Origin of the sequence: Bacillus canaveralius, assembly GCF_002860125.1 — a bacterium.
GTDB classification, from domain to species: domain Bacteria; phylum Bacillota; class Bacilli; order Bacillales; family Cytobacillaceae; genus Bacillus_BJ; species Bacillus_BJ canaveralius.
Genome location: NZ_PGVA01000014.1, coordinates 1 through 230686 on the forward strand (window position 1 = coordinate 1; position 230686 = coordinate 230686).

231 protein-coding genes, 3 pseudogenes and 1 other annotated feature (1 of these 235 cut by a window edge) are annotated in these 230686 nt (G+C 42.7%); of the genes and pseudogenes, 212 read left to right on the forward strand and 22 right to left on the reverse strand.

Annotated elements, in window-relative coordinates:
• Nucleotides 1-411 precede the first annotated feature (411 nt).
• The 18 genes and pseudogenes from CU635_RS06875 (at nucleotide 412) to CU635_RS06960 (ending at nucleotide 17309) form a co-directional block, all read left to right on the forward strand.
• The gene (locus CU635_RS06875; RefSeq protein WP_101576750.1) at nucleotides 412-1527 is read left to right on the forward strand and encodes an aminotransferase class I/II-fold pyridoxal phosphate-dependent enzyme; all 1116 of its coding nucleotides are present in this window, start codon (nucleotides 412-414) and stop codon (nucleotides 1525-1527) included.
• Nucleotides 1528-1652: 125 nt separating this feature from the next.
• Entirely contained in the window at nucleotides 1653-1991 is a 339-nt protein-coding gene (locus CU635_RS06880) for a helix-turn-helix domain-containing protein (protein WP_101576433.1), read from the forward strand.
• A gap of 51 nt (nucleotides 1992-2042) precedes the next feature.
• On the forward strand, nucleotides 2043-3227 hold the full coding sequence (locus CU635_RS06885) for a glycosyltransferase (protein ID WP_101576434.1): 1185 nt from the start codon (nucleotides 2043-2045) through the stop codon (nucleotides 3225-3227).
• 62 nt (nucleotides 3228-3289) lie between these two features.
• Complete coding sequence (locus CU635_RS06890; RefSeq protein WP_101576435.1) at nucleotides 3290-4489, forward strand: glycosyltransferase; 1200 nt, start codon at nucleotides 3290-3292, stop codon at nucleotides 4487-4489.
• A gap of 113 nt (nucleotides 4490-4602) precedes the next feature.
• The gene (locus tag CU635_RS06895) at nucleotides 4603-5787 is read left to right on the forward strand and encodes a glycosyltransferase (protein ID WP_101576436.1); all 1185 of its coding nucleotides are present in this window, start codon (nucleotides 4603-4605) and stop codon (nucleotides 5785-5787) included.
• A gap of 16 nt (nucleotides 5788-5803) precedes the next feature.
• Nucleotides 5804-6772 carry a glycosyltransferase gene (locus CU635_RS06900; RefSeq protein ID WP_101576437.1) on the forward strand — a complete coding sequence of 323 codons (969 nt, stop codon included), beginning with the start codon at nucleotides 5804-5806 and terminating at the stop codon, nucleotides 6770-6772.
• Nucleotides 6773-6774: 2 nt separating this feature from the next.
• Entirely contained in the window at nucleotides 6775-7674 is a 900-nt protein-coding gene (locus tag CU635_RS06905; protein ID WP_101576438.1) for an SP_1767 family glycosyltransferase, read from the forward strand.
• A gap of 61 nt (nucleotides 7675-7735) precedes the next feature.
• Nucleotides 7736-9283 (forward strand): lipopolysaccharide biosynthesis protein, encoded by a 1548-nt coding sequence (locus CU635_RS06910; protein WP_101576439.1) that lies wholly within the window; start codon nucleotides 7736-7738, stop codon nucleotides 9281-9283.
• 5 nt (nucleotides 9284-9288) lie between these two features.
• The gene (locus CU635_RS06915; protein WP_101576440.1) at nucleotides 9289-10359 is read left to right on the forward strand and encodes an acyltransferase family protein; all 1071 of its coding nucleotides are present in this window, start codon (nucleotides 9289-9291) and stop codon (nucleotides 10357-10359) included.
• Nucleotides 10360-10738: 379 nt separating this feature from the next.
• The gene (locus tag CU635_RS06920; RefSeq protein WP_101576441.1) at nucleotides 10739-11566 is read left to right on the forward strand and encodes a tyrosine-protein phosphatase; all 828 of its coding nucleotides are present in this window, start codon (nucleotides 10739-10741) and stop codon (nucleotides 11564-11566) included.
• 64 nt (nucleotides 11567-11630) lie between these two features.
• Nucleotides 11631-12224 carry a sugar transferase gene (locus CU635_RS06925; RefSeq protein ID WP_101576752.1) on the forward strand — a complete coding sequence of 198 codons (594 nt, stop codon included), beginning with the start codon at nucleotides 11631-11633 and terminating at the stop codon, nucleotides 12222-12224.
• A gap of 53 nt (nucleotides 12225-12277) precedes the next feature.
• Nucleotides 12278-13369 (forward strand): carboxylate--amine ligase, encoded by a 1092-nt coding sequence (locus CU635_RS06930; RefSeq protein WP_101576442.1) that lies wholly within the window; start codon nucleotides 12278-12280, stop codon nucleotides 13367-13369.
• Between the two features lie 169 nt (nucleotides 13370-13538).
• The gene (locus tag CU635_RS06935; RefSeq protein WP_101576443.1) at nucleotides 13539-14003 is read left to right on the forward strand and encodes a VanZ family protein; all 465 of its coding nucleotides are present in this window, start codon (nucleotides 13539-13541) and stop codon (nucleotides 14001-14003) included.
• 236 nt (nucleotides 14004-14239) lie between these two features.
• Nucleotides 14240-15025: a hypothetical protein gene (locus CU635_RS06940; protein WP_101576444.1), complete on the forward strand. Its 786-nt coding sequence runs from the start codon at nucleotides 14240-14242 to the stop codon at nucleotides 15023-15025.
• Complete coding sequence (locus CU635_RS06945; RefSeq protein WP_101576445.1) at nucleotides 15025-15294, forward strand: PqqD family protein; 270 nt, start codon at nucleotides 15025-15027, stop codon at nucleotides 15292-15294. Before CU635_RS06940 ends, CU635_RS06945 begins: the two co-directional genes overlap by 1 nt.
• Nucleotides 15281-15736 (forward strand): S24/S26 family peptidase, encoded by a 456-nt coding sequence (locus tag CU635_RS06950; protein WP_101576446.1) that lies wholly within the window; start codon nucleotides 15281-15283, stop codon nucleotides 15734-15736. The genes CU635_RS06945 and CU635_RS06950 overlap by 14 nt, the downstream gene beginning before the upstream one ends.
• A gap of 306 nt (nucleotides 15737-16042) precedes the next feature.
• A pseudogene (locus tag CU635_RS06955) lies at nucleotides 16043-16975 on the forward strand (nucleotidyltransferase family protein); the annotation flags it as partial.
• 106 nt (nucleotides 16976-17081) lie between these two features.
• A complete protein-coding gene (locus tag CU635_RS06960; protein WP_101576447.1) occupies nucleotides 17082-17309 on the forward strand; it encodes a hypothetical protein in 228 nt (75 codons plus the stop codon).
• Between the two features lie 44 nt (nucleotides 17310-17353).
• On the opposite strand, the gene CU635_RS06965 is transcribed toward CU635_RS06960, so the two are convergent.
• A complete protein-coding gene (locus CU635_RS06965; RefSeq protein ID WP_101576448.1) occupies nucleotides 17354-19123 on the reverse strand; it encodes an ABC transporter ATP-binding protein in 1770 nt (589 codons plus the stop codon).
• Between the two features lie 262 nt (nucleotides 19124-19385).
• On the opposite strand from CU635_RS06965, the gene CU635_RS06970 reads away from it, so the two are divergent.
• On the forward strand, nucleotides 19386-20045 hold the full coding sequence (locus CU635_RS06970; protein ID WP_101576449.1) for a potassium channel family protein: 660 nt from the start codon (nucleotides 19386-19388) through the stop codon (nucleotides 20043-20045).
• A 95-nt stretch (nucleotides 20046-20140) separates the two neighbouring features.
• On the opposite strand, the gene rnjA is transcribed toward CU635_RS06970, so the two are convergent.
• Together rnjA and CU635_RS06980 are read right to left on the reverse strand one after the other, a co-directional pair.
• Entirely contained in the window at nucleotides 20141-21808 is a 1668-nt protein-coding gene (gene rnjA / locus CU635_RS06975; protein ID WP_101576450.1) for a ribonuclease J1, read from the reverse strand.
• Nucleotides 21809-21814: 6 nt separating this feature from the next.
• Complete coding sequence (locus CU635_RS06980; protein WP_101576451.1) at nucleotides 21815-22024, reverse strand: DNA-dependent RNA polymerase subunit epsilon; 210 nt, start codon at nucleotides 22022-22024, stop codon at nucleotides 21815-21817.
• Between the two features lie 519 nt (nucleotides 22025-22543).
• On the opposite strand from CU635_RS06980, the gene CU635_RS06985 reads away from it, so the two are divergent.
• On the forward strand, nucleotides 22544-23440 hold the full coding sequence (locus CU635_RS06985) for a DMT family transporter (protein WP_101576452.1): 897 nt from the start codon (nucleotides 22544-22546) through the stop codon (nucleotides 23438-23440).
• A gap of 24 nt (nucleotides 23441-23464) precedes the next feature.
• Nucleotides 23465-24235 (forward strand): Cof-type HAD-IIB family hydrolase, encoded by a 771-nt coding sequence (locus tag CU635_RS06990; RefSeq protein WP_101576453.1) that lies wholly within the window; start codon nucleotides 23465-23467, stop codon nucleotides 24233-24235.
• A gap of 115 nt (nucleotides 24236-24350) precedes the next feature.
• On the opposite strand, the gene def (CU635_RS06995) is transcribed toward CU635_RS06990, so the two are convergent.
• Nucleotides 24351-24905: a peptide deformylase gene (gene def, locus CU635_RS06995; RefSeq protein ID WP_101576454.1), complete on the reverse strand. Its 555-nt coding sequence runs from the start codon at nucleotides 24903-24905 to the stop codon at nucleotides 24351-24353.
• A 371-nt stretch (nucleotides 24906-25276) separates the two neighbouring features.
• Between def (CU635_RS06995) and CU635_RS07000 the strand changes: the two genes are divergently transcribed.
• The 5 genes and pseudogenes from CU635_RS07000 (at nucleotide 25277) to lpdA (ending at nucleotide 31487) form a co-directional block, all read left to right on the forward strand.
• The gene (locus CU635_RS07000) at nucleotides 25277-25939 is read left to right on the forward strand and encodes a YkyA family protein (RefSeq protein WP_101576455.1); all 663 of its coding nucleotides are present in this window, start codon (nucleotides 25277-25279) and stop codon (nucleotides 25937-25939) included.
• 532 nt (nucleotides 25940-26471) lie between these two features.
• Entirely contained in the window at nucleotides 26472-27587 is a 1116-nt protein-coding gene (gene pdhA / locus CU635_RS07005; RefSeq protein WP_101576456.1) for a pyruvate dehydrogenase (acetyl-transferring) E1 component subunit alpha, read from the forward strand.
• A 3-nt stretch (nucleotides 27588-27590) separates the two neighbouring features.
• The gene (locus tag CU635_RS07010) at nucleotides 27591-28568 is read left to right on the forward strand and encodes an alpha-ketoacid dehydrogenase subunit beta (protein WP_101576457.1); all 978 of its coding nucleotides are present in this window, start codon (nucleotides 27591-27593) and stop codon (nucleotides 28566-28568) included.
• Between the two features lie 143 nt (nucleotides 28569-28711).
• Nucleotides 28712-30073, forward strand: a complete 1362-nt coding sequence (locus CU635_RS07015) for a dihydrolipoamide acetyltransferase family protein (RefSeq protein ID WP_101576458.1) — start codon at nucleotides 28712-28714, stop codon at nucleotides 30071-30073.
• A 3-nt stretch (nucleotides 30074-30076) separates the two neighbouring features.
• Nucleotides 30077-31487 (forward strand): annotated as a pseudogene (gene lpdA, locus CU635_RS07020) (dihydrolipoyl dehydrogenase).
• A 46-nt stretch (nucleotides 31488-31533) separates the two neighbouring features.
• On the opposite strand, the gene CU635_RS07025 reads toward lpdA, so the two are convergent.
• Nucleotides 31534-31908, reverse strand: a complete 375-nt coding sequence (locus CU635_RS07025) for a small peptidoglycan-associated lipoprotein (RefSeq protein ID WP_101576459.1) — start codon at nucleotides 31906-31908, stop codon at nucleotides 31534-31536.
• 709 nt (nucleotides 31909-32617) lie between these two features.
• Here CU635_RS07025 and CU635_RS07035 point away from each other — a divergent pair.
• Nucleotides 32618-33445, forward strand: coding sequence for a polysaccharide deacetylase family protein (locus CU635_RS07035; protein WP_101576461.1), 828 nt, complete (start codon nucleotides 32618-32620; stop codon nucleotides 33443-33445).
• A gap of 69 nt (nucleotides 33446-33514) precedes the next feature.
• Here the strand turns inward: CU635_RS07035 and CU635_RS07040 are convergent, their stop codons facing one another.
• Nucleotides 33515-33946 carry a DUF1885 family protein gene (locus CU635_RS07040; protein WP_101576462.1) on the reverse strand — a complete coding sequence of 144 codons (432 nt, stop codon included), beginning with the start codon at nucleotides 33944-33946 and terminating at the stop codon, nucleotides 33515-33517.
• Nucleotides 33947-34246: 300 nt separating this feature from the next.
• On the opposite strand from CU635_RS07040, the gene CU635_RS07045 reads away from it, so the two are divergent.
• On the forward strand, nucleotides 34247-34546 hold the full coding sequence (locus CU635_RS07045; protein ID WP_101576463.1) for a DUF3055 domain-containing protein: 300 nt from the start codon (nucleotides 34247-34249) through the stop codon (nucleotides 34544-34546).
• A 256-nt stretch (nucleotides 34547-34802) separates the two neighbouring features.
• Nucleotides 34803-34922: a GapA-binding peptide SR1P gene (locus CU635_RS07050; protein WP_101576464.1), complete on the forward strand. Its 120-nt coding sequence runs from the start codon at nucleotides 34803-34805 to the stop codon at nucleotides 34920-34922.
• A 169-nt stretch (nucleotides 34923-35091) separates the two neighbouring features.
• On the opposite strand, the gene CU635_RS07055 is transcribed toward CU635_RS07050, so the two are convergent.
• On the reverse strand, nucleotides 35092-36561 hold the full coding sequence (locus CU635_RS07055) for an aminotransferase class I/II-fold pyridoxal phosphate-dependent enzyme (protein WP_101576465.1): 1470 nt from the start codon (nucleotides 36559-36561) through the stop codon (nucleotides 35092-35094).
• 233 nt (nucleotides 36562-36794) lie between these two features.
• On the opposite strand from CU635_RS07055, the gene CU635_RS07060 reads away from it, so the two are divergent.
• Both CU635_RS07060 and CU635_RS07065 read left to right on the forward strand, forming a co-directional pair.
• Nucleotides 36795-37754, forward strand: coding sequence for an NAD(P)H-dependent flavin oxidoreductase (locus CU635_RS07060; RefSeq protein ID WP_101576466.1), 960 nt, complete (start codon nucleotides 36795-36797; stop codon nucleotides 37752-37754).
• 67 nt (nucleotides 37755-37821) lie between these two features.
• A complete protein-coding gene (locus tag CU635_RS07065) occupies nucleotides 37822-38094 on the forward strand; it encodes a UPF0223 family protein (RefSeq protein WP_101576467.1) in 273 nt (90 codons plus the stop codon).
• A 66-nt stretch (nucleotides 38095-38160) separates the two neighbouring features.
• Here CU635_RS07065 and CU635_RS07070 read toward each other — a convergent pair whose 3' ends face one another.
• Nucleotides 38161-38781, reverse strand: coding sequence for a YktB family protein (locus tag CU635_RS07070; RefSeq protein WP_101576468.1), 621 nt, complete (start codon nucleotides 38779-38781; stop codon nucleotides 38161-38163).
• A 188-nt stretch (nucleotides 38782-38969) separates the two neighbouring features.
• Here CU635_RS07070 and CU635_RS07075 point away from each other — a divergent pair, with 188 nt between their 5' ends.
• Nucleotides 38970-39164, forward strand: coding sequence for a hypothetical protein (locus CU635_RS07075; protein WP_101576469.1), 195 nt, complete (start codon nucleotides 38970-38972; stop codon nucleotides 39162-39164).
• 228 nt (nucleotides 39165-39392) lie between these two features.
• A complete protein-coding gene (locus tag CU635_RS07080) occupies nucleotides 39393-40193 on the forward strand; it encodes an inositol monophosphatase family protein (RefSeq protein ID WP_101576470.1) in 801 nt (266 codons plus the stop codon).
• A gap of 83 nt (nucleotides 40194-40276) precedes the next feature.
• On the opposite strand, the gene CU635_RS07085 is transcribed toward CU635_RS07080, so the two are convergent.
• Nucleotides 40277-40462 carry a YlaF family protein gene (locus tag CU635_RS07085; RefSeq protein WP_101576471.1) on the reverse strand — a complete coding sequence of 62 codons (186 nt, stop codon included), beginning with the start codon at nucleotides 40460-40462 and terminating at the stop codon, nucleotides 40277-40279.
• A 176-nt stretch (nucleotides 40463-40638) separates the two neighbouring features.
• On the opposite strand from CU635_RS07085, the gene typA reads away from it, so the two are divergent.
• From typA to CU635_RS07100, 3 genes are read left to right on the forward strand one after another with little or no spacing between them, the layout of a single operon-like run.
• Nucleotides 40639-42477, forward strand: coding sequence for a translational GTPase TypA (gene typA, locus CU635_RS07090; protein ID WP_101576472.1), 1839 nt, complete (start codon nucleotides 40639-40641; stop codon nucleotides 42475-42477).
• Nucleotides 42478-42501: 24 nt separating this feature from the next.
• Complete coding sequence (locus CU635_RS07095; protein ID WP_101576473.1) at nucleotides 42502-42831, forward strand: YlaH-like family protein; 330 nt, start codon at nucleotides 42502-42504, stop codon at nucleotides 42829-42831.
• Nucleotides 42828-43118 (forward strand): hypothetical protein, encoded by a 291-nt coding sequence (locus tag CU635_RS07100; RefSeq protein ID WP_101576474.1) that lies wholly within the window; start codon nucleotides 42828-42830, stop codon nucleotides 43116-43118. The genes CU635_RS07095 and CU635_RS07100 overlap by 4 nt, the downstream gene beginning before the upstream one ends.
• A gap of 155 nt (nucleotides 43119-43273) precedes the next feature.
• Here the strand turns inward: CU635_RS07100 and CU635_RS07105 are convergent, their stop codons facing one another.
• Nucleotides 43274-43474, reverse strand: coding sequence for a YlaI family protein (locus CU635_RS07105; protein WP_101576754.1), 201 nt, complete (start codon nucleotides 43472-43474; stop codon nucleotides 43274-43276).
• A 155-nt stretch (nucleotides 43475-43629) separates the two neighbouring features.
• Between CU635_RS07105 and CU635_RS07110 the strand changes: the two genes are divergently transcribed.
• Nucleotides 43630-44085 (forward strand): pyridoxamine 5'-phosphate oxidase family protein, encoded by a 456-nt coding sequence (locus CU635_RS07110; protein ID WP_101576475.1) that lies wholly within the window; start codon nucleotides 43630-43632, stop codon nucleotides 44083-44085.
• A 40-nt stretch (nucleotides 44086-44125) separates the two neighbouring features.
• Here CU635_RS07110 and CU635_RS07115 read toward each other — a convergent pair whose 3' ends face one another.
• On the reverse strand, nucleotides 44126-44722 hold the full coding sequence (locus CU635_RS07115; RefSeq protein ID WP_308303507.1) for a YhcN/YlaJ family sporulation lipoprotein: 597 nt from the start codon (nucleotides 44720-44722) through the stop codon (nucleotides 44126-44128).
• A 206-nt stretch (nucleotides 44723-44928) separates the two neighbouring features.
• Here CU635_RS07115 and CU635_RS07120 point away from each other — a divergent pair, with 206 nt between their 5' ends.
• Entirely contained in the window at nucleotides 44929-46257 is a 1329-nt protein-coding gene (locus CU635_RS07120; protein ID WP_101576477.1) for a PhoH family protein, read from the forward strand.
• 90 nt (nucleotides 46258-46347) lie between these two features.
• On the opposite strand, the gene CU635_RS07125 is transcribed toward CU635_RS07120, so the two are convergent.
• Nucleotides 46348-46845 carry a hypothetical protein gene (locus tag CU635_RS07125; RefSeq protein ID WP_101576478.1) on the reverse strand — a complete coding sequence of 166 codons (498 nt, stop codon included), beginning with the start codon at nucleotides 46843-46845 and terminating at the stop codon, nucleotides 46348-46350.
• Between the two features lie 152 nt (nucleotides 46846-46997).
• Here CU635_RS07125 and glsA point away from each other — a divergent pair, with 152 nt between their 5' ends.
• From glsA to pyc, 4 genes are all read left to right on the forward strand, one after another.
• Nucleotides 46998-47927 (forward strand): glutaminase A, encoded by a 930-nt coding sequence (gene glsA / locus CU635_RS07130; RefSeq protein ID WP_101576479.1) that lies wholly within the window; start codon nucleotides 46998-47000, stop codon nucleotides 47925-47927.
• A 112-nt stretch (nucleotides 47928-48039) separates the two neighbouring features.
• Nucleotides 48040-48321 carry an Fpa/YlaN family protein gene (locus CU635_RS07135; RefSeq protein WP_101576480.1) on the forward strand — a complete coding sequence of 94 codons (282 nt, stop codon included), beginning with the start codon at nucleotides 48040-48042 and terminating at the stop codon, nucleotides 48319-48321.
• Nucleotides 48322-48557: 236 nt separating this feature from the next.
• Complete coding sequence (locus tag CU635_RS07140) at nucleotides 48558-49715, forward strand: FtsW/RodA/SpoVE family cell cycle protein (RefSeq protein WP_101576481.1); 1158 nt, start codon at nucleotides 48558-48560, stop codon at nucleotides 49713-49715.
• A gap of 166 nt (nucleotides 49716-49881) precedes the next feature.
• A complete protein-coding gene (gene pyc, locus CU635_RS07145) occupies nucleotides 49882-53322 on the forward strand; it encodes a pyruvate carboxylase (protein ID WP_101576482.1) in 3441 nt (1146 codons plus the stop codon).
• A 52-nt stretch (nucleotides 53323-53374) separates the two neighbouring features.
• Here the strand turns inward: pyc and CU635_RS07150 are convergent, their stop codons facing one another.
• Nucleotides 53375-54337 carry a COX15/CtaA family protein gene (locus CU635_RS07150; RefSeq protein WP_101576483.1) on the reverse strand — a complete coding sequence of 321 codons (963 nt, stop codon included), beginning with the start codon at nucleotides 54335-54337 and terminating at the stop codon, nucleotides 53375-53377.
• 520 nt (nucleotides 54338-54857) lie between these two features.
• Between CU635_RS07150 and cyoE the strand changes: the two genes are divergently transcribed.
• From cyoE to CU635_RS24195, 10 genes and pseudogenes are all read left to right on the forward strand, one after another.
• Nucleotides 54858-55796 carry a heme o synthase gene (gene cyoE, locus CU635_RS07155; RefSeq protein ID WP_101576484.1) on the forward strand — a complete coding sequence of 313 codons (939 nt, stop codon included), beginning with the start codon at nucleotides 54858-54860 and terminating at the stop codon, nucleotides 55794-55796.
• Nucleotides 55797-55907: 111 nt separating this feature from the next.
• Nucleotides 55908-56978, forward strand: a complete 1071-nt coding sequence (coxB, locus tag CU635_RS07160; RefSeq protein ID WP_101576485.1) for a cytochrome c oxidase subunit II — start codon at nucleotides 55908-55910, stop codon at nucleotides 56976-56978.
• 30 nt (nucleotides 56979-57008) lie between these two features.
• A complete protein-coding gene (ctaD, locus tag CU635_RS07165; protein WP_101576486.1) occupies nucleotides 57009-58883 on the forward strand; it encodes a cytochrome c oxidase subunit I in 1875 nt (624 codons plus the stop codon).
• Nucleotides 58883-59512 (forward strand): cytochrome (ubi)quinol oxidase subunit III, encoded by a 630-nt coding sequence (locus tag CU635_RS07170; RefSeq protein ID WP_101576487.1) that lies wholly within the window; start codon nucleotides 58883-58885, stop codon nucleotides 59510-59512. The genes ctaD and CU635_RS07170 overlap by 1 nt, the downstream gene beginning before the upstream one ends.
• A gap of 4 nt (nucleotides 59513-59516) precedes the next feature.
• Nucleotides 59517-59852, forward strand: a complete 336-nt coding sequence (ctaF, locus tag CU635_RS07175) for a cytochrome c oxidase subunit IVB (protein ID WP_101576488.1) — start codon at nucleotides 59517-59519, stop codon at nucleotides 59850-59852.
• Nucleotides 59853-59992: 140 nt separating this feature from the next.
• Nucleotides 59993-60898, forward strand: coding sequence for a cytochrome c oxidase assembly factor CtaG (gene ctaG, locus CU635_RS07180; RefSeq protein WP_101576489.1), 906 nt, complete (start codon nucleotides 59993-59995; stop codon nucleotides 60896-60898).
• A 212-nt stretch (nucleotides 60899-61110) separates the two neighbouring features.
• Nucleotides 61111-61251 carry a hypothetical protein gene (locus tag CU635_RS23260; RefSeq protein ID WP_180955517.1) on the forward strand — a complete coding sequence of 47 codons (141 nt, stop codon included), beginning with the start codon at nucleotides 61111-61113 and terminating at the stop codon, nucleotides 61249-61251.
• A 176-nt stretch (nucleotides 61252-61427) separates the two neighbouring features.
• The gene (locus tag CU635_RS07185) at nucleotides 61428-61892 is read left to right on the forward strand and encodes a DUF420 domain-containing protein (RefSeq protein ID WP_101576490.1); all 465 of its coding nucleotides are present in this window, start codon (nucleotides 61428-61430) and stop codon (nucleotides 61890-61892) included.
• A 179-nt stretch (nucleotides 61893-62071) separates the two neighbouring features.
• Nucleotides 62072-62334 (forward strand): annotated as a pseudogene (locus CU635_RS24190) (GNAT family N-acetyltransferase); the annotation flags it as partial.
• A gap of 207 nt (nucleotides 62335-62541) precedes the next feature.
• Complete coding sequence (locus CU635_RS24195) at nucleotides 62542-63189, forward strand: GNAT family N-acetyltransferase (protein ID WP_342751449.1); 648 nt, start codon at nucleotides 62542-62544, stop codon at nucleotides 63187-63189.
• 92 nt (nucleotides 63190-63281) lie between these two features.
• Here CU635_RS24195 and CU635_RS07195 read toward each other — a convergent pair whose 3' ends face one another.
• Entirely contained in the window at nucleotides 63282-63635 is a 354-nt protein-coding gene (locus CU635_RS07195; RefSeq protein ID WP_101576491.1) for a YugN family protein, read from the reverse strand.
• A gap of 356 nt (nucleotides 63636-63991) precedes the next feature.
• Between CU635_RS07195 and CU635_RS07200 the strand changes: the two genes are divergently transcribed.
• The 6 genes from CU635_RS07200 (at nucleotide 63992) to CU635_RS07225 (ending at nucleotide 67476) form a co-directional block, all read left to right on the forward strand.
• Nucleotides 63992-64420, forward strand: coding sequence for a CBS domain-containing protein (locus CU635_RS07200; RefSeq protein ID WP_101576492.1), 429 nt, complete (start codon nucleotides 63992-63994; stop codon nucleotides 64418-64420).
• 152 nt (nucleotides 64421-64572) lie between these two features.
• Nucleotides 64573-65637 (forward strand): CAP domain-containing protein, encoded by a 1065-nt coding sequence (locus tag CU635_RS07205; protein WP_101576493.1) that lies wholly within the window; start codon nucleotides 64573-64575, stop codon nucleotides 65635-65637.
• Nucleotides 65638-65762: 125 nt separating this feature from the next.
• On the forward strand, nucleotides 65763-66164 hold the full coding sequence (locus CU635_RS07210; protein ID WP_101576494.1) for a YlbD family protein: 402 nt from the start codon (nucleotides 65763-65765) through the stop codon (nucleotides 66162-66164).
• Between the two features lie 13 nt (nucleotides 66165-66177).
• Nucleotides 66178-66417: a YlbE-like family protein gene (locus tag CU635_RS07215; RefSeq protein ID WP_101576495.1), complete on the forward strand. Its 240-nt coding sequence runs from the start codon at nucleotides 66178-66180 to the stop codon at nucleotides 66415-66417.
• Nucleotides 66418-66532: 115 nt separating this feature from the next.
• A complete protein-coding gene (locus tag CU635_RS07220; protein ID WP_101576496.1) occupies nucleotides 66533-66970 on the forward strand; it encodes a hypothetical protein in 438 nt (145 codons plus the stop codon).
• 59 nt (nucleotides 66971-67029) lie between these two features.
• On the forward strand, nucleotides 67030-67476 hold the full coding sequence (locus tag CU635_RS07225; RefSeq protein ID WP_101576497.1) for a YlbF/YmcA family competence regulator: 447 nt from the start codon (nucleotides 67030-67032) through the stop codon (nucleotides 67474-67476).
• A 103-nt stretch (nucleotides 67477-67579) separates the two neighbouring features.
• Here the strand turns inward: CU635_RS07225 and CU635_RS23265 are convergent, their stop codons facing one another.
• The gene (locus CU635_RS23265; RefSeq protein ID WP_180956540.1) at nucleotides 67580-67729 is read right to left on the reverse strand and encodes a Rossmann-fold NAD(P)-binding domain-containing protein; all 150 of its coding nucleotides are present in this window, start codon (nucleotides 67727-67729) and stop codon (nucleotides 67580-67582) included.
• Nucleotides 67730-67794: 65 nt separating this feature from the next.
• Complete coding sequence (locus tag CU635_RS07235) at nucleotides 67795-68130, reverse strand: hypothetical protein (protein WP_101576499.1); 336 nt, start codon at nucleotides 68128-68130, stop codon at nucleotides 67795-67797.
• A 134-nt stretch (nucleotides 68131-68264) separates the two neighbouring features.
• Here CU635_RS07235 and CU635_RS07240 point away from each other — a divergent pair, with 134 nt between their 5' ends.
• From CU635_RS07240 to coaD, 4 genes are all read left to right on the forward strand, one after another.
• Nucleotides 68265-68540, forward strand: a complete 276-nt coding sequence (locus CU635_RS07240) for a YlbG family protein (RefSeq protein ID WP_101576500.1) — start codon at nucleotides 68265-68267, stop codon at nucleotides 68538-68540.
• Between the two features lie 185 nt (nucleotides 68541-68725).
• A complete protein-coding gene (locus CU635_RS07245) occupies nucleotides 68726-70150 on the forward strand; it encodes a stalk domain-containing protein (protein ID WP_101576501.1) in 1425 nt (474 codons plus the stop codon).
• Between the two features lie 319 nt (nucleotides 70151-70469).
• A complete protein-coding gene (rsmD, locus tag CU635_RS07250) occupies nucleotides 70470-71048 on the forward strand; it encodes a 16S rRNA (guanine(966)-N(2))-methyltransferase RsmD (RefSeq protein ID WP_101576502.1) in 579 nt (192 codons plus the stop codon).
• The gene (coaD, locus tag CU635_RS07255; protein WP_101576503.1) at nucleotides 71045-71527 is read left to right on the forward strand and encodes a pantetheine-phosphate adenylyltransferase; all 483 of its coding nucleotides are present in this window, start codon (nucleotides 71045-71047) and stop codon (nucleotides 71525-71527) included. Before rsmD ends, coaD begins: the two co-directional genes overlap by 4 nt.
• 60 nt (nucleotides 71528-71587) lie before the next feature.
• On the opposite strand, the gene ylbJ is transcribed toward coaD, so the two are convergent.
• Nucleotides 71588-72805, reverse strand: a complete 1218-nt coding sequence (gene ylbJ / locus CU635_RS07260; RefSeq protein WP_101576504.1) for a sporulation integral membrane protein YlbJ — start codon at nucleotides 72803-72805, stop codon at nucleotides 71588-71590.
• A 225-nt stretch (nucleotides 72806-73030) separates the two neighbouring features.
• Here ylbJ and CU635_RS07265 point away from each other — a divergent pair, with 225 nt between their 5' ends.
• Nucleotides 73031-73816 (forward strand): patatin-like phospholipase family protein, encoded by a 786-nt coding sequence (locus CU635_RS07265; RefSeq protein WP_101576505.1) that lies wholly within the window; start codon nucleotides 73031-73033, stop codon nucleotides 73814-73816.
• A gap of 3 nt (nucleotides 73817-73819) precedes the next feature.
• Nucleotides 73820-74839, forward strand: a complete 1020-nt coding sequence (locus CU635_RS07270; RefSeq protein ID WP_101576506.1) for a SepM family pheromone-processing serine protease — start codon at nucleotides 73820-73822, stop codon at nucleotides 74837-74839.
• A gap of 50 nt (nucleotides 74840-74889) precedes the next feature.
• On the opposite strand, the gene CU635_RS07275 is transcribed toward CU635_RS07270, so the two are convergent.
• Nucleotides 74890-76110, reverse strand: coding sequence for a nucleotidyltransferase (locus CU635_RS07275; protein ID WP_101576507.1), 1221 nt, complete (start codon nucleotides 76108-76110; stop codon nucleotides 74890-74892).
• A gap of 196 nt (nucleotides 76111-76306) precedes the next feature.
• Here CU635_RS07275 and CU635_RS07280 point away from each other — a divergent pair, with 196 nt between their 5' ends.
• From CU635_RS07280 to CU635_RS07295, 4 genes are all read left to right on the forward strand, one after another.
• Nucleotides 76307-76831, forward strand: a complete 525-nt coding sequence (locus CU635_RS07280) for a YceD family protein (RefSeq protein ID WP_101576508.1) — start codon at nucleotides 76307-76309, stop codon at nucleotides 76829-76831.
• A gap of 87 nt (nucleotides 76832-76918) precedes the next feature.
• The gene (rpmF, locus tag CU635_RS07285) at nucleotides 76919-77092 is read left to right on the forward strand and encodes a 50S ribosomal protein L32 (RefSeq protein WP_101576509.1); all 174 of its coding nucleotides are present in this window, start codon (nucleotides 76919-76921) and stop codon (nucleotides 77090-77092) included.
• A 373-nt stretch (nucleotides 77093-77465) separates the two neighbouring features.
• Nucleotides 77466-78218 carry an enoyl-CoA hydratase/isomerase family protein gene (locus CU635_RS07290; protein ID WP_101576510.1) on the forward strand — a complete coding sequence of 251 codons (753 nt, stop codon included), beginning with the start codon at nucleotides 77466-77468 and terminating at the stop codon, nucleotides 78216-78218.
• 220 nt (nucleotides 78219-78438) lie between these two features.
• Nucleotides 78439-79074, forward strand: a complete 636-nt coding sequence (locus CU635_RS07295; protein WP_101576511.1) for an RsfA family transcriptional regulator — start codon at nucleotides 78439-78441, stop codon at nucleotides 79072-79074.
• A 70-nt stretch (nucleotides 79075-79144) separates the two neighbouring features.
• Here CU635_RS07295 and CU635_RS07300 read toward each other — a convergent pair whose 3' ends face one another.
• Entirely contained in the window at nucleotides 79145-79618 is a 474-nt protein-coding gene (locus CU635_RS07300; RefSeq protein ID WP_101576512.1) for an N-acetyltransferase, read from the reverse strand.
• Nucleotides 79619-79875: 257 nt separating this feature from the next.
• Here CU635_RS07300 and CU635_RS07305 point away from each other — a divergent pair, with 257 nt between their 5' ends.
• The 47 genes from CU635_RS07305 (at nucleotide 79876) to pyrE (ending at nucleotide 130115) form a co-directional block, all read left to right on the forward strand.
• Nucleotides 79876-81219, forward strand: a complete 1344-nt coding sequence (locus CU635_RS07305; RefSeq protein WP_101576513.1) for an acetyl-CoA carboxylase biotin carboxylase subunit — start codon at nucleotides 79876-79878, stop codon at nucleotides 81217-81219.
• 15 nt (nucleotides 81220-81234) lie between these two features.
• A complete protein-coding gene (locus tag CU635_RS07310) occupies nucleotides 81235-81447 on the forward strand; it encodes a biotin/lipoyl-containing protein (RefSeq protein WP_101576514.1) in 213 nt (70 codons plus the stop codon).
• Between the two features lie 59 nt (nucleotides 81448-81506).
• A complete protein-coding gene (locus CU635_RS07315) occupies nucleotides 81507-83048 on the forward strand; it encodes an acyl-CoA carboxylase subunit beta (protein ID WP_101576515.1) in 1542 nt (513 codons plus the stop codon).
• 146 nt (nucleotides 83049-83194) lie between these two features.
• Nucleotides 83195-84094, forward strand: coding sequence for a 2-dehydropantoate 2-reductase (locus tag CU635_RS07320; protein WP_101576516.1), 900 nt, complete (start codon nucleotides 83195-83197; stop codon nucleotides 84092-84094).
• Nucleotides 84094-84489, forward strand: coding sequence for a DUF3397 domain-containing protein (locus CU635_RS07325; RefSeq protein WP_101576517.1), 396 nt, complete (start codon nucleotides 84094-84096; stop codon nucleotides 84487-84489). Before CU635_RS07320 ends, CU635_RS07325 begins: the two co-directional genes overlap by 1 nt.
• Nucleotides 84490-84573: 84 nt before the next feature.
• Nucleotides 84574-86208 (forward strand): bacillithiol biosynthesis cysteine-adding enzyme BshC, encoded by a 1635-nt coding sequence (bshC, locus tag CU635_RS07330; RefSeq protein WP_101576518.1) that lies wholly within the window; start codon nucleotides 84574-84576, stop codon nucleotides 86206-86208.
• 206 nt (nucleotides 86209-86414) lie between these two features.
• A complete protein-coding gene (gene mraZ / locus CU635_RS07335) occupies nucleotides 86415-86846 on the forward strand; it encodes a division/cell wall cluster transcriptional repressor MraZ (protein ID WP_101576519.1) in 432 nt (143 codons plus the stop codon).
• A gap of 57 nt (nucleotides 86847-86903) precedes the next feature.
• Nucleotides 86904-87836, forward strand: coding sequence for a 16S rRNA (cytosine(1402)-N(4))-methyltransferase RsmH (gene rsmH, locus CU635_RS07340; protein WP_101576520.1), 933 nt, complete (start codon nucleotides 86904-86906; stop codon nucleotides 87834-87836).
• 32 nt (nucleotides 87837-87868) lie between these two features.
• A complete protein-coding gene (ftsL, locus tag CU635_RS07345) occupies nucleotides 87869-88222 on the forward strand; it encodes a cell division protein FtsL (protein ID WP_101576521.1) in 354 nt (117 codons plus the stop codon).
• A gap of 17 nt (nucleotides 88223-88239) precedes the next feature.
• Nucleotides 88240-90492 (forward strand): penicillin-binding protein, encoded by a 2253-nt coding sequence (locus CU635_RS07350; protein WP_245917362.1) that lies wholly within the window; start codon nucleotides 88240-88242, stop codon nucleotides 90490-90492.
• A gap of 174 nt (nucleotides 90493-90666) precedes the next feature.
• Nucleotides 90667-92586, forward strand: a complete 1920-nt coding sequence (locus tag CU635_RS07355) for a stage V sporulation protein D (RefSeq protein ID WP_101576523.1) — start codon at nucleotides 90667-90669, stop codon at nucleotides 92584-92586.
• Between the two features lie 449 nt (nucleotides 92587-93035).
• On the forward strand, nucleotides 93036-94505 hold the full coding sequence (locus CU635_RS07360) for a UDP-N-acetylmuramoyl-L-alanyl-D-glutamate--2,6-diaminopimelate ligase (protein WP_101576524.1): 1470 nt from the start codon (nucleotides 93036-93038) through the stop codon (nucleotides 94503-94505).
• 184 nt (nucleotides 94506-94689) lie between these two features.
• On the forward strand, nucleotides 94690-95664 hold the full coding sequence (mraY, locus tag CU635_RS07365) for a phospho-N-acetylmuramoyl-pentapeptide-transferase (RefSeq protein WP_101576525.1): 975 nt from the start codon (nucleotides 94690-94692) through the stop codon (nucleotides 95662-95664).
• Nucleotides 95665-97017 (forward strand): UDP-N-acetylmuramoyl-L-alanine--D-glutamate ligase, encoded by a 1353-nt coding sequence (murD, locus tag CU635_RS07370; protein WP_101576526.1) that lies wholly within the window; start codon nucleotides 95665-95667, stop codon nucleotides 97015-97017.
• A gap of 103 nt (nucleotides 97018-97120) precedes the next feature.
• Complete coding sequence (gene spoVE / locus CU635_RS07375; protein WP_101576527.1) at nucleotides 97121-98221, forward strand: stage V sporulation protein E; 1101 nt, start codon at nucleotides 97121-97123, stop codon at nucleotides 98219-98221.
• Between the two features lie 255 nt (nucleotides 98222-98476).
• Complete coding sequence (gene murG / locus CU635_RS07380; RefSeq protein WP_101576756.1) at nucleotides 98477-99580, forward strand: undecaprenyldiphospho-muramoylpentapeptide beta-N-acetylglucosaminyltransferase; 1104 nt, start codon at nucleotides 98477-98479, stop codon at nucleotides 99578-99580.
• 56 nt (nucleotides 99581-99636) lie between these two features.
• Nucleotides 99637-100545, forward strand: coding sequence for a UDP-N-acetylmuramate dehydrogenase (murB, locus tag CU635_RS07385; protein ID WP_101576528.1), 909 nt, complete (start codon nucleotides 99637-99639; stop codon nucleotides 100543-100545).
• A 200-nt stretch (nucleotides 100546-100745) separates the two neighbouring features.
• Nucleotides 100746-101531, forward strand: coding sequence for a cell division protein FtsQ/DivIB (locus CU635_RS07390; protein WP_101576529.1), 786 nt, complete (start codon nucleotides 100746-100748; stop codon nucleotides 101529-101531).
• The gene (locus CU635_RS07395) at nucleotides 101515-102210 is read left to right on the forward strand and encodes a DUF881 domain-containing protein (protein WP_101576530.1); all 696 of its coding nucleotides are present in this window, start codon (nucleotides 101515-101517) and stop codon (nucleotides 102208-102210) included. Before CU635_RS07390 ends, CU635_RS07395 begins: the two co-directional genes overlap by 17 nt.
• Nucleotides 102211-102317: 107 nt before the next feature.
• The gene (locus tag CU635_RS07400) at nucleotides 102318-103046 is read left to right on the forward strand and encodes a DUF881 domain-containing protein (RefSeq protein WP_101576531.1); all 729 of its coding nucleotides are present in this window, start codon (nucleotides 102318-102320) and stop codon (nucleotides 103044-103046) included.
• Nucleotides 103047-103048: 2 nt separating this feature from the next.
• Nucleotides 103049-103417 (forward strand): small basic family protein, encoded by a 369-nt coding sequence (locus CU635_RS07405; protein ID WP_101576532.1) that lies wholly within the window; start codon nucleotides 103049-103051, stop codon nucleotides 103415-103417.
• A 112-nt stretch (nucleotides 103418-103529) separates the two neighbouring features.
• A complete protein-coding gene (gene ftsA / locus CU635_RS07410; RefSeq protein WP_101576533.1) occupies nucleotides 103530-104813 on the forward strand; it encodes a cell division protein FtsA in 1284 nt (427 codons plus the stop codon).
• A gap of 44 nt (nucleotides 104814-104857) precedes the next feature.
• Nucleotides 104858-105997, forward strand: coding sequence for a cell division protein FtsZ (gene ftsZ / locus CU635_RS07415; protein ID WP_101576534.1), 1140 nt, complete (start codon nucleotides 104858-104860; stop codon nucleotides 105995-105997).
• A 308-nt stretch (nucleotides 105998-106305) separates the two neighbouring features.
• Nucleotides 106306-107244 (forward strand): sigma-E processing peptidase SpoIIGA, encoded by a 939-nt coding sequence (gene spoIIGA / locus CU635_RS07420; protein WP_101576535.1) that lies wholly within the window; start codon nucleotides 106306-106308, stop codon nucleotides 107242-107244.
• Between the two features lie 45 nt (nucleotides 107245-107289).
• On the forward strand, nucleotides 107290-108009 hold the full coding sequence (gene sigE, locus CU635_RS07425; protein WP_101576536.1) for an RNA polymerase sporulation sigma factor SigE: 720 nt from the start codon (nucleotides 107290-107292) through the stop codon (nucleotides 108007-108009).
• Between the two features lie 159 nt (nucleotides 108010-108168).
• A complete protein-coding gene (sigG, locus tag CU635_RS07430; RefSeq protein WP_101576537.1) occupies nucleotides 108169-108948 on the forward strand; it encodes an RNA polymerase sporulation sigma factor SigG in 780 nt (259 codons plus the stop codon).
• Nucleotides 108949-109065: 117 nt separating this feature from the next.
• Nucleotides 109066-109335: a YlmC/YmxH family sporulation protein gene (locus CU635_RS07435; protein WP_101576538.1), complete on the forward strand. Its 270-nt coding sequence runs from the start codon at nucleotides 109066-109068 to the stop codon at nucleotides 109333-109335.
• Between the two features lie 68 nt (nucleotides 109336-109403).
• Complete coding sequence (pgeF, locus tag CU635_RS07440) at nucleotides 109404-110231, forward strand: peptidoglycan editing factor PgeF (protein WP_101576539.1); 828 nt, start codon at nucleotides 109404-109406, stop codon at nucleotides 110229-110231.
• A complete protein-coding gene (locus CU635_RS07445) occupies nucleotides 110232-110936 on the forward strand; it encodes a YggS family pyridoxal phosphate-dependent enzyme (protein ID WP_101576540.1) in 705 nt (234 codons plus the stop codon). It abuts the gene before it with no gap.
• Nucleotides 110933-111379 (forward strand): cell division protein SepF, encoded by a 447-nt coding sequence (locus tag CU635_RS07450; RefSeq protein WP_101576541.1) that lies wholly within the window; start codon nucleotides 110933-110935, stop codon nucleotides 111377-111379. Before CU635_RS07445 ends, CU635_RS07450 begins: the two co-directional genes overlap by 4 nt.
• Before the next feature lie 6 nt (nucleotides 111380-111385).
• Nucleotides 111386-111649: a YggT family protein gene (locus tag CU635_RS07455; protein WP_101576542.1), complete on the forward strand. Its 264-nt coding sequence runs from the start codon at nucleotides 111386-111388 to the stop codon at nucleotides 111647-111649.
• A gap of 58 nt (nucleotides 111650-111707) precedes the next feature.
• Nucleotides 111708-112481, forward strand: coding sequence for a YlmH family RNA-binding protein (locus CU635_RS07460; protein WP_101576543.1), 774 nt, complete (start codon nucleotides 111708-111710; stop codon nucleotides 112479-112481).
• A gap of 83 nt (nucleotides 112482-112564) precedes the next feature.
• Nucleotides 112565-113080, forward strand: coding sequence for a DivIVA domain-containing protein (locus CU635_RS07465; protein WP_101576544.1), 516 nt, complete (start codon nucleotides 112565-112567; stop codon nucleotides 113078-113080).
• A gap of 50 nt (nucleotides 113081-113130) precedes the next feature.
• Nucleotides 113131-113358, forward strand: a binding site (T-box leader).
• A gap of 84 nt (nucleotides 113359-113442) precedes the next feature.
• Complete coding sequence (gene ileS, locus CU635_RS07470) at nucleotides 113443-116214, forward strand: isoleucine--tRNA ligase (RefSeq protein ID WP_101576545.1); 2772 nt, start codon at nucleotides 113443-113445, stop codon at nucleotides 116212-116214.
• Nucleotides 116215-116415: 201 nt separating this feature from the next.
• Nucleotides 116416-116694 carry a hypothetical protein gene (locus CU635_RS07475; RefSeq protein ID WP_101576546.1) on the forward strand — a complete coding sequence of 93 codons (279 nt, stop codon included), beginning with the start codon at nucleotides 116416-116418 and terminating at the stop codon, nucleotides 116692-116694.
• 155 nt (nucleotides 116695-116849) lie between these two features.
• Nucleotides 116850-117359 carry a signal peptidase II gene (gene lspA / locus CU635_RS07480; RefSeq protein ID WP_101576547.1) on the forward strand — a complete coding sequence of 170 codons (510 nt, stop codon included), beginning with the start codon at nucleotides 116850-116852 and terminating at the stop codon, nucleotides 117357-117359.
• Nucleotides 117331-118242 carry an RluA family pseudouridine synthase gene (locus tag CU635_RS07485; RefSeq protein WP_101576548.1) on the forward strand — a complete coding sequence of 304 codons (912 nt, stop codon included), beginning with the start codon at nucleotides 117331-117333 and terminating at the stop codon, nucleotides 118240-118242. Before lspA ends, CU635_RS07485 begins: the two co-directional genes overlap by 29 nt.
• Before the next feature lie 201 nt (nucleotides 118243-118443).
• On the forward strand, nucleotides 118444-118986 hold the full coding sequence (gene pyrR, locus CU635_RS07490; protein ID WP_101576549.1) for a bifunctional pyr operon transcriptional regulator/uracil phosphoribosyltransferase PyrR: 543 nt from the start codon (nucleotides 118444-118446) through the stop codon (nucleotides 118984-118986).
• 135 nt (nucleotides 118987-119121) lie between these two features.
• The gene (locus tag CU635_RS07495) at nucleotides 119122-120435 is read left to right on the forward strand and encodes a solute carrier family 23 protein (protein ID WP_101576550.1); all 1314 of its coding nucleotides are present in this window, start codon (nucleotides 119122-119124) and stop codon (nucleotides 120433-120435) included.
• 167 nt (nucleotides 120436-120602) lie between these two features.
• Entirely contained in the window at nucleotides 120603-121541 is a 939-nt protein-coding gene (locus CU635_RS07500; RefSeq protein ID WP_101576551.1) for an aspartate carbamoyltransferase catalytic subunit, read from the forward strand.
• Complete coding sequence (locus CU635_RS07505) at nucleotides 121504-122790, forward strand: dihydroorotase (protein WP_101576552.1); 1287 nt, start codon at nucleotides 121504-121506, stop codon at nucleotides 122788-122790. The genes CU635_RS07500 and CU635_RS07505 overlap by 38 nt, the downstream gene beginning before the upstream one ends.
• Complete coding sequence (locus tag CU635_RS07510; RefSeq protein WP_101576553.1) at nucleotides 122787-123893, forward strand: carbamoyl phosphate synthase small subunit; 1107 nt, start codon at nucleotides 122787-122789, stop codon at nucleotides 123891-123893. The genes CU635_RS07505 and CU635_RS07510 overlap by 4 nt, the downstream gene beginning before the upstream one ends.
• Complete coding sequence (gene carB, locus CU635_RS07515) at nucleotides 123872-127084, forward strand: carbamoyl-phosphate synthase large subunit (RefSeq protein ID WP_101576554.1); 3213 nt, start codon at nucleotides 123872-123874, stop codon at nucleotides 127082-127084. Before CU635_RS07510 ends, carB begins: the two co-directional genes overlap by 22 nt.
• Entirely contained in the window at nucleotides 127084-127860 is a 777-nt protein-coding gene (locus CU635_RS07520) for a dihydroorotate dehydrogenase electron transfer subunit (RefSeq protein ID WP_373270876.1), read from the forward strand. Before carB ends, CU635_RS07520 begins: the two co-directional genes overlap by 1 nt.
• The gene (locus tag CU635_RS07525) at nucleotides 127857-128798 is read left to right on the forward strand and encodes a dihydroorotate dehydrogenase (protein ID WP_101576556.1); all 942 of its coding nucleotides are present in this window, start codon (nucleotides 127857-127859) and stop codon (nucleotides 128796-128798) included. The genes CU635_RS07520 and CU635_RS07525 overlap by 4 nt, the downstream gene beginning before the upstream one ends.
• A complete protein-coding gene (gene pyrF / locus CU635_RS07530; protein WP_101576557.1) occupies nucleotides 128770-129486 on the forward strand; it encodes an orotidine-5'-phosphate decarboxylase in 717 nt (238 codons plus the stop codon). The genes CU635_RS07525 and pyrF overlap by 29 nt, the downstream gene beginning before the upstream one ends.
• Entirely contained in the window at nucleotides 129483-130115 is a 633-nt protein-coding gene (gene pyrE / locus CU635_RS07535; protein WP_101576558.1) for an orotate phosphoribosyltransferase, read from the forward strand. The genes pyrF and pyrE overlap by 4 nt, the downstream gene beginning before the upstream one ends.
• A 54-nt stretch (nucleotides 130116-130169) precedes the next feature.
• On the opposite strand, the gene CU635_RS07540 is transcribed toward pyrE, so the two are convergent.
• Together CU635_RS07540 and CU635_RS07545 are read right to left on the reverse strand one after the other, a co-directional pair.
• On the reverse strand, nucleotides 130170-130370 hold the full coding sequence (locus CU635_RS07540) for a hypothetical protein (RefSeq protein WP_101576559.1): 201 nt from the start codon (nucleotides 130368-130370) through the stop codon (nucleotides 130170-130172).
• A 65-nt stretch (nucleotides 130371-130435) separates the two neighbouring features.
• On the reverse strand, nucleotides 130436-132145 hold the full coding sequence (locus CU635_RS07545) for an Rqc2 family fibronectin-binding protein (RefSeq protein WP_101576560.1): 1710 nt from the start codon (nucleotides 132143-132145) through the stop codon (nucleotides 130436-130438).
• Nucleotides 132146-132471: 326 nt separating this feature from the next.
• Here CU635_RS07545 and CU635_RS07550 point away from each other — a divergent pair, with 326 nt between their 5' ends.
• From CU635_RS07550 to spoVM, 17 genes are all read left to right on the forward strand, one after another.
• Nucleotides 132472-135150 (forward strand): cation-translocating P-type ATPase, encoded by a 2679-nt coding sequence (locus CU635_RS07550; protein WP_101576561.1) that lies wholly within the window; start codon nucleotides 132472-132474, stop codon nucleotides 135148-135150.
• Between the two features lie 87 nt (nucleotides 135151-135237).
• A complete protein-coding gene (locus CU635_RS07555) occupies nucleotides 135238-136113 on the forward strand; it encodes a YicC/YloC family endoribonuclease (RefSeq protein ID WP_101576562.1) in 876 nt (291 codons plus the stop codon).
• 61 nt (nucleotides 136114-136174) lie between these two features.
• On the forward strand, nucleotides 136175-136438 hold the full coding sequence (gene remA / locus CU635_RS07560; protein WP_101576563.1) for an extracellular matrix/biofilm regulator RemA: 264 nt from the start codon (nucleotides 136175-136177) through the stop codon (nucleotides 136436-136438).
• A 10-nt stretch (nucleotides 136439-136448) separates the two neighbouring features.
• Complete coding sequence (gene gmk / locus CU635_RS07565; RefSeq protein WP_101576564.1) at nucleotides 136449-137063, forward strand: guanylate kinase; 615 nt, start codon at nucleotides 136449-136451, stop codon at nucleotides 137061-137063.
• 1 nt (nucleotide 137064) lies between these two features.
• On the forward strand, nucleotides 137065-137286 hold the full coding sequence (gene rpoZ, locus CU635_RS07570; protein ID WP_101576565.1) for a DNA-directed RNA polymerase subunit omega: 222 nt from the start codon (nucleotides 137065-137067) through the stop codon (nucleotides 137284-137286).
• Between the two features lie 175 nt (nucleotides 137287-137461).
• Nucleotides 137462-138673 carry a bifunctional phosphopantothenoylcysteine decarboxylase/phosphopantothenate--cysteine ligase CoaBC gene (gene coaBC / locus CU635_RS07575; protein ID WP_101576566.1) on the forward strand — a complete coding sequence of 404 codons (1212 nt, stop codon included), beginning with the start codon at nucleotides 137462-137464 and terminating at the stop codon, nucleotides 138671-138673.
• Nucleotides 138670-141084, forward strand: a complete 2415-nt coding sequence (gene priA, locus CU635_RS07580) for a primosomal protein N' (RefSeq protein ID WP_101576567.1) — start codon at nucleotides 138670-138672, stop codon at nucleotides 141082-141084. Before coaBC ends, priA begins: the two co-directional genes overlap by 4 nt.
• 190 nt (nucleotides 141085-141274) lie before the next feature.
• On the forward strand, nucleotides 141275-141760 hold the full coding sequence (gene def, locus CU635_RS07585; protein WP_101576568.1) for a peptide deformylase: 486 nt from the start codon (nucleotides 141275-141277) through the stop codon (nucleotides 141758-141760).
• On the forward strand, nucleotides 141757-142701 hold the full coding sequence (gene fmt, locus CU635_RS07590; RefSeq protein ID WP_101576569.1) for a methionyl-tRNA formyltransferase: 945 nt from the start codon (nucleotides 141757-141759) through the stop codon (nucleotides 142699-142701). Before def (CU635_RS07585) ends, fmt begins: the two co-directional genes overlap by 4 nt.
• A gap of 1 nt (nucleotide 142702) precedes the next feature.
• A complete protein-coding gene (rsmB, locus tag CU635_RS07595; protein ID WP_101576570.1) occupies nucleotides 142703-144052 on the forward strand; it encodes a 16S rRNA (cytosine(967)-C(5))-methyltransferase RsmB in 1350 nt (449 codons plus the stop codon).
• Nucleotide 144053: 1 nt separating this feature from the next.
• Nucleotides 144054-145142, forward strand: coding sequence for a dual-specificity RNA methyltransferase RlmN (rlmN, locus tag CU635_RS07600; protein WP_101576571.1), 1089 nt, complete (start codon nucleotides 144054-144056; stop codon nucleotides 145140-145142).
• Between the two features lie 4 nt (nucleotides 145143-145146).
• The gene (locus CU635_RS07605) at nucleotides 145147-145899 is read left to right on the forward strand and encodes a Stp1/IreP family PP2C-type Ser/Thr phosphatase (protein WP_101576572.1); all 753 of its coding nucleotides are present in this window, start codon (nucleotides 145147-145149) and stop codon (nucleotides 145897-145899) included.
• Between the two features lies 1 nt (nucleotide 145900).
• The gene (pknB, locus tag CU635_RS07610; protein WP_101576573.1) at nucleotides 145901-147871 is read left to right on the forward strand and encodes a Stk1 family PASTA domain-containing Ser/Thr kinase; all 1971 of its coding nucleotides are present in this window, start codon (nucleotides 145901-145903) and stop codon (nucleotides 147869-147871) included.
• Nucleotides 147872-147889: 18 nt separating this feature from the next.
• Complete coding sequence (rsgA, locus tag CU635_RS07615; protein ID WP_101576574.1) at nucleotides 147890-148771, forward strand: ribosome small subunit-dependent GTPase A; 882 nt, start codon at nucleotides 147890-147892, stop codon at nucleotides 148769-148771.
• A gap of 2 nt (nucleotides 148772-148773) precedes the next feature.
• Complete coding sequence (gene rpe, locus CU635_RS07620; RefSeq protein ID WP_101576575.1) at nucleotides 148774-149430, forward strand: ribulose-phosphate 3-epimerase; 657 nt, start codon at nucleotides 148774-148776, stop codon at nucleotides 149428-149430.
• 74 nt (nucleotides 149431-149504) lie between these two features.
• Nucleotides 149505-150152, forward strand: coding sequence for a thiamine diphosphokinase (locus tag CU635_RS07625; protein WP_101576576.1), 648 nt, complete (start codon nucleotides 149505-149507; stop codon nucleotides 150150-150152).
• A gap of 107 nt (nucleotides 150153-150259) precedes the next feature.
• The gene (gene spoVM / locus CU635_RS07630; RefSeq protein ID WP_101576577.1) at nucleotides 150260-150340 is read left to right on the forward strand and encodes a stage V sporulation protein SpoVM; all 81 of its coding nucleotides are present in this window, start codon (nucleotides 150260-150262) and stop codon (nucleotides 150338-150340) included.
• Nucleotides 150341-150532: 192 nt separating this feature from the next.
• On the opposite strand, the gene rpmB is transcribed toward spoVM, so the two are convergent.
• A complete protein-coding gene (gene rpmB / locus CU635_RS07635; RefSeq protein WP_101576578.1) occupies nucleotides 150533-150721 on the reverse strand; it encodes a 50S ribosomal protein L28 in 189 nt (62 codons plus the stop codon).
• A gap of 268 nt (nucleotides 150722-150989) precedes the next feature.
• On the opposite strand from rpmB, the gene CU635_RS07640 reads away from it, so the two are divergent.
• The 80 genes from CU635_RS07640 to rimP all read left to right on the forward strand — a co-directional run.
• Nucleotides 150990-151352, forward strand: coding sequence for an Asp23/Gls24 family envelope stress response protein (locus CU635_RS07640; protein ID WP_101576579.1), 363 nt, complete (start codon nucleotides 150990-150992; stop codon nucleotides 151350-151352).
• 109 nt (nucleotides 151353-151461) lie between these two features.
• Complete coding sequence (locus CU635_RS07645; RefSeq protein ID WP_101576580.1) at nucleotides 151462-153141, forward strand: DAK2 domain-containing protein; 1680 nt, start codon at nucleotides 151462-151464, stop codon at nucleotides 153139-153141.
• Between the two features lie 197 nt (nucleotides 153142-153338).
• The gene (gene sdaAB / locus CU635_RS07650) at nucleotides 153339-154001 is read left to right on the forward strand and encodes an L-serine ammonia-lyase, iron-sulfur-dependent subunit beta (protein ID WP_101576581.1); all 663 of its coding nucleotides are present in this window, start codon (nucleotides 153339-153341) and stop codon (nucleotides 153999-154001) included.
• A gap of 52 nt (nucleotides 154002-154053) precedes the next feature.
• A complete protein-coding gene (gene sdaAA, locus CU635_RS07655) occupies nucleotides 154054-154938 on the forward strand; it encodes an L-serine ammonia-lyase, iron-sulfur-dependent, subunit alpha (protein WP_101576582.1) in 885 nt (294 codons plus the stop codon).
• Nucleotides 154935-156983 carry an ATP-dependent DNA helicase RecG gene (gene recG / locus CU635_RS07660; RefSeq protein WP_101576583.1) on the forward strand — a complete coding sequence of 683 codons (2049 nt, stop codon included), beginning with the start codon at nucleotides 154935-154937 and terminating at the stop codon, nucleotides 156981-156983. The genes sdaAA and recG overlap by 4 nt, the downstream gene beginning before the upstream one ends.
• A gap of 133 nt (nucleotides 156984-157116) precedes the next feature.
• Entirely contained in the window at nucleotides 157117-157680 is a 564-nt protein-coding gene (gene fapR, locus CU635_RS07665) for a transcription factor FapR (protein ID WP_101576584.1), read from the forward strand.
• Nucleotides 157681-157697: 17 nt separating this feature from the next.
• Nucleotides 157698-158711, forward strand: a complete 1014-nt coding sequence (gene plsX / locus CU635_RS07670; protein WP_101576585.1) for a phosphate acyltransferase PlsX — start codon at nucleotides 157698-157700, stop codon at nucleotides 158709-158711.
• 31 nt (nucleotides 158712-158742) lie between these two features.
• A complete protein-coding gene (fabD, locus tag CU635_RS07675; protein WP_101576586.1) occupies nucleotides 158743-159690 on the forward strand; it encodes an ACP S-malonyltransferase in 948 nt (315 codons plus the stop codon).
• Nucleotides 159687-160430: a 3-oxoacyl-[acyl-carrier-protein] reductase gene (gene fabG, locus CU635_RS07680; protein ID WP_101576587.1), complete on the forward strand. Its 744-nt coding sequence runs from the start codon at nucleotides 159687-159689 to the stop codon at nucleotides 160428-160430. Before fabD ends, fabG begins: the two co-directional genes overlap by 4 nt.
• Before the next feature lie 91 nt (nucleotides 160431-160521).
• Complete coding sequence (gene acpP, locus CU635_RS07685) at nucleotides 160522-160755, forward strand: acyl carrier protein (RefSeq protein WP_101576588.1); 234 nt, start codon at nucleotides 160522-160524, stop codon at nucleotides 160753-160755.
• 159 nt (nucleotides 160756-160914) lie between these two features.
• The gene (gene rnc, locus CU635_RS07690; RefSeq protein WP_101576589.1) at nucleotides 160915-161682 is read left to right on the forward strand and encodes a ribonuclease III; all 768 of its coding nucleotides are present in this window, start codon (nucleotides 160915-160917) and stop codon (nucleotides 161680-161682) included.
• A gap of 20 nt (nucleotides 161683-161702) precedes the next feature.
• On the forward strand, nucleotides 161703-165263 hold the full coding sequence (gene smc, locus CU635_RS07695; protein WP_101576590.1) for a chromosome segregation protein SMC: 3561 nt from the start codon (nucleotides 161703-161705) through the stop codon (nucleotides 165261-165263).
• An 18-nt stretch (nucleotides 165264-165281) separates the two neighbouring features.
• Nucleotides 165282-166268: a signal recognition particle-docking protein FtsY gene (gene ftsY / locus CU635_RS07700; protein ID WP_101576591.1), complete on the forward strand. Its 987-nt coding sequence runs from the start codon at nucleotides 165282-165284 to the stop codon at nucleotides 166266-166268.
• 153 nt (nucleotides 166269-166421) lie between these two features.
• Nucleotides 166422-166751 (forward strand): putative DNA-binding protein, encoded by a 330-nt coding sequence (locus CU635_RS07705; RefSeq protein ID WP_101576592.1) that lies wholly within the window; start codon nucleotides 166422-166424, stop codon nucleotides 166749-166751.
• A 13-nt stretch (nucleotides 166752-166764) separates the two neighbouring features.
• Nucleotides 166765-168117: a signal recognition particle protein gene (gene ffh, locus CU635_RS07710; protein ID WP_101576593.1), complete on the forward strand. Its 1353-nt coding sequence runs from the start codon at nucleotides 166765-166767 to the stop codon at nucleotides 168115-168117.
• A gap of 99 nt (nucleotides 168118-168216) precedes the next feature.
• The gene (gene rpsP, locus CU635_RS07715) at nucleotides 168217-168489 is read left to right on the forward strand and encodes a 30S ribosomal protein S16 (RefSeq protein WP_101576594.1); all 273 of its coding nucleotides are present in this window, start codon (nucleotides 168217-168219) and stop codon (nucleotides 168487-168489) included.
• Nucleotides 168490-168500: 11 nt separating this feature from the next.
• Nucleotides 168501-168731, forward strand: a complete 231-nt coding sequence (locus CU635_RS07720; protein ID WP_101576595.1) for a KH domain-containing protein — start codon at nucleotides 168501-168503, stop codon at nucleotides 168729-168731.
• 280 nt (nucleotides 168732-169011) lie between these two features.
• Nucleotides 169012-169404: a YlqD family protein gene (locus CU635_RS07725; protein ID WP_101576596.1), complete on the forward strand. Its 393-nt coding sequence runs from the start codon at nucleotides 169012-169014 to the stop codon at nucleotides 169402-169404.
• Nucleotides 169405-169409: 5 nt separating this feature from the next.
• Nucleotides 169410-169928, forward strand: coding sequence for a ribosome maturation factor RimM (rimM, locus tag CU635_RS07730; protein ID WP_101576597.1), 519 nt, complete (start codon nucleotides 169410-169412; stop codon nucleotides 169926-169928).
• Entirely contained in the window at nucleotides 169928-170668 is a 741-nt protein-coding gene (gene trmD / locus CU635_RS07735; protein ID WP_180955497.1) for a tRNA (guanosine(37)-N1)-methyltransferase TrmD, read from the forward strand. The genes rimM and trmD overlap by 1 nt, the downstream gene beginning before the upstream one ends.
• A 138-nt stretch (nucleotides 170669-170806) precedes the next feature.
• Nucleotides 170807-171151: a 50S ribosomal protein L19 gene (gene rplS, locus CU635_RS07740; RefSeq protein WP_101576599.1), complete on the forward strand. Its 345-nt coding sequence runs from the start codon at nucleotides 170807-170809 to the stop codon at nucleotides 171149-171151.
• 169 nt (nucleotides 171152-171320) lie between these two features.
• Nucleotides 171321-171872 carry a signal peptidase I gene (lepB, locus tag CU635_RS07745; RefSeq protein ID WP_101576600.1) on the forward strand — a complete coding sequence of 184 codons (552 nt, stop codon included), beginning with the start codon at nucleotides 171321-171323 and terminating at the stop codon, nucleotides 171870-171872.
• Nucleotides 171873-171892: 20 nt separating this feature from the next.
• The gene (gene ylqF, locus CU635_RS07750) at nucleotides 171893-172786 is read left to right on the forward strand and encodes a ribosome biogenesis GTPase YlqF (protein WP_101576601.1); all 894 of its coding nucleotides are present in this window, start codon (nucleotides 171893-171895) and stop codon (nucleotides 172784-172786) included.
• Nucleotides 172787-172918: 132 nt separating this feature from the next.
• Nucleotides 172919-173686 (forward strand): ribonuclease HII, encoded by a 768-nt coding sequence (locus tag CU635_RS07755; protein ID WP_101576602.1) that lies wholly within the window; start codon nucleotides 172919-172921, stop codon nucleotides 173684-173686.
• Nucleotides 173687-173704: 18 nt separating this feature from the next.
• Entirely contained in the window at nucleotides 173705-175621 is a 1917-nt protein-coding gene (locus CU635_RS07760; RefSeq protein ID WP_101576603.1) for a hypothetical protein, read from the forward strand.
• Complete coding sequence (locus tag CU635_RS07765; RefSeq protein WP_101576604.1) at nucleotides 175618-175899, forward strand: EscU/YscU/HrcU family type III secretion system export apparatus switch protein; 282 nt, start codon at nucleotides 175618-175620, stop codon at nucleotides 175897-175899. The genes CU635_RS07760 and CU635_RS07765 overlap by 4 nt, the downstream gene beginning before the upstream one ends.
• A gap of 267 nt (nucleotides 175900-176166) precedes the next feature.
• Nucleotides 176167-177324, forward strand: a complete 1158-nt coding sequence (gene sucC, locus CU635_RS07770) for an ADP-forming succinate--CoA ligase subunit beta (protein WP_101576605.1) — start codon at nucleotides 176167-176169, stop codon at nucleotides 177322-177324.
• A 22-nt stretch (nucleotides 177325-177346) separates the two neighbouring features.
• Nucleotides 177347-178249: a succinate--CoA ligase subunit alpha gene (sucD, locus tag CU635_RS07775; protein WP_101576606.1), complete on the forward strand. Its 903-nt coding sequence runs from the start codon at nucleotides 177347-177349 to the stop codon at nucleotides 178247-178249.
• A gap of 141 nt (nucleotides 178250-178390) precedes the next feature.
• Nucleotides 178391-179263: a DNA-processing protein DprA gene (dprA, locus tag CU635_RS07780; protein WP_101576607.1), complete on the forward strand. Its 873-nt coding sequence runs from the start codon at nucleotides 178391-178393 to the stop codon at nucleotides 179261-179263.
• 280 nt (nucleotides 179264-179543) lie between these two features.
• The gene (gene topA / locus CU635_RS07785) at nucleotides 179544-181619 is read left to right on the forward strand and encodes a type I DNA topoisomerase (protein ID WP_101576608.1); all 2076 of its coding nucleotides are present in this window, start codon (nucleotides 179544-179546) and stop codon (nucleotides 181617-181619) included.
• A 235-nt stretch (nucleotides 181620-181854) separates the two neighbouring features.
• Nucleotides 181855-183159 (forward strand): FADH(2)-oxidizing methylenetetrahydrofolate--tRNA-(uracil(54)-C(5))-methyltransferase TrmFO, encoded by a 1305-nt coding sequence (trmFO, locus tag CU635_RS07790; RefSeq protein ID WP_101576609.1) that lies wholly within the window; start codon nucleotides 181855-181857, stop codon nucleotides 183157-183159.
• A 62-nt stretch (nucleotides 183160-183221) separates the two neighbouring features.
• Entirely contained in the window at nucleotides 183222-184124 is a 903-nt protein-coding gene (gene xerC / locus CU635_RS07795) for a tyrosine recombinase XerC (protein WP_101576610.1), read from the forward strand.
• 23 nt (nucleotides 184125-184147) lie between these two features.
• Complete coding sequence (gene hslV, locus CU635_RS07800) at nucleotides 184148-184690, forward strand: ATP-dependent protease subunit HslV (RefSeq protein ID WP_101576611.1); 543 nt, start codon at nucleotides 184148-184150, stop codon at nucleotides 184688-184690.
• A 19-nt stretch (nucleotides 184691-184709) separates the two neighbouring features.
• The gene (gene hslU, locus CU635_RS07805; protein ID WP_101576612.1) at nucleotides 184710-186116 is read left to right on the forward strand and encodes an ATP-dependent protease ATPase subunit HslU; all 1407 of its coding nucleotides are present in this window, start codon (nucleotides 184710-184712) and stop codon (nucleotides 186114-186116) included.
• Nucleotides 186117-186249: 133 nt separating this feature from the next.
• Complete coding sequence (gene codY / locus CU635_RS07810) at nucleotides 186250-187029, forward strand: GTP-sensing pleiotropic transcriptional regulator CodY (protein WP_101576613.1); 780 nt, start codon at nucleotides 186250-186252, stop codon at nucleotides 187027-187029.
• A 446-nt stretch (nucleotides 187030-187475) separates the two neighbouring features.
• On the forward strand, nucleotides 187476-187871 hold the full coding sequence (gene flgB / locus CU635_RS07815; RefSeq protein ID WP_101576614.1) for a flagellar basal body rod protein FlgB: 396 nt from the start codon (nucleotides 187476-187478) through the stop codon (nucleotides 187869-187871).
• A gap of 2 nt (nucleotides 187872-187873) precedes the next feature.
• Nucleotides 187874-188332, forward strand: a complete 459-nt coding sequence (gene flgC / locus CU635_RS07820; protein ID WP_101576615.1) for a flagellar basal body rod protein FlgC — start codon at nucleotides 187874-187876, stop codon at nucleotides 188330-188332.
• Nucleotides 188333-188344: 12 nt separating this feature from the next.
• A complete protein-coding gene (gene fliE, locus CU635_RS07825) occupies nucleotides 188345-188650 on the forward strand; it encodes a flagellar hook-basal body complex protein FliE (RefSeq protein ID WP_101576616.1) in 306 nt (101 codons plus the stop codon).
• A gap of 78 nt (nucleotides 188651-188728) precedes the next feature.
• The gene (gene fliF, locus CU635_RS07830) at nucleotides 188729-190321 is read left to right on the forward strand and encodes a flagellar basal-body MS-ring/collar protein FliF (protein WP_101576617.1); all 1593 of its coding nucleotides are present in this window, start codon (nucleotides 188729-188731) and stop codon (nucleotides 190319-190321) included.
• Between the two features lie 11 nt (nucleotides 190322-190332).
• Entirely contained in the window at nucleotides 190333-191349 is a 1017-nt protein-coding gene (gene fliG / locus CU635_RS07835) for a flagellar motor switch protein FliG (protein ID WP_101576618.1), read from the forward strand.
• Nucleotides 191333-192100 carry a flagellar assembly protein FliH gene (gene fliH / locus CU635_RS07840; RefSeq protein ID WP_245917366.1) on the forward strand — a complete coding sequence of 256 codons (768 nt, stop codon included), beginning with the start codon at nucleotides 191333-191335 and terminating at the stop codon, nucleotides 192098-192100. The genes fliG and fliH overlap by 17 nt, the downstream gene beginning before the upstream one ends.
• Entirely contained in the window at nucleotides 192100-193419 is a 1320-nt protein-coding gene (fliI, locus tag CU635_RS07845; protein ID WP_101576620.1) for a flagellar protein export ATPase FliI, read from the forward strand. The genes fliH and fliI overlap by 1 nt, the downstream gene beginning before the upstream one ends.
• Nucleotides 193420-193423: 4 nt before the next feature.
• A complete protein-coding gene (gene fliJ / locus CU635_RS07850; protein WP_101576621.1) occupies nucleotides 193424-193867 on the forward strand; it encodes a flagellar export protein FliJ in 444 nt (147 codons plus the stop codon).
• 5 nt (nucleotides 193868-193872) lie between these two features.
• Nucleotides 193873-194481 carry a MotE family protein gene (locus CU635_RS07855; protein ID WP_308303505.1) on the forward strand — a complete coding sequence of 203 codons (609 nt, stop codon included), beginning with the start codon at nucleotides 193873-193875 and terminating at the stop codon, nucleotides 194479-194481.
• A gap of 20 nt (nucleotides 194482-194501) precedes the next feature.
• Nucleotides 194502-195866: a flagellar hook-length control protein FliK gene (locus tag CU635_RS07860; RefSeq protein WP_101576623.1), complete on the forward strand. Its 1365-nt coding sequence runs from the start codon at nucleotides 194502-194504 to the stop codon at nucleotides 195864-195866.
• 10 nt (nucleotides 195867-195876) lie between these two features.
• Entirely contained in the window at nucleotides 195877-196518 is a 642-nt protein-coding gene (gene flgD, locus CU635_RS07865; protein ID WP_101576624.1) for a flagellar hook assembly protein FlgD, read from the forward strand.
• Nucleotides 196519-196530: 12 nt separating this feature from the next.
• Nucleotides 196531-196917: a TIGR02530 family flagellar biosynthesis protein gene (locus CU635_RS07870; protein ID WP_101576625.1), complete on the forward strand. Its 387-nt coding sequence runs from the start codon at nucleotides 196531-196533 to the stop codon at nucleotides 196915-196917.
• Between the two features lie 75 nt (nucleotides 196918-196992).
• Complete coding sequence (locus CU635_RS07875) at nucleotides 196993-198174, forward strand: flagellar hook protein FlgE (protein WP_101576626.1); 1182 nt, start codon at nucleotides 196993-196995, stop codon at nucleotides 198172-198174.
• Nucleotides 198175-198228: 54 nt separating this feature from the next.
• Nucleotides 198229-198450 (forward strand): flagellar FlbD family protein, encoded by a 222-nt coding sequence (locus CU635_RS07880; protein WP_101576627.1) that lies wholly within the window; start codon nucleotides 198229-198231, stop codon nucleotides 198448-198450.
• On the forward strand, nucleotides 198440-198868 hold the full coding sequence (fliL, locus tag CU635_RS07885; protein ID WP_101576628.1) for a flagellar basal body-associated protein FliL: 429 nt from the start codon (nucleotides 198440-198442) through the stop codon (nucleotides 198866-198868). The genes CU635_RS07880 and fliL overlap by 11 nt, the downstream gene beginning before the upstream one ends.
• A gap of 53 nt (nucleotides 198869-198921) precedes the next feature.
• The gene (gene fliM, locus CU635_RS07890) at nucleotides 198922-199923 is read left to right on the forward strand and encodes a flagellar motor switch protein FliM (protein WP_101576629.1); all 1002 of its coding nucleotides are present in this window, start codon (nucleotides 198922-198924) and stop codon (nucleotides 199921-199923) included.
• On the forward strand, nucleotides 199910-201163 hold the full coding sequence (fliY, locus tag CU635_RS07895; protein ID WP_101576630.1) for a flagellar motor switch phosphatase FliY: 1254 nt from the start codon (nucleotides 199910-199912) through the stop codon (nucleotides 201161-201163). Before fliM ends, fliY begins: the two co-directional genes overlap by 14 nt.
• A 22-nt stretch (nucleotides 201164-201185) precedes the next feature.
• Complete coding sequence (locus tag CU635_RS07900) at nucleotides 201186-201548, forward strand: response regulator (protein WP_101576631.1); 363 nt, start codon at nucleotides 201186-201188, stop codon at nucleotides 201546-201548.
• Nucleotides 201549-201578: 30 nt separating this feature from the next.
• A complete protein-coding gene (locus CU635_RS07905) occupies nucleotides 201579-202277 on the forward strand; it encodes a flagellar biosynthetic protein FliO (protein ID WP_245917368.1) in 699 nt (232 codons plus the stop codon).
• Nucleotides 202274-202939: a flagellar type III secretion system pore protein FliP gene (gene fliP, locus CU635_RS07910; protein WP_101576632.1), complete on the forward strand. Its 666-nt coding sequence runs from the start codon at nucleotides 202274-202276 to the stop codon at nucleotides 202937-202939. The genes CU635_RS07905 and fliP overlap by 4 nt, the downstream gene beginning before the upstream one ends.
• 14 nt (nucleotides 202940-202953) lie before the next feature.
• Nucleotides 202954-203223 (forward strand): flagellar biosynthesis protein FliQ, encoded by a 270-nt coding sequence (fliQ, locus tag CU635_RS07915; RefSeq protein ID WP_101576633.1) that lies wholly within the window; start codon nucleotides 202954-202956, stop codon nucleotides 203221-203223.
• Between the two features lie 4 nt (nucleotides 203224-203227).
• Nucleotides 203228-204004 (forward strand): flagellar biosynthetic protein FliR, encoded by a 777-nt coding sequence (gene fliR, locus CU635_RS07920; protein WP_101576634.1) that lies wholly within the window; start codon nucleotides 203228-203230, stop codon nucleotides 204002-204004.
• Nucleotides 204005-205087: a flagellar biosynthesis protein FlhB gene (gene flhB, locus CU635_RS07925; protein ID WP_101576635.1), complete on the forward strand. Its 1083-nt coding sequence runs from the start codon at nucleotides 204005-204007 to the stop codon at nucleotides 205085-205087. It begins immediately after the preceding gene.
• A 63-nt stretch (nucleotides 205088-205150) separates the two neighbouring features.
• Nucleotides 205151-207181: a flagellar biosynthesis protein FlhA gene (gene flhA / locus CU635_RS07930; RefSeq protein WP_101576636.1), complete on the forward strand. Its 2031-nt coding sequence runs from the start codon at nucleotides 205151-205153 to the stop codon at nucleotides 207179-207181.
• The gene (gene flhF, locus CU635_RS07935; RefSeq protein ID WP_101576637.1) at nucleotides 207181-208368 is read left to right on the forward strand and encodes a flagellar biosynthesis GTPase FlhF; all 1188 of its coding nucleotides are present in this window, start codon (nucleotides 207181-207183) and stop codon (nucleotides 208366-208368) included. Before flhA ends, flhF begins: the two co-directional genes overlap by 1 nt.
• Nucleotides 208361-209233: a MinD/ParA family protein gene (locus CU635_RS07940; protein ID WP_101576638.1), complete on the forward strand. Its 873-nt coding sequence runs from the start codon at nucleotides 208361-208363 to the stop codon at nucleotides 209231-209233. Before flhF ends, CU635_RS07940 begins: the two co-directional genes overlap by 8 nt.
• A gap of 8 nt (nucleotides 209234-209241) precedes the next feature.
• Complete coding sequence (locus CU635_RS07945; RefSeq protein ID WP_101576639.1) at nucleotides 209242-210342, forward strand: protein-glutamate methylesterase/protein-glutamine glutaminase; 1101 nt, start codon at nucleotides 209242-209244, stop codon at nucleotides 210340-210342.
• A gap of 21 nt (nucleotides 210343-210363) precedes the next feature.
• The gene (locus tag CU635_RS07950) at nucleotides 210364-212421 is read left to right on the forward strand and encodes a chemotaxis protein CheA (RefSeq protein ID WP_101576640.1); all 2058 of its coding nucleotides are present in this window, start codon (nucleotides 210364-210366) and stop codon (nucleotides 212419-212421) included.
• A 72-nt stretch (nucleotides 212422-212493) separates the two neighbouring features.
• Nucleotides 212494-212964, forward strand: coding sequence for a chemotaxis protein CheW (locus CU635_RS07955; RefSeq protein ID WP_101576641.1), 471 nt, complete (start codon nucleotides 212494-212496; stop codon nucleotides 212962-212964).
• Between the two features lie 4 nt (nucleotides 212965-212968).
• Entirely contained in the window at nucleotides 212969-213607 is a 639-nt protein-coding gene (locus CU635_RS07960) for a chemotaxis protein CheC (RefSeq protein WP_101576642.1), read from the forward strand.
• Nucleotides 213600-214097: a chemotaxis protein CheD gene (locus CU635_RS07965; RefSeq protein ID WP_101576643.1), complete on the forward strand. Its 498-nt coding sequence runs from the start codon at nucleotides 213600-213602 to the stop codon at nucleotides 214095-214097. The genes CU635_RS07960 and CU635_RS07965 overlap by 8 nt, the downstream gene beginning before the upstream one ends.
• Nucleotides 214098-214379: 282 nt before the next feature.
• Complete coding sequence (locus CU635_RS07970) at nucleotides 214380-215141, forward strand: FliA/WhiG family RNA polymerase sigma factor (RefSeq protein ID WP_101576644.1); 762 nt, start codon at nucleotides 214380-214382, stop codon at nucleotides 215139-215141.
• An 80-nt stretch (nucleotides 215142-215221) separates the two neighbouring features.
• Nucleotides 215222-215530 carry a hypothetical protein gene (locus tag CU635_RS07975; RefSeq protein ID WP_101576645.1) on the forward strand — a complete coding sequence of 103 codons (309 nt, stop codon included), beginning with the start codon at nucleotides 215222-215224 and terminating at the stop codon, nucleotides 215528-215530.
• Nucleotides 215531-215539: 9 nt separating this feature from the next.
• The gene (locus CU635_RS07980) at nucleotides 215540-216139 is read left to right on the forward strand and encodes a DUF6115 domain-containing protein (RefSeq protein ID WP_101576646.1); all 600 of its coding nucleotides are present in this window, start codon (nucleotides 215540-215542) and stop codon (nucleotides 216137-216139) included.
• A 145-nt stretch (nucleotides 216140-216284) separates the two neighbouring features.
• Nucleotides 216285-216989: a 30S ribosomal protein S2 gene (gene rpsB / locus CU635_RS07985; protein WP_101576647.1), complete on the forward strand. Its 705-nt coding sequence runs from the start codon at nucleotides 216285-216287 to the stop codon at nucleotides 216987-216989.
• A gap of 106 nt (nucleotides 216990-217095) precedes the next feature.
• Complete coding sequence (tsf, locus tag CU635_RS07990; protein WP_101576648.1) at nucleotides 217096-217977, forward strand: translation elongation factor Ts; 882 nt, start codon at nucleotides 217096-217098, stop codon at nucleotides 217975-217977.
• Nucleotides 217978-218179: 202 nt separating this feature from the next.
• Nucleotides 218180-218905, forward strand: a complete 726-nt coding sequence (pyrH, locus tag CU635_RS07995) for a UMP kinase (RefSeq protein WP_101576650.1) — start codon at nucleotides 218180-218182, stop codon at nucleotides 218903-218905.
• Nucleotides 218905-219462, forward strand: a complete 558-nt coding sequence (gene frr / locus CU635_RS08000; protein WP_101576652.1) for a ribosome recycling factor — start codon at nucleotides 218905-218907, stop codon at nucleotides 219460-219462. Before pyrH ends, frr begins: the two co-directional genes overlap by 1 nt.
• 351 nt (nucleotides 219463-219813) lie before the next feature.
• Complete coding sequence (locus CU635_RS08005) at nucleotides 219814-220590, forward strand: undecaprenyl pyrophosphate synthase (RefSeq protein WP_101576654.1); 777 nt, start codon at nucleotides 219814-219816, stop codon at nucleotides 220588-220590.
• 152 nt (nucleotides 220591-220742) lie between these two features.
• A complete protein-coding gene (locus tag CU635_RS08010) occupies nucleotides 220743-221534 on the forward strand; it encodes a phosphatidate cytidylyltransferase (protein WP_101576656.1) in 792 nt (263 codons plus the stop codon).
• A 49-nt stretch (nucleotides 221535-221583) separates the two neighbouring features.
• Complete coding sequence (locus tag CU635_RS08015) at nucleotides 221584-222726, forward strand: 1-deoxy-D-xylulose-5-phosphate reductoisomerase (RefSeq protein ID WP_101576658.1); 1143 nt, start codon at nucleotides 221584-221586, stop codon at nucleotides 222724-222726.
• A 93-nt stretch (nucleotides 222727-222819) separates the two neighbouring features.
• On the forward strand, nucleotides 222820-224079 hold the full coding sequence (gene rseP / locus CU635_RS08020) for an RIP metalloprotease RseP (protein ID WP_101576661.1): 1260 nt from the start codon (nucleotides 222820-222822) through the stop codon (nucleotides 224077-224079).
• A 143-nt stretch (nucleotides 224080-224222) separates the two neighbouring features.
• The gene (locus CU635_RS08025; protein WP_101576662.1) at nucleotides 224223-225932 is read left to right on the forward strand and encodes a proline--tRNA ligase; all 1710 of its coding nucleotides are present in this window, start codon (nucleotides 224223-224225) and stop codon (nucleotides 225930-225932) included.
• A gap of 204 nt (nucleotides 225933-226136) precedes the next feature.
• Nucleotides 226137-230459: a PolC-type DNA polymerase III gene (locus tag CU635_RS08030; RefSeq protein ID WP_101576665.1), complete on the forward strand. Its 4323-nt coding sequence runs from the start codon at nucleotides 226137-226139 to the stop codon at nucleotides 230457-230459.
• A gap of 203 nt (nucleotides 230460-230662) precedes the next feature.
• A protein-coding gene (gene rimP, locus CU635_RS08035) for a ribosome maturation factor RimP (protein WP_101576667.1) crosses the window boundary here: on the forward strand, nucleotides 230663-230686 show its 5' end (the start). 447 nt of this gene lie beyond the right edge of the window; 24 of the gene's 471 nt are visible here — the first part of the coding sequence; it begins with the start codon at nucleotides 230663-230665; its stop codon lies off the right edge, out of view.

The window sequence follows — 230686 nt, forward strand, 5'->3', positions numbered from 1 at the left end:
GCTACGCCATTATCTGGATGAGAAGGGAAATAATTCTCCTACAAACATTTTACTCATACAGAGCTTAAACCAAACAATTTATTATTTGATTTTATGATTGAATTTTGTATATCGAAGGGCTCAAAGGATCTTCATTTGGGTGGAGGTTATCAAGAAAACGATGGTCTGTTTAAATTCAAAACATCATTTACCAATAATAATAATCACGACTACTATATTGGTAAGAAGATTCACAACTTAAATCAATATAATGACATAATAGATAATTTAAAGAAGCTCTATGAAATTAATGAGAATTATTTCCCAGCCTATAGAGGTCAAATGAAAAGAAAAATTTTTCATATCTGAATGTACAAAAAGGAGTGATGTAATGTGATAAATAAATCAAGGATCTTTTTGTCTCCTCCTCATATGGGTGGGAATGAACAAAAATACATTAATGAAGCTTTTAAAACAAACTGGATTGCACCGTTAGGGCCGAATGTTGATGCCTTTGAAAAAGAAATTGCAAATTATATTGGAGCCAATGGAGCTGTAGCAGTAAGTTCAGGAACTGCAGCGATTCATTTGGCTCTTTCTTTGTTAGATGTGAAAAAGGGCGATAAAGTATTCTGTTCCAGTCTTACATTTGTTGCAAGTGCAAACCCAATCCTTTATCAGGGAGCAGAACCGGTATTCATTGATTCGGAGCCAGATTCATGGAACATGTCACCTCAGGCACTAGAAACAGCGTTAAGAGATGCTTGTTACGAAGGGGAGCTGCCTAAAGCAGTAATTGTTGTTAATTTATATGGTCAGAGTGCAAAAATTGATGAACTTATTACAATATGCAATCAGTATGATGTTCCCATGATAGAGGATGCTGCCGAATCTCTTGGATCCACATACAAAGGTAAAGCCAGTGGAACATTCGGTAAATTTGGTATTTATTCGTTTAATGGCAATAAAATTATCTCGACTTCCGGTGGCGGTATGCTTGTTTCCAATGATACTGTAGCTTTAAATAAAGCTCGTTTTTTAGCAACCCAAGCAAGGGATCCTGCGCCGCATTATGAGCATAGCGAGATTGGTTTTAATTATCGAATGAGTAATATATTGGCTGGGATTGGAATAGCCCAATTACAAATATTAGAACAAAGAGTGAAAGCTAGAAGATTAATATTTGAACGATATTATCACAAATTAGCTCATATACCCGGAATTTATTTTATGACTGAATTAGGAAATACCTGTTCTAATCGTTGGCTCACCACTTTTACAATAGATGAAAAAGAAGCCGGGATCTCGGCAAAATTATTGTTGGATTCTATGGCTGAAGAAAACATTGAAGCACGTCCTGTTTGGAAACCCCTTCATATGCAACCCCTTTTTAAAGAGGTTAGATATTATTCTCATAACGAAATTCAAAATGTGTCAGAGCAGTTATTTAAAACGGGTATATGTCTTCCTTCGGGCTCCAATATGAAAGTAGAAGAACAAATGAGGGTTATCGATTGTGTTCAAAACACTTTAAAATTAAAGGTTTAGTGTTTTAACAACTAAAAAATGTAATAAATCGAAAATAGGCATTGCCATCAACAAGGTTTAAAAAATTCTTTTAAAGGGAGAGTTCTTTTTGATATCCAAAAATAGGTAAAAAGAGGTACAAATTAATGATTGGGAAAAATATATATGAAATACGCAAAAAAAGAGGATTATCATTAACTGAACTTGCTGAACGTGCGTGTATATCCAAGTCGTATTTAAGTAATATCGAAAGAAACTTAAATCAGAACCCCTCTATTCAAGTTATGAACAAGCTAGCGTTGGCTTTGGATGTAGATCTTAATACATTGTTAATATCGGCAACAAATCTGGAAAAACAGCAATTGAATGAAAAAGAATGGCTTGATTTAGTCAATCAATTAAAAGAATCAGGGATTGATAAAGGACAGATTAACGATTATAAAACATTGATTGCATTTTTTAGATGGAAAAATCAGAACTCTTGATAAAAAGTAAGGAATGCTCAAAACAGAAAAAGAAGCGAAGTAGGTGATTGTATGAAAAAAAAGCTTCTATTTGTTATTGATTCACTAACTATTGGTGGTGCAGAAAAAAGCTTAGTATCCCTATTAAATATGATAGATTCATCAAAGTACGAAATTGATCTCTTGCTTTTCAAAAAAGGTGGGGATTTTGAAAAGTATGTTCCAAAGAATATCAACATATTACCAGTTCCTGAATATTTCAGGTTTGTTAATAAAGAAACATTTTCTGTAACCAAAAACGTATTGTATTTTTATCATAGAATCAAAACTTCTTTAAATCTAAGAATAAATAATTATCGTAAAAATATTTTACACAGCGAGCAAGTTGTATTTGCCAGCATAAACAAGGTACTATCCCCTATTGAAAAGGATTATGACGTCGCTATTGCTTACAGCCAAGGTATGCCTACATACTTTGTATCAAAAAAAGTTAAATCATCAAAAAAAATGGCCTGGATTAATAATGACTATATTTCAACGATATTCAACAAGGAGCTAGACTATGAATCCTATAAAAACATAGATACAATTGTCACTGTGTCTGATTATACTAAAAACTCAGTATCCCAAATAAGGTGTGAGTATTCAGAAAAAGTTGATTTGATATTGGATATTGTCAACCCAGATATGATTTGTAAGATGGCTGAAGAATATGAGATTCATGAATATGATAAATCGTTAGTAAATATATTAACAGTTGGAAGGTTAGATGTTACAAAAGGGTATGATCGAGCAATTAGAGTGGCTAAATTGTTGAGAGAATCGGGTTATAATTTCAAATGGTTTGCGATTGGAGAAGGTCCAGAAAGAAAAAAACTTCAAGAACTAATAAATATGTATGAACTAAATGATTATTTTATCTTACTTGGAAAAAAGCTCAATCCATATGTGTATATGAAGGGGTGTGACATTTATGTTCAAACATCTGTAAAAGAAGGGTTTGGCCTTACTGTAAGTGAAGCGAAAATATTAAAAAGACCAATTGTATGTACTAGTTTCCCCACAGCAAAAGAAATAATAAATAATACGGTTGATGGTTTAATAGTAGATCATGATATATGTAGTATATACAATGGAATAAAAAAATATATAGATGATAATAGTTTTAGAAATAAAATAACCAATGAACTTAATTCTATAGAACCATACAGCACAGTTAGTCAGCTTAATAAATTTTATGAATTAACAAAAAAGTAGTTTTAGTGCTTTAAAGAGCTAAAAAAATTTCTAGCATGTAAGATATTTTATCGGGGGATATTATGCAAAAGAAAATCATTTTTATGATTATTAATATGAATGTGGGCGGCACAGAAAAAGCATTGATTAACATGATATCTGAGATTCCGAAGGATAAGTATGATATTACTATTTTAATGCTAGAAGAGTATGGTGGTTTTTTAAATTCTGTACCAAACGGAGTTCATATTGAATATTTATGTGGATACAAGAATATCAAAAATGTACTGAATGATTCACCCCAAATAATATCTTTAGATTTGCTTAAAAAAGGTAAAATGGTAAGAGCTTTTAATATAATCTTCTTACACTTAATATCAAAATTAATAAAAGACAGAAGTATCTTCTTTAAATATATTTTAAATGATTATCCTTTAATTAATCATGAATTTGACGTTGCTGTTGCTTATGCTGGTCCTATGGACTTTATCAGCTATTATGTGGCCACTAAAATAAAGGCGAAAAAGAAAATTCAATGGGTTCATTTTGACATTACAAAAATAGAATTTAATAAAAATTTTGCTTCTAAAATATATCATAAATTCGATAAGATATTTGTTGTATCAAATGAGGGGAAAAATAAGTTTATTAATACTTTACCAAATTTCAAAAATAAGACTGATGAATTCACCAATATTGTATCAAGTGAATTCGTAGTAAAAATGGCTGATAAAGGGGCAGGTTTTGACGATGATTTTAAAGGTGTAAGAATCCTTACTGTTGGACGACTTAGCAAAGAGAAGGGTCAAGATTTAACTATTCCTGTGTTAGCTAAACTAAAAGAAGATGGATATAATGTTAGATGGTATTGCATAGGTGACGGAAGTGCGAAGGTCGAATATGAACAACTTATAAAAGAATATGGTATTGAAAATGATTACATTCTATTAGGAACTAATCCGAATCCTTATCCTTTTATGAAACATTGTGATATATACGTTCAATCATCACGCCATGAAGGATATTGTATAACACTTTCAGAAGCAAGATGTTTTGATAATCCAATTATAAGTACTAACTTTACTGGTGCAAGTGAGCAGATATCTCATGATCAAACGGGTTTAATAGTAAATTTTGATGAAAAACAAATGTATAATGCTATAAGACAATTATTAGATGATGTAAAATTAAAAGACGCGTTAAAAAAAAATCTACAAAATGAAATTGTAGATACTACAATAGAGATAGAAAAGTTTTATAAAATAATAAATAGTATTCACTAATGCCGCAAGTTTAGCACAATGCAACTTGCGGCATTTTCTATATAAAGTTTCATTATTGTCCATACAATTTTTTAACTAACAAAGGTAATTAATGTAAAGATAGGGTGAATAATATGAAGAAAATCCTATTTATGGTTAGTAGCATGAATATAGGTGGCGTAGAAAAATCACTAATTAACCTGCTATCGGTCATTCCAAAGGAAAGATACCATATTAATATTTTGGTATTAGAGAAAAAAGGTGGGTTTTTAGAGTATATACCAGATTGGGTAAAAGTTGAAGAAGCTACTTGGTTCAAAAAAGTTAAGCCTGTTATTATGCAGCCACCACAACAAACAATTAAGGATTTTTATAAAAACAAAGCGTATTTGAACATACTACCTTTTATATTCTCTTATTTTTTATCTAAGCAGTTCAATAATAGAAATGTTTATTATAAGCAGGTTTTAAAAAATGTTCCAAAAAATTCGAATATATATGATGTTGCAATAGCATACCAAGGGCCTACGGATATAATTGATTTTTATATAGCAAATAAAGTAACCGCTACAAAGAAGGTTTCTTGGGTGCATTTTGATGTCTCTAAGCATGGGATAAATGAAAGGCTCTATAACAAACTGTACTATAAGTTTAACAAGATATTTGTGGTTTCTAAAGAGGCCAAGAAGCGTTTGATAGAAAGAATTCCGGAAGTTGAAAGTAAAGCAGATGTTTTGCTGAATATAATACCGAATAAATTAATAAAAGAAATGTCCAAAGAAACTGTTGATTTTGGTAGTGACTATAAAGGTATAAAGATTGTAACAGTAGGTAGGCTTTCTACAGAAAAGGGTCAAGATATTGCAATAAAGGTTTTATCTAAATTACGTAGCGAAGGATATGATGTGCGATGGTACTGTATTGGTGATGGCAGTCAAAGAAAAAAATTTGAAATGTTAATACAAAAGTATGATTTAATAAATGATTTTATTTTATTGGGAGCAACATCAAATCCATATCCATATATTGCAAAGGCAGATATTTATGTTCAAACATCAAGACATGAGGGGTATTGTCTTACTTTAGCAGAAGCAAAGTGCTTACATAAGCCCATAGTAACCACAAACTTCACTGGAGCATTGGAACAGCTTAAGGATGGATATAATGGATTAATAGTTAAATGTGATGAAGACGAGTTATTTAAAAAAATTCAATATTTGATTGATAACCCCAAACAACGAGATAAGTTAATACAAAATTTATTAACAACTGATGTGGATACAACAGAACAGGTTTACAAATTAATTAATTACCTTTAAGAAGGGGAATTAAACCATGAATCCTAAAATAAGTATAATTGTTCCAGTATACAATGTTGAATCTTATCTTCACAAATGTGTTGACTCAATATTAGCCCAAACACATACAGATTTTGAGCTTATACTTGTAGATGATGGATCTCCTGACAATTGTGGGAAAATATGTGACGAGTATGCAAAAAAAGATAGCAGGGTAAAAGTAATACACAAAAAAAACGGCGGGCTGTCTGATGCAAGAAATGCTGGATTAGATATTGCCACAGGAGATTATATAGGATTTGTCGATAGTGATGACTGGATTGAACCTGATATGTATGAATTGCTTTATAATATGTGCATAAAAAATAATTGTGAAATAGCAAGTTGCACCAGTACAATCTACTATAAAAATAAGACGGTAACCAATGGTACTCATCCACTAACAATACACAATAGAAACGAAGCGATGAGGGCGATGCTTCAGGGTGAACTATATGATGAAGTGGTCTGGACAAAGCTAATTAAGAGGAGCTTATTAAAAGAAATTAGATTTACAGTTGGGATAATTTACGAAGATACAGCATTTACTTATAAAGTTATTCATGAGAGTCAACAAGTTTGCTGCATCGGCGCGCCGAAATATAATTATCTAAAACGTGAAGATAGTCAAATGGATAAGGCCATAAAAAACATAAGAATTGATGGGGTATTGGTATATGATGAAATGTATAAATTTATTAACGAGTATTATCGAGAGTTATCTAATTTAGTAGCATTAAAGTTGGCTAATATTTCCATGACTGTTTTGAATTTAATATCTTTTAACCAAAATTTCCCTAAGTATAAAAAAGAGTATTATAAGGTTACAAGCATATTAAATAGCTATTTCCATAAAACAATAACACAAAACGTATATCCCAGAAATGTAAAGATACTTTTGGCAGCAACTAAAATATATCCTTTATCATATAAAATATTGGTTAACCTTGTATCGAATAGGAGATAAATATGAAAAGGTGCTTATTACAAATATATTATAAAATTCTGGCAATTAAAGACTACAACTCAATTCTGTTTAATAAAGTAATTTTATCAATTTTAAAATCCCCTATGGTCCATTCCACTGATGAAACTTTAAATGAAATTGTAAATGGCAAGTGCTCTGTAAGTAGATATGGAGACGGCGAATTTGCACTTATGAATGGAAAAGGATTGCTATTCCAACCATATTGTGCCGAGTTAAGCTTACGACTAAGGGAAATTATTGTAAGTGAGCAAGAAAAACATATGGTATGTATACCGAATGTCTTTAAAAGTTTGGAGTGGTGTGAGGAGAAACCAAAAAGTTATTGGGATAAATACTTGAACTTACATCGACATAAAATCTATAAAATGATAGATATGAAGAAGAAATATTATGATGCACTAGTAACTAGATTATATATAGACCATAAAGATAAGAGTGCAGCAGAAATACGCTTTGCAAAACTTAAAAAATTGTGGAATAAAAGAGAGGTTGTTACAGTAGAAGGTGAACAAACTAGACTTGGAATCGGTAATGATTTATTTAGAAATGCAAGTTCAATTAAAAGAATACTTTGTCCTGCTACAGATGCTTTTTCAAAATATGATGAAATTTTAGAAGAAGTTAAAAAACAGGATAAATCTAAATTAATACTGATCTCACTTGGTCCAACAGCTACAGTACTAGCTTATGACCTATCAATAAATGGATTTCAGGCCATAGATATCGGGCATGTCGATATCGAATATGAGTGGTTTTTGCAAAAAGCAGTAGAGAAATGTCCCATAAATAATAAGTATATTGGTGAAGTTCCCAACGGAACAGAAGTAACAGAAATTCATGATATGAAATATGAAAGTGAAATTGTGATGAAAATAGTATAATTAAAAATTGCCTCAGACTATATATACTATTAATACAATAGAACTTTAAAGGATTAATACTATGAGAATTAAACATTCAATAAAGAATATATCTATAAGTATATTTTCTCAAATGGTGATTGTAATACTGGGCTTTATATCTCGAAAAGTTTTTTTAGATAGTCTAGGTGTCGATTATTTAGGGGTAAATGGACTACTTACAAATGTCTTATCTATGATTGCATTAGTTGAAGGTGGCATAGGGATAAGTATAGTGTATAACCTGTATAAGCCCCTAGCAGAAAATGATAGAGAAAAAATAATCGCATTGGTTCAATTATACAGAAAAGCATATGCAGTTTTAGCGATAATTGTTTTATTTATTAGTTTAGCTCTATATCCATTTTTAGGTTATTTGATGAAAGATGGAGGTTCTATATCAAATATTACTATAATATATTTACTATTCGTAGTAAAAAATGTAATCGCCTTTTTAAATGCTCATAAGTGGTCTTTGATAAATGCAGATCAAAAAGGATATATTTTAGTTAAAATGGATCTAATATTCCAAGTACTTACTACTATTGGTAAGATAATGATACTTCTTTCAACACAAAATTATATACTTTATTTGGTAATAGAACTAATTATATTTGCTATTCAAAACGTAATTAATGGTGAAATTGTAAATAAAAGGTATTCGCATATTAAAACAAAAGTAAAATACCCAGTAGATAAAGTGACCAAGGAAAACTTAATAACGAATGTCAAAGCTATGTTTTTACATAATATTGGTGGTTATCTTGTATTTGGAACAGATAATATACTTATTGCCTCCTTTATAAGTGTTGCAACAGTAGGTCTCTATTCTAACTATACAATGATCATTCACCAATTGTCATCATTAGTAAATCCTATAATTGATGGTATTGGAGCTAGCGTAGGAAATTTAATTGCTACTGAAAGTAGTGATAAAAACTATTCTATATTTAAGATAGCGTATTTTGTGAATTTTTGGATATATTCATTTTCTGTAATATTTTTATACAACTTATTAGAACCTTTTATTAGTTGGTGGCTTGGGGAAGAATACCTTCTTGATAAGCTAACATTTATTTTACTATTAATCAATTTTTACTTGACTGGAATGCGAACAGCTATAGCAACCTTTAAAAATAAAGCTGGATTATTTGTCCAAGATAAGTTTGCTCCATTGATTGAAGGATTTATAAATTTAATTTCATCACTAATTTTGATGAATTATTTTGGATTAGCAGGTGTTTTTATGGGAACTGCAATAAGTACAATTGCTACTGTAGTTTGGACTCAGCCATTTATTGTTTATAAAAATGTTTTTAAGAGATCTGTTAGACAATATTTCTCAAAATATGGGCTTTACGTATTTTTAACCATAATGACTTGCTTTGTAACAACGGAAATATGTAGTGCTTTTAGAAGTTCAGATAGCTTTGTATCCTTAATACTAAAGGGAACTATTTGTTTAATTATTCCTAATATTATATATGTTACAGTATTTTTTAAAACAGAAGAATTCCAATACCTACTTAATATTGTAAAAGCAGATTTATTTAAATTAAGAAAAAATAAGCAAACAATAAAAGGAGCTTGAATAAAATGAATATGAATTATTCGATTAATTCACTGAAGTTCTTTTGTATATTAGCAGTGATTAATATACATACTGCACCGTTTATAAGCATAAATCCTGATATAACTTTCTTAATAAAAACAATTTCTAGAGTGGGGGTACCACTTTTTTTTATTTGTTCAGGATATTTTTTTGCACAAAAGATTACTCGGCTTGAGAACAGCGGACACACTAAGAAATATTTAATAAAGATAATAAAAATTCTCGTTTCTTGGATTTTAATCTATATGGTATATCATATAAGTATGATTATTTTGACTAATTTAAATAGTGCCCAAACTATTATTAATGATGCAAGGAACTATCTGTATAAATTTAGGGTGAGTGATTTATACTATGCACGGGAAACTGGGATAATAGAGAGTCATCTATGGTATTTATCTTCATTAATATGTATTATTCCTATACTTTATATAATAATTGAAAAAGACTTAATTGGTAAGGCTTTAACCGTAACACTATTACTAAATATAACAGGTGTATTTTTACCTGTTGTTAATCAAGATATGTGGATTATTACAAGGGATGCAATATATTTTGGTTTGTTTTATACGACTTTAGGCGCTTACCTAGCTAAAAAAGAAACATATATTCTGCAATTAAAAAGTATACAATATATATTGTTGGCACTAATAATGGCTAGTTTAATGTTAACAGAATCATATATATATCGTAGTATTTTTAATTCATTTGGCTACTATTTTGTCTTTACCATACCTCTATGTACACTGATATTTTGTGTTTGTATAAAAAATCATAAAATATTACAGAACTCTTTTATTAATAAAGTTGGTAACAATTCGCTCGGAATATATTTAGTACATCCTATGATAATGGGAATCGCTTTTACCACTTTGAGTTTATTAAATTTAGACTATATTTCCGATTCTATAATATGGAATATACTATTTACACCTTGTGTATTAATCGTATCTCATACAGTATGTTTAATCATTCAATTTATTAAACAAAAAACATTGGTAATTTATCGAAATGGAGTACTGGAATTTAAGCTCACCTCTTCCAGGTACCAATAAAGGTTTATTTGAAAAATCAAATAAATGAAATCCTTAAATTTCTGTGAAACCCTATTGATTAAAACTTAATGATTTTTTGGATTTCTAAAATTTCAGTTTTTAGAGGTTTAACCGTTAGAACTAGTATTTATCCTAGTTCTTTTTTTAATGAGCGCATATTTCAAATACTAAATCCATTTTTATATTTTCTTAACAGCGTAAAAACTTATTAAAGGTTGCGTGTGTGACCTTGAAGTACAAGTTTATCAATCACAGCATGTTGGGCGAATGGGAAAAAATTAATAACTTACAGCAGGAATTTATGTCTGATAGGAGAATATACTTATTGTTGTGTTCTTTAAAAAGAACGAATATTAAACTATGAAGGGAGCAACACAACATGATTGTTGATATTCATAACCACATTTTGCCCGGACTCGATGATGGTCCAGAAAACTGGGAGGAAACCATATTACTGGCCAAACAAGCAGTAGATTCAGGGATAAACCATGTTATTGCAACTCCACATCATAAACATATTCATAAACACCATTTTTACGAAAATGATCATTCTATGATTTTAACAATGGCGGAGAGTGTGAATCAATTATTAAAGGAACATGAAATTCCTTTAAACGTTTATCCAGGGATAGAATTTCATCTCCATGAAAATATACGAAATGATATTGAAAATAACTTGGAACATTTTTTAACCTTAAATAAGACTGGGAAATACTTATTGATGGAACTTCCATGTAGCTACTATCCCACTCAAACTGAAGAAGTGTTATATGAACTGCAAAAAAAGGGGTTTGTTCCTATTCTCGCTCATCCTGAAAGGAATAAAATATTAAGAAAAAACCCTTCGAAAATTTATGATATGGTCCAACGAGGAATTTTAGTCCAAATAACAGCTGGTAGTATAACAGGAACACATGGCAGACGTTTAAAGAATTTCTCATTACATTTATTAGATCATGAACTTGTTCATTTTGTTGCATCGGATGCTCATCATTATACTCGTCGTAAATTTGAACTAATAAATTCCTATGAATATATAGAAAATAATTATTCCTCAAATTATCGAAAATACCTAGAGGCAAATGCAATTCATGCTTTAAAAGGTACTGATTTCAAAATTAACAACCCAAAATTTATAGAAAAGAGATGGCAATATTTCTTCCTCTATAATCATCCATTAAATCAAGTAAGTTCTCAAAAAGTTTAGTAATAAAATCATCTTTAAGCATATATTAGGACTGCATCTTAAGGAGGTAAATATTTTGAAAAGAATGATAGATTTGTTTGGATCATTCTTACTGATACTTATTTTTTCACCTGTTTTGTTGATCATCACCATAATGATTTTGATTAATATGGGCTCACCCGTTTTGTTTAAGCAATTCCGACCTGGACGTTATGGAAAACCCTTTTATATTTATAAATTTCGGACCATGATTGATAAAAGGGATGAGAACGGGAATATGTTGCCAGGGAAATTAAGGTTAACAAAGTTAGGGATACTGTTAAGAAAATACAGTTTAGATGAATTGCCGCAGCTTTTTAATGTAATGAGGGGAGAGTTAAGTTTAGTTGGACCACGGCCATTGTTAATGGAGTATCTTTCGTTATATACACCAGAACAAGCTCGAAGACATGAAGTTAAACCAGGCATTACGGGGTGGGCTCAAGTAAATGGTCGCAATTCAATTAATTGGGGCGAGAAATTTAAATTAGATATTTGGTATGTAAATAATCAATCTATTTGGCTTGACCTGAAAATAATGGCCTTAACTCTAACAAAGGTATTTAAAAAAGAGGGAGTTAGCGCAAAAGATCACTACAGCATGGAACGTTTCAAGGGTATGCACAGAAATGTTGAATAATCCTTTAATCTCGTTATGGCACTATACTATCTTCAATAAAATGAGGTGTAAAAATGGAAAAAATCTTAATAACTGATGTTGGTGTAGCCCCTGCAGAAAATGTAATAAAGTCGTGGAACGAATCGTTAAAGAAACAAGAAATAATTGGTGTTTCAAGAAACCCGATCAATCTTTATACTTCAAAAGCTGAAACGAAACGTCACATCCCCTATGAGTTTGCATTTGGCAAAGATTACAAAAAGTCATTTTTAGGACTTTTAGAAAAAGAAAAGCCTAGTCTGGCTGTTTTTATGAATGATAGAGAAATATTTGAAGCATCAAAGTTCAGAGATGAAATTTCTGCAACGGGAACTAAATTGTATATGCCTAGGCATGAAGTTATTAAAGCATGTACAGACAAATATGAGTCTTATAAAGTTTGGCAAGCTGCAGGGATTAAAGTTCCTAAGACGATGATTATACGTGACGAATCGGACTTGAAGAAGGCATTTAATCAGCTTGGGAATCAGGAAGGGAAAATATGGTTGAGATCTACGATTGGAGCAGGAGGTAGGGGAGCATTGCCTACTAACGATTATGATTTTGCAAAAAACTGGATTGACATTTATAAAGGATGGGGTAGTTTTACTGGTTCAGAATTGCTCCAGTCTGATAAAACAGTCACTTGGTTGTCTGTTTGGTATGAAGGCGAGCTTGTTGTTGCACAGACAAGGAGAAGAAAATCTTGGGGATTTGGAAATCGTACATTATCAGGTGTTACGGGCATTACAGGAGTGGGGGAAACATACTCAAGTGAAACTGTAGACAGAATTGCAATGGATACTATATTTGCTATTGATAAAAAACCTCATGGTGTTTATGGGGTAGATATGACATATGACCAAAATGATTACCCGAATCCTACAGAAATTAACATGCGATTTTTCACAACCTGTTACTTTTTTACAGAAGCTGGTCTAAATATGCCTGAGATATACAAAGATATCGTTTTGTATCAGAAATTTCCGTACCTTCAGAAAAAGGTGAATCCACTTCCAGATGGGCTGCTCTGGATTAGAGATATGGATAGAGAACCAATTTTAACAACGCAGGAAGAGGTAAGCAAAACAATCCAAGAAACAAAACATTATCTCCACCCAAAATAGCGCTAAAATTAGACCTCTAAAAAACCAATTGGAGAGACGAATTAACACAAGTAAAGCCACTATGTTTATTAACTCATAGTGGCTTTCTCCCTCTCTTTTCTTTTAAAAAAAATGCGACCACCAGGATTAGAAATCTGGAAACTATGAGTTAAATTAAAGGACGGTTCTCATGCAACTGCTATTCAAAAGATTCATCCTACTATTCTTTTTATTGGCATACATGTTATTCATTTGGCTTCAATCGAGTTATTTTAATCCAGAGTCTGTAAGCAGCAGCCTTGCTTCTATATTTAGTTTGCCTGTCATCTGGCTAATTGGAGCAGCTTTCGAATTTGCCCATCTATTTGAATTTGGTTTATTGTACTTGTTTATCATCATGGTTTTTCTTAGTTTTGGAGAGTTTACAAATAAGAAGGACTACATGGCAATCACTATTGCTTTCCTATATGGATTTATTGACGAAATTCACCAGGTTAATATACCATACAGGTCTGCCTCAGTTGGTGACCTAATTAAAAATACAATTGGAATTATATTTGTTTGGTGGATTATTCATAAGTATTATTTAAAAAATAGAAATTCCAAAATCGGCCGCATTTTAACAAGGATAACCCAAAGTTCTCAGGGAGTGTAATCGAGATGATGCTAATTAAAGAGGGAAATCTGAAAAATTTTATTTTCAGTCTTAATGTTTAGTTTTGTTATTAAATGAAGCATGCTATCTACATTGTTTTTATAGATTATTTGAAAATGTTCTTTAATAAGAACGATTGATGTATTATAATAAGGAAAAAGGTGACAACTAAATTCCTTTACTATTCTTCTCTCTTTTTTCAAAAAACGGTTCGAATTTTCAAAAGGGGATAAAACATGGGAAAAAAAACAATAGCTATAGGAGAACATCACTTTCTTATTTTAAGTAAACACAAAAATGTTCTAAAATTTCTAAATCAAAATTTCCAACAATGTAATCCTCAGGACAATGTAGAGCGATATATGCAAATAAGAATCGAAGGCGACTATGGGATACCTTTCGTTGGCTACAAGGTGGAAGTGATTAAATCAGTGGATAAGATCTGTTTCCGAAGAGCCGATTACCAAATAGAAACGGATTTAGATCATAAGACTGCAACAGTTCGTGTATACAACGATCTGGCGTTAAAACACGCCCTCATGAACCTATACAGCTCTTTTATCCTCCATCACAATTGGGGCCTTCTGATTCATTCCTCTTGTGCAATCGATAAGGGGGAGGCACATATTTTTGCAGGGCAATCGGGAGCAGGTAAGTCAACGGCTGCAAGGTTGTCGCACCCTCGGGACGTTCTTTCCGATGAAGCAACGCTTGTGAAAATTACTCCTGATGCTGTCACTGTCTTTAATTCTCCGTTCCGCAGTGAAATCACAGCGAATGGACCGGGGGAGTCAGCCCCTTTGGCAAGCATTCAGATTTTGTACCATGCCCTGGAAAATAACAGAGTGAAACTGAGAAAGCCGGATGCCCTGATCCACCTGATGGATAAAGTTTTTTATTGGGCACACAGCCCGGAAGAAACGAATCGGATTCTCGGATTATTAAGAACCATGGTTGGTACGGTTCCTGCATATGAACTTCATTTTAAAAAAGATCAAACATTTTGGGAGTTGATTTCATAATGAATCAATATGTACATAAGAATAACTATGAGGCCACCCAACTTGAAGATGAGTGGATTATTCTAAATACAGTTGATTACACCGTGACGAGGTTAAATGAAACAGGGGGATTCTGCTGGACCTTATTAAGTGAAGCTCAATCAGTAGAATCGCTTAGTGATGCTATTCAACAGAAGTTTTGTCCTGATAGTGATACTGTGAAAGCGGACGTTGAAGCATTTCTGGCAAATCTTATGGAATGTGGATTGATTCATCATGATATTCGATAAGGCGACCATCGACCTATTCAAAAAAATCGTTAGTAAGGATGGGTTCATTGATCTGCCTGCGCAGGGGAACAGTATGTTTCCGTTGATTCAAACGGGTGATATTTGTCGGTTTGTTATATGCGACCCCTGGCAATTAATGAAAGGTGAAATTGTTTTATACCACTCTAGAACCGGGCGAATAATTGCCCATCGCTTTTACGAGCAGAAAACAATGAATTATATGAGATATTATTTTTTAAAAGGTGATACGAACCTCGGTTTTGATCAACCAATTAATGAATATCAAATCATAGGAAAGCTAACTTTTATACAGAAGGCTGAAAAGAAAATCAGTGTTGCAAATCATGCAGCTGCCTTGTGGGGGAGGTTAATTCTGAAATTGCCAGTCATTTCCGGGATGCTGCGCAAATATTTAAATTGGAAGAGCCACTATCAATATTAATGGAGTGTTCCTATCATTGCCCAGAAAAGACAGCAAACCGTCAATATCGTGAAGCCTTATTAATTTAAATAGAACAGATTTTCAAAGAAAGGTAAATCTTTAGTGGCATTATCCCAATAACATTGGAAGGAAGGAAAGCCATTGTTCATGAATTTGATCAAGGCGTTATATGATCCACAGGTTCCCCTTCCAAAGGATTTTTATGAACAAATTTTGGAAGAACTTGAATACTTTTCGGTTTCATCACAGATATATGTTTTATTGAAACAACAAGGAAAACTGGAGTAAACTCCCCAATTTTTCCAGGAACGGCTAAAGGAAAAGTATATTAAGGTCCTGTACCAAAACATCTTCATTAAAAATCAAACTGAGCAAATATTAACTCATTTTGAAACGCAGGGGATTGATGTCATTCCGTTAAAAGGTACTGTGTTTGCCGAAAAGTACTTTGGCCATATCGGTGCCAGGCCCACATCAGATATTGATGTGTTAATAAAAGCTGCGGATTTAGAAAAAGCGATAGAGTGTGTGAAATCATTGGGCTTTGATGCTGAGAAGGAACGCATTCCTGGCCATTTCCATTGCAGCTACAGCAAAGAAATACCTGGGTCTCGAATACCTTTGACTGTTGAATTGCATTGGGATTTATTAAAAGAAAACACCGCGAGCTTTCAAATAGATGAGTTTTGGAAACAGGCTTTACCTGTAAAAAAACATATAAAAGAACTTTCGAGTTATCATACTTTCTATATGATAAGCCTTCATGGGTGGAGACATAATTTAGATTCTCCGAAGTACTTTCTGGATATCATTCAATTGTTGCATCTTCTGCATGATGAGATTGATTATTCGCTTCTTTTTCAAGATGCAACCAGGCACAAAACAATAAAGCGGATCATTAGGACGTTGTCAATTGTATATCAGCAGTTTCCACACCTGGATCAAATAAAGAAATTCCCTTATAAAAGAAAAAACATAATTTGGGAATCTAATTCCTTTAAGAAAAAAAATCGAAAATCTATTAAGAAGTATGCAGATTTTATTGACTATCAATTCTTTAGTTACGATAGTGCGAGGCATAGTTTCATTGAAATGTTGAAATGGATTGCTCCTTCCGAAGCAGATTTGGTTACACACTTAGAAAAAGATAAACAAAAGAGTCAATTTAAGTATGTACTCCTAAGTAAGAAGAGATTTATTAACGTCGTTAAAATGTTTTTTCTTCCTACAAAAGGTTGATAGGAGCTATAAACCTGCAATTATTCTTTTGGAGGTTAGCAATTTCGGGTTAAATGTTCTTAATTAAGAAATTTTTTATAGTCTTATTAAAGAGGAGGTTAAAACAATGTCTGAAAAAATCTATTTACGCCCTATGGTTATTAGTCATCAAGCAATTAAATTTGAAACAACAGTAAGTGGTCCGAACTGGGATGATGATGATGATGATTGGGATGACGACCGGGAAGATGATGATGATCAGGGCAGTGATGATGAAGATGAAGATGAAGATGAAGATGAAGATGATGATGAAGATGGCGATGAAAATGACGATAGAAACGGCCGTAGAGGGTAATCACAAACAAAAAAGTACCCATCTAATGGGTATTTTTTTGTTTTTCATTTCTCCAGTAATAAAACCTCTTTTTTTTCATTTATCAATTGCTTATATTCCCCTTTTTGAATAATCTCCCCTTGGTCTAATACAATAACCTGATCAGCATGATTAATGGTGGAAGGACGATGAGCAATAATTAGGATAGTCATCTTCTTTTTTAATTTCTGAAGAGCTTCTTGAATTCTTTTTTCGTTTTCCGTGTCTAAAGCGCTCGTGGGTTCATCCAACACTAAGATGGAAGGCTTTCTCAAAATAGCACGAGCTAAAACTAGACGTTGTCGTTCTCCGCCCGATAATCTTATACCTCTGTCACCGATTTTGGTGTCCAATCCTTTTGAGAGCCTTTTTACAAAATCATCAGCTGCAGCGAGCTCCAAAGCTTCCCACATTTGTTCTTCTGTAGCATTTGGTTCCATTAAAAGCAGATTCTGTCTGATACTTGAATTGAAAAGGAAAGGGTCTTGTGGAACAAAACTGATACTTTTTCTTAAAGCTAATAGATTCTTACCGGTTAGTGGAACCCCGTCTATTAAGAGATCTCCACTTTCTGGATGATTAAGTCCCATTATAATGTCAACTAATGTGCTTTTTCCAGCGCCAGAGTGCCCTACTATTGCTGTCATGTAATTTGTAGGAATCTGTACACTGATGTTTCGAAGAGCATAGGTTGGAGTTTTAACATTGTATCTAAAAAACACATTACGGCATTCGATCATTTTTTTTACATATAGTGGTTTTATATTTTCATCGTCTCCAAAATCCATTTCTGCAGAACCCTTTGTTCTATTTTGTAGATCCAACAAAACCTTAAAGGCTGGCAGGGTTGAAGCCAATTGCTGCAAATTCGACTGGATACTTACAAACCGGGGCCACAGTCTAGAAAAAAGGAGAATCACTATTAATAATTTCTCTGGTTTGCTATGGAACAAGTTGACTGATAAAAAAATAAAACAAGTAATTATTACGGACAAAGCTAATTTGTAAGATAGCCTGGTGTTAGACTGTAATTTCACATATTTAACTTGTTCCTTAAGCATTCTCTTATTTAAAGTCCTTAACCATTGCATACGAGATACTTCAAGTGTGTTCGTCTTAATATCTTTAATGCCATTTAGATTATCTGTAATACCAGCCAGATACTTTCTTGATAGTTGGGTAGTTTCTTTCCCTAATAGCTTTGCTTGCTTAACAAACTTCCATGAAAAGAAAGCAAGGGCTAATCCACAGATTAGAACCAGACCCGAAATTCGTGCGGACAACCAGAAGGCAATACCTATTTGTATGACAGTAAAAATAAGATTTGAAACTAAGAGTAGAAACATTTTTATTCCCATGCCGACTCGATTAATATCTTTTGTTAAGGAATTGATCAAATCAGATTTCCTTGTTTTAAGAAAAAAATCCCACTTAACAAACATTATGCTTTGATAGATTTCTTCTTTAAGCCCATTTAAGAATCCTTGCTGAATTATAACATCCCGAATTGCAATGGATTTCTCTAAAAGGCTCTGCCCAATGACTAATGTTATATAAACACCTAAAATGAAAGGCAACCCAATTGATTCAGGGAAGTCTTTTAGAAAATCTAATAATCCTAACATAGAAGAAGTATTGCCCATCTCTAAAATTCCTCCTATGCTTAGCATAGGAATTAATAAAAGCATTCCAACTCCATCAAGAAAACTAACTAGTACCATACCAAAAAGATTTATGAAAAGAATTTTTCCGGTAAATGAATACAATCGTTTGATAAAGTAAATTAATTCTTTCATTCAAATCCCCCATGTTAGCAGGTTATTAACCATTATTAAATTTTCATTTTTCTTAATTTTACATTAAAAACCACTTTTAAGTAACTGTGTAATGTTAAAAAGGCATTTATTGTGGAGAATTGTGTTATCCTTGTCATGCGAGGCTCCTTTGTAGTTGGGGAATTGGACAGGACTACCAATCTAATTATAAGGAGTTTTTTTACGTCTTAAACCTGTGTTAAAATAAGCCTAGCTATTAAAATGTTGTGCTGGAGGAATACATGTGAGTAAGGAATTTGCTGTAATTGGACTTGGGCGTTTTGGTGGCAGTATTTGCCGGGCTCTGGCGGAACAGGGCATGGAAGTTATGGCTATAGACAGTAACGAAGATAGGGTGAATGAATTTTCAACGATTGCCTCACATGCTGTTGTCGGTGATACAACGGACGAATCAGTTTTAAAAAGCCTCGGAATCCGAAATTTTGATCATGTAATCGTCGCCATTGGTGAAGATATCCAGGCAAGCATCTTAACAACCCTTATTTTAAAAGAGCTGGGCGTCAATAATATAACGGTCAAAGCCCAGAACGATTATCATGAAAAAGTGTTGCGGAAAATTGGCGCTGATCAAGTCGTCCATCCTGAACGCGATATGGGGAGACGGATCGCCCATAATATCGTCTCTAATAATGTATTGGACTATCTTGAGCTGTCGGATGAACATAGCATTGTTGAAATTGTGGCAAACAACAGGATCCAGGGCAATTCAATTATCGATCTTGATATTCGCGCCAAATATGGAATTAACATTGTCGCGATTAAACGGGGAAATGAAATCATTGTGTCGCCGCAAGCAAATGAATTCATTCAAAGCGGCGATATCTTAATCGTCATTGGCGCCGACGCTGACATCAACCGCTTTGAAAAGAAAATGATGTTATAAGAAACGCGTCAAGGAACACAATCCAAAGTTTTGCAACAAACGAAAGAAGCACCTGCCGGATGGCAGGTGCTTCCTGTCTTATAGAGGTTGTCGCATTATACTTCCATAATAATCGGAAGGATCATTGGGCGACGTTTTGTTTTTTCATAAAGAAATGGTGCAAGTGTATCAGTTATTTCATTTTTGATTTCAGACCACTGGGTTGTCTTTCGCTCCATTACCTTGTTCAGGTGTTTCGTTATCAACACCTGGGCATCATTAATTAAATCTCCAGATTCTCTCATGTAAACGAAACCTCGGGAGATAATATCCGGTCCGGCCCCGATTTTGAAATCCTTCATATTGATGCTGACAACTACTACGACCAACCCTTCTTCAGAAAGGATTCTGCGGTCTCTTAATACGATATTGCCGATATCTCCAACGCCGCTTCCGTCAATGTAGACAGAACCTGACGGGATTTTTCCGGCAACTCTTGCTTCATCCTCTGTTAAGGCAAGAACCTCGCCATTATCCATGATAAAGCAGTTTTCTTCCGCGACACCGCAATCGACGGCGAGCTTTACATGCATTTTCTGCATCCGGAATTCCCCATGGATCGGCATGAAGAATTTTGGCTTAATTAGACGAAGCATCAGCTTTTGTTCTTCCTGTCCACCATGGCCTGAAGTATGAATATTGCTCAATTTACCATGAATGACTTCTGCTCCGGCACGGGAAAGCAAATTGATCGTACGGTTAACACTGATCGTATTACCCGGTATCGGTGAAGAAGAGAATACAACCGTATCTCCGGGGTTAATTTGAATTTGTCGATGGGTGCCGTTCGCAATTCTCGAAAGGGCTGCCATTGGTTCTCCCTGGCTGCCTGTACACAAAATCGTTACTTTGTTTGCCGGCATCCGGTTGATTTGCTGGTGGTCAATAAAGGTTTCTTTCGGGACATTGATGTAGCCGAGATCTTTTCCAATCTCAATTGCTGCCTCCATGCTTCTTCCAAACACGGCGATTTTTCTGCCGTTGGCAACAGCAGCCTCGGCCACTTGCTGCAAGCGATGGATATTTGAGGCGAATGTAGCGAAAATAAGCCTTCCTTCAACTTTTCGGAAAATATCATGAATGCTTTCGCCAACGAGGCGTTCGGACATCGTGAAATTTGGAACTTCACTGTTTGTGCTGTCGGAAAGTAGGCACAAGACTCCTTCTTTTCCGATCTCCGCCATTTTTGTGAGGTTTGCCGGTTCCCCTACAGGTGTAAAGTCAAATTTAAAATCTCCGGTGTGTACAACTTGTCCGGGTGGTGTTTTGACAACAATCCCATACGAATCGGGAATACTATGAGTCGTTCTGAAAAAGCTGACAGAAGTTTTCCTGAACTTAATCACATCATCTTCTTTTATTTCGTGAAGCGTGGTTGTTCTTAGCAAGCCATGCTCTTCCAGCTTATTTTTAATCAATCCGAGTGCAAGCTTGCCGCCATAAATCGGGATATTGATTTCGCGCAGCAAATAAGGGATGCCGCCAATGTGGTCTTCATGGCCATGGGTCACAAACAGGCCTTTTATTTTTTCTTCATTTTTAACTAAATACGAGTAATCAGGAATGACGTAGTCAATTCCAAGCAGTTCATCCTCAGGGAACTTAATTCCCGCATCAATTAAGATAATTTCATCCTGAAATTGAACGGCGTACGTATTTTTACCGATTTCTCCCAATCCTCCGAGAGCAAATACGGCAGTTTGGTCATTTCTTACAAATTTCATAAATTATCATATCTCCAATACTTTATAGTCTTCGTTTTGTTGTTCATATTCTAAATAGGATCCGGAAACAGGCACCACAATTTCGATATTGTACCACATGTCCGCAAGCTTTCTCCGCACATCTCTTTCTGAATTTCCTTCGACAAATACGGTTTTTGTTTTTTCTCTAACCGGCACTTGTTTGATATTTTCTTGGTAAAACACTTTAAAAATCATTAAAAATCGCTCCTAACATCCGTTATCACTTTTTTTATTATATAAAACATTTCATAGTATTTCATTTATTTTCTTTAAGCTCCCTATTTCAGGCAAAAGGAATCTCTGGATAAAATGAAAAACTTATGTAAAATCACTGATTATCAATTTACAATAAGGAAGGAGCCCTTCGCAAGTTTTGAAGGGCCCAAAATAACAATTAAGCGATTGTTTTTTTGCGAAGTAAATCTTTCCACTGTTTCAAGAGCTTTTTGCGGAGCTTCTTTAACATTGTGGATCATCTCCTTACCTTTATTTTAAACTATCCTTGTCCAAAGTAAAGGATACAAACAATGTTTAAAATAATCATTTTGATTTTTTTATAAAATGGCACTCTTTTTTACTTATATTATATGATGATTCGCCTTTTTTTTTCATGGGTATAGTTGGAAAACGAGCAAGTTTCGAAAAATTGACAATTATTTGCGAAGGGTTTAGTGTTTATTCATAAAATGGGAGAATGGAAAAGGCGGGATTCAGTTGGGAAAGCTCTATGGGGCACTGTTCGTGTTAAGTTTAATTTGGGGAACTTCTTTCTTGTTCATCAAAATTTTACTTGAAAACTTGGCTCCGTCAGCGGTTGTATTTGGACGATGTTTGTTTGGTGCTGCGGCGTTGGCATTGATCATCTTTTTCCAGAAAAGGGAATTTCTTGTAAAAGGCGCTCCTTGGAGAAAACTACTGCTAGTCGGATTTTTAAATAATGCTTTACCGTGGTATTTTATTTCTGTGAGCGAGACGCAAATTTCGTCGAGCCTTGCTTCCGTTATCAACGCTTCAACGCCAATCTGGACGCTCATCATTGGCACGGTGCTTTTTTCAGCACGGTTAAAAGGCAGGCAATGGATTGGAATTCTGATTGGATTTGCCGGCATTATCATTTTGTCAGATATCAGGCCAGGAGATTTTGTTTCAGGAAATTTATTCGGAATCGGCTTCATGTCGGCAGCAGCTGCCTGTTATGGAGCAGGTGCGCACCTGACAAAAAAATATTTGGTTGATTTACCGATTATACATATTTCGTTTTATACGCTATTGGCTGCAACGATGATCAGTTTTGTGGCGATGCTTGCCACAGCGCCGGATTCCCTGCCGCAGCTTGTGCAATCGGAAAACCTCCTTCCTTTATTAGGACTCGGTTCATTCGGTTCGGGGATTGCTTATTTGTTTTATTTCTATCTTGTAAAGGAAGGCAGTGCCGAACTGGCATCGCTTGTAACCTATATCGTACCGGGCACAGCTTTAATCTGGGGAGCAGTCCTGCTCGATGAAAGCATTCATTTATCGATGATTTTTGGTCTTCTTGTAATTTTTTCTGGTGTCTACATATCAACCGGCAAAAAAACTGGCAAGAAGGGCAAACCTGCTGCCGCATAATGAAGGGCAAGAAAGGGGAACAACATGAGTAAAATTGTATTTTTTGACATTGACGGTACGTTGCTTGACCACGATAAAAAGCTGCCAATCACAGCGAAAAAAGCTGTAAAAGAGCTGCAAAACAGCGGTGTTTATGTAGCTATTGCAACAGGACGGGCGCCTTTTATGTTTGAAAGCCTGCGGGAAGAGCTTGGGATTGAGTCTTTTGTCAGCTTTAATGGCCAATATGTTGTTTTTGAAGGGGAGGTTATTTACAAAAACCCTTTAAACAATGATGAAATTCAACGGCTAGTGCAGCAAGGAAAAGAGAATAATCATCCGCTTGTCTTTATGAACCACGGAACGATGAAAGCAACTGTAAAACATCATCGCTATATTGAAGACAGCTTAATGACCCTCAAATTTCCGCATCCAGAGGTAGATAAATCTTTTTACCAAAATCGTGAAATTTACCAGTCGCTTCTTTTCATTGAGGAAGAGGACGAAGCCTTATACCTGGAGCAATTTCCCGAGCTCAGGTTTATCCGCTGGCATCCGTTTTCAATGGATGTTTTACCGGCAGGAGGTTCTAAAGCTGAAGGAATTAAAAAAATGATTGAGCGCCTCGGTTTTCAGATTGAAAACGTATTTGCATTTGGAGACGGGCTGAACGATATTGAGATGATACAAACAGTAGGCACTGGCGTTGCAATGGGCAATGCCGAACCAGCATTAAAACAATATGCCGATTATATTACAAAGGACGTCGCAGAAGACGGAATTCAGCACGGCTTGAAGCATTTACAGCTTATCTAATCGCTGAACCGGTCGTAATTAGCATGGCGCTGCCGAGATAAAAACACTGAAAAGTAAGGGACTGGAAAAGATAACGCCTCTTTGCCAGTCCCTTTAGTTTTTAACCCCGGCTAGATTATCTTTCAATCGGGATTGCATTTTCGATGATTTTATACGGATCTTTTTTATCGATATGGTCATAAAACATGATCCCGTTTAAATGATCGATTTCGTGCTGGAAGACGATTGCTACCAATCCTTTTAGTCGTAACTTGACCGCTGTACCGTCGATATCATAGCCTTTTACTGTAACTCTTGCATATCTTGGTACATAGCCGGGAATCGGTTCATCCACTGACAGGCATCCTTCACCGGCAGTTAAGTATGACTTCTCAACCGAGTGGCTGACAATTTTCGGATTGAATAAAGCGTAGCTGTACAATTCACCTTTTTCATCGGTGACGTTCACTGCAATCATTCTTTTCATTACATTAATCTGCGGAGCTGCAAGGCCGATTCCCGGGCGTAAATTATAGCGGGCGGAAATTTCAGGATCCTGGCTGTTTTTCACATATTCCATCAGGCTGTTCAATATATTTATATCCTCTTCGGATGGTGGCATCTGAACTTCCTCAGCTACTTGGCGCAGTCCCGGATGGCCGTCCCGAATGATGTCATCCATTGTTATCATGTTATTTTCACTCCCATGACCCTTAATTTACTTTTAGTGAATAAATTTCATCAAGCATTTCTTTAATTTAAAAACGAACAATTATTTAAAATTAAGACATACTGAATCCTCCTGGTTTATTAAAACAATTTAATTCGTTTTTCGGTCAGCTCTTAATACATTGTGAAATTTACTCAGTAAAATTATTTTATGATTAAGCATTATTAATTCTTCAACTAATTAACTGCTCACTAATAAAAACGGACTCTTTCTACCGAGTCTTGGATTGATTTTCATTATAGGTGAATATCTTTAATATGTCGATTAGACTGCCGGCTATTGTAAAAAAACTGGTCAATCGATATAGTAATAAATAGGTTGGGGGGAGCCAAATGTTTAATAGAAAAACTGTCTGGCTTGCGGCTATTTACTTGACCGCGGCTGTGCTGCTCGCTGGCTGTCTGGGACAGCAATCGGCACCAGAGAAAATGTATGAAATCATGGAGAAGGTTGTTGCGCTTGAGGATAGCTTTGAAAAACAACAAGAACCGTTATTGAAGCTCGAAAAAGAAGAAAAAGAACTGTACGGGAAAATGATCGAACTTGGAATGAAAGAATACGATCAAATTGTTAATCTGTCGGACCAGGCATTAACGATTGTGGATAAAAGAAAAAAACATATGGAAGCTGAGGTTAAAAGCATCAATGCTTCTGAAAAAGAGTTTCAAAAGCTTGAACGCATAATCGAAGACATTGACGATAAAGAATTGAAAAAACAGGCGGACGATCTATACGGCACTATGCAAAAAAGGTATGATGCCCACCGGGTTTTGGCCGAGAACTACTCAAACGGACTCGGATACGACAGAGAATTGTATGAAATGTTCAAACAGGAAGACCTGACAATTGAGAAGCTTGAGGAACAAATCAATAAAATCAATGCTACTTACAAAAAAGTATTGGAAACAAATGAACAATTTAATACGTACACAGAAGATTATAATGATTCGAAGCGGAAATTTTATGAGACAGCCGGGCTCGGAATCGAGGAATAGAAAAACAGGGAGATTGACGTGGGTCAATCTCCCTGTTTGTGTTTATAATGATTCTCTAATTAAATGGATTCCTTCTTTATTATAACACAAATTTAAAAAATCCATTTTTATAGTACAGATGATTTTATTTAAGTGATACAGTTAATAAAATAGAGAAGAACTTTAATACGATGTTTAAGGTATAAAACTTAAATCAAAGTAATTGACTCGGTAGTTTTACATAGTGTAAACTAAAAACCATATGAAGATTATTGTATCAATATAAATGTAAAGTGAATTGATACAGAATAAGTTGGGCACGAAAAGAACAGATAGTGTTTTATAACCGGAGTTTGTGGAAAACTATGTAGAGGTCTTTTTATAACTTTCCAGATTTACCGCTTTACCTGGCTGTTCACTGTTGGTTTTTGAAAGCCCTTTATCTTCAAGAGAGCAAGCGCAGCACCTAATGTTAGTGACATTGGGTATGCTATAGTAGTAAAATTTGCCCTTAATATTATGATTTTTTTAATGAAAGGAAGAGGTGACTCAAATGGCTTCTAAAACGAATAAAGCGCTATTCGAAGCTGAAAAGCAACTTGAGAAAACAGAAGAGCAATTTTCGATGCTTCAAATTTTAAATGAAGATGGGGAAGTCGTAAATGAGGCGGCAATGCCACAATTAAGCGATGAGCAGCTACAAGAATTAATGCGCAGGATGGTATATACGCGGATTCTTGACCAGCGTTCGATTTCCTTGAATCGCCAGGGCCGCCTTGGGTTCTATGCACCTACAGCGGGTCAGGAAGCTTCTCAGTTGGCTTCTCAATTCGCACTTGAGAAAGAAGACTTTATTTTGCCGGGATATCGTGATGTGCCGCAAATGATTTGGCATGGACTTCCGCTTTATCAGGCATTCTTGTTTTCACGCGGCCATTTTAAAGGCAACCAAATCCCTGAAGGAGTTAATGTCATATCTCCGCAGATCATTATCGGTGCCCAGATCGTTCAGGCTGCCGGTGTTGCACTCGGAATGAAAAAGCGCAAACAAAAGTCTGTTGCGATTACGTATACAGGAGACGGTGGTGCTTCCCAGGGAGATTTCTATGAAGGAATGAACTTTGCAGGTGCATTTAAAGCTCCGGCTATTTTCGTTGTTCAAAATAACCGATTTGCTATTTCTACTCCTGTTGAAAAACAATCAGCAGCGAAAACTATCGCGCAAAAAGCAGTTGCAGCGGGAATTCCGGGTATACAAGTAGACGGGATGGATCCGTTGGCAGTTTATGTTGCCGTTCGTGAAGCTCGCGAGCGTGCGATTAACGGAGAAGGGCCGACATTAGTTGAAACATTAACTTACCGTTATGGTCCGCATACGATGGCGGGTGATGATCCGACTCGTTACCGTACAACCGATCTTGATAACGAGTGGGAAAGAAAAGATCCGCTTGTCCGGTTCCGTAAATTCCTCGACAAAAAAGGAATCTGGAACGAAGAAATGGAAAATGAAGTAATTGAAAATGCGAAAGAGGATATCAAAGAAGCGATTAAAAAAGCGGATGATACCCCTAAACAAACCGTTACAGACTTAATTTCGAATATGTATGAAGAATTGCCAAATAATTTAAAAGAACAATATGACATTTATAAAGAAAAGGAGTCGAAATAAGCCATGGCGCAAATGACAATGATTCAAGCAATCACCGATGCACTGCGCACTGAATTGCGCAATGATCCGGATGTGTTAGTATTCGGTGAAGATGTCGGTGTAAACGGCGGTGTGTTCCGGGCGACCGAAGGCCTTCAGAAAGAATTCGGCGAAGACCGCGTATTTGATACTCCGCTTGCAGAATCCGGAATCGGCGGTTTAGCGATTGGACTAGGTTTACAAGGCTTCCGTCCCGTTATGGAAATTCAGTTTTTCGGTTTCGTTTTTGAAGTAATGGATTCCATTTCCGGCCAAATGGCAAGGATGCGCTACCGTTCCGGCGGCCGTTATCATTCACCGGTTACGATCCGTTCACCATTCGGTGGCGGTGTCCATACACCTGAACTTCATGCAGACAGCCTTGAAGGCTTAATGGTGCAGCAGCCTGGCTTGAAGGTCGTAATTCCGTCAACTCCATATGATGCAAAAGGTTTATTGATTTCCGCTATTCGCGACAACGACCCGGTCATCTTTTTGGAACACATGAAGCTTTATCGTTCTTTCCGTCAGGAAGTTCCTGAAGAAGAGTACACGATTCCGTTAGGAAAAGCGGATGTGAAACGGGAAGGAACAGATTTGACGATTGTTACTTATGGAGCAATGGTTCAAGAATCATTAAAGGCTGCAGAAGAGTTGGCAAAAGAAGGCCATTCTGTTGAAGTAATCGACTTGCGGACAGTTGCTCCTATTGATATCGAAGCGATTGTTGCTTCCGTTGAGAAAACAGGCCGAGCAATTGTCGTCCAAGAAGCACAAAGGCAAGCGGGTGTTGGTGCAAACATTGTAGCTGAAATCAATGACCGTGCGATTCTAAACCTTGAGGCACCTGTATTGCGCGTAACTGCACCAGATACCGTTTTTGCTTTTTCACAGGCAGAAGCAGTATGGCTGCCAAATTATAAAGATATCATTGACACGGCTAACAAAGTATTATCATTTTAAATAACTGTTCGTGTTAATTAAAGATTGCTTTATGAAATTCACTCTAATCAAATGTAGATCCGGGGGAAAGTAGGCGAGCCTATTTTTCTTCGTCACATGATTTACTAAACTGTGTGGAACGTAATAATAGGAGGTAGATTCCAGTGGCATTCCAATTTAGATTACCTGACATTGGTGAAGGTATTCATGAAGGTGAAATCGTCAAATGGTTCGTCAAAGCCGGCGATAAAGTACAAGAAGACGACATACTGTGTGAAGTGCAGAACGATAAAGCGGTCGTGGAAATTCCTTCCCCGGTAACTGGTACGGTTGAAGAAATTTTAGTGGATGAGGGAACAGTAGCTACTGTTGGTCAGGTGCTTGTTACCTTTGATGCACCTGGATACGAAGACCTTAAGTTTAAAGGCGACCATGACGAGGAGGCACCTAAAGCTGAAGAAAAAACAGAAGCCCAGGTACAATCAACTTTAGAGGCAGGTCAGGATATTAAAAAAGAAGCGGCGCCACAAGAAGCACAGGCGGGAGCTACCGGAGCCGGAGCCCAGGTACAAGCGGAAACAGAAGTTGACCCGAACCGCCGTGTGGTTGCGATGCCATCGGTGCGTAAGTTTGCACGTGACAACGGTGTCGATATCCGCCAGGTGTCCGGATCTGGGAAAAATGGCCGAGTACTAAAGGAAGACATCACTTCCTTCCAAAATGGTGGACAGGCAAGAGCTGAAACCCCAGCAGCACCGCAACAGGCAGAAGCAGCAGCACCAGAAGCAGAGCAAAAAGCAGCAGCAGTTGTTCCACAAGGACAATATCCAGAAACACGCGAAAAAATGAGCGGGATTCGCAGGGCCATTGCAAAAGCTATGGTACACTCCAAGCATACTGCTCCGCACGTAACGTTAATGGATGAAGTGGATGTAACGAAATTGGTGGCGCACCGCAAGAAATTTAAACAAGTTGCTGCGGATAAGGGAATTAAGCTTACTTTCCTTCCATATGTGGTAAAAGCACTTACAAGTGCATTGCGTGAGTACCCGGCTCTCAATACTTCACTGGATGATGACACAAACGAAATTATTCACAAGCATTACTATAATATCGGAATTGCAGCTGACACTGAGAAAGGTTTGCTTGTTCCAGTCGTGAAAGATGCTGACCGCAAGTCTGTATTTACAATTTCGAACGACATTAATGAGCTTGCTGGAAAAGCACGGGACGGTAAATTAGCCCCTAATGAAATGAAAGGTGCATCTTGCACAATTTCAAACATTGGATCTGCGGGTGGGCAATGGTTTACCCCGGTTATTAACCATCCAGAGGTTGCGATCCTCGGTGTTGGCCGCATTGCTGAGAAACCTGTTGTAAAAGACGGTGAAATTGTCGCAGCTCCGGTATTGGCATTATCTTTAAGCTTTGACCATCGAATGATTGACGGTGCAACTGCTCAGCATGCTCTTAACCATATTAAGCGTTTGTTGAACGATCCAGAACTTTTGTTAATGGAGGCGTAATAAATGGTAGTTGGAGATTTTCCTATTGAGACTGATACTATAGTCATTGGTGCAGGTCCGGGAGGCTATGTTGCAGCGATTCGCGCTGCACAGCTCGGACAAAAGGTAACGATTGTTGAAAAAGGAACTCTGGGCGGAGTTTGCTTGAATGTTGGCTGTATTCCGTCAAAAGCCTTAATTGCGGCTGGACATCGCTATGAAACAGCAAAGCATTCTGATTCAATCGGAATCACGGCTGAAAACGTCAAGGTTGATTTTTCAAAAGTCCAGCAATGGAAAGCCGGGGTTGTTAAAAAACTTACCGGCGGTGTTGAAGGCTTGCTAAAAGGCAACAAAGTCGACATCGTTCGCGGTGAAGCGTATTTTGTTGATGCCAACACCCTTCGAGTAATGGATGAAAATTCAGCACAAACGTATACGTTTAAAAATGCCATTATTGCCACAGGATCTCGTCCAATCGAAATTCCTGCCTTTAAATTTTCAAAGCGTGTTCTTGATTCAACCGGAGCTCTTGCTCTTGAAGAAATACCAAACAAAATTGTCGTGATTGGCGGCGGATATATTGGTACTGAGCTCGGTGGTGCGTATGCGAACTTTGGCACACAGGTAACAATTCTTGAAGGTGCGGATGAAATTTTAGGCGGCTTTGAAAAGCAAATGTCCTCTATTGTAAAACGCAATCTCAAGAAAAAAGGCGCTGAGATCTTCACAAAAGCGATGGCTAAAGGTGTCCAAGAAACAGAAGACGGTGTCGTTGTTACTTATGAAGTAAAAGGCGAAGAAAAGCAAGTCGAAGCAGACTACGTATTTGTAATGGTTGGTCGCCGTCCAAACACGGATGAGCTTGGTCTTGAACAAGCAGGAGTACAGCTTACTGACCGTGGCATTATTAAAACTGATAAGCAATGCCGTACAAACGTAAGCAATATTTTTGCAATTGGAGACGTTGTGGAAGGACCACCGCTAGCGCATAAAGCTTCTTACGAAGGAAAAATTGCTGCTGAAGCGGTCGCCGGTCACAACTCTGAAATTGATTACCTTGCAATTCCTGCGGTTGTATTCTCTGATCCTGAGCTAGCGTCTGTTGGATATACGGAGCAGCAGGCAAAAGAAGAAGGAATTGAAGTAATTGCCGCTAAGTTCCCATTTGCTGCAAACGGCCGCGCATTGGCTCTAGCCGCTACAGACGGATTTTTGAAGCTCGTTACACGTAAAGAAGATGGCCTTGTCATCGGTGCGCAAATTGCCGGTGCCAACGCATCAGACATGATTGCAGAGCTTGGTCTTGCAATCGAGTCTGGAATGACAGCAGAGGATCTGGCGATGACGATTCATGCTCACCCAACCCCTTGGTGAAATCACCATGGAAGCAGCGGAAGTCGCCTTAGGAAACCCGATCCACATTCTAAAATAACAATAAAAAAACAAAGCCCTTTTCCGCCAGGAAAAGGGCTTTACTATTATTGGGAAAGCACCTGTTCAAGCGGCTGGATAATCTGCTCCTTTGAAACATCACCTTTTACTTGGGCAACGACTTTGTCATTATAAACGATCACAATCGCTGGCGATTGTTCTATGTGAAAGGCATGATAATAGCTCTTCGCACTATCTTCAGAAAAAACCATCATATTATCCACTTCAACGGGAAACTCTTTCTTTAGCTCAAGCAGTGCATCATAATAGGAAGCTTCTTCTGTGTAGTCGGTATCATTCGAAAAAAAGACAATCTGTTTGACGCCCTCGCCTAATGACAGTGAATCACTTGGCCCGCTTTTTGTACAAGAGGCAGTCAGCACCAACAAAAAAACAGATAAACAGAATCCCAGCCCTTTCATCTTTTTGCCTCACTTTATAAAATAATCCGCATGACTTGCCAACGTGTCCATCATATTAATCCGTATTTTATCATAGGCAAATACCGTTTTTCTGCTTGTCACCTAAATGTTACAGAATTGAAAAATAAGTGCTGCCCAACCATCATATATTACAAATAGCTGGAGATAATATCGTTAATAATCCAGCAATGGCAGGAAAATCGTGATTTGACTACGGCTTTAAAATATAGCAGTGGTTGCCGGATTTTATATCAGCGACATTTTAGGACATCAGTGAAGGGAGTGGGATTTTTATTGAAGGTATATTCTGTTATTTTGCTCCAGCTCATCTTGTGGAGCGGATATACGCTGTTGGAATGGTTGTCAAAGCATGACCATCCTGAATACAATATTTTAATGTTTTTCATTTTCTTCTATTTGGCGATCATTGTTGGGAATTTTTTTATGAAATCTGCGAAAAAAACCCTCCTGGTTACTTTCCTGAGTCTGGTCATTTACGGATCCTTCCAGTTAACAATGATTCTTATTGTATAAGAAAAACTAAGACGAAAACTTAATTTCGAAAAAGGTTTTCAAACTATTAAAAAGTGGAACAACTTATTTAGGGAAATCAACAGGTTTAGCATATCAAGAGTAAGGCGGGGGGCATTTTCCCACCTTAAAATCGGGAAGAATCACGGAAACGAGATGGGATAGAGAGGGGACAGGCATGAATAAACTGGCCGCAATTTTACTTTTCATTATTTTTGCCACGACTGCCTGCCAAACAAACGACGAGCAGACAAGCACTGATAAACCCGTAGAAACAGCTTTATCGCCAACAGAAAAACTGATACAAAATAATGAACCGCAACCGGCGGTTGCAACAAATGTTGAGGTCGATCAAAATTCGGTTCCTGAAAACGTCCCGCACTATAAGGTAAATGAAAGCAATTGGTCACTTGAAACAACAGGTAATCCCACGCAGCCGGCCGTCTTGATGACCATCGATGATGCTCCTGATCAATATGCGCTGGAAATGGCACGAAAATTAGCTCGACTGAATGTAAAAGCAATTTTCTTTGTGAATGGACATTTTCTAAACACACCAGAAAAGGAAGAGCAATTGAGAGAAATACATCGCCTCGGATTTCAGATCGGAAACCATACAAACACGCATCGAAAGTTAAATGAGCTTTCCGAACAGGAGCAGTATGAGGAAATTGTTTCATTAAACAATAAAATAGAAGGCGTGATCGGAGAACGACCCAAGTTCTTTCGGGCACCTTTCGGGGGAAATACAGATTACAGCAAAAAAATCGTCGATGAACAAAATATGGTGCTTATGAATTGGTCATACGGTTTTGATTGGGAAGCAGATTATAGAACAGCCGACAGCCTGGCTGACGTCATGGTCAATACACCTCTTTTAGCCGATGGTGCTAATTTGCTGATGCATGACCGCCAGTGGACAAATGAAGCGCTCGAGAACATCGTAACAGGGCTGCAACAAAAAGGCTACAGTATCATTGACCCAGCAACAATAGAAACTCAGTAGAACAAAAATAAACAGGAGCACAACATCCTCGGTGAAGCCAATGGGGTTGTTTTGCTCCTGAAAGCTTTTCTATTTTCTCGGATAATAGTACATGATTCGGCCGTTGAACAAATGCAACTCGGCCTTCAGTTTTTTGGCAAGGAATTTGCAAAATTCATTGGCTTTGCCTTTATCACCAAAGGTGGAGGCTTCGGATAACGAGACTTGTATGTACGATTGTTCCCGTTCATTATCATTCTCAACAACTGTTTCCTTATCAACTCCAAGTAAAATCGAATGGTAGCGATCGTGATTAGAATAAAGATAAAACCATTTTCCTTCAGCATCAGGCTTTTCTTTGATTTCATACGGAAAGGCTGAATCATGATAATTCCAGTCAAGCTGGTCTCCGGTTTTAGCGGTGATGCTTTTATAATATTCGAATAGCTCTTTTATTTCTTCGGTGGTAACGTTTTCTTTATCTGCTAAAGGAACGAGTTTTATATATGCGTGACCCGCCATGGTTGATCCCCCCAATTGTCCTTTTTTATTCAATTTTAGCACTGATAACAATCAAATAACAGAATATAATAAAAGTAGTAAACTCGAGTAAATTTCACAATGTATTAAACTAAACCGAAAAACGAATGTAATGTCGTTAATAAACCGGGAGGATTGCTAAACGAATAACTGTATGAATCTAAATAACTGTTCGTTTTTCAATTAAAGAAATACTTTATGAAAGTTATTCAACAAAAACCTTGAATAAAAATATTTTTTGAATTATAATAATATTCAAAAAATAAAAGGAGGAGGATTAATATGGAACTTTTCGAAAAGCTTTATGATGAGCACGAGAAGGTGAAGGTACGTTTTATTGGTTTTACAACAGATGAAACGCGCTATGATTTCGGGATCGTGTATACGAATATGTTTTTCGGAAAACCGCTTGTTGTTTGCATGCAGACAGGAAGGTCAACCCTCCTTGACCCGAGAGATCTTGAAGATACAGAACATTTGCAGCATTCCTTTCGAATCAAGGATAAAAAGGAAGCGGAAGATTTAGCCGAATTTTTCCTGGACGCCCTTCCCGGTGCCTCTTTAGAAACACAATATGAATAACAACATGTCGATGGCCTTTTTAAGGCCTTTTTTTTGTATGGAACTATTTAGCGATGATCTCCCCCGAATTCATTATTCTAAACAATGTGTCATACTTATTCGCGGGATTATAAAAAATGACAATCAGATTTATTTCATAATTAAAAAAATAAATAAAATGTGACATACAATTAGGCTTGAAATTTTAATTGTGTTATATTATTATATTTTCAAAGGTTATAAAGCGTTTTCAAAATATTTGAAAGGAGATGAGTAAATGGGTACAATTGTTTGTCAAACTTGTAACTCCACTATTGAACATTTTGAAGATGAAAAAGTAACTGTTCTGTATTCAAAGGGACACTGCTGTGACGGAGAGCATCTGGACGAGGAATAAAAATATAATCGATACGGAGCATGCAGACATTGCGTGCTTCTTTTTTGCGGGAATGGTCCAAAATTACCAAAGTAGAGCAATTCGTACATATCAAAATGGCGGCCATGAAAGAACTTGAATCTTTCAACTAGCCGCCATTTCGCAATTTCGTTAAATTCGTAAAATTAGATTAGCGAATCGCTTTATGTTCTTTAATGACGCGGAAAGATTTTAGTTCATAATCCTCCGGTCCCTGGACAGGCAAGCCTGCTTCGACGTTTTTTTCAATGTAGCGCAGGTTTTCCTTTGTGATGATTTCACCAGGAATAAAAATTGGTATTCCCGGCGGATAAACCATTGCAAACTCGGCAATAATCCGTCCCTCAGCCATTTCGACGGGAACGACTTCAGTGTCTGCATAAAAAGCATCGCGAGGCGTTAAGGCAAGCAACGGAATATCAGGAAGCAGAACTTGTGCTTCAATTCTTTCTGCCCCGTGCGTAAATTGCTCGGATAATTGATGCAAAGCCCGCACCAATATTTCTGCTTCTTTCTCCGTATCCCCAGGAGTAATAAGGCAGAGAATGTTATACAAATCGGACATTTCCACTTCGATATTGTAATTTTCGCGAAGCCATATTTCCACATCATAACCGGTTAAGCCAAGCTCTTTTACAGAGATGATCAGTTTCGTCGGATCATAATCATAAGCCGCTTTCGTACCGAGAATTTCTTCTCCGACACAATGTAAGCAATCTATTTCGTTTATTCTCTCTCTGATCGATTGAGCGAGCTTGATCGTTTTGTCGATGAGCTCTTTTCCCTCTGTAGCGAGCCTTTTCCGGGCAACGTCAAGAGAGGCGAGCAATAGATAAGACGTAGACGTAGTCGTCAACATACTTAAAATACTTTGCACCCGCTTTGGAGAAACGAGCCCTTCCCTTATATTGAGGATTGAACTCTGGGTCATTGATCCCCCGAGTTTATGAACACTCGTCGCCGCCATATCTGCTCCTGCCTGCATAGCCGACAGTGGCAGTTCATCGTGAAAATGGATGTGCACCCCATGAGCTTCATCGACAAGGACCGGTACATTGTATTCATGAGCAATTTCAACGATTTTCTTTAAATCAGCGGAGATCCCAAAATATGTTGGATTAATCACTAACACGCCTTTTGAATCAGGGTGTTGCTGAAGCGCCTTCGAGACTGATTCAGTCGTGATTCCATGCGAGATTCCAAGGTTTTCATCAATTTCAGGATGGATGAAAATCGGGATTGCACCTGAAAAAACAATCGCTGACATCACTGATTTATGGACGTTTCTCGGAACGATAATTTTATCTCCAGGTCCGCACACGGCCATGACCATCGTCATAATTGCCCCGCTCGTTCCCTGGACGGAAAAAAATGTATGGTCTGCACCAAAGGCCTGAGCCGCAAGATCCTGCGCTTCCTTAATAATTCCTTTTGGTTGATGAAGATCATCGAGTGGACCGATATTAATCAAGTCAATAGATAATGCGTTTTCGCCAATAAAATCTCTAAATTCGGGATCAATTCCGGCCCCTTTTTTATGTCCTGGAATATGGAATTGGACAGGGTTCTTTTTCGCATGTTCCAATAAACCGCTAAAAAGCGGAGTTTCTTTTTGTGACAATTTTCAACTACACCTCTTTAATTATACAGAATCACAGTCATAAAACACATGAATTATAGCACTAAAAATACTGATTTGCATAGCGAAAACGATGAGCCAACCCAACAAAGGAGAGCGTTAAGGCTACCTGCATGAAAAGTGTAAAAATCCGCTTTGTATTAGTTTTTCGAGAAGAGAGGATATTAATTTGTTAAAATAAATAAACGGTGTAAAAAGTGATTGGAGGTAAAGGAATGAACTGGAAAACGCGGGTAACAGATCTATTAGAAATCGAATATCCAATTATACAGGGCGGGCTTGCCCATTTGGCTTATTCAGAGCTGGCTGCAGCGGTTTCAAACGCAGGAGGATTGGGGCAAATTACAGCTATGTCTTTGGAAAGCCCTGAAGCGTTAAAAGTGGAAATAAAAAAACTAAAAAAGTTGACAAATAAGCCATTTGGCGTTAATTTTGCGATCGGTCAACACGGGAGGCCTTTTGCTCATATGGTCGAGGCAGCTATGGAAGAACAAGTACCGGTGATCAGCATGACGGGAGGCAATCCTGCGCCTATTTTTGAACAGCTGCAAGGAACCACGACAAAAAAGCTTGTCCTCGTCGCTGCAAGAAGGCAGGCAGAAAAAGCTGAAGAACTTGGTGCGGATGCAGTGATGGTTGTCGGTCAGGAAGGCGGTGGACATCTCGGCAGACATGATATTGGAACAATGGTTCTGATCCCGCAGGTCGTTGACCGGGTATCGATTCCGGTTATCGCGTCAGGAGGGATCGGCGATGGCCGCGGATTAATGGCAGCTTTGAGTCTTGGTGCAGAAGGAATCGAAATGGGAACTAGATTTATTGCAACAAAGGAATGTGTTCATGCTTCCGAACTATACAAAAAGAAACTTGTCGAAGCGACCGAAAATGATACGGTTGTTATCAAACGATCGCTGGGAGCGCCAGGCAGAGCGATTGCCAATGAATGGACAAACAGAATTGTTGAGCTTGAAAGAGAAGGTGCCGGCTACGAAGTGTTAAAAGATTTTATAAGCGGTACGGCAAATATGCGCTATATCCACGATGGCCGGGATGATGAGGGATTCGCCTGGGCCGGTCAAGTGATGGGACTTATCAACGATATTCCAACCGTAAGTGAGCTTTTGGAACGAATGATCAGAGAAGGGGAGGAAATCCGCGCCAAGTGGGGAAATTAACTACAAGGATTGGCCAGATTTACACTAAATGTATTATGTTTAAGAAAACAAAAGCAGGTGAACATGAATGGAATATCAATATCCGATCGACTATAATTGGTCAACAGAAGAAATCGTCGATGTCATTAAATTTTTTGAGAAGGTCGAACTCGCATACGAAAAAGGAGTTGACCGTGATGAACTTTTGAATGCATATCGCCGTTTTAAGGAAATTGTCCCAAGTAAAGCAGAGGAAAAAAAGCTGTGCGGCGAGTTCGAAGAGATGAGCGGTTACTCTTCATACAGAACAATAAAACTTGTAAAAGAAAGGTCATCCGGCGAAAGAATTAAAATGGGTTAGAGGAAAAAGCATCGGCACTTGTATGCCGATGCTTTTTCTGTTATTGCCGGAAAGGCGTGATTAGGTTTACGCCATTTTATATAAGGGTAATAATTTTCTAAACACAGTATCAATTTTATTTATCAGTTCTGAAGGTTCAAGGGCGATTGTCTCGTCCCTGGGAATATGCAGTCCGCACAGAATTTCGGCTTTCTTTACCGTTTGCAAACGTTCAAACATGGAAAATAACTCATCTTTTGATAAGTCTTTATGACGAATTGCATCAGGCTTTGTATGATCAGTGGACCAGACGAAATCTCCGGGGATGCTCTTTGAAATAACATCAATATTTCCGGAAAGCTTTTCGCCGTAGGCTTCTTTGTCGGGAGCCTCATAAATTAACGCAAACCAGATGAATAAATGGGTTTCCCACAAGCCGATTTGAAAATGGGGAAGCATTTTATATCCTCTTGGATTAGCAGCAAAAGCTACCCATGTATCAGCGGGCGGATTCTTTGTACGGCGGGCGTGTTTGGCAACATGAGCAAACATTTCATCGCCTGTCAAAGAAGAGAGGGTCGGAGCAAAATGCGAGCCTAAATCCTCCAATTTTGGACGGACGTGCTGCTTTAATTTTTCCATTCGCTCATCAAGCCCATTTATCGTAAACACAGCAAAATCTTCTGTCGAAAAGCCGGTAAATGACATGAGATAAACCTCCTTGATCTTTGTCAAATATTGTAGCATAACCGTGAAAAAACAGTAAATGTTTGAGCCTAAGCTGTAACAAAATATAATTTAAGCACATATTTGTTGCAACTTCGACAGTTGATTCATACAATAGATTACTACTAATCAGAATGGCCAATTTTATAACTTGGAAGGGGTGTAGTACAGTGAAACAACTAATTAATTCAACTCGTAAAAAAGGGGTAGAAAAGGAAAGAACAGCTGTGTTGAAGATGGAGATGGATTATGAACTGGCAACCCTTTATGATGCGATCCGTGAAAAAAACGAAACAAAAAAGACAGAATGCAAAAAGAAACTTGAGCGCATTAGGCAGGAGCTGCTAAGGCTAAAAGCTTTATAAATTTTGCAAACTTATAAGGGGATTTGTTGGACGGATGAAAATAACGAAGCCGAATATAGCGAATTACTGATAACGAACTCCTGGTTAATTTGGGGTTCGTTTATTGTTTTTGTCGTTCAAGTCCGGCCTTATTGGGAAGGCTAAAGCTTGAATGGAATTCTGATAAGCGATAAGCTATTGATACACTAAGGAGATCAACAAGATAAGAAAATCCATTGGAGGAAGACGATGACAAACTGGCATGAAGTCGATAACAATGCGAAGACATGGATAAACGAAGCTGCAGAAAGAATCCGTGCTTCTTTTCCGAAAACGCTCGATATCCAAACAAAATCAAACCCAAATGACCTTGTTACAAATATTGATAAAGAAACAGAGCAATTTTTTATTGGAAAAATAAACGCTACATATCCGGAGCATAAAATACTAGGGGAAGAAGGTTACGGTGACAAGCTGAACAAGCACGCTGGAGTTGTCTGGATTATTGATCCTATTGATGGAACGATGAATTTTATTCATCAGCAGCGGAATTTTGCAATATCAATCGGAATATATGAAAACGGAGTGGGAGTGATTGGGTTAATTTATGACGTAGTCCATAATGAACTTTATCATGCCGTAAAAGGCAAGGGTGCTTATTTAAATGATAAAAAGATACCCGATTTGGAAAAAGTGCCTGTCAGCAATGCGATCGTCGGAATAAGTCCATCATGGGTGGTGGAAAACAAACGATTTGATTACAAGCTGCTTTCAAATCTGGTCAAGGATATAAGAGGAACGAGGTCATATGGGTCAGCAGCGCTCGAAATGGCTTACGTAGCAACCGGAAGAATAGACGCCTACATTTCTTTGCGACTGGCTCCATGGGATATTGCGGGAGGAGCAGTTATTATAAAGGAACTCGGTGGTTTGGTGACCACACTGACAGGGGAAGAATTGGACTTCCTTACTGCTGGCCCTGTTTTTGTATCGAAACCAGGGCTGCACGAGCAAATATTGACGAATTACTTGCAGCCTGAAAATTTGTAGACCTGTTCAACATATTTCATACAGAACGAAAAAGATCGGTACGCGCCGATCTTTTTCTGTTGAAAAGCAGGAAACAGTTTTTGCTACAGTTCTCCTTTTTCCCGCATTTTTCGCTTTGTTTTAAATCCAAAGCCCATCACCGTAATCAGGGCGACAATGCAAGCAAAGATTCCAGCAGGGCTGCTTTCAGCAACAGCTACACCAATCCCCATCATGCACGTGGCTGTGAAAACTGCAAATACGACAAAAATCCACTTAATTTTTTTCAATTGGAACCCTCCTAGTGGGAGAAACTAATGGTGAAATGAATGTTTCTATACGCTTTTTTACTATTGTACAAAAAAAGCTGATGGGTTTCTATACTTGTTTATGGTATAATATTTTAGTTATGACAAAAAACATCAATTATAGATCACACAAGGATAATAAATAGGAGTGAACAACTTTGAAAATAAGAGAAGATATTCGCAACATCGCCATTATCGCCCACGTTGACCACGGAAAAACAACTTTGGTTGATCAACTTTTAAAACAATCCGGCACATTCCGGACAAATGAACATGTTGAAGAACGTGCAATGGATTCCAATGACCTCGAAAGAGAACGGGGTATTACAATCCTGGCGAAAAATACAGCAATCCAATATAAGGATACAAAAATCAATATTTTAGATACACCAGGCCATGCAGACTTTGGCGGTGAAGTAGAACGGATCATGAAAATGGTTGACGGTGTTCTGCTTGTAGTTGACGCCTATGAAGGCTGTATGCCTCAGACTCGTTTCGTATTAAAGAAAGCTTTAGAACAAAATTTACGTCCGATCGTCGTTGTTAACAAAATCGACCGTGATGCAGCAAGACCTGCAGAAGTGATTGATGAGGTGCTCGACCTTTTCATCGAGCTTGATGCAAACGAAGAACAGCTTGAGTTCCCTGTCGTATACGCTTCTGCAATCAATGGTACTGCAAGCCTTGATCCTGAGAAACAGGATGAGAACATGCAGGTTCTCTATGACGCAATTGTTGAGCATATTCCAGCACCAGTCGATAACCGTGAAGAGCCACTTCAATTCCAGGTCGCGCTATTAGATTACAATGATTATGTAGGACGTATCGGAATTGGCCGTGTCTTCCGCGGAACGATGAAAGTGGGGCAGCAGGTAGCCTTGATGAAGCTTGATGGTTCTGTAAAGCAATTCAGGGTAACAAAAATGTTTGGTTTCTTTGGGTTGAAACGCCAGGAAATCCAAGAGGCGTTTGCCGGGGACCTTGTTGCTGTTTCCGGGATGGAAGATATCAATGTCGGTGAAACCGTCTGTCCAGTTGAGCATCAGGAAGCCCTTCCGGTATTGCGCATTGATGAGCCTACTTTACAGATGACTTTCGTCGTAAACAACAGCCCGTTTGCCGGCAGAGAAGGCAAATATGTGACTGCCCGAAAAATCGAAGAGCGTTTGCGTGCCCAACTGCAGACAGATGTCAGCCTTCGTGTTGATAACACGGATTCTCCTGACGCATGGGTTGTTTCGGGACGCGGGGAGCTTCATTTATCCATTTTAATTGAAAACATGCGCCGGGAAGGCTATGAGCTTCAAGTATCAAAGCCTGAAGTCATCGTCAGGGAAGTGGACGGAGTCCGCTGTGAACCGGTTGAGCGAGTTCAAATTGATGTTCCTGAAGAGCACACTGGTGCTGTCATGGAATCAATTGGTGCCCGTAAAGGGGAAATGGTTGACATGATCAACAATGGCACAGGGCAAGTGCGGCTGATATTCATGGTTCCTGCCCGCGGACTGATTGGTTATACGACAGAATTTTTAACACTGACAAGAGGATACGGAATTATTAATCACACGTTTGACAGCTATAAGCCGATGCAGGCTGGCCAGGTTGGCGGACGCCGCCAGGGTGTTCTCGTTTCAATGGAAACAGGAAAAGCGTCTACTTATGGTATTCAGGGAGTAGAAGACAGGGGAATCATCTTCCTTGAAGCCGGGACAGACATCTACGAAGGAATGATTGTCGGCGAACATACCCGGGAAAATGATATTACCGTCAATGTCACGAAAGTAAAACAGGCAACCAACATTCGTTCGGCCAACAAAGACCAGACAGCGACAATGAAAAAGCCGCGGATCATGACGCTTGAAGAAGCGCTCGAGTACTTGAACGACGATGAGTATTGCGAGATTACGCCTGAATCAATTCGGTTGAGAAAGAAAATTCTAGATAAAAATGAACGCGAAAGAATGTCAAAAAAGAAAAAACACGCTGAAATGAATTAACCTTTAGGGAAGGGGAGATTCGAAGTGGAAGTTACTGGACGACTTTCTTTTTTCGCCGCCTTATATAAAGTGGGAGAAAATCCAGAGGTTGGTATGTGGATGCTTTATATCACGATTATCGCTTTGGCGATAATCGTATATAAGTTGGGGTTTGCTAAAAAGCTTCCATTAACAAAATCGATCGTCATTTACATTTTTTTAGTTCTCGGCTGTACGATTTTAACGTTTCTAGGCGTTTTCCTGCCTGTGGCAGAAGGGCTTGTCGTGGCAGCGATCATCCTGATTATTTACAAAATCCGCTTACACCAGCAAAAAAAGCAGGATGCGATGGAGATTAACGGGAGAGGCAAATGAGATCATTACAGGATGCATTATATAATTGGCTTTCGATTAAGGTAGTCAGCGATGCGCGGCCTGACGATACTGCTGCAAGGGATACAACCGAGCTTTTTGAAGAGTTATTGGCGAAAGACCATGGGATAAGCGGAATTGTCATAACTAAAGGGAAAACGATGTACGAGCTTACCTACAACCATGAAAATCAAGAAAAGAAATCTTCTTTCCCTGTCGAACTGATCGACGTCATGATCAATCAAATTGAAGAACAGCCGGAAAAATTTATCAACTATCCTGACAACTAATGCAGTTCTAAAGCCTAATAAAAACAGCCTGTCCAATAATTGGTCAGGCTGTTTTGCATTGTACACATTGAATCCATGCACCAAGTGAAGTCGGCATTAAGACTTCACCAAGTGAAGTCCGGCTTTAGGACTTGAGTATATCCTGTTGGGAAAATTCACCATTCGTCCTTTTCAGTGCTGGGTCGATACAGGCGGAAATTGCCGGATGATTTGCGGGCAAGCGTTTTTTCACTGATTCTTTCTTCACATGGCCGGCACATATATGTATGAATCGGCCTATTTCTTAATCTTTTCGCTATTGGGGCATCGTCGTCAATCGACTCAATTGTATCGCATATCACGCATTTTACTCTCATTTTTGGCACCTCTGGCATACTAATTTTCCTGATTTTCATACTTTATTACAGTATACCATTGTTTTAAGGCTCAGAGTAATGCGATAATAACGTTTATATTGCCGTGCGCAAGGGATAGTAGTAATATGATGGTAGCTTAAGGAGGGGCAAACACTATGGCAAATCAAGTGGAACCAAGGTTAGTTCAACCATTAATTGATCAACTGCAGCAAGAGCGATTTGTGATGCTTGCTACAATCGATTTTGAAACAGGAGGGCCAAACATTAACGCGATTTCATGGATTTTCGCAAAAGATGATGAAACCGTTTATTTTGCATTGGATAACCGCTCCCGAATCATTCAAAATATTAAACACAACCATAGAGTAGCGGTTAATATTATTGCAAATGAATCTACATACTCGATTAGCGGTGAAGCCGCTATCATCCAGGAACGGATCGAAGGGGTTCCTTTAAAGCTGGCGCTCATCGAAATGAAAATTAAAGAGGTAAGAGATGTTATGTTTTATGGCTCTAAGATTGTTGTTGAACCACAATATGAAAAAACGTATGATAAGGAAGCAGCAGCCCGCCTGGACAACCAGGTGATGGAAGCAATGAGAAAAGCTTAGCCGGCACTGGTCCGGCTAAGCTTTTGCATTTCTCGATCAGTCAGTCCTTTTGATGGTATGATTGGTCGTCCTGCTCTTTTTCAAGCTGCTTTGATTCGGAATCTTGCAGCTTCTTTTTTGGATCTTCTGTTGTATTGTTCGGATTTGGGTCAGTAATATCGGCAGGAAACTCCGGCATGATCCGGCCTGTCAAATCTGCCAGTTCATTAACGATTCCTTCAACAGGCTCCCCGGCTTGAAAATCCTCGGCAATTTCCCTTAACCGGGCAACTATGTCCGGGTCGGCGACAACCGCCGCCCTCGCCCCATATGGATCATCTTCAAGGCTCTCGGCAACCGAATATTTAATGGATCCAACCTCGGACCGATCTAAATTTTCATTTACATCAATTCCGACAATTGCATAATTTCCGATTACAACAGCTGTAGCGTCTTCCACATCCGGGACGCTGTTGGCCAGATCCTCCAGGTGAGTGGAGGCCCTCTGGCCAGTTTCCTGATCAACTTCCCCAAGTGTAGTATTTCTAACGTTTACTGCATTTTGCTCTTCGTCTCTGGAAGCTTCATTCTGTGCACCGCAACCAGCCAATGCTGCTGCCAGCACGGTTCCCAATATTACTTTTCTCAATGCTGCCACCTCCGGCAAATCATATTGTAAGCTTCAAATTATCCAAATAAGAAATAAAAATGCTATTAAATTTTTCGGTGTTGAACAAATGGTCCTCAGCAATTATTGTGCAAAGATTCTTCTATCTTTATTCGGAAAAACATATATTTTAGCATTACTACCCGTCACAGGGTAGAGATGCACCATAAAGAAACAACAGGGTGGGAGGCATCAACTTGGCTAAAATTTATGTGTTAGACACGAATGTCTTGCTGCAGGATCCGTTTTCGCTTTTCTCCTTTGATGATAATGAAGTTGTTATCCCCGCGGTGGTCCTTGAGGAAGTTGATTCAAAAAAACGCTATATGGACGAAATTGGCCACAACGCAAGACAAGTATCGAGGCTGATTGACAGCATGAGGGAATCAGGAAAGCTTCATGAGAAAATCCCGCTTCAAAATGGCGGGATATTGCGGATTGAACTGAATCATCGCTCGTTTCAGCAGCTTCAAGAAATATTTGTGGAAAAAACTAATGATAACCGTATTCTTGCCGTAGCCAAAAACCTGTCACTTGAAGAGCAAACGAAAGAAAATGGACGACCTGTTATTTTGGTGAGCAAGGATGCGCTGGTTAGAGTGAAGGCAGACGCCATCGGGCTAATCGCTGAAGACTTTCTGAGTGACCGCGTAGTTGAAAATGATGATCTGTATACCGGAATGCAGGAGGTTTATACAGATATTGAAAAACTGCGAAGATTTTATGAGAAGGGGGAAATACCGCTTGCAGATATAGCTAATCATCCTTTGTATCCAAATCAATTTCTGATTATGAAAGACTCGTTGGGAAGCTCATCTTCAGCATTGGGAATGGTTGAAAAGAGCGGAAAAATAATTAAAAAATTAATTTTCGACCATGATCATATTTGGGGGATCCGGTCGCGGAACGTTCAGCAAACGATGGCGATAGAACTGCTGCTCAGAAAAGACCTGCCACTTGTTACGCTGGTCGGAAAAGCAGGTACGGGCAAAACGCTTTTAGCCCTTGCTGCAGGGCTTTTACAAATAGAGGATCTGGGAGAGTATAAAAAGCTGCTTGTCGCGAGGCCGATTGTGCCTGTCGGCAAAGATCTCGGCTTTCTGCCCGGGGAAAAAGATGAAAAGCTGCGGCCATGGATGCAGCCGATCTATGATAATCTGGAATATCTATTTAATACGAAGAAACCGGGTGAACTTGATGCAATTTTAGCGGGAATGGGTTCGATTGAGGTTGAAGCATTATCCTATATTCGGGGCAGGAGCATTCCTGATCAATATATCATTATCGATGAAGCGCAAAATCTGACAAAGCATGAGGTTAAAACGATTTTGACGAGAGTGGGGGAAGGAAGCAAAATTGTGTTGATGGGCGATCCAGAACAAATTGACCACCCATATTTAGATGCATTTAACAACGGGCTTACGTATGTCGTTGAAAAGTTCAAGGATCAAAAAATCTCCGGACATGTAAAACTGATCAAGGGGGAACGGTCCGGTCTGGCGCAGTTGGCAGCTGATCTCCTTTAATCCAAAGTGATAAAAGAAACAAGCAGATTCACCCGATTCAGGGGAATCTGCTTTTTAGCAGATTTGGTTTAAGAAGCCCACAGTTTTTGATCAATTCAACCGAAAGCCTTTTATGTTTTTTAGAGGCTTGTCCCGATTTGACCCATCCCCGAAAAATGCGTAAACAGGGCCGTCTTGCCGCAGTGGTTTTCCATTTTTTGAAAAACACAAAATCAATTCTTTTCCCTGTTCGATCGGCAAGGCAACTTCTCCATCAGTGCTTTCAACTATCAGCGTTTTAACAGTGGTCTCCGGTTCAGCGTTATGAATGAACGGCAGCAGCGGCATCCCGAATGTCCCTGTCAATACTTTTTCCTTTTCGAACTTTTTCTCCGATTTTAATGTTGGCGGATAAACTGCACCTTCCATAATCTCCCGGTCCCAATGCTTGGAAATCGATTTTGTGTAGTTTTCCAGCTCATCAACAGCTTGATTTACCTGATTAAAATACGTTTTTAAGTCTAGGCGGCGATCATCAAAAATCCAAACCCCCGGGTCCAATGTAATTGGGTATTTCACTTTCCCTTTAATAAAAATAATATTGTCCATGACAACCTCCTGCTTCGCGTTCCATCTGTAATCAAAGTATAGCAGGATATTTGCCGACACGCTATTTTACGCTCTTTACCGGGGCTGCTGCGCATGAAAACAGTTGGCCTGCGGAACACTAATTAAAAATTTTTTACCGGGGGAATACTGCCTTGACATGCCGTTCGAATGAAAGCCTTAGCAAGTTGGTTGAAGAAGCCCGCCCATACGCCGCTTCCGGCCGGGTTGCTGATTATATACCTGCACTTGGTAGAGCGGAAAAAGATGATCTATCGGTCGCCATTTTTGACATTGGAAACGAATGCTACTATGCCGGCGATTATAAGAAAAAATTTACATTACAGAGCATTTCAAAAGTCCTGGCACTCGCGTTGGCTCTTTCAGACCGGGGCTTTGATTATGTGTTCAGCCATGTTGGAATGGAACCTACCGGTGACCCTTTTAATTCGATTTCCAAGCTTGAAACGTCGGTTCCGTCAAAACCGCTTAACCCGATGATCAACGCTGGAGCGCTTGCCGTTACGCATATGATTAACGGCCGTGACAACAAAGAAAAAATTGACAGGATCATCCGGTTTGTTTCAAGCTTCTTAGATGGAGCGCCAGTCACATGCAATTGGGAAACGGCTCAATCTGAAATGGAAACAGCCGATTTGAACAGGGCCCTTTGCTATTTTATGAAACAGCACGGGATTATTGAAGGGGACGTGGAAGACCTTCTGCGCGTTTACACTGCTCAGTGTGCGATCGAAATGAATTGTTTTGACCTGGCCAGGGTCGGCGCTGTGCTCGCTTTAAACGGGGTCGACCCTGAAACCGGCAAGCAGATTATCGCGGAAAACGTTGCCCGGATTTGCAAAACCTTTATGGTCACATGCGGAATGTACAATGCTTCCGGGGAATTTGCCATTAAAATTGGCATACCTGCAAAAAGCGGAGTTTCAGGAGGCATCATGGGCGCGGTACCAGGCAGGTATGGAATCGGAATCTTCGGGCCGTCACTTGATGAAAAAGGTAACAGCATAGCTGGAATGAAGATTCTTGAAATGCTTGCCCGAGAGCAGCAGCTCAGCATCTTTTGAGCGAAATGGAAAATTAAAAAGCTAATCCCGTATTATCCTTGCTTTTTTCCTGTCTTAACGGTAATATTTAAAGATAGGATCGGGTAAACGCTCGGAAACGGGGGGATCAATGTTGGCGTCTGAAATGATGGTGAACCACCAAGAAAAAGCACACGCCTTGTTAAAGGCTGACGCTGATAAGATATTAAAGCTTATTAAGGTTCAAATGGATAACCTTACAATGCCTCAATGTCCTCTTTACGAAGAGGTTCTGGATACGCAAATGTTTGGATTGTCACGCGAAATAGATTTTGCCGTTCGCCTTGGGCTCATTGATGAAAAGGATGGAAAAGCCATTCTAGCCACGCTCGAAGGAGAACTGTCAATCCTTCATGAAGCCTCACAAAAAAAATAGAATCAAAAAACTCAAACAGTTCTTCTTACTCGTTTGAGTTTTTTTATAAATGTTTAGGGTATAAAGGGAAAACCCTGGATTATACTGAATGTGACATATTTTATTTTTAATAGTATAACATATTTATAGAAATCTTGGGATTAACGTGTTACATTTAACATAACCTCTCTAAGCAGGATTATTGTTTATAATCGGAGAATAGAATATACATCCGGAGAAAATGGGGAAGAGGTTGAATGTTTAAAAAAATCTTTAAATCATACGATTATTCTTTAGTAATTGCAATGGTGCTGCTATCTTTGTTCGGGCTCGTTATGATCTACAGTGCCAGCATGGTAACGGCATACGATTATCCGAGTGATCATTTTTTCGAAAGACAAAGGCTCCACATTATTGGAGCTTCCGCTGTATTTTTGTTTTTTGCAATGTTTCCATATAAAGCAATGAAAAGCAATAAAATACTTGGACCGATGGTTTTGCTGTCCTTGCTTTGTTTAGGAGCTTTATTTGCTTTCGGCCATATTGCCGGCAACGCGCAAAGCTGGTTTAAAATCGGACCGGTAAGCCTTCAGCCGTCTGAATTTGTCAAGGTTTCTGTTATCATTTATCTGGCCGCAGTCTATGCAAAAAAACAATCGTACATAAATGAATTCAATAAAGGTGTTGTCCCTCCTTTATTTTATTTATTTCTCGTTTCTGTGCTTATTGCGATTCAGCCGGATTACGGAACAGCAGCCATTATAATCTTGATTGCTTCGATGATTATTATTTCTTCCGGGATGAGCCTGAAAAATCTGATGAAGCTTGCGGGCATTGGGTTGATGGTCATCGCCCCTATATTCGTTGCTTTGCAGGATAAGATTTTGTCAGAAAACAGGATCGGGCGTTTTAAAGCTTTTATGGACCCTTTTGCAGTCGAACAGGACAGCGGCTACCAAATCACCAATGCTTTTATTGCAATTGGCTCAGGCGGGGTTAACGGAATCGGTCTCGGCAAAGGCATTCAAAAGCTCGGTTATCTTCCTGAGCCGCACACCGATTTCATTATCGCCGTAATCGCTGAAGAGCTGGGGATTTGGGGAGTTGCTTTTGTCATATTGCTGCTTTCTTATATCGTTTTAAGGGGGATATATACGGGCTTAAAATGCACTGATCCGTTTGGAAGTTTGCTTGCGATCGGTATTTCAAGCATGATTGGCATCCAATCGTTTATTAACCTTGCCGGTGCTTCGGGAATCATTCCACTAACAGGCGTAACCCTTCCATTTGTCAGCTACGGAGGTTCTTCACTGCTCCAGCTATACATTTCAATGGGAATACTCGTAAATGTGTCCATGTTCGTGAACTACGAACAAAAATACAAAAGTAACGACAATGAAAAACAAGTTGCTTAAGCTCGAAAGGCTTATATATATGTTTTAACAGAATCAGTTGTAACAGTCTTTTTTGCCAGACAAAGGGATTTAGCAATAGCCATATGCTCACATTGTCACTTAGCTTTGGCTTGCAGTGCGTAAGCAAACAATCCTTGTACTAATTACATAAAGATGAGGTGTCGAAATGAGCAAAGTTATCAATAAGGTGTTGGTCGCAAACAGGGGAGAGATTGCGATCCGTGTATTTAGGGCATGTACAGAACTGAATATCCGTACGGTTGCGGTTTATTCCAGGGAGGATTCGGGCTCATATCACAGGTATAAAGCAGATGAAGCTTATCTTGTCGGGGAAGGCAAAAAACCGATAGATGCCTACTTGGATATTGAAGGTATCATTGACATTGCAAAAGCAAGCGGCGTGGACGCCATCCATCCGGGATATGGGTTCCTGTCGGAAAATATCCATTTTGCAAGGCGCTGTGAAGAAGAAGGAATTATTTTTATCGGACCTGAAGCAAGGCATCTTGATATGTTCGGGGATAAGGTTAAGGCAAGAACACAGGCTCAATTGGCAAAAATTCCGGTTATCCCGGGAAGCGACGGCCCGATCCAACGGCTTGAAGAGGTTATTAAATTCGGAAAGACGCACGGATTCCCGCTCATCATTAAAGCTTCGCTCGGCGGCGGCGGTCGCGGAATGAGAATCGTCAACAGTATTGATGAAGTGAAAGAAGCGTACGAGCGTGCGAAATCGGAAGCAAAAGCTGCCTTTGGCAATGACGAGGTTTACGTAGAAAAGTTTATTGAAAAACCGAAGCATATTGAAGTTCAAATCATTGGTGACAAGCACGGCAATATCATTCATTTGTATGAGCGCGATTGTTCTGTCCAGCGCCGCCATCAAAAAGTGGTTGAGGTCGCCCCATGTGTTTCGATCACAAATGATCTGAGGGAGAAAATATGTGAAGCTGCTGTCCGGCTTATGGATAATGTCGGCTATATCAATGCGGGCACTGTTGAATTCCTGGTGGCAAATGACGAGTATTATTTTATCGAAGTAAATCCCCGTGTCCAGGTTGAACATACAATAACAGAAATGGTCACTGGTATTGATATCGTCCAAACGCAGATTCAGGTCGCAGAAGGACATGATTTGCATAGTGAGAAGATTGGCATTCCCGAACAAGCGGATATCAAAATACACGGTTACGCCATTCAATCCCGTGTGACAACGGAAGATCCGTTAAACCAATTTATGCCGGATACAGGAAAATTAATGACATATCGATCCGGTGGCGGTTTCGGTGTCCGTCTCGATGCCGGCAATGGCTTCCAGGGTGCCGTCATTACACCGTATTACGATTCATTGCTCGTCAAGCTGTCCACGCATGCGATGACATTTGATCAGGCCGCAGCAAAAATGGTCAGAAATTTGCAAGAGTTCCGAATCCGCGGGATAAAAACAAATATTCCTTTTCTTGAAAACGTCGTTAAACATGAACAGTTCCGGACCGGTCAGTATGATACATCCTTCATTGATACAACACCGGAGTTGTTTATTTTTCCAAAACGTAAAGACCGTGGAACGAAGATGCTTACCTACATTGGAAATGTAACAGTAAACGGCTTTCCCGGCATAGAAAAGAAGAAGAAGCCAATTTTTGATAAGCCGCGCATTCCAAAACTGAAATACAGCGCTGATATTCGTGAAGGAACGAAGCAGATTCTTGATCAGCAAGGGCCTGAAGGGCTCGTCAACTGGGTGAAAGATCATAAGGAAGTTCTCCTGACAGATACAACCTTCAGGGACGCGCATCAATCCTTGCTCGCAACCAGGGTCCGGACGACTGATATTAGCCATATTGCTGAATCATCCGCAAGGCTTTTGCCTGATTTATTTTCATATGAAATGTGGGGCGGAGCAACTTTTGATGTCGCCTATCGTTTCTTGAAAGAGGATCCTTGGGACAGACTGCTCAAGCTAAGGGAGAAGATTCCAAATGTTCTCTTCCAGATGCTGCTGCGCGCGTCAAATGCGGTTGGTTATAAAAATTACCCGGATAATGTGATCCGCGAATTCGTTGAGAAATCTGCCTACGCCGGAATTGACGTATTTCGGATTTTTGATAGCCTGAATTGGGTGAAGGGTATGGAAGTTGCCATTGACGCAGTAAGACAGTCTGAAAAAATAGCCGAAGCGGCAATTTGCTATACAGGTGACATTAACGATCCAACTCGTCGAAAATACGATCTCGACTACTATAAGAATCTTGCTAAAGAACTGGAAATGCAAGGGGCCCACATCCTTGGCATAAAGGATATGGCCGGGCTGTTAAAACCGGAGGCGGCTTATCGTCTGATCTCTGAATTAAAGGAAACAGTTGACATTCCAATTCACCTCCATACGCATGATACAAGCGGCAACGGGATTTATATGTACGCAAAAGCAATTGAAGCAGGTGTGGATATTGTTGATGTTGCCTTGAGCACGATGGCCGGGCTGACTTCGCAGCCAAGCGCCAATTCATTGTTCTATGCATTGGAAGGCACTGAGAGACAGCCGAAGGTGGACAACCGTGCCCTTGAACAACTCTCGTATTACTGGGAAGATATCCGCAAATATTACCATGACTTTGAAAGCGGCATGATGTCGCCTCACACTGAAGTGTATGAGCACGAGATGCCAGGCGGCCAATACAGTAATCTGCAACAACAAGCAAAAGCGGTCGGGCTCGGTGATAAATGGGAGCATGTAAAAAGTATGTATGCCCGCGTTAACGAAATGTTTGGAGATATCGTCAAGGTTACACCATCCTCAAAGGTTGTTGGTGATATGGCCCTATATATGGTTCAGAATGAGCTTACCGAGGAGGACGTGTTAAGCCGGGGCGACTCGCTTGATTTTCCTGATTCAGTTGTTGAATTATTCGAAGGATATCTTGGCCAGCCGCACGGTGGTTTCCCTGAAGAATTACAAAAGGTGATTTTAAAAGGCAGGGAACCGATAACGGTCAGGCCGGGAGAACTGCTCGAAGATGTTGACTTCGGCGCTCTTAAGGAAGTAATGTTTAAAGAAATGGGGAGACAAGTCACCAGCTTTGATGCTATCGCCTATGCTTTATATCCAAAGGTGTTTATGGAGTATTTCAATACTGTTGAACAATTTGGAGATATATCGGTTCTCGATACGCCAACATTCCTGTATGGTATGCGTCTTGGAGAAGAGATTGAAGTTGAGATCGAAACCGGTAAGACGCTAATCGTCAAACTGGTGTCGATAGGAGAGGCTCAGGCAGATGGTACAAGAGTGATCTATTTCGAGTTGAATGGCCAGCCGCGCGAAATCGTCATCAAGGACGAAAGTGTAAAATCGAAGGTTGCATCAAAAATAAAAGCGGATCCGAAAAATGACACTCATATTGCCGCCTCTATGCCGGGTACAGTCATCAAAGTGCTAGTCGAAAAGGGTGAGAAGGTAAACCGGGGCGATCATCTTATGATTACGGAAGCGATGAAAATGGAAACAACCGTTCAAGCGCCGTTTTCAGGAGTTGTCAAAGATATTTATGTGATAAATGGAGAAGCAATCCAAACCGGCGATTTGCTGATTGAATTGTCCAAATGAAAAAAACGATCGCGATGCAAATAGCATCGCGATCGTTTTTTTTATAAAAATCTCAGGCATGATTGACAGTGGATTGGTTGTTGCTATCATCTTTTGCTTGTTCAAGAGCCGCAGCGTTTTTACTGCTTCGTGAAGTTAACAGGATCAAATAGCTTAGCACTCCAAACAGGCATGTAATAAAGAAAGCATGGGACAAAGCGAGATATAAATTCAAGCGGGTAATCACAACAAGTGCCCCGGCGATAACCTGCAAAGAAACAAGTATAAATGAAATAATCCATCCCCAATAAATGACCTTTTGATGCCGATACTGATTAATAGCCAGGTAGGTGATGTAGCCAATCCAGATAAAGATTAATCCGGCTGCCGCACGATGGCCCATTTGAATCCATTCGTGCATATTACCCGGCAAACTTGGGTCAGAATTAACGCAAAGCGGCCAGTCTTTACACACTAAACTTGCATTTACGTGGCGGACGAGCGCACCGGTGTAAACGACAAGATAGCTGTATAGGGAAACACCGATGATGTGAAATTTCATTTTCTTATCGAGAATCACTTTTTCCGCTTCGAACTTTTTGTCAACTTCAAAAATGAGCAGCGTTAGCAAAAATACGGCCGCAAAGGAAATAAGTGAAATTCCAAAATGAAGCGCAAGTACGAAATCAGATTGTCCCCACAGCACTGCTGCAGCGCCGATCAGCCCCTGAAGCACCAAAAAAAAGAATGAAAGGACGGAAAGAAATTTCGTCTCTCTAACATGTCCGATCGAACGCCATGACCAGACTGACAATATTAACACCATGAACCCGACAGCACCTGATACAACCCGGTGGGCTAATTCAATAATTAATTCGGGACTGATATTCCTTGGGATTAGTTCGCCGTGGCAGAGCGGCCAGGAATTGCCGCAGCCCATGCCCGAGTCCGTTTTTGTCACAAGAGCTCCACCCAACAGGATAAACAACATTCCAATTGTAGTAAGGACCGCAAACCATTTTAAAAATCGATCCAACTGATCCACCTTCTTAATAGTAAAGTTCGATAATTTGTCACCGATAATAATGGAAGTGTATAATAAGAACGAATTTATATGAAGATATCGATCTTCCACTGCACTTTAAAGATACTACACAATAATAGGGATTTTTACAATAGATAGATGCCTGAAGCTTGTTCTCTCTTGATTTAGTTGAACCCTGGAAGCATCCGAGCTCTGCTATCCTGCTTTTACATCGATAATTATTATCCTAGAAAAACAACAAAATATAACTTTTTGTCACTTCGCGACACAATTTGGTCAAAAATAATTCGAAAAATATTCACAAAAAAGTGCTGAAATGTGATTTAATATACAGTGAGTATGGAATGTTTTTCTACACAAATACTTATCCTTATTTCTATAATAATAATAGTGAAAAACTACTTTTTCTAATTTTTTATACATTTTAATTGCGAGTATAGCGGAAAACGAACTATGCTTACAGGTGTTTTTTACGGTTCTGGTTGGTGATTTGGATAAAGGAGGAAAAATTATGGCTAATACGAAGGCTTTAGCTGAGGCAGCTATTGACAGCAGTGAACGAAGCCTTAATGCGAAAGTATCGGCAGCAAACGCTTGGAGTGATTTTCTTGCTCTGATAAAAATCGGCATTGTTAATTCTAATTTGATTACAACTTTTACAGGCCTGTGGCTTGCGCTGCATTTCACTGATAAAGGTTTTTTCAATAATCTTGATCTTGTGTTTCTTACTCTTGCTGGTTCTTCATTAATTATTGCCGGTTCATGCAGCATTAACAACTACATTGACCGGGATATAGACCATTTGATGGAGAGAACGAAAGAAAGACCTACGGTTACAGGACGGGTGAACCCCTCCAAAGTAGTCGCGATGGGAATCATCTTAATTGGATTGGGAACGCTGTGTTTACTACTGACGACTCCGACTGCTGCTTTGATTGGCTTAATAGGAGTATTCAGTTATGTGTTCCTCTATACGATGTGGTCTAAACGGAAATATGTATCAAACACGATCGTCGGCAGTGTTTCAGGAGCTGTGCCGCCATTAATTGGCTGGGCGGCTATTGATGGAAGCCTTGATCCGATCGCTTGGGCATTATTTCTAATCATGTTTGTATGGCAGCCTCCGCATTTTTATGCACTGGCGATGAGAAGGGTCGAGGAGTACAGGGCAGCGGGCATACCGATGCTCCCTGTTGTAAAGGGCTACAGCACGACGAAAAAGCATATTATCGTGTGGGTAGCAGCTTTGCTTCCGCTTCCCCTATTGCTTACCTCTTTAGGAATTCCATTTCTTATTCTTGCAACTGTCTTGAACATAGGGTGGTTTATCTTAGGGATTTATGGATATAAGCTAAAGGATGATATTAAATGGGCTAAACTTATGTTTATATATTCCCTACAATATTTGACTATTATGTTTGTAGCTATGGTAATTGTCACACTTATTTAATTTATTTTTGTTAGGAGATTCTGTCTTTACGAGATTTAGAGAGAATTTTTCCATATTTTTTTGACCAGTTTTTCAAAAAAATATATTACGAAAGAGGGGTTTTATTAAGCTATGAAAAGGCTTGCGAAATGGCGTATATTTTCTTTATTTGCAGGATTGACGCTTATTCTTTCCGGCTGTGGCAAACCATTTTTATCAGCATTGCAGCCTGCAGGTGAAGTTGCTCAGACACAATATGATTTAATGCTATTGAGCACAGCAATTATGGTCGGTGTTATTCTTGCCGTAACTGTTATCTTTATTCTTGTCATGGTGCGTTTCCGCAGAAAAGATGAGAAGATACCACAACAGGTTGAGGGAAATCACAAACTGGAAATTATTTGGACTGTTATTCCTATTCTTCTGCTATTGGTACTGGCCGTGCCAACAGTATCCGCTACTTTTAAGTTGGCAGATGTTTCTCCTGCTGAGAAAAAGAATGAAGAAGGGAAGACGGACGCACTTGTCATTAATGTGCGCGCTAACCTTTACTGGTGGGAGTTTGAATACCCAAACCAGGAGATTGTTACAAGCCAGGATTTGGTAGTGCCGACTGGTCAAAAAGTCTACTTTAATCTAAAAGCATCCGATGTTAAGCACTCCTTTTGGATTCCTGCTGTCGGCGGGAAAATCGATACGAACACAGAAAACGTAAACAAGTTCTGGCTCGAATTTGATGAAAAAGCTGCTGACGAAGCCGGAAATTTATTTTACGGAAAATGTGCTGAGCTTTGCGGACCTTCACATGCATTGATGGACTTTAAAGTGAAAGCTGTTTCCAAAGAAGAATTTAAGAGATGGGCAAGTGATATGAAAGCTGTTGAAGAACCGGTCCAGGCTGAAACTGCTTCAGCACAACAGGGCCAGGAAATCTTTAATGAAAGCTGTATCGGCTGCCATGCTGTAACACCAACAAACACAGCACCTGAAGCGGCGCGCATCGGACCAAATTTAACGAACTTTGGCGATCGTTCCCGCATAGCCGGAATTCTTGACCATAATGAAGAAGACCTTAAGAACTGGCTGAGAGATCCTGAAGAATATAAGCCTGGAAATAAAATGACCGGGAAATATAAAGAATTAAATGAGGAAGAGCTGGATGCTGTAGCTGAATATTTGATGGGCTTAAAGGTTCAGGAATAAAAGGGGATTTTTTAAAGGGGAGGTAAAACTGTGAGTACTTATGCTCAAAAAAGAGGGTTTGGTGCAACCTTATGGGATTACATAACAACCGTTGACCATAAGAAAATCGCCATCCTTTATCTAATTGCCGGCGGGTTTTTCTTTATTGTCGGCGGCTTAGAAGCAATGTTTATCCGCATTCAGCTTGCAATACCGAATAATGATTTTGTAAGTGCGGGACTATATAACGAAATTCTTACCATGCACGGTACGACGATGATCTTTCTGGCAGCGATGCCGTTGGTCTTCGCCTTCATGAACGCCATTATGCCGTTGCAAATCGGGGCGCGCGATGTCGCATTCCCATTTTTAAATTCATTGGGTTTCTGGCTGTTTTTCTTTGGAGGCGTATTTCTAAACCTTTCATGGTTTTTAGGCGGCGCTCCCGATGCAGGCTGGACTTCCTATGCATCGCTGTCGCTTGCTTCAGAGGGACACGGCATTGATTTTTATGCGCTTGGTCTGCAGATTTCCGGGATCGGAACGTTGATCGGTGGTATTAACTTTCTTGTCACGATCATCAATATGCGTGCACCTGGGATGACTTACATGCGCATGCCTTTGTTTACATGGTCTACATTTGTTGTTTCTGCACTAATATTATTCGCATTCCCGCCGCTTACGGTTGGTTTGTTCCTATTAACGTTTGACCGCATGTTTGGCGCGAACTTCTTCGATCCGGCAGCGGGCGGTAACACGATTATCTGGGAGCATCTGTTCTGGATCTTCGGTCACCCGGAAGTATATATTCTTATTCTTCCTGCATTCGGTATCTTTTCTGAGATTTTCGCAACCTTTTCGAGAAAGCGACTATTCGGTTATTCATCGATGGTGTTTGCAACCGTACTTATTGGTTTTCTTGGTTTCATGGTTTGGGCCCACCATATGTTCACAACAGGAATGGGGCCGATTGCGAACGCGATTTTTGCGGTGGCAACAATGGCGATTGCTGTTCCTACAGGGATAAAGATCTTTAACTGGCTCTTTACGATGTGGGGAGGCAGCATAAAGTTTACGACTCCGATGATGTGGGCGGTTGCGTTTATCCCATCTTTCGTAGCAGGTGGAGTCACAGGTGTAATGCTCGCATCAGCGGCACAGGATTATCAGTATCATGATACTTATTTCGTTGTTGCCCACTTCCACTATGTTATTGTCGGTGGGGTTGTCTTCGCACTATTTGCCGGTGCTCATTTTTACTGGCCAAAAATGTTTGGAACAATGTTGAATGAACTGCTTGGTAAAATCACGTTCTGGCTGTTCTTTGTCGGGTTCCATTTGACATTCTTTATCCAGCATTTCCTTGGTCTGATGGGAATGCCGCGCCGTATTTTCAAATTCCTTCCTGGTCAAGGGTTGGAAACAGGGAATATGGTTAGTACTGTCGGTGCCGTCTTGATGGCAGTAGCCGTTATCGTCTTGCTCGTTAATATCATTATGACAACGGTTAAGAATGAAAGGGTTGGCAACGACCCATGGGGAGATGGACGTACCCTCGAATGGGCGCTTCCTTCACCGCCTCCATTCTATAACTTTAAGCAGCTCCCGCTTGTCCGTGGATTGGATGCTTACTGGCTTGAAAAAATGGAAGGCAAAAAAGGTATGACTCCAGCTGAACCTGTTGGCGACATCCATATGCCGAATGGTTCATTTATTCCATTCGTGATTTCGTTAGGACTATTTATAGCTGCGTTTGGTGCTATGTATCGGGTCGATCATCCATGGGGAATTCCAGTATTAGTTCTCGGCTTGGCGATTGTGCTTGGCGCAATGTTTATTCGCTCGATTAAAGATGACCACGGCTTCCACATTCACAAGGAAGATCTTGAAGATGATGATGATGATGATAAGGAGGGAAAGGCATAATGCAAGCTGAAGAAAAATTTACACTTGAAACTTGGCCTGCTTCGCCTGAAAAAGCAACCCTCGAAGCGAAAAATAAATTTATGGGCTTTTGGCTATTCTTAGGAGGAGAGACGGTTCTCTTTGCCTCTCTCTTTGCTACTTATCTCGCATTAAAAGATAAAGTTCCAACCACAGAGCATGCACTGGCAAAAGATCTGTTCGATTTGCCGCTAGTTTTCGTTGCGACGATGCTTCTTTTAACGAGCTCATTGACAAGTGTATATGCAATGTTCCATATGAAAAACTTTAATTTTAAGAAAATGCAGATTTGGCTTGGTGTAACAGTTATCCTTGGAGCGGCTTTCCTTGGTGTTGAAATCTATGAGTTTAGTCATTATGTTCATAAGTTTCACCACACGTTTACGAGCAGCGCTTTTGGATCAGCGTTTTATACGTTGGTAGGATTCCATGGCGGTCACGTTGCATTTGGTTTGTTGTGGATCGTCACGCTGATGGTTCGCAACGCGAAAAGGGGATTAAGCCTCTACAACGCTCCGAAGTTCTATGTTGCCAGCCTTTATTGGCACTTTATCGACGTTGTTTGGGTGTTCATCTTCACAGTAGTATATTTAATGGGATTGGTGGGATAAACTGATGGCGACACAACAACCAAATTCAGGTAACCCAAGTGTGGACATTGAATATCGCCGTAAAAAAAGCGCAGAAGAAATGAGATATCAAGTCATTACTTTTTCATTAATGATTTTCTTGACACTTGTAGCCTTTGCAGCAGTAGCCTATGATGGGTTTACTGGCTGGTTTACAATACCGTTTATTCTTCTTCTCGCTGTTGTACAGGTTATTTTTCAGCTCTACTATTTCATGCATATGAGCCATAAAGGCCATGAAGCACCTTCTTTATTTCTTTTCTCGGGTGTGTTTGTAGCAGCAATAACCGTGATAACTTTTATGACTGTTATTTGGTGGTAATATTTATGAAAATCGGCTCAAGAAGCCGATTTTCTTTTTATACGATGAAAAGTATAGATGAACCTCATATAATTGCGGCTGGCGTTCATCAAGTAGTATAATGAGAATGTATTCTTCAACGATAACGGGGTGATTATACCGTGCTTTCATTAGATATCTTTGGTTTCAGGGCAATGTGGAGTCCATATTTTTTTATTGCAATTTTAGTCGTAACGGCTCTGTTTTTCTTGATTACCGTAAAATACCGCCGTCGGTTTAGCGGCAGTGAGCCTTTGCAGAAAAATCAAGCAGTTCTTTTCGCTGTGGCTGCTGCACTTCTCTATGCGATCAAAGGTTCGCCGCTTGACTTGATGGGGCATCTTGCTTTTTATGCCCATATGACCCAAATGGCCCTATTGTATTTGGTTATACCGCCATTGTTTATCGTCGCGATCCCCGAGTGGATGTGGCGAAAGGTTCTCGGCATCAAGAGCATTGGCACTCTGTTTCGCTTACTGACAAAGCCTATCTTTGCGCTGATTCTATTTAACGGATTATTTTCGTTTTATCATATCCCGCTGATTTTTGATGTTATCAAGACAGACATGCTGCTGCACGCTGCTTACACAACGTTGCTGTTTGTTGTGGCAATCATCATGTGGTGGCCACTGATCAATCAGCTGGATGAATACCAGACGATGGGCGGGTTGAAAAAAGTCGGCTACATTTTTGCCAATGGGATTTTGCTGACCCCGGCATGTGCGCTGATTATTTTTGCAGATGCACCGATGTATGACACGTTTTCTGACCCGCGCGCATGGGCAGACGCACTGGCTCTTTGTGTGCCGGCTTCAACGTTGTCCGGACTCAATTTGAGCGGGCCGGAAATGTTTAGTTCAATGTCCCTTTTAAATGATCAGCAGACTGGCGGTGTGATCATGAAAATCATTCAGGAAATTGTATACGGAGTTGTTCTTGGCAAAGTATTTTTTAGCTGGTACAAAAAAGAACAGGAAGCGGATCAGGTCGACATGAATCCATCGTTAAATCCGCAAACGATAGAATGAACAAAGCACCCAATTTGGGTGCTTTGCTTATTTTTAGATATTTGAATGATTTTCATAAAGCAATTTTTAAGTGAGAAACGACAGATACTTAGGGTCTGCTGAATAATCAGTAATCCCAGTAATGACAAGGGTTTTGGTTCCCTTTTGTCGAATATAAGTGTAAGGATTTACTTGAAATTCTACAAAAACCCTTGCACTTGGAGGTCGACACTGTGTATAAAGAAACCCAAAACCAATTGACTTTTTCCGATGACTTCTTCCTTCCTTTCGGCGGGAGGTTAAATAAAGAAAACCGCTGGGTCCTCCTTGCCGACATGATGCCATGGTGGAGGGCGGAAGAGAAATATGCCTGATCAGATTAATAGTTCAGGCTTTTTTGATGCGGGTGTTTTTAACTATGTCTATGTTTTTTATCATATATTTGACGCCAAATCGCAATATTTTATGAACAATTATAGTGATTGTTGAAAAATAGTCTTTCTTGACATAAAATGATTCTATGTGCAAAAGAATGGAGAGGTAATCAATTATGCAATCAATTCCGATACTTCCAACGATCAGCACGACGTTTATCGTGCTCAGTGCCATTACGGTGGCGATCGGCTGGTACCTAATAAAACAGCGAAAAATTGAAGCTCATAAAAAAACGATGTTTGTCGCAGCGATTTTTGCGATTATTTTCTTTGTCATATATGCGAGCCGGACAATCTTCATAGGAAATACATCGTTTGGCGGCCCGGATGATATTAAAATATACTATACAGTTTTCCTTGTCTTTCATATTTTCCTGGCCACGACTGGCGCCGTTTTCGGGATTGTGACGCTCTTGACAGGCTATAAAAATAAATTGGCGCGCCATCGAAAACTCGGCCCAATCACCAGTATTATTTGGTTTTTCACCGCGACGACGGGTCTAGCTGTGTATCTGCTGTTATACATTTTTTACAGTGGCGGAGAAACAACATCCGTTATAAAAGCTATTTTAGGATTTTAATAAGCCGGAAAAAAGTGCTGCAAAGTATGCAGTGCTTTTTGTATGAAAAAAATCCTTTTAAAGGAATTTTCTTTTTTTGCTAGAATTTTAAAAGATGTAGTCAAAAACGGATTAGGGGAGGAAATATGGAGATTAGAAAAATGACTGAACAAGATCTCACATATTCTTTAAAACTATCAATGTATGCTTTTCAGTACGAGTTGCCGGACAGCGATATTCCTGCTCGGATTGACAAAATTAAGCATCATGACGTGTTTGGAATTTGGGATGGCACGCAGCTGACCGCGAAGTTGAATATTATCCCTTTCAAAGTAATCATTCAGAACAGGAGTGGAGCATGGGTGGAATTGCAGGCGTGGCGACCTATCCGGAATATCGGAGAAGAGGCTATGTGAAGGCATTAATCGTTCATGCATTACAACAAATGCGCGAGCAAAATCAAATCATCTCATTTTTGCATCCTTTCGATATTGCATTTTACCGGAAGTTCGGCTGGGAGATTTTAACCGAGCGGAAGAAGGTTATGATCGAGAAAAAGGATTTACATATGGCCGGAGCCATAAGCGGATCGATTATGAGGTTTAAAAAGGATACCCATCACAAAGATATAGAAAACGTCTATGCAGAGTATGCGAAGCAATATTCGGGGATGCTTTCGCGAACGAAGGAATGGTGGCTGGACAACGTTTATCGCGATTCATCAGCAGCCGTTTTTTACGACAACGAGCATGTGCCGAAAGGATACATATTGTATAGTGTTAAAAATAATATTCTCAATGTACAGGAAATGGCTGCTCTTGATTACGAAGCGCGGGTCAACCTGTGGAATTTCATTTGCCAGCATGATTCAATGGTTGACAGCGTAAACATTGTGTTGCCAGTAAACGACCCTTTTCCTTACTATTTAAAACAACCCAATGTAAAAACAGAGGTTTTTCCTTACTTTATGGCACGGGTTGTTGATGCAGAAAAGTGTCTGGAAAGCTTTGCATTTCTGCAAACGAGTGAAAATGTTTTTCTGCATGTTTCCGATGAGTATGCAGATTGGAACAATGGATCATATCTGATTTCCGAAGCTGGTGTAACGGCTTATAAAGAGAAGCAGGGAAGCCATTGTGCCCATCCTCCTAAACGGGGCATCACCATGAATATAAACGCATTGTCTGCCATCCTAACAGGCTTTCAAAGGCCAAAAGAACTTTTCCAGCTCGGGCATTTAACAGGCAGCGAAAAAGAAATAGACGAGCTTGAAAAGAAAATACCTGTCCAGACGACGTTTATCTATGACTTTTTTTAGATTAAAAAGCTCAGCTTGAATGAACGGTTCTGCTTTTAGAAGCGCAGATCGGAAGGCTCTTAAACTACAAAAAAAAGGCGCATTTTGCGCCTTTAAAATTTCTCAATAATTGCTTTTAGCTCAGCAAGCAGTTTTTCACATTGGTTGACAAGCGGCATCGGAAAAAATTCATCTTCTCCATATTCCACGCCATGTGGATAGTAGTGTTTGCCAAGCACAGGTGTCATCAATTGAATTGTTGCATTGTGGGCCCCTACATCACCTTCTACCGCATAACCAAACACGCGCAGGTAGTAAATACCTTCTTTCAGCTCAAACTTGCGGTCGTATGTAACACGTTCATAATCCCATTGTTCTTCCCTTACAAGTCCATGATCAAGCATAACCTCATCGAGACGATTTAAATCTGCTTTTAATTCTTCAAAACCGGTATTTTCAAATTTCATCCTATGTCCCTCCTAAAAACAATCCGCATAACACAATCAATTAAGGCGAATTTATCTCAATTCAATAATAGTAGAAAAGTAAAAAAGTTGCAATAATAACGTTGGACTCGTTTTCACCCCTAAAACGCACGTTGAAAACTATTTTGAAAAAAAACCCTCAACATATTGCGAATAAATATCCTGCTGTTGGAAACCCTACAAGTATAAGCAGCAGCATAAAGAAATTTGGAACGCAGCCATAAACCGGTTAGAAAACATTTTTTGATAATAAGATTATTTCTCCTCATTTACTGTGGAAAAATAGGCTGGACGATTAATAATGGCTGGACAAACTTCAGGATTATAAAGGAGGACATATGGAACAGGTTCGCGGGATTATGACTGAGGATGTAGAAACATGCTCCTTGCTTGATAATGTATTTGAAGTCGCTGTAAAGATGAAAGAATTGGATGTCGGGGCCATTCCAATTGTCGATAATGATAAACTTGTCGGCATGATTACAGACCGGGATATTGTTGTTCGCGGTGTTGCTGAAAAATATCCTGGATCATCGAAGGTGGAAGCGATTATGAGCAAACACCTAATCACGGTCAGTCCGGATACCTCGACTAAAGAAGCTGCTGAATTGATGGCACAACACCAAATTCGCAGATTGCCTGTTGTTGAAAATGGCAAGCTGGCTGGTATCGTCGCGCTCGGTGATTTGGCCGTTCGTGAACTTACGGATGATCAAGCGAAAACAGCACTTTCTGAAATATCAGAGCCGGAAGAATTTCACCATTGAGAAGACATCTAAAGGTGTCTTTTCTTTTTTTTATGCGATCGACATTTTTCGGTCTAGGCGGTGTTCTATCAAAAACAAAGATATAGATGCTATAATATTTTTGAATAACATACATATAATAATAGAGAAATTGATAGAAGGGAGGTATCCCACTGAGAACTCTTATCAGGATTTTACTTATAGTATCTGCACTATTAACATTTGGATTATACCTTGGTTTAAACGGGGAGAAAGAAAAAGACATTCTTATTCATAACGATCAGCCGTTATCAAAAGAAGATTTATCTCTACCAGACACGGATGAAAATCAACAGTCCGGGGTTGAAGCCCCTAAAGACGGCCTCGCTGCTTTGATGGGGCAACATAGCCAAACTGTCCAAACCGCGCTTGGTGCACCAGATCGGCGTGACCTGTCCTTTTATGATTACGAATGGTGGATCTATCAGGATCCTGAAAACTATATACAAGTTGGCATCGAAGCGGATAAAGTTGTAACCATTTATGCCAACGGTAAGGACAGCAACGTCCAGCCATTTCATATTGGCCAGCCAATTGAGGAAATCTATACTTCTGTTTTAATAGAAATGTATGTAAATCTTGAATATGACAAAGGATCATACCAGTTTGAATTGTCCGAGACGGATATGAATACCCGTCCGCTTGTTAAAATTGGCGATTATTTTGCCCAGCTTTATATCGATAAATTTACAGGCAGCCTTTCAAGCGTCCGTTATTTGGATGAAAAGACGCTGATCACCCATAGGCCGTATGAGCTTACGTATCGCGGCCCACTGCTTGAGCCCAAGCCCCTGGACGAAACAAAAAGCGATCTGGTCGAGGCAGGCATGGAACAGCAAATATTGGATATTACAAATATTATTAGAAGCCGCCATAACGCCGGTCCTGTCACCTGGGACGAAAAAACAGCCGAGGTTGCTGTTGCCCACAGCAAGGACATGCATGACAGCGGCGATTTTTCCCACACTTCGAAAACATCGGGCGATTTATCGGACAGGCTCGATGCAGCTGATGTTTTTTATCAGCTGGCAGGTGAAAATATTGCGGCGAACTATATTGATGCACCTGAGGTTGTCGAAGGCTGGCTGAATAGTCAGGGACATCGTGAAACCTTGCTAAATCCAGATTACACTCATCTTGGCGTCGGAGTTTATGAAAGGCATTATACACAAAATTTTATTCAAAATTGGGAAAAGTAATACAATTTGGCGCGGGGACGAACTCAAGTTCATCCTCGCGCCTTTGATTTTTTATTTTTTCACCTATTTTACTAAAAAATCATATTGTATGATAGGCGAATGGATCACAATAGAGGTGAATCAAAATGGTACAGAAAAAGCTTCATCCGTCTGTAGAACAATTTAAGGATTTTGTCAAAGCGAATCCAAAAATCATTCAGGAAGTGCGAAAAGGAAACACGACGTGGAAAGAGCTTTATGAGGATTGGTATTTGTTTGGCGAGGATGATAGCAGATGGGATTCTTTTCGGGAAGGTAAGAAACCAGTTATAAAAGAATCTGGCGAAAAGAAAACCGATTGGATAGCACAAATAACAAGCGTTATTAAAAAAATGGACCAAAATCAAATGGAGGAGCATATCCAGAACATCAGCCAGGCTCTTACGGCCGTACAGGGGGTAATCTCCCAATTTCAAAGATCTCCCCAGCAGCCGGGCCCGCAACAAGCAAATCCACCAACCAGCCCTTTTATGTTTAGAAAAGACTGAGAGGAGAACAAAGGTGCGAACGGAATTAATCGAGTTTTTGAATAGCAAAAAAGATTTAAAGGAATTTGTCAGGGAGCAGCCCCAATGGTACAGGTTGTTAACAAGAAACCCATATGACGTTGACAAACTTGAGGCGGCTGCCCTTGATTATTATAAAAAAACGATTCCGCATCGGGTTGAAAAATTCTCATACGGTGTGCAAATGGCATCGATGATGATGCATATGTTCCAGGCAATGAAGTCCGGATCTTAGCAAAGGCTTTCTTTTCTGCCGGGAGAGCCTTTCTATGCCTGTTTAATGAGTGTAAGGCTATTCGGTTAAAAGATGGACATGCGGCTAATAATACAGGCATAAAGGAGTGAGGAAAGTGAAACGGAAAGCCCGCCTTGTGTTGTTGTTTGTCCTCGTTTGCCTAACAGGATGCCAGAGTGAGTTACTTGCACCGGAAACGGGAACGACAGTACGTGCCGAATCGTTGCCCGCAGTAATCAGCGAGAATTCAACTGTATTTGCGTTTAAGCAGGCAGAAAACGAAACATTTTCTGTCCAGCACCATGTAAAAGGGAATAACGTCTTTGTTGAGTGTTTTGTCACAGGTATATCATTCAGGGCTCCACATGAAACAGGAAAAGAGCAAGGGAAAATCGTCGTTTATGTAGATGGGGAAAAGAGAGAAGAAGTGACAGCGGCTGCCTTTATCATAAAAGATCTTTCTCCTGGAACCCATCGCATTAAAATGGAGCTGGTGAATCCATATAATCAACCTTACCAGCTTAAAAATGAAATTCATGTGACCATTTCTTAACAAATCATTTAGCTTTGCCTGCCGTTTCATGTTAAAATATGAGACGGAGGTGTGCCGATTTGCTTGCTACAACAGAAAGAATCATGCTTTTAGATATGGCGGATGAGCTAGCCAATATGATCATAGAATCAGAAGCTGCTGAGCATTATCGCCAGTGTTTATATAAATTAAGGAACAGCCGGGAAACGCAGCGGAAGCTCCAGGCCTTTACCAAGATGAAGGAAATGTATGAGGAAGTGCAAAGGTTTGGAAAATACCACCCTGATTATAAAATGGTGATGGGAGAGATCCGCACAGTAAAAAGGGAGCTCGATTTAGATTCGAATATATACGAATTTAAGAAGGCGGAAAACGAGCTTCAAGCATTACTTGACGCAGTGAGTGGTTTGATTGGAAAATCAGTGTCCGAAAGTGTAAAAGTGCCGACAGGCAATCCTTTCTTCGACAGCGGCTCAAGCTGTGGTGGCGGCTGTGGCTCAGGCGGGAGCTGTGGATGTTCCGCTTGATGAATCAAAGACCAAATATGAAAAAGGCATGGGGAATCCCCTGCCTTTTTCATTTGGTCTCACAACAAGTTCAGAAAATATTATGGTCTGGCTGACCACTGTGTTACAGTACCAATCGTTCTGAAAGTTCAGTTATTTTACTTGTGTTTCTGGCCACAACAGATACAGTATCACCACGGTTCAAAAAATATTCCACAGTTCCCTTAAGCATGCCTGTACCGCCAATGATCAGAATATGCTTTGTTAAAGACATAAGCAAAACCGCCTTTTGAAGTTTAATGACAACCTTAATGACTAGTTTGAAAACCCTCCGCTGCCTCAAGTCCAATACGATTGCCCCTTTAGCAGGACACAGTCAGCACACTGGTTGCCACAGCAAAACATTTTCTGCTGCGGTACAAAAAAACGGTGCCGGTAAACGAACAATTGATCGTCTGAGCGGACAAAGACCGTTTCACTGTGCAGTTGTTTTCCTTTCATCGCTGTTGCCGAGGAACGCCGAATGGCTGCATCCAACAGCCGATCAGGCGGGTTACCAATGGCGCGTAAATAGAGAAACGGTATGCCTGCCACTTTTTTATAGTAAGCTTTATTTATAAGCGGATCGGCTTGTAACAACTGAATAAAGCGGTTCCAAATATGATCCAAATTCATACTTTTGCACCTTGTTCCTTTATGACTATTTTAGAAAAAAGGCAACCGAGTTTCAAATAAAAGGAACTTTATTGATCAAAGAACGGTTATTATGCTAGACTATTAGAAAAAACCTATCTCGAAGGGGTATCAATATGTTTGGTCAACGGCAGGGAATCATTATTTGGCTTTACTCACTAAAGCAAGCAAAGATGCTGAGAAGATTTGGAAATGTCCATTATGTTTCAAGGCGTTTGAAATACGCTGTTCTATATTGTAATCAAGAAGAAATGGAAGGACTACTTGAAAAAATTCAATCCTATTCGTTTGTCAAAAAGGTTGAACCTTCATATAAGCCTTTTCTGCAACTGGAGTTCGAAAATTCCAAACCTGATAAAGCAAAAGAGTATGATTATAAAATGGGAATTTAAAAGGTGGGGGCGTATCTCACCTTTTTATTATTGCATCGGGCTGATAAAATGATTGATTTCAGTATGCCAGAGAATACTTCAAAATGAAAAACATTTTTCGAGTTTTTCATACAAAATTTGTGTGACGAATAAGAGTGATTTTGTTATTGTTAAGGTAAACATAATTTTGGTAAGGAGAGTTCCGATTGTTACGGGCATTTTTATTTTTATTTACAATTTTGTCAGCTGCCGTCAGTGGCATGTTGTTCTGGCAGTGGGAAGCTTACTCTGAAAAAATTGAGCAGTCTGAGGAGATCAAGGAAAAGGCCCTTCAGCATTTAACAGTGGAATCACAATCCCGGGAATTGAAAATTTCCCAAACTATAGAAGGACTGACAGATGGGAAAGAATATCGCATTTCGGTTCCGGAATCAATCGCAAACTGGAGCTGTGTAACAAAAGAAGCGAATCCGTGTCAATCAACCGATGATAATCCGGACACCTTCCTGGCCAAAGCAGGAAGCATCACACTCGAATACAGCCTGCCTGTCGATGATGGCGCTGCTTCTGTGTTCCTGGATGATTGGACGATAAAATTCCCGGGTGTTGCCGCTTCAAGCACGAAGCTCGACATTGTCGATTCTGTAAGAAGAAATGGCTCATGGATTGCCGGTGCACCTTTAAAAGGTCAGCAAAAGCTTGAATTTATTGATTATTATGCATTTGAAGGAGAAGGAGAGGCCTTTTCTTTATACTGGCAAGCACAACCATTGGCGGCAATCGATCAAGGTGGGATCAGCTATTACCGCGAACAAACTCAACAAGGCGCACCATTACAGTTAAAGTCTTTAGCAAAAATCGCTGATTTCCCCCATCTATCGATTGTGATGACCGATCAATATCCTGAAACAATGGGAAAGGGGCTTCTGATCACAAAAAAAGCTGAACCAATTGAAACGGTTGAACGAAAAGCAGCTCATATCTATTTTTCACAAAAGTTTAGAACTCTTTCGCCAGAGGAAAACGGGCTTATTGATCTTTTTGCCGCTGCGATCACACAGCAGCAGAGTTCCAGTGCAAAGGGACAAGCAATGTTGAATGAACTTATGGCTAAGCTTACTGATGCTCAGCTAAACCTATTTTTTTCTGCAGTGAAAGAGGAGCCGGAAGTAACTACAAAAAATCTGGATGAACTTTTAGGAGCTGCAAAAGGGATGGGGACTCACTTTTTCACATTAAACAGGGTGGATTCGGCCGCTTTCGTCCCTCTCTATTTCTATGACTCAAGGGTTATTCGGGCAGCCAATAAACAGGTAGACGGGATCGAAATTATTTATCAGGACGGAAAAAAGCTGTTCCCATTTATGGAGATCATGACTGAAATGGGCTACGAGGCAAATGCTTTAGCGGATCAGGGAGAATTATTGCTCAATAAAGGAAGCAACAGCTACCGCTTCTTTGCTGACCGCAATATATTTATTTATAATGAGCAGGATTACGGCCTGTTGGAAAATCCGCTCATTACAATTGACAATCGTGTCTATATTGAACAGCAATGGCTTGAAACACTTTTTAGCTTTTCGATTGCAGAAAATGAACAGGAAATTAGCATTTCCGAGCTAAAAGAGTAAAAACAAGAAAAAAACCCTGCAGCTTCCTGCAGGGTCCTTCTATATTCTTATTTCTAAGAATAGAAGGCAAAGGGAGAGGAGAAACCGGAGGAAGAACTTATGGGGAAACGTAAGTCTTCTCCGCGGTTGGCAACAACATCCTCGATAGATGCTGTTAATAACAGTATTTCCACAATAGATGGGGTTATACACCCTTTTTGGTTATTTTTTTAAAAGCAGTCAGACGAAAAAAAGCATCTAACAGGTTGGCGGCAAAAAACCAATTATGATAGGATAATTCCAGATGCTTGTTTTATGTCAGAAATTAGTGGTGATACATATGAGAGTTGTTTCAGGAACCTGTAAAGGACGAGTACTGAAAGCGGTACCGGGAAATTCAACACGGCCAACAACGGACAAGGTGAAAGAGGCCATGTTTAATATCATCGGCCCATATTTTAATGGAGGCACAGGCCTTGACCTGTTTGCGGGGAGCGGCGGATTGGGGCTTGAAGCGTTGAGCAGGGGATTGGACCAAATGATTTTTGTTGATCGCGATGGAAAGGCAATCCAGACGATTCATGAAAATATTAAAACATGCGGATTGGAAGAACGGGCAGAGGTTTACAGGAATGAAGCGGCGCGGGCTTTGAAAGCGATCAAGAAACGGGAACTGCGGTTCAATTATATTTTTCTCGACCCGCCTTATAAACAACAGCAGCTTCTCAAGCTTCTCGAAACATTTGAACAGGAGAATATCATCTCTGAACACGGCACGATTGTCTGTGAACATAGCCATGACGTTCAACTTCCTGACAAAGTAGGTTCCCTGGTCAAGAAAAAGCATGAGCAATACGGCGTCATCGCCATTTCGATTTTTACAAACGATTCTGCGGAGTATGGGGGGGAAATCAATTGACTGAAGTAGCGGTATGTTCAGGCAGCTTTGATCCAATTACATATGGGCATCTTGATATTATTAGAAAAGGTGCAAAGGTGTTCAAAAATTTAAATGTCGTTGTCTTAAACAATTCTTCGAAACAACCATTATTTTCGGTGGAAGAAAGAATTCAGCTTATTAAGGAAGCTACGAAAGATATTCCTAACGTCCACGTAGAGTCGTTTCAGGGCTTGCTGGTGGATTATGCGAAAAGTGTGAATGCCAAAGTGATCATACGTGGTTTGAGAGCTGTATCCGATTTTGAATACGAGATGCAAATTACTTCGATGAACCGCGTCTTAAATCCCGAGATTGAAACGTTTTTTATTATGACCAATAACCAGTACTCTTTCTTAAGCTCAAGTATTGTTAAAGAGGTAGCAAAGTATGACGGCCATATTTCCGAGCTGGTCCCTCCAGTTGTTGAACAAGCACTGAAGGATAAATTTAGACGATAAAATTAAAAAACCTGCACTATTGGAATAATCACAGTGCAGGCTTTTTTTGAATAGCTCAAATTACAGCTTGCCGGTCAACTTTTTAGCGTACAACGCTGTATAAACGAAAAGGGATGCAATTGTAATCAGCGGTCCTGTGTCAACAAGGATCTTATATGCTTGCAAAACCCAGGAATCCTCGGCAAAAACACTGACGGGAAGGGCATTAGATGGCTCTTCTGTGTTATAAAACCTTTCATAAACCGGATTCCATAATAAAAAGGCAAAGCAGCTTGCGAGTATTCCATGAATTACACGGGCGAAGAAAAAAGGTTGAAAACGAATGTCTGTCTGGGCAAGTATGCTCGCTACCTGAGCTTGAACACTGAATCCGCTGAAAGCAAGGATAAAGCTTGTGATAATGGTTTGCTGCATCAGCGTGGCTTCCTGGACCTGGCTGGTCATTTGGCTGCCAAGCGTGATTTCAAAGAGGCCGGAAATAAATGGAATACTGAGCATCACAGGCAAATGCAGGACATCAAGGATCACTTCGATTATTTTTGCGAAAAAAGAAGTAAATTGCAGGTGGTACAGCAGTTTATTAATCACGGAAAATAGGATGATAAAGCCGCCGATCATTAATAAAGTTTGGATGGATGACATGACCGCGTCACCGAGCAGCTTCCCAATCGGACGGTTATCATTAATTCTCGTCCGGTGCAGAGCAGATAATGCTGTTTTAATAGAAAATTTATGCTGGCTTTGTTCATTTCCTTTCTCATCATCTTTTCCGTAAAATCGCATTATTACCCCGACTGAGATATTTCCTAAATAATGGGCCAATGCTAAAATAATCCCTAACTGTGCATGATAAAAAAAACCGACTGACACTGCGCCGAAAATAAACAACGGGTTAGAGGAATTTGTAAATGAGACCAACCTTTCTGCCTCTATTCTCGTCAGCTGTCCTTCCTGCCGCAAGCGCGCAGTGAGCTTTGCGCCTGCGGGGTAGCCGGAAGCCATCCCCATCGCCCAGACGAAACCGCCTACTCCAGGAACTTTAAATAACGGCCGCATCAATGGCTCAAGCAATACTCCAATGAATTTGACGACTCCAAAGCCGATCAACATTTCAGAAACAATAAAGAACGGCAGCAGAGATGGAAAGACGATTTCCCACCACATATTCAGCCCCCTAATCGAAGCATCAACAGACTCCTGTGGAAAAGAGATCAGCGATACAGCCATCATCGTGACCGATAAAGCGAGGAAAACTGTTTTGAATTTTGAAAGAAACAATGCTGCCTCCCTCCTTGCTGTGCAAACTGTATAAAACAGTGTTAGAATATTGGTTATTAGAAAAAAAGCATCGATAGCTGAATCCTGATCGAGTCTTAAAAGAGAGGCGTCCATAACCTTTGGCGCCTTGCATGCCTTGTCCTTATATATCCCAATATACTCATAGAACCATGAAATAGACCATAAGATTGAATCAGACTGAAATTTGAGCGGGAGGTAATCTCTTTGCGTCGTCCAAAAATAGGTGTCGCGCTTGGTTCAGGAGGAGCTCGGGGGTTTGCCCACTTAGGTGTACTGAAAGTATTGAAGGAAGAAGGGATACCGGTTGACTTGCTGGCAGGCAGCAGCATGGGCGCTATGGTCGGCTGTTTTTTTGCAGCAGGACTTGACATAGAACGGCTTTATAAATTGTCAAAAGCATTTAAACGGAAATATTACCTGGATTTTACGGTACCGAAAATGGGCTTTATTTCCGGCAAAAGAGTCAAGGAACTTATTCGTATTTTTACCCATGGGAAAAATATCGAGCAGCTTGATATACCAGTCGGCGTTGTTGCAACAGACATCATGGCAGGCGAAAAAGTCGTCTTTTACAGCGGGCCGATTGCCGATGCCGTCCGGGCAAGCATTTCAATACCTGGAATTTTTGTTCCGGAAAAGTTAAACGGTAGGCTTCTCGTTGATGGCGGGGTCATTGACAGGGTGCCTGTTTCTGTTGTAAAGGAGATGGGCGCTGATTTAGTCATTGCTGTAGATGTATCGCATGTCAAAACAAATACCGAGATCATCTCAATTTACGATGTAATTATGCAGAGCCTCGATATCATGCAAAATGAACTTGTCATGAACAGGCAAATTGCCTCGGATGTAATGATACGCCCAAGAGTGGAAATGTACAGCTCAAGAGCTTTTACAAATATAGAAGAAATTATTTTAATTGGCGAACAGGAAACAAGAAAACAGCTTAATCAAATCAGAAGCGTTTTTGAAAGATGGAAGGAGCCCCAGTAAGTAATGCAGCGAAAATTTTATGTACGTGCCTTCATTATTGCAGCTATTTTCTTGATAGCAAGCACTTTTTATTATTTACCCTTTTACGTTTCAAAGCCGGGTATGGCGAAGGAACTGGAACCAATTATTGAAGTAGAGAACGGCTATGAGGAGGAAGGGAGCTTTATGTTAACGACGGTCAGAATGGGCCGTGCCAACATTTATTCGTACTTGGCTGCTAAATTTAATAAGTATCATCAGATTCACCCGGAAGAAATGATTAAGAGTCCGGATGAAACTGATGAAGAGTATAATGTCCGCCAGCTGCATCTTATGACCAGCTCGCAAACAGCCGCCATTGAAGTCTCCTACCAAAAGGCCGGGAAACAGATCGATTACAAGTACAAAGGTGTTTATGTTTTGAATGTTTTTGATGATATGCCAGCAGCCGGGAAACTGGCCGTTGGCGACAAAATTTTTGAAGTGGACGGCCGGGAGTTTGAGTCGTCTGATCAGTTTGTTGATTATGTGGGCGGCAAAAAAGCTGGTGAAGAAATATCATTAAGCTTTGAGCGAGACGGTAAAACGAAGAATGTTTCACTGCCAATTGAGCCATATAAAGACAATCCTGAAAAGGTCGGAGTCGGGATCATGCTCACAGAAGATAAAGAAGTGATAACCGATCCGGAAGTAACGCTGGATACCGAGGATATCGGCGGACCGTCGGCCGGTTTAATGTTTTCCCTTGAGATTTATAATCAGCTGACAGAAGACGATTTAACAAATGGCTATAATATTGCAGGTACAGGTACGATCGATCCGGAAGGAAAAGTCGGCAGAATCGGTGGTATTGAGCAAAAAGTTGTCGCCGCCGATAAAGCAGGCGCGGAAATCTTTTTGGCCCCATTTGAGGGTGGAGCCGAGGAATCAAATTATCAGGCCGCGGTTACAACAGCAAAAGATATTAAAACGGATATGAAAATCGTTCCTGTTAACACCTTTGACGAAGCGGTCCAGTATTTGGAGAGACTTGAAAAAAAATAATCGAGATTACAACAAGCAGCACAGTATCAAAGTGATACAAGGCCGCTTGTTTATTTTTCATCAGGTAAATAGATCGGATGCTGCTTGAATTCATCACCGATGCCTGATGCGTGTCGGTCTGGCTGTACCCCGAGCGCGTATACTCGTGAACTTTTTATATCAAGCTCGATTTGCTCATTTTTGAAGGCGGACAGCCTGGAGACAACCGGAACAGTAAAGTGCTGCTTCCTGTTACGTAAGTAGTCACGACCGCGCTCAGACATGCCGAGCAACCGTAAATAATTTGGTTCCGTGACGGTTTTCATCTCCGCTTTTTTTGTGTTCGTTAAAATATGGACGCATGTCCGTTGCAGCCTAGTCCATGTATACCGTTTTGTTTTAACCATCTGCATAAAATCAGCAAACGAAGCTGCTTGAAGCGCGCACGAAATAAGCCGGTTTTCGAGGCCTTCCTCGACCTCATAGACCTGTGCCAATTCTGCGGGAGACATTGTGATCAGCCTGTACCGCAAATAAGGCCAGTAGCTGTCCCAGCTATGAAAACGCCCAAATTCCTGAAAATGCTCAACAAGCAGCCTGTAGGTGCTTTCGGGAACCAAGCTTTGCACCTCGTCAAGCTTACCCTGTTCGGAAAATAATGCCTTCCTGATGCTCGTTGCACTTGCGATCGTTGCCGAAGAAAAATGCTCATCATGGTGTTCGGCACTTTTTCGTTTAACCGTTACGGCCTCGATGCTCGTCTCCAATCTTTGCAGTGATTTTATGTATTGGAATCCAAGGATATTATTCGGCTTTGATAAGTCAGCCATTTCTTCCCCGGGTTTTACATCTTGAAAGGCGAGCGCCAGCGCTTTTGGATAGCTGACACCTTTACTTAAATAGTACCTGATATTTTTTTGAAACTCGCTGTCGTGCATGTTCAAAAAATCTATCGCCGTATAAAATGAATCAATGTCCCCTGATTCGCTTCCGAAGCATAAATGGGTGCAGCCAGCGGATGAAAGGATCGATACTGCTCCATTAGCGAAGACTTCGGCTTTCTGAGTCGCAAATTGGTAAGGCAGCTCAAAAACAAGATCAACCCCGCCTAATAGAGCCATTTTGGCCCTTGTCCATTTTGAAACAAGCGCAGGCTCACCGCGCTGTAGAAAGTTGCCGCTCATGGCGGCAATCGCCACATCGGCACCGGTTACCTTCTTTGCCATGTCGAGATGGTAGGCATGGCCGTTATGGAAAGGATTGTATTCAACAATGACTCCGACAACTTTCATGATGGGTTTATCTCCCTCATTGTTTTGTTGTGAAAAAGCTCGCGATTTTTTGCAGAAGGGCATACTAAATCCTATCAATAGGTTGACAAAGCAGTTTAAGTGGTAGGATAATGTCTACATTATAGTGTAAAGAAAAAATATTGACAAATAATTATATGAAAGCTATAATTACCTTTGTTGCCTTGGGGTGATTCGTATGAAATGGACTTTAAGTCAGTTGCAAAAATATCGAAGCAAGGATTTTCCTTTTGATGAAACGGTGAGTGTTGATGAGATTACACAAGTTGATCCGACAATCCGTTCTGTTTCGCCTATGCATATTACCGGCCGGGCGGATATAGATGCAGCGAAAGTGACATTCCATTTGAAAATAGAAGGTCATTTAGTTCTTCCTTGTTCTCGTACTTTAGTTGACGTGAATTATCCAATTAATGTTGAAACAACAGAAACGTTTCTCTTGAAAGGTTTGGATTATGAAACCGAAGAGGAAGTTCATCAAGTAAAAGGAGAAGTAATTGACCTGATGCCGGTTGTTCAGGAGATTCTTTTGCTTGAGGTCCCAATGCAAGTTTTCTGTGAAGATAGCGGTGATGAAGGAGCTCCTCAGTCAGGAAAAGATTGGGAAGTCATTCACGAGCAGGAAAAGCGGGAAAAGATTGATCCCCGTCTTGCCGGACTAGCTAATTTTTTTGATCAAAAAGATAACCCTTCTGATAAATAGTCGGAAGGAAAAAACAAGAAGCACTTGAAGAATCCAGTTTGACTGGCCTTCATAACTTTCTTAATTCTCTTTAAGGAGGTGGGAAGAATGGCTGTACCTTTTAGAAGAACTTCTAAAACTGCGAAAAGAAAACGTCGTACTCATTTTAAATTACAGGTTCCCGGTATGGTAGCGTGCCCAAACTGTGGTGAAATGAAACTTGCTCACCGTGTATGTAAGTCTTGCGGAACATACAAAGGAAAAGAAGTTGTAAACGACTAATTTTTGTTAGATAAAACCCAGGGACATCGTCCTTGGGTTTTTGTCGTTTTCAGAACACTGCATGGCTGCTGAATATGCGGAACCGTGCCCGGAATTAGCGAAACCGGGATTGCTCCTAAAAAGCACCACAACTGCGTCCTCCTGGAATCCCTCTCGATGCCTGATTTAAAAAGCTTGAACTAGAACCCGGATCATTCCTAAAATAGAGTTGACTGAATGAATTTTCATAAAGCAATTCTTTAATTGAAAAACGAACAGATATTGTTATTCATTTCCTACGGCATACGCCTGTAATCTAGACACTTCATTCGTTTTTCGGTTCAGCTTGTTACATTGTGAAATTCACTCAACTATATAATTTGGGAGGAAAACGATGGAACCTTATTTATTAAAAGCGCAAAATGGCTATTTAATGTTCACCATCAACCGGCCGGAAAAAAGAAATGCGATCAACTATGAGATTATCGATGGTTTGCATGAAGCGATCGAGATGATGAAAAAACCGGAATTGAAGGGGCTGGTCATTACCGGAGCAGGCGATAATGCCTTTTGTTCAGGGGGAGATTTAGCGGTCTTCCATCTTCTGAAAACTGAACAGGAAGCATATGGGATGCTCTCGAAAATGTCAGAAATCCTTTTGCGGCTATTGCTGCTCCCAAAGCCGACTTTTGCTGCCATGAACGGAACAGCTGTTGGCGGCGGCTGTGAACTTGCCGCTGCCTGCGACTTTCGAATCGCGAAAAAGGGAGTTAAGGCAGGGTTTGTTCAAGGAAAACTAGCAATCACAACGGGATGGGGCGGAGGTACGATTTTAGCTGAGAAAATTCCTGCTGCCAACGCCATAAAAATGCTGATGGAAGCCAGAGTGTATCAGACGGAAGAATTAACGAATCTAGGATTTATTGATTACATAATAGAAGAAAACGATTTAACATTCATCCATCATATTGAAAAGATATTTCCTCTCGAAGGGTCTGTATTAGCAGCATACAAAGCAATGCTCATCAGAAAATGGCTGGCAGCCAATATAGCTTTGCGAATTGAAAAAGAAGTGAGAGAATGTGCAAAGTTATGGGGAATGGAAGAGCATCATAACCAGGTTGATAAATTCATGAACAATAAGTGATTTTAGATTTTCTTTTTAACAACATCATCATTGCATTCTATCTTTCCTAGCACTCGCATAAGAATGAATAAGGTGAACTACTATTAAAGGAAGCTTTTGTCTTCCTTTGTGGCAGTTATACGGTTTATGCAGGTTTAACGCTGATGGCCTGATTCTTCGGTAAGAAGCTTGGGAAAGGCCTGCTGGACTCCACTCACTAAACGCTGGGAGGGATTTGTGAATGTCAACGACACGCCAGGATGCCTGGTCACAGGATGAAGATTTACTGCTTGCCGAAATCGTTTTGCGGCATATAAGAGAGGGAGGAACACAGCTGCAGGCATTTGAGGAAGTGGGTAAACAGCTGTCACGAACGGCTGCAGCATGTGGTTTTAGATGGAACTCCTACGTACGTAAACAATATAAATCAGGGATCGAACTGGCCAAGAAGCAGCGGAAAGAATTAAAGAAGAATCCAGAAGCAATTGAAAAAGAAAGCCCGGGAGAACCGCAATATTCCGTTCCGGAAGAGCATGCCGAAGCTCCAGAAAGCCCGGGGTCTGTTCCGGAAATACGTTTTGAGCAGGTCATTCTTTATTTAAACCAGCTTTATGAACAGGCGGGGCAGACCAATACCACAGAGGCTGGCAAATATGAAGCGAAAATTAAAGACTTGGAGAAAAAAACCTTTTACCTCGCTGCTGAAAATGAAAAGCTGCTAAAGGAGCTAAAAACAGTTGAAGAGGATTACAGGGCGTTAATGGAAGTAATGGAGCGGGCGAGGAAAATCTTCGTTTTACAGGATGAAGACAGGCAGCAGCAAAAAGTGAAATTTCAGATGGATAAGAACGGAAACCTCGAAAGGGTTGAAAAATAACCAGGCGGACTTCATTAAGTCCGCCTGGTTATTTTAAGGTGCTAAAAGAGCAGGTCAAAACCTGCAGTTCTTAATGTACCTGCTCTTTAACCCCTGCCGGGAACCATAAAAGTGGGTTTTCCCCCAAGTCGCGGTCCATATCATAGGTAACAGGGACAAAGTCCATCTTTTCCCAGAACCCCTGGGACCGAACTCTGGGACTTGTTTTGATTGGCATATTAAAGCTTTTAGCGAAGTCGACTAGTGCTTTTCCATAGCCTTTCCCTTGATAGTCGGGCAATACCTCAAGCTTCCATAACTCAAGATAATCCAGAGGCGGGTCAAAATAGCGGTTGAATTTCCCTTCGACCTGATATAAGCTCATTCTCGCTACAAGCTTATTTCCAAAATAAATCCCGTAAAAAGGTGAATCGCTGTCATTTTCAATAATATTTGCTTCAAGATCCTCGAGCATCGACAGTTCCTGGATGCCATATTCTTTAAATTTCTTAAACTCTTCAAGAGTTTTGTAGTTTACCTTTAATTTGTCTACACTAAACCCCATTATAATCCCCCTCGCCTGAATTTCCGGTTTACAGTATAATTTAATGTCCATCAGAATACGATGGATTGACGCTGCTAAAACTTAACGCATTATTATTAGTAGTTTATTCATGCAGTTTCCATAAAATAATTATATAACAAAATAACAAAAAATTCTGCATAGAAATACGAAAGCGTTTTCACGCAAAAGCAGGAATCGGGCAGAAGATTGTAGAAATTCTCTATGGAGCCGCTATAACCGAAGAAAGGGGAAAGGGAATGCGCAAAGTTTTAATTGCAAACAGGGGAGAAATTGCGTCAAGAATTATTAGGACGTGCCATCAGATGGGGATTGAAACCGTCGCTGTTTTTTCAGATGCTGATCAGGACATGCCGTATGTAAGGGAAGCAAAGAGTGCGTTTCGAATTGGGGAGCCACCCGTAAATAAATCGTATTTGAAAGGAAATGAAATATTGGAAATTGCCAGGGCAGAAGGAGTGGAGGGAATACATCCAGGCTATGGCTTTTTATCAGAAAATCCGGATTTTGCAAGAGCTGTCCGTACAGCAGGTATGATCTTTATTGGACCTGAAGCTGAAACGATTGAATTGATGGGAGATAAGATCGCATCAAGGCAAACGATGAAGGACGCAGGAGTTCCGGTTGTGCCTGGAAGTGAAGAAGGCATGGCAACATTGGAAGCGGCCACGGCATTCGCAGCATCGATTGGCTATCCGGTTATGCTCAAGGCGAGCGGAGGTGGTGGCGGAATTGGCATGGTGCGCTGTGAAAATGAGCAAGCGCTCACTAAGTTTTATGAATCAACAAAAGCCCGGGCTAAAGCTTATTTTGGAAGTGAGGAAGTATTTATCGAAAAGTATATCGATAATGCCCGCCATGTCGAAGTGCAAATTTTCGGCGATGTGCATGGGAACATCGTTCATTTATACGAAAGGGATTGCTCGATCCAGCGGAGGCACCAAAAGGTTATTGAAGAAGCACCTTGCCCGTTTTTGTCTCAACAGGTTAGAGAGGAACTATATAAGACGGCAATTAAAGCTGCCGCAGCCGTTAAGTATGTGAATGCCGGGACGATTGAATTCATTGTTGATGAACAACAGAATTTTTATTTCCTTGAAATGAATACAAGACTCCAGGTGGAACATCCGATCACAGAGCAAATTACCGGACTTGATCTTGTGAAGTGGCAAATCCTCACTGCGCGGGGTGAACAGTTGCCGCTTCTCCAGCCTGATATTTTACAAGCAGGGCATGCGATCGAATTCAGGCTATATGCAGAGGATCCGGTCACTTTTATGCCCTCGCCGGGAAAAATTGCGACCTTCACCTGGGAAGAATCTCCAGGAGTAAGAATCGATCATGGTTATGAAGAAGGCAATACTGTCACGCCTTTTTATGACCCGATGATTTCGAAGTGCATTTTTTATGGAGAAACACGAATGGATGCCATACACAATGCCGGACAATTTTTTAACAGCCTGTCGGTTGCCGGCATTAAAACAAATTTGCCATTGTTCAAAGAAATCGTTAACGATAGCGATTTTAGGAATGGCAGTTATTCAACTGGATATTTATCAAGCAAATCATTTGCTGTGAAATAAAGGAGGAAGCAGGATATGAAAGAGATTACAGCTACGATGGCAGGAACGATCTTGAATGCACTTGTGCAAATTGGGGACGAAATTACAGCCGGCCAGGAGGTTTTGATTCTCGAATCAATGAAGATGGAGATTCCGGTTGAAAGCCAGGTCGCAGGAAAAGTGGCTGAGTTGAAAGTGGATATCGGTGATTTTGTCAATGAGGGAGACGTACTTGTTGTTTTGGAATAAATCATCAAAGAATTGGATCATCACGTAAGAACTGCATTTTCAAATCAAGGAGGCAGAGCATGACAACAGCAAAGATTTTAGAAGAAAAGCTGATCGAAAAAAGCAGGCAAATTGAAGCAGGCGGACACCCAAAGTATCACGAAAAGCTAAAGGGGCAAAATAAGCTGTTTGTCCGTGAGCGCTTGCGGCTGCTATTTGATGAAGGAACGTACCAGGAAGACGGGAAATTTGCGAATTGTCTCGAGGAAGACCTGCCTGCAGATGGTGTTGTTACAGCAATTGGCAGGATCAACGGCCAAACGGTTTGTGCGATGGCCAATGATTCAACTGTAAAGGCGGGATCATGGGGGGCACGCACTGTTGAGAAAATTATCCGTATCCAGGAGACGGCTGAAAAACTGAAAGTGCCGATTTTATACTTGGTTGATTCAGCGGGAGCAAGAATTACCGATCAACTTGAAATGTTTCCGAATCGGCGCGGCGCGGGCAAAATATTTTATAACCAGGTAAAATTGTCCGGCATGGTTCCGCAAATTTGCCTGTTATTTGGGCCTTCTGCGGCAGGCGGCGCGTACATTCCGGCTTTTTGTGACATTGTTATCATGGTTGACCAGAATGCTTCCATGTATTTAGGTTCCCCGCGTATGGCAGAAAAAGTGATTGGCGAAAAAGTTACGCTCGAGGAAATGGGCGGTGCCCGGATGCATTGTACTGTCAGCGGCTGCGGTGATACGCTCGTATACAGCGAAGAGGAAGCGATTGAATCTGCCCGAAGCTATTTAACTTACTTCCCGGCAAGCTTTCAGGAAAAAACGCAAAAAGCGGCGGGCATCTCCGCAAAAAAGGGCCGTGATTTAGAAGAAATCATCCCTGTAAATCAAAATGCGCCGTTTGATATGTACGAATGCATTGACGCGCTCATTGATGAGGGAAGCTTCTATGAAATCAAGAAACTGTTTGCACCTGAATTGGTTACGGGATTGGCAAGAATTGATGGAAGAGCCGTTGGAATTATTGCGAACCAGCCAAAAGTAAAAGGCGGAGTGCTGTTTGTCGATTCCGCCGATAAAGGAGCAAAATTTATTCAGCTTTGTGATGCCTTCCATATTCCGTTGATTTTTTTGGCAGACGTACCTGGATTTATGATTGGCACAAAGGTAGAGAGAGCAGGGATCATTCGCCACGGTGCGAAGCTAATCGCCGCGATGAGCTCGGCGACAGTTCCGAAAATTTCAGTCATTATCAGAAAAGCCTATGGTGCCGGGCTCTATGCCATGGCAGGCCCGGCGTTTGAACCGGACTGCTGCATTGCGCTGCCGACTGCACAAATCGCTGTAATGGGTCCGGAAGCTGCCGTAAATGCAGTTTATTCGAATAAAATTAACGAAATCGAGGATCCGAAAGAGCGGATTGCTTACGTTCAGGAAAAACAGCAGGAGTACAAAGAGCATATCGATATATACAGGCTCGCCTCCGAAATGATTGTTGATGATATTGTCGCACCTGGTGAATTGCGGAACACTTTAATTGACAGGCTCGCTTATTATGAGACGAAACAACTGAACTTCAGTGTCCGCAAGCATCCTGTCTACCCCGTCTAAACAAAAAAAGCAGCCCTTGCCAGCAATTTGGCCGGGCTGTTTTTCATAAAGTTTTCAAAAAACGATTGAAAAAATGCTCCTTTTTTCCCATGTTGTTTTATCTTCTGCTAAAATATTAACTAGAAATACCATTTGAGGTGCTTTTTATGAAGATTGGAATTATCGGCGCCGGTTCAATCGGCTTATTGTTCGGTTATTATTTGCAGTCTTATCATCATGTAACCATTTACACTAACTCCGTTGAACAGGCGGAAGCGATCAGGGCTGCAAAATTATCATGTGTGAAAAACGGGCAGCCGGATTCTGTGCCTATCGAAGCCCTTCCGTTTTCATCATGGAACGGAGAAGATGAGCTGACGGTTATCGCAGTCAAAGCTTATCAGCTGCCTGCTGTTCTTGAACAAATCAAGCTAAAATCGTCCAATAGCGGCAGCTTTTTGTTTTTGCAAAACGGCATGGGCCATTTGCGATGGCTGGATGAGCTGTCTGCCGAAAATATATATGCAGGTTCTGTTGAGCATGGTGCATACAGGACTGGGCAAGCAAGTGTCAACCATACTGGTACGGGCGTAACAAAGGTAGCCGTTTTCAAGGGAAGCGATTTTTTGCTAAGAAAGATGATTGCTCCTTTGTCTGGTGAGTTTCCATTTGTTCTTGAAGATAATGTCGAAAAAATGCTGATCAGCAAACTTATTGTCAATGCGGTCATCAATCCGCTCACGGCAGTATTAAATGTCCGAAACGGTCAATTAATTGAAAACCCGTACTATTATCGGCTTTTACAAAAAATGTTTAGCGAAATCAAAACTATTCTTGATTTGCATGATGCAGATTCCCACTATCAAAATGTGCTCAGAATTTGCAATAAAACGGCATTCAATTATTCGTCGATGCTAACAGATATTAAGAACGGCCGAATGACCGAGATCGATTCGATTTTAGGGTACATTGTGGCTGAAGCTGAACGGAAGAAAATAGAGGCACCACTAGTAGATGCTTTTTTCCAATGTATTAAAGGCAAGGAGTATGGGGGAGAGGGGATATAATGGAATCTGTTTTTTCATTTCTTATCGCTACATTCGTAACAGCACCATTGCTTGGGTACATACTTGTTTTTGTGATCGCCAAGCAGTTAACGAAAAACCATCGCAGCTCCGTACAGCTTGCTATTGACATCAGCACGATTTTATTGATCATTTCAGTCCATTTCCTGATTGTTACGATCTGGGACAAATCGTTTTTATGGATCATTTTGCTCGGGATGATCAGCATTGCGATCGGGTTTGCTTTACTCCACTGGAAAATAAAGCACGAGATTAATCTTGCTTCTCTTTTTAAAGGATTTTGGCGGTTTAATTTTTTGCTGTTCTTTTCCGCCTATATCCTGCTCATTATTTTCGGCCTCATCCAAAGGGTTTCCATACATATATCTTTGCCCTGAAAACTCTGCGGGCAAAGTTTTTTCATTTCCATGGTTGAGAATGCTATACTCTATAAAGAACTAATTACGAAAGGGAGTACTTGAATGGAGATGATAAATCTCTCACTGCCCGGAACAAGCCGATTTGCAACCGATTATGCCGGATGGGTTCCAGGCATGGAACGATTTTTTCATTATAAATATCATGAACCGGCCGAATATCGGAGCCGGATTGAAGAGCTGAACAACCGAAAATTCCATCGAAATGAGCTGGCAGACCACATTTCAGCTTTTATGGCAGCCTTCCCCGGATCGACTGCCATCAATAAATCAATTGAAAAACTCAGGCAAGAAAACAGCGTTGTTATCATGGGCGGACAACAGGCCGGAATCTTGACAGGCCCTTTATATACGATACATAAAATTATTTCGATTATCAGTTTTGCCAAGCAGAAGGAACGAGAGCTGAACATACCAGTGGTGCCTGTTTTCTGGATTGCCGGTGAAGATCATGATTTTCAAGAGGTTAATCATGTATACGTATGTGAAAAAAAACGTATTGAAAAATGGAACTATCCTGAACGAATTCTTGAAAAGAAAATGGTTTCTGATATCCAAATTGACGAAGAAATTTGCAAAAGGTGGATTGAAGAAGTAATTGAGAGTTATGGGGAAACAGAGCACACTAGCAAACTGCTTCAATTTACCGGACAGCTGCTTAAGAAAAATCTTAATTTCGTCGATTTCTTTAGCGCAATCATTCTCGAGTTATTTAAAGAATATGGGCTGTTAATCGTAGATTCGGGCAATCGGGACCTTAGAATGCTTGAAAAAGAAATTTTGATAAGACAAATAAAAGATCATCAGCAAATTACAAACGCGGTTCATTTCCAACAGCAGCAGCTTGTCGCGGCCGGCTATAACAAGACGATCGAAATTGCCGAACATGCCGCGAACTTATTTTATTATGACAGTACTGTCAACGAACGGATTTTGCTTGAATTTCGCCCGGAGGCTCAGCTTTTTATCGGCAAAAATGGCCGTGTTTCCTTCACGGAAGCAGAGCTGATCGAATTGGCGAACGAATTCCCAGAAAAATTAAGCAACAATGTTGTAACAAGGCCGTTAACCCAGGAATGGCTGTTCCCCACGCTTTCGTTTATCGGCGGTCCTGGCGAGATTGCGTACTGGGCAGAGTTGACAAAGGTTTTTGAACATTTCCAAATGAAGGTGCCACCGATTGTTCCCAGGTTAAACATGACGATTCTTGACCGTTCATTGGAAACAGATTTAACAGACCTGGAGATCAGCGTTGCTGAAGCTTTAACAAAAGGGGTCGAAGCTGCAAAATACCATTTTTTAAATTCGATTAAAGACGATGAGCTCGAACGCTTGTTTAGCGAAACGAGGCAGCAACTCAATGATAAATATCAGCTGATTCAAAATGTAGTCAAGCAAAAATATGCCGGGTTGCTTCCTTTATTGGAGAAAAACGAAAAGGTCGTCCAAAGCCAAATCGATTTTATGGCGGATAAGCTTGACCTCGAAATACGGCTTCGCCATGCAAATACCTTAAATAAACTGGCCAGGATTGAGACTGCGCTTAAACCGCTTGGACTTCCCCAGGAGCGAGTTTGGAATATTTTTTACTATTTAAACAAGTATGGACTCGATTTTGTCAATGAGCTCCTAATGCTGCCATATGAATTTGATGGAACTCATAAAATTATTAAAGTTTAACCGCCTGACCTTATCTAATGATAAGGTTTTTTTGTTTTTTATCGGCAGTATTCTTCGCGTTATTTCGCTGCTGCAGCTGGGAAATTAGTACACGTTTGAATCGTCTTTTTATAGAAGTAATTACTATGAGCGAAGAGAATATTTAAAAAAGTGTGGAGAAAAGTGGGGGGATGTGGTACATTTTAGATAGAAAGTGGGGTAACGGCATGTTCATGGGTGAATACCATCATAACGTTGATAACAAAGGCCGCTTAATCGTGCCCGCAAAGTTCCGTGACAATCTCGGCGAAATGTTCGTATTAACACGGGGCCTTGATCAATGTTTATTTGGCTATCCCATTTCTGAATGGAAGCTGATCGAAGAGAAGCTAAAAGGCCTTCCATTAACGAAAAAAGACGCGCGCGCCTTCACCCGTTTTTTCTTTTCAGGTGCTACAGAATGTGAATTGGATAAAATGGGACGCATCAACATCGCTTCTCCACTTGTTCAATATGCAAAATTGGAAAAAGAATGTGTCGTTTTAGGTGTTTCCAATCGAATTGAAATATGGAGCAAAAGTATTTGGGAAGAATATTTCGATCAATCTGAAGAATCTTTTGCTGAAATTGCTGAAAATATGATTGGTTTTGATATATAAAGGGAAAGTTATATCGATATAATTCCCTGCTCGTTTGATTGGAAGGATGAAAAGATCATGTTTCAACACACAACAGTATTGCTTCATGAAACGGTAGATGGGTTAAATATTAAACCGGATGGTACATATGTTGATTGCACACTCGGTGGGGCAGGGCACAGCGCCTTAATCCTTTCCAAGTTATCAAAGGACGGCAAGTTGTTCTCTTTTGACCAGGATGAAACGGCGATTGCCAATGCTTCAGAAAAGCTGACAGAATACGGTGACCGCATCACGCTCATTAAAAGCAACTTTGCCCATTTGAAAAAAGAATTGAACGATCGTGGTGTAGAACGTGTTGACGGTGTCTTATACGATCTCGGTGTGTCCTCTCCCCAGCTTGATACCGCTGAAAGAGGATTCAGCTACCATAATGACGCCCCGCTCGATATGAGAATGGATAAAACCGGCGATCTATCGGCTTATGATGTGATTAATAACTGGCCTTACGAGAAGCTGGTAAGGATTTTTTTTCAATATGGCGAAGAAAAATTTTCTAAGCAGATTGCCAGAAAAATTGAGGCAGCAAGAGCAACAGCACCGATTGAAACAACAGCCCAGTTGGTAGATCTCATAAAGGAAGCGATACCTGCCCCAGCCCGCAGAAAAGGGGGACATCCGGCCAAACGAGTTTTTCAGGCGGTCCGGATTGCCGTTAATGATGAACTTGGGGTTTTTGAGGATTCTCTCGAGCAGGCAATCGATATCTTAAGTCCTGGAGGAAGAATCAGCGTGATTACCTTCCATTCGTTAGAGGACAGAATTTGCAAAACAGCTTTTAAGAAAGCAAGTGAAGGGCCGGAACTGCCGCCCGGGCTGCCGATCATTCCGGATGAGTTCAAGCCAAAAATGAAGCTGATTACACGCAAGCCGATTGTGCCTGGCGAAGAAGAAATAGAACAAAACAACCGGGCCAGATCTGCAAAACTAAGAATTGCGGAAAAAATATAAAAGAAGTCAATATTTGAATCGGAGGGGAAAAGATGAGTAATTTAGCAAGAAAGTTACAGCAAGAGCAACAGCAGCGGCATGTTGAAGTACCAAAAAAAGCATCGGTGAAAAATCCTTGGCTGACCCCTGGTGAAAAATTTCTTGGTATCGTATTTGCTGCCGTGATTAGTTTTGGTGCCATACATATTGTTTCAAGCCAGGCAGCTATTTATGAAGTGAATAAAGATATTCAGCTTCTTGAAACTTCTATCCAGGAACAGCAAAAAGTAAATGGGGATCTGGGAAATCAAGTGGAAGAATTAAGTACATCTGAACGTATTAGGGCAGAAGCAGAGAAGCTTGGTTTAAAGCTTAATGAAAATAATGTCAAGGTTGTGCAGGATTAATGAGGAAGCAGCCTAATATGAATGCAGGAGCAGCGGGATTATTTATAATATTCAGCTTGCTCTTTTTTGTCTTAATATATAGGTTTGTTTCCATTCAATGGACCGGTGAAGTTGGGGGGCAGGCGCTTGCGGCCAGAGCGGAGCTAAAACATACAAAAGAAAAAGAGTTGGACGCAAGGCGCGGAACTATTTATGACCGCACCGGTGAGACGATCGCGGAAGATACGACTTCCTATACTTTGGCAGCGATTTTGAATGACTCAATGACGACCGACCCAAAAAAACCAAAGCATGTGGTAGACCCGAAAAAAACGGCGAGAGAACTGTCAAAGTTTATTGATGTTAGCGAGGCGGAAATATATAAACAGCTGACAAAAGAAGGTATGTTCCAGGTTGAGTTTGGCAAAGCGGGCAGTGATATCTCGCATGATAAGAAGGAACAGATCGAAGCGTTGAAATTGCCCGGGATCATTTTTATGAGAGATATGAAGCGCTTTTATCCAAACGGTGTCTTCTCTTCCCATGTAATCGGTTTTGTTGAAAAACAGGAAAATGAAAACGGGGCAGTTTCCTCAGTTGGAAAGCTGGGCTTAGAACAACAGCTTGATACTATTCTGCGAGGGAAACCTGGAATTATTCATTATCAGGGGGACAGATGGGGTTTTTTACTCCCTGATGGCAAGGAACAAATTAAACCTGCTAAGGATGGCAAAGATGTTTATTTAACACTGGATAAAAAGATTCAAACATTTTTAGAGGATGCGATCAGTAAGGTCGACAAAGAATATAAGCCAAAGAAAATCATTGCGATTGTAGCAGATCCAAAAACTGGCGAAATTTTGGCGATGGCGCAGCGTCCGACCTTCCATCCCAAAACAAGAGAAGGACTCGAAAAATCATGGTATAACGAAGCGATTGAAACTTCGTTTGAACCTGGTTCGACGATGAAGATTTTTACGCTGGCTGCGGCCGTGCAGGAAAATGTCTTTAATGGTAATGCTTATTATCAGTCAGGAAGATACAAAGTTACAGAAAACTCAGCGGAGATTGGTGATCATAATGGTCATGGCTGGGGATCAATTACCTACCTGGAGGGAGTCCAGCGGTCATCAAACGTTGCGTTTGCAAAAATCGCTGCAGAGCAGCTCGGGTTTGATAGATATCGCGAATACTTGACGAAGTTTGGCTTGGACAAGCCAACCGGTATTGACTTGCCAAACGAAGTATCAAGTAAAATCGTTTATACTTACCCGATTGATAAAATTACGACAGCGTATGGACAGGGAACAGCAATCACGCCGATTCAGCAAATTCAGGCTGCAATTGCGGTTGCCAATGACGGAAAAATGCTCAAACCCCATGTCATCGACAGAATCGTAGACTCTGAGACAGGTAAGGTAATCGAGGATTCCCAACCGGAGGTAACCGGTGAGCCGATCTCTGCTGAGACAGCAAAAGAAGTAAGAGAAATTCTCGAAACGGTGATCACATCTGAAAAAGGTACAGGCCACGAGCGCTATCAAATTGACGGCTACGACGTCGCTGGGAAAACGGGAACTGCCGAGATTTCCGGTTCGGGTGGATACTTGAAAGGTAAGCAAGACTATATTTTTTCATTTTTGGGAATGGCTCCAACGGATGATCCAGAATTGATCATGTACGTAGCGGTTCAGCAGCCAGAAGTAGCCACTTACTTTGAAGGTTCGAAACCTGTTTCGGAAATTTTTAAACCAGTAATGAAAAGCAGCTTGCAATATCTGAACATTGAACCTGTTACACAAAAAGAAACAGCTGTCAGCAAAATGCCGGATCTCCTCAATACAAACGTGGCCAATGCGCAGGAAAAATTAAAAACCAGTGGCTTTGAAATTGTAACAGTCGGTAAGGGTACAAATGTAACAGCCCAGCTTCCCAAAAAAGGAGCCAATATTCTTGCAGGAGAGCGGGTATTTATTCGTACCGATGGCGAGCTTGCGGTTCCAGACATGAGAGGCTGGTCGCGCCGCGATGTGATGAGCTTTGCGAAACTGGCCAATCTGAAGCTCAATGTAACGGGTAACGGATATGTGGCCGAGCAAAGTCTGCCGGCTGATGCCGCTCTTGCTGAAGGGGAATATTTAATCGTCCACCTTGAAACCCCCGAGCAGCTTAACAAAGCAGAAAAAGCCGGGGAACCCGCTAAGTCAACAGAAGCTGTTGAATCAAATGAAGCTGGACAGCCGGATCAAACAGGCGAACAAGCAGAAACTGAAGGAAATGTTCAAGATTGATCTGCACTCTAGCAACCGTTCTAAACACAATGGTACAAGCATATAAATGAACGAGCCATAACGTTGAAACAGAACTTTACGTTTTGTTACACGAATCGGTTTTAACAGGGGATTAAACTGGCTGTCAGTTTAGTCCCTTTGTTTAAACAGGACTAAAAGGAGGTTCGTTCAAATATGCGGGTATCAAATGTGACCGTGCGCAAAAGGCTGACGGTTGCACTGCTGTCAGGGATCTTGATTTTCTTGATTATCGACATCCGTCTCGGCTATGTTCAATTTTTCATGGGGGACATGTTGACGGATAAAGCTAGGAGTTTATGGAGCAGGAACATTGATTTTGAGCCGGAGCGCGGTGAAATAGTTGATAGAAATGGAGTCGAACTGGCTACCAATATGAGCGCACCGACTGTTTTTGTTGTACCAAGGCAGTTAAATGATCCTGCAATGACAGCAGAAAAGCTTGCTGCTGCATTGAATCAGAATAAAGAAAATATATATAAACAAATTACGGTTGTTGAAAGAATTGTAAGGCTTAAGGGAGGAAGAAAAATATCCCACGAAAAAGCTAAAGAAATCAGAGCACTTAATTTAGAAGGTGTTTATATTGGTGAGGACTCGAAGCGCCACTACCCGTTTGGGGCATATTTATCCCATGTGCTTGGCTTTGCCGGGATTGATAATCAAGGGTTAACGGGACTCGAACTTTATTATGATAAAGAGCTGACAGGCCAAAAGGGAGCAGTGAAATTTTACTCCGATGCAAAAGGCAGGCGCATGAAGGATATGGGTGATGATTATGAGCCGCCTCTCAATGGTCTCGATTTAAAATTAACGATTGCATCAAAGGTGCAATCGATCGTTGAAAGAGAGCTCGATATTGCGGAAGCTGCTTACCAACCAGACGGAATGGTCGCGATCGCGATGAACCCCAATACAGGAGAGATCCTCGCTATGGCAAGCAGGCCTGATTTTGACCCTGCCAATTTCCAGAATGTAGCCCCGGAAATCTACAACCGCAATTTGCCTGTCTGGAGTACGTATGAACCGGGTTCAACGTTTAAAATCATCACGCTTGCGGCCGCGATTGAGGAAGGAAAGGTTGACCTCGAAAAAGACCATTTTCACGATCCCGGTTTTGTGAGAGTCGGCGGAGCGCGGCTGAGATGCTGGAAACGGGGCGGCCACGGTTCGCAAACGTTTCTTGAGGTCGTTCAAAATTCATGTAACCCCGGTTTTGTAGCGCTGGGAGAGCGGCTTGGCAAGGAAAAGCTTTTTTCATATATTCGCAACTTCGGTTTTGGTGAAAAGACAGGCATTGATCTGCAAGGAGAAGGAAAGGGCATCCTCTTTAATCTTGATCGTGTTGGCCCTGTTGAACTAGCGACAACCGCATTCGGCCAGGGTGTTTCCGTGACCCCGATCCAGCAGGTTGCTGCAATTGCAGCTGCGGTCAATGGCGGGACCCTCTATAAACCCTATATTGCCAAAGAACTTATTGACCCATTGACCGGGGAAATTGTCATGAAGAATGCACCGGTAGCGAAACGAAAGGTGATTTCGCCAGAAACATCTGCGAAGATCAGGCATGCTCTTGAAAGCGTAGTAGCACAGGGAACCGGCGGCAAAGCGTTTGTCGATGGCTACAGAGTTGGCGGGAAGACGGGTACAGCCCAAAAAGCGAAGGACGGAAGATATTTACAAAATAATCACGTTGTTTCTTTTATCGGTTTCGCCCCTGCGGATGATCCTCAGCTTGTTGTTTATGTCGCAGTCGACAATCCGAAAGGAACGATTCAATTTGGCGGCAGAGTTGCCGCGCCGATTGTTGGAAGCATCATGGGGGACAGCTTGCGTGCGCTCGGAGTGGAGCCGAGGAAAGACCAAATTGAGAAGAAGCGGACCTGGGAAGACGTCCCGATGATTGAAGTGCCGGATCTAGTCGGTTTTTCCAAAAAAGATCTTGGCGAACTGTTTTTAAATTTGAAGATTGATGCAAGCGGCGAAGGGGATATTGTTTCCAAACAAACCCCGCAGCCGGGTGTAAAATTAAAAGAAGGCTCGACGATCCGCCTTTACTTTAATGACAAAGAATAATTAACCGAGAGAGGCGGCCTGTGTAATAGCGCCGCCTGTTTCTTATTCCAGCATAACTGGTGAATTTAAATTCTGATATGCCGCTGAACCACTTCGTTATGTTTTTGTTGAGCCTTGCAGATTTTATTAGCTTATGCTCGGAGTTTACAGTTATGAGAGAGTAAGCTTAACGATTTTACGAGCGGAACTCAAGATTAACGAGCGGAACTCAAAATTACTTGAGCGCACTCAGATTTAGCAGCGGCAAACCGCATTATCGGTTGGACCGGCAGACCATGGTCAAAACATTAGATTTATGTTGGAAATTTTAAAGATGCATGGCTTAATTGCTGCTTTTCATGTAAAATAATAACCGCCATATTAAATAATTTTTGATTGGAAAGGGAACTTTGCTGTATTTCGGAATCGTTCCATGCTGAAAGGCTCTTTTTATGAGAGGATAGGAAAATATGAAATTACACACATTGATCGGGCATTTACGCCCTTTTGTTCAGTTTTCGGGGGAAAATCCGGAAATTACGTCTATTCATAATGATAATCGCAAGGTTGAGAAGGGAAGTTTATTTATCTGTATCAACGGCTTTACCTTTGACGGCCATGACTTTGCGGAATCTGCCGTAAAAAATGGAGCGGTGGCGATTCTTGCTGAAAGGGAGCTGCCTTTAAACGTTCCAGTTATTGTTGTAAAGGATACATATCGGGCAATGGCTGTGCTGGCCGATGCTTTTTACGGGCAGCCAAGCAAGAAGCTGCATCTGGTCGGGATTACAGGAACAAACGGAAAAACGACAACAAGCCACCTGATCGAGAAAATTTTCGCAGACTCAGGAAAAAAGACCGGGCTGATCGGGACGATGTATACAAAAATTGGCAGCGAAACATTCGATGTGAAGAATACAACACCTGAAAGCCTCACACTTCAGCGCACATTTCGGAAGATGGTCGACGAAGGGGTCGAAACAGCTGTAATGGAAGTATCTTCACACGCATTGGTGTATGGAAGAGTCCACGGTACCGATTATAATGTCGCCGTATTTACGAACCTTTCCCAGGATCATCTTGATTACCATAAAACGATGGAAGAATACCGGAGGGCGAAAGGATTGCTTTTTGCCCAGCTGGGAAACTCATTTAACCATGATCATCCAAAGTTTGCCGTATTGAATGCCGACGATCCAGCCTCGGATGAGTTTATCAGTTCGACTGCAGCCCATGTGGTCACATACGGGATTGACCATCAGGCCGACATCCAGGCTGTCAATTTGAGAATGACCTCAGGCGGGACAGAGTTTGATTTAGTAACCCCGCTTGGCATCAGGAAAGTATCGTTGCAGCTGATCGGTAAGTTCAGTGTTTATAATGTACTGGCAAGCATTTCGGCAGCGCTTGTGTCGGAAATAGACATTGACAGTGCTATTCAATCTGTGGAGCAAGTAAACGGAGTGGCAGGACGTTTTGAACCGGTGGATGCCGGGCAAAATTACGCTGTCATTGTTGATTACGCCCATACACCTGACAGCCTTGAAAATGTCTTGAAGACTGTAAAACAATTTGCCAAGAACAGAATTTTTGTCGTCGTTGGCTGCGGTGGAGACCGAGATCGGACAAAAAGGCCGCTTATGGCGCAAATTGCCTGCCGTTATGCGACAGACGCGATTTTCACCTCCGACAACCCGAGAAGTGAAAATCCCGCCGACATTATCAAAGAAATGGAAATAGGTGTTAGCGGTGAGCAATATTTGGCTATCATAGATAGAAAAGAAGCGATCAGGCATGCAGTTTCAATGGCCCGTGAAGGTGATGTCATTTTAATAGCCGGCAAAGGCCATGAAACCTATCAACAAATCGGCAACGAAGTATTTGATTTCGATGATCGGGTTGCTGCCAGAGAAGCGATAGAGGAGCGGCAACACGGCTGAGTTCTGCACCAACGCAAATCAGCCACTAAAGGTTTAGAGAGAGGATACTATGATTATATGATTAAAATTCTTTTTTCAGATAAAAAGCTTCTTAATGAAAATGGAGCTACATATGATATAGCTGTGATGGCTCAGCGTTTCGATCCATCGTTCCAAGTCGGGAACCGGGGGAGGAGGGGATAAAATGCTCGAGCAAGTTATTTTTTTCACAATACTGATGGGCTTTCTAATCACAGTGTTGCTGTCGCCAATTTTTATCCCCTTCTTAAGAAGGTTGAAATTTGGACAAAGCATTCGCGAAGAGGGCCCACAGTCACACCAAAAGAAATCCGGAACACCAACAATGGGCGGGATTATGATATTGGTAGCCGTTACCGTTACAACGCTGGTGATGACGAATAAGTTTTCAGGGGCGACGGTTGAAACTTACCTGTTGCTGCTTGTTATGCTTGGCTTCGGCCTCCTTGGTTTTCTTGATGATTTTATTAAAGTCGTCATGAAAAGAAATTTAGGGCTGACATCGAAGCAAAAACTGCTTGGACAAATTATCATATCGGCTGTTTTCTATTTCATTTTAAAACAAAACGATTTTTCAACCGCGGTAAATATTCCTTATTTTGATTATTCGATTGAGCTTGGTGTGTTTTATATTCTATTTATTATTTTTTGGATGGTTGGTTTTTCAAATGCGGTAAATCTAACTGATGGACTGGATGGGCTCGTTTCGGGCAGCACCGCTATCGCATTTGGAGCGTTTGCTGTATTGGCATGGAACCAGTCGCAATTTGAGGCGGCGATTTTTTCCGTAGCTGTCGTCGGCGCAGTGCTTGGCTTCCTAGTCTTTAATGCCCATCCCGCCAAGGTTTTTATGGGGGATACAGGTTCTCTCGCATTGGGGGGAGCGATTGCCGCTCTGGCCATCGTAACAAAGCTGGAAATCATTTTGATCGTGATCGGCGGAGTTTTTGTTATTGAAACTTTATCTGTTATTTTGCAAGTAATTTCCTTTAAGACTACAGGTAAAAGAATCTTCCGGATGAGTCCTCTTCATCACCATTACGAACTAATCGGATGGTCGGAATGGCGGGTAGTAGTCACTTTCTGGGTGGTCGGTCTTTTATTTGCGGTACTGGGAATCTATATAGAGGTGTGGTTGTAATTGAAGCAAATTAAACAATATGTCCATAAAAAAATATTGGTTTTGGGGCTGGCAAAAAGCGGTGTCAGTGCAGCGTCGCTCTTGCATAAGCTCGGTGCATTCGTCACTGTCAATGATTATAAGCCGTTATCTGAAAATCCGGAAGCACAAGGACTTCTAGAACAGGGCATCAAAGTAATCTGTGGCGACCATCCAATTGAACTGCTCGATGAAGGCTTTGAATTAATTGTTAAAAATCCCGGCATTCCTTATCGCAATCCAATGATAAGCGGCGCCATTGAAAGAGGAATACCGGTTATCACAGAAGTGGAGCTTGCCTACCAAATTTCTGAAGCACCATTTATTGGCATTACCGGTACGAATGGCAAAACCACGACGACTACACTGGTGTTTGAAATGCTGGAGGCTGGAAAAAAATCTCCATTAATCGCAGGGAATATTGGAACTGTAGCTTCGGGTGTTGCCCAGAAGGCTACAGACAATCAAACGATTGTGATTGAACTCTCTTCGTTCCAACTCATGGGCATTGATACTTTTAAGCCGAAAATATCGATTTTGACTAACATCTATGATGCCCATCTTGATTATCATGGCACAAGGGAAGAATATGAGCAGGCAAAGGCGAATATTGCCCGAAATCAAACCAAAGAAGATTATTTTATATACAACGCTGACCAGGAAAAGACTGCTGCTATTGCTTTGGAGACGAAAGCTTCACTTGTTCCATTTTCTATCGAGAAACAACTTGCAAATGGTGCATATGTGAAAGATGGCTTTATTTACTTTAAAGGTGAAGAGATAATGGCGGTCGAAGACATTGCACTGCCAGGCAGCCATAACCTTGAAAACATCCTCGCTGCTGTTGCAGCAGCCAAGCTTTCAAGTGTTGATAATAAAGCGATCAGGCAGGTGCTCACCATATTTACCGGCGTTAAGCATCGGCTCCAATTTGTCGAGTCAATCAACGGCAGATCCTTTTTTAACGATTCTAAAGCAACAAATATTCTTGCCGCGTCAAAGGCATTATCCGCTTTTGAAGCCCCGGTCATTCTTCTTGCCGGCGGACTTGATCGCGGCAATGGTTTTGCAGAGATTGTCCCTTATTTAACCAATGTGAAAGCATTGATTACTTTTGGTGAGACGTCGGGAAAATTACAAGAGGCCGGCCGGGCTGCAGGAATAAAAATAATCGAGGGTGTCGATAATGTGGAAAAAGCAGTTCCCGTCGCTTACGGGCTTTCCGCTCCAGGCGATGTCATCCTCTTGTCACCTGCATGTGCCAGCTGGGATCAATACAAAACTTTTGAAGTCAGGGGAGACATTTTTATAAACGCAGTGCATAAGCTTAAATAAGAGCTTGTCTGCTGCCGGAATGGCCCGATTTCTGCATGGCGATTCCAGGGAATGCTATCAATAGTACATACAGGCTCAAAACTTGCAGTCGAGGTGCATAGCATTGCCGTCTAAAAAAACAACTCCCGACCTAATTTTAATAATCGTTACCTTTACTTTGCTTGCAGTCGGACTGATCATGGTATACAGTTCAAGCGCTGTTCAGGCGGATTTTCGCTTCAAAGATTCTTTTTTCTTTGCGAAACGGCAAATGCTTTTTGCTGGCGTTGGCATCATCGCAATGTTCTTTATCATGAACATTGATTACTGGGCATGGAAAACATGGGCAAAGGTGATTATTATTATCTGCTTTGTGCTCCTGCTGGTTGTGTTAATACCTGGTATCGGCAACGAACGAAATGGTTCGCGAAGCTGGATCGGGGTAGGCGCGTTTTCAATACAGCCCTCAGAGTTTATGAAGCTGGCGATGATTGTCTTTCTTGCCAAGTTCCTTTCTGAGCGGCAAAAGCTGATTACTTCTTTTAAAAAAGGGCTCGTTCCTTCGTTATCACTCGTGTTTACGGCATTCGCCCTGATCATGCTCCAGCCCGATTTAGGGACAGGCACCGTCATGGTTGGAACATGTGTTGTGATGATTTTTATTGCCGGGGCACAAATTAGCCATTTTATTGGGCTCGGCCTGATCGGTGTTGCTGGATTTGTCGGCTTGGTCCTCTCTGCACCATATCGAATGCAGCGGATCACATCGTTTCTCGATCCTTGGGCAGACCCGCGGGGAACGGGGTTTCAAATCATTCAGTCACTGTATGCGATCGGTCCTGGCGGATTATTCGGCCTTGGCCTCGGTGAAAGCAGGCAAAAATTCTTTTATTTGCCGGAACCACAAACCGATTTTATTTTTGCCATTTTAGCAGAGGAACTTGGATTCATTGGCGGTTCATTTGTACTTTTGTTATTCTCGCTTCTATTATGGAGAGGAATTAGGATTTCTTTAGGAGCGCCCGACCTTTACGGAAGCTTTCTTGCCCTCGGCATTATCGCTATGATTGCAATTCAAGTGATGATCAATATTGGGGTCGTAACTGGTTTGATGCCAGTTACGGGAATAACGCTTCCCTTCTTAAGCTATGGAGGCTCATCATTAACGCTCATGCTGATGGCAATCGGGGTTCTATTGAATATCAGCAGGCATGCCCGCTACTAAATTGATACTCCTGCCTGCCTATTACAGCAACCTTGCCATCGACGCCGGCAAGGTTGCTTTACTTTGCCGACGCTATACTGTCTCCGTAAACGGTATATTTCTGTTTGATGAAATTTAGATAACATTCTTTTTTCGGTTCTCATCAAAGTTTACAATATAGTAGAATGGGGAATAGCGGTGAAGTGCAAAATCAGCTTAGAAACAACAAACTAAAAAGAGGATAGAAGAATTTTGGTCTATCTGCGGGGTGAAAAAATGAGAATAGCAGTTAGCGGTGGGGGAACCGGTGGCCATATCTACCCGGCCTTGGCTCTCATCAGGGAAATAGAAAAGAGAAACGAACAGGCGAAATTTTTATATATAGGCACGGAACAAGGGCTGGAAAGTAAGATTGTCCCAAAAGAAAATATTCCTTTTAAATCGATACATATAACTGGTTTTCAACGAAAAATCTCCCTGGAAAACATTAAAACATTGATCCGTTTTTGGAAGGGCGTCAGGGACAGCAAGCGAATCTTAAAGCAGTTTAAACCGGATGTGGTGATCGGCACCGGCGGTTATGTATGCGGTCCTGTTGTTTACGCGGCAGCAAAACTTAAAATTCCTGCTTTGATCCACGAACAAAACAGTGTTCCAGGCTTAACGAACAAATTTTTAAGCCGCTATGTGGACAAAGTTGCTGTTTGTTTTGAAGACGCAAAAGCCTTTTTTCCAGAAGAAAAGGTGATTTTAACCGGAAATCCGCGAGCGTCCGAAGTAATGGGGCAGGATGGGATTAAAGGCCGGCTTTCAACAGGTTTAAAAATAAATGTTCCGGCTGTATTGATATTCGGCGGAAGCCGCGGCGCCAGGCCGCTCAATGAAGCTGTCTTAAAGTCGCTGGCAGAGCTTGGCGAGAAGAATTACCAGGTTCTCTATGTGACGGGGGAAGCTCATTATGAAGAAGTAAAAAAAGAAGTAGAGCTGGTCGGCAGCCCTGAGAATGTCATCATTAAGCCATTTATCCATAACATGCCGGAAGTGCTTTCAGGCATTGATTTAACTGTCGCAAGAGCCGGCGCTACAACACTCGCGGAATTAACCTCACTTGGTATCCCGAGCATTCTTATTCCGAGCCCGTATGTCACCAATAACCATCAAGAAAAAAATGCCCGTTCATTAAGCGAGCACGGGGCAGCCGAGCTGCTTCTCGAAAAGGATTTAAGCGGGGCAAAACTGGTGAAACTGATTGACGCGATTTTATTGGATAAACAAAAGCTCACGAACATGAAAAGCGCGGCCAAAAAATTAGGCATTCCAGATGCGGCAGGAAGGCTGTATTCTGTCATGCAGGAGGTTATCGATCGAAAACAAAAGTAGCCCAGCTTTCTTTTTGCGCATAAACTAATACACACAAAAAAGAGAGGGAGGTAATTATGACCGATTTAATAACAGAACTTACAGATTTAAATGTTGGCAAGGTCATAACAAATGAACCTTTAGCTAACCATACAACCATCAAAATCGGCGGCCCTGCGGGATTGTTCATTGAACCTGCATCTATTGAGCACTTAAAGAAAACGATGGAACTGATTCGAAAATACAAATTAGATTGGCGTGCAATTGGCAGAGGCTCCAATTTGCTTGTTTCTGATCAAGGAATTGAAGGGGCAGTCATTAAACTCGGCTCGGGTTTAGGCCGGCTTGATATTGACGGAGAAACTGTAACAGCGGGAGCCGGAGTTTCTTTAGTAGCACTGGCAGCGTCGATAAGCAAGAAGGGATTAACCGGTCTTGAATTTGCCGCTGGCATACCGGGTTCGGTCGGCGGGGCCGTTTACATGAATGCGGGTGCACACGGCTCCGACATTTCGAAAATATTGACGAAGGCACATATTCTCTTTGCAGATGGAACAGTCGGCTGGCTGGATCTTAAGGAAATGGAATTCTCCTATCGGACTTCCGTTCTGCAAAAAAAGCGGCCCGGGATTGTGTTAGAGGCAGTCTTTCGACTTGCAGAAGGAAAGCGGGAAGAGATTGTTGCCCAGCTCCAAAAGAATAAGGACTACCGAAAGGAAACACAGCCATGGAATTACCCTTGTGCCGGCAGTATATTCAGAAATCCGCTTCCGCACTATGCCGGGCAGCTAATTGAGGATGCCGGATTAAAAGGGCATTCAATCGGCGGAGCAAAAATCTCCGATATGCATGGGAATTTCATTGTCAATGCAGGCGGGGCTACAGCAGAAGATGTACTTGCATTAATTCAACATGTCAAAGATACTATTTATGATATGTATAATGTGAGTCTGGAAACGGAAGTCGAAATAATCGGCCTAAAGTAACAGGAAATTGGACTTACCGGAAAAAGTATTTGTGTTATAATGTTTCTTTAGAAACCAAAAAAATATTGGGTTTATCGGTAATGACGGCATGCTGGATCGTGCCGTTGTTTTCACTTATGTTAAATCTCGACTGTGTGCTTCTTGCTGTGAGGGACAAGCATGCCACACCGTGCTTGCGTTTCATGAAATGAGGTGATGAGATGGGGAAGGGAAACGTTGTTTCGCTTGAAGATCGTATTCCAAAGCTGAAGCAGCAAAGGCGCAGAAAAGCAAATAGAAGGCTAATCTTTCTGTTGATGCTCTTTTTTTCCTTGATTGTATGTGTTGTCTATTTTCAGTCTCCGTTAAGTCATGTAAAAAAGATCACCGTCTCTGGAAACGAGCTGTATTCACAGGAAGAATTAATTTCTTTGAGCAAATTATCATCAAAAACAAATATTTGGAAGGTTGATTCGAAGTCGGTCGAGGGTAAGTTAACAGAGCTGCCTGAAATAGAATCTGTGGATGTTTCTATCCAAATCCCAAACTCCGTGTTGATTAATGTGAAAGAGCACAGCAGGATTGCTTACATAGCAAATGAGTCAAGCTATCTCCCGGTACTGGACAATGGCTTTATTTTAAAACAAAAAGGAACAAGCGAGCTTCCAGTAAACGCTCCGGTTTTGAGCGGTTTTACGGAAGGTGATATCCTCGAAGAGATGATAGATGGGCTGGAAGTATTGCCGGAGGAAGTGCTGAATGCGATTTCCGAAATACACCATAGTCCTACAGAGACAGATGCATACCGGATTACTCTTTTTATGAATGACGGATTTGAAGTGAATGCGACATTAAGAAGTTTTTCAGAAAAAATGGTGCATTATCCTTCAATTGTCAGCCAGCTTGAGCCGGGAAAAAAGGGAGTTATTGATTTGGAAGTAGGCTCTTATTTTAAAAGCTATGGTTCAGAAGGAGCTGAAATGAAGGAAGATGAAGGTGAAAGGTAAGCACGTTATTTTTTCATTAGTTTTTCTCGTGCTTGGATATATGCTTGCATTTTCGTACCACTTGACAAAAAATGAACATAATTCATCTGAGATTACCGACAGACAATGGGAAAGAACCCTTGATCTCCGGGAGCAGCTCATTGACCAGGAAGAAACAAACAGAGAACTGCAAGAAGAATTGAACCAGAAGCAGACCAAAGTTCTTAAGATTGAACAACAGCTTTCCAATGAAGCGCAAATCTTTTTCAATCTCGCTGAAGATATCGAAAAATACCGGATGTTCCTTGGCAAAGTAGGTGTTAAGGGAGAAGGTGTCCAGATCACTTTGGCTGATGGAGATTATGATCCTGAGGAAGAAAATATCAATAATTATCTTGTCCATGAGCATCATGTTTTTAAAGTTGTCAATGAATTATACATATCCGGAGCCTCTGCAATTGCGATTAACGGGCAGCGGCTTTCCCATAATTCTTACATTCTTTGTGATGGTCCGGTGATTACGATTGACGGTTATCAGCATCCTGCTCCTTTTGTTGTTACAGCATTGGGGGACCCTGACATTATGTCTTCAGCGCTAAGCTTAACGGGCGGTGTAAAGGATCAGCTTGTCAATGATAATATTATATTTACGATTGAGAAAAAGGATCAGATTGTGATTGAACCTAAACTGGGAAGTTAAAAGAGGCTTTCTTTTCTGAACCATTCTGATCTTGCATGACCAAATAGAATGAATCGTCGTTTCACGATGTCCACTTTTAATAAAGTCAGAAGGCCAGGTGAAAAAATGTGGACAACAAAAAATTGCTTAGCTTTACCGTGATCGCTTTAATTGTAGGCTTCATGCTCGCGATTCAATTTCAAACAGTCAAAGAACCGGCTGTCCGGGATACGAGGGATACATGGCAGCTTCGTGAGGATCTTTTGAAGGAGAAGGAAATTCAATCGCGATTGATTCGGGAAATTAGCTCCAATGAGGAAAAGCTTGCCCAATATGAAACAGAACGGAGTCAAAGCAAGGAGCAGGTTCTGCGAACTACCCTGGATGAATTGAAGCTGGAAGCCGGAATAACAGATGTTTCCGGCCCGGGAATTGTTCTGACCATCGAACCTGTCTATGAAGAAATAGTACTCGGAGAATTGGCTTCTGATATTTCTCCCGAGCTGTTGAAACGGCTTGTTAACGAGTTGAACATGTATGATGCCAAGTATATCTCGATTGACGGACAAAGAATCATTAATACAACAGTGATAAGGGACATTAACCGGGAAACAAAAATAGATGGTTATCCCCTTAACAGTATGCCGATCGAGGTTAAGGTCATCGTTGCAAATAGCGAGACGGCTGAGAAGTTGTTCAACCGGATGCAAGTATCAAAATCTGCAGACGATTTTTTTATCGATAATTTAAGAATGACTGTCTCCAGTCCAGTAGAGTCGCTGACCATTCCTGCTTATCAGGATTCTATCCGGGTTAGGAACATGGAACCATTGGACCCTGGAAAAGGAGGGGATTGATAATGTGGCTTCCTTTACTGGGATTAGTGATCGGGGTTTTCCTCGGTTTAATGACGGATTTCCGAATCCCTGACGAGTATTCAAACTACTTATCAATTGCAGTACTCGCAGCACTTGATACATTATTCGGCGGCATCAGGGCCCATCTCCAAAATATATATGACGAGAAGGTTTTTGTGTCTGGATTCTTTTTCAATATTATTCTTGCTGCAAGTTTAGCTTTTCTGGGGGTTCATCTTGGTGTAGACTTATATTTGGCAGCTGTTTTTGCTTTTGGTGTCAGGCTGTTCCAGAATATTGCGGTGATTAGGAGATTATTGTTAACGAAATGGTCTGCAAATCGGGAAAAACCGAAAAAAATTGATGGTTAAAAAGGGAAAATTTTTGTTGTGACGAATAAAATTATAAGATATTGTAAAATAAACAGAATTTAATTAAGATTGTTGTTCAATTTTACGAATTGCTTAAAGGAGGTGCCAAAGAATGAACAGCAATGAGATATATGTAAGTCTAGACATCGGTACGTCCACAACTAAAGTGATCATTGGTGAAATGGTTGATGATGCATTAAATATTATCGGTGTAGGCAACGTAAAGTCTGATGGTTTAAAAAAGGGGTCTGTTATTGATATAGATGAAACCGTTCATTCTATAAAACGGGCAATTGAACAAGCTGAAAGAATGGTAGGTATGGAGATTCGCCAAGTCATTGTCGGCGTAACCGGAAACCATGTAATGCTTCAGCCTTGCCATGGTGTTGTTGCTGTGTCAAGTGATAATCGGGAAATTTCCGATCAGGATGTAACCCGCGTAATCGAGGCAGCACAGGTTGTCTCCATTCCGCCTGAACGGGAAATAATTGATGTTATTCCAAAGCAATTTATTGTCGATGGGCTCGATGAAATCAACGACCCGCGCGGAATGATTGGTGTCCGTCTCGAAATGGAAGGCACGATTATTACCGGATCAAAAACAATCCTACATAACACCCTGCGCTGTGTTGAACGGGCCGGGCTTGAGATTTTAGACATAACGCTGCAGCCCCTTGCTTCAGGAGCATTTGCTCTTTCCAAGGATGAAAAAAATCTTGGCGTTGCGCTCGTCGATATCGGCGGCGGATCGACTACGATTGCAATTTTCGAAAACGGCAATTTGAAATCTACTAGTGTTCTCGCGGTTGGCGGTGACCATATTACAAAGGATCTGTCGATCGGTTTACGAACCTCAACCGAGGATGCTGAAATGATTAAAATCAAGCATGGCCATTCTTTTTATGACCATGCTTCAGAAGATGAAGTGTTCAGTGTACCAATTATCGGCAGTGATCAACATCAGCAATTTAATCAGCTTGAAATTTCTGATATTATAGAAGCTAGAATGGAAGAAATATTAGAACTCATTCAAAATGAGATTAGGAGAATGGGTGTCAGGGATCTGCCGGGAGGATTCGTACTAACCGGCGGAGTTGCTAACATGCAAGGTATTCTCGAACTTGCCCAGGATGTACTGCAGAATCGTGTCCGAATTGCTATCCCGGATTACATTGGAGTCCGTGAACCGCAATATACAACAGCTGTCGGATTGATTAAGTTTTCTTATAAGACAGCGAGACTGCAGGGCAGAAACAACAGCGGCCAGGCAGTGGTCCCGGAAATGAAAGAAAAGCGAATTCAAAAACAGCCTCAGGCAAAAGCAAAGCCTGAAAAGCAACCGGAAGAAAAAATTACATCACGGGTCAAGAAATTCCTTGGCTATTTCTTTGAGTAGGACGAGCTATCTGGGAATAACGACGAATGTTAGGAGGATTTGTCATGTTGGAGTTTGATACGAATTTAGATCAACTAGCTACCATAAAAGTAATTGGCGTTGGAGGCGGTGGAAACAACGCTGTTAATCGCATGATAGAACATGGTGTACAGGGTGTTGAGTTTATTTCCGTGAACACGGATGCTCAAGCTTTAAACCTTTCCAAAGCCGAAGTGAAGATGCAAATTGGTACGAAATTAACGCGCGGATTGGGAGCCGGTGCCAATCCTGAAGTCGGCAAAAAAGCGGCAGAAGAAAGCAAAGAACAAATTGAGGAAGTGTTAAAGGGAGCCGATATGGTTTTTGTTACTGCGGGAATGGGTGGTGGAACGGGTACAGGCGCCGCTCCAGTAATCGCACGAATTGCCCGTGATTTAGGTGCTTTAACAGTCGGAGTCGTTACACGGCCGTTTACGTTTGAAGGCAGAAAACGCGCCAATCAAGCAGGTGGTGGAATTGATGCCATGAAGGAAGCTGTTGACACTCTTATTGTGATTCCTAATGATCGCCTCCTTGAAATGGTCGATAAAAGCACTCCAATGCTTGAAGCATTCCGTGTCGCAGATAATGTTCTCCGCCAGGGTGTCCAGGGTATTTCTGATTTAATCGCTACTCCGGGTTTAATCAACCTTGATTTTGCTGACGTGAAGACAATTATGTCGAATAAAGGTTCTGCCTTGATGGGGATTGGGATTGCCTCAGGGGAAAACCGTGCTGCAGAAGCAGCAAAAAAATCAATCTCATCACCGTTGCTTGAGACATCAATTGATGGTGCTCAAGGTGTGTTGATGAACATCACCGGCGGAACGAACTTAAGCTTATTTGAAGTGCAGGAAGCTGCGGATATTGTCGCATCTGCTTCAGATCAGGACGTTAATATGATTTTTGGATCAGTCATTAATGAAAACCTGAAAGACGAGATTATGGTAACGGTAATTGCTACCGGTTTCAGTGAGGAATCCCTCAAATCCAAGCCGGTGAACCGCCCTGTTTTCGGACAGGCCAAACCAGGGCATCAGCCTGCGAACCGCGAGCAGAAACGCGAGGAAGTACCGCAAGAAACAGGAAGAGGCTCTTCTGTTCAGCAAGGGGAAGATCCGCTTGATATCCCAACCTTTTTGCGTAACCGAAATCGCAGGCGTTAAATTATATCCTCAATAGCAAATCATCTGAAAAGAGTGTGGCATTAAAATGCCGTGCTCTTTTTTTGTGCCTGGAAAGTACCCGCAAATAAAGAAGAAAGTTGACAAAATCCGAATTGAATAGGGGAAATTTCTTCTCATTTCATTACAGAAAGTGACACACTTCCTAAGAGTAAGTACGCTATACTTTTTCGTAACGGAATTTATAAAAGCAAAAATTGGGTTTTACAATAATGGTAAGCAGCCAGCCTCGTTCTTTACTCATTCAAAGGGAATCGTCTTTCGGTTCTTGCTTTTAAGGAGAGAGGGAAATGACGGTTTATTTAGATGTGATTTGGGCTTTGAACTTTTTGTTTGATAGTTTGCTCATTTGTTTAACTGCAATTATTTTAAAAAGAAGCATCCGTTTTTGGAGGGTATTCCTGGCCGGGCTCATTGGCTCGCTGATTATTTTGCTGGCAATGACGCCTTTCAGTGCGGTTTCCGGTCACCCGATAACCAAGTTGCTTTTTTCTGTCATGATGGTATTAGCGGCTTTTGGCTACAAAAGGCTTCGCTATTTTTTTTCTGGCCTTGTAACCCTTTATGCAGTGACATTTTTAATTGGAGGCTCATTAATTGGTGCCCATTATTTTATTCAATTTGATTTTGGACTGACAGCAAAAGTGCTGCTGGCACACAGCAAAGGTTTTGGTGATCCAATAAGCTGGTTGTTTGTGTTGATCGGCTTTCCAATCGTCTGGCATTTTTCCAGACGCAGCATTGAAGCAATCGAGGTTGTGAAAATACAGTATGATCAGCTTGTCAATGTATCGATAGCACTGGGCGAGGTCGAGATTTCTGTTAAAGGTTTGATCGACAGCGGGAATCAGCTTTATGACCCACTTTCAAAATGGCCGGTGATGTTGATTTCGATCAAGAATTTACTGCATGAATTACCTGAAGAATTAATCAAGCTGGCCACAAACCATGAAGATATCATTTTAGGAAACGAAATGATTTCCCCTGAATTGGAGAATCGGATGAGGATTATTCCATGTCGCGTGGTTGGCAGGGACCATCAACTCATATTGGCTTTAAAGCCTGACGTGATCAGAATTGAAAAAGATAAAGACTGCTGGGAAACAGAGAAAGGTCTTATTTCATTTACAACCCAGCAACTATCTGCTGATGATGCTTTTCAATGTATCGTCCACCCCAAGCTGTTAACAGGCGTCAAAAAGGATAGGCCGTCTATAAAGGTAAGCTAATAATACTATACTCGGAGAAAAGATATTTTAGAAGGAGGACAACTCATGAAAAATCTGCGACTGCGCTTATCCTACTATTGGTATAAGTTATTAATTAAACTTGGTATTAAAACGGATGAAATATACTATATAGGCGGAAGTGAAGCGTTGCCACCTCCTTTAAACAAAGAAGAAGAGGAACTGCTGTTAAAAAAACTTCCGAAAGGAGACAAAGCTGCACGGTCCATTTTAATCGAGCGCAATCTCCGTCTTGTCGTCTATATTGCCAGGAAATTTGAAAACACTGGTATCAATATTGAAGATTTAATCAGCATCGGCACGATCGGGCTGATCAAAGCTGTCAATACTTTTAATCCCGAAAAGAAAATTAAGTTAGCTACATACGCTTCGCGATGCATTGAAAACGAAATTCTTATGTACTTAAGGAGAAATAACAAAATCCGTTCGGAGGTATCGTTCGATGAACCTTTAAATATCGACTGGGATGGCAATGAATTATTACTGTCAGATGTTCTTGGGACAGACGAGGATATCATTACGAAGGACCTAGAAGCAAACGTGGACCGAAAACTGTTGATTAAAGCTTTGCATCAGCTTAGCGACAGAGAAAAGCAAATTATGGAGTTGCGATTTGGACTGGGAAGCGGTGAAGAAAAGACGCAAAAGGATGTCGCCGACATGTTAGGGATTTCTCAATCATATATTTCGCGACTGGAAAAAAGAATTATCAAAAGATTGCGTAAAGAATTTAATAAAATGGTTTAAAGATAAATTTTTTTTGATAGAAAACTGATGTGAATCTTGATATCTTAACGTTTTTCCTGCGTAGCCCGCAAATCCTTGCAACTGGACAAGTGCATATTTTTCCTTACCGGGGAGATACTGATTTTTGAACAGCAGCTCCTGCAAGGAGGGAAAAAAGAATTGACTCGAAATAAAGTTGAGATTTGCGGGGTAGATACTTCAAAGCTTCCAGTATTGAAAAACGAAGAAATGAGAGAGCTCTTCAAGCAAATGCATACAGGGGATATATCCGCACGGGAAAAACTCGTCAACGGAAATCTGCGCCTCGTCCTCAGTGTGATTCAAAGATTTAACAACCGGGGCGAATTTGTTGATGACCTGTTCCAGGTCGGCTGTATCGGTCTTATGAAATCAATTGATAATTTTGATCTTAGTCAAAACGTTAAGTTTTCCACCTACGCAGTACCAATGATCATCGGTGAAATCCGCCGCTATTTGCGGGATAATAACCCGATTCGCGTTTCCCGCTCGTTAAGGGATATCGCCTATAAAGCTCTCCAGGTTAGAGAGAGGTTGATGGGTGAAACATCACGGGAACCAACTGCTGAGGAAATCGCCAGGGTATTGGAAGTTCCCCATGAAGAAATTGTTTTTGCGCTTGATGCAATCCAGGATCCTGTTTCTTTATTTGAGCCAATTTACAATGACGGCGGCGATCCGATTTTTGTGATGGACCAGTTGAGTGATGAGCGAAATAAGGATTCACACTGGATAGAGGAAATCGCCTTAAAAGAGGGCATGAGACGCTTGAATGACCGGGAAAAACTCATTTTGAGAAAGCGCTTTTTTCAAGGGAAAACGCAAATGGAAGTGGCCGATGAGATCGGAATATCACAGGCGCAAGTGTCGAGGCTCGAAAAAGCGGCTATCAAACAAATGAATAAAAATATTCAACATTAAAAGCTGCCTGCGGGCGGCTTTTCTCATTCTTTCCGCCGTTGCCGTCCCCTGATCTTCTAAAAAGTCGGGCCAGCTCATATATTGATTACAGAAAGTATCGTGGGAGAGTGAGAAAAGATGATAAAAATCTCAGAATTTCAAATAAAAGATGTGGTCAACATAACAGATGGAAAAAGGCTTGGAAATATCGGCGACATTGAAATTAATTTGGAAACGGGCAAAATTGAAGCCGTAATCGTGAGCGGAGCAGGAAAAGTTCTGGGCTTGTTTGGGCGCGATGAGGATATTGTCATAGCGTGGAAAAACATGTTGAAAATTGGCGAGGATGTAATTCTCGTTCGCTATAAGGATACAAGTGAGATAAAATTTAGAGAGGAAGACGAGTAAACTGCTTTTTTTGCTGTGCCCGCTTTTCCTTCTATGGTAAACTATAGAAAAACAGAAGAGGTTTTGTCATGGAGCCATTCACACTTGTTGAGCAAGAATATTTTTTGATCAAAGACTGGAATGAAAAGTTTCCCGGGCTAACCGCAGGATTTACGACAAAAAATACAAGCGGACATAATCAGTCTCAGTTTGGATTGAATTTCGGATTCCATGTCAATGACCATCATGATGCGGTCTGCCAGAGCCGTGAAACACTGTCTGAATTGATCGATTTTCCGTTGGATTATTGGGTCGGTGCAGAGCAAACCCACGAGGTTCACATAAAAAAAGTGTCTAAGGATGACAGGGGCAAAGGGTCAAATTCGTATGATAACGCCTTTAAACAAACGGACGGCTTTTTCACAACAGATGAAGGGATTTTGCTTACACTATGTTTTGCAGATTGTGTTCCCCTTTATTTTATCTCAGCTGATGGCCGGGCTGTCGGGATTGCCCACGCCGGCTGGAAAGGAACCGTAAACGGCATCGCTGAGGAAATGATCCGCGTTTTTGAAAAAGAAGGTATCACGCGCGATAACGTTTCGGTTGTGATTGGACCGTCAATTTGCGAAAATTGTTATATCGTAGATGAGCCCGTTATTAAAATGGTGCAAAACAGACTAGATGATGTCGGGAAAAAAACATATAATACAATAAAAGAGGGCCAATATTCGCTAAATCTTCGCGAGCTGAATAAGCTAATTTTGTTAAACTGCGGATTAAGCGAGGAACAAATCAGGATGACCAGTTTTTGTACCAGCTGTCATCACAGCCAGTTCTTTTCCCACCGCAGAGACCGGGGAAAAACAGGGCGAATGATGAGCTTTATCGGCTGGAAGGAGGCTTTACAGAAATAAATGAGAGTTTCAGCAAAGCTTGACAAAATAAACGGACACATTTTGCAGGCATGCCAGAAAGTAAACCGCAGCCCGGAAGACATCAAAATCATTGCAGTGACTAAATATGTATCAACTGAAAGGGCCGCCGAGGCAGTTGCGGCAGGTATCAACAATCTCGGTGAAAATCGTGAAGAAGGGCTGCTTGCCAAATGGGAAGTGCTGAAAGATAAACCAGATTGGCATTTTATCGGCACACTGCAATCCAGAAAGGTTAAAAATATCATCGATAAAGTGGCTTACATCCATTCATTGGACAGGCTCTCTCTTGCGCAGGAAATCAATAAAAGAGCTGAAAAAACAATTTCTTGCTTTGTCCAAGTGAACGTTTCCGGGGAACAGTCCAAGCATGGAATCGCGGCTGAACATGCAATCGACTTTATCAAGGAACTGGCACAATTTTCGCATATTGAGGTTGCCGGCCTGATGACAATGGCTCCAAACACGGAGGATGAAACCGTTATTCGAAATTGTTTTCGGCGCTTAAAAGAGCTGCAAATAACGATTCAGCGTTTAGAAATGCCCCATGCCCCGTGCAGGGAGCTGTCAATGGGAATGTCAAATGACTATACAATCGCTGTAGAAGAAGGGGCAACGATGGTTCGAATCGGGTCTGCCTTAGTTGGTGAAGAAGACGAACAAGTGCAGGAGGTGCAGAGAAGATGAGCATAAAATCCAAAATAAAAACATTTTTCTTTCTTGAAGATGATTATGACTACAAAGAGGAAGATCTTGCTGAAGATGAGCTGGAGCCTGTTAAACAGCAAAGGCAGCAGTCCCAGCATTCGCAAAAACAAAATGTCGTCAGCTTGCAAAGCGTACAAAAATCGTCCAAAGTGATATTAGTTGAGCCACGCGTTTATGCGGAGGCACAGGATATTGCCGATCATTTAAAGAACAGGCGGGCCGTTGTCGTCAATCTGCAAAGGATTGATCATGACCAGGCAAAGCGAATTGTTGATTTCTTAAGCGGCACCGTTTATGCTATTGGCGGAGACATCCAGCGTATCGGCATGAATATTTTTCTATGCACACCGGACAATGTTGAAGTGTCCGGTAATATTTCTGAATTCATGCAAGAGCATGATCTTCAAGACTCGAGGTGGTAAAATTTAATGAATACAGTTTTATTGTTTCTACAATCTCTGATTCAAATTTATTCATGGGCATTAATAGTTTACATACTAATGTCCTGGTTTCCAAATGCGCGTGAATCGGCAATCGGGCAATTTCTGGCAAGAATATGCGAGCCGTATTTGGAGCCATTCCGGCGCTTTATTCCGCCACTGGGAATGATTGATATCTCCCCGATTGTGGCGATCCTTGTCTTGCGCCTGGCGACGGGCGGACTTAACCAAATATTTCATTGGATCGCTTAATTTCTGCTGAAAAAGTTGGAACTGGCCCTTTGTAACCGTATTAGAGGAGTTTTGATTTATGTCGATTTACCAGCATTTTCGTCCGGAAGAGCGGGATTTTATTGATCTTGTTCATCAATGGAAAGACTATGTTGAAAGTACTTACTCAGCAAAACTGACCGATTTTCTGGATCCGCGCGAACAGCAAATTGTCACGACAATTCTTGGTCGGCATGCAGAGTTGCAATTCGGGTTGTTTGGCGGTTCAGAAACAACGGAGAGGCAGCGAGCGATTTTTTATCCTGAGTATATGTCAGTTGTACAGGAAGATTTTCAAATTAGCCTTTTTGAGATCGCCTATCCGGCAAAATTTGTTACGATTGAGCACCGCCAAGTATTAGGAAGCCTGATGTCGCTCGGCTTGAAACGGGGGAAATTCGGCGATATTTTAGTTGATCAGGACCGAGTGCAGTTTTTCGCGGCAAAAGAGATAGCAGATTATGTGAGAAATCAGCTGCAGTCGGTCGGGAAGGCTGCAGTCAGGATCGAAGAGATTCCGCTTGAGCATGCATTGTCCGTTGCGGAAGCATGGTCAGAATTATCCGCAACCATTTCGTCACTTCGATTGGACACAGTTATTGCCGGTTTATATAATCTTTCCCGCCAAAAAGCACAGCTGTTGATTCAACAGGGCATTGTCAAGGTTAATTGGAGCACGATTGAAAGTACATCGTTTGAGTGCGGTGCGGGAGACATTATTTCGATAAAGGGTTATGGGCGTTGCAAGCTTATTTCGATTGAAGGGAAAACGAAAAAGGATAAATGGAAGATCACTGCAGGAAGGCAAAAATAATTCACGCGTTTAAAAAGGATTTTATAATATCTTGTCGAATATTAGTACATACAGAACATGATTGTTAACCGGGAGGTGGCGTAATGCCGTTAACACCATTAGATATCCATAACAAGGAATTCAGCAAAGGGTTTCGGGGATACGATGAAGATGAAGTGAATGAGTTTCTTGATCAAGTAATCAAGGATTATGAGTTGATTTTACGTGAAAAGAAAGAGTTGGAAGAACGGCTTAATGACCAGAAAGAGCGGCTTGGCCATTTTAGCAATATAGAGGAAACGCTAAATAAGTCGATCGTGATCGCCCAGGAAGCAGCCGAAGAAGTAAAGCGCAATGCCCATAAGGAAGCGAAGCTTATCATTAAAGAAGCGGAGAAGAACGCGGACCGGATCGTCAATGAATCATTATCAAAAGCAAGAAAAATTGCGCTGGAAATTGAAGATTTAAAGAAGCAGTCAAAGGTGTTTAGAACCCGCTTTAAAATGTTGGTTGAAGCGCAGCTTGACCTGCTTAACAATGATGACTGGGACCATTTGCTCCAATACGAACTGGATGCGGCTGAGCTAAAAGCTTCTGAAGAAGAAGATTCACTTGCTTGACGAATAGATGACTTTTCACATATAATATTAGGATAATACTTGAATAGACAATGACTACGTTGACAGGGACAGTACAATTTTCAAGGCTTTATTTATAGCGAACCAGGGACAGTGGAAGCCTGGTAAGAGCGAAAGTTGGAAAATCACCCTCGAGTTCAAGGCTGAACACGATGTAATTAAGCTTTGACGTATCATTCACGTTACGAATGCTGAAGTGGACAGATATTTATGCTGTCTATAAGGGTGGTACCGCGGGAAAAAACCTTCTCGTCCCTTTCCGGGATGAGAAGGTTTTTTTTGTTTGGTTTTTTTGAATTTGGAAATCATGATAAGAGTTAGCGATGTGAACGGAGGAGATTGAAATGGAATACAAAGATACATTATTGATGCCAAAAACCGAATTTCCAATGCGCGGAAATTTGCCCAACCGCGAACCGGAAATCCAGGAACACTGGCAGGAAGTGGATATATATAAACAGGTCCAGGAGCGCACTAAAGGCCGTCCAATGTTTGTTCTGCATGATGGCCCTCCGTATGCAAACGGTGATATTCATATGGGCCATGCCCTAAATAAAGTATTAAAAGATTTTATCGTCCGCTATAAATCGATGAGCGGCTACAATGCCCCATATGTTCCGGGCTGGGATACACATGGTTTGCCGATTGAGCAGGCATTGACAAACAAAGGAGTTAAACGGAAGGAAATGACGGTAGCAGAATTTCGCAAGCTTTGTGCGGAATATGCTTATCAGCAAATTGACAGCCAGCGTACCCAGTTCAAACGCCTTGGCGTACGCGGAGACTGGGAAAATCCGTATATTACCTTGGAGCCCGAGTATGAGGCACAGCAAATTAGAGTTTTTGGCGAAATGGCGAAAAAGGGCTATATTTACAAAGGCTTAAAGCCTGTTTACTGGTCTCCGTCAAGCGAATCCGCTCTTGCCGAAGCAGAAATTGAGTATCAGGATAAACGCTCACCATCGATTTTTGTCGGCTTTAAAGTAAAGGATGGCAAGGGTGTATTGGATACTGACACAGAAATCCTGATTTGGACAACAACGCCATGGACGATTCCTGCAAACCTTGGAATTTCTGTTCATCCGGATCTCACTTATGTGGTCGTTAAGGCTAATGGGAAAAAATATGTCGTTGCCGAAGCACTGCTTGAATCCGTGACAAATGAGGTTGGTTGGGAGACTGCTGAGGTTGTTAAAAAAGTAACAGGCAGCGAGCTTGAATACGTTCTTGCCAAGCATCCTATCTATGACCGCGATTCCCTTGTTATGCTGGGTGAGCATGTTACAACGGATGCTGGAACAGGTTGTGTGCACACTGCTCCCGGACATGGTGAAGACGACTTTTACGTCGGTCAGAAGTACGGTCTTGGCGTCTTAAATCCAGTCGATGATAAAGGTGTTATGACTGACGAGGCACCTGGATTTGAAGGCTTATTTTACGACACAGCCAATAAGCCGATTACAGAAAAGCTTGAAGAAGCCGGAGCGCTTGTTAAGCTTTCGTTTATTAACCACTCCTATCCGCATGATTGGAGAACGAAAAAGCCGGTTATCTTTAGAGCAACCGCGCAATGGTTTGCATCGATTAAAGATTTCCGTGAAGACCTTTTAGATGCTGTGGAAGAAACAAAATGGGTACCGGCATGGGGAGAAACCCGTCTTCATAATATGGTCCGCGATCGGGGCGATTGGTGTATTTCCCGCCAGCGTGTCTGGGGTGTTCCAATTCCGGTATTCTATGCCGAAAATGGTGATCAGGTTATTACGGATGAAACAATTGACCATGTGTCCGCCCTTTTCCGCAAACACGGTTCAAATATTTGGTTTGAGAAAGAAGCGAATGAGCTTTTACCTGAAGGGTTCAGCCATCCAGGCAGCCCGAACGGCATTTTTACAAAAGAAACCGATATTATGGACGTCTGGTTTGATTCCGGTTCTTCTCATCAAGCAGTTTTAGAGGAGCGTGAAGACTTACAACGGCCTGCCGATCTGTATTTGGAAGGCTCTGACCAATACCGCGGCTGGTTCAATTCTTCTCTGTCCACAGCTGTTGCAGTGACCGGAAAGGCCCCGTATAAAGGAGTTTTAAGCCACGGCTTCACTCTTGATGGTGAAGGCAAGAAAATGAGCAAATCGCTTGGGAATGTAATCGTCCCAGCAAAGGTGATGAACCAGCTTGGCGCTGACATTCTCCGTCTCTGGGTCGCATCGGTTGATTATCAATCAGATGTCCGTGTCTCCGATCCGATTTTGAAGCAGGTTGCTGAAGTTTACCGGAAAATACGCAACACTTTCCGTTTCTTATTGGGAAATCTTGCTGATTTCAATCCTGCTGCAGATGCTGTTCCGTTCGAGAATTTGCGCGAAGTGGACCAGTTTATGTTGGTAAAACTGAACAAACTGATTAAAAATGTTCATGATGCATATGAAAATTTTGAATTTGCCGGAATCTATCACGCCGTAAATAATTTTTGTACGCTCGACCTAAGCGCGTTTTACCTTGATTTTGCAAAAGATGTTCTCTATATTGAAGCGAAGGACAATGCTGAACGCCGTGCTATTCAAACCGTTTTATATGAAAGCTTAACTGCATTAGTGAAGCTTGTTGCTCCGATTCTTTCTCATACTGCCGATGAAGTCTGGGCTCATATACCGGCGGTTGACGAAAAAAGCGTCCAGCTTACAGATATGCCTCAATATCGAGAATTGCCAAACGCAAAAGAGCTTGAAGAAAAGTGGACAGCTTTCATGAAGCTTCGCAACGATGTGTTGAAGGCTCTGGAAGAAGCGCGCAATGAGAAGGTAATTGGTAAATCGTTAACAGCGAAGGTAACCTTGTTTGTTCGTGATAGGACAAAGGCGCTCCTCGATTCGATCGACGAAAACCTTGAGCAGCTATTCATCGTTTCCAGCTTTGAAGTAGCAGGCTCGTACGAAGAGGCACCAGAACATGCGTTAAAGCTTGAAAATGCAGCAATCGTTGTCTCCAAAGCTGAGGGCGAGACTTGCGAACGATGCTGGGTTGTTACACCGGAGGTTGGCCAGGTTCCAGAGCATCCTACACTCTGCCCGCGCTGTGCTGCGGTTGTCGAAAAACATTACAATCATTTAAGCTAATATAGATCTAAAAACCTTTCGGGCTGATGCTCGGGAGGTTTTTTTTGATTCAAAGCTCCGGATTTATGATCGAAATCTGATGAGAAAAGATCTTCCGCCATCGCCCTCCTATTTGTTGTACTGTCTGTAAAATGTTTGCATGGTTTTAAAAGATAAGAACGGAAAAACTAAGTTAACAAAAGGATGAACGGAGGCAATGGTATGGATGCAGTCACGCAAGACCTCATTTCCGAACTCCGTAAAACAAGACAGGAATTACAACACAAACTCAATGGCGGCCAAAGTTCAGTTTATTATTATATCCAGGCGGAATTGCATGATGTAGATTCGGCATTAAAAAAGTTGCAGGCAGGAGATTATGGCAAATGCGAAGTCTCGGGGGAGCTGCTTCCGGCCGGCCTTTTAGCGATGATTCCAACGCTTAAATCGATCGATGATATTAGCAAGCTTGACCAATATTACCGTAAATCTCTCCATTGATGAATAATTGTTGTTTTTAAGAAAATTATGCTAAAATGCAAAGGTGATGTAAAAGCGGGCTTGGCAAGGTCCAGCGCCCGGTAAAACGCTCAAATCTCGCACCGTTCAATCCCTTCGAGGACGGGGAAAGATGAAGCCTGATAGTGAGTAAATGCTTGGAGGTTGCCTTTGTGTTTTATTATTTAATCGCTATATTTGTGATCGTTGTTGATCAGTGGACAAAATGGCTCGTCGTCAAAACAATGGAGCTTGGCGAAAGTATTGAAATTATTGAAAACTTCTTGTATATTACTTCCCATCGTAATAGGGGTGCTGCTTGGGGGATTCTCGAGGGTCAAATGGGCTTCTTTTATATTATTACAATTATCGTCATCGTTGGTATCGTTTATTATATCCAGAAAGCTGCCAAAGGTAAGCGGCTGCTTGGTGTTTCACTTGGATTAATGCTCGGCGGCGCAATCGGGAATTTTATTGACCGAGTCTGGCGGAAAGAAGTCGTCGATTTCGTTGATACATATATATTTGGGTATGATTTTCCGATCTTTAACATGGCTGATTCTTCGCTTGTAATCGGAGTCGGTTTGTTAATGCTGCAGATGCTGCTGGAAGAACGAAACATAAAGAAGGAGAAAGCTAATGGAGAAAATGGAACACACCATTCTTGAAGAACAGGCACATGACAGGATCGACAAGGTTCTTTCTTCATTAAACGAGGAATGGTCGCGGACGCAAGTTCAACAGTGGATTAAAGAAGGCCACGTTTTAGTGAACGGCCAAAAAATAAAAACGAACTACAAATGCAACATAAATGACGAAATTGAGGTGACCATTCCTGAACCGGAAGAGCTGGACGTCATTCCTGAAGAAATGGACCTGGGCATATTTTATGAGGACCGGGATGTGCTCGTCGTCTATAAACCGAAAGGAATGGTCGTCCATCCAGCCCCGGGACATATGAACGGCACACTCGTGAATGGATTGATGGCACATTGCCGGGATTTGTCGGGAATCAACGGCGTGCTCCGCCCCGGGATTGTCCATCGCATTGACAAAGACACATCGGGATTGTTAATGGTCGCTAAAAATGATTTGGCACACGAAAGCCTGGTAAACCAGCTTGTCAACAAAACAGTAACCCGCAAATATAAAGCGATTGTCCACGGAATCATTTCCCATGATCATGGTACGATTGATGCCCCGATAGCACGGGATCCGAAAGACAGGCAGAGCATGACAGTTGTCGATAACGGGAAGCATGCTGTCACCCATTTTCAGGTGTTGGAACGGTTCACTGACTTCTCTTATGTGGAATGCCAACTGGAGACAGGACGGACACATCAGATTCGTGTCCACATGAAATATATCGGCTTTCCGTTGGCAGGCGATCCTAAATACGGTCCAAGAAAAACACTCGATATTGGCGGGCAGGCTCTACATGCTGGAGTGTTAGGCTTCTCACATCCAAGAACAGGGGAATACTTGGAGTTTGAAGCCCCACTTCCGCCAGATTTTCAACAGCTATTGGATAAACTTCGAAATAACGGTTGACAAAAACCTACATGTATTTTAAGATTGCTTTAGTTGAATAGTCCTTTAAAAACAGTCCAGAGAGGCTGAGAAGGAACGGATATGCAAAGGTGCTGCCCATGCACTTTTGTGATGAATCAAATTCGTGTACCCTCTTGCCTTTCAGGTAAGAGGGTTTTCTTATGTTGTCGACTATGTAAATTTCACGGAAGGCGTGATACGATGCCGCAAAAAGCAATCGTCCTTGATGAACAAGCAATTCGCAGGGCGCTGACAAGGATAGCCCATGAAATTATCGAAAAGAATAAAGGGATTTCCGACTGCATTTTAATCGGAATTAAAACAAGGGGCATATATATTGCAAAAAGGCTTGCTGAGAGAATTGAACAAATTGAAGGAATGGCAATAGCCGTTGGCGAGCTTGATATTACTTTATACAGAGATGATCTGACAAAGAAAACGGCCGATCTGGAACCACTGGTCAAGGGCTCCCATATTCCCGTTGATATTACAAATAAAAAAGTAATTCTCGTTGATGACGTTCTTTATACGGGAAGAACAGTCAGAGCAGCCATGGATGCGCTGATCGATATCGGGCGGCCGGCTGCTGTCCAGCTAGCAGTCCTCGTTGACAGAGGGCACAGGGAACTCCCGATTCGGGCCGACTATGTTGGAAAAAATATCCCGACGGCGAGCTCCGAAAAAATTGTTGTTGAATTAAAGGAAGTTGATCAGGAAGATCAAGTCAGCATTTTTGAAAAATAAATACCCTTTTAACGGCAGTCCCGAGAGGCTGACAAAGGGGGAATCGGCTAAGGAGCTTGCTTAGGCGTTTTCGTACCCTCTTTGTGCCCCGGACATAAAGAGGTTTTTCATTACAAAGTAAAAGGAGACATAAATATGACCAGACCGATGTTAGGTATTAAAGATGTTCCCACGCCGGGACAATGGCTGACCTTAAGCTTACAGCATTTATTCGCCATGTTTGGCGCGACGATTTTAGTTCCATATTTAGTCGGGCTAAGCCCGGCGATCGCCCTTATCTCAAGCGGAATCGGCACACTTGCCTTTCTGATGATTACACAGTGGAAGGTTCCCGCCTATCTGGGTTCATCTTTTGCCTTCATAGCTCCTGTCATTGCAGCTAAAGCGGGCGGCGGCCCGGGCGCAGCGATGATCGGAAGCTTTATTGCCGGACTCGTGTATGGAGTCGTTGCTCTTGTTATTAAAAAAGCCGGCTACAGATGGATCATGAATTTACTTCCGCCAATCGTAACCGGGCCGGTTATCATCGTAATCGGTCTTGGGCTTGCCGGAACAGCGGTTAGTATGGCGATGAATAACCCGACTAGTCCTGACGCAGAATACAGCCTGCTCCACTTCTCAGCAGCATTGGTGACACTGGCTGCAACGATTATTTTTTCGATATATTTAAAAGGATTGCTGAGCCTTGTGCCGATATTGGCAGGGATTGTTATTGGATACATCTATTCACTGCTGATCGGAATCGTGAATTTTACAGCGGTTAAACAAGCAAGTTGGCTGGAAAATCCGGAATTCTTAATTCCATTTGCTGATTATCCGGTCACAGTCTCATGGGAGCTTGTCCTCTTGATGGTGCCGGTTGCAGTTGTGACGCTGTCCGAGCATATTGGCCATCAGCTTGTTTTAAGTAAAGTGGTGGGTAAGGATTATATAAAAGATCCCGGCCTGCACCGTTCTATTTTGGGTGACGGGATGGCAACGATGATCTCCGCTTTAATTGGCGGTCCTCCGAAAACAACTTATGGGGAGAATATTGGCGTGCTTGCGATCACGAGAGTCTACAGCGTATATGTAATCGCGGGAGCTGCCATAATTGCGACTGTATTTGGATTTATCGGTAAAGTAACAGCTTTAATCAGCACGATCCCGACCCCGGTTATGGGCGGAGTTTCGATTCTCCTGTTCGGAATCATCGCTTCTTCCGGTTTGCGGATGCTTGTCGACAACAAGGTTGATTTTGGAGACAAGCGCAACCTTGTAATCGCCTCTGTCATCCTGGTGATCGGAATCGGCGGCGCTTTCATCCGTATTTCAGACCAATTCCAGATTCAGGGCATGGCGCTGGCCGCCATTGCCGGTCTAGTGCTCAATATCGTCCTGCCAGGCCGTGAGCAAGTGAAGGATGACCTGTTTGGATTTGATGAAGATGAAGAACACGAAACTGCATAGTATCACCTTTTAAAAAAGTCCGAGAGGCTTGCAAGGGTGTTAGATGACCGGCCTATGGGAAAAATCCCTGTATATGACCGGTTCATTCACAACGTTTCTTACACCCTGGCTTATAAAGTCAGGGTGTTTTTTTGAAGAATAATTTTAAGAAAAAGGGGAGCTTCGTGATGAAACATTTGCTCACTACGACTGAACTTGAACTAAGTGAAATTAACGAGATTCTTTCTGAAGCACAGCGGTTTTCCGCAGGGATGGTCTGGAAGCCAGGCAAGCAGACTTTTGTTGCAAATCTTTTTTTCGAAGCAAGTACACGGACAAAATCAAGCTTCGAAGTGGCAGAACGGAAGCTTGGCTTGGAAGTCATTCCTTTCGAAGTAGGTGCTTCCAGTGTTTCGAAGGGGGAAACCTTATATGATACTGTTCGCACCCTTGAAGCGATTGGTGTAAATACCGTGGTCATCCGCCATCAAGAGGAACGGTATTTTGACCAGCTTTGCAGCCGAACAGGCTTGGCGATTATTAATGGCGGAGACGGCTGCGGCCACCACCCAACCCAATCACTGCTTGACCTGCTGACGATCCAGCAAGAGTTTGTACACTTTATCGGGTTGAAGGTGGCCATAATCGGCGACCTGCGCCATAGCCGGGTCGCCCGCTCAAATGCAAATGTCCTTTCAAGACTTGGTGCAGAAGTTGTTTTTTCCGGGCCCGAAGAGTGGTTCGATAACAGCCTGCTTGAAGCGGGCCGCTACGAGAATATTGACTCAGCGATTAAAACAGCTGACGTTGTAATGCTGCTGCGCATACAGCACGAGCGCCATGCCGAAAAAGGAGTTCAATCACCGGAAAGCTACCATTCTGCATATGGATTAACAGAAGAAAGGGAAAGAAGGATGAAGCGCGGCAGCATCATCATGCACCCCGCTCCGGTAAACCGAAACGTTGAGATTGCTGATAGCTTAGTAGAATGCGAACGCTCGAGAATTTTTAAACAAATGGAGAATGGCGTATTCGTGCGCATGGCCGTTTTGAAGAGATCAATCGAATCATTAATGGGAGGGATACCAAATGTCAATGATTATCAAAAACGGCAATTTGCTTTCTGATAACGGGGAATTTCGCAAAGCCGACATTTATATTAAAGCCGGAAAAATTACTGAAATTGGCGAGCATATCACTATTGAAGAAGCAGAAGTGATTGATGCCGAAGGAAAAATGATCGCTCCGGGCTTTATTGACCTTCATATCCATTTACGAGAACCGGGCGGGGAAAAGAAAGAAACGATTGAAACCGGAACAAAGGCCGCGGCAAAAGGCGGTTTTACAACGGTTGCGGCGATGCCAAATACAAGACCTGTCCCGGATTCGCAACAACAACTGGAGTGGCTGAAGAAGCGGATTGCTGAAAAAGCGGCTGTCCGCGTCCTTCCATATGCTTCGATCACAATCAGGGAGCTTGGTGAGGAACTGACAGATTTTAAGGGGTTGAAAGAAGCAGGCGCCTTTGCGTTTACAGATGACGGAGTTGGTGTTCAATCAGCCGGCATGATGCTGGCCGCCATGAAAAATGCAGCGCAAGTAAACATGGCAATTGTTGCCCATTGTGAGGAAAATACACTGATTAATAAAGGATCTGTTCACGAAGGGAATTTTTCAAAAAGACAGCGGCTGAGTGGTATTCCGTCGGTTTGTGAATCTGTCCATATTGCCCGTGATGTTCTATTGGCGGAAGCGGCCGGCTGCCACTATCATGTTTGCCACATCAGCACGAAAGAGTCGGTGCGGGTTGTCAGGGATGCAAAACGGGCCGGAATTAAAGTGACGGCGGAAGTGACCCCGCATCACTTATTGTTATGCGACGAGGATATACCCGGGCTTGATCCGAATTATAAAATGAACCCCCCATTGCGCGGCAAAGCGGACAGGGAAGCCCTGATTGCAGGGCTGCTTGATGGAACCATTGATTTCATCGCGACCGACCATGCGCCGCATATGGCAGAAGAAAAAGCGGAGGGCATGCAGCTTGCACCGTTTGGAATTGTCGGGTTGGAAACCGCTTTTCCGCTATTAAACACATATTTAGTCGAAAAAGGACTTATCACCCTGAAGCAGTTGATCGACTTTTTGACGATCAAACCGGCAGCAGCGTTCGGACTTGCTTCCGGGAAAATTGAAGTGGGAGCAGCAGCTGACATCGTCCTGATTGATTTAGAGCAAACAGAAGCGATTGATCCCGAACGGTTTTTATCAAAAGGAAAAAATACGCCATTCACAGGCTGGGAATGCAAAGGCTGGCCGGTAATGACGATCGTAAATGGACGCAAAGCATGGAGCAAAGGGAGTGTGACAGCATGAAAAAACAGCTGATTCTTGAAGACGGAACAGTATTTATCGGCGAGGGATTCGGAAGCGATGTCGACACAATTGGTGAAGTTGTTTTTAATACTGGCATGACCGGTTATCAGGAAGTCCTCTCGGACCCATCTTACTGCGGGCAACTAGTTACGCTCACATATCCATTAGTTGGCAATTATGGAATAAATAGGGATGATTTTGAATCAATCACCCCTGCGATCCACGGCTTTATCGTCAAAGAAGCTGCTGATTTCCCGTCAAACTGGAGAAGTGAAAAGACACTTGATGAATATTTTAAAATCAAAAACATTCCGGGAATTGCCGGGATTGATACACGGAAGCTGACAAGAATTATCCGCCAGCACGGTACACTAAAAGGGGCTATTTGCAGCATCGGTGAACATCCCGGGACAGTTGTCGAGAGGCTGCGCACAACGCATTTGCCCATCGACCAGGTGAAGCAAGTCTCAACGAAAACCGCCTATCCAAGCCCGGGACGAGGCAGGCGGGTCGTCTTGGTCGATTTTGGAATGAAGCATGGGATTTTAAGGGAATTGAATAAGCGGGATTGCGATGTCATTGTTGTCCCTTACAATACAAGTGCTGAAGAAATCATCAACTTAAGTCCCGATGGCGTTATGCTGTCCAATGGACCTGGAGACCCAAAGGATGTGGCGGCGGCAACTGAAATGATTAAAGGAATTTTGGGCAGGGTGCCGCTGTTTGGCATTTGTCTCGGCCACCAGCTGTTCGCCCTTGCCTGCGGGGCCGATACGGTGAAACTAAAATTTGGCCATCGCGGCTCCAACCATCCGGTCAAAGATTTAACAACCGGGAAAGTAGCTTTAACCTCGCAAAATCACGGTTACACAGTGGAAGCGGAATCGATTGAGCAAACGGAGCTCGAAATTACCCATCTCGCTTTAAACGATGGAACGATTGAAGGGCTAAAACATAAGGTTTATCCTGCCTTCACGGTTCAATATCACCCGGAGGCTTCGCCAGGGCCGGAAGATGCCAACCATTTATTTGAACGTTTCCTAGCAATGATTGAATCTGAAAATCGGGAAGGAGCTCACAAATGCCAAAGCGTACAGATATAAACAGTATTTTAGTGATCGGATCAGGTCCGATTGTGATCGGCCAGGCGGCAGAATTTGATTATGCGGGAACACAGGCATGCATCGCCCTTAAAGAAGAAGGCTATAAAGTGATCCTTGTTAACTCCAATCCGGCCACGATCATGACGGATACGGAGATCGCCGATTCCGTCTATATCGAACCGCTGACGCTTGAGTTCGTGAGCCGGATTATCCGCAAGGAGCGGCCGGATGCGCTCGTTCCGACGCTTGGCGGCCAGACGGGCTTGAATTTGGCCGTCGAGCTGGCTAAATCAGGTGTGCTGGAGGAGTGCGGTGTCGAAATTCTCGGCACAAAGTTGTCGGCAATTGAACAGGCGGAAGATCGCGACTTGTTCAGAAGCTTGATGAATGAGCTCGGGGAACCGGTACCTGACAGTGATATTATCCACAATTTTGACGAAGCGTTCCGCTTTGTTGACAGAGTAGGTTATCCGGTCATTGTCCGCCCTGCTTTTACACTGGGCGGAACGGGCGGCGGAATTTGCCGGGATGAGGAAGAGCTGATTGAAGTCGTTACAAGCGGCTTAAAGTACAGCCCGGTCACACAATGCTTATTGGAAAAAAGTATTGCCGGCTTTAAAGAAATCGAATATGAAGTGATGCGTGATTCGAATGATAACGCCATCGTCGTCTGCAATATGGAGAATATCGATCCGGTTGGCATCCATACCGGCGACTCGATTGTCGTCGCGCCAAGCCAGACGTTAACCGACCGGGAGTATCAGCTGCTCCGCAATGCGTCTCTTAAAATTATTCGTGCACTTGGAATAGAAGGCGGCTGTAACGTTCAGCTTGCCCTCGACCCGTACAGCTTTCAATATTACATTATCGAAGTAAACCCGCGCGTAAGCCGTTCTTCGGCCCTTGCCTCGAAGGCGACAGGATACCCGATTGCCAAGCTTGCCGCGAAAATTGCAATTGGATTAACCTTGGATGAAATGATGAATCCCGTTACAGGCAAAACATATGCATGCTTTGAGCCTGCATTGGATTATATCGTGACAAAAATTCCGAGATGGCCTTTTGATAAATTCGAATCGGCGAACCGCTCGCTTGGAACACAGATGAAGGCAACAGGTGAAGTGATGGCAATTGGCCGCACGTTCGAAGAATCGCTGCTTAAAGCCGTCCGGTCGCTTGAAGCGAACGTCTACCACCTGACGCTCAACAATGCGGATGCAATCGATGATACAATCCTCGAAAAACGAATTCGCAAAGCGGGCGATGAAAGACTATTTTATATCGGTGAAGCAATCCGCAGGGGTGTCTCGATTGAAAAGCTGCATGAGTGGAGCCGGATTGACTTATTCTTCCTTAATAAAATGGAGAAGATTGTCCTTTTAGAAAATGTGTTGATTGAAAAACCGTTTGATGCTGAAATTGGTTTAAAAGCCAAAAGAATGGGCTTTTCCGATAAAACAATCGCTTGCTTTTGGAATAGCCATGAAAAAGACGTCTACAGCTGGAGAACTGACCATAAGATCATTCCGGTCTACAAGATGGTTGATACTTGTGCTGCGGAGTTTGAATCGGAAACTCCTTATTATTACGGAACTTACGAAGACGAAAATGAATCGATCGTCACCGATAAGAAAAGTGTCATTGTCCTCGGTTCGGGGCCGATCCGGATTGGCCAGGGCATTGAATTTGATTATGCGACGGTCCACTCTGTGTGGGCGATCAAGGAAGCCGGCTATGAAGCCATTATTATCAATAGCAACCCGGAAACGGTATCCACCGATTTTAGCATCTCGGATAAGCTGTATTTTGAACCGCTGACGATTGAAGATGTTATGCATATCATCGACCTTGAAAAGCCCGAAGGTGTAGTCGTCCAATTTGGCGGCCAAACCGCCATTAACCTCGCTTCGGCATTGGTGGAAAGAGGCGTCAAAATACTCGGTACTTCATTGGAAAGCCTTGATCGCGCTGAAAACAGGGATAAGTTTGAACAGGCGCTTTCTGAATTGAAAATTCCGCAACCGCAAGGGAAAACGGCATTGTCTGTCGAAGAGGCGGTTAAGATCGCCGCCAAGATCGGTTATCCGGTCCTCGTCAGGCCTTCCTATGTTCTGGGTGGACGAGCGATGGAAATCGTCTATCAGGAGGAAGAACTGCTCCATTATATGAAAAATGCTGTTAAAGTAAACCCGGAACATCCCGTCCTGGTTGACCGCTATTTAACAGGTAAGGAAATTGAAGTCGATGCGATTTCTGATGGGGAAACAGTTGTCATACCGGGGATTATGGAACATATAGAAAGGGCCGGCGTCCACTCCGGCGACTCGATTGCCGTGTATCCGCCGCAAAACATTTCTGAAGCAGTAAAAGCAAATCTGATCCAATATACTGAAAAGCTGGCGAAAGGGCTCGGAATTATCGGCCTTCTAAACATTCAGTATGTTGTTGCAAATGAACAAGTTTATGTAATCGAAGTAAATCCCCGTTCGAGCCGGACTGTCCCTTTTTTAAGCAAGATTACCCAGGTCCCAATGGCGAATATTGCGACGAAGGTCATTCTCGGGCAATCGCTCGCAAGTCAGGGCTTCAAATCGGGACTTGTCCCTGAAAAGCATGGTGTGTATGTGAAAGTTCCCGTGTTCTCTTTTGCTAAATTGCGAAGAGTCGATATTACCCTCGGGCCGGAAATGAAGTCTACAGGTGAAGTAATGGGTAAAGACTGGACACTGGAAAAAGCTTTGTATAAAGGATTGGTAGCCTCCGGGATGAAAATCCAAAACTTTGGCACCGTATTGCTGACCGTTGCTGATAAAGATAAGGAAGAAGCTTTACAGATTGCGAGAAGGTTTACCAATGTCGGCTTCCGGCTGATCGCGACCAGCGGTACCGCTCAATTTCTGGAACGAGCAGGGATACCGGTTAAAGTAGTTGATAAAATTGGCGCAGCAGGGCCTGACCTTCTTGACGTGATTCGTAACGGGCAGGCGCAGTTTGTCATCAATACGCTTACAAAAGGAAAGCAGCCGGAACGGGACGGCTTCAGAATTCGTCGCGAGTCGGTCGAAAATGGCATACCTTGCTTAACGTCGCTGGATACGGCCGCTGCGATTTTAAAAGTGATCGAATCAATGATTTTCTCGGCAGATGCGATGGATCAACCGGAAACGATTCAGGAGGTGGTGTACTCGTGATCAAAAATGAACAGTGTACAATTGTTGCACACCACGAAATTGCTGCTTCAATTTACGAACTGACTTTACAAGCCGAGCTCGTTTCCGAGATGGACCACCCGGGACAATTTGTCCACCTGAAGGTTTCGGACGGAGTTGATCCGCTGTTAAGAAGGCCGATCAGCATCGCAAATATTAACAGGGACGCCGGTCAATTTACAATCGTTTATAGAAAAGAAGGCCGGGGAACGATTGTACTTTCCGGGAAACAACCGGGCGATACGGTCGATGTTCTCGGACCGCTTGGAAACGGTTTTCCTGTCAATGAAGCGAAAGCAGGGGAGACAGCCTTGCTTGTTGGCGGCGGAATCGGGGTGCCACCGTTATATGAGCTTTCACGGCAGCTCGTCCGCAATCGGGTTAACGTTATCCATGTATTGGGATTTCAGACAGCAGAAGCCGTTTTTTACGAAGCGGAGTTCGCCAGTTCGGGTCCTGCTTTGATCGCAACAGCAGATGGTTCTTACGGGTATAAAGGCTTTGTCACCGATGTCATTAACGACCAGGGCATTGATTTTGATGTACTGTTCAGCTGTGGCCCGACTCCGATGCTAAAAGCGCTTGAATCGGCTTATCGAGATAAAAAAGTATATTTATCGCTGGAGGAAAGAATGGGCTGCGGGATCGGCGCCTGTTTTGCCTGCGTTTGCCACACAGGTGATGATCCGAATGGTTATTCCTATAAAAAGGTGTGCAGTGACGGCCCTGTTTTTCGGGCGGGAGAGGTGGTACTATGAGCAGATTGCAAATAAAGCTGCCCGGACTTGAGTTGAAAAACCCGGTTATGCCTGCCTCAGGCTGCTTCGGATTTGGACGCGAATACAGTCAATTCTATGATTTAAACGAGCTTGGTGCGATCATGATCAAGGCGACAACCGCTGAGGCGCGCTTTGGTAATCCGACGCCGAGAGTGGCAGAAACGCCATCTGGCATGCTCAATGCAATCGGCTTGCAAAATCCGGGCCTTGAAAAAGTGATTTCGGAAGAGTTGAAATGGCTTGAACAGTTTTCGACACCGATTATTGCCAATGTGGCCGGGTCAACCGAGGAGGATTATATTGCAGTTGCCAAAGAAATTTCGAAAGTGTCAAATGTCCATGCCCTGGAATTAAATATTTCTTGCCCCAATGTAAAAACAGGCGGGATTGCTTTTGGGACGATACCGGAAGTAGCGAAAAGCTTGACGAAGAAAGTAAAGGAAGTTTCCGAAGTTCCCGTATATGTAAAGCTTTCACCCAATGTAACCAATATTGTTGAGATGGCACATGCAGTCGCGGACGGCGGGGCAGACGGCTTGACGATGATCAACACTTTGCTCGGGATGAGAATTGACTTGAAGTCAGGCACACCGATCTTGGCTAACAAGACGGGCGGCCTGTCAGGACCAGCGATCAAACCGGTCGCGCTGCGGATGATTTATGAAGTCAGCCAAAAGGTTTCGTTGCCGATCATTGGCATGGGCGGCATCGCGACAGCGGAGGATGTAATCGAATTTTTTTTGGCTGGAGCGAGTGCAGTGGCGGTCGGGACCGCCAATTTTATCGACCCATTTGTATGCCTAAAAATTATCGCAGACTTGCCTGAGCTTGTTGAGCAGCTTGGCTATGATCACATTTCTGAATGCACTGGGAGGAGCTGGAGCAAACATGAACAATCCGCTTATCATCGCGCTTGATTTCGCTGATAAACGCGAAGTTTTTCACTTTATAAATCAATTCTCCGAAGAAAAGCTCTTTTTAAAGGTGGGAATGGAGCTTTTCTATCAGGAAGGCCCGGTCATTGTCGATGATTTAAAAGAACGGGGCCATCAGGTGTTCCTTGATTTAAAGCTTCATGATATTCCGAATACTGTAAAAAAGGCGATGAAAGGAATCGCCAGGCTTGGTGCTGACCTTGTTAACGTTCATGCTGCCGGAGGCAAAGCGATGATGACGGCAGCTCTTGAAGGACTCGATTCCGGCACTGGGCCCGGGAACAGCAGGCCGTATTGTATCGCGGTTACTCAGTTAACGAGTACATCCGAGCAACAAATGAAAAGTGAGCAGCTCATTGCGGTTTCGCTTAGAGAGTCTGTTATCCATTACGCAGTACTGACAAAAGATGCCGGACTAAACGGTGTTGTTTGTTCGCCACATGAAGCGAAAATGATCCATGATCGGCTTGGCAGCGATTTCTACACAGTTACACCAGGAATCCGCCTTGAAACGGACGATATACAGGACCAAAAGCGGGTCGCTACCCCAGGGTTTGCGAGACAGGCAGGCGTCTCTGCGATTGTCGTCGGTCGCTCAATTACAAAAGCGGCAGATCCGCTGCAACGCTATTTCGAAGTGAAAAAGGAATGGGAGGAAACAAGGCAATGAAGAAAAAAATAGCAGCCGGTTTATTGGAGATTGGGGCCGTCTCTTTACAGCCCAATAACCCATTTACATGGTCATCGGGAATCAAGTCGCCGATCTATTGCGATAATCGCCTCACCCTTTCTTTTCCGAAACTGCGCTCGGAAATTGCCGCTGGCCTGAAGGAGATTGTTGATGACAAGTTTCCCGATGTGGAGCTAATAGCTGGAACAGCAACAGCAGGAATCCCACATGCAGCATGGGTCAGCGATTTAATGAATTTGCCGATGTGCTATGTTCGCTCCAAGGCGAAAGGACACGGAAAAGGAAATCAAATTGAAGGAAAAGCAGAAACAGGGCAGAAAGTCGTCGTTGTTGAGGATTTAATTTCAACTGGCGGAAGTGTCATTACTGCTGCAGAGGCGCTGCGCGAAGCGGGCTGTCACGTATTAGGGGTGGTATCGATCTTTTCATACCAGCTTGAAAAAGGTGCACAACTGCTTGATGAGGCAAAAATTACCGCCTATTCGTTAACCGATTTTTCCACTTTGGCAGACATTGCCACAGAAAAAGGTTTTATCAGTGTGAAAGACCGGGAGAAGCTGGCTGAATGGAGAAATGATCCTTCCAACTGGGGAAGGGAACTCTATTGAGGAAAAAAGAGGAAAGAGCGATCGTTATGATCACAACCTTCCTCTTTTTTTATTTTATTCTTCAAAATAAGCCCGAAATTCCTGTTCGTCCTGGCCTTTTTTGTTTTCGAAATATGGGTTTTCTTCTGTCACGTCTTTAGTGTCAAGATTCGTTCTTATCACTAAAGTAGGCCCATCTGTCGGCTCACCAATCACCCGGTCTTCCAATTCCTTGAAATCCGGCATGCTGCTGTTTCTTCTTTTATTTGGTTCCATTTGAAGCTCACCTCCTAAAAGATAGAGTGCAGAACCGATTAGGAAATTATGTGCGAATAGACATTTTACTTTTTCAGAGCAAGGATACTATCTTCGTCAGGAGTGACATAGACGGTTTGCTGATTGTCATAAATCACATAACCGGGCTTCGAGCCGTTTGGCTTTTTCACGTGGCGGATTTGCGTAAAGTCGACGGGCACAGAGCTTGAGTTTCTTGCTTTACTGAAGTAGGCAGCAAGCCGGGCTGCTTCAAGAATCGTCGCTTCATCTGGTTCCTTGCTGCGGATCACAACGTGTGAGCCGGGAATATCTTTCGTATGAAGCCAAATTTCATCTCGGCCGGCCATCTTGTTAGTTAAATATTCGTTCTGTTTATTATTTTTGCCTACTAAAATTTCAGTACCATCCGAAGCTACATAACGATCCAAAACCGGCTTGATATTTTGCGCCTTTTTATTCTTTTTCTTTTGCCGTTCCCTTAAATATCCACCTTCGACCAGCTCTTCGCGTATTTCCTCGAGATCCTTTGTCGATGCTGCCTGAATCTGCTGGAGAAGTGCATCAAAATATGCTGCTTCTTCTGTTGCTTTTTCAATCTGCTCTTCGACAACAATGATCGCGTGCTTCGCCTTTTGATATCGCGAAAAATATTTTTGCGCATTTTCGGACGGGCTCTTGCGCGGATCAAGCGGAATCGTGAGCTCAGCACCTTCTTCACTGTAATAATTGACCACGGTAATGTCCTTCATGCCCTTTTCTACAGCAAACAGATTGGCTGTTAACAATTCTCCGTAAAGCTGGTATTGGTCCGCGTTTTTCGCTTCTTGTAGGGTCGCTTCAAGCTTAACAATTTTCTTTTCGTTTTTTTCCTTTTCATTTATGATAAAGCGCTCGAGATCGTTGCCCTGCTGTTTAACACGATCACGCTCCGCTTTACCAAAATAAAAGCGGTCCAGCATTTCACTCAAGGTTGGAAAGGTTTTCGCTTTTCCATTCGTATGGTCAAGCGGAAAGAGATAAAACGATTCCTTTTCAGCTCCATAGGTGATGGCAGGATTATAGTCACCTTTCTTAATCCTCTCAATCATTTCTACAAACATTTTTGGCAAAGTGACCCGATTGGCAACGCCCGCCCGATAAACAACTTCTTTTGCAAACAAAGGGGAGACTCCTGCAAAGTGTTCGACCAATTGCCGGTCCAATTTTCCCGCATTAAAATCAATTCTTCGCAATACTTCCTGTTCATCGGCTTCAAAAGGGTTGTATTTATTTTGCTCGGGTGGATTAACGTACTCCTGTCCGGGAAGAATTGCCCGGTGGCTGTTCACTGCAAAGGAAACATGCTTAATACTGTCCAGAATCACATTTCTCGTTTTGTCTATTAAAATGATATTGCTGTGCCGGCCCATGATTTCAACGATTAAACGTTTATAAGTGATATCGCCGATCTCGTTCCGGCCTTTAACGTCAAACACAATGATTCGATCAAGACCAACCTGTTCGATATCTTCAAGAATGAAACCTTCTAAATGCTTTCTTAGCAGCATGCAAAACATTGGCGGCTCACTTGGATTTTCATAATCTTCATTTGTTGCCTGTACCCTCGCATAGCTGGGGTGAACCGATAAAAGAATCTTGTGGTTTTGCCCGTTTGCCCTGATCAGCAAAACAATTTCATTCTTAAAAGGCTGATGAATTTTATTAATTCGTCCACCTTTCAAAGAAGAAACCAGTTCGTTCTTCATCGCTCTCGTAAATAATCCGTCAAATGACATAATGTCCATCCCTCTTCTATAAGTAAAGTTGTGATTTTTATTCAAATTAAAGCAAATATTCAACTGCATCTGGGTTTTAAGATAAACACGGCGCTTCCGCTTTTCTTTGTCCAGCTCCAGCGCCTAGCCCCTCGAGTCGCTTCGGTCCTGCCAATGAAGTCAAAGAACGACTTCACTGTCAGGCCCTCCAGCGCTTTTCGGGGCTGAGCAAGGCGCTTCCGCTTTTCTTATAATATCATAGCATTTTTTTGGACAGGTCTGAATAAGCTTTCTTTAGGGTGAGGACAACTGTTGTTTAATTCAAAAGGGGGAAGTGTGATGGCCGGATGAAGTTCCACAATATGAATGAAGATGAAGTTGAAAAGGCCTTGAATACGGATTTTTCAAAAGGCTTAACCGAAGAAGAGGTCAAGAAACGCAGAAAACAGTTCGGCTATAACGAATTGGAAGAAGGAGAAAAGCAGTCTGCTTTACTCTTATTTTTTAGCCAATTCAAGGACTTTATGGTGCTTGTTTTATTGGCTGCCACATTAATTTCGGGGCTGCTGGGTGAATATATTGATTCCATCGCGATCATTGCGATTGTTATCATCAATGGATTTCTTGGTTTTTTTCAGGAACGTAAGGCAGAAAAATCATTGGATGCGTTAAAAGAGCTGTCTGCCCCCCAGGTACAGGTCTTACGGGACGGGCACTGGGACAAGATTCCGTCCAAGGAAGTGCTTGTGGGCGACGTGATTAAATTCTCAAGCGGTGACAGGATTGGCGCAGATGTCAGATTGATCGAATCCCACAGCCTTGAAATTGAAGAGTCTGCTTTAACAGGTGAATCGATGCCGGTGCAAAAAGCGACAGACGCACTCCAGGCTGCCGACCTCGGGATAGGTGACCTGGAAAACATGGCTTTTATGGGGACGATGGTTACAAGAGGCAGCGGAGTCGGCGTTGTAGTTGCGATCGGAATGAAAACGGCGATGGGACAAATTGCTGATCTTCTCCAAAAAGCCGAAACAATGGAGACACCATTGCAGCGGCGGCTCGAGCAGCTTGGAAAAATTTTGATCGTTGTGGCTTTATTGTTGACAGTTCTTGTCGTCGGTGTTGGTGTTCTCCAGGGGCATGATCTTTACACGATGTTTCTTGCCGGCGTATCGCTTGCCGTAGCTGCCATTCCAGAAGGGTTGCCAGCGATTGTAACAGTCGCCCTGTCCCTCGGCGTGCAAAGAATGATCAGGAAAAATGCAATCGTCCGCAAGCTCCCAGCTGTTGAAACGCTCGGTTGTGCCTCCGTTATTTGTTCCGATAAAACAGGGACGATGACGCAAAACAAAATGACTGTCACCCATCTGTGGAGCGGGGGGAAAACGTGGACGGTTGACGGTGTCGGATACGAACCACATGGGAATTTTTATTTACGGAATGATCTGATCGACCCAAAAAAGGACAAGGCGCTTCAGCAGTTATTAATGTTCGGAATGCTTTGCAACCATGCGGAAGTTTTTCAGAAAAATAACGATTTTCTGGTCGACGGGGACCCGACAGAAGGCGCTTTACTGATTGCCGCGATGAAGGCCGGCTACAGCAGAGCAGCCTTGCCTGGCCAATTTGAAATCGTCAAGGAATTCCCGTTTGATTCAAGCCGGAAAATGATGAGTATAATCGTTAAAGATCATCACGGGCGGACATTTGTTGTAACGAAGGGAGCGCCTGATGTGCTGCTCGGTGTCAGTGAGGCGTTGCTTTGGGAGGAAAGGCAGCAATACTTAACAAAAGAGCTGCAAGGCACGATCCAGACAGCCATTCATGATCTTGCCTCACAGGCGCTGCGAACAATTGCGATCGCATATAAACCTGTTCAGGCAAACACGATGATTTTGCATGAAGCAGAAGCGGAGAAAGGGTTGACCTTTATTGGGCTGCAGGGGATGATTGATCCGCCGCGACCAGAGGTTAAAACAGCTGTCAAGGAATGCAAACAAGCAGGAATCAAAACTGTGATGATTACTGGTGACCATGTGATCACAGCAAAAGCAATTGCCGGCCAGCTCGGAATTCTCTCAAAAAACAGTAAAGTTCTTGGTGGCAAGGCGGTATCGGAAATGTCTGTCGGCCAGCTTGAGGAAGTCGTCGATGATGTTTCAGTGTTTGCCCGCGTGTCTCCTGAGCACAAGCTGAAAATCGTCAAAGCTTTGCAAAATAGGGGCCATATCGTCGCTATGACCGGTGATGGTGTCAACGATGCACCTGCGATCAAAGCCGCTGATATTGGAATTGCGATGGGGATCACTGGAACGGACGTTGCGAAGGAAGCATCGGCACTTGTCCTCCTTGATGATAATTTTGCGACGATCAAGGCAGCGATTAAAGAAGGAAGAAATATATATGAAAACATCCGCAAGTTTATCAGATATTTGCTTGCTTCGAACGTCGGCGAAATATTGGTGATGCTCTTTGCGATGCTGCTCGCTTTGCCGCTTCCGCTCGTTCCAATCCAAATCCTCTGGGTCAATTTAGTTACGGATGGTCTTCCGGCAATGGCGCTCGGCCTCGACCAGCCGGAAGATGATGTTATGAAGCGACACCCGCGCAGCCCGAAGGAAGGCGTGTTTTCACGAGGGCTGGGCTGGAAGGTTATTTCTAGAGGATTTTTAATCGGTGCGGCGACATTGGCCGCTTTTATGATCGCTTACGGCCAGCAGCCTGACGATCTTGCCTATGCACAGACGGTCGCATTCGCTACACTTGTGATGGCCCAGTTGATTCACGTCTTTGACTGCCGCAGCGAAAAATCGGTGTTCGCCAGAAATCCATTTGGCAATAAATACTTGGTGTGGGCCGTAATTTCTTCGTTGATTTTAATGTTTATTGTTATCTACTATCCGCCGCTCCAGCCCATCTTCCATACTGTGCCGATTATCGCGATCGATTGGATCTTAATTGCCGGCTTATCTGCCATTCCAACTTTTTTGCTGGCCGGAACGTTTTTGGTAAGTAAAACGAGATAATATATGGTATAATCCAAAAGGTAATAGAGAAGACTCTATTACCTTTTCTTTGTGTGATAGGTCTTATGCAGATTGGATGTGTGTAAAATGGTCGTTAGCATGACTGGTTATGGGAGGAGCAAGACAGAATCTTCCCTCGTTGCCGTGACTGTTGAGGTAAAGACAGTTAATCATCGTTTTATTGAATACAGCATCCGGATGCCCCGCGAGCTTTTAAAATTAGAAGATAAGATCAAGAAAAAACTCGGCGAGAAAATTTTCAGAGGCAGGGCTGAAGTTTTTGTTACGATAGAAGGCGAAGGCATTGTCAGCAGAAAACTTCATATTGACTGGAAACTATTGGACCAATATTATCAATACATAACGAAAATTAAAGAACAATTCGGTTTAGATGGGAAAATTTTGATAGCCGATATGATCAGCCGGGAAGGCGTTCTTACATTGGAGGAGCAAGAATCAAGCAATGGGGAATTGGAAAGCCTTGTCCTGCAAGCGGCAGATGAGGCGGCAGCACAGCTGAGAAAAATGCGTGAAGCGGAAGGCGCTGCCCTCGAGCGAGACGTATCGGTACACTTAATGAAATTAACCGAACGTACCGGACGGCTTGCTGGGCTTTCCCCGGCTGTCGTAAGCCAGTATCGGGCCCGGCTTGAAAAAAGAATCGAAGAATTCGAGAGCGGCCAATTTGACGAGTCGAGACTTTTAGCGGAGGTTGCTCTTTTTGCCGATAAAGCCGATATTAATGAAGAATTAGCCAGGCTAAACAGCCACATAAAACAATTTGCAGAAACTCTGCTGCTCGAGGAACCGATTGGCCGGAAATTAGACTTTCTCGTTCAGGAAATGAACCGGGAGGTAAACACGATTGGCTCGAAAGCAAATGACGCCGCAATTGCAAAAGAAGTGGTCGAGATGAAAAGCCTGCTTGAAAAGATGAAGGAGCAGATTCAAAATATAGAATAGCAGCTTGTTTAGAAAATGATGGTATCGGCCAAAATAATTTACTGATGATTGGAGGACTAGAATGTCCATCAAACTGATCAATATTGGATTTGGAAACATTGTTTCTGCTAACCGGATTATTTCAATAGTCAGTCCGGAATCGGCACCTATAAAAAGGATTATTCAGGATGCACGTGACCGTGGATCTTTAATAGACGCTACATATGGAAGGCGTACCCGAGCTGTGATCGTAATGGATAGCGACCATGTGATCTTGTCTGCTGTCCAGCCTGAAACTGTTGCACACCGCTTAAATGACCGGGACGAAATTCTTGATGAAGGGTAGGATGCTCTAAATGCACGAAAAAGGATTGTTAATTGTTCTTTCCGGCCCGTCCGGTGTTGGGAAAGGAACAGTCAGGAAAGAAATTTTTTCACAGCCAAACACTGCGTTTCAATATTCAATCTCGATGACGACGAGAGCGCCGCGCGAGGGCGAAGTTGACGGAATCGATTACTTTTTTCGAAAGCGGGAAGAGTTTGAAGAGATGATTGAACAAGGCAAACTCCTTGAGTATGCCGAGTTTGTCGGAAATTATTACGGTACACCGGTTGATTATGTGAAAGAGACACTGGAACGGGGCAAGGACGTGTTTCTAGAAATTGAAGTACAGGGAGCCCGCCAGGTCAGAGAGAAATTTCCGGATGGACTGTTCATCTTTTTAATGCCGCCAAGCTTAACAGAGCTAAAAAACCGAATTGTTACAAGAGGAACCGAAACAGACGACGTGATTCAAAACCGTTTGCAGGCAGCAAAAGAAGAGATTGAAATGATGAACTTGTACGATTATGTCGTAGAAAATGACCAGGTCGAGCGCGCCTGCGAAAAAATTAACGCGATTGTGATTGCGGAGCACTGCCGCAGGGAGCGCGTCGAAAGCCGCTATAAAAAAATGCTGGAGGTTGAATAATATGTTATACCCATCTATCGATTCATTAATGACAAAGATTGATTCAAAATATTCATTGGTTTCAGTTGCCGCAAAAAGGGCCCGCAATCTGCAGCAAAATGGCAAACCGCGACTGGACAAATATGTTTCCCATAAAAATGTCGGTAAAGCACTTGAAGAAATTCATAAAGAAAAGCTGCATTTTTCCGCTAACAAATCCGTGAAGGAAGATCGGAAGCAATAATGTTTACAAAATAACAACCACTCGATGGTTGTTATTTTTTTTAACAGCAGGCCCCATTTATCATTTGATCATAAAAAGATGAAATAATGGCGTGTTTCTTGCATAATGGAAATAGATGATTGTAGAGAGTCTGGCCGAATGGGCTTATATAAATAAAAAGGGTGGGGATCCTTTCATGCTGAATGGAAAGAAAATTTTACTGTGCGTAACCGGGGGAATCGCTGTCTATAAGGCGGTTGCTTTAACGAGTAAGCTATCCCAGGCCGGCGCGGATGTTAAAGTGATATTAAGCGAGTCTGCGGCAAAATTTGTCACTCCGCTAACATTTCAGGCAATGTCACGCAATGATGTATTTACCGATACATTTGATGAAAAAAATCCGCAGGTGATTGCCCATATCGATCTTGCCGACTGGGCGGATCTTGTTCTCGTCGCCCCGGCGACTGCAAATGTAATTGGCAAACTGGCGGGCGGGATTGCTGATAATATGGTGACAACCACGCTGCTGGCGGCAACTTCACCTGTGATGATTGCCCCGGCGATGAATGTCCATATGTACGACCACCCGGCCGTCAAAGCCAATCTTAACAAACTGGCAGACTACGGTTATCTGTTCATCGAACCGGGTGAAGGATTCCTTGCCTGCGGTTATGTAGGAAAAGGCCGCCTCGAGGAACCTGAAAAAATCGTCGAGATTATCGATCAATTTTTCCAACCACAGAAACCTTCCGCGTTGACAGGAAAAACGGTTTTAATTACAGCCGGGCCAACGAGGGAAAAAATTGATCCGGTCAGGTATATAACGAACCATTCCTCCGGCAAAATGGGCTATGCGCTTGCCGAGGAAGCCGTACAGGCCGGGGCGAACGTCATTCTTGTTAGCGGCCCCGTCGATATTCCCGTTCCACATGGGGTCGAGGCCGTCAAGGTCGAAAGTGCGCAGGAAATGCATGACGCAGTTATGGAAAGTTTCCCAGTTGCAGATGTTGTTATTAAAGCGGCTGCCGTTGCAGACTACCGCCCTAAAACATACATGGATAATAAAATGAAAAAGCAAGCTGGCGATGAAATCCTTGAAATGGAACGGACAAAGGATATTCTGTTTGAACTTGGCCGGCAGAAGGGCAGGAAAATCCTTGTCGGATTCGCCGCAGAGACCGATCATATTGAGGAATATGCGCGAACAAAACTGATTAAAAAGAATGCCGATATGATTGTCGCGAACAATGTGACAAGTGAAGGTGCCGGATTTAATACGGATACAAATATTGTGACGATTTTTAAGCGCGATGGCAGCACGCAAAACTTGCCGATCCTGGCAAAAAAAGAGGTAGCCCGGCACATTTTAGAAGAAGTATCGAACATGCTTGAGGGTGACAGCCGATGAAGGTCGCCAGTGTCATTGTTGATGTGCCTGCCAAACAAACAGATAAAACATTCGATTACCTGATTCCGAACCGGTGGGAAAATGCGATTTTGCCTGGAATGAGAGTGGTGGTCCCATTCGGGCCAAGGAAAATCCAAGGGTTCGTTACAGAGGTGAAAGCCGAATCTTCTTTTGCCAAATTAAAAGAGATTATCGAACCAATGGATTTAGTGCCTGTGTTAACAAATGAATTGCTATCGCTTGGTAATTGGCTTACCGAACATACACTTTGTTTCCGCATTTCTGCTTTTCAGGCAATGCTTCCTGCAGCCTTAAAGGCGAAATACGAAAAATGGGTTAAACTAGCAGGAAATCACCGGCCGGAAGAGCTTCCAGCGGAATTGCAAAGCGTTTTTCAAAAAAATCCGGAAATCGTATGGAATGAGGCAGTTGAACGGGGCCTTGTCACAGCCCTGCAGCGGGAGGCCGCGAAGGGAACGGTTGAAGTTGCCTATCGAGTTAAGGACAGGCTTAATGCAAAACGATTAAAGCATGTTTATCCAATCTTGAGCAAGGAACAGTTGGCAAATGAGCTCGAATCAATACCTGCACGTGCTGCCAAGCAGCGGGACGTGCTCAACTACTTTATTGAAAATCCTGAAAGCATTGAACAGCGCGAACTGTTAGCCAAAACAGCTACAACATCGGGAACAGTCAAAGTGCTAATTGAAAAAGGGCTTCTTGGTGAAATTGACAAAGAAGTATATCGCGATCCTTTTGAGGAGCGTGTTTTCGCACAAACCAGGCCGCTAGCGCTGACAGATGACCAGGCAAACGCCATAGATCCGATCCTTTCATCGATCAAAGAGGACAAGCATAATGTGTTTCTCTTATATGGTGTGACGGGAAGCGGAAAAACGGAAATTTACTTGCAGTCGATTCAGGAGGTAGTGGGCAAAGGGAAAGAAGCGATCGTCCTCGTTCCCGAAATATCATTAACACCGCAGATGGTTAACCGCTTTAAGGGTCGGTTTGGCAATGAAGTCGCGGTGCTCCACAGCGGCTTATCGGCAGGTGAAAAATATGACGAATGGCGCCGGATCCAGAGAAAGGAAGTTAAGGTAGCAATCGGGGCGAGATCAGCCGTTTTTGCCCCATTTGAAAATCTCGGAATTATTATTATTGATGAAGAGCATGAAACAAGCTATAAGCAGGAAGAAAATCCGCGTTATCATGCAAGAGACGTTGCCATCCAACGCGGGCTGCTTCACAACTGCCCGATTGTACTCGGAAGTGCGACGCCTTCACTTGAAACATTTGCACGTGCACAAAAAGGAGTTTACCAGCTTCTTACCTTGCCAAAACGCATGAACAACCAGGACCTTCCTAAGGTAGACATCATCGACATGAGGGAGGAGCTCCGCGACGGAAATCGTTCGATGTTTTCGAAACTGCTGTTTGAAAAGCTGCAGGAGCGCCTCGAAAAAAAAGAGCAGACGGTGCTGTTTTTGAATAAACGTGGACATTCTTCGTTTGTGATGTGCAGAGATTGCGGTTATGTCCTCAATTGCCCGCACTGTGATATTTCACTTACGTATCATCGATATAACCAATCGATGAAATGCCATTATTGCGGCCATGAAGACAGGATGCCATCTATCTGCCCCGAATGCAGCAGTGATCATATCCGTTTTTTCGGCACAGGGACACAAAAGGTTGAGGATGAGCTTGGAAAAATCCTGCCTGAGGCGAGAGTTATTCGCATGGATGTGGATACGACAAGCCGCAAAGGAGCCCATGAGCGGCTGTTAAACGATTTTTCAGAGAGAAAAGCCGATATTCTGCTCGGCACGCAAATGATTGCAAAAGGGCTTGATTTTCCGAACATTACACTCGTTGGCGTTCTTTCTGCTGATACAATGCTTCATTTACCCGATTTCCGCTCTTCAGAAAAAACGTTTCAGTTATTGACTCAGGTAAGCGGCCGGGCAGGACGGCACAAGCTAAAAGGTGAAGTCGTCATCCAGACGTACACACCGGAGCATTACAGTGTCGAGCTTTCCGGGGAGCAGGATTTTGACCAATTCTATCAGCGGGAAATGCTCGTCCGTAAAATGCACAAATACCCGCCCTTTTACTTTCTGTCGCTGATCACGGTCAGCCACGAGGAATTGATGAAAGTCATATCCGTAACAGAGAAAATAACAAACTATGTGCGGTCACGCTTATCTGAGGAGGCGATTGTCCTTGGACCTGTTGCATCAACAATCCCTCGTATCAATGATAGATATCGTTACCAATGTTTGATAAAATACAAGCGGGAACCAGATCTGGCACCGGCGTTAAAAACAGTCCTGGACCGCTACCAGCAGGAGTCCGCTGCGAGCGGGCTGCAAATTTCGGTTGATGTCAACCCGTACATTTTAATGTAACTCGGGTGTTATATATAATATTCAACAATCGCAAAGAATAAGAGTGCAGGCGCCTTACGAAAACAAGCACACACCGCTTGTCCGATCGATTTATCATTTCTTAAAAAGACGACAAAGAAGTGCCGTGAAGTTTTCCCTGACCTTAACAACGCGGTGCCTGTTTTTCAGAACAAATATTGGAGGAACAGCATTGGGAGTACGCAAAATTGTAACATATCCAGCAGAGATTTTAGAGCAGCCTTGTGAACCGGTAACGGTTTTTGATAAAAAACTGGCCAGGTTTCTTGATGATATGTATGAGACGATGATTGAATTTGACGGTGTTGGACTGGCCGCGCCACAAGTAGGCTTAAACAAGCAAATTGCAATTGTCGACCTTGATGATGAAGAGGGAACGATCGAACTGATTAATCCGGAAATTGTCAAAGTGGCAGGAGAGCAGATCGGTCCGGAAGGATGCCTGAGTTTCCCTGGTCTGTTTGGCGAAGTAGCCAGGCCTTTTTTTGTAAAAGTAAAAGCATTTGATCGGAAGGGCAAACAGTACACGATCGAGGCTGATGATTTTCTGGCCCGGGCCCTTCTCCATGAAATTGACCATTTGCACGGAATTTTATTTACATCCAAAATAACAAAAGTTTTGAGCGAGGATGAGTTGGAAGGGGTTGGGGATGAGTGACAAAAATCGTATTTATGGGAACTCCCGATTTTTCGGTTCCGGTTTTAAGACAAATTATCGCGGACGGCTATGAAGTGATTGCCGTTGTTACCCAGCCGGACAGGCCAGTCGGCAGAAAAAGAGTGATGACTCCCCCGCCTGTCAAAGTGGAGGCTGTCAAACAAGGGATCCCGGTCTATCAGCCCGAGAAAATCCGCCAGCCTGAAGAGCTTGAGAAGATTTTGGCACTAAAGCCTGATCTGATCGTGACAGCTGCGTTCGGACAAATCCTGCCGAAGAGACTGCTTGAAGCTCCCCGTTATGGATGCATCAATGTTCATGCATCATTGCTGCCCGAACTTCGCGGCGGGGCGCCGATTCATTATGCGATCATTCAGGGGAAACAAAAAACCGGTATTACGATCATGTACATGGTTGAAAAACTCGATGCCGGTGATATTTTAACGCAGGCAGAAGTGCCGATAACAGAGGATGATACAGTTGGAACGCTTCATGATAAATTAAGTGCAGCAGGTGCGAAGCTGCTATCAGAAACGCTGCCGAAACTGCTTGATGGAACACTGCAATCTATTGCTCAAAACGAAGAAGAAGCGACATTTGCCTACAATATTAAAAGGGAACAAGAAAGAATTGATTGGTCGAAAACAGGTGAACAAATATATGACCATATTCGCGGTTTAAATCCATGGCCTGTAGCCTACACTACTATGAACGGAGCCGTTTTGAAGGTATGGAAGGCCGAAAAAATCAACTCAAGCGCTGACGCGGCTCCGGGCACGATCATCGCCATAGATGCGGATGGTTTTATTGTAGCTACAGGCAACCAGACAGCGATCAAGATTTCTGAACTTCAGCCGGCGGGAAAAAACCGGATGACTGCGGAACAATTTATGCGCGGATCCGGTTTGGGCTTAACGGTGGGAATGACATTAGGGGAGTAAAATGAAAACGACTAAAAATGTAAGAGAAACAGCCGTTGAACTTTTAGAAGCAATCGATAAGAATCAATCCTACAGCAATTTGCTCCTCAATAAAGTGATTGAGAAAAACGAGCTTAATCAGAAAGATGTCGGGCTCTTGACCGAACTGACGTATGGAACACTGCAGCGCAGGATGACTCTTGATTATTTCCTCGAGCCGTTTATCAAAGATAACCGCAAGCTTGAGCGCTGGGTGCTATATTTGTTGAGAATCACCTTATATCAGATGGTTTTTTTGGATAAAATTCCTGATCGGGCAGCGATCTTTGAGGCGGTAGAAATTGCGAAAAAAAGAGGTCACAAAGGGATCTCGGGCATGGTAAACGGAGTATTGCGAAACGTTCAGCGGCAAGGGCTGCCCAGTCTTGATAAAATAACCGACCCCATTGAACGGCTTTCGATTGAAACAAGCCACCCAGCCTGGCTCGTTCATAGATGGGTTAACCAATTAGGATTTGAAAAAGCAAAAAAAATGTGCGAAATTAATTTGACTGCGCCCCTACAGACAGCTAGAGTTAACTTAACGAAAACGACTCGGGAAGAGTGTCTCGATATTTTGCGTGCGCAAGGCTTTAATGTTGAGCCGAGCCCAATCATTCAGGAAGCTGTCAAATGCTTAAAAGGAAATTTAGCAGCGTCGACTGCTTTTAAGGACGGGCTGTTGACGATCCAGGATGAAAGCTCGATGCTTGCTGCATATGCACTAAATGTCCAAAAGGATGAAATGATTCTCGATGCTTGCGCAGCACCTGGAGGAAAATCGACCCATATTGCCGAGAAACTTACTGGCAGCGGAAAAGTGATTTCACTTGATCTCCATGAGCATAAGGTAAAGCTAATCAACGCCTCAGCGCGACGGCTCGGCCTAGATAATATCGAAACAGCCACAATGGACAGCCGTCACGTCCAGGATCGCTTTCACGCAGAATCGTTTGACCGGATCTTGCTTGACGCCCCATGCTCTGGATTTGGAGTTATGAGAAGAAAGCCTGATATGAAATATACGAAGCAACCGGAAGATATCCAGCGCTTAAAGGAAATCCAGCTCGAACTGTTGGCGGCAGTTGCTCCATTAATTAAAAACGATGGCTTAATTGTCTACAGTACATGTACAGTAGATCAAGAGGAGAACGAACTGGCAGTCAATGAATTTTTACTGAAGAATCCTGATTTTGAAGGGGATGATTCATTAAGAGACCGGATGCCGGAAGCAATAAAACCATTGGTCGACGGGCATATGCTGCAAATTCTGCCCCAGGATATTGGATCAGATGGATTCTACATTGCTTGCTTAAGAAAGAAGGTGCACTAACTTGGAACAGTTAAAAACAACAAAAGAACAATCACAAGAACTAAAAAAGCCAAGCATATATTCTCTCGAGCTGCACGAGTTGGAGGAATGGCTTAAGAGTAATAATGAAAAAACATTTCGAGCCGCGCAGATTTTTGAATGGCTATACCACAAAAGAGTTGCAGAATTTGAAGACATGACGAATCTCTCAAAAGGATTGCGAACGAAGCTGATTGAAAATTTTACGATAACAACGCTTAAGACAATCATTCAGCAAACCTCTAAGGATGGAACGATCAAATTCCTGTTTGAAATGCTTGATGGTACCTCTATTGAGACAGTATTAATGCGGCATGACTACGGAAATTCAGTATGTGTCACGACACAGGTAGGCTGCCGGATCGGCTGTACTTTTTGTGCATCAACACTTGGGGGCTTAAAAAGAAATTTAGAAGCAGGAGAAATTGTCGCCCAGGTCGTAAAAGTACAACAGGCACTTGATGAAACAAATGAGCGGATTAGCTCAGTCGTCATCATGGGAATTGGTGAACCATTCGATAATTACGACAGTATGCTCTCGTTTCTAAAAATCATTAACCATGATCAAGCTCTTAATATCGGAGCACGCCATATCACAGTGTCGACGAGCGGGATTATTCCGAAGATTTATCAATTTGCCGATGAAAATATGCAAATAAACTTCGCGATCTCTCTCCACGCCCCAAATAACGAGATCAGAAGCCGCTTAATGCCAATTAACCGCGCCTATAAGCTTCCGGATCTCATGAAAGCCGTCGACTATTATATTGAAAAAACAGGTCGGCGCATCAGCTTTGAGTATGGATTGTTTGGCGGTGTGAATGATCAGGTTGAGCATGCTGAGGAACTAGCTGAACTGATTAAAGGCGTTAAATGCCATGTCAATTTAATTCCGGTCAATTATGTTCCGGAGCGGGATTATGTGAGAACGCCACGCGATCAAATTTTTTTGTTTGAAAAAACATTAAAGAAGCACGGGGTTAATGTGACGATCCGCCGCGAGCACGGTCATGATATCGATGCAGCATGCGGACAACTTCGTGCAAAGGAGCGCAAGGAAGAGACGAGGTGACGGTATGAAGGCTGTGTTTATGACAGACCGGGGAAAAATCCGCCAGCACAACGAAGATAATGGCGGAGTGTTTGAAAATCGGAGCGGACAGCGCCTTGCCATTGTCGCAGATGGCATGGGCGGCCACCGTGCCGGTGATGTTGCGAGCAAAATGGCACTGGCAAGCATGAAAGCTTATTGGGAAGAAACAAAAGAAATCGAAACGGCAGAAGAGGCCGAACAATGGTTCAGGCAGCATGTTTCAAAGGTAAACTCACAGCTGTTTGATCATGCTGTCCAAAACATTGAGTGCGAAGGCATGGGCACAACGATTGTGGCGGCAATCAGTACAGACCGGTTTTCAACAATCGCAAACATCGGTGACAGCCGCTGCTATATTTTAAATGAGAGCGGCTTTAGCCAGATTACCGAGGACCACTCGCTCGTCAATGAGCTGGTCAGGTCCGGACAAATTACAAAAGAAGATGCTGAACACCATCCACGGAAAAATGTCCTGCTCAGGGCACTCGGTACCGAAAAAACGGTTGACATGGACATTAAGACGATCATCTTTGAAGAAGGTGACCGTTTGCTTTTGTGCTCTGACGGTTTATCAAATAAATTAAGCTGCGCCGAGCTTGAGGAAATCCTCGGTCGTGACGAAAGTCTTGAAGAAAAAGCAGCCGCATTCATCAAACTTGCGAATGATAACGGTGGTGAGGACAATATCACCCTTGTTATTGTCGAATTTTTAGACAGCATCGAGAGTGGTGAATAGAATGATAATCGGAAAAAGAATAAGCGGCCGCTATAAGATTCTCGACATGATTGGCGGGGGCGGAATGGCAAATGTTTACCTGGCCCACGACATGATTCTTGATCGGGATGTAGCCGTAAAAATGCTTCGGCTTGATTTCGCAAATGATGAGGAATTTATTCGCCGGTTCCACCGTGAGGCACAATCTGCGACAAGCCTTGTGCATCCAAACATCGTCAGCATCTACGATGTGGGAGAAGAAGATGATCTTTACTATATTGTAATGGAATACGTGAATGGACAAACATTAAAACAATACATACAGCAAAACTCGCCGATCCCGATTGATGAAGCGCTTGAAATTTTACAGCAGCTGACGAGCGCGATATCGCACGCGCACCAGAACCATATCGTCCACAGGGACATCAAGCCGCATAATATTTTAATTGACCGGAACGGCAATGTGAAAATCACCGATTTTGGGATTGCGATGGCGCTAAGTGCGACGAGTATTACGCAAACCAATTCAGTGCTTGGATCTGTCCATTATTTGTCGCCCGAGCAGGCGAGAGGCGGAATGGCCAACAAAAAATCTGATATTTATTCTCTAGGCATTGTCATGTTTGAGCTTCTGACCGGGAGGCTCCCGTTTTCAGGTGAATCGGCTGTTTCGATAGCCTTAAAGCACTTGCAATCCGAAACGCCATCTTTAAAAAGGTGGAATCCGGGGATTCCGCAAAGTGTTGAAAATATTGTTTTAAAAGCAACCGCAAAAGACCCGTTTCACCGTTATAACAGTGTGGAAGACATGGAAGAGGACTTGCGGACCGCCCTTCTCCCGGAACGGCTCAATGAACAAAAATTTGTCGTTCCGCAGGACGATGAAACAACAAAGGCGATTCCAATCATCACAAATGATCAGCATAACCGTAATTTGGATGAAACGCTTGTGAGAGGAAATAGCGCCGCTCCAGATACCGAACAGAACGGTTTGGGAAAGAACAAGGATAACAAAAATAAGAAAAAGAAAAAAGGGCCGATCATTCTAGTTTCTGTATTTGCCTTCCTTGTTATACTGGGTATTTTGGCGGTAACGGTTTTCCCGGATCTGCTTGCACCTAAAGAAATCAAAATTCCCGATGTTAGCGGAATGGATGTTGAAGAGGCAACTGATGAGCTTACCGCTGCCGGCCTTGTCATTGATGAAACGAAAGAAGTAACAGATGATGAGATCGAAGAGGGCCTTGTGGTCCGCACAAATCCCCGCCAGGGCAGGCAGGTCAAAGTAGGAAGCAACATTGATATGTTTGTGAGCATCGGGAAAGAGAAATTTGAGCTTTCCGACTACAGCGGCCGCCAATACGATGACGTTGTCCGACTTCTTGAAGATAAAAATTTTAAGGATATCAGCAAAAAAGAAATTCATGATGACAGCGAGCCAGGGACGATTCTTGAACAGAATATCGATCCGAGAGAAGCCGTCACGCCTGAGGAAACCGAACTCGAATTTACAGTCAGCAAAGGGCCCGAGGCGATTACCCTTGCCAATTTAAGGGGTTATACGAGCGCGAACGTGAAAAACTATGCTGATTCAGCCGGTCTAATGCTTGATATGTCAGAGGAGCAATACGATGACACCGTTCCAAACGGCCAAGTGATTTCGCAATCCCCGCAGCCAGGGAGCAAACTCAACAAGGGCGATAAATTAACGGTTGTTCTCTCTTTAGGCAAACAAGAAATTCCAGCAAAACCAGTTAGAGAGACGGTTACGGTGCTGTATGAGCCTGAGGTTGCAGGCCAACCCCAGCAAGTGCTAATTTATATTGAAGATATGAACAATAGCATGACCGTCCCGTATGAAGACCTTACTATTACCGAGAATAGAGATATAGTCCTTGAATTCTTGATTAAACGCGGCGACACAGCAGGATATAAAATTATCCGCGATGGCAGGGTATATAAGGAAGATGTGATTGAGTATCCGGAAGATTAAAAAACAAGGAGTGCTGCTATGCCTGAAGGCAAAATTATAAAAGCGCTGAGCGGTTTTTATTATGTTTTGAGCGATGATCAAATCTTCCAATGCAGGGGCAGAGGTGTATTCCGCAAAAACAAGGTTACGCCTCTTGTCGGGGATAATGTTGTTTTTCAAATTGAAAACGAAACAGACGGTTATATTTTGGAAATCGGCGAGCGGAAAAATGAACTTGTCCGCCCACCGATTGCGAATGTTGACCAAGCGATTCTCGTCTTTTCAGCAGTCGAGCCTGATTTCAGCACCGCCCTGCTCGACCGTTTTCTTGTCCTTGTTGAGTTTAACCATATCAAGCCGCTTATATGTATTACAAAAATGGATTTAACGACTGAAGCGGATCGCGCTGAAATCAATCGCTATGCCGATCATTACCGAGATGCAGGCTATGATGTGTTGCTGACTTCAACGGAGACTGAGGATGGAATTCACGAACTATTACCTCATTTGCAGCGAATTATTTCTGTGTTTGCAGGCCAATCCGGCGTCGGCAAATCTTCTTTGCTTAATGCGCTTCGTCCCGATCTTCACTTGAAAACAAGTGATATTTCTGCGCATCTCGGCCGTGGAAAGCATACAACCCGCCATGTCGAGCTGATTGACGTTGCGGACGGACTTGTTGCAGATACTCCCGGCTTCAGCTCACTGGAATTTACCGATATTGATGCTGAAGATCTCAATTATTGCTTTCCTGAAATCAATATAAAGAGTGAAGAATGCAAATTCAGGGGCTGCCTTCATTCGAAAGAACCAAAATGCGCTGTTAAAGCAGCGGTTGAAAACGGGGAAATCCCCGCTTATCGCTATCAGCATTATCAGGATTTTCTGCAGGAAATCAAAGATAGAAAGCCGAGGTATTAATGATGGTCAAAATTGCACCCTCTATTTTGTCAGCTGATTTTTCAAAGCTTGGGGAAGAAATAAAGGATGTAGAACTTGGTGGAGCGGACTATATTCATGTCGATGTCATGGATGGCCATTTTGTGCCAAACATTACGATCGGGCCGTTGATTGTTGATGCGATTCGCCCGGTCACAAAGCTCCCGCTTGACGTTCATTTAATGATTGAAAATCCTGATCATTTTATTGAAGCATTTGCGACAGCGGGCGCCGATTATTTAACCGTTCATGTCGAGGCTTGCCGCCATCTTCACCGGACGATCCATTATATTAAATCCTTTGGTGTGAAGGCCGGGGTTGTCTTAAATCCGGCCACAGCTGTTGAATCAATTCAAGAGGTTCTTGCCGATGTTGATATCGTGTTATTAATGTCGGTAAATCCTGGCTTTGGCGGGCAAAAATTTATTCCGGCTGTGTTGCCGAAAATCAAAAAACTGAAGGAAATGATCGAAACAATGGGTCTCGCAATTGAAATCGAAGTTGACGGCGGTGTCAATGAAGAAACGGCGAAACAATGTATTGAGGCAGGCGCAACGGTCCTTGTCGCAGGTTCTGCTATTTATAACGCGCCGGACAGGGGAAAAGCAATCTCTATGTTAAGAAGGGAACAAAATCGGTAAAGAAGTCAGCTGAAAAAAGGCTGGCTTTTTTAGCTATTTTTTTAGAATAAAAGCATACGAAAACAGGTGATTGAATGATTATTAATATTTTAGCGGGTGGACCTGAAGAGCTTTTGCCGGATTTAACGGAATATATGAAAGAAAATGTAAAGTGGCTCGGCGTAGACAGGGGAGTATATACGCTCCTTTCAAAAGGGATTGAGCCGGAGATTGCTGTTGGTGACTTTGATTCTGTTAATGGAGAGGAAATGCTTTTTATCGAACAGCATGTCGATGAACTGCAGAAGTTTAAGCCCGAGAAAAACGAGACAGATATGGAACTGGCAGTAGAATGGGCAATAAGGCAAAATCCGCAAAAAATAAATATATTTGGAGCGACAGGCGGCCGGCTTGACCATTTATTTGCGAATATCCAGCTCCTGCTTAAGCCGATTCTGAACAAAAAGAATATCGATCTCGAATTGATCGATTGCCAGAACAACATTTACATAAAAAGTGAAGGGACATACGAAATAAAAAAAACGCCGGACAGAAAGTATGTATCATTCGTCCCGATAACGCTGTCCGTCGAAGGCCTTACCCTTACAGGATTCAAATATCCGTTAACAAACTGTCATATTCCACTCGGCTCAACACTATGTATTAGTAATGAACTTATTGATGATCGTGGTACTTTTTCCTTTCATGAAGGCATAATAATGGTGATAAGAAGTTGTGATTAAAGCCTTGAGCAAATTAATTAAGAAAGTACAAAATCGTTCTTTTTGAATATGATGAAAGGAACGAATAAAACGAGAGATACACGCGTGAGATGGTGAGGAGGGACATGATGAGATTTTATACGATTAAACTGCCAAAGGTGTTGGGTGGTCTTGTCCGTGCGATGTTAGGGGCCTTTAAAAAAGGCTGATAGAATAATATATAGCTGGATGCATAACATATGCCTTCCCGGACAGACAACCTTTCTGAAAAAAGCCGCCTGAGCACCCGCGCAAATGGGTGCTCTTATTTTGCGTGGAATATCCAATTTTCTCATAACTATCGCAAACGCATCTCAATTTTTCATCTGGAAAAAGAAAAGACACCCTCATGGGGTGTCTTATTATACGCGTTCTACTTTACCGGATTTGAGCGCTCTCGCAGAAACCCAAACACGTTTAGGTTTTCCGTCTACAAGAATGCGAACTTTTTGAAGGTTGGCACCCCAAGTACGTTTGTTAGCGTTCATCGCATGGGAACGAGCATTCCCTGAACGAGTTGATTTACCAGTGATCACACATTTGCGTGGCATATATTTCCCTCCTAACTACCAAAACAGAAACTATTTTTTCTTCGCTTTACGATTAACATTAGTTCTTACATCAAAAGATACCTTAATAATTTATCATACAACCGCCTTTAATGCAATAGCTGCGATCAGAGCTTTCAAGAAAATTTGCTTGACATAGGACTGTGGCGCATGCTCAATAATAAGACTGGCGAAGAATAGCTTTCAAATTTGTAGCTGTTATAGTAAAATGTCTTTAGCCAAGGAGCAATTTCCAAAGGGGGAACGTTTCATGTCCATCGAACTTAAAACACAGTACGGGCAAATTGACATTTCAAATGAAGTCATTGCTACTATTTCCGGTGGAGCAGCTGTTGACTGCTACGGGATTGTCGGGATGGCGTCTAAAAGCCAAATTAAAGATGGCCTGACAGAAATTTTGCGAAAAGAAAATTTCACCCGCGGTGTAGTCGTCCGCCAGGAAAACGATGAAGTACATATTGACATGTATATTATAGTAAGTTATGGAACGAAAATTTCCGAGGTTGCTCACAACGTTCAATCAAAGGTTCAATATACGCTTGATAAAACTGTTGGGCTTGCCGTTGACTCGGTAAATATTTACGTTCAGGGCGTTCGTGTAACGAACCCTTAAGTTCGTAAGAGGGTTCTGTTTTACGTATACTTTGTTCGTCAAAACATTCACTTGTGAACAAGTTCGTACAACGGTTCACTTACGAACACTTAGTGAGGAGGAAAGATTTGTGGCAATTAAAGTTTTAGACGGAATACGCTTCGCGGAAATGGTGATCCAGGGAGCCAACCATTTGTCTGCTAATGCGAAAATGGTCGATGCGTTGAACGTTTTTCCAGTTCCGGATGGTGATACAGGGACGAACATGAACCTATCGATGACTTCTGGAGCAAAGGAAGTTAAAAATAACGTGCAGCAGCATATCGGTAAAGTGGGGATAGCTTTATCAAAGGGTCTGTTGATGGGAGCGCGGGGTAATTCAGGAGTTATTCTGTCACAGTTGTTCCGCGGATTTTCGAAGCATATTGAGCAAAAACCATCTGTTACGACAGCGGAATTTGCCTTTGCGTTGGAATCCGGCGTTGAAACGGCCTATAAAGCAGTGATGAAGCCTGTTGAAGGAACCATTTTAACCGTGGCGAAAGACTCGGCCAGGAAAGCGGTACAAGCCGCCAAAAAAGAAACTGACTTGGTTGCAGTCATGGAAGCAGTGCTGAAAGAAGCGAAGGCTTCCCTTAAGCGGACACCGGACCTTTTGCCTGTTTTGAAAGAAGTCGGCGTCGTCGATAGCGGCGGACAGGGGCTTGTTCTCGTATACGAAGGCTTTCTTGCCGAGCTTAAAGGTGAAAAACTTTCAGATTCCCCATCCCTTCCGAACATGGGTGACCTTGTTAGCGCTGAGCATCATAAAAACGTTCACAGCCATATTAATACTGAAGATATTAAATTTGGCTATTGTACGGAATTTATGGTTAAATTTGAAGCGGGGAAGCTTAAAAAATCACCATTTTCCGAGGATACTTTCCGCCAGGACTTGAGCCAGTACGGAGACTCACTGCTTGTGATTGCCGACGAGGAGCTTGTCAAAGTGCATATACACTCCGAACGGCCGGGAGATGTTTTGAGCTACGGGCAGAAATATGGCAGCTTAATAAACATGAAAGTAGAAAACATGCGGCAACAGCATTCCAATCTGCTCGAAACAAACCTGAAGCCGCTTGCTTCTGAACAGGCATCAACGCCAAAAGAAAAACGGGAGTACGGAATTGTTACCGTTTCAATGGGTAAGGGGATCGCCGAATTGTTCCGAAGCATTGGCGCCCATGCCGTTATTGAAGGCGGCCAAACAATGAACCCAAGCACAGAGGATATTGTAAAAGCAGTCAAGGAAGTAAACGCGAAAAAAGTTATTATCCTTCCAAATAATAAAAATATCATCATGGCTGCCGAGCAGGCTGCAGATGTATCTGATGAAGAAGTAATCGTGATCGCTTCAAAAACGGTTCCTCAGGGAATGTCGGCACTGCTTGCTTTCAACCCGGGTGCGGACTTGTCTGAAAATCAGCAAGCAATGTCAGAGGCTCTCGGCGCTGTTAAAACCGGGCAAATTACTTATGCTGTCCGCGATACGTCCATCGACGGACTAACGATTGCGAAAGGCGATTTCATGGGAATTGCCGAAGGGAAAATCGTTGTCAAGGATCAGGATAAAATCAAGTCAGCAAAAGAACTGTTGACGAACCTAATCAATGAAGATACGGAGATCCTTACGATTTTAAAAGGGGAAGATGCATCAGAAGATGATGTCAAAACACTTGTCTCTTTTATTGAGGAAACATACGATGATATAGAAGTTGAAGTGCATAACGGCGAACAGCCGCTGTACGCGTTTATCTTTGCCATCGAGTAAAGCTGCTATTTCTGTGGAGACGCGGACGTAGTGCGCGCTGACAGCGAATTGCATCATTTCATAGCAGAAATAGAAGGGTCCCCCCTTCTATTTCTTGTTGTATAACGAACGATGGAACTAAAAGTATCATATAGTTGCTCCGCTCCGAACAGGAGCCAAAAGGCAAAAAAAACTTTATTCGGGGGAGGAAAGCTGTCATGAAATATAGAAGTGTTTTTGATATTATCGGTCCAATTATGATTGGCCCGTCGAGCTCCCATACAGCCGGTGCTGCCAGAATTGGCAAAGTAGCCAGAAGCTTGTTTGGCCGCGAACCGAAATGGGCGAATATTTCTTTATATGGCTCCTTTGCTAAAACATATAAAGGTCATGGAACCGATGTGGCGATCGTCGGAGGTATACTTGACTTCGATACGTTTGATGAACGGATTATTGACTCGATTAAGATTGCCAAAAAAAGCGGTATAAAGGTAGAGTTTGTTGAAGAGGATGCGGTCACAGACCATCCGAATACAGCCAGAATTTCAATTGGGGACGAAGAAGGTGAACTGGAACTGGTCGGCATCTCAATTGGCGGAGGGAAGATTGAAATCATTGAATTGAATGGATTTGAACTGAAGCTTTCCGGCCATCAACCGGCAATTCTCGTCGTCCACAATGACAGGTTTGGGGCGATTGCGAACGTTTCGAATACGCTCGCAAAGTATAAACTGAATATTGGGCATATGGAAGTGTCACGGAAGGAAAAAGGCAAGCTTGCTTTAATGACGATTGAAGTCGACCAAAATATTGACGAGTCTATCGTTCAGGAGCTTGAAAAGCTGCCGGATATTATAAAGGTTACGAAAATAATAGAATAACACGAGATTTATATGATAACGCTTTCATATACGCAGGAAAGGGGGCTACACGTTGTTCAGGAATGTAGCGGAATTAATTGAATTGGCCGACAGCCAAAATAAAAAAATATCCGAGATTATGATTGAGCAGGAAATGGAAGTGACTGGCCGGACGAGGGATCAAGTCATCAATTTAATGGATAAAAATCTCACCGTGATGGAGGAGGCCGTTGAAAGAGGATTAAACGGTGTTCATTCCCATTCAGGTTTAACTGGCGGAGATGCTGTCCTTTTGCAGAAATATATCGAAAAAGGCAATTTTCTCTCGGGAGAAACGATTTTGGATGCCGTCAGCAAAGCGGTGGCCACCAATGAAGTGAATGCAGCGATGGGGACGATCTGTGCCACCCCGACAGCAGGATCTGCGGGAGTGGTTCCGGGAACCCTGTTCGCGGTTAAAAATAAGCTTAATCCAACGCGGGAGCAAATGGTGTCATTTCTGTTTACAGCAGGTGCTTTCGGGTTTGTTGTCGCCAACAATGCAAGTATTTCAGGAGCTGCAGGCGGCTGCCAGGCTGAAGTCGGTTCAGCGTCAGGCATGGCGGCGGCTGCAATTGTCGAAATGGCTGGAGGCACCCCCGAGCAATCGGCTCAAGCAATGGCGATCACCTTGAAAAACATGCTTGGTTTAGTATGTGATCCTGTCGCCGGCCTTGTTGAGGTACCGTGCGTGAAAAGAAATGCCATGGGGGCAGCCAATGCGATGGTGGCGGCGGATATGGCACTGGCCGGAATTACAAGTCGTATTCCTTGTGACGAAGTAATCGATGCCATGTACAAAATCGGCCAAACAATGCCCGTCGCTTTACGAGAAACTGCACAGGGAGGGTTGGCGGCAACTCCGACAGGCCGTGAGCTTGAAGCGAAGATCTTCGGAATTCCGCTCAAGTCAAAGTGAATGGATCGCTGAATCAACCTGTTACGATAATCAAAGGTATTGGCGCTGAAACCGCAGAAGCACTCGCAGAAATGAGTCTGTTCACTGTCGGGGACTTATTGGAGCATTTTCCGTACCGGTTTGAAGATTACTGGCTTAAGGATCTGGCAGAAGTGAAACACGATGAGAGAGTTACGGTTGAGGGGAAGGTCCACAGTGAGCCTTCCTTAATCTATTATGCAAGAAAAAAGTCACGCCTGACGGTTCGCCTGCTCGTTGGCCGCTATTTAATTCAAGTCGTGTTTTTTAACCAGCCCTATTTAAAAAACAAACTGGCAATAAACGAAACAATAACGGTAACCGGAAAATGGGACCAGCACAGGCAAACGATCACAGGCAACGAAATGCAGTCAGGCGAATATTCAAAAACGAAGGAATTTGAACCTGTTTATGCGGTGAGAGGAAAAATAACCGTCAAGGGGATTCGAAAGTATATTAACCTCGCGTTTACTCAATATAGCCATGAAATTGAAGAAACAATGCCTGCTTCAATCATAAAAAAATATAAACTCTTAAACCGCCGTGATGCTCTCAGATTGATGCATTTCCCTATGTCAGGCGAGGATGTAAAACAGGCAAGGCGGAGATTTGTTTATGAAGAATTTTTATTTTTTCAAATTAGAATACAGGCACTTCGCAAATTTGAACGTGAGAATTCGGCCGGTTTCAGCCAGAAATACAATTTAAAAAAGGTAAAGGCATTTATATTAGCGCTTCCTTTTCCGCTTACAGATGCTCAGAAGCGTGTCATCAATGAAATACTCGCCGATATGAAATCGTCTTATCGAATGAACCGGCTTTTGCAGGGGGATGTTGGCTCGGGGAAAACCGTTGTTGCGGCAATCGGGCTCTATGCGACTGTTACTGCTGGATTCCAGGGCGCTTTAATGGTGCCAACTGAAATACTGGCTGAACAGCATGCTGAATCACTAAATGCCCTGTTGAGCCCGTTTGGCGTTCGCTGTGAATTGCTGACAAGCTCGGTAAAAGGCAAACGGAGAAAAGCAATGCTTGAAGATTTGCAATCTGGTGAAGTGGACGTGCTGATCGGTACGCATGCCCTTATCCAGGAAGAAGTACAATTCTCGAAGCTCGGTTTCGTTATCACTGACGAGCAGCATCGCTTTGGAGTTGAGCAGAGACGAATTCTTCGTGAAAAAGGGCAAAGTCCCGATGTTTTATTTATGACAGCGACCCCGATTCCCAGGACACTTGCGATTACAGCCTTCGGAGAAATGGACGTTTCCGTCATCGATGAAATGCCGGCTGGCAGAAAAGAGATTGAAACATATTGGGCGAAGCACGAGATGCTTGACAGGATTCTCGGTTTTATGGAAAAGGAGCTTGTTCAAGGAAGACAAGCTTATGTGATATGTCCGTTAATCGAGGAATCGGATAAGCTCGACGTCCAAAACGCCATTGATGTACACAGCACCCTTACCCACTATTTCCAGAATCGTTATAAAGTCGGCCTGATGCACGGCCGCTTAAGCTTTGATGAGAAAGAAGCAGTGATGAAAGCGTTCAGCACGAACGAAATTCAAGTGCTTGTCTCAACAACGGTCGTCGAAGTCGGGGTCAATGTGCCGAATGCGACTGTGATGGTCATCTATGACGCTGAACGGTTTGGGCTGTCCCAGCTTCACCAGCTGCGCGGCCGCGTCGGCAGGGGATCTGAACAGTCATACTGCATCCTGCTTGCAAATCCAAAAACTGAAATAGGCAAGGAAAGAATGCGGATCATGGCTGAAACAAACGATGGCTTTGTGCTAAGTGAAAAAGATCTCGAACTGCGTGGCCCGGGTGATTTTTTCGGCAAAAAACAAAGCGGACTTCCCGAGTTCAAAGTAGCCGATATGGTCCACGATTACAGGGCGCTTGAAACAGCGCGCAGCGATGCAGCTGTGATGATTCAAGCGGACGTGTTTTGGAATTCAGATGAATATCGCTTCCTGCGCGAATTTTTGGAAAGATCCGGCGCTCTTTCCGGTGAAAAGCTTGATTGATGCGACTCGCAGCGTTACATGGTATCGGCTTAAAGCAGATCAAGAATCGGTTATTAAGATTCTTGCAATCTGCTTTTTTTGATTATATACTACTATTAGTACCTAGTCTTAATATCTCGGACGGTGTAAAAAAATGAAAAGAAGCAAACGAGAACGGCAGCAGCTGCTGGTGGAAACGATCAAAGAAAATCCGTTTATTACTGATGAAGATCTCGCAGAGGATTTTTCTGTAAGTGTCCAAACGATCCGTCTCGACCGGTTGGAGTTGTCGATACCGGAATTAAGGGAGCGGATTAAAAGCGTTGCCGAAAAAACATTTGAGGATGAAGTAAGAGCATTGCCGATTGAAGAAGTAATTGGGGAAATCATTGATATAGAATTGGACAGCAGTGCGATTTCGATCTTTGATGTGAAAGCAGAACATGTTTTTGTGCGAAATCAAATTGCCAGAGGACATCATCTATTCGCCCAGGCCAACTCGCTGGCGGTCGCTGTCATCAATGATGAACTGGCGCTGACAGCGAAAGCAGCTATCCAGTTTACAAGGCCCGTAAAAGTGAAAGAACGCGTGATCGCGAAAGCGCGGGTCACGAATATTGATCCTGAAAATGCAAGAACGCTCGTTGAAGTGAACAGTTACGTTAATAGCGAGCTCGTCTTTCAAGGTGAGTTTGAAATGTACCGTTCAAAAAAATAACACAAGGAATGAGCACAATGAAAATAGCGATAGATGCAATGGGTGGCGACCATGCGCCAAAGGAAATCGTCCTCGGTGCAATGAAGGCCATTGAAGCTTACCAGGATATACATATAACGCTTGTCGGTGATGAAAAGCAAATCAATCATTATTTGACAAACAACGAACGAATTCAGATTATTCACACAGAAGAAGTTATTCTCGGAACAGATGAACCGGTTAAAGCTGTACGACGCAAAAAAAATGCGTCGATGGTTCTCGCTGCACAGCAGGTTGCTGACGGTGCTGCTGACGGCTGTATTTCAGCCGGAAACACCGGAGCACTGATGGCAGCCGGCTTGTTTGTCGTTGGCCGCATCGACGGCATTGAACGGCCGGCACTGTCCCCTACGCTTCCGACGATCGGCGGTGAAGGCTTTCTACTGCTCGATGTCGGTGCCAATGTTGATGCGAAGCCGGAACACTTGCTGCAATATGCAATCATTGGTTCAGTCTATTGGGAAAAGGTTAGAGGAGTTAAAAACCCGAGAATTGGCCTTCTTAATATTGGAACGGAAGAAAAGAAAGGAAATGAGCTGGCTAAAAAGGCTTTCGAGCTGATCAGCGCGGCAAATTTGAATTTTGTCGGGAACGTAGAAGCACGCGATTTGCTGGACGGTGCCGCCGATGTCGTAGTTACAGACGGCTTCACAGGAAATATGGTTTTAAAAACGATTGAAGGAACTGCCTCGTCTGTCTTTAAAATGCTGAAAACCGCATTGACAGGCAGCTTAAAAAGCAAATTGGCGGCCGCAGTCCTTAAGCCGGACCTTGTACAATTAAAGAATAAAATGGACTATTCCGAGTATGGCGGAGCAGGTTTGTTCGGCTTAAAGGCACCTGTTATAAAAGCGCATGGTTCTTCAGATGAGAACGCTGTTTTTCATGCGATCCGCCAGGCCCGTGAAATGATTGAAAAAGATGTTTCCGGAACAATTAAGAAAACGATCGGAGAATCAGTTTTATCTGGATCATCAAAAAATGATCACTAATATGAATATGAATTAGAAAGGAGATTGTAAAGTGGGAAAAATTGCTTTCTTGTTTCCCGGTCAGGGTTCTCAAACTGTAGGCATGGGTAAATCGCTAGCGGATGGGAGTGCAGCTGTCCAAAGTGTTTTTGATCAGGCAGATAAGGCCTTAAATTCTAAACTATCAAAGTTAATATTTGAAGGCCCCCAGGAAGAGCTGACGTTAACGTATAATGCGCAACCAGCCCTGTTAACAGCAAGTATCGCAGCGCTCGAGTATTTCAAGCAGTTCGGCATTGCCGCAGATTTTGTCGCCGGTCATAGCCTTGGTGAATACACGGCACTTGTGGCAGCAGGAGCGTTCCGTTTTGAAGAGGCGGTCTACGCTGTCCGAAAACGAGGCGAATTTATGGAAGCAGCCGTTCCAAATGGAGAAGGATCAATGGCAGCGATTCTCGGCCTTGAGAGGGAAGTATTGGCTGCTATAACAGATCGAATTACCGCTACTGGACATCCGGTTCAGCTTGCCAACTTAAATTGCCCGGGACAGATTGTCATTTCCGGTTCGAAGACAGGTGTTGAGCTGGCGTCGGAGGCAGCGCGGGAGGCTGGCGCAAAACGGGCGATTCAGCTCGAAGTGAGCGGTCCGTTCCATTCAGTTTTAATGAAACCTGCGGCCGAGCAGCTAAAAGCCGTGATCGATGGAATGATTGTAAATAATCCTAATATACCGGTTATCGCCAATGTAACGGCTGAACCGATCGTATCAGCTGAGGAAATCAAGGATAAACTTGTCGAACAGCTATATGCACCGGTACTATGGGAAGATTCAATTAAAAAAATGGTTGAGCTCGGCGTTGATACCTTCATTGAAGTCGGTCCTGGCCGGGTGTTATCAGGCCTCGTAAAAAAGATCGATCGAAGTGCACAAATATTTTCTGTAGCTGACGAAGATTCGTGTAAAGCGGCAGCGGAAGCCTTAGAGGGGGAAAAGCGATGAAACTGGAAGGAAAAGCAGCGCTCGTCACCGGCGCATCAAGAGGAATTGGCCGGGAAATTGCTTTGGAATTAGCGAGGCAGGGAGCTTCGGTTGCTGTCAACTATTCCGGAAGTGAGGCAAGAGCAAACGAGGTTGTTGATGAAATTCGTGCTCTTGGCCGGGAAGCATTTGCTGTCCAGGCCGATGTCGCCAATTCCGATTCAGTGGCGGCTATGGTCAAGGAAACGTTTGAAAAGTTTGGGAAACTCGATATTCTCGTCAATAACGCCGGCATTACCAGAGACAATCTTTTAATGAGAATGAAGGAAGAAGAATGGGATGACGTTATTAATACGAATTTAAAAGGCGTGTTCCTTTGCACAAAAGCGGTGACGCGGCAGATGATGAAGCAGCGCAGCGGCCGGATTATTAACATCTCCTCGATTGTCGGTGTAAGCGGAAATGCCGGACAGGCCAACTATGTTGCGGCGAAAGCCGGGGTAATCGGCCTTACCAAAACGACGGCCAAGGAGCTCGCTTCACGAGGAATCCTCGTCAACGCCGTAGCACCCGGTTTTATCTCGACCGATATGACAGACAAGCTCTCAGAGGAGGTAAAAGCAGAAATGTTAAAACAAATTCCGCTTGCGCGTCTGGGAGAACCGGGTGATATCGCCCGTGTTGCCGCATTCCTCGCTTCCGATGACTGCGGGTACATGACAGGGCAAACACTTCATGTTGACGGTGGAATGGTCATGTAACGGCAAGTCCGCGTTCTATTAAAAATCAATGACAAGCCTTTATTAACTTTTCAAAATACACTATAATGTCCCCGAGGGGAGGTGAATAAGCATGGCAGATGTACTAGAACGTGTAACCAAGATCATCGTTGACCGTTTGGGAGTAGATGAAAACCAAATTACTCTTGAAGCTTCCTTCAAGGATGATTTAGGCGCTGATTCCCTTGATGTTGTTGAACTTGTGATGGAACTGGAAGACGAGTTTGATATGGAAATTTCTGACGATGATGCTGAAAAAATTGCAACAGTCGGCGACGCTGTTAATTACATAAAAAACAGTCAGTAACCGCTACGTCTAAATTGAAAGCTCCGTTTTTACGGAGCTTTCTTCAATAGGAACAAGCCAGTCCAGTACGGAAATTAAAATTTTCGGGAGCGAATTCCCTTTTCTGCGTTTTTTTTGTAAACTTGAAATGATGTAAATTACGAGCAAGGTGGAATTTTTATGCGCAATAACGGAAGAGACAAAGAAAAAAAAGCACTTCGCGCAAAGGAAAAACAATTTAAAGATTTTCAGAACAAAATTGGCATTCAATTTAAAGATGAAAAGCTGCTAAAACAGGCATTTACCCATTCATCATATGTGAATGAGCATCGCAGGCGGCCTTATGAAGACAATGAAAGGCTGGAGTTTTTAGGCGATGCGGTACTCGAGTTGACTGTATCCAAATACCTCTTTAAAAAATACCCGATGATGAGTGAAGGCGAATTAACAAAGCTTCGTGCAGCTGTAGTCTGTGAACCGTCACTCGTCTCGTTTGCCAATGAGCTTTCCTTTGGGGAACTTATCTTACTCGGCAAGGGTGAGGAGATGACGGGCGGAAGAGCTAGGCCGGCACTGCTTGCCGATGTTTTTGAAGCGTTTATAGGGGCATTGTATTTGGATCAGGACATTGAAACGGTTACCGGATTTTTGGAACAAGTCATTTTTCCGAAAATCAGTGCAGGTGCTTTTTCTCATGTGATGGATTATAAAAGCCAGTTACAGGAACTGGTCCAGCGGGATGGCGCTGGTACGGTAGAATATAAAATTATGCTGGAAAAAGGGCCTGCTCATAATCGGGAATTTGTTTCGAGAGTGTCCCTGAACGGCACAGAACTGGGTACTGGAAACGGCCGTTCCAAAAAGGAAGCCGAGCAGCACGCTGCGCAAATGGCTCTTGAAAAATTAAAAACCCATCTTCAGGACGCACATGAAATGGATAAAGACTAGCATGATGAGGGGGACATAAAGTGTATTTAAAGCGACTCGATGTTGTTGGTTTTAAATCGTTCGCTGAACGGATTGGCGTTGATTTTGTTCCGGGTGTAACCGCTGTTGTCGGCCCGAACGGCAGCGGCAAAAGCAATATTACGGATTCCATTCGCTGGGTGCTCGGTGAACAGTCAGCAAAGTCCCTTCGCGGCACAAAAATGGAGGATATTATCTTTGCCGGAAGCGATTCAAGAAAGGCGCTCAATTTTGCCGAAGTCACGTTAACACTCGATAATGAGGATCAAGCTTTACCGATTGATTATAATGAGGTAAGCGTGACAAGACGCGTGTTCCGTTCAGGAGAAAGTGAATTTCTGATTAATAAGCAGCAATGCCGGTTAAAGGATATCGTCGATCTTTTTATGGATTCCGGACTTGGACGTGAAGCGTTCTCAATCATCAGCCAGGGAAAAGTAGAGGAAATTTTGAACAGCAAGGCGGAGGAGCGAAGAACGATCTTTGAAGAAGCCGCCGGCGTTCTAAAATATAAATCAAGAAAGAAAAAAGCGGAGGCCAAGCTGTTTGAGACACGGGAAAACCTGAATCGTGTCAACGATATTTTGCATGAGCTTGAAGGCCAGGTGGAACCACTTAAAATACAGGCTTCAATTGCGAAAGATTATCTGGAGCAAAAAGAAGAGCTTGAAAAAATCGAAGTTGCTCTGACTGTGCATGAAATAGAGGATCTTCACCAGAAATGGGACCAGCTCTCGAAACAGCTCGAACAACATCAAAATGATGAAGGAAAATTATCTGCAGAGCTGCAATTGAAAGAAGCCAAAATCGAAGAATCGCGCGATCGGATTGCAGCGCTTGATGAATCAATCAATGATTTGCAAAATGTGCTTCTGCATGCAAGTGAAGAGCTTGAGAAATTGGAGGGCCGTAAAGAGGTTTTAAAGGAAAGAAAGAAAAATGCCTCGCAAAATAAAGAGCAGATTCAACAAAACCTTGCGGACTTGTCAAAAAAAATAGCCGTTCTCAAAGAGGAAAAAGCCGTCCATGAAAGCGAAGCTTTGAAACTTCAGAGCGAAGCGGCCCACCTTGAGGAACGGCTCAGTGAAAAACAGCAGCATATCAGCTTGTTCAGCGAAAATATTGAAGAAAAGATAGAATCGTTGAAAAGTGATTACATTGAGAGGCTCAATGAACAGGCAAGCGCGAAAAATGAAATCAGCTATATTGACCAGCAGCTTGAGCAACACCAGGCGAGAAACTCAAAGCTTGATGGGGAGAATGGAAAGTTTTTGGCGGACCGTCAGGCGATTGAAGAAAAAAAGGCCGGGATTGAAGCCAAGCTGCTTTCAACAAAATCCCAGCTTGAAAAACAAGTCCATACGTTTATGGAAGATCAGAGAAATCTGGAAACCTTAAAAGCAAATTATCAGAAACAAGAAAAAACGCTCTATCAAGCATACCAATTTTTACAGCAGGCGAAATCGCGAAAAGAAATGCTTGAGGAAATGGAAGATGACTATTCAGGCTTTTTCCAGGGAGTCAAAGAAGTATTAAAAGCCCGCAATTCAAAGCTGCAAGGTATCGAAGGGGCGGTTGCCGAGCTTATCCAGGTTCCGCAGGAATTCCAGGTAGCAGTTGAAACTGCTCTTGGCGGCGCGATGCAGCATATTGTTGTTGATAACGAACAGAACGCAAGAACCGCAATCCAGTATTTAAAGCAGAATGCATTTGGGCGGGCAACCTTTCTTCCGCTAAGTGTAATGAAAGGGAAATCTTTGGCGCCGGCACAGCTGCAGTCAGTACGGCAGCACTCATCCTTTATCGGCACCGCCGAGAGCCTTGTCGGCTTTGATGGCAAATTCGCGGCCGCTGTTGCAAATTTGCTTGGCAATACGGTTGTTTCCAGAGATCTAACAGGGGCAAACGAAATGGCCAGACTGCTGCAATACCGCTGCAGGCTGGTGACGCTTGAAGGGGATATAGTCAATCCGGGAGGCTCGATGACCGGTGGCGCTGTGAAGCAAAAAACGTCTTCGCTGTTGAGCCGAAAAGGCGAACTCGAAAACCTTAAAGAAAAGCTGGCTGACATGGAGAGCAAAACAGCCGAGCTTGAAGATAAAGTAAAAAAAATCAAGGCAACTATACAGGAGAAGGAAGCCAGTCTCGAACAGTCGCGAAAAACCGGAGAAGAACTGCGGATGAAAGAACAGTCATTAAAGGGGAATCTCCGCGAAGTGGAACTGGAAGAAAAAAATGTTAACGAACGGTTGGCCCTATACGATATGGATATGCTCCAGTTTGCCGATGAGCAGGCCAGGCTTACCGCCAGGAAAGATGAGCTTTATGCCTTGCTTGATTCTTCAGGGGAGCGGATTTCAGCTCTCGATACAGAAATTGCCCAGCTGACAGAGCAGAAAACGAGTGCGATGACCTCAAAGGAGACGCTTTCTGGAGAAATAAGTGAACTGAAGGTCACGCTTGCTGCGAAGAAGGAGCAGCTGCACTCACGGCTTGAGCAGCTTGAACGAATGACGGGCGAACTGAATGAGCATGAACAGCGGCGAACGGCCCATCAGGAGGATTTACAATTGCTTTCCTCGGAGATGACCGATAATTATTCCGGAGAGCAGCAACTGGAAGATGCAGCCAAACGAAAGCTGAATGATAAAAATGAAACGATCAAACTGATTTCATCGAGAAGGGATGAACGGTTAAAAATGCATCACAATCTCGATGATGCAGAGCGGGAAGTGAAGGAGTTAAAACGCCAGCATAAAGGGCTCATCACCGTTCTTAAAGATGAGGAAGTAAAACTAACTCGCCTTGATGTCGAGCTTGAAAACAGGCTGAGGGTTCTTCGTGAAGAGTATTTGCTATCGTTCGAAGGAGCAAAAGAACAGTTCTCGCTTTCAATTCCTCCTGATGAAGCCCGGAAAAAAGTAAAGCTGATCAAGCTTGCCATCGAAGAACTCGGCACAGTGAATCTGGGTGCGATCGAGGAGTATGAACGGGTTTCGGAACGATATGAGTTCCTGCTCGAACAAAAGAATGATCTTCAAGAAGCAAAGGATACACTGTTTCAGGTAATTGACGAGATGGACGATGAAATGAAGAAACGGTTTGAGCAGACTTTCTACGCAATCCGTTCTCATTTTGAGGGTGTGTTCCAGGCCTTATTCGGCGGTGGACGAGCCGATCTTCGCCTGACAGATCCAGACGACTTGCTGAACACAGGCGTTGACATCGTTGCTCAGCCTCCCGGAAAAAAACTGCAAAATCTCGGCCTATTATCCGGCGGGGAACGGGCTTTGACTGCGATTGCCCTGCTGTTTTCGATTTTAAAGGTCCGTCCTGTTCCTTTCTGTATTTTAGATGAGGTTGAAGCAGCGCTTGATGAGGCCAACGTCTTCAGATTCAGCCAGTATTTAAAACGATACAGCTCGGGAACCCAATTTATCGTCATTACCCATAGAAAGGGTACGATGGAAGAGGCCGATGTCCTTTATGGCGTAACAATGCAGGAATCAGGAGTATCAAAGCTTGTTTCCGTACGCCTTGAGGAATCTAAAGAAATAATATAATCGTAAAGGAGTAGGATGATGAGCTTCTTTAAAAAACTAAAGGAATCGATCACGAAACAAACGGACAGCGTAACGGGAAAATTCAAGGACGGGCTCAGTAAAACACGTGATAATTTCAGCGGGAAAGTGAATGATCTTGTCGCCCGCTACCGTAAAGTCGATGAGGATTTTTTTGAAGAGCTGGAGGAAATATTGATCCAGGCCGATGTTGGTTTTGAAACGGTGATGGAGCTGGTAGATGAACTGAAAATGGAAGTGAAGCGCCGCAATATCCACGACCCCCGTGACGTTCAAGCCGTCATTTCTGAAAAGCTCGTTGAAATTTATGATGGCGGTGATGCTGGCTCCTCGCATGTAAACCTTCAGCAGGATCAACTGACTGTCATTTTATTTGTCGGTGTTAATGGTGTCGGGAAAACGACAACAATCGGCAAATTGGCCCATAAATTCAAAGGTGAAGGAAAAAATGTCGTCCTCGCCGCCGGGGATACATTCCGGGCCGGGGCAATCGAACAGCTGGAAGTGTGGGGAGAGCGGGTTGGAGCCGATGTTATTAAGCAAGCGCCCGGCTCCGACCCCGCCGCGGTCATGTATGATGCTATCCAGTCTGCCAGAGCACGCAAAGCCGATATTCTTCTTTGCGATACCGCCGGCCGCCTCCAGAATAAAGTGAATCTAATGAACGAGCTTGAAAAAGTAAAGCGTGTCATTGAAAGGGAAATTCCCGGAGCTCCCCACGAGGTTCTCCTTGTTCTCGATGCGACAACCGGGCAAAACGCGTTAGTCCAGGCGAAAACGTTTAAAGAAGCGACAAATGTTAGCGGGATTGTCCTGACAAAACTGGATGGAACAGCGAAAGGCGGAATTGTGCTGGCAATCCGAAATGAATTGCAGATCCCGGTTAAATTTGTCGGGCTTGGCGAGAAAATGGATGACCTTCAGGAATTCGATGCCGAGAAATACGTGTATGGACTTTTTGCCGATCTCGTTGATGAAGAAGAGTAAGCACAACCCGGATGGACCTGTTTCATCCGGTTTTTTTATCGAGACTGACAAATACTGACCGGATGATCTGTAAAGATATTTTCTTGACATAGAAGGCATAACTGTGTAAAATATCTATGTAAAGGCTTTTCACTTAACAAGGGGGGATGAGTGATGCTGGACAAAACAACGCGTATGAACTATTTGTACGATTTTTACCAGTCGTTGTTAACCCCGAAGCAGAGCAGCTATATGTCCCTTTATTATCTCGAAGACTATTCCCTCGGAGAGATTGCCGAAGAGTATGATGTCAGCCGCCAGGCCGTGTACGACAACATCAAACGCACAGAAGCAATGCTTGAAGAATATGAGGAAAAGCTGTTATTATTTGAAAAATTTCAAGAGCGAAGCAAGCTCATTTCAAACATAAAAGAAATGATCACTTCGGGTGACCCGGAGGATCGCCTTTTACAAGCGGTTGCAGAGCTTGAGAAATTAGATTAGGAGGCGGCAAACAATGGCATTTGAAGGATTGGCCGACCGACTGCAGAGTACGATGCAAAAAATCCGCAGCAAAGGAAAAGTTTCCGAAGCGGATGTTAAGGAAATGATGCGTGACGTGCGCCTTGCCTTGCTGGAAGCGGACGTTAACTTTAAGGTAGTCAAAGAATTTATCAAAAAAGTCAGTGAGCGTGCGGTCGGCCAGGAAGTGCTGAAAAGCCTGACTCCCGGCCAGCAGGTTATCAAAATTGTCAAAGAAGAGCTGACTGCCTTAATGGGCGGCGAAGAAAGCAAAATCGCCGCAGCCAACCGCCCGCCGACTGTGATTATGATGGTTGGCCTGCAAGGTGCCGGGAAAACGACGACTTCAGGCAAATTAGCAAATCTGCTTCGGAAAAAGTACAACAGAAAGCCTTTGCTCGTCGCGGCTGATGTGTATCGTCCGGCGGCCATTAAACAGCTGGAAACGCTCGGGAAGCAATTGAATATGCCGGTCTTTTCGCTTGGTGACGAGGTCAGTCCTGTCGAAATTGCCAGACAGGCGATTGCTGAAGCAAAAGAACAGCATCATGATTATGTTTTGATTGATACAGCAGGCCGTCTGCATGTCGATGAAACGCTAATGGACGAGCTGAAGCAAATCAAAGAGCTTTCAAATCCGGATGAAATTTTTCTTGTTGTCGATGCAATGACGGGGCAGGATGCTGTCAATGTCGCACAGAGCTTTAACGAGCAGCTCGGATTAACCGGAGTTGTTCTGACCAAGCTCGATGGCGATACCCGCGGTGGAGCAGCACTGTCGATCCGATCCGTAACCGATACACCGATTAAATTCGTCGGTCTTGGTGAAAAGCTTGATGCGCTTGAGACGTTCCATCCAGAACGAATGGCATCAAGGATTCTCGGAATGGGAGACATGCTCACCTTAATCGAGAAGGCTCAGGCAAATGTCGATGAGGAAAAGGCGAAAGAACTTCAAGAAAAAATGCGCACCGCCTCTTTTACTCTCGATGACTTTCTTGAACAGCTTGGTCAGGTCCGCAATATGGGACCGCTTGATGAACTGTTGAAAATGATGCCTGGAGCAAACAAGATTAAAGGCTTAAACAATCTGCAAATTGATGAAAAGCAGATCACCCATGTTGAAGCGATTATTCAGTCGATGACAAAGGCTGAAAAAATCCATCCTGATGTGATCAACGCCGGACGGCGAAAGCGAATTGCAAAAGGAAGCGGGACATCGATTCAAGAAGTCAACCGTCTGCTCAAGCAATTCGAAGAAATGAAGAAAATGATGAAGCAAATGACAGGCATGCAGCAAAAAGGCAAGAAAAAAGGCGGTTTTAAGCTTCCGTTTAAGCCTTTTTAGTACTTTTTATGAGCCTGACAAGAAAAAACACTTTACAACCAATATACTATTTGTTATTATTCTATCTTGTGTAAAACTATTCGGAGGTGCTTATTTAAAATGGCAGTAAAAATTCGTTTAAAACGTATGGGAGCTAAAAAATCTCCTTTTTATCGTATTGTTGTAGCTGATTCTCGTTCTCCACGTGACGGCCGTTTCATCGAAACAGTCGGAACTTACAACCCGGTTGCAGAACCGGCTCAGGTTGAAATCAACGAAGAATTGGCGCTTAAGTGGATGCAAACAGGTGCAAAGCCATCTGACACTGTTCGCAACCTTTTCTCTAAGCAAGGCATCATGGAAAAATTCCATAATGCGAAACATAGCAAGTAATAGCTGATGCGATGAGAGAATTAATCGAAGCGATTGTTAAGCCCCTAGTTGATTTTCCGGAAGATGTTCAAGTGAATATTCATGAAGAAGGTCAACGCGTGACCTACCAGCTTTCTGTCAACAAGAGTGACATGGGTAAAGTAATTGGAAAGCAGGGGCGCGTTGCTAAGGCAATTCGAACCGTTGTATATGCAGCAGGATCAACACAACAGAAGAAAGTTTTCTTAGAAATCAGTGAATAAACCAGCCGGCTCGGGTGCGATGTTCTCCTCATAAATCTGATCAACTGTCAAGCGATGCGACAACAAAGATCCGTTTACCTCGAGGAGGCATATCCATAGCCGAGCTGGCCATCAGAGAGAAGGAGGGGAAACCCTTCTTTTTTTATACTTGATTAAATTTCACAATGTAATAAGCTAAACGGAAAAACGAATGAAGTTGCCTAAATAAACAGGAGTATGCCGTTTAGTTTCAGGATCAATATAGCCGTAGATGGACAAAAAGTGATCGGAGGTTCACTGCATGAAAATACTCCAAACTGTTGTGGTCAAGCAAGTTTTAACTGATAAAAGCAAAAATGTTCTTTTTGAGAAATACCAGGAAAATAAAAAGCAGCTCCAAAAGGAGTGTGACCAGTTGCGCTTTGAATTAAAAAAGGTGGAACGCTCCAAAAAATTTCAAACCGACAGTCTCAAAAAGCATTTCGAGAGGGAAGTTCAGCTTCGCCAGGAAAAAATAAAGCTCCTTGATTTCCAAATGGAGCAATTACATATGCTACCGTTAGGCAGTGAACTAAAAGAAAAGGAATTACAGGCAATTGTTGAGATTCATGAAGGAGACAGCTGGGATAATATCCTTCATGGCAAGACGGTTGTCGTTAAGGACGGAATTGTTGCAGAAATACGCGAAAGGTGATGGCGATGGAGAAGTGGTTTAACGTCGGAAAAATTGTGAACACACACGGGATTAAAGGCGAAGTTCGTGTAATCTCAAGAACAGATTTTCCGGAAAAGCGTTACAAACCGGGAAATCGGCTTTACTTGTTTTTGGAAGATAACAAAGAACCGCTTGAATTAACGGTGGGCAGCCACCGTACCCATAAAAACTTTGATTTATTAACCTTTGATGGTTATGAAAATATAAGTGAAGTAGAAAAAATGAAGGGTGGCCTTTTAAAAATTTCCGAAAGCCAGCTCGGCGCTCTTGACGAAGGAGAATTTTTCTTCCACGAAATAATCGGCTGTGAAGTATTTACCATGGCTGGTGAAAAAATCGGCATCATCAAGGAAATTTTAACTCCCGGAGCCAATGATGTTTGGGTTGTCAAAGGGGAAAGTGAAAAGGATATCCTCATTCCATATATTGATCAAATCGTCAAAAAAGTAGATATAAAGGAAAAAACGATTTTAATCGAGCCTATGGACGGATTGCTGCCATGATGAAAATCGACGTTTTATCCTTGTTTCCTGAAATGTTCAGCGGTGTTTTAGGACATTCGATCTTGAAAAAGGCCGAAGAAAAAAACGCAGTCTCCTACAAAGTTGTGAATTTCCGGGAATATGCTGACAACAAGCATAAGACCGTTGATGATTATCCGTACGGGGGCGGAGCGGGAATGGTTTTAAAGCCTCAGCCGATTTTCGATGCCATTACAGCGTTAACGGAACAGGCTGGGGCATCCAAGCCGAGAATCATTCTGCTTTGCCCCCAGGGGGAACGCTTTTCGCAGCGGAAAGCAGAGGAGCTTTCAAAGGAAGAACATCTCATTTTTATTTGCGGCCACTATGAAGGCTACGATGAAAGGATTCGCGAACATTTGGTCACCGATGAGATTTCGATTGGGGACTATGTGCTGACAGGCGGTGAACTTGGTGCGATGGTTATAATTGACAGTGTTGTCCGTCTCTTGCCCGATGTCCTCGGCAGCGAAGAATCCCATCTCCACGATTCATTCAGCACGGGTTTCCTGGAACATCCGCACTATACGAGACCAGCTGAATTTCGCGGCTTAAAGGTTCCAGATGTTCTGCTCTCCGGGGACCATAAGCGAATCGATGAGTGGAGAACGAAGGAATCACTGCGGAGAACTTATTTACGCCGATCAGACTTGTTGGACAAAATCGAGCTATCTGATGAGCAGAAAAAGATGCTTGCTGAAATTGTAAAAGAGCGGGAATAGCTATTGCGATAGCACTCGATTTGTGTTATGATATTTTTTGTGACTTGGGCATGAAAATATGTCCACGGTCTGGATAACGGTGTTCCGCTGCAGGCATAGAAAGTCGTGCAAGAGCATCTGTGGGAGGAGTTGAAAACGATGCAACAATTAATCGAAGAAATCACAAAAGCTCAGCTTCGTTCTGATCTGCCAGCGTTCCGTCCCGGTGATACTGTGCGCGTGCACGTAAAAGTTATCGAGGGAACTCGCGAACGTGTCCAGCTTTTCGAAGGTGTAGTGATTAAGCGTCGTGGTGGCGGAATCAGCGAAACATTTACAGTACGTAAAGTTTCTTACGGTGTAGGTGTCGAGCGTACATTCCCTGTTCACACACCAAAAATTGCGAAGCTTGAAGTTATTCGCCGCGGTAAAGTACGCCGTGCAAAACTTTACTACTTGCGCAACCTGCGTGGTAAAAAAGCTCGTATTAAAGAAATCCGATAATAGTATGATGAAAGGAGCTTGGTCGATCAAGCTCCTTTTTCATAGGCTTTTAGCTCCATGTCAATGATAAATCATTATAAAAAAAGATTGATTCGTGTTTATTTGAGGAATCTTTTGTAAAATAAAGCTATGTAGTTATATTTTAAGGTGCAGGAATGGTGGAGAACTAATGACAAAGCAAAAAAACGAATTTTGGGAATGGACAAAGGCTCTGCTTATTGCAGTTGCACTTGCTGCCGTAATCCGGTATTTCTTGTTTGCTCCGATTGTAGTTGACGGTTTGTCGATGATGCCGACACTTCATGATCAGGACAGGATGATTGTCAACAAATTCAGCTATCAGTGGGGAGAGCCTGAACGGTTTGATATTATTGTTTTTCATGCTCCGGAAAATAAAGATTACATAAAAAGAGTGATAGGGCTGCCCGGTGATCGGGTAGAATATAGGGAGGATACTCTCTATATAAATGGTGAACCGTATGAAGAGCCTTATTTGGATACTTATAAGCAGCAGGTCATTGACGGCCCGTTGACGGATCCATTTACACTCGAAGAAAAAATCGGCCAGGAAACGGTTCCCGAAGGGCATTTATTTGTGATGGGCGACAATCGCCGATTTAGCAAAGACAGCCGCCATATCGGAACAGTGCCAATGGAAAAAGTACTCGGTAACACAGACATCGTCTATTGGCCGATAGAAGACGTGCGTATCGTGAAATAGACTGTAGGGGGGTGGCTGCTTTGACGATCCAATGGTTTCCAGGCCATATGGCCAAGGCTCGCAGGGAAGTCACAGAAAAGCTTAAGCTGATTGACATTGTGTATGAACTGGTGGATGCACGTATCCCGTATTCCTCCCGAAATCCAATGATTGATGAAATCATTCAGCATAAGCCAAGGCTTGTTCTTTTGAATAAAGCGGATATGGCTGATCCTTCTGTTACAAGGGAATGGATTCAATTTTTCGGAGACCAGGGAGTCACGGCGCTTGCGATTAACTCCCAGGCGGGGACAGGCATGAAAGAGATTGTGTCTGCTTCGAAAGAGGCGCTCAATGAAAAGTTTGAGCGGATGAGAGCGAAAGGCGTTAAAAAGCCAAGAGCAATTCGGGCAATGATTGTCGGGATTCCCAATGCCGGGAAATCGACGCTTATTAATCGGCTTGCCAAGAAAAATATCGCCAGAACCGGCAATACACCGGGCGTAACAAAAGCGCAGCAATGGATTAAGGTCGGTAAAGAGCTGGAGCTTCTCGATACTCCCGGGATTCTCTGGCCCAAATTTGAGGATCAGGAAGTAGGTCTGAAGCTCGCAGTAACCGGTGCGATTAAGGATACAATCCTCAATATGCACGATATCGCGATTTATGCTTTGCGCTTTTTAGAAAAATCCTATCCATACCGGTTAAAGGATCGGTTTCAGCTTGAAACAATCCCTGAGGATGTCGTCGTGCTGCTCCATGAAATCGGCAGGTTCAGAGGCTGTTTGACGGGTGGCGGCGAAGTGGACTATGACAAGGTTTGCGAGCTCGTAATCAGGGAAATCAGGACAGAACGACTCGGTCCGCTGACGTTTGAAAGGCCTGAACAATTGCTTGAGAAAAAAGATGATAATCGACAAGACAAAGGCCTCTGAAAAGGGGCCTTTGTTTAATGAAGATGAAAAGATTCCATATAATGGTTTTGCGCAACAAAGAGGATTTCGCTTACTATAAATAAAGCCTTGATAAATCCGATACATAAAGTAACACGATTGAAGGAGTCGTTTATGAAGAACCTTACAATAGCTGAGATCGAGAAGAAGCTATTTCACCTGAAGAGACCGTCAAGAACTTTCATCAATCATCTGAAAGAGGATGATCGGGCTGGTGTTCAAGTGTTATTAGCAAAATGGCTCCGGCTTGAAGAACAAAAAAAACTCGCCCAGAAAAAATTCGCCTTAATGAGTCAACATGAAAAAAGAATACATAGCGAAGGTTTTCAATTGATTGCCGGGATTGACGAGGTTGGCAGAGGTCCGCTTGCCGGCCCTGTGGTGGCAGCAGCCGTCATATTGCCGGACGATTTTTATTTGCCCGGTATCGATGATTCGAAAAAGCTGACGGAGCAAAAAAGAGAGGAATATGATGAATATATCCGCTCGTATGCAGTGAATATCGGGATAGGAAGAATTGAAGCGGAGGAAATAGATCGGATTAACATATACGAAGCGACGAAAAAGGCGATGCTGTCCGCAGTCGCTCAATTAAATCCGAAGCCGGATTATTTGTTGATTGATGCGGTAAAACTCGAAACTCCGTATCCATATGAGGCAATTATTAAAGGCGATGGCAGCAGTATTACAATCGCAGCAGCCTCGATTGTCGCGAAAGTGTATAGAGACAGGCTTATGAAAGAGGCGAGCATACAATATCCCCACTACCATTTTTCAAAAAATATGGGATACGGTACAAAGGAACATCTCGAAGCGATCCAAACATACGGAATTTCTCCATACCATCGAAAAAGCTTTGCACCCGTAAGGGACTGGAAATAAGAAGAAAGGGGTGGCGGCATGGAACCGGCAAATTTAATTCAGTCGTTGTTGAGGCAGGAAACACTATCCGCACATAAATCGACAAGCTTTAAGCCCGGACAAATCGTCCAGGGGAAGTTGATAAAACTTTTTCCGAACCAGACAGCCGAAGTCCTGATCGGTACACAAAAAGTGATTGCCCAGCTTGAAGCCCCGCTATCTGCCAATGATCGCTATTGGTTTCAGGTCCAGCCCGGTGAAGGGAAAGTACATTTAAAGGTTTTGCTGCCTGGATTAGATTCGGGGGGACGGTCTCCAGCAACGCTGGAAGGAATCTTAAACAGTTTGTCACTTCCGGCAACAAAAGAAAACATCGAGATCGTCCGCTTCTTTTTGAAGGAGCAGCTGCCAATCACAAAAGAAGTCCTAAACAGCGCAGCCCTATGGATAAAAGACTCGAAAAGTTTTGATGACGGGCTTGAAACGCTCAAACAAATGGTCGTGAAGGAGCTGCCTTTCGTAAAAGGAGTTTTTACCGCCCTAACCTCCATTCAAAAAAATGAATCGCTTCATTCAATCTTGCACAAGCTGGCAGACGAATTGGAAAATACACAGCCTACTCAAGCCAGCCAACAGTTGAAGTCCATCCTTACTCAACTCGTTTCGAACCTAAAAGAAAAAACGGCAGCAGCCGGACTCGAGTTGGTTGGCAAAGAGTGGCTTCATGCGAAAAGTGATAGTTCACCAGCCTTCAAAATTTTGCAGGCGGTTGGTATCTTTCCGGCCCCAGCAACCGAGCAGGAAGTAATCGAAACAGGGCTTGTTGATTTTTCAAAAAAGCCTATTCTGGCTGGGCAAAGTCGATTCCTGCAAAGAACGATAGCATTGCTTAGTGATCTTTATCGAAATCTGGAGGCTAATCATTCACAAGCGGTCCACGAAGTTGTTGCGCAGCTTGAAAAACTGGCTGCCGGCGAGAAGAAGCCGCTAGATACGAGTCCCCAGTCAGTCAGGCTGCAGAATCTTGTAAGCGAGCACCTTTCCCAGGGCCAGCAAACCATGAAAAATCATGCCGGTTTAATCAGGAATATTCTCGATACCTTTATCCAAACTGCTGAACAGCGAGACGCTGTTAAAGCAGCAGATATTTTAGCCGTTTTCTCCGAAGTGAACAAAATCCAAACAGGTCGCGAACAGCTTAGCGCGCTGCTTAACACTGATATAAATGAGCAGCCATTATCTTTTTCAATACAAGAAAAGAACTTAATCGAGAAAATAACAACCACGATCGGACACAAATTGCCAAATTGGGAAGAGGGGGACAATATTGTCCGCCAGCTGAAGGATCTGATTCGGACAATTGGCTTTGGCCACGAATATGAGCTGACAGAATGGCTGAAAAATCCGAATCAGCTAAGCCGCGAAAAAATAGAATCTTTAAAGCCGCTGCTTTTACAATTTTTAAATGAACAGTCACCCACGGCTGCTAAGGAGGCTGCTGAACAAGTATTAAACCGGATCACCGGCTTGCAGGTGCTGGCACAGGAAGCCGGCCCCCTCCAGCAATTTGTCGTTCAGGTCCCGATTTCTTTTTGGGACAGAACGACGGACTTAACGATGCAATGGAGTGGAAGAAATAACGAAGACGGGACGATTGACCCGAATTTTTGCAGAGTGTTATTTTACTTGCAGTTAGAGCACTTGGACGAAACGATCGTTGATATGCAGGTCCAAAACAGGGTCTTAAATATTTCAATTATAAACAGCACATCCGGCCTAAAGGAGCTGGCGCAGCCGTTTATCCAGCCATTGAAGACAAAGCTTCAGGAGCTTGACTACCAGCTGTCTTCGATTCAATTCGAACAGCCGGCCAAAACAGACGGGTCGTTATTTTCAAAAAAAGTCGGTCCTGTTTATGATCCGCAGCAATATAAAGGGGTCGATGTGAGAATATGAAAAATAACGGGAAATATGTCAGAACGGCTGCGATTGCGCTTGGTTACGATCAAAGCAAGCACGACGCTCCAAAGGTATTGGCAAAAGGAAAAGGCAAGATTGCTGAAAATATTCTTGAAAAAGCAAAGGAAAATAATGTGCCGGTCCAGGAAGACCCAAGCCTTGTCGAGCTTTTAAGCGAACTTGATATAAATGAGCGAATCCCCGAACAGCTTTACGGTGCTGTCGCCGAAGTATTTGCCTTCATTTACCGGACAGACCGCGCAGCCGGAAAATAAAAAATCGAACCAAAAATGGTTCGATTTTTTTGTCGAACGCACTTAAACCTCAAGATTATATTAGAAAAATTTCTTTTTGCCAGAATAGTAGATTGCTTTCTGATAAAGGTTCATATTTTCCGAATTTTAAAAAGACATATAATATTTTTGCCATAATGCTAGACAAGGTATGTGTCATTTAATAAAATGAAAGCGCAGTCTAATTTTTGTAAATTTGAAGCAGAGCGTCTTGACCAGCGCAGCTGCCAGATCAAAGGAGGATGGGAAATGAATATACATGAGTACCAGGGTAAGGAAGTCCTCAGAAAATACGGGGTATCGGTTCCGAATGGAAAGGTTGCTTTTACAGTAGAAGAAGCCGTAAAAGCGGCAGAAGAACTTGGCACTGCTGTTTGTGTTGTTAAAGCGCAAATCCATGCCGGCGGACGCGGAAAAGCCGGCGGCGTTAAAGTAGCGAAGAACCTGGAGGAAGTCCGTACATACGCGAACGAAATTTTAGGGAAAACACTGGTGACACACCAAACAGGTCCCGAGGGCAAAGAAGTTAAGCGTTTGCTGATAGAAGAAGGCTGTGATATTAAGAAAGAGTACTATATTGGTCTAGTATTGGACCGTGCTACTTCGAGAGTCGTGTTAATGGCATCTGAAGAGGGCGGCACTGAAATCGAAGAAGTAGCGGAGAGAACTCCCGAGAAAATTTTCAAGGAGGAAATCGACCCTGTTGTCGGCTTAACCGCATTCCAGGCGCGTCGCATTGCCTTTAATATTAACATTCCTAACGAGCTTGTTGTCCAGGCCGTTAAATTTATGATGGGGCTCTACCAAGCTTTTGTCGAAAAGGATTGCTCCATTGCTGAAATAAACCCGCTTGTTGTAACAGGTGACGGAAAAGTTATGGCGCTCGATGCAAAATTAAACTTTGATGCAAATGCTTTATACCGTCAAAAAGATATTTTGGAATACCGCGATCTTGAAGAAGAAGATCCAAAAGAAATCGAAGCCTCCAAATACGATCTTAGCTATATTTCCCTTGATGGAAATATCGGCTGCATGGTTAACGGGGCAGGGCTGGCAATGGCAACGATGGATATTGTCAAGCATTATGGCGGAGACCCGGCGAACTTCCTTGATGTCGGGGGTGGCGCGACTGCCGAAAAGGTAACGGAAGCTTTCAAAATTATCCTTTCTGATCCAAACGTAAAAGGTATTTTCGTCAATATCTTCGGCGGAATCATGAAATGTGACATTATTGCGTCAGGTGTAGTTGAAGCTGCAAAGCAAGTAGGTTTAGAAGTTCCTCTGGTTGTTCGGTTGGAAGGAACAAATGTTGATTTAGGAAAGCAGATTCTGAATGAATCCGGCTTGAATATCATTGCAGCTGAATCGATGGCTGATGGCGCACAAAAAATCGTTTCATTAGTATAACGGGAAGAAAGGAGAATGAAAGTTGAGCGTATTTATAAATAAAGATACTAAAGTCATTGTGCAGGGAATCACTGGTTCAACAGCCCTTTTTCATACAAAACAAATGCTGGAATATGGGACAAATATCGTTGGCGGTGTTACTCCCGGGAAGGGAGGCAGCGAAGTCGAGGGTGTGCCGGTATACAATACGGTTGATCAGGCCGTTAAGGCAACAGGTGCAAATGCTTCCGTTATTTATGTACCAGCACCGTTTGCAGCTGATGCCATTTTAGAAGCGGTTGATGCAGAGCTTGATTTAGTTATTTGTATTACCGAGCATATTCCTGTCCTTGATATGGTTAAAGTAAAAAGGTATATGGAAGGCAGAAAAACTCGACTTGTCGGACCGAACTGTCCCGGAGTTATTACTCCAGATGAGTGTAAAATCGGGATCATGCCCGGCTATATTCATACAAAAGGGCATGTCGGCGTTGTTTCCCGTTCAGGAACGTTAACGTATGAAGCTGTTCACCAGCTGTCCCAGGCAGGTATTGGACAATCGACTGCTGTGGGGATTGGCGGAGACCCTGTCAATGGCACGAACTTTATTGATGTGTTAAAAGCTTTCAATGAAGACCCGGAAACATATGCAGTTATTATGATCGGTGAAATCGGCGGAACAGCCGAAGAAGAAGCGGCACAATGGGTGCAAGCCAATATGACAAAGCCTGTCGTCGGCTTTATTGGCGGCCGCACAGCACCGCCGGGCAAACGGATGGGCCATGCAGGTGCGATTATTTCCGGCGGAAAAGGTACTGCTGATGAGAAAATCCGCGTCATGAACGAATGTGGAATCCAGGTGGCAGAAACTCCGTCAGTGATGGGTGAAACTTTGATCAAGGTTCTTCAGGAAAAAGGCCTTTATGACCAATGTAAAACCCATTAGGTCTTCGCCTGCCTGTAGTTGCATGCATTCTGGTTGCAACGGCGTACTAACAGCCCGCGCAATTTAGTTTTATTCATCTTTCAAGTCCCTCTTTTAGAGGGACTATTTCTCATATTCATAACAACTTTAGGAGGTTTATTAATGGATGATTTTAAATTAAAGCTTATCCATTTGCACCATTGCCGCGGCATCAGCTGGACGCACATTTACCGCTTACTGAAAACAGATCCCGATTTGAAATCTATTTATGATTTAGCATGGCACAGCAACAAATATCTACATCTTCCCACCCCCGATTTCAACCAAGCGTTAACCGACCTCCATTCCAATGCCATCCTTGAACAAATTCACCGCTATCGTGAAAACAATATCCATGCGATTACCTTATTTGATACAGAATATCCCCTGCTTTTAAAAGAAATTTACCAACCGCCCTGGATTTTATATATTAAAGGCAATCCTGCGCTCCTAAATGCAAAAAAATTATTGGCCGTAGTTGGTTCACGGGAAATCACAGAGTATGGAAGAAAGGCGATTCACAGCTTATTTCCACCGTTAATTAACAAGGGCATCACGATTGTGAGCGGACTTGCTAAAGGAGTGGATACTTTAGCTCATTCGGCAGCAATGAAAAACGGAGGAAGTACGATTGGAGTGATTGCTGGGGGCGTGTATCATATATATCCGAAAGAAAACCAGCCTCTTGCTTTGGAAATGATGAAATCCCAGCTTATTGTTTCCGAGCATCCTCCTAATACAAAGCCTGCACGCTGGCATTTTCCTCATCGAAACCGGATCATTAGCGGTCTTTCACATGGCACTTTAATTGTTGAAGCGAAAAGAAAGAGCGGTTCGCTGATTACAGCAAACTTTGCAGTGAATGAGGGAAGGGAAGTTTTTGCGGTTCCCGGAAGCATTCTCAGTCCTAATTCTGCGGGGACAAATGACTTAATCCAGCAGGGAGCCAAGCTTGTGAAAACAGCGGATGATATACTCGAAGAGTTCAAGTCATGACAAGTTTACGAATTATTTTAGCGATGCCGTTATATGCTGTAAAAACCGTTCATTTTTTTAATAAATTTTCTCGGCTTTGAAAATAATTCTTCAAAAAGCTTGAAATTATTTCAAATCTGTTATACATTTTGCAACAGGTGTTTGTAAAATAGTTGTTGAGCGATTTTTTAACTTTTTCATTTAAAATTAGTTGTCTAAGAACAAAACTGTTTTGACAACAAGACCATTTTACACAATAATATAGATAATTTATCAATCCCCTCTCAAGGAGGACTAGTGGATGTCAGAGTTTTTAGTAATCGTTGAATCGCCAGCCAAGGCTAAAACGATAGAAAAATATTTAGGGAAAAAATATAAAGTTAGAGCATCCATGGGGCATGTGCGCGATTTGCCCAAGAGTCAAATGGGTGTAAATATAGAGAACCAATTTGAGCCAAAGTACATTACGATCCGTGGAAAAGGACCGGTTTTGAAAGAATTAAAAAGCGCTGCTAAAAAAGCGAAGAAAATATATTTAGCGGCTGACCCTGATCGCGAGGGGGAGGCCATTGCCTGGCATTTGGCGCACAGCCTTGATGTCGATGTCGAATCGGATTGCCGGGTTGTCTTCAATGAAATCACAAAGGATGCCATTAAGGAATCCTTTAAACACCCTAGGCCGATTAACATGGACCTTGTTGACGCCCAGCAGGCGCGCCGAATTTTAGACCGGCTGGTCGGTTACAACATCAGCCCTTTACTATGGAAAAAAGTGAAAAAAGGGCTTAGTGCCGGCCGGGTTCAATCCGTTGCAGTCAGGCTGATTATTGATCGCGAGAAGGAAATCAAAGACTTTGTCCCTGAAGAATATTGGACAATTGGCGGCGAGTTTTTAAAAGGCAAGGATATGTTTGAAGCATCCTTTTACGGGGTAGATGGCAAAAAGCTCGAATTAACATCCGAAGCGGATGTAAAGAATGTTTTAAGCAAGATAAAGGGAAACAAGTTCAAAGTCGTTTCTGTCGTGAAAAAAGAGCGGAGGCGCAACCCGGCACTTCCATTCACTACTTCATCTCTGCAGCAGGAAGCTGCCAGGAAACTGAATTTCAGGGCAAAGAAGACGATGATGCTCGCCCAGCAGCTTTATGAAGGGATTGACCTCGGAAAAGAAGGCACGGTCGGATTAATCACCTATATGAGAACCGACTCGACACGTGTTTCAGAGCTTGCGCAAGCTGAGGCAGCCCAATATATTGAACACGCTTTCGGCAAGGAATATCTTGCCACAGAAAAACGAAAAGAAAAAAAACAGACAAATGCACAGGATGCGCACGAGGCGGTCCGCCCGACAAGCACATTGCGTGGACCTGGTGAATTAAAAGAATATTTATCGCGTGACCAGCTTCGCCTGTACAAACTGATCTGGGACCGCTTTGTCGCAAGCCAGATGGCACCGGCTGTTATGGATACGATGAGTGTAGATTTGAAAAATGGTGATGTAACGTTTCGGGCAACCGGGTCTAAAGTAAAGTTCGCCGGATTCATGAAAGTATATGTAGAAGGATCCGATGATCAAACGGAAGAGCGGGATAATATGCTTCCGGACTTACGAGAAGGCGATGAAGTGTTGAAAAAGGATCTTGATTCGAAACAGCATTTCACCCAGCCGCCGCCGCGCTATACGGAAGCAAGGCTTGTGAGAACCCTTGAAGAATTGGGAATCGGCCGCCCGTCCACCTATGCTCCAACCCTGGACACAATCCAAAAAAGGGGATATGTCGCTCTCGACAATAAACGCTTTATCCCGACCGAGCTTGGTGAAATCGTGCTTGAATTGATTCTCGAGTTTTTCCCGGAAATTCTCGACGTTGAATTTACTGCAAAAATGGAGCAAGATCTTGATGATGTCGAAGACGGAAAAATAAAATGGGTTGATATTATTGACGATTTCTATTCCGATTTTGCCAAACATCTTGAAAAAGCTGAGCAGGAAATGGAAAAAATCGAAATAAAAGATGAGCCTGCCGGAGAGGATTGTGAAAACTGCGGCAGTCCAATGGTTTTCAAGATGGGCCGCTATGGCAAATTTATGGCGTGCAGCAATTTCCCTGATTGCCGCAATACAAAGCCGATTGTCAAAGATATCGGTGTAAAGTGTCCGAAGTGTAAAGAAGGTAATATAATAGAAAGAAAAAGCAAAAAGCGGAGAATTTTTTATGGCTGTGACCGCTTTCCGGAATGCGACTTTATTTCATGGGATAAGCCACTGCCGCGCAACTGTCCAAAATGCGACCATTTGCTTGTTGAAAAGAAGCTGAAAAAAGGCGTTCAGGTGCAATGTATTGAATGTGATTATAAAGAAGAACAGCAACAGTAAGGGTGGGCGCAGTGCCCACTCTTTTCTGTTGTGCTTGTAAAATTCAGGCTTTGCGATCTCAGTTGGAATCATGAAACTTATCAGTTTCCAAAAACGTATAGTATAATCGATACTGAATGTGGCAGATCGTGTCAGTGAACATGATGAATCTTGATGGTATCGCCTTATATTAGGAAAGTTTCTGTCCATATGGTACGATAAATCGCGCATAAGTGAATTTGGAGGTTTAGAAAACATGACTAAAGCAGTAAATGTGATCGGTGCGGGCCTGGCAGGGAGTGAAGCGGCCTGGCAGCTTGCCAAGCGTGGAATAAAGGTGCGCCTTTATGAAATGAGGCCCGTGAAGCAGACTCCGGCCCATCATACAGATAAATTTGCTGAATTGGTTTGCAGCAATTCATTAAGGGCTAATATATTAACTAACGCGGTCGGGGTATTAAAAGAAGAAATGAGAATGCTCGATTCCGTTATCATCAGCTCGGCGGATGAATGTGCGGTTCCAGCTGGAGGTGCGCTTGCCGTTGACCGCCATGAGTTTGCTGCTAAAGTAACCGAACGAGTAAAGAAACATGAAAATGTAATCGTCATGAATGAGGAAGTAACTGAAATCCCCGAAGGCCCGACCATCATTGCAACTGGACCGCTGACAAGCAAGGCTCTATCTGAACAGCTGAGGAGCTTAACAGGGGAAGATGATTTATATTTCTATGATGCGGCAGCGCCAATCATCGAAAAAGACAGTATTGATATGGATAAAGTTTACTTGAAATCACGCTATGACAAAGGCGAAGCGGCCTACTTGAATTGCCCGATGAATGAAGAGGAATTCGACCGTTTTTATGAAGGGCTGATCGGAGCGGAAACGGTGCCGTTACGGGAATTCGAAAAAGAAATCTTCTTTGAAGGGTGCATGCCGATTGAGGTCATGGCTTCGAGGGGGAAAAAGACGATGCTATTCGGCCCAATGAAGCCGGTTGGCCTCGAAGATCCTAAAACAGGGAAGCGGCCATTTGCCGTTGTCCAATTAAGGCAGGATGACGGAGCAGGGACACTTTATAACATTGTCGGTTTCCAAACCCATTTAAAATGGGGGCCGCAAAAAGAGGTAATCCGTTTAATTCCAGGGCTTGAAAATGCGGAAATTGTCCGCTACGGGGTAATGCATAGAAACACATTTATTAACTCCCCGAAAGTATTAAATGCAACGTACCAGTTTAAAAACCGTGCAGATTTATTTTTCGCCGGCCAAATGACCGGGGTAGAAGGCTATGTAGAATCGGCGGCAAGCGGGCTGGTTGCGGGAATAAATGCGGCAAGATATGTGAACGGAAAAGACCCGGTTGAACTCCCACATGAAACGGCAATCGGAAGCATGGCCCGGTACATTACGACCGCCAATCCGGATAATTTTCAGCCCATGAATGCCAACTTCGGCTTGTTCCCGGAACTGGCAGCGAAGATAAAAGCAAAAAAAGAGCGCAATGAGCAGTATGCCGACAGAGCATTAAGAACAATTCAGAACTTTGTGAAAAATTTGTAAATTATATTGCATGAGCTATTCATTTGTGATACGATTTAGTAGCCCTTGTGAGGTGAGCCTTTTTGCAAAAGAATGTGAACGTTTTATTAAAGTTATTTATTGAATATTTACAAGTCGAGAAAAATTACTCACAATATACAGTTGAGCATTATAAACTGGATATTGCAAATTTTTCTTTGTTCATGTCTGAACAAGCCATCCCGGCGCTTGAACAGGTTACATATGTTGATGTCAGGATTTATTTAACCAAACTGTATGAAAGAAAGTTGGCGAGAAAGTCTGTTGCCAGAAAGATTTCGAGTCTAAGAAGCTTTTATAAATTTTTATTAAGGGAAAAGCTTGTTAAAGAGAATCCTTTCTCGCTTGTATCGATTCCCAAAGCAGAGAAACGGCTTCCCGATTTTTTTTATGAAGAAGAAATGGCTGAACTTTTCAAGGCCTGTGACGATTCAAGCTCCCTTGGCCAGCGGAATAAAGCGCTGATTGAACTGTTATACGGGACCGGGATTCGCGTCAGCGAATGCTGCCAAATCAAATTGAAAGACGTCGACATGGCGGTGTCAACGGTACTGGTGCACGGAAAGGGACATAAAGAAAGATATGTTCCATTTGGAAGTTTTGCACACGATGCCCTGTCGATTTACATACAGGACGGCAGGCACAAGCTTCAGTCCGGGCGGGCTCCCCATGACAATTTGTTTGTTAACTTTCGCGGAGGCCCGCTGACTGCCAGGGGAGTCCGCGAGATTCTGAATACTTTGATTGAAAAATCGGCTTTGACGGGAAAGATTCATCCCCACATGCTCCGCCACAGCTTTGCTACGCATTTATTAAGCAATGGTGCTGATATGCGGACAGTGCAGGAACTGCTTGGGCACGCTTTCTTATCATCGACCCAGGTATATACTCATGTAACAAATGAATACTTGCGAAAAACGTATATGTCCCATCATCCAAGGGCATAGACTCCAAAGGGGAGGATTATATCATGTCACAATTTCACGCAACAACGATTTTTGCCGTTCAACATCAAGGGAAATGTGCAATGGCGGGTGACGGACAAGTTACATTTGGAAACGCTGTAGTGATGAAACACACAGCCAAAAAAGTCCGAAAGCTGTTCAATGGTAAGGTGATAGCCGGTTTCGCCGGCTCGGTCGCAGATGCTTTTACATTGTTTGAAATGTTCGAAGGAAAGCTTGAGGAATTTAACGGAAATCTGCAGCGTGCAGCAGTCGAGCTTGCGAAGCAATGGCGAAGCGATAAGGTGCTAAGAAGGTTGGAGGCGATGCTGATCGTCATGAATGAAAGCGATCTTCTCCTCATTTCCGGAACGGGTGAAGTGATAGAGCCGGATGACGGAATCCTTGCGATCGGTTCGGGCGGAAATTATGCCCTGGCAGCGGGAAGATCCTTGAAGAAATATGCAGGTGATCACCTTTCTGCCCGGGAGATAGCCAGGTCATCTCTGGAAATAGCCGCGGAAATTTGTGTTTATACGAACCATAATATCATCGTAGAAGAACTATAAAGGGAGGGAGAGCTTTAACATGTCAAAATCCACGAATTTAACACCCCGGCAAATTGTCGATAGGCTGAATCAATATATCATTGGCCAAAAAGATGCGAAAAAAGCGGTAGCTGTTGCGCTAAGGAATCGCTATCGCCGCAGTCTGCTCGATGATAAGATGCGCGATGAAATTATTCCGAAAAATATTTTGATGATCGGTCCGACCGGGGTCGGAAAGACAGAAATTGCCCGCCGGATCGCGAAGCTTGTCGGCGCTCCGTTTATTAAAGTCGAAGCAACGAAATTTACTGAAGTCGGCTATGTTGGGCGAGATGTTGAATCCATGGTAAGGGACTTGATGGAGACATCTGTCCGTTTAGTAAAAGAAGAAAAAATGCTCAGTGTGAAAGAACGCGCTGAAGAAAATGCTAACCGGCGTTTGATCGAACTCCTTGTTCCATCTGCAAAAAAAGCAACTAGCTATAAAAACCCGCTGGAAATGCTGTTCGGTGGCGGGAATGAGCAGGCTGAGCAAGAAAGCCAGTCATCCGAAGACCAGAATGTGCACGAGCGCAGAAAAATTATCCGTGATAAGCTGGCTTTGGGAGAGCTTGAAAATGAAATGATCACAGTAGAGGTCGATGAACAGCAACCATCAATGTTTGATATGCTGCAGGGCTCGGGTATGGAACAAATGGGCATGAATATGCAGGACGCCCTCAGCAGCTTAATGCCAAAGCGCCGCAAAAAGAGAAAGCTGACTGTTCGGGAAGCGCGCAAGGTGTTAACCAATGAAGAGGCCCAGAAGCTGATTGATATGGACGAAGTTACGTCAGATGCGATTTTTAAGGCTGAACAAGGCGGTATCATCTTCATTGACGAAATCGATAAGATTGCAAGCAAAAACACCGGGGGATCGTCTGCCGGTGTATCAAGGGAAGGGGTTCAACGGGATATTTTACCGATCGTTGAAGGATCGACTGTCATGACTAAATATGGCTCTGTCAAAACAGATCATGTACTCTTTATCGCAGCAGGGGCGTTTCATACCGCTAAACCATCAGACCTTATTCCCGAACTTCAAGGACGTTTTCCGATTCGCGTCGAGCTTACAAAGCTGAATGTAGACGATTTTTATAAGATTCTCGTCGAACCGGACAATGCACTTATCAAACAATATGAAGCGCTATTAGCAACAGAGGGTATACAAATAGAATTTTCTGACGATGCTATTCGTAGGATTGCGGAGGTTGCTTTTGAAGTAAATCAAAATACCGATAATATTGGTGCAAGAAGATTGCATACGATATTGGAAAAATTGCTTGAGGATCTTTCATTTGAGGCGCCCGACATCACGATGGAAAAGGTGACAATCACTCCCCAGTATGTCGAGGAGAAGCTCGGGCCTATCTCACGGGATAAGGATTTAAGCCAGTTTATCCTGTAGCAACTATCGTTTAATTGATTTAAGATAGGGTAGGAGACATATCAAGCAAATGGCTTTCAAAAAAGAGGTCAGCCGCGCAGTCGATTCTAAAAAAATAAATAATGATTGTTGGAAGCAATAGGAGGAAGAAACAATGGACTTATTAACGAAAACAAGAAAGATTAATGCAATGCTACAAAGAGCAGCAGGAAAACCGGTAAACTTTAAAGAAATGTCGGAAACGTTAAGCGAAGTCATCGAAGCCAATATTTTCGTGGTCAGCCGCCGAGGCAAGCTGCTCGGTTTTGCGATTAACCAGCAAATTGAAAATGAGCGCATGAAAAAAATGCTTGAAGACCGCCAGTTCCCGGAAGAGTACACAAACAACTTATTCAACGTACAAGAAACCTCTTCAAATCTGGATGTCGAAAGTCAATATACGGCATTTCCAGTCGAAAACCGTGACTTGTTCAGAACCGGTTTAACAACAATTGTTCCGATCATTGGTGGCGGAGAGCGTCTTGGAACATTAATTTTGGCAAGATTGCAGGAACAATTCCATGATGATGATCTCATTTTAGCGGAATATGGCGCAACAGTTGTTGGGATGGAAATCCTTCGTGAAAAAGCGGAAGAAATTGAGGAAGAAGCGCGCAGCAAAGCAGTTGTCCAAATGGCAATCAGCTCTCTATCCTACAGTGAACTCGAAGCAATTGAGCATATTTTTGAAGAATTAAATGGCAGCGAAGGATTGCTTGTCGCTTCGAAAATTGCCGACCGTGTCGGGATTACCCGCTCAGTGATCGTTAACGCGCTCCGCAAGCTTGAAAGTGCCGGAGTGATTGAATCCCGTTCACTCGGTATGAAAGGAACCTATATTAAAGTATTGAACAACAAATTCTTGCTTGAGTTGGAAAAATTGAAATCAAATTAATAATAGCTAAAAAAGCCGGCCCGCGGAAGACCTATTCCGTGGGCCGGCTTTTTTTCATGCAACCGCGCTTGTCGACAATATTATTGCGCAAGTGTTACATTTGTTGCATTTCTATTTTGCAAATAGTGACAAACAGGAAAAATCACACCAACAATTACCACTATTAAATAGGTTAAAATACCTATAACTAAATTGGAAAATTATAATAAAATAAACATAGTTTCGTTGTTTTTTTAACATTTACCAATATGAAAACAATAAAATTAAGTCATTATTTTTTTCTGTGATTTCAAGCGATTTTAAGAAAATGTCGAAAATGGGTATTTAGTCCGATAAAAATTAACCTTTTTAACATAGACATATTATTTCAGTTTCTTTACAATTAAAAATATGATTATACATAATTCGCCATAATCAGCAAAAATTCGCTAGTAGAGGTGCACGAAATGAGTTTATTTTCCAATACAATTTCGACACTGGAAAGTGCTTTGAATTACTCATCTTTAAAACAAAAGGTTATTTCGCAAAATATTGCCAACGTAGATACGCCAAATTACAAAGCGAAAGATGCCAGTTTCAAAGCAACCCTTCAGCAGGCTGTCGACCAATCGATCCATGCATACAGAAGCGATGGACGGCACTATGACTTTAAACAACGACCGCAAACGAATGCAGCTGTTTCGACAAGGCAAAACGTCCAATATAACCATAACGGAAACAGCGTGGACCTGGACAAGGAAATGTCCGATCTGGCGACTAATCAAATTTATTATAATGCGGTGACTGAACGAATTAACGGGAAGTTTTCAACGCTGCAAAACGTGATAAGAGGGGGCAAATAAGCATGTCGATGTTCCATAGTATGAATACAACTTCTTCAGCGCTTACTGCCCAACGCTTAAGAATGGATGTCATTTCATCCAACATGGCAAATGTTGATTCAACGAGGGCCGCGGTGGTGAATGGAGAATGGCAGCCATATCAGCGGAAAATGGTTGTCATGGAGCCAAAGCAAGGCGGATTTTCTTCCTTTTTAAACATGGCAATGAGTAAAGCTGACCAGAAATCGGTTGGAAATGGTGTCAACGTCTCGCGAATTGTTGAAGATGAAACTCCTTTTAAAATGGTTTTTGATCCTGAGCATCCGGATGCAAACGAAGAAGGCTATGTAGCAATGCCGAATGTTGATCCGCTTCGCGAAATGGTTGATTTAATTGGTGCAACCAGATCTTACGAAGCAAATGTAACGGTCTTTAATGCTTCAAAAGGAATGATGATGAAAGCCCTCGAAATCGGGAAATAAGGAGAGAACTAAATGGAGAGTGTTTCTTTTCCTTCTGCAGCCCATATTTTAAAGCCGCAGGAGACAGTAAACCGTACATATACCCCGTATGAAGCGCAGCAAAATTTTTCGGCGATTTTAAAGGAGTCGATTGAAAAAGTAAATGAAGCGCAACAAAAGTCCGATATATTGACCGAAAAACTGGCAAAAGGTGAGAACGTTGACTTGCATCAAGTGATGATTGAATCACAAAAAGCCAGTGTTTCTTTGCAGTTGACCATGGAAATAAGAAACAAAGCGATTGAAGCATACCAGGAAATAATGAGAATGCAAGTTTAATAGTCATACAAGCTAGGAACTTTTAAAGTAGCGGTTATTAGCTGCCTACGCCTAGACAGAATAACCGGGGGAACAAAGATGAACGAATCGTTTCAGCAAAGAATAAATAAAATAAAAGATTACTGGAGCAGCAGAACAAAGAAACAAAGATACTTATTTTTTGGCTCGCTTCTATTTATTGTGATTTTAGCGATAGCCGTATCTGTCCTTGCAACAAGGACTACTCTTGTTCCGCTTTACAGCAACCTTTCCCCTTCCGAGACAGGCGCGATTAAAGAAAGCCTGGATGCCAGGGGAATTCAGTCGGAAATTTCCGACGGAGGAACGACTATCCGTGTGCCCGAAGAATCGGTGGATACGCTTAAAGTCGAACTTGCGGCAGAAGGGATACCAAAATCAGGTAACATTGATTATTCATTTTTCAGCCAGAACGCCGGGATCGGCATGACTGAAAATGAATTTGATGTATTAAAGCTTGACGCAATGCAGACAGAATTAGCCGATCTGATGAAGGGGATTGACGGTGTTAAAGATGCTAAGGTTATGATCAATCTCCCCGAAAAAGGAATATTTGTTTCTGACCAGGCCGACGCTGCTTCAGCTTCTATCGTGTTAAACACTAAACCAGGCTATCAGTTTGAAGAAGCTCAAATCGAATCTCTTTATCATTTAGTTGCAAAAAGCGTTCCAAATCTTCCCACTGATAATATCGTCATTATGAATCAGTTTTTTGAGTATTTTGATTTAAATAATGAAAAAAATTCTTCAGGGGCATCTTTTGCATCCCAGCATGAGATTAAAAAACAGATCGAAAGGGACGTTCAGCGCCAGGTGCAAAATATGCTTGGAACGCTGATGGGACAAGATAAAGTAGTTGTTTCTGTTACTGCTGATATAGACTTCACCCAGGAAAATCGCGAAGAAAACCTCGTAGCTCCTGTTGATGAGGAAAATATGGAAGGAATCGCGATCAGTGCCCAGCGATTGACCGAAACTTTTACCGGAAACGGTGACCAGGCAGGCGGAGTTCTCCAGGGAGAAGACCCGGCAGATGTGGGTGGAACCCAATACCTGGCGGGGCAAGGTGCGAATGGAGATTATGAGCGGGTCGAGGAAACGATCAATAACGAAGTAAACAGAATTCGCAAGGAAATTGTCGAATCTCCATATAAAGTGAGAGACCTGGGCATTCAAGTAATGGTTGAACCGCCGGTTGCGGATGATCCGAATTCACTTCCACAGGATAGGGTTGACGATATTACCCAAATCTTAGGGACGATCGTCCGGACCACGATTAATAAAGATGCCGCACAGCCTGAATTAACAGACGAGTTAATAAATCAGAAGGTAATGGTCTCGGTTCAGCCGTTTAACGGAAAAATAGATTTCGAAGGCGACGCACAACCAGGACTTCCTTGGTGGATTTTTGTTATAGGCGGTGTATTGCTGGTAATTATCGCGGTCTTAGTCTTCTTGTTTATTCGTTCAAGAAGAAAGCGTGAAGAGGAAGAAGAACTCGTCATCGAAGAAATCATTGCTCCTAATGTGCCGGATGTAAACGAAGAACAGGAAACGGAAAGCAGCTTGAAGAGAAAACAGCTCGAAAAAATGGCAAAAGAAAAACCGGAAGATTTCGCAAAGCTTTTACGGTCATGGATTGCTGAAGATTAGGGGGGACACCAATGGCGAAAAAAGAACAAAAAGAACTAACCGGGAAGCAAAAGGCAGCCATTCTCCTCATTTCCCTCGGTCCTGATGTTTCAGCCTCTGTATATAAGCATTTAAGTGAAGAGGAGATTGAAAAACTCACACTGGAAATCTCGAGTGTCCGTAAAGTGGAATCCCGTGCAAAAGAAGAAATTTTAGAAGAATTTCACAATATTGCGCTTGCCCAGGATTATATTTCCCAGGGTGGAATAGGTTACGCCAAGACGGTTCTCGAAAAAGCGCTTGGATCTGAGCAAGCAGCGGTTATCATTAACCGGCTGACATCCTCTTTACAAGTAAGGCCTTTTGATTTTGCGAGAAAAGCAGATCCTGGCCAAATCTTAAATTTTATTCAAAACGAGCATCCCCAAACGATTTCACTCATCCTTTCCTATTTGGATGCTCCGCAGGCAGGACAAATTCTTTCTGAACTGCCGCAGGAAATGCAAGCGGATGTAGCAAGAAGGATTGCCGTTATGGACAGCACGTCACCGGAGATCATCAATGAAGTGGAACAGATTCTCGAAAGGAAGCTGTCGGCAACAGTGACGCAGGATTATACGCAGACAGGCGGGATTGAAGCGGTTGTTGAAGTTCTTAACGGTGTTGACAGAGCAACCGAACGAACGATTCTCGATGCGCTCGAAATCCAGGATCCAGAACTTGCAGAAGAGATTAAGAAAAGAATGTTTGTCTTTGAAGATATTGTTACACTGGACAACCGTGCAATTCAAAGAGTTATCCGCGATTGTGAAAACGAGGATCTCATGCTTGCGTTAAAGGTATCCAGTGATGAAGTGAAAGAAATCGTCTTTAAAAATATGTCGACACGAATGGTTGAATCCTTTAAAGACGAGATGGAATTTATGGGTCCTGTCCGCCTCCGGGATGTTGAGGAAGCACAATCAAGAATTGTTGCCAATATCCGCCGGTTAGAAGAAAGCGGAGAAATCGTCGTCGCTCGCGGCGGGGGAGATGATATTATTGTCTAGGCTTATTAAATCCCATCGAACTGCGGAATTGAACGAGAAAAAAGTAATTTCAATTCGCACGCTTAACAGGAGTGAGCAGGGAATAATCCTTGCACCTGATACTGCAATCGAAGCAGAAAAACGAGCGTTGCTTGCCAATGCTGCGGAACAGGCTCAGAAATTGCTTGCTGCCGCCCGTGCCGAGGCCAGATTCATTCAGGAAGAAATGGACAAGCAAAAAAACGATTGGCAGGAGGAGAAACAGCTTATTACTGAGCAGGCTGTGCAGCAAGGCTACGAACAAGGTCTCCGTGATGGCAGGGAAAAAGGATTTGCAGAATATCGCGAATCGATTCATTTTGCTGCAGAACTTGTCGAAGCATCGAAAGCCGATTATCAGCAAAGGGTCGAATCATCCGAACGAACGATTCTGGAACTCGGTATTAAAGTAGCTGAAAAAATTCTCGGCAAAACAATTAGCGATCATGAAGAGGAGTTTATCGGGATCGTCAAACAAGCGGTTAAACAGGCAAGGGATGCCCGTGATGTAGAGCTTCATGTCAACCCGCTCCATTATCAAAACTTGTTGTCGCATAAAGACGAATTGCTGGCGCTTTTCCCTAAGGAAACCAATTTTTATATTTTTCCTGACGATGACTTGAGCGAGGAAAGCTGTTTGATCGAGTCAGCGAATGGCCGCATGGACGCCAGTGTTGACAGTCAGCTTCTTGAAGTAAAACAAAAGCTTGTCGAGCTGTTGGAGAGTGAATGATGAAGAAGGCTGCCGACTTAATCGACCATATTGGCGAACTCGATTCATTTAAGCGATTTGGAAGGGTAAAGCGGGTAGTTGGGTTAATGATCGAATCCCAGGGGCCCCAAAGCTCAATTGGTGATCTTTGCTATATACATGTCGGCAACAACAGGAAAAAAGTCATTCAGGCGGAAGTTGTCGGCTTTAGAGAAGAAAATGTCATATTGATGCCGTATACAACGGTCCAGGACATATCACCCGGGAGCCTTGTCGAAGCAACGCTGAAACCGCTCGAAATAAAAGTCGGTGCCAGCCTTGTCGGAAGTGTAATCGATTCGCTCGGAATGCCGTTGGATGGATCAGCGCTTCCAAAGGGACTGACGGCTGTACCGACTGAACAGGCACCGCCCAATCCAATGAGCAGGCCGCCAATCAATGAAGCAATTGATGTTGGCGTTAGAATGATCGACAGCCTGCTGACAGTCGGGACAGGCCAGCGTATTGGCATCTTCGCCGGAAGCGGAGTTGGGAAAAGCACCCTTCTTGGCATGATCGCCAGGAATACAACCGCGGATTTAAACGTGATCGGCCTGATCGGGGAACGAGGCCGCGAAGTTAGAGAATTCATTGAGCGTGATCTTGGACCTGAAGGGCTGAAAAAGTCAATTGTCGTCGTTGCTACTTCCGATCAACCGGCTCTTATGCGGATAAAGGGTGCGTTCACCGCAACCGCTATCGCTGAATACTTCCGGGATAAAGGTTTAAAGGTGATGCTGATGATGGATTCTGTCACAAGGGTGGCTATGGCGCAGCGCGAGATTGGGCTCGCAGTTGGTGAACCGCCAACGACAAAGGGTTATACGCCATCCGTCTTCGCCGTGTTGCCAAAGCTGCTTGAACGGACCGGCACGAATCAGCACGGTTCAATCACATCGTTTTACACGGTGCTCGTTGATGGCGATGACATGAATGAGCCGATTGCCGATAGCGTCAGGGGGATTCTCGACGGACATTTTGTGCTGGACAGGAACCTCGCCAATAAAGGGCAGTTTCCGGCAGTGGATGTATTAAAAAGCATCAGCCGGATTATGAATTATATCGTCCCGGAACCGCATGTCAAAGCGGCAGAAAGTCTCAGGGAAGCCTTGAGCACTTATATAAATTCAGAGGATTTAATTAATATCGGAGCTTATAAAAAGGGTTCCTCAAAGGAAATTGACACAGCGATCCAGCTTTACCCAAAAATCCTGTCGTTTTTAAAGCAAGGAACACATGAAAAAGTGTCGATGGAGGAAAGTGTCCAGGCCTTATTCCGATTAATGGATGAAGGGGAGTAGCCAGATGCATTATCAGTTCAAATTTGATAAGATCCTAAACTTAAAGGAACGGGAAAAGGATGAGGCGCTTTCGATCTATCACGAGGCAGTCAAAAAGTTTGAAGCAGCGGCCGAAAAGCTGTATGACCTTTTAAAAAAGAAGGAAGATATGGAAGCCTATCAATCATCCAGGCTAGTTGCCGGGCTTCCCGTTCAGGAAATCAGGCATCACCAGCTTTTTCTTGGGAATTTAGATAAAACGATCGACTATTATCAAAAAATGGTGATAAACACAAGAAAACAAATGTCATTTTTTCAAGAAAAGCTGATGGAAAAAAATATCGAAGTTAAGAAATATGAAAAAATAAAAGAAAAAGATTTTCACCATTTTAGAGAAGAAATTAAATACACCGAGGGAAAACAGATGGACGATATCTCGATTCAGCAATTTATGAACCGGGGAAGTTAGGTGGAATGATGGACAAAGCAGTGGAACAAAAAGAAGAAAAGAAATATAACCGTTTTCAATGGTTCTTAATGGCTTTCTTAATTCCGTTAATCTTTGCTGTCGCAGTTGCTCTCATCGTGATGACATTTTCGGGCGTTAACGTCTTTGAAAAATCAAAAGAAATCGCTGAAAAAATGCCTGTAGTTTCCGGCTGGGTGGAAAGTAAAAAGGAGCCTTCGACAGAAGAGATTGAAAAAGAAATGATCGATCTGGAGGCTGAAATCAAAGACAGGGAAGCAGAGCTGGATCAGATTGAAACGAAAATGGGAAACAAGGATCAGGAGATCGAAAGGCTTCAGCTTGAAAAGGGACAGCTTGAGCTCCAAATTGATGAATTGACCGCGATTCAGGAGGAAAATAAGCGTGCCTTTAAAGATATTGTCCGTACGTACGAGACGATGTCCGCAAAGAAGGCGGCCCCGATTATAACGAAGATGAGCGATGCGGAAGCGTTGAAGATATTAACCAATATCAAAGCAGAAACGTTAGCCGCCATAATGGAGAATATGTCTCCCGAGGATGCAGCGAAATTCACCGGGCTTTTGACAAGCGAGTCGGCCGGGGAGAACGAATAATTTGGAAGGAGGTGAAAAAAATGGAGTTAAGCGCACTTGGATTGATCAATACGATCGCTTCTTCCGGGACCGTCAACCAACTGCAGCAGGGTAATACAGAAGCGGCTGGCATTTTTTCCGGATTGCTGAGCAGTCAGCTGGCGATTAAAGCAGAATCAGCAAAGCCGGAGCTTTCAGGACTTAAAAGCGAAGAATTATCGGAGCTCGCGGAATTCCTAAAGACGACTGATTTGGCAGAATTACAAGACGGATTGCTGATGCTGGATAAACTTTTTTCCGGTTCAGATATTTTGGATATCGTCAAACAGTTTCTCGGGCTTACTGATGAGAAGTGGCAATCGCTTGTTCACGATTTTCTTGTAAAAGCAAGCAGCTTAAATACGTTGACTGGACAAACTGAACAATCCGAACCGGCCGTCGGGGACAAGCAAGAAAGCAGCGAGATCAGCGCCATCGCTTCGGCAATGCTTGCTATATTGTCATCAAAAAACGATGAATTGCCTGCTAACGTCAATAACGATTTTGTCCTGCTCGCTAAAGCGGTGAAACTATTTGATCTGTTATCCAAGCAGGATTCCTCTGCTCAAAGCCAGACAGAAGACAGGCTTTTAAAAGAAATCACCGCGAAGCTGGACCAGTTATTGCGGACAAATGCAGCACAATCTTCTGTAAATGTGACAGCTTTAATAAAGAATGCCAAGCAACAGGATAATAGAACAGAAATGCTTAAAAGCTTCTTTACCCAGCTTGCGGCAGAGCTAAACCAGAAAAGTGAAAAAAATATTTCTTTAACAGAGTCAGCTGTTGATCAAAAAGGAACGGCTGCAACCAAGCAGGATGCTGTCCAGGCAGCAGCCCCAGTAAAACAGGAAAGCGTCCAGGCATCACCGTTTATATTTCAACAGATTTCGAGGCCCGAGCAACTCGCGATGACGCTGAGCCAAAACGGCCGTCCGGTTTCTGCTGAGCAGCTGCTGCAGCAATTTGAATCGCTTCTTGCTAAAAGCCAGTTTACTAAAGGCGCGGGCACACAAAAGCTATTCATTAAGTTATACCCTGAACATCTCGGTGCACTGCGGATTGAATTGATTCAGAAAGAGCAGTCGATAGTTGCTAAAATCCTCACGTCTACCGCAGTGGCAAAGGATGCGCTTGAAACACAGTTGCAAGGACTCAAGCAAGCCTTGAGCGCCCAAAATATTCAAGTCGAACGAGTGGAAATCACTCAGCAGCAGTCCCAGCAGGAGCGCTTTTCAGGCAGGGATAATCAGCAGCATGGACATTCCAAACAGCATGATCAGCAGCGTAATCAGGAAGATCAAAATCAAAATCATCCTGAATTAAGCCTTAGTTTTGAAGAAGTCTTATTGAATACGGAAGTTTAGGTGATCACTAATGACAAATACGATTGATTCATCGCTACTATTACGAAACTATCAAGATAGTAAGAGCAAAACCGGTTCCGATATTTTAGGAAAGGATGACTTTCTTAAAATTTTAATGACACAGCTGCAAAACCAGGATCCGATGAACCCGATGCAAGATAAAGACTTTGTGGCGCAAATGGCTACATTCAGCACACTTGAGCAGATTACAAATATGGGGACTTCGATTAATCGTTTTGTGGAAGCACAAGAACAAAACCAGCTCGTTGCTTTCAGCCAGTTTGTCGGCAAAGAAGTAACATGGCATAAAGTGATTGAATCGGAAGATCCAAACGCTGACCCGGTCATTCAGGAAGGAAGCGGGCGAGTTGCTTCCCTGCAATTCAAAGACAATAAAGCGAATTTCATTCTTGAAGACGGAACAATTCTCGAACCAGGCAATATTTCACAAATTAACGAAGTATCTAAAGAAAGCAGCTTGCTGCAAGCCAGCATGCTGATCGGCAAAACAGTCAGCTATGTTAATGACAAAAAGGAAGAATTGGCAGCAATCGTTAAATCGGTGTCGTTTAAAGACGGTAAAATATTATTCCAGCTTAATGATGAAGCCGGAACGAAAATCGTCTCTTCCCAGATTACAAAAATAGAGTAAGGAAGTGGTTGGATGGACAAGCCAGTGTATCGTCCGATTCAATCACCAGCCGTAACGAACCACCAATATCGTAACAATAAAGCAAAGCCTTTTGGGCAAAACTCTTTTTCGCTGCACTTGCAAACTGCGATTGGTTCAGAAAAGCTGGCTGTCAGCAAACATGCAAGCGAGCGCCTGCAGCAAAGAAATATTCGCATCGATGATCAGCGCTGGAGCCAGATCGAGAAGAAAGTGCAGGAAGCAAAACGAATGGGTGTAAAAGAATCCCTCGTGCTGCTAAAGGATGCCGCTTTAATTGTAAGTGCCAGGAACAATACGGTGATTACGGCTATGGATCGTGATGAAGCTTCCACGCAAATTTTCACCAATATAGACGGAACAATTGTTTTAGAAAACTAAACGGCTGGACCTGGATAAGGAAGCCAAAAGCTGTGGACTGACAGAAGCAGCTTATATTAGAGAGGAGTTTTACACATGTTACGTTCAATGTACTCAGGAATTAGCGGAATGAAAAATTTTCAGACAAAGCTTGATGTGATCGGCAACAATATTGCCAACGTAAATACATTCGGCTACAAAAAAGGCCGTGTTACCTTTAAAGATACGATGAATCAGACCATTGCCGGTGCAAGTGCCGCCCAGGCAAACCGCGGCGGAACAAATCCAGTACAAGTAGGCTTGGGCTCAACGCTGGCAACAATTGATACGGTCCATACAGGATCAAGCCTCCAAACTACCGGTCGCTCGCTTGACCTCGGAATTGATGGAGACGGCTACTTTATTGTCCGCCAAGGTGAAAACCAGTTATATTCACGGGCAGGAAACTTTTACTTAGATAATGAAGGTACATTGGTCAACGGTGATGGCTTAAAAGTCCAGGCCTACGACAATGGCGTGCTGCGCGATATCACCGTGAACGTTAATGCGATCTTGCCGGCTAAAATCACCAATCGCATCGAGCTGGCAGGAAACCTTCCAGCTGCGGCAAATGGCAGCAATCCTGCTACACAACAGATCAAAGTTGTTGATGCTACTGGTACTGCCCAGGTTGTCGATGCCCAGTTCGCATTGAATACTACTACTTCACAATGGGAAGTCACTTTTACTAACCGAAATTTTAATCCAGCTCGATCATCTGCTGCGCAGCCAATTAATTTTGCCAATTTGGCAGATGTAAATCCATTTGATATTCCGATAGGCCCGGCTGCAACCGACAACCAGGCAGTTACCTTAAGTCTGGCAAACCTGACAAACACCGGTGACTCGATTACAGCAATGGCAAATCCAGACGGGAATACTGCCGGGAATTTGGAAAGCTTTAACATCGGTCCTTCCGGGGAAGTAAACGGAATCTACTCAAACGGGGAAATCAGGGATCTTGGAACGCTGGCTCTAGCAAAGTTCAGCAACACTTCCGGTTTAACGAAAGCGGCCAACAACTTGTTCCAGGAAACAGTCAACTCAGGGGTAGCCAATATTAATACCCCTGGAAACGGCCGTGGCTCGATCAAATCAGGATCACTGGAAATGTCGAACGTAGATCTATCAGAAGAGTTTACGGAAATGATTACAGCACAGCGTGGATTCCAGGCAAACACGAGAATCATTACGACTTCTGATGAAATTTTACAAGAGCTTGTCAACTTAAAACGATAGGTTAAGGGAGGGACAGGGCCTAAAGGTGCAAAGCCTTTAGCCCTGATACATACTGTGATAAAGGTAACTCGTTTAAATGGAAAAAGCTTTGCGATGAATGCAGTTTATATAGAAACGATCGAGTCTTTTCCTGATACGACTATAACTTTGACAAACGGCCGCAAATATGTCGTGAAGGAGACAGAAGAGCATGTATTGCAATTGATAGAGAAATTCTACCAAACTGTCAACCTTCTAGGACAACAACAGTTGGAGGGAAATGAAAATGAAGAATAATAAGCTGTTAATGATTATGTTAATATTGCTTGTTGCCATCACACTAGTCGGGGCTGTCGCGCTTGTCGTCGTATTAAAAGTAAACGGGGAAAGTGAACATAAAGAGCCGTCAATTGAAGAAGTTCTTGAAGCTTCCGTTGACGTTCCTGAAATAACGACAAATCTTCAAGGTAATGATTTTATTAAGATTTCTTTTAAAATCGAAACAGACAGCAAGAAGGCGAAAGAAGAGCTGGAGAAACGTGATTTTCAAGTAAAAAACATCATTATTCAAGAGCTGTCAGAAAGGGAATCTGAAGAATTACAAGGGAAAGATGGCAAGATCGGCCTTGAAGAGACGCTAAAGGAAAAAATCAACAGCCTGATGCTTGAAGGCAAAGTTAAAAAGGTTTATATAACCCAATCTCTCCTCCAGTAATGGAAAGCAAACTACCAACGATTTAACGACTGAAAACATGGAGGTGAGGTTTTATGTCTGGAGAGGTTTTATCACAAAATGAAATAGACGCCCTCTTATCCGCTTTATCAACGGGTGAAATGGATGCTGATGAATTAAAGAAAGAGCAGTCCGAGAAAAAAGTAAAAGTTTACGATTTTAAAAGAGCGCTGCGGTTTTCAAAGGATCAAATCCGCAGCTTAACGAGAATCCATGAGAACTTTGCAAGACTGCTAACGACTTTTTTCTCGGCCCAGCTGCGAACTTATGTGCAAATCAGCGTGGCATCTGCCGATCAAATTCCTTATGAGGAGTTTATCCGTTCTATACCAAAAATGACGATCTTAAATGTATTTGATGTTCCGCCTTTGGAAGGCAGGATTTTGATGGAAGTCAATCCAAATATCGCTTATGCATTGATGGACAGGATGATGGGCGGCAAAGGCTCGAGTATTAACAAGGTTGAGAATTTGACTGAGATTGAAACAAAAATTATGTCCAATACATTCGAGAGAGCCTTTGAACATTTACAGGAGGCATGGAGCAATATTTCAGAAATAGATCCAATTCTGGCAGATTTCGAAGTCAATCCGCAATTTCTGCAAATGGTGTCGCCAAATGAAACAGTTGTCGTGATTTCCTTGAATACGACGATTGGTGAAACGAGTGGAATGATCAATATTTGTATTCCACACGTTGTATTGGAGCCAATCATTCCAAAACTATCTGTTCACTATTGGATGCAGACCGACAAGAAGGACAGGGAGCCGCAGGAAATTGCGGTTTTGGAGCAGCGGATTCAGGAAGCATACTTGCCGATCACTGCAGAGCTTGGCATTTCCGATATCTCAATTCAAGACTTTCTAATGCTTGATGTAGGGGACGTTATTGAACTGAACCAGCCAATCGAACAACCATTGACGATAAAAGTCGGTGAAATACCGAAATATCGGGGACAACCAGGAAGAACAAACAAAAAATTAGCCATTCAAGTAATTGAAGCCTTGAAAGGGGGAGACGATGATGGTGAGCGATGACATGCTCTCTCAAGACGAAATAGATGCTCTTTTAAGGGGTACAGACGACGATGCACATAGTGCGTCAGACGCGGATTTTAATGTCGAAGAATACTTGACAGGTATGGAGCAGGACGCATTAGGGGAAATCGGAAACATATCATTTGGCAGCTCAGCTACTGCCTTGTCTACTCTGTTAAATCAAAAAGTAGATATCACAACACCGACTGTTTCCATCATTCCGAAGCGACAGCTTCCTGAGGAATTCCCTCACCCTTATGTTGCCATTCAAGTCAGCTATACAGAAGGTTTTTCGGGAAGTAACCTCCTTGTGATCCAACAGAGTGACGCAGCGATTATTGCTGACTTAATGCTTGGCGGCGATGGCCGAAATCCGGCTGACCTGATGGGGGAAATCCAGTTAAGTGCCGTTCAGGAAGCGATGAATCAAATGATGGGTTCATCGGCAACCTCGATGTCAACGATTTTCAAAAAGCGGGTGGATATTTCCCCGCCGTCGATTGATATTTTAGATGTCCTACATGGTGAAGGTACTGATCGGATTCCCGACGAGGATATGCTTGTAAAGATAGCATTTAAATTAAAGGTCGGGGATTTAATCGATTCGAGCATCATGCAGCTCGTTCCGCTTGAATTTGCGAAGAATCTCGTTCAGGAATTATTAAATCCGAGCGAACCAGAAGTGCAGCAAGCAATCGAAAAAGCAGATTCCGCTGCCAGTAGCCAACCGCTTCAACCAAGCGCTTCTGGAAGCCAGCAAGAGTCAGTGAGTGGATATTCGGGTCAGCCGCAGCCTGGCATGCCGCAAATGGCGGCTTATCAGCAGCAGGTGCCAGAAGGATATTCAATGCCGCAGCAGGGGATGAATTATCAAGCAGGACCGCAGCATTTTGGTGCAGGCTATCCGGCTGGAAGCCAGCCTAATGTGCAGCCAGCCGTGTTCTCAAGCTTTGAACCTTACCAGCTTCAAGAGTCAGAGTCGAAAAACCTCAATATGCTCCTTGATATACCATTACAGGTGACAGTGGAGCTTGGCAGAACGAAGCGTTCCGTGAAAGAAATTCTCGAACTGTCATCAGGTTCGATCATTGAGCTTGATAAGCTTGCCGGTGAACCTGTTGATATTCTTGTAAACAGCCGGCTTATCGCCAAGGGCGAAGTTGTTGTAATTGATGAAAACTTTGGCGTTCGGGTGACTGACATTATCAGCCAGAGCGACCGAATTAAAAAGTTAAGATAAAACTAGGGGGTTTATGGACAGAATGGCACATAAAATTTTAATTGTAGACGATGCAGCATTTATGAGAATGATGATTAAGGATATATTGTCGAAAAACGGTTATGAGGTTATCGGCGAAGCGGCTGATGGCGCTCAGGCTGTTGAGTTATACAAGGAAAACCAGCCTGATTTAATCACAATGGATATCACAATGCCCGAAATGGACGGGATCACCGCCCTTAAAGAGATCAAAAAAATTAATCCGAATGCAAAGGTTATTATGTGTTCGGCAATGGGGCAGCAAGCGATGGTTATTGATGCCATCCAGGCAGGAGCAAAGGACTTTATCGTCAAGCCGTTCCAGGCTGATAGAGTAATAGAAGCAATCTCTAAAGCGTTGGGATAAGGAATTATTTTTTTATAGAGGTGCAGCGCATTGCAAAAAACAAGACAAACGTTAAAAGTGTTGCTGCTGATTATTCTTGTTTTGCTGGGCTCAGAAGCTTGGGCCTCTGCAGAGCAAATGAATAACAGCGTGAAGGAATGCCTGGAGAACCCTGACAACTGCAGTGAAAAAGAACTCAAAAATCAGCCGGAAACCAAGCCGGAAACCAAGCCGGAAACCAAGCCGGAAACCGAAACGAAAGCTGTGGAAAGTACGGTTGGATTAACGATTTGGGATTTTCTGCGCATGATTTTTACGACTCTTTTTGTTATAGGGCTTCTTTATGTTGTTCTTAAATTTATTAATAAAAAAAGTCAAACATACAAAAGTTCACAGCTTGTAGATAATATCGGCGGAACCAATTTGGGCTCGAACCGCTCGGTTCAGATTATAAAGGTCGGCAACCGCCTCCTCGTGGTTGGTGTCGGTGAAAGCATTGAGCTTCTAACAGAAATTGACGATCCTGAAGAATATCGGCAAATCCTCTCAGAGTATAACAGTAAGATTGAACAGCTTGCCGGGCCGAGCGATATTGTGACAAGGTTACTTGAAAGAACGAGAAGGAAAAAAACGGACGGTGCAGGAAATAGTCAGTTTCAATCGATGCTGAAGCGCCAGCTTGATGAATTTAAAAAAGGCAGGACAAGCTTGTATGAAGAGATGGAGAAGAAAGGGAAAGACAGGAAATGAATGAATTCTTAGAGTTTTTTAATTCGAGTTCTCCCGAAAACGTCTCCACATCGGTAAAATTGATTTTGCTTTTAACCGTCCTGTCACTGGCACCGAGTATTCTTATTTTAATGACGTGTTTTACACGAATTGTTATCGTTCTTTCCTTTGTCAGAACGGCGCTTGCAACCCAGCAAATGCCGCCGACACAAGTGCTGATCGGATTATCCTTGTTTTTAAGCTTTTTTATTATGGCACCGACCTTTCAAGAGGTAAACGAACAGGCGCTCACACCGCTTTTTAATGAGGAAATTAACCTCGAGCAGGCGTATGAGCGGGCTTCGGGTCCGTTTAAGGAGTTTATGAGTGCCCATACGAGACAAAAGGACCTTGCTTTGTTTTTGGAGTACGCCAAGGCTGATACACCAGAATCCGTCGAAGACATTCCATTAACGGCTCTCGTACCGGCGTTTGCAATCAGCGAAATTAAAACGGCTTTTCAAATTGGCTTTATGATTTTTATTCCATTTTTAGTGATTGATATGATCGTCGCCAGCGTGCTGATGTCGATGGGGATGATGATGCTGCCCCCGGTCATGATTTCTTTGCCATTCAAAATATTGCTGTTTGTGTTGGTCGATGGCTGGTATTTAGTAGTGAAGTCGCTTTTACAAAGCTTTTAAGAGGGTGAAAATAGATGACATCTGATACGGTCATTTCGATTGCTGAACGCGGTATCTATATGGTGCTGATCATTTGCGGGCCATTGCTGCTTGTCGCGCTCGTTGTTGGCTTGATAGTCAGCATTTTTCAGGCAACTACACAAATCCAGGAGCAGACACTCGCTTTTGTTCCGAAAATTGTTGCTGTTTTGCTCGGCATCGTCTTTTTCGGGCCCTGGATGCTCAGCCATATGCTGTCTTATACAAATGAAATATTTTCAAACTTAACTAGATTCGTAGGATGATTTTATGCTAGATTTGCTTCCGGAATTCCCGGCATTTTTACTAATATTCGTAAGGGTAACTTCTTTCTTTTTGTTGATGCCGCTTTTTTCCTACCGGACGATTCCTACCAGTCATAAAATAGGGTTGGGTTTTTTTCTGGCCTGGATCATGTTTTATACAGTAGACTCTCCAACTTTTGAAATAAATGGGGCTTTCTATTTACTAATCATAAAAGAAGCTTTAGTAGGGCTGGTGCTCGGCTTTATTGCCTACTTAATCCTTTCGGCAGTGCAGATCGCCGGGGGCTTGATCGATTTTCAGATGGGGTTTGCGATTGCCAATGTAATCGATCCGCAAACGGGTGCGCAAAGCCCACTAATGGGTCAATATTTATACACGATTTCGCTTTTGTTACTTTTGGCCGTTAATGGACACCACCTGCTTTTGGACGGCATCTTTTACAGTTATCAATTCATACCGATCGAACAGGCGTGGATCCCCTTCGGAGATGAAAATATTGCCGAGTTTGTGACCCGCTCGTTTAATTCGATGTTTGTGATTGCTTTCCAGATGTCGATACCGGTTGTCGCCTGTTTGTTTCTTGTCGATGTGGCGTTGGGGATTGTCGCCAGAACCGTACCGCAGTTAAACGTTTTTGTCGTCGGGCTTCCGCTCAAGATTGGTGTCGGTTTAATCGTCCTCATTATCGTGATGGGTGTATTAATGCTAAGTGTGTCCCAGCTCTTTGAAATGATGCTGACGACGATGCGGGGCTTAATGGACTTAATTGGGGGGGCATAGATGAAATTCCTCTCGTTAGACCTGCAGTTTTTTGCCGGCGAAAAAACAGAAAAGGCAACACCAAAAAAGCGCCAGGACGCCAGGAAAAAAGGGCAGGTGGCGAAAAGCCAGGATATTAATACAGCAGTTGTATTGCTGGCCGTGTTTTTGTTTTTTTGGTTCGCCGGATCGTATTTCTTGGACATCACCCTGTATTTAGTGGTTCATGCTTTAGAAGAATATATGCTGCTTGAGATTACCGAAAGCAATATCCATGTTCTTCTTCTTGACATTTTGCAAGATTTGGCTTTGTTTCTTGGTCCTATCATGCTGATTGCGATGATCGCTGGTGTAGCCGCCAATTATTTTCAAATCGGCTTTTTGTTCTCTACTGAGGCGATCCAGTTCAAGCTTGATAAAATTGATCCGATCAAAGGGTTTAAGCGGATCTTCGCATTAAGGGCGATCGTTGAAATGCTGAAGTCGATCCTCAAAATCGCTTTTGTTGGGATTGTTACCTTTACGGTACTATGGCAAAGAATTGATGAGATCTTAATTCTTTCACAAAAATCGGTTGGGGCAGCCATGCTTACGATTGCGGGCTTAACCTTGCAAATGGGCTTGTTTGCTTCCGGAGCATTGCTGTTTTTAGCGGTGCTTGATTATTTTTATCAAAAGTATGACTTTGAAAAAAACATTCGGATGTCAAAGCAGGACATCAGAGATGAGCATAAAAACATTGAAGGTGACCCGCTTATTAAGTCGAAAATAAAGCAACGTCAGCGGGAAATGGCGATGAGGAGAATGATGCAGGAGGTTCCGAAAGCGGATGTCGTGATCACGAACCCGACGCATTATGCGATTGCACTCAAATATGACGAGGCAAAGCTTGATGCTCCATATGTCGTCGCAAAGGGAGTAGACTATGTTGCCCAAAAAATTAAATTTATTGCAAAAGAAAACGAAGTAGTAACTGTCGAAAACCGCCCGTTAGCTAGGGCCTTATACAGCCAGGCTGAAGTCGGCGACGTAATTCCTGAAGAGTTTTTTAAGGCGGTTGCCGAAATCCTTGCCTTTGTCTACAAAACTAAAAATAAAATGTAACGCAATGTGTTTTTACCCTTTATGGTTTTAAATTTTACCGGGGCGAGTTAGGAGAGAATTGGTATGTCAGCAAAAGATTTATCGGTATTGCTGGGTGTAATTTTAATCGTGGCAATGCTAATCATTCCATTTCCACCATGGTTGTTAAGCGTGTTAATCATAGTTAACATTTCTTTAGCTTTGCTAGTTTTGCTTACAACCATGAACATGAGTGAACCGCTCCAGTTTTCGATATTTCCTTCTTTATTATTAATTTTGACGCTGTTTCGTCTTGCCCTGAATGTTTCAACGACAAGAGCGATTCTTTCTAACGGAAATGCGGGAAGTGTTGTCAAAACGTTCGGTGATTTCGTTGTCGGCGGAAACGTAATTGTCGGTTTGGTTGTTTTCTTAATTTTGGTTGTCATTCAGTTTATTGTGATTACGAAGGGATCTGAGCGTGTATCAGAAGTGGCGGCCCGCTTTACCCTTGATGCAATGCCCGGCAAGCAAATGAGTATTGATGCTGACCTTAATGCCGGGATGATTTCCGAACATGAAGCCCGCGAGCGCCGTGACAAAATTAGCAGGGAAGCTGATTTTTACGGAGCGATGGACGGGGCGAGTAAATTCGTCAAGGGTGATGCGATTGCCGGCATTATCATCGTGCTGATCAATTTGACGTTTGGGATTATCATCGGGATGCTCCAGCAGGGGATGCCGATTGCTGAAGCTGCTACCCACTTTTCCCTATTAACGGTAGGGGACGGGATTGTGACGCAAATCCCGGCGTTGTTAATTTCGACTGCCACCGGTATCGTCGTCACCCGGGCAGCATCAGAAGGAAATCTTGGACAGGATATTACTTCACAGTTGTTTGCCTTTCCAAAAATGCTTTATATCACGGCTGCGACGATCTTTTTACTCGGCTTGCTAACGCCGATTAATGATATTTATACATTTCCGCTTGCAGGCTTGCTCGCATTTGGTGGTTATATGATGTCACGCTCGCCTGAACAGAATAAAGAGCAGCTCCAGGAAATCGAAGAAGAAATTCAAACGGACGAAATGAAGAGCCCCGAGAGTGTTGTTAATCTGTTAAATGTCGATCCGATCGAGTTCGAGTTCGGCTATGGGCTGATCCCTTTAGCAGATACAAATCAAGGCGGCGATCTTCTTGATCGGATCGTGATGATCCGGAGACAACTGGCGATTGAACTTGGCCTTGTGATCCCGGTCGTAAGAATCCGCGATAATATCCAGCTTCAGCCCAATGAGTACAGGCTGAAAATTAAGGGAAATGAACTGGCAAGAGGGGAATTACTTCTTGATCATTATTTAGCGATGAGCCCCGGCGGTGAAGATGACTCGATTGAGGGGATTGATACAATCGAACCATCATTCGGGCTGCCTGCTAAATGGATAACCGAGGAAATGAAGGAACAGGCTGAGATTTTCGGATATACCGTTGTCGATCCGCCTTCCGTTGTGTCAACACATATAACGGAGCTGATCAAGGCGAACAGCCATGAGCTTCTCGGCAGACAGGAAACGAAGCAGTTAATCGATCATTTAAAAGAAAGTTATCCGATTCTTGTTGAAGAAGTGACGCCGAATCCATTGTCGGTAGGTGAAGTGCAAAAGGTATTGGCCAAGCTGCTTAAAGAAAATGTGTCAATTCGTAACTTGCCGATCATTTTTGAAACTTTGGCTGATTTTGGAAAAGTCACAACGGACACTGATCTGCTTACCGAATATGTACGACAGGCTCTTGCAAGGCAAATTACAAGTCAATATTCACATGGCGAGTCTTTAAAGGTTGTCACGTTTTCTGGGAAAGCTGAGAAGCTGATCGCAGATGGAATCCAGCAAACGGAGCATGGAAACTTTTTATCGATCGATCCGGCTGCGTCCCAAACCATCTTAGAATCTCTTGCTTCACAGGTAGAGCAATTATCGTTGATGGAACAAACACCGATTGTCCTTTGTTCGCCTGCGGTCAGGATGTATGTACGGCAATTAACCGAACGGTATTTTCCACAAATACCGATCCTTTCTTACAATGAACTGGAAGCAAATGTAGAAGTACAAAGTGTCGGGGTGGTGAGTGCGTAATGAAAGTGAAAAAATACATTGCTCCTTCAATGCCCGAAGCGATGAAAGCGATTCGCGCAGAATTAGGAAGCGAAGCTGTCATTCTAAATTCAAAAATGATCCAGACTGGCGGAATTTTCGGCTTTTTTAAGAAAAAGAATATTGAAGTCATTGCTGCTGTCGACCCTGCCGCGAAAACTGCGCAGGTTCCGGTAATTAAAGAAAAACAAAAAAACGTTCCCGTTAAACCGGAGCAATCGGGTCGTGCAGATTCTCCTTTCAACAAGGTGTACACCGGAAAGGGTTCAGATCCGGAAGCGAAAGCACCACCCGAATTGGCGAGGGAGATTAATGAACTGCGTTCACTGATCAGCAGTGTCCGCTTTGGGGGCTCTGACAATGCTGTTTCTTATCCTGAACCAGTCCTGAACGCACAAAAATTAATGTCTGGCCAGGGAATAAGCACAGAAATTCAAAAGGACATATTGTCGGTATTAGTCTCAAACTGGTATACAGGCGGGGCGACTGCGGATGATCAGGAGGTGTTTGCCTGGCTAAAGGCTGAGTTAATGAAGCGTATTTCATCTCTTCAATTTGGAGGGATCACTTTTACGAAAAAGTACGTAAATGTGGTCGGCCCAACCGGAGTCGGCAAAACGACAACATTGGCGAAAATGGCAGCCGATTGCATTTTAGCCCATAACAAAAAAGTCGCGTTTATCACGACGGACACGTATCGGATTGCCGCAATCGAACAGTTAAAGACATATGCGAAAATTTTGAACGTACCGATCGAGGTTTGCTACAACTTCGATGACTTTCAGAAAGCAGCAAGCCAATTTGCAGATTACGACACAGTGCTGATCGACACGGCCGGCCGCAATTTCCGCAATAGGCAATATGTCGAAGATTTAAAAGCGGTTGTCGACTTTGAAAAGGAAATCGAAACCTTCCTGGTCCTTTCATTAACTTCAAAACAGGAGGATATGGAAGAGATTTATAAACAGTTTTCGCTTATCCACATCGATAAACTCATTTTTACCAAAACAGATGAAACTTCAAGCTATGGCGCAATGATCAACATGATCGACAAACATAGTACAGGGATTGCTTTTTTAACATACGGACAAAATGTTCCCGATGACATGAAGCATGCAACGGCAGAAGTCATTGTCAATACGGTTCTTGGGGTCGAACGACATGAATGATCAAGCGGAAATCTTAAGAAAAAGGCTGAAGAGACATGAGGCAGGGAAAACGACTAAAACGATAGCTGTTGTAAGCGGAAAAGGCGGCGTAGGGAAATCGAATTTTTCATTGAACTTCTCGGTAGCCCTTGCGCAAACTGGAATAAGCGTCTTAGTGTTTGACATGGACATCGGCATGGGAAACTTGAACATTTTAATGGGGAGCTCAAGCGATTATACAATCGTTGATTATTTTTCAGGCAGGGCGGGACTTGCAGATATTGTTTCAAAGGGACCTGAGGGCATGGATTATATTGCAGGCGGAACTGGTCTTTCGCAGGTTTTCAAATTAGAAGACCACAAAGTGGAGAAATTTGTCGAAGATTTAACAATGGTCATTGATGATTATGACTACCTTTTATTTGATATGGGTGCAGGCATAAATGAAGAATCATTAAAATTCCTGCGGTCGGTGCATGAGGTCTTTGTGGTCACAACACCTGAGCCAACTTCGATAACTGACGCCTATTCAATCATGAAATATATTCATTTGCTGGATTCGGAAATTCCGTTAAAAATTATTGTCAATCGTGCTTTTTCAGAACAAGAGGGGCTTGACACTCAGCAGCGACTGATGGCAGTTTCAAGAAGATTTTTAGGAAGAGAACTGAGCACGCTTGGGGTCGTTCCCGATGATCGGAACGTTCAGCTTGCCGTTGCCAGGCAAACACCGCTGCTTGTCTACAATGATAAAGCGGCTGCGGCCCGGGCTATAAAGGAAATCGCGAGACGGCATGTGAACCTGGCCGTTGACCGTTCAGAAAACTCTGCTTCCAGAGGTTTTCATTTTGTCTCAAGGCTAAAGAGATTCCTGTTCGAGAGGTAGGCGGCAGTGTGGAAAAAATAAACGTGTTAATTGTAGATGACTCAGCATTTATGCGGAAATTGATCCAGGACTTTCTTTCCGAAAGCCCGCGTATACATATCGCCGGTACAGCCCGAAACGGTGAAGATGCGATAAAAAAAATTCGTGCCCTGAAACCCGATGTTGTGACAATGGACATAGAGATGCCCGTTATGAGCGGGCTCGAAGCATTGCAGCAGATTATGAAAGAAAACCCGGTACCTGTGGTGATGCTGTCGAGCACCACCCGGGATGGGGCTGAAAATACGATGCTGGCGATGCAATATGGTGCGATTGATTTTATCCAAAAACCCTCCGGCTCGATTTCGCTGGATTTACATAAAGTTAAAGAAGATTTAATCGAAAAAGTTCTCCACGCCAGTAAGGCAAATATCAAGCAGGCGGCAAAATTATCATCATCTGGAAATAATTCTACTCATTCTGTAGCGGATTATAGTAAAATAGAACTAACCGGTCAGGATTATAGGCAATCCAATCGATTTAGTAAATGGAATCAGGTTGGGAAAAAAATGATTTGTATAGGTACTTCGACAGGTGGACCAAGGGCGCTCCAGCAAGTTTTAACAAGATTACCTGCCCGGATAGCAGCACCGATCCTGATTGTCCAGCATATGCCGGCGGGGTTTACGAAGTCGCTCGCATCAAGATTGGACTCATTGTCGGAAATTCAAGTTAAAGAGGCAGAAGCTGGTGAGATTATCAGAAACGGGGTTGCTTATATTGCTCCGGGAGGCTATCACCTAAAAATCAAAGCAGTCGGAACAAGCCTGGCTGTCCAGCTTGACCAAACAGCACCGCATGGGGGACACCGTCCTTCTGTTGATGTCTTGTTTGAATCAGTCAGTCATATTACGGATTATTCAAAAGTAGCCGTCATTATGACAGGCATGGGTTCTGATGGGTCAATGGGCCTGGCTGCATTGAAAAAGCATGGGACGGTGAAAGCGATAGCTGAATCACAGGAAACGTCGATTGTTTTCGGCATGCCCAAAGCTGCAATAGCCACAAAACTTGTTGATGAAGTACAAAGTATTGAAAATATTGCTGAAACGATTATGAAATACGTTTAACAGCCGAGGGGTGTAAGACATATGGAAGTGAACCAATATTTAGAAGTTTTTATTGAAGAAAGCAAAGAACATTTGCAATCATGCAACCAGCACCTGCTGGAGCTTGAGAAAAATCCTCAGGATTTAGCGATTGTAAATGAGATATTCCGATCTGCACATACGTTGAAAGGAATGTCGGCTACAATGGGCTACGAAGATTTGGCGAGCCTGACCCATCAGATGGAAAACGTTCTTGATGCGATCCGCAATGAAAAAATTTCGTTTAGCGCTGAAATTTTGGATGTTATCTTTTTGGCGGTCGATGATCTTGAAGCGATGGTCCAGTCGATTGCTGAAGGGGGAGACGGAAGGCGCAATGTTACCGAGGTTGTCGACAAGTTGAAATTGATTGAACTCGGCCAAAGCCCGATTGAACCGACAAGCAAAGCAGAAGTTGCTGTTGCGGTAGCGGAAGGTTCTGCCTCAGCGAAAAACGATTATGATGAATTTGAATTAACGGTACTTCAACAATCAAAAGAGCAAGGCTTTGAAGCGTACGAAATTGCGATTGCTTTACGGGAAGATTGCCTGCTAAAAGCTGCCCGAGTCTTCATGATTTTCGAAGTATTGGAGAAGATTGGTGAAGTAATCAAATCAACGCCTTCTGTTGATCAGCTTGAAGAGGAACAATTTGACCAGGAATTCTCCGTCACGATTGTTTCGAAGGAACCAAAAGAGGACATTCAGAAGAAAATCATGAAGGTTTCCGAAGTTGAAAAGGCAGAAGCAACTCCGATTGTCTTGGAAGCCTACCGCCAAAATGATCGGGAAAGTGCGGACGTGGTCCGAACGGAAGTTGCTGCGAACGAAGTGGACACAGCCGAGTCGCCGACACAACTTGCCAAGGCAGATAATAAGAAAAAAACCAGCACAGGCAAACAGGCAAATAATAGCAGTAAAACGATCAGGGTTAATATTGAAAGACTCGATATTTTGATGAATTTGTTTGAAGAGTTTGTCATTGATAGAGGGCGCCTTGAGCAAATATCGCGCGACTTGAATAATCAGGAACTCCACGAAACGATCGAAAGAATGTCCAGGATTTCGGGAGACTTGCAAAATATTATATTGAATATGCGCATGGTGCCGGTAGAAACCGTCTTTAACCGTTTTCCGCGCATGGTTCGCCAGCTTGCCCGCGATTTAAATAAAAAGATAGCTTTAGAGATTATCGGTGCAGAAACAGAGCTTGACCGGACCGTGATTGATGAAATTGGTGATCCGTTAGTCCATCTTCTTCGCAATGCGATTGACCATGGTGTTGAAACGCCCGAGGAAAGAATCGCTAAAGGAAAAAGTGAAGAAGGTACAGTCGTATTAAAAGCATTCCACAGCGGCAACCATGTGTTCATTGAGATTGAAGACAATGGCGCCGGTATTAATAAGGATAAGGTTCTGCAAAAGGCTTTAAATAAAGGAATCATCACAGAGCAAGCTGCTGCAGGACTGACAGAAAAGCAAATCTATGAACTTATTTTTGCTTCCGGCTTTTCTACGGCTGATAAAATTTCCGATGTGTCCGGACGCGGAGTCGGATTGGATGTTGTAAAAAGCACGATTGAATCCCTCGGCGGATCGGTATCGATAGATTCAAAAGAGGGCGAAGGCTCTGTCTTCTCGATTCAGCTGCCACTGACACTATCGATCATTGCGGTTATGCTCGTTGAAATTGAAAAAGAAAAATTTGCCGTACCGCTGTCTTCGATTATTGAAACAGCGATCGTCAAGAAAGAAGAAATTTTGTACTCACATAATGAGAAGGTCATCGATTTCCGCGGCCGCGTCGTACCGCTTTTATTCCTGAAGGAAGTTTTCGATGTGCCTGGACATAATGAAGATGATGAATTTTATTCTGTCGTCATCGTCCGAAAAGGGGATAAAATGGCTGGCCTTGTTGTTGACTCGTTTATCGGGCAGCAGGAAGTTGTTTTAAAATCATTAGGAAATTACTTAAACAGCGTGTTTGCGATTTCAGGAGCTACAATCCTTGGAGATGGACAGGTTGCTTTGATTGTCGATTGTAATGCTTTGATTAAATAGTGGTTCAGCCCGGGTTGTCCTGGGCTTGACTTGGAAAACTAGACTGGATTTTATAAAAAGGAGTGAAGCCATATGTCTGACAATTTAACGGCAGAAATGAAAGTGATTATCTTCCAACTTAAAGAAAAAGAGTATGCGATACCTGTCAGCCAGGTTCGTTCGATTGAAAAAGTACAGCATATTACGAGAGTTCCGCGTACATATCCATTTGTAAAAGGGGTTATTAACCTTAGAGGAGTGGTTACACCGATTATTGACCTCAGAAGCAGGTTTGAAATCGAAGTAACGGACCATAGCGACAGCACTCGTGTGATTATTGTTGCTTTGGAAGACATGGAAGTTGGCCTTATTGTTGATGCGGCAAATGATGTCATCGATATACCGGCAGGAGCGATTGAGCCTCCTCCAGAAGTAATCGGTGTTTTAGAAGCACAATATATAAGCGGAGTTGCCAAGATTGACAAAAGATTATTAATTTTAATCGATCTGGAAAAGGTGTTAAGTACTGAAGAGACTCATGTTTTAGCCGGAATTCAGGGATAATTCAATGTTTATCGAAAAAATCTCCAACATGCACCTGGATATTTTGAAGGAAATTGGCAATATTGGAGCAGGACATGCAGCGACCGCTTTGTCCACGCTACTTAATAAAAAAGTAGACATGAGAGTGCCAAATGTCAGAGTTGTTTCTTTTGATGAAATGATGGAAATGGCCGGAGGGTCGGAAAATGTAGTTGCCAGCGTGTTTTTGCGGATTGAAGGGGATGCGCCCGGCAGTATGTTCTTTGTTCTGCCGCTTGAACAGGCAGCCGCTTTTATTAGGCAAATGATCGGTGATTCCGGGTTCAGCTTTGATAACCCGCCATATGATGAGCTGGCTATGTCGGCATTGCAGGAGCTTGGAAATATTTTATCAGGCTCGTACCTTTCGTCATTATCTGATTTTACCAATCTATCTCTATACCCGTCGGTGCCTGCTTTAGGCATTGATATGGTAGGTGCGATTATCAGCTATGGATTAATAGAGCTTTCCCAGGTCAGCGATTATGCCATTGTCATTGACACCGCTCTGAACGAGGATGAAATGAAAGATTTTGAGAGTGTAAGAGGACACTTTTTCCTGCTGCCAGATCCGGAATCTTTTCAGATTATTTTTAAGGCATTAGGGGTTGCAGGCGATGAATGAATGCTTACAGATTGTTAAGGTAGGGATAGCTGATATGAATATTGTAAAGGCACCCCATCTTATCAGAACATCCGGTCTGGGTTCCTGTGTCGGAGTAGTAGTGTACGACCAAATCATGGAGATTGCCGGACTTGCCCACGTTATGCTTCCGGATTCTTCTCTTGCGAAAACAGGTACGCTTAATATTGCAAAGTACGCCGATACGGCCATAAAAGAACTCGTGTCAGGATTGGCCAGAAACGGGGCTCGCCCAAACAGTTTAAAAGCCAAAATGGCTGGCGGGGCGCAAATGTTTCAATTTGCGAGCACAAATGACATGATGAGAATTGGCCCGAGAAACGTTGAAGCTGTGAAAAGGGAACTGGCCTTTTTAGATATCCCGCTTGCCGGGGAAGATTTAGGTGGAAATAGCGGTCGGACGATTGAATTTAATCCTAGTACAGGTATTTTGCAGATTCGGACTGTAAACAAGGGGATTCACGAGTTGTAATAAACGGGAAGGACCCAATACCTGAAGATGATCGATCCTATAATAAAAAAATTCCTAAACAATTCGGCACTTTTAATAATCCCGCAAAAATCAGCCTGCATTCGTGTAATACGGGCTGATTTTTATTTATTGACGCAATATAAAAAAGAAGCAGAGTTTGGAAAATACAAAAAAACTTCTAGTTTTTGCCTGTAAAACAAGCATCTAAGCTTATATTAATAGAGGAAATAATTTGGTATAATAGCAATAATTGAAGGTGGACGACGTATAAGGAGGATTGCCATGACACAGATTTCAACAAGCGATGAACAAATATGGAATAAGTGGGTTCAACATCGCGACGCGCAGGCTGGGAATCTATTAGTCAAGAAATATATTCCGCTCGTAAGTTATCATGTGCAAAGAATAGCGGTCGGCCTTCCTAAAATCGTTTCAAGGGATGATTTACGAAGTCTTGGAATGATTGGATTATATGATGCGTTAGAAAAATTCGACCCAGACCGGGAACTTAAATTTGATACATACGCTTCTTTTCGGATTCGCGGCGCGATTCTCGATGGATTGCGGAAAGAGGACTGGCTGCCGAGAAGCACCAGGGACAAAGCAAAAAAAATAGAAGCTGCCACCGAACTGTTGGAGCAAAGAAATATGAGAAATGTGACAGTAGCGGAAATCGCTGCAGAACTGGCTATAACAGAAGAAGAAGTTTATACCACGATGAATGAGCATTTTTTTGCCAATGTTCTTTCAATGGATGAGCAGCCGGCAGATCAGGATGATTCTGAAAGCCAGTCCTTCGTATTAAAAGACAATAAGACAGAAACTCCCGAAGAGAAAATCGTTAAGAATGAAATTATTTCTGAAATGACGGAAATGATCACAAAGCTGAATGACAAAGAGCAGCTTGTGTTGAGCTTGTTTTACAAAGAAGAACTGACGCTGACTGAAATAGGCCAAGTGATGGACCTGTCGACATCGAGAATATCACAAATCCACTCAAAAGCACTGTATAAATTGAGGCAGGCACTTGATAAAGTGATTTAAACTGCTGCGCCCGAGAGAAGGTGCGTCAGCAGATTTATATAAACTTAACGCAGGAGTCTTTCCGATGGGAAGTGATAATCTTGAGCCTTAAATCGATCGAGATGCAGGTCGCCCTTCCAAGGACACAGGATGCTGGACGAATACAGGAGCAACTTCAGCAACGGGGTCAGCATCTCATTGAGCATGCTGCTGAGAGCGTCCAGAAAAACGTAGAAAAACAGCGAAAGACTGTACAAAAGAATGAGCACAAGGGCGAAGTGAAAATGAGCAAGGATCAATCCAAAAAGCAGGAAGATCATTCAAAACAGGAAAGCAAACAGGAAAAAGACAAAAAAGCAGCGAAAGAGCTTCATCCATATAAAGGAACGATTATTGATTACAGCGGATAGAGGGATATCGTGACAACATTCTTTTTGTTTATTAGTTTTATTTTAAATGTGGTTGCCATTTTGGCAATCATTTTACTGTACTTGCGGCAAAACCGTTTTTTTGAGGCGGAAAAAAACCAGGCCAGACTGATTAGCGAAATGGAAGAAATCATTTCTGCTTATTTACTGGAAATGAAAGAAGAGAACGAACGGTTTATCGAAAAATTCAGCTTAAAAAGCGAAACGGGCCGCTTCATCGTCCAAGATAAAGGCTTATCTTCGGTATTAGACGAAGGTACTGGCAACAAAGAGTTCAACCCCGATGCTGACAATGCAATCGCGCTGGCTGACAGCTCCTTGCGAATTGGGAAAGCGACAGCTTATCATGCCGTAAAAGCATACAAACAAAATAGCGGCAATCAGGTAGATGAGACAGGAATTGACACGCCCGCGCCAGCCGATCCCAACGATCAGAGCTTGAATGGGGCAAAGCAGGAAGAAACGCAGTTAAACCAGATTTTCAGGCTGAGGGAACAGGGGCTTAATCCTGCTGAAATTGCCAAAAAACTGCACAAAGGCAAAACAGAAATTGAGCTTTTGCTTAAATTTAATCAAAAACAGCAGGAATAACTTGATTGTGATTTAGACATATGCTATATTATGACATGGTGTTAATACACACGTTTGCGGATTTATGCTGCTGGTGCTGCCAAAGGCAGTTGCAGTATAAAGATGATGCGAGCGGAGGAAAACAAAACCACTAGGAGGAAAAAACATGTCAGTCATTTCAATGAAGCAATTGCTTGAAGCAGGTGTACATTTCGGACACCAAACTCGCCGTTGGAACCCTAAGATGAAAAAATACATTTTCACTGAGCGTAACGGTATCTACATCATCGACCTTCAAAAAACAGTTAAAAAGGTTGAAGAAGCTTACAACTACGTAAAGGAACTTGCTGGTAACGGCGGTACAATCCTTTTCGTTGGAACGAAGAAGCAAGCTCAAGATTCAGTTAAAGAGGAAGCTCTACGTTCTGGTATGTACTATGTTAACCAGCGCTGGTTAGGTGGTACTTTAACAAACTTTGAAACAATCCAAAAGCGTATTTCACGTTTGAAAGATATCGAAAGAATGTCTGAAGATGGAACTTTTGAAGTTCTTCCTAAGAAGGAAGTTGTTCAATTAAGAAAAGAACAAGAACGTTTAGAAAAATTCCTGGGTGGAATTAAAGATATGAAAGTTCTTCCTGATGCTCTTTTCATCATCGACCCACGCAAAGAGCGCATCGCTGTTGCAGAAGCTCATAAATTAAACATTCCGATCGTTGGTATCGTTGATACAAACTGTGATCCGGATGAAATTGATGTAGTCATTCCTGCAAACGATGACGCAATCCGTGCAGTGAAACTTCTTACTGGTAAAATGGCAGATGCTATTTTAGAAGCTAAGCAAGGCGAAGAAGTTACAACAACTGCTTAATCGTTAAATTTAAGAAGGTGATAATAGGGAGCACCCTTTATCACCTTTTTTTAAAGATGATCCACCAAATATTTTACATAACAACATTCAAGGAGGAACTATCATTATGGCTATTACTGCTCAAATGGTAAAAGAATTACGTGAAAAAACTGGAGCCGGCATGATGGACTGCAAAAAAGCGCTTCAAGAAACTGACGGCAACATGGAAAACGCAATTGATTACCTTCGCGAAAAAGGAATCGCCAAAGCTGCGAAAAAATCGGACCGAATCGCTGCTGAAGGGATTACTTACATCCTTACTGAAGGAAATGACGCAGTGATCCTTGAAGTGAATTCAGAAACGGACTTTGTTGCGAAAAATGAAGGATTCCAGGTTCTTGTTAAGGAACTTGCTGACCATCTTCTAAAGAACAAGCCGGCATCTGTTGAAGAAGCAGTAGCGCAAACTATGGACAATGGTGCAACAGTTGAGGCGCATATTAATGCAGCAATCGCAAAAATCGGTGAGAAATTATCTCTACGCCGCTTTGCAGTAAAAACAAAGACAGATCGCGATGCTTTTGGTGCATACTTGCATGCGGGCGGCCGCATTGGTGTGTTAACTGTTCTAGAAGGAACAACTGAAGAGCAAGCAGCGAAGGATGTTGCCATGCACATCGCTGCGCTTAACCCTAAATACGTCTCTCGTGAAGAAGTGTCTCAAGAAGAAGTTGACCGCGAGCGCCAGGTATTAACGCAGCAGGCGTTAAATGAAGGCAAGCCTGAGAATATTGTTGCAAAAATGGTCGAAGGCCGCCTTTCAAAATATTTTGAGGATGTTTGTCTGCTTGACCAGCCTTTTGTTAAAAATCCGGATCAAAAAGTTCGCCAGTTTGTTGAGTCAAAAGGTGCAACGGTTCGTGAATTTGTCCGTTACGAAGTCGGTGAAGGATTAGAAAAGCGTGAAGAGAATTTTGCAGAAGAAGTAATGAACCAGGTGAAAAAATAAAAATAGAAACGACCGCAAATGAAGTTTTCGATCTACCTGAAATAGCATGCAAAGCCGTGCAGAATCTAGGTTCGAAATCGGTAATTTTTCCAATTTCAGGGGACACTATGTGTTCCCTGTTTTTCAAGGACGAACGCGTTCATTTTCTTGGAAACAATGAAACGTTAAATATAGATGCTTTAATTACATAATGGAGGTTCCTATGAGCAGCCCTAAATATAAACGCGTTGTCTTAAAATTAAGTGGTGAAGCCTTAGCTGGAGAACAGGGCTTTGGCATTAATCCAGCTGTCATTAAATCCGTCGCCGAACAGGTGAAAGAGTTGGCTGAGCTCAACGTTGAAGTAGCAGTCGTTGTTGGCGGCGGAAACATATGGCGTGGCAAAATCGGCAGTGAAATGGGTATGGACCGGGCAACAGCTGATTACATGGGCATGCTTGCGACGGTGATGAACTCATTGGCGCTGCAAGACAGCCTTGAGCAAGTTGGAGTAGCAACACGCGTCCAGACTTCAATCGAAATGCGCCAGGTAGCCGAGCCATATATTCGCAGACGCGCCATTCGCCATTTAGAAAAAAAACGGGTTGTTATTTTCGCAGCCGGAACAGGAAATCCTTACTTCTCCACAGATACAACAGCTGCTTTACGTGCCGCGGAAATTGAAGCAGACGTCATTTTAATGGCGAAAAACAATGTGGACGGCGTTTATTCAGCAGATCCTCGGGTCGATAAAAATGCCAAGAAATACGATGAATTATCCTATCTTGATGTCATCAAGGAAGGACTGGCGGTGATGGACTCAACTGCATCTTCATTGTGTATGGATAACAATATTCCATTGATCGTATTTTCAATTATGGAACAAGGAAATATTAAACGCGCCGTAATGGGAGAAACCATCGGTACGGTAGTCAGGGGGAAAAATTAATGCCAAAGCAGCTTATTTCCAATACTAAAGAAAAAATGACGAAAGCGATTCAGGCTTACACACGTGAACTGGCAACCATTCGTGCAGGAAGAGCAAATGCGTCTTTATTGGACAAAATTACTGTCGATTATTATGGAGCACCTACACCGGTAAACCAATTAGCAGGAATTAGTGTTCCTGAGGCACGTGTACTTGTTATTCAGCCATACGATAAAACCGTATTAGGTGGAATTGAGAAAGCCATTCAAAAGTCAGATCTTGGCCTCAATCCGACAAATGATGGCTCACTGATTCGAATTACAATTCCACAGCTAACTGAAGAACGGCGCAAGGAGCTTGTAAAGCTTGTTAAAAAAGAATCCGAAGAAGCAAAAGTGGCTGTCCGAAATATCCGCCGTGATGCAAATGATGATCTTAAAAAGCTTGAGAAAAATGGTGAGATTACAGAAGATGACCTGAGAGGTTATGGTGATGATATCCAGAAACTCACAGACGAGTACATCAGCAAAGTCGACCAGATTACAAAAGATAAAGAAAAAGAAATTATGGAAGTATAATGGTGATTAGGATATTTCCAGCTTCATTCATTCTATTCGTTATCTGTTCTATATGATCGCGGTTAGCCTGTAACGGGATATATTTTATAACCCTCTATTTTAGAGGGTTTTTATGTTTTCGGGTCTATCATTTCTTTGAGACCATTTCCTTCTTAACAGCTGGCCGGCACTTTTTAAAATATTCTTAATTATCGTGTTTGAACATATCTATTTAATAGAGATATCTTTACCCTTTTTTGGTATGATAAGAGCATGTGGAAAAGAGCTATCCGAATATGATCTAATAGCAGGCTGGCTTTTGCAGGAGTCTGTATTCGGAGATTGATTACCCGTTTTGGAGGAACTGTAATTATGTTAAAAAAACTTAAGCTTTGGAGGAACTCTGGGCCTTCTTCCAATCTCCAGGAGCGCATTCAGCAGGTTAAACAACAAAAAGTTCCTTCCCACATCGCTATCATAATGGATGGTAATGGAAGATGGGCGAAAAAGAGAGCGTTGCCGAGAGTGGCCGGACATCATGAAGGGATGAAGGTTGTCCGGAAAATAACGAAACTGGCAAGCGAGCTTGGAGTAAAAACCCTTACCGTATACGCTTTTTCAACAGAGAACTGGAAGAGGCCGAAAACGGAAGTCGACTATATCATGAGTTTGCCCGATGAATTTTTGGATACCTTTTTACCGGAGCTCGTTGCCGAAAACGTCCAGGTGAAAATGATGGGTTATAAGCAGAACTTGCCCGCCCACACCCTTAGCGCACTTGAAAGAGCGATTCATGAAACAAAGGACAATACAGGCCTCAGTTTAAATTTTGCTCTTAATTACGGCAGCAGGGCTGAAATTATTGAAGCGGTTAAGGATGTCTTAAAGGAATGCAAAAGTGGTATAATGGATGAAAATGACATTAATGAGGAAACCTTTTCCGCTTATTTAATGTCTAAAAATATCGAGGATCCTGATCTTCTCATTCGCACAAGCGGTGAAATCCGTTTAAGCAATTTTATGCTCTGGCAGCTGGCCTATACCGAATTTTGGTTCACCGACGTTCTCTGGCCCGATTTTAATGAAGAGCATCTGGTGGAAGCAATCGAAGTATTCCAAAGGCGCCAGCGCAGGTTTGGCGGGGTGTAGAAAATTTAGACGCTGGGCTTGTTGATTCAGAAAAAGGACCTTTTAATCGTTGTTTCGTGTTTTGACTGGGCTTAACAGCAAATGGCAAAATTCGATATATCCGTATAACTTAGTGGGTCCCGTTAGATATGATAAAGGTGTTGAAAAATTAGATGAAGCAAAGAATTATAACAGCAGTAATAGCAGCGGCAGTATTTTTGCCGATTGTCCTCTACGGCGGCGCTCCTTTTTTATTGATGGTTTACCTTTTAGCGACAATTAGCCTGTATGAATTACTTAAAATGCGGCATCTTAAGCTGCTGTCTGTTCCAGGAATTATATCTCTTATATTATTGTGGATTTTCCTGCTCCCAAGCGATTACCAAAATCTTATCGAAGATCTTGACTATACTAAAGTCGAGTTAGCTTTGATTGCGGTTTTATTGTTCTTGACTTATACTGTAGCAACTAAAAATCGATTTACTTTTGACGATGTTGCTTTTTCAACAATGGCTATTTTATACATCGGGATCGGTTTCTATTACTTTCTCGAAACAAGGGATGCCGGAATTGAATTCGTATTCTACTCCCTGCTGATTGTTTGGGCGACCGATTCGGGTGCATATTTTATTGGAAGAGCAATGGGGAAAAATAAGCTTTGGCCGGAAATCAGCCCAAATAAAACGGTCGAAGGATTTGTCGGAGGGATTATCTGCGCTCTGGTTGTTGCCATCGTTTTTTCTATTTTTGCTGAAAAGATCGATGCTCCGCTTCTTGAGCTGATTATCATTACTGTTCTATTATCAATATTTGGACAAATTGGCGATCTCGTCGAATCTGCGTTAAAGCGTCACTACAATGTTAAAGATTCCGGAAGCCTTCTACCAGGGCATGGAGGTATTCTCGACAGGTTTGACAGTTTGCTGTTTGTCTGGCCTTTAATCCATTTTTTCCAATTGATATAGAGCACAACAGTATATAGGCAGGTTTTTGTTATTTAGGGGAGTGAGCTAAATGAAGAATATTAGTCTTTTGGGAGCGACTGGATCGATCGGCACCCAGACTTTGGATATAATAAGACAACATCCGGGCGAGTTTAAGCTGGTTGCCCTGGCAGTCGGGAGAAATTTGGAGCTGGCGAGAAAAATTGTCTCTGAATTTAAGCCTGAATTTGTCGCCGTCCAGGATAAATCTTCGGCGGACACATTGAAAGCTGAGTATCCCGGCGTTCAGTTTGGTTTTTCTGAAGAGGGTTTAATTGAAGCTGCAGTTTATGCAAAATCTGATATTCTTGTCAATGCTGTCCTGGGAAGTGTTGGGCTTTCCCCGACGTTAGCGGCCATTGAGGCAAAAAAAACAATTGCCATTGCAAACAAAGAAACGCTTGTAACAGCTGGGCACATCGTTATCGAAGCCGCGAAACGCAATCAAGTCGCATTGCTGCCGGTTGATAGTGAACATTCAGCCATTTTTCAAGCACTTCAAGGTGAAAAGTACGAAAATATTGAGAGATTAATCTTGACTGCTTCGGGAGGCAGCTTCCGCGACCGTTCAAGAGCAGATTTGGAAAAGGTGACGGTGCAGGAAGCTTTGAACCATCCTAATTGGTCGATGGGAGCAAAAATTACCATTGATTCAGCAACGATGATGAATAAAGGACTTGAGGTCATTGAGGCGCACTGGCTTTTCTCGATTCCTTTTGAAAAGATTGATGTCCTATTACATAAGGAAAGCATCATCCATTCAATGGTGGAATTTCATGACAGCAGTATGATCGCTCAACTCGGCACTCCTGATATGCGAGTCCCGATTCAATATGCTTTGACATACCCGGATAGGCTTCCTCTTCCAGGTGCAAACCGCCTCAATCTTGCTGAAATCGGCAAACTTCATTTCTCGGAAATGGATTTTGAACGATTTCGCTGTTTACATTATGCATACGAAGCAGGAAAGGCCGGTGGGGCGCTGCCCGCTGTTTTAAATGCAGCCAATGAAGCGGCAGTAGCTGCATTCCTGGACGGGAAAATCACGTTCTTGAAAATTGAGGACTTAATAGAAAAAGCGATCAGCGCTCATAAAAATATCGTGAACCCTGATCTTGAAGCGATTCAAGAAGCAGATAAAGAAGCGAGAAGACTAGTCGAATCATTAGTATAATATTAATTGGAAATCAACAATGTACGTTAAAAGGTTAATTTCATCATAGGGACAATAGCTTGAAAAACTCACACGATAAAAGGTGGTTAAACTTTGAGTACAGTTATCGCATTTATTGTTATCTTTGGCGCCCTCGTCTTTTTCCACGAGTTAGGCCATTTTGTTTTTGCGAAGCGGGCCGGAATTCTCTGCCGCGAGTTTGCGATTGGTTTTGGTCCGAAAGTTTTCTCCCATAAAAAAGGAGAAACGACATACACGATCCGCCTATTGCCAATCGGCGGGTTTGTCCGCATGGCAGGCGAGGATCCGGAGATGGTCGAGATTAAATCAGGATACCGAATCGGCCTTCTTTTCGATCAAAACGAAAAAGTCACAAAAATCATATTAAACAACAAAGAAAAATATCCGCAGGCAAGAGTTATTGAAGTGGAACATGCCGATATTGAACATGACCTTATCATAAAAGGATACGCAGACGATGAAGAGGAGCAGCTGCAATCTTTCGTGATCCGCCCTGATGCGGTATTAGTCGAAGCCGGAGTTGAAACACAGATTGCACCGTATAACCGGCAATTTGCCTCTAAAACGCTCGGACAACGAACAATGGCCATCTTTGCCGGCCCAATGATGAATTTTGTTCTTGCCTTTTTCATTTTTCTTATTTTAGCGTTCATTCAAGGAATTCCTTCCAATGATCCAGCGCTGGGGAAACTGGCCCCGGATGGAGCAGCAGAGGCTGCGGGCTTACAGGAAGGCGACGCAATCGAAAGTATTGACGGTGCAGAAATCTCCAGCTGGTCTGATGTTGTCGAGATTATTCGCCAAAATCCAGGCAACGAGCTTGAATTTGTTGTCGTCCGGGATGGCAAAACAATCGAAGTACCGGTAACGCCGGAAGCGCAAAGGGTAGAAGAAGAAACGATTGGCATTATTGGCGTTTACAGTCCTGTCGAAAAATCGCCGCTTAAAGCTTTTTCCTATGGTTTTGAACAGACTTATTTCTGGACAAAAGAAATTTTTGTTATGTTAGGAAAACTGGTGACTGGCCAATTTTCAATCGATATGCTGTCGGGTCCGGTTGGGATATATGTATCGACCGATACTGTTGCGCAATCAGGGATCTTTTATTTAATGAGATGGGCAGCGATTTTAAGCATTAACCTCGGCATCATGAACCTGCTTCCAATCCCGGCGTTAGACGGGGGAAGGCTGATGTTTTTCGCTGTTGAGGCAATTAGAGGAAAGCCGATTGACCGCCAAAAAGAGGGAATGGTCCATTTTATCGGCTTTGCCCTATTGATGTTGCTCATGCTTGTTGTCACATGGAATGATATTCAACGCTTTTTCTTATAGCATTGTCAGCCATCACAAGACTATTTGCTGATGGTCTTCTTTCAGGAAGTGCCAGGGCGATATTGGCGCTTTGGTTTGAAATATAAGACAGGCAAGGAAATGAAACGATCACAGTAGTAATGCGAAAAGAGGTGCAGAACAAAATGAAACAAAGTATGTCGCTTATTCCAACTTTACGGGAAATTCCCGCAGATGCTGAAATTAAAAGCCATCAACTCCTGTTACGAGCCGGTTTTATCCGCCAAATTGCAAGCGGAATTTATAGCTACCTTCCGCTTGGAAGAAAGGTGCTGCAAAAAGTCGAAGCGATTATTCGCGAAGAAATGAACAATGCCGGAGCAGTCGAGCTGTTTATGCCAGCCTTGCAGCCAGCTGAATTATGGCAGGAATCAGGGCGCTGGTACACATACGGGCCTGAGCTGATGCGGCTTAAAGACAGCCATGACCGTGATTTCGCCCTTGGTGCCACTCACGAAGAGGTGATTACGAGCATTGTTCGTGACGAAATTAAATCATATAAACGGCTTCCGTTAACCCTTTATCAAATCCAGACAAAGTTCCGCGATGAAAAAAGGCCGCGTTTCGGGCTGTTGCGCGGCCGTGAGTTTATTATGAAAGATGCTTACTCGTTCCATTCATCTCCTGATAGTTTGGATGATGTTTATGAAAAGCTTTTTACGGCATACAGCAACGTGTTCAGAAGGTGCGGATTGGATTTTCGGGCGGTCATTGCCGATTCCGGAGCAATGGGCGGCAAAGATACACATGAATTTATGGTGTTATCCGATGTCGGTGAGGATACGATTGCTTATTCCGATACGTCCGATTACGCAGCCAATATTGAAATGGCTCCAGTGGTTGCCAGATACGAGAAAAACGGAGAAGTTGAAAAAGAACTCGAAAAAGTAAAAACCGTGAATCAAAAGTCGATCGAAGAAGTAACGGCATTTCTAAATGTGCCTGCAGAAAACTGCATAAAAACCCTGCTGTTTAAAGCGGATGAAAATTACGTGCTCGTCCTTGTCAGAGGCGATCACGAAGTTAATGACATTAAAGTGAAAAATTTATTGGAAGCTGCTGCGGTTGAGCTTGCAAGTGCTGAAGAGACGAGAGCGGTTCTTGGCTGCAGCGTTGGTTCATTGGGGCCGGTCAACATGAAGAATGACGAAGTTAAAGTGGTCGCTGACCGCGCTGTCGAGGTAATTGTGAACGGTGTCTGCGGTGCCAATGAAGAAGATTACCATTTTATCAACGTGAACCCGGGCCGGGATTTCCAAATATCCCAGTATGAGGATCTTCGCTTTGTTCAAGAAGGGGACCCTTCACCGGATGGACAAGGAAAGATTCTGTTTGCAAAAGGAATCGAAGTCGGACATGTGTTTAAGCTGGGTACACGCTACAGTGAAGCAATGAATGCGACATATTTAGATGAAAATGGAAGATCACAGCCGATGCTGATGGGCTGCTATGGAATAGGTGTGTCCCGGACGATGGCTGCGGTCGCAGAACAATTCAATGATGAAAATGGCCTTATCTGGCCATCCTCGCTCGCGCCATTTGATTTGCATTTGATCGCTGTCAATATGAAGGATGAAGCCCAATCAGCCCTCGCATTGGAGCTATATGAACGGCTGAAGAAGAATCGTTTTGAGGTACTTCTTGACGATCGCCAGGAAAGACCCGGTGTAAAGTTCGCCGATTCCGATTTAATCGGGCTGCCGATACGGATTACGGTCGGCAAGAAAGCAGCCGAGGGAATCGTTGAAGTTAAAGTGCGTAAAACAGGGGAGTCTTTTGAGTCCCACAAGGATGAGCTTGTTGCAAAAATTTCAGAACTAATTTCAACTCTTTAAACATAAAACGGGCTCTCCCATAAGCAGCGGAGCCCGTTTTTTTATTTGAAGAGGGAGCGGTTACCGGTTTTTGTTGGAGATTATTACAACCATTTTTAATAAAAAATTCAGCTGGCCTTTATGATATAATTACAGTTGTTTCAAATCGCAAATATCGTCGAAAAATGATAATAAAACTAGAAATATAGGATGGGAGAGAGACGGATGATCGATCAGGCGCAGGGCAAGAAAGAGCGGTTCCAGCTTTTGCTTCAGCAGCTAAATTTGACAGAGGATGCGATCGTTTCCCATTTTATTAACGCACAAATTGATAAATTGGTCATCGAAAAAAAGGCAAAAAGGTGGCATTTCTACTTCTTATTCGAAAGAATTATTCCTTGCAGTGTATTTAGTAGATTTGCTGCGCAACTGGAAAAGACATTTTCACATATTGCCAATATTTCATTTTCGGTCGAAGCCGCCGATCAGCAGTTTTCCGAACAGCTTGCCCTTGAATATTGGACAAACTGCATTCAAGAAATAGACGGAATGTCACCACCCTTGCTAAAACTATTAAATGAGCAGACGCCAAAAGTTCAGGGCAGCAAATTTGTGCTAGCCGTCAGGAATGAAACAGAAGGGCTGGCGATTAAGCGGAAATACGCCGGCTTGATTTCAAATATTTATCAAACATTCGGTTTTCCGGCAATCACGATAGAGCCGGAAATTACGTCAGAACCCGAAAACAAAGAGTATGAACAATTTTTGGCCGCAAAGCAGAAGGAAGATCAGGAACGCGGTTTGCAGGCGATGATTGAGATGCAGAGGAAAGAGGCGGAGAAAGAGGCTGACGGTGGGGCTCCTTCCGGCCCGCTCACAATCGGCTTAACGATTAAGGATGATTCTGAGTTCAGAAGGCTCGAAGAAATTGTTGATGAGGAAAGACGGGTAGCGATAGAAGGCTATGTCTTTTTTGCAGAAACGAAAGAGCTGCGAAGCGGGCGTACTCTCTTAACCTTTAAGCTTACTGATTATACAAGCTCGATCATGATTAAGATGTTTTCGAGAGACAAAGAAGATGCAGCCCAATTCCAGAGGGTGCAAAAGGGAATGTGGCTGAAGGTTCGCGGCAGCATCCAAAATGATACGTTTGTCCGTGATCTTGTGATGATTGGAAATGATATAAACGAAATAAAACCGGTTGAACGAAAAGACACGGCACCGGAAGGCGAAAAGCGTGTTGAACTTCACTTACATACACCTATGAGTCAGATGGACGCTGTTACACCTGTTAGCACGCTTGTCGCCCAGGCGAAAAAATGGGGCCACAAAGCGGTTGCGATTACCGATCATGCAGGAGCCCAGTCTTTTCCGGAAGCATTTGGCGCCGGGAAAAAAAATGATATAAAAATTCTCTATGGAGTTGAAGTAAACCTCGTCGATGACGGAGTACCAATCGCCTATAATAGTTCACACAGGCGGCTCGAGGAAGATATGTACGTAGTTTTTGACGTCGAAACAACCGGTTTATCGGCTGTTTACGATAAAATTATTGAGCTTGCAGCTGTTAAGGTGCAAAACGGCGAAATTATCGACCGGTTTGAAAGGTTTGCCGATCCGCATCACCCACTTTCTGCAACAACCATTAATTTAACAGGAATCACCGATGACATGGTTAGGGGGGCTCCTGAAATTGAAGACGTTTTGGCTGATTTCAAGCAATGGGCAGATGACGCAGTTTTGGTTGCCCACAATGCCTCTTTTGACATGGGCTTTTTGAATGTTGGTTACCAGAAAGCCGGCTTCAGCAAAGCTGCCAACCCTGTCATTGACACACTCGAGCTTGGCCGCTTTTTGTATCCTGATCTGAAAAATCATCGCTTGAATACGCTTGCCAAGAAGTTTGATATAGAACTGACACAGCATCACCGCGCTATTTATGATGCGGAGGCGACAGGATATCTGCTGCTCCGGATGCTTAAAGATGCAGCTGAAAAGGGCATTGAGTTTCACGATCAATTAAATGACAATATGGGACAGGGTAACGCTTACCAGCGTGCGCGTCCGTACCATTGCACCTTGCTTGCGCAAACCGAAGCAGGTTTAAAGAATTTGTTCAGACTCGTTTCGATCGCCCATCTAAATTACTTTTACCGGGTGCCGAGAATCCCCCGTTCGCAGCTCGAAAAGTTTCGCGAAGGAATCCTTGTTGGCTCAGGCTGTGACAAAGGCGAAGTGTTTGAAGGGATGATGCAAAAGGCGCCGGAAGAGGTTGAAGAGACAGCCCAATTTTATGATTATCTTGAAATCCTGCCAAAGGAAGTCTATGCCCATCTCTTAGAAATGGAGCTTGTCAGAGACCGTACTGCTCTGGAGGAAATCATGACAAATATCGTCAAGCTTGGGGATAAGCTTGGCTTACCGGTTGTGGCAACCGGTAATGTCCACTATTTAAATCCGAATGATAAAATTTATCGGAAAATACTCGTGAATTCGCAAGGCGGAGCCAATCCACTGAACAGGCACCAGCTGCCAGATGTCCATTTTCGGACAACAAACGAAATGCTCGACAGTTTTTCTTTCTTGGGGAAAGAGAAAGCAAAGGAAATTGTCGTTACGAATACGAATAAAATTGCCGATATGATTGACAATATAAAACCGATAAAAGACGATCTGTACACCCCAAAAATTGAGGGTGCAGATGAAGAAATGCGCAGCATGAGTTATGCAATGGCAAGACGCATTTACGGCGATAATTTGCCGGAGATCGTTGAAGCCCGCCTTGAAAAAGAGCTGAAAAGCATCATCGGCCACGGTTTTGCGGTTATCTATCTTATCTCTCACAAGCTGGTAAAAAAATCGCTCGATGACGGCTACCTTGTCGGCTCACGGGGTTCTGTCGGTTCATCGTTAGTCGCAACAATGACGGAAATTACCGAAGTCAATCCACTGCCGCCGCATTATGTTTGCCCAACCTGCAAGCATTCTGAGTTCTTTAATGACGGTTCGGTTGGTTCCGGATTTGACCTGCCTGATAAAGATTGTCCTAATTGCGGTGGAACATACAGGAAGGACGGGCATGATATCCCGTTTGAAACCTTCCTTGGCTTTAAAGGTGATAAAGTACCAGATATCGACTTGAATTTTTCAGGTGAATATCAACCGCGGGCCCATAATTATACGAAGGTATTGTTTGGCGAAGACAATGTCTACCGTGCCGGTACGATTGGCACAGTAGCAGACAAAACAGCGTTTGGTTATGTAAAGGCTTATCAGCAGGATAATAACTTACAGCTGCGCGGCGCGGAAATCGACCGGCTCGCTTCAGGCTGCACCGGGGTAAAAAGGACAACCGGCCAGCATCCAGGCGGAATCATCGTTGTCCCTGATTATATGGACATTTATGATTTTTCACCGATCCAGTTCCCGGCTGATGATAAAACATCGGAATGGAAAACAACCCATTTTGATTTCCATTCTATTCATGACAATTTATTAAAGCTCGATATTCTCGGCCACGATGACCCGACAGTCATTCGGATGCTTCAGGATTTAAGCGGTATTGATCCGAAAACGATTCCTACAGATGACCCTGAAGTAATGAAAATTTTCAGCGGGACAGAATCGCTCGGGGTAAGCGCAGAGCAAATTATGTGTAAAACCGGCACCCTTGGGATTCCGGAATTTGGAACGCGGTTTGTCCGCCAGATGCTTGAGGACACAAAACCGACTACTTTTTCTGAGTTGGTGCAGATCTCCGGACTGTCCCACGGTACCGACGTTTGGCTCGGAAACGCCCAGGAGCTTATCCACAATAAAACCTGCAATTTGAGCGAAGTAATCGGCTGTCGTGATGACATTATGGTTTATTTAATTTACCAGGGCCTTGAACCGGCATTTGCTTTTAAAATCATGGAGTCAGTGCGGAAGGGAAAAGGACTGACAGATGAAATGGAAGAAGAAATGCGGAAAAACAGTGTTCCTGAGTGGTACATTAGTTCTTGTAAAAAAATTAAATATATGTTCCCTAAGGCCCATGCTGCCGCTTATGTTTTAATGGCGGTTCGGATTGCTTATTTTAAAGTTCATCATCCATTGATGTACTATGCGGCTTATTTTACTGTAAGAGCCGAAGATTTTGATGTTGAAGCGATGACGCGAGGTTCACAGGCGATCCGCGCCCGCATTGATGAAATCAATGCAAAAGGCCTTGATGCATCACCTAAAGAGAAAAACCTGTTAACGGTGTTGGAGCTTGCGCTGGAAATGTGTGAGCGCGGCTTCTCGTTTGGAAAAGTAGATTTATACCGTTCAAGTGCAGATCAGTTTTTAATTGACGGAGATTCATTAATCCCGCCGTTTAATTCGATTCCCGGACTTGGAACAAACGCTGCGCTGAACATTGTCAAGGCAAGAGGAGAAGGAGAGTTCCTCTCCAAGGAAGACCTCCAGCAGCGCGGTAAAATTTCGAAAACGATCCTTGAGTATCTTGATAATCATGGATGCCTGGAATCTTTACCTGAGCAGAACCAGCTTTCACTTTTTTAGCCCGGACAGGATATGGAACGATTCAGTTTGCATTAAATATTTGGTTATGTTATAGTTTTATTGGAAATACTAAGGATAACGTGCAAACGAGAGTGGGGAAACCCACTCTTTCGTATTGTATGCAGACATTTAAACAAAATATTTTCCTTCTTCGTATTAAACTTCAAACGATCGAAAAGAATGGATGTTAAAGGAGGGATTTCATGAGTAAGGTAACCGATGTTGTC

Bases quoted from the DNA above. Each gene is read 5' to 3' on its own strand.
- CU635_RS07300 (WP_101576512.1), bottom strand. From the start codon at position 79,618: ATGGGGTTTAGTGTAGACAAATTAAAGGTAAACTACAAAACTCTTGAA.
- CU635_RS07140 (WP_101576481.1), top strand. From the start codon at position 48,558: ATGTTTAAAAAAATCTTTAAATCATACGATTATTCTTTAGTAATTGCA.
- pyrR (WP_101576549.1), top strand. From the start codon at position 118,444: ATGCCGCAAAAAGCAATCGTCCTTGATGAACAAGCAATTCGCAGGGCG.
- CU635_RS07070 (WP_101576468.1), bottom strand. From the start codon at position 38,781: ATGTCATTTACCGGCTTTTCGACAGAAGATTTTGCTGTGTTTACGATA.
- coaBC (WP_101576566.1), top strand. From the start codon at position 137,462: ATGCTGAATGGAAAGAAAATTTTACTGTGCGTAACCGGGGGAATCGCT.
- CU635_RS06935 (WP_101576443.1), top strand. From the start codon at position 13,539: ATGCAACTGCTATTCAAAAGATTCATCCTACTATTCTTTTTATTGGCA.
- CU635_RS07290 (WP_101576510.1), top strand. From the start codon at position 77,466: ATGGAACCTTATTTATTAAAAGCGCAAAATGGCTATTTAATGTTCACC.
- CU635_RS07950 (WP_101576640.1), top strand. From the start codon at position 210,364: ATGGAAGTGAACCAATATTTAGAAGTTTTTATTGAAGAAAGCAAAGAA.
- CU635_RS08010 (WP_101576656.1), top strand. From the start codon at position 220,743: ATGAAGCAAAGAATTATAACAGCAGTAATAGCAGCGGCAGTATTTTTG.
- CU635_RS07065 (WP_101576467.1), top strand. From the start codon at position 37,822: ATGGAATATCAATATCCGATCGACTATAATTGGTCAACAGAAGAAATC.
- carB (WP_101576554.1), top strand. From the start codon at position 123,872: ATGCCAAAGCGTACAGATATAAACAGTATTTTAGTGATCGGATCAGGT.
- CU635_RS07185 (WP_101576490.1), top strand. From the start codon at position 61,428: ATGCAATCAATTCCGATACTTCCAACGATCAGCACGACGTTTATCGTG.
- flgB (WP_101576614.1), top strand. From the start codon at position 187,476: ATGAGTTTATTTTCCAATACAATTTCGACACTGGAAAGTGCTTTGAAT.
- CU635_RS06960 (WP_101576447.1), top strand. From the start codon at position 17,082: ATGTCTGAAAAAATCTATTTACGCCCTATGGTTATTAGTCATCAAGCA.
- CU635_RS07940 (WP_101576638.1), top strand. From the start codon at position 208,361: ATGAATGATCAAGCGGAAATCTTAAGAAAAAGGCTGAAGAGACATGAG.
- CU635_RS06930 (WP_101576442.1), top strand. From the start codon at position 12,278: ATGGAAAAAATCTTAATAACTGATGTTGGTGTAGCCCCTGCAGAAAAT.
- CU635_RS08005 (WP_101576654.1), top strand. From the start codon at position 219,814: ATGTTAAAAAAACTTAAGCTTTGGAGGAACTCTGGGCCTTCTTCCAAT.
- fliH (WP_245917366.1), top strand. From the start codon at position 191,333: ATGATATTATTGTCTAGGCTTATTAAATCCCATCGAACTGCGGAATTG.
- rimM (WP_101576597.1), top strand. From the start codon at position 169,410: ATGGAGAAGTGGTTTAACGTCGGAAAAATTGTGAACACACACGGGATT.
- CU635_RS07395 (WP_101576530.1), top strand. From the start codon at position 101,515: ATGAAGGTGAAAGGTAAGCACGTTATTTTTTCATTAGTTTTTCTCGTG.
- CU635_RS07955 (WP_101576641.1), top strand. From the start codon at position 212,494: ATGTCTGACAATTTAACGGCAGAAATGAAAGTGATTATCTTCCAACTT.
- CU635_RS07000 (WP_101576455.1), top strand. From the start codon at position 25,277: ATGTTTAATAGAAAAACTGTCTGGCTTGCGGCTATTTACTTGACCGCG.
- CU635_RS06980 (WP_101576451.1), bottom strand. From the start codon at position 22,024: ATGATTTTTAAAGTGTTTTACCAAGAAAATATCAAACAAGTGCCGGTT.
- CU635_RS07045 (WP_101576463.1), top strand. From the start codon at position 34,247: ATGGAACTTTTCGAAAAGCTTTATGATGAGCACGAGAAGGTGAAGGTA.
- CU635_RS07970 (WP_101576644.1), top strand. From the start codon at position 214,380: ATGACACAGATTTCAACAAGCGATGAACAAATATGGAATAAGTGGGTT.
- pyrH (WP_101576650.1), top strand. From the start codon at position 218,180: ATGAGCAGCCCTAAATATAAACGCGTTGTCTTAAAATTAAGTGGTGAA.
- CU635_RS07320 (WP_101576516.1), top strand. From the start codon at position 83,195: ATGAAGATTGGAATTATCGGCGCCGGTTCAATCGGCTTATTGTTCGGT.
- CU635_RS07360 (WP_101576524.1), top strand. From the start codon at position 93,036: ATGAAATTACACACATTGATCGGGCATTTACGCCCTTTTGTTCAGTTT.
- CU635_RS07270 (WP_101576506.1), top strand. From the start codon at position 73,820: ATGCAGCGAAAATTTTATGTACGTGCCTTCATTATTGCAGCTATTTTC.
- coxB (WP_101576485.1), top strand. From the start codon at position 55,908: ATGAAAAGGCTTGCGAAATGGCGTATATTTTCTTTATTTGCAGGATTG.
- CU635_RS06900 (WP_101576437.1), top strand. From the start codon at position 5,804: ATGAATCCTAAAATAAGTATAATTGTTCCAGTATACAATGTTGAATCT.
- flhF (WP_101576637.1), top strand. From the start codon at position 207,181: ATGAAAGTGAAAAAATACATTGCTCCTTCAATGCCCGAAGCGATGAAA.
- CU635_RS08030 (WP_101576665.1), top strand. From the start codon at position 226,137: ATGATCGATCAGGCGCAGGGCAAGAAAGAGCGGTTCCAGCTTTTGCTT.
- CU635_RS07510 (WP_101576553.1), top strand. From the start codon at position 122,787: ATGAAAAAACAGCTGATTCTTGAAGACGGAACAGTATTTATCGGCGAG.
- CU635_RS07860 (WP_101576623.1), top strand. From the start codon at position 194,502: ATGGAGTTAAGCGCACTTGGATTGATCAATACGATCGCTTCTTCCGGG.
- CU635_RS07445 (WP_101576540.1), top strand. From the start codon at position 110,232: ATGAGAGTTTCAGCAAAGCTTGACAAAATAAACGGACACATTTTGCAG.
- CU635_RS07495 (WP_101576550.1), top strand. From the start codon at position 119,122: ATGACCAGACCGATGTTAGGTATTAAAGATGTTCCCACGCCGGGACAA.
- fliI (WP_101576620.1), top strand. From the start codon at position 192,100: ATGAAGAAGGCTGCCGACTTAATCGACCATATTGGCGAACTCGATTCA.
- CU635_RS07965 (WP_101576643.1), top strand. From the start codon at position 213,600: ATGAATGAATGCTTACAGATTGTTAAGGTAGGGATAGCTGATATGAAT.
- CU635_RS07640 (WP_101576579.1), top strand. From the start codon at position 150,990: ATGTCCATCGAACTTAAAACACAGTACGGGCAAATTGACATTTCAAAT.
- CU635_RS07035 (WP_101576461.1), top strand. From the start codon at position 32,618: ATGAATAAACTGGCCGCAATTTTACTTTTCATTATTTTTGCCACGACT.
- dprA (WP_101576607.1), top strand. From the start codon at position 178,391: ATGGATGATTTTAAATTAAAGCTTATCCATTTGCACCATTGCCGCGGC.
- rpe (WP_101576575.1), top strand. From the start codon at position 148,774: ATGGTCAAAATTGCACCCTCTATTTTGTCAGCTGATTTTTCAAAGCTT.
- CU635_RS07870 (WP_101576625.1), top strand. From the start codon at position 196,531: ATGGACAAGCCAGTGTATCGTCCGATTCAATCACCAGCCGTAACGAAC.
- CU635_RS07855 (WP_308303505.1), top strand. From the start codon at position 193,873: ATGATGGACAAAGCAGTGGAACAAAAAGAAGAAAAGAAATATAACCGT.
- ftsY (WP_101576591.1), top strand. From the start codon at position 165,282: ATGAGCTTCTTTAAAAAACTAAAGGAATCGATCACGAAACAAACGGAC.
- CU635_RS07450 (WP_101576541.1), top strand. From the start codon at position 110,933: ATGAGCATAAAATCCAAAATAAAAACATTTTTCTTTCTTGAAGATGAT.
- fliF (WP_101576617.1), top strand. From the start codon at position 188,729: ATGAACGAATCGTTTCAGCAAAGAATAAATAAAATAAAAGATTACTGG.
- CU635_RS07210 (WP_101576494.1), top strand. From the start codon at position 65,763: ATGGTACAGAAAAAGCTTCATCCGTCTGTAGAACAATTTAAGGATTTT.
- pgeF (WP_101576539.1), top strand. From the start codon at position 109,404: ATGGAGCCATTCACACTTGTTGAGCAAGAATATTTTTTGATCAAAGAC.
- CU635_RS07720 (WP_101576595.1), top strand. From the start codon at position 168,501: ATGAGAGAATTAATCGAAGCGATTGTTAAGCCCCTAGTTGATTTTCCG.
- acpP (WP_101576588.1), top strand. From the start codon at position 160,522: ATGGCAGATGTACTAGAACGTGTAACCAAGATCATCGTTGACCGTTTG.
- codY (WP_101576613.1), top strand. From the start codon at position 186,250: ATGGACTTATTAACGAAAACAAGAAAGATTAATGCAATGCTACAAAGA.
- def (WP_101576454.1), bottom strand. From the start codon at position 24,905: ATGATAACAATGGATGACATCATTCGGGACGGCCATCCGGGACTGCGC.
- rnjA (WP_101576450.1), bottom strand. From the start codon at position 21,808: ATGAAATTTGTAAGAAATGACCAAACTGCCGTATTTGCTCTCGGAGGA.
- CU635_RS07325 (WP_101576517.1), top strand. From the start codon at position 84,094: ATGGAATCTGTTTTTTCATTTCTTATCGCTACATTCGTAACAGCACCA.
- fliL (WP_101576628.1), top strand. From the start codon at position 198,440: ATGAAGAATAATAAGCTGTTAATGATTATGTTAATATTGCTTGTTGCC.
- lepB (WP_101576600.1), top strand. From the start codon at position 171,321: ATGACAAAGCAAAAAAACGAATTTTGGGAATGGACAAAGGCTCTGCTT.
- CU635_RS07475 (WP_101576546.1), top strand. From the start codon at position 116,416: ATGGATGCAGTCACGCAAGACCTCATTTCCGAACTCCGTAAAACAAGA.
- CU635_RS07405 (WP_101576532.1), top strand. From the start codon at position 103,049: ATGTGGCTTCCTTTACTGGGATTAGTGATCGGGGTTTTCCTCGGTTTA.
- fliJ (WP_101576621.1), top strand. From the start codon at position 193,424: ATGCATTATCAGTTCAAATTTGATAAGATCCTAAACTTAAAGGAACGG.
- CU635_RS07315 (WP_101576515.1), top strand. From the start codon at position 81,507: ATGACAACAGCAAAGATTTTAGAAGAAAAGCTGATCGAAAAAAGCAGG.
- CU635_RS07125 (WP_101576478.1), bottom strand. From the start codon at position 46,845: ATGGACAATATTATTTTTATTAAAGGGAAAGTGAAATACCCAATTACA.
- fliM (WP_101576629.1), top strand. From the start codon at position 198,922: ATGTCTGGAGAGGTTTTATCACAAAATGAAATAGACGCCCTCTTATCC.
- fliQ (WP_101576633.1), top strand. From the start codon at position 202,954: ATGACATCTGATACGGTCATTTCGATTGCTGAACGCGGTATCTATATG.
- CU635_RS07110 (WP_101576475.1), top strand. From the start codon at position 43,630: ATGGCAAATCAAGTGGAACCAAGGTTAGTTCAACCATTAATTGATCAA.
- CU635_RS06890 (WP_101576435.1), top strand. From the start codon at position 3,290: ATGCAAAAGAAAATCATTTTTATGATTATTAATATGAATGTGGGCGGC.
- CU635_RS07555 (WP_101576562.1), top strand. From the start codon at position 135,238: ATGGTCGTTAGCATGACTGGTTATGGGAGGAGCAAGACAGAATCTTCC.
- fliP (WP_101576632.1), top strand. From the start codon at position 202,274: ATGAATGAATTCTTAGAGTTTTTTAATTCGAGTTCTCCCGAAAACGTC.
- CU635_RS07025 (WP_101576459.1), bottom strand. From the start codon at position 31,908: ATGAAAGGGCTGGGATTCTGTTTATCTGTTTTTTTGTTGGTGCTGACT.
- CU635_RS07350 (WP_245917362.1), top strand. From the start codon at position 88,240: ATGAATGCAGGAGCAGCGGGATTATTTATAATATTCAGCTTGCTCTTT.
- topA (WP_101576608.1), top strand. From the start codon at position 179,544: ATGTCAGAGTTTTTAGTAATCGTTGAATCGCCAGCCAAGGCTAAAACG.
- ctaF (WP_101576488.1), top strand. From the start codon at position 59,517: ATGGCGACACAACAACCAAATTCAGGTAACCCAAGTGTGGACATTGAA.
- ftsL (WP_101576521.1), top strand. From the start codon at position 87,869: ATGAGTAATTTAGCAAGAAAGTTACAGCAAGAGCAACAGCAGCGGCAT.
- CU635_RS06925 (WP_101576752.1), top strand. From the start codon at position 11,631: ATGATAGATTTGTTTGGATCATTCTTACTGATACTTATTTTTTCACCT.
- CU635_RS06910 (WP_101576439.1), top strand. From the start codon at position 7,736: ATGAGAATTAAACATTCAATAAAGAATATATCTATAAGTATATTTTCT.
- CU635_RS07435 (WP_101576538.1), top strand. From the start codon at position 109,066: ATGATAAAAATCTCAGAATTTCAAATAAAAGATGTGGTCAACATAACA.
- flhB (WP_101576635.1), top strand. From the start codon at position 204,005: ATGAAATTCCTCTCGTTAGACCTGCAGTTTTTTGCCGGCGAAAAAACA.
- CU635_RS06875 (WP_101576750.1), top strand. From the start codon at position 412: ATGGGTGGGAATGAACAAAAATACATTAATGAAGCTTTTAAAACAAAC.
- CU635_RS06885 (WP_101576434.1), top strand. From the start codon at position 2,043: ATGAAAAAAAAGCTTCTATTTGTTATTGATTCACTAACTATTGGTGGT.
- flhA (WP_101576636.1), top strand. From the start codon at position 205,151: ATGTCAGCAAAAGATTTATCGGTATTGCTGGGTGTAATTTTAATCGTG.
- fapR (WP_101576584.1), top strand. From the start codon at position 157,117: ATGAAAAGAAGCAAACGAGAACGGCAGCAGCTGCTGGTGGAAACGATC.
- rsmH (WP_101576520.1), top strand. From the start codon at position 86,904: ATGTTTCAACACACAACAGTATTGCTTCATGAAACGGTAGATGGGTTA.
- pyc (WP_101576482.1), top strand. From the start codon at position 49,882: ATGAGCAAAGTTATCAATAAGGTGTTGGTCGCAAACAGGGGAGAGATT.
- CU635_RS07875 (WP_101576626.1), top strand. From the start codon at position 196,993: ATGTTACGTTCAATGTACTCAGGAATTAGCGGAATGAAAAATTTTCAG.
- pknB (WP_101576573.1), top strand. From the start codon at position 145,901: ATGATAATCGGAAAAAGAATAAGCGGCCGCTATAAGATTCTCGACATG.
- pdhA (WP_101576456.1), top strand. From the start codon at position 26,472: ATGGCTTCTAAAACGAATAAAGCGCTATTCGAAGCTGAAAAGCAACTT.
- murG (WP_101576756.1), top strand. From the start codon at position 98,477: ATGAGAATAGCAGTTAGCGGTGGGGGAACCGGTGGCCATATCTACCCG.
- spoIIGA (WP_101576535.1), top strand. From the start codon at position 106,306: ATGACGGTTTATTTAGATGTGATTTGGGCTTTGAACTTTTTGTTTGAT.
- CU635_RS07295 (WP_101576511.1), top strand. From the start codon at position 78,439: ATGTCAACGACACGCCAGGATGCCTGGTCACAGGATGAAGATTTACTG.
- CU635_RS07060 (WP_101576466.1), top strand. From the start codon at position 36,795: ATGAACTGGAAAACGCGGGTAACAGATCTATTAGAAATCGAATATCCA.
- pyrF (WP_101576557.1), top strand. From the start codon at position 128,770: ATGAACAATCCGCTTATCATCGCGCTTGATTTCGCTGATAAACGCGAA.
- CU635_RS07960 (WP_101576642.1), top strand. From the start codon at position 212,969: ATGTTTATCGAAAAAATCTCCAACATGCACCTGGATATTTTGAAGGAA.
- ftsZ (WP_101576534.1), top strand. From the start codon at position 104,858: ATGTTGGAGTTTGATACGAATTTAGATCAACTAGCTACCATAAAAGTA.
- pyrE (WP_101576558.1), top strand. From the start codon at position 129,483: ATGAAGAAAAAAATAGCAGCCGGTTTATTGGAGATTGGGGCCGTCTCT.
- rsgA (WP_101576574.1), top strand. From the start codon at position 147,890: ATGCCTGAAGGCAAAATTATAAAAGCGCTGAGCGGTTTTTATTATGTT.
- bshC (WP_101576518.1), top strand. From the start codon at position 84,574: ATGGAGATGATAAATCTCTCACTGCCCGGAACAAGCCGATTTGCAACC.
- CU635_RS07275 (WP_101576507.1), bottom strand. From the start codon at position 76,110: ATGAAAGTTGTCGGAGTCATTGTTGAATACAATCCTTTCCATAACGGC.
- rpmF (WP_101576509.1), top strand. From the start codon at position 76,919: ATGGCTGTACCTTTTAGAAGAACTTCTAAAACTGCGAAAAGAAAACGT.
- CU635_RS07505 (WP_101576552.1), top strand. From the start codon at position 121,504: ATGTCAATGATTATCAAAAACGGCAATTTGCTTTCTGATAACGGGGAA.
- CU635_RS07625 (WP_101576576.1), top strand. From the start codon at position 149,505: ATGATTATTAATATTTTAGCGGGTGGACCTGAAGAGCTTTTGCCGGAT.
- sigE (WP_101576536.1), top strand. From the start codon at position 107,290: ATGAAAAATCTGCGACTGCGCTTATCCTACTATTGGTATAAGTTATTA.
- CU635_RS08015 (WP_101576658.1), top strand. From the start codon at position 221,584: ATGAAGAATATTAGTCTTTTGGGAGCGACTGGATCGATCGGCACCCAG.
- CU635_RS06920 (WP_101576441.1), top strand. From the start codon at position 10,739: ATGATTGTTGATATTCATAACCACATTTTGCCCGGACTCGATGATGGT.
- CU635_RS07305 (WP_101576513.1), top strand. From the start codon at position 79,876: ATGCGCAAAGTTTTAATTGCAAACAGGGGAGAAATTGCGTCAAGAATT.
- CU635_RS07550 (WP_101576561.1), top strand. From the start codon at position 132,472: ATGAAGTTCCACAATATGAATGAAGATGAAGTTGAAAAGGCCTTGAAT.
- mraZ (WP_101576519.1), top strand. From the start codon at position 86,415: ATGTTCATGGGTGAATACCATCATAACGTTGATAACAAAGGCCGCTTA.
- fliE (WP_101576616.1), top strand. From the start codon at position 188,345: ATGGAGAGTGTTTCTTTTCCTTCTGCAGCCCATATTTTAAAGCCGCAG.
- CU635_RS07100 (WP_101576474.1), top strand. From the start codon at position 42,828: ATGAGATCATTACAGGATGCATTATATAATTGGCTTTCGATTAAGGTA.
- rnc (WP_101576589.1), top strand. From the start codon at position 160,915: ATGCGCAATAACGGAAGAGACAAAGAAAAAAAAGCACTTCGCGCAAAG.
- CU635_RS07760 (WP_101576603.1), top strand. From the start codon at position 173,705: ATGGAACCGGCAAATTTAATTCAGTCGTTGTTGAGGCAGGAAACACTA.
- CU635_RS06905 (WP_101576438.1), top strand. From the start codon at position 6,775: ATGAAAAGGTGCTTATTACAAATATATTATAAAATTCTGGCAATTAAA.
- CU635_RS24195 (WP_342751449.1), top strand. From the start codon at position 62,542: ATGCTTTCGCGAACGAAGGAATGGTGGCTGGACAACGTTTATCGCGAT.
- CU635_RS23265 (WP_180956540.1), bottom strand. From the start codon at position 67,729: ATGTCTTTAACAAAGCATATTCTGATCATTGGCGGTACAGGCATGCTT.
- CU635_RS07195 (WP_101576491.1), bottom strand. From the start codon at position 63,635: ATGAAATTTGAAAATACCGGTTTTGAAGAATTAAAAGCAGATTTAAAT.
- sdaAB (WP_101576581.1), top strand. From the start codon at position 153,339: ATGAAATATAGAAGTGTTTTTGATATTATCGGTCCAATTATGATTGGC.
- CU635_RS07525 (WP_101576556.1), top strand. From the start codon at position 127,857: ATGAGCAGATTGCAAATAAAGCTGCCCGGACTTGAGTTGAAAAACCCG.
- rsmB (WP_101576570.1), top strand. From the start codon at position 142,703: ATGAAAACGACTAAAAATGTAAGAGAAACAGCCGTTGAACTTTTAGAA.
- CU635_RS07765 (WP_101576604.1), top strand. From the start codon at position 175,618: ATGAAAAATAACGGGAAATATGTCAGAACGGCTGCGATTGCGCTTGGT.
- CU635_RS07240 (WP_101576500.1), top strand. From the start codon at position 68,265: ATGTTTGGTCAACGGCAGGGAATCATTATTTGGCTTTACTCACTAAAG.
- fliY (WP_101576630.1), top strand. From the start codon at position 199,910: ATGGTGAGCGATGACATGCTCTCTCAAGACGAAATAGATGCTCTTTTA.
- frr (WP_101576652.1), top strand. From the start codon at position 218,905: ATGCCAAAGCAGCTTATTTCCAATACTAAAGAAAAAATGACGAAAGCG.
- ileS (WP_101576545.1), top strand. From the start codon at position 113,443: ATGGAATACAAAGATACATTATTGATGCCAAAAACCGAATTTCCAATG.
- rpoZ (WP_101576565.1), top strand. From the start codon at position 137,065: ATGTTATACCCATCTATCGATTCATTAATGACAAAGATTGATTCAAAA.
- CU635_RS07105 (WP_101576754.1), bottom strand. From the start codon at position 43,474: ATGAGAGTAAAATGCGTGATATGCGATACAATTGAGTCGATTGACGAC.
- CU635_RS07455 (WP_101576542.1), top strand. From the start codon at position 111,386: ATGAATACAGTTTTATTGTTTCTACAATCTCTGATTCAAATTTATTCA.
- CU635_RS07500 (WP_101576551.1), top strand. From the start codon at position 120,603: ATGAAACATTTGCTCACTACGACTGAACTTGAACTAAGTGAAATTAAC.
- rpmB (WP_101576578.1), bottom strand. From the start codon at position 150,721: ATGCCACGCAAATGTGTGATCACTGGTAAATCAACTCGTTCAGGGAAT.
- CU635_RS06990 (WP_101576453.1), top strand. From the start codon at position 23,465: ATGAGTAAAATTGTATTTTTTGACATTGACGGTACGTTGCTTGACCAC.
- CU635_RS06880 (WP_101576433.1), top strand. From the start codon at position 1,653: ATGATTGGGAAAAATATATATGAAATACGCAAAAAAAGAGGATTATCA.
- rsmD (WP_101576502.1), top strand. From the start codon at position 70,470: ATGAGAGTTGTTTCAGGAACCTGTAAAGGACGAGTACTGAAAGCGGTA.
- CU635_RS07605 (WP_101576572.1), top strand. From the start codon at position 145,147: ATGAAGGCTGTGTTTATGACAGACCGGGGAAAAATCCGCCAGCACAAC.
- sucC (WP_101576605.1), top strand. From the start codon at position 176,167: ATGAATATACATGAGTACCAGGGTAAGGAAGTCCTCAGAAAATACGGG.
- CU635_RS07040 (WP_101576462.1), bottom strand. From the start codon at position 33,946: ATGGCGGGTCACGCATATATAAAACTCGTTCCTTTAGCAGATAAAGAA.
- flgD (WP_101576624.1), top strand. From the start codon at position 195,877: ATGACAAATACGATTGATTCATCGCTACTATTACGAAACTATCAAGAT.
- CU635_RS07310 (WP_101576514.1), top strand. From the start codon at position 81,235: ATGAAAGAGATTACAGCTACGATGGCAGGAACGATCTTGAATGCACTT.
- CU635_RS07460 (WP_101576543.1), top strand. From the start codon at position 111,708: ATGTCGATTTACCAGCATTTTCGTCCGGAAGAGCGGGATTTTATTGAT.
- priA (WP_101576567.1), top strand. From the start codon at position 138,670: ATGAAGGTCGCCAGTGTCATTGTTGATGTGCCTGCCAAACAAACAGAT.
- fliG (WP_101576618.1), top strand. From the start codon at position 190,333: ATGGCGAAAAAAGAACAAAAAGAACTAACCGGGAAGCAAAAGGCAGCC.
- CU635_RS07355 (WP_101576523.1), top strand. From the start codon at position 90,667: ATGCGGGTATCAAATGTGACCGTGCGCAAAAGGCTGACGGTTGCACTG.
- flgC (WP_101576615.1), top strand. From the start codon at position 187,874: ATGTCGATGTTCCATAGTATGAATACAACTTCTTCAGCGCTTACTGCC.
- CU635_RS07080 (WP_101576470.1), top strand. From the start codon at position 39,393: ATGACAAACTGGCATGAAGTCGATAACAATGCGAAGACATGGATAAAC.
- CU635_RS07705 (WP_101576592.1), top strand. From the start codon at position 166,422: ATGCTGGACAAAACAACGCGTATGAACTATTTGTACGATTTTTACCAG.
- trmD (WP_180955497.1), top strand. From the start codon at position 169,928: ATGAAAATCGACGTTTTATCCTTGTTTCCTGAAATGTTCAGCGGTGTT.
- rplS (WP_101576599.1), top strand. From the start codon at position 170,807: ATGCAACAATTAATCGAAGAAATCACAAAAGCTCAGCTTCGTTCTGAT.
- CU635_RS07545 (WP_101576560.1), bottom strand. From the start codon at position 132,145: ATGTCATTTGACGGATTATTTACGAGAGCGATGAAGAACGAACTGGTT.
- CU635_RS06915 (WP_101576440.1), top strand. From the start codon at position 9,289: ATGAATATGAATTATTCGATTAATTCACTGAAGTTCTTTTGTATATTA.
- CU635_RS07725 (WP_101576596.1), top strand. From the start codon at position 169,012: ATGAAAATACTCCAAACTGTTGTGGTCAAGCAAGTTTTAACTGATAAA.
- spoVM (WP_101576577.1), top strand. From the start codon at position 150,260: ATGAGATTTTATACGATTAAACTGCCAAAGGTGTTGGGTGGTCTTGTC.
- CU635_RS06950 (WP_101576446.1), top strand. From the start codon at position 15,281: ATGATATTCGATAAGGCGACCATCGACCTATTCAAAAAAATCGTTAGT.
- rpsP (WP_101576594.1), top strand. From the start codon at position 168,217: ATGGCAGTAAAAATTCGTTTAAAACGTATGGGAGCTAAAAAATCTCCT.
- ffh (WP_101576593.1), top strand. From the start codon at position 166,765: ATGGCATTTGAAGGATTGGCCGACCGACTGCAGAGTACGATGCAAAAA.
- CU635_RS07280 (WP_101576508.1), top strand. From the start codon at position 76,307: ATGAAATGGACTTTAAGTCAGTTGCAAAAATATCGAAGCAAGGATTTT.
- plsX (WP_101576585.1), top strand. From the start codon at position 157,698: ATGAAAATAGCGATAGATGCAATGGGTGGCGACCATGCGCCAAAGGAA.
- CU635_RS07465 (WP_101576544.1), top strand. From the start codon at position 112,565: ATGCCGTTAACACCATTAGATATCCATAACAAGGAATTCAGCAAAGGG.
- CU635_RS06895 (WP_101576436.1), top strand. From the start codon at position 4,603: ATGAAGAAAATCCTATTTATGGTTAGTAGCATGAATATAGGTGGCGTA.
- CU635_RS06965 (WP_101576448.1), bottom strand. From the start codon at position 19,123: ATGAAAGAATTAATTTACTTTATCAAACGATTGTATTCATTTACCGGA.
- murB (WP_101576528.1), top strand. From the start codon at position 99,637: ATGACCGATTTAATAACAGAACTTACAGATTTAAATGTTGGCAAGGTC.
- CU635_RS07390 (WP_101576529.1), top strand. From the start codon at position 100,746: ATGGGGAAGGGAAACGTTGTTTCGCTTGAAGATCGTATTCCAAAGCTG.
- fabG (WP_101576587.1), top strand. From the start codon at position 159,687: ATGAAACTGGAAGGAAAAGCAGCGCTCGTCACCGGCGCATCAAGAGGA.
- cyoE (WP_101576484.1), top strand. From the start codon at position 54,858: ATGGCTAATACGAAGGCTTTAGCTGAGGCAGCTATTGACAGCAGTGAA.
- CU635_RS06940 (WP_101576444.1), top strand. From the start codon at position 14,240: ATGGGAAAAAAAACAATAGCTATAGGAGAACATCACTTTCTTATTTTA.
- CU635_RS07170 (WP_101576487.1), top strand. From the start codon at position 58,883: ATGCAAGCTGAAGAAAAATTTACACTTGAAACTTGGCCTGCTTCGCCT.
- rpsB (WP_101576647.1), top strand. From the start codon at position 216,285: ATGTCAGTCATTTCAATGAAGCAATTGCTTGAAGCAGGTGTACATTTC.
- ftsA (WP_101576533.1), top strand. From the start codon at position 103,530: ATGAACAGCAATGAGATATATGTAAGTCTAGACATCGGTACGTCCACA.
- CU635_RS07755 (WP_101576602.1), top strand. From the start codon at position 172,919: ATGAAGAACCTTACAATAGCTGAGATCGAGAAGAAGCTATTTCACCTG.
- CU635_RS07235 (WP_101576499.1), bottom strand. From the start codon at position 68,130: ATGAATTTGGATCATATTTGGAACCGCTTTATTCAGTTGTTACAAGCC.
- hslV (WP_101576611.1), top strand. From the start codon at position 184,148: ATGTCACAATTTCACGCAACAACGATTTTTGCCGTTCAACATCAAGGG.
- CU635_RS07050 (WP_101576464.1), top strand. From the start codon at position 34,803: ATGGGTACAATTGTTTGTCAAACTTGTAACTCCACTATTGAACATTTT.
- trmFO (WP_101576609.1), top strand. From the start codon at position 181,855: ATGACTAAAGCAGTAAATGTGATCGGTGCGGGCCTGGCAGGGAGTGAA.
- CU635_RS07540 (WP_101576559.1), bottom strand. From the start codon at position 130,370: ATGGAACCAAATAAAAGAAGAAACAGCAGCATGCCGGATTTCAAGGAA.
- remA (WP_101576563.1), top strand. From the start codon at position 136,175: ATGTCCATCAAACTGATCAATATTGGATTTGGAAACATTGTTTCTGCT.
- hslU (WP_101576612.1), top strand. From the start codon at position 184,710: ATGTCAAAATCCACGAATTTAACACCCCGGCAAATTGTCGATAGGCTG.
- mraY (WP_101576525.1), top strand. From the start codon at position 94,690: ATGCTCGAGCAAGTTATTTTTTTCACAATACTGATGGGCTTTCTAATC.
- CU635_RS07485 (WP_101576548.1), top strand. From the start codon at position 117,331: ATGGAGAAAATGGAACACACCATTCTTGAAGAACAGGCACATGACAGG.
- tsf (WP_101576648.1), top strand. From the start codon at position 217,096: ATGGCTATTACTGCTCAAATGGTAAAAGAATTACGTGAAAAAACTGGA.
- CU635_RS06945 (WP_101576445.1), top strand. From the start codon at position 15,025: ATGAATCAATATGTACATAAGAATAACTATGAGGCCACCCAACTTGAA.
- CU635_RS08025 (WP_101576662.1), top strand. From the start codon at position 224,223: ATGAAACAAAGTATGTCGCTTATTCCAACTTTACGGGAAATTCCCGCA.
- CU635_RS07010 (WP_101576457.1), top strand. From the start codon at position 27,591: ATGGCGCAAATGACAATGATTCAAGCAATCACCGATGCACTGCGCACT.
- CU635_RS07200 (WP_101576492.1), top strand. From the start codon at position 63,992: ATGGAACAGGTTCGCGGGATTATGACTGAGGATGTAGAAACATGCTCC.
- gmk (WP_101576564.1), top strand. From the start codon at position 136,449: ATGCACGAAAAAGGATTGTTAATTGTTCTTTCCGGCCCGTCCGGTGTT.
- CU635_RS07900 (WP_101576631.1), top strand. From the start codon at position 201,186: ATGGCACATAAAATTTTAATTGTAGACGATGCAGCATTTATGAGAATG.
- fliR (WP_101576634.1), top strand. From the start codon at position 203,228: ATGCTAGATTTGCTTCCGGAATTCCCGGCATTTTTACTAATATTCGTA.